This is a genomic window from Virgibacillus subterraneus (assembly GCF_900110695.1).
GTDB lineage: Bacteria > Bacillota > Bacilli > Bacillales > Amphibacillaceae > Lentibacillus > Lentibacillus subterraneus.
This window is the reverse complement of record NZ_FOEH01000001.1, coordinates 690,389-921,074: the sequence shown is the minus strand read 5'-3', so window position 1 is coordinate 921,074 and position 230,686 is coordinate 690,389. Positions and strand designations below refer to the sequence as shown.

Below are 230,686 nucleotides of genomic sequence, written 5' to 3'. Positions count from 1 at the left end.
AGTGTGTATAGTATTCCATGATCAGACACACTTGCAAGTGGATCTATTTTTGCTCCCCGATCTGGTCCCAGGAAAATATCACGGTGATCATCACCCCAATAATAGACATGGTTAATGAAAACAGATGCCGCAATATCATACCTGGCCATTCTTTCTAAATCCTGTTCTCTTGCAGTTTGTAAATGTTCAATCCGATGAAGGTGATTTTCTTTAGGTCGCAGGTCCAATGCTTTCGAATATCCTTCAATAATTGAAGCAATCGCCAGGTCTCCATTCCCATGTGTTGTAATCCGAAATCCTTCGTTATGAAATCGCTGGTATAATGCATTCAAGGTTTCCTGAGAATGTATAAGCTCACCATTGAAATATTCATCTCCATAATAGCCATCACGCAAAGCAGCAGTTCGCCCCTGGATTGATCCATCCTGAAAGAGCTTTACACTGTCCAATTTTCCACGACCATTCGTATCGTTATCAATTCGCTGCCCCATTTCTTCTGCATCAAATCCCATAAACTCACCATCATCAAATAAGTGGTGCATGATCATATAGCGCATATACAACGGGTTTTTCCTAGTACGAACCGCTTCCATATGTGCCTTGTATTCTTCAAACCCTAAATCGAGACCTACAGCTGCATCCGTACTAGTCGTTATTCCTACCTTCAAATAATCGCGTGCTGCCGCTTCCAACTGATCAACCAACTCATCCGTAGTTGCCTGAGGCATTCGATGCATGACACGTTCCAATACCGGCAACTCATATAGTACCCCGTCAAGTTTACCATCTGCATCACGTCCGAAGTGCCCTCCGGATGGATTCTCAATAGCTTCAGATACCTCACAGTACTCAAGTGCCTTTGAGTTTACTATAGCAAGATGTCCGGAAATATGCCGAATAAATACAGGATGATCTGGAGAAACTTCATCTAAGTCTTTACGGGTTATATGACGGTTCTCTGCAAGTTTTGTGTTATCATATCCAGCCCCTACAATCCATTGCCCATCCGGTTTCCCTTTGATTTCCATTTTCACAATAGACAAAATATCATTCACTGTTTTGTTTGGAGGAGTCGAACAATTCAATTGTTGCTTTTGCTGTGAAAACATAAATAAGTGATTATGGGTATCGATGAAACCCGGAATAAGAGTGCGCCCGTCTAAATCAATCCACTGATTGGCTTTTGTTTCAGTTTCCAGATTATCAAACCATATTTTTGCGATTTTTCCATCGGAGACCCCTACCGCATTAGCAGCTCGACTATCTTCTAATGTAAGAATGTTTCCATTATATATGACTTTATCATAACTCAATCAAGTTAACTCCTTTCATGAACATCTTCATCTGATTGTATAAAATCCTCAAAATAAACTGCATGAACTTTTTCTCTTTTTGAATGCTGTGTTAGAAGACTAACAACTATTAATGTTATTAAAGAAACAGTAAATCCTACTATCGTTACATCTATCGGCATATCTAAAAATGGCCAGAAAATTGTGATAGTTGCTGACAGAATCATGGATGATAAACCACCCATAGCTGTTACACGTTTCCAGAACATAACTGCAAGAAATGGAAAAACAAGTGTTACCGCGGATAGTCGCAGTGCCCACTGATAAATCGTAATAATATCTGTAATGTTATATGCGACAATTAAGCCCAACACTGAAATAATTACTACACTCCAGCGTGATACCCGCATCATTTGACGTTCATCAGCATCCGGTTTAATCAATCGGGCATATAAATCCTTCGTCAAATTCGAACTCCCCTGAAGAATAAATGAATCCGCTCCTGTCATTAAAGCTGAAAGTAGACCAACTAGGATAATTCCACCAAGAGCTGGCGGCAGCAATTCAATTGTTACATAGGAGAAGATCAAATCAGGATTAATATCTGAAGGTACAAACCCACGGGCAATAACTCCAATTCCGTATGGCAAAATAGAAATCAGGGCACCTATGATAACAGCTGTTATCCCAGCCTTGCGCGCTACCTCTTCAGATTTCGAAGCGAAAATTCGCTGCCAGGTGGATTGCCAAATTAAATAAAATGGGCCAACTGATAGCGCATAAATTAAGACAGCGGTAACCCCTTCTTTTCCAAATGGTGTTAAATAATCTGCAGGAGTTGTGGCAAGAATCTCTTTCAAGCCTCCTCCATACATGATACTTGCAATAAACAACATGATAATACCAACCACTAAAATAACTGACTGAATCGCATCCGTAATTATAGTCGCAGGTAAACCACCCAAAATAGTAAATCCTAAAATTAATGCAAATGACACAATAACACCTGCATTAAATGACATATCAAATGCCAACGTAAAGACCGTTGACATCCCAACTATTTGCAGTGCTAATGTCGGTACTGAATAGATAAATGCAGATAATATTGAAGGAAAGATTCCAGTCTTACTGCCGAATCGTTCACTAAATAAATCCGCTAATGTATATAGTCGCTGGCGACGAAGCGGCTTGGCAAACAATACAATTAATAATAGTGTAAATATGTATGCTGGCAAAGCAAATTTAAAAAAGCCTGACATACCAACTGTAAATCCCATTCCTACCCAGCCGATAAATACTGCTGCACCACAGAACGTACTAATTATAGTTCCTACGATTGACCAATAGCCCATATTCCAGCCTGCAATTAAGTAATCATCTGATCCTTTGACACGGAAAAAGTACCAAAAACCCATCCCAAAAAGAAATCCAAAATAAATGATAAAGTAAAATAAATACCAACTCATGTTTAACCTCCAAAATTGTACTAATATTCATTATATATTAGTACAAAAACCTTGTATAATAGCAGATTGTAAAGGGTGTACGAGTATTTGCTATTATTTTATGGAATGTAGGAGATATGTATTCTGTGTGTCGGAATACCGTAATAAGTGTTGAATTTTGCCGAAATCTTTTGGTTATCTTTAGAACTTTCTATTTTATAAAACTTTGTTGTTGACACAAGAGAAGTGAATTACGACTACTTCAATTATATGGTATGTACTTAAACTGGCAGGATTATACAATAAGGGGGATAAAGTGTTACCACTCGCCCGCCAACCAATCGAAGTGAATCCTCGTTCCGCTAATAGCTGAAAATCAGCCAATTTTGAGGCAAAAATGGCGAATACCGGAATGAGGATCCGAACCCAAGCCTAAAACGGGGGTTTTCAAGGAAATAACGGAATGAGGATCCGCCAAAATAGTAAACTGGATCCTCATTCCGTTAAAAATAGATTCTTCAACAATAGGGGCAAAATGTATACTAACTATTAAATGATTTCCAATGTTATTAGCATTTTTCTCTCCCAAAATTGAATTCGCCAGTAAAATAGTAAACTAGCAACCCTATTAAAATTATTTAACTTTAATAGTGTCAGCAGTTATTTTCAATTTTTCAATGAATGAATCGCCTACATCCCCTGTAGCAGCATTTCCACCTAAATCCGGGGTCAGCATCTCTGTTTCTTTAACCATATCCTGTATCGTAGTTAGTACTGCTTTACCCCAACGTTCTTCTCCAAAAAAATCTAACATCTGACTAACAGACCAAATAGCTGCAATCGGGTTAGCTATCCCTTTTCCAGCAATATCCGGAGCAGATCCATGTACAGGCTCAAACATAGAAGGGTATTGCTTTTCAGGATTTACATTGGCACCTGTTGCAAGCCCAAGTCCTCCGGTTATTCCAGCGCCGAGATCTGTTATGATATCACCAAAGAGATTGGATGTTACTACAACCTCAAACCGCTCGGGGTCTGATACTAAATACAGACTGGCAGCATCAACAAGATAAGAATACGTCTCGACATCAGGATATTCTTTTCCCACTTCTTCAAATACTTCATCCCAGAATACCATCGAATAGTTAAGTGCGTTGCCTTTACTTATGCTTGTGAGTGTTCTATTTGACTTGCGAGCTTCCTCATAAGCATAACGGATGATTCTCTCTGTACCTTTACGGGAAAACACGCCAGTTTGCAATACCACCTCTTCAGGCTGTCCTTTAAACAGCCAGTCCCCTGCCCCAGCATACTCACCCTCACTATTTTCGCGGATAACAAGGAAATCAATATCCTCTTCCGTTTTTGATTTCAATGGTGTCAGCGACTGATTTAATAGTATGACTGGTCGCAAGTTAACATACTGATCAAATTCTTTTCGGATTCGTAATAGAAGTTCCCATAATGAAATATGATCAGGTACTCCAGGGTACCCAACAGCACCTAAATAGATAGCATCAAAATGTCTTAATTTATCAATGCCATCGTCATCCATCATCTTTCCGGTTTTTAGATAGTGTTCACAGCCCCAAGGAAACTCTGTGAAGGAGAAGGAAAGGTTGGTATCCATTTTTTCAATTGCTTTTAGAACTTTCACACCCTCTGTCACAACTTCCGGTCCAATACCATCGCCTGGGATTAGTGCAATATCGAAATTTTTCATAGTAGCTCCTTTCTGTAACTAAAATTACGCTCCAATCCTCTTTTCATCTTCTATAAACTTCTTCTCATTCCGATTACCCAAATAACGAAGCAGGAAGAACTGAGCGATGATACCCACAATCAACAGTACAATACTGCTTCCAATTAAGGTGTACGACAAATATAAAACGCCCGCAATTCCCGCTGGTACCATAGCATATGGAATCTGCGTGTTAACATGGGCGATATGATCGGACTCAGCGAATATGGAGGCCATAACAGTCGTATCTGAAATTGGCGAAACATGATCTCCAAAAATTGCCCCGGCAAAAACAGCACCAATTACAATATGAACTAAATCCATGCCACCAAAGGTATATGCCATTGGAATTGCAATTGGAGTCAGTATTGACATTGTGCCCCATGATGTACCGGTTGCAAATGAGATAAACATACCTATCGCAAATACAAGAAATGGGACTAGGGCTGCGGTCATCCACCCTTCTGTTGCACTAACAACGAATTCCGCTGTGCCAAGGACCGATGTGACTGTTCCAATGGACCAGGCCAATATGATAATTACTAGTGCAGGAAGCATTGTTCGAATACCACCAAGCAATGTTTCTTCACACTTTTTCAGGCTCATACCCTGGATAAGTGCCAGAATAATGCCGACCGTCGTCATCGCAAATGCGCCCCATGTTAAAGCAACGGAAACATCAGTAGCTGCAAGTGCATCCATAATCGAAATCCCTGTAGCACCACCACCTGAATACCATAATCCCCAAATACTTACTGAAATAAGTGTTACAAGTGGAAGAATGAAATTCCAGACACTACCTTCTTTCTTATGTGGTTCACCTAGATCCTGATCAACAGAAGATAAGGGTGTTGATCCATCAGGTATTAATTTGCCAGTTGTCTGTGCTCGGTGTTCGGCTTTTGCCATTGGACCAAAATCCTTACCGGCAATGATCATCGGAACGGCTAACAGACATAGTATTGCATAAAAGTTCCACGGAATTGATTGTAAAAATGCGAAGTAAGGTTCTGCACCTACAATGCTAAGGCTTGCAAAGGCTGCGGCAATCAAAGATACCTGGAAGCCAATCCAGTCGGAAACTGGTCCTATTGTCGCTATCGGAGCAGCTGTCGAGTCTAGTATGTAAGATAACTTTTCCCTCGATACCTTATGTTTAGCGGTAATATCTTTTGAAGCATTTCCAACAATGACAGAGTTCACGTAATCGTTAAAAAAGATGAGCATTCCTAAAAGGTAAGGTAAAAATTGAACTCTTTTTCTAGTAGTTAATTTCTTTTCCAATAATCGTATCAGACCATCTGAACCGCCTGTCTTGAACATAAAGGCAGCACCTGTCCCAAGTAACGCCGTCATAACGAGAAATCGTGCGTTCCAAGGATCAGTCATAACATCCTTCATCCATGTAAAGGTTTCCCCTACTGCACCAAATGGGTTTCCTCCCGCAGCAATTAAACCACCTACCAAAATACAAATAAACAATGAAAACAAGACACGTTTCGTTAAAATTGCAAGTACCACCGCAACAATCGGTGGGACAACAGATAAAAAGTCCATAGTGTTTTCCCCTTTTCTTATTAGTAATATTGCAAATAAAGTCTATTAAACATATACTCGCCGAATTCTTTCCATTAAACTCGACAAAACTTCATCCACGATGCTGTCCATCCATCCTGCTATTTCACGTGCTAGAATTTCCTCCTTTCCCTGACCGCCCATCATAACAACTTCGTCCCCTTCGCAAACATCCGGTACGTTCGTGACGTCTATAACCGTTTGGTCTAGGGAAATCGTTCCAACAATCTTGGCTCGATGTCCCCTAACAAGCATTTCACCCTTATTAGATAAGGCTCGCTGATAACCATCACCATGCCCAACAGGTACGATAGCAATCTTTTCAGCAGTGGTAGTGACATAGCAGCCACCATAGCCAATTGGAGTGTTTGGCGGCAACTCCCGAACATGCAAAATTTTGGATTTCAATTGCATAACTGGTTTTAGCGAAATTAAATCACGTTGATGAAGTTCAGGCGGATATCCAAATAAAGCAATGCCGGACCTAACCATATCCAAATGCATATCCTTTCTTTCGATAGCAACAGTCGAAGCACCAACATGGCGAATCAGAAAATTAAATCCCAAGTCATGTAGCTTAGATACTGTGTCGATAAATAATTTATATTGCTGCTCAGTTGTTTCCCAATCCCCTTCATCGGCACTGGAAAAATGGGTGTATATACCTTCCCACTGCAATCCAGGAAGGTTGTAACACGACTTGCAGAAATTGCTAGCTTCACCTGGGGAAATCCCAAACCTGTGAAGTCCAGTATCTATTTTTAAATGTACTGGTATTGTTTTTCCTTCCCTTGTTGCCTCATCGCTAATTGCATGTGCCAGTTTTATTGAAGAAACAGATGCTGTTAATCCATAATAAACAGCATCCGCTGCTTGTTCAGGCATAATGGAACCTAACAGATGAATAGGTACAGATATGCCGCTTTCCCGGAGCAATGCTCCTTCCTCAACAGTTGTGACACCAAGCCGGTCTGCCCCTGCTTTAACAGCTTCACGTCCGATTGGAACAGAACCGTGTCCATATCCATTTGTTTTTATCACGGCCATAAGCATGCTGTTTCCAACTGCTTTTTTTAGTGTCCTTACATTTTCGTTGAAAGCTGCCAAATTCACTTCCGCTATTGTTGGACTTCCAGACGTCATTGTTATTGAATACGACACAGTTCAGTCCCTCCCCTAAAATCCTCTAGTAAAGCGAGCGAAACTCCTTCACTATTTGTTTTGTGATTTCCCCAGGTTCCCCATTACCTATTGTGTGATCATCAACTTTCAGGATCGGCACAACATCCAACTTGGTAGCTGAAATAAATACTTCATCTGCATTCAGTAATTCATCGACTGTGTACGTCTGTTCATTTACTTTTAAATTTAACGCCTCACACAATTGAATTATCTTTCTCCTGGTAATCCCATTTAAAATATAGTTGTCAGCTGGATGTGTGTACAATTCACCATCTTTCACCATAAATACATTCGAAGCACTCGCCTCCGTAACGATCTCACCACGATGAAGGATAGCTTCAATTGCACCATGCTCAACAGCCTCTTGTTTAGCCAACACATTCGGAAGTAGATTAAGTGTCTTGATATCACACCTTAACCAGCGAATGTCTTCCGTCAAAACTGCTGTTGCACCCTGATCTTCCACGTTATTCGCTCGATCCTCAGCCCTAGTATAAGCCACAGTTACGGTTGAAGTATCTGCGTTCGGAAATTCATGCCATCTTGCGGCAGCCCCTCTTGAAACCTGCATATAAATAATGCCTTCGTTCAAGCTATTCGCCGATACTAATTCTTCGAGCTTGGTTTTCAAATTTCCAATTGAACTAGACATGTTTAACTTAATTTCTTTTGCACTTCTTTCCAGCCGTTCCAAATGTTCATCAAGCATCAGCGGTTTACCATCATAGACACCGATAACTTCATAGATTCCATCTCCGAATTGATAGCCGCGATCCTCTATATCGACCAGGTTTTTCCTATCCATAATCCGGTCATTGAAAAGCATTTTATTCAACACAAAAACCTCCTTTACCTTTTCACTCTGGAATTGTCGAATTATATTTGTTTGCTATATCCAATATGACGGATGTTTCGACACTGCAGCCACTAATAACAACTACAACCTCGCTGCCAAGCTGTATTCTGTTATTCAAAATTGCGCCGATTCCGGAAGCAGCTGCACCTTCGATAATCATCCGGTGATTATCCAGCATAAATCCCATTCCCTCAGCAATTTCATCTTCATTCAGCAAAATAATTTCATCGACATACTGCTGAACCATATCAAACGTGTAACTATTGTTGAGACCAATTCCTCCTAGCAAACTATCAGCTAATGTGTTCTGTTCTTCCACGATGATAGGCTTTCCAGCTTGAATACTCTCATACATTGTCGCACCGTGCTCTGTTGATGCTCCTATCACCTGAATATCCGGATCAGTTGATTTCAATGCTACTCCTAATCCGGAGTGCAGACCACCACCAGATAGCCCGCCAATCACTGTATCAACCTCAGGCAAATCCTCTAATAATTCCAAACCAATCGTTCCTTGCCCAGAAATAATATAAGGGTCATCAAATGGATGAATGACAGTCAGACCTTGTTCTCGTTCCAGCTGGTAACTGCGTCTTTCCGCATCATCCTGTGACTCACCATATATTTCTATCTCAGCCCCTGAACGCTTTAGAGTATTAACCTTCCCATTTGGAACTCGTTTCGAAATACAAATCGTAGCATTAATTCCCAGTTTTTTTGCTACATAAGCTACACTCATCCCAAAATTCCCTGTCGAGAACGTTGTGATACCACGTTCCTGTTTCTCAGGCGTTAGACTCAAAATCTTATTTGTTGCTCCCCTGATTTTAAATGAATCGCTTACATTTAAGTTTTCCAATTTTAAATGAACCGACGTACCTGCAAATTCCGATAATACAGGGGAATAAATCAGCGGGGATTTCTTAACAACGGAAGAAATCCGCTTCTTCGCTTTCCAGACATCACGTAGCACAACAGATTTTCCAGCCATTCTATCCCCCCTTTTTGGACTAAAGTACACATAAGATAACTGACTTCGAGCGACTGCCTCCCGATTTCCACCAAGATTCACCTATTCCTTATTTTAGAAAACTTGGCTTATCGCCAAGCTCTAATATAGATAAGCCTTAGTTGCACTTATGCAGTAAGAAAGTAGTTATACTTTCTTAACTGCCAAAAAACGTTTCACTGTTTCCCCCAAAATAGATACGCCAACAGGAAGAACCTTTTCATTTATATCAAAATTCGGTGTATGCAGTTCTCGGGTTTTTCCATCACCAACTGCACAACCCAGAAAGAACATCGCACCGGGTACAACCTGCGTCATATGTGCAAAGTCTTCTCCCCCTAAGCCGAATGGTGTGTCGAGCACCTTAAACTCCGGATGAATATCCCTAATAACCTCTCGAAAGAGCTGATTAACTGCTGGATTATTCTTTAGTGAAGGGTCTTCAGGAGTTATCGTCAATTCATAATCACCGTCAAAAACCCTTACTAATGAAAGGGACTTTTCCAATTCAGCATGTAATAACTCTCGGACATTAGGATCATAACTCCGAATTGTTCCTTTGATTTGTACTTCAGATGGGATAACATTTCCGGCCACACCGCTTTGGATACTGCCAACACTGATTACTGCTGAATCAAGAGGAGAGATCCGACGCGACACAATTCCGTGCATAGCTTGCAGGACAGGACCAAGCATCCATACTGGATCAGTTCCCAAATGTGGGTATGCGCCGTGACCACCAGTGCCAAAAACAGTAGCATCAAACAAATCTACGTTAGCCATGCTATAGCCATCGTGTACCTTTACCTCCCCAAGCTGATTATCAGGACTCATATGAAGCGCTATAACACGATCAACACCCTCTAGTACCCCTGCTTTAATCATATATGGCGCACCGGTCGATCCGTGGACATCGGCCTTTTCTTCAGCAGGCTGAAATAAAAATTTCACAGTTCCTTTTAACCCGCCATTTTGAAAGCTCTCTCCTAATAAACTAGCAACCCCTAAGCCAATCGCCATATGTGCATCATGTCCGCAAGCATGCATCACACCTTCATTAAGGGACTTAAAATAATGATTCGTTTCTTCATGAATTGGCAATGCATCCATATCCGCTCGAACCGCTATTGTTGGACCAGATCCTGACGAGAGTGTACCAACGACTGCTGTTGGACACCCTATTTCAGCTTCTACCTGCATACCTGGGATTTTTTCTAAAACCGAAGCAACAAACTTTGATGTTTCCACTTCCTGAAAGCTTAATTCCGGAATAGTGTGAAGCTTGCGGCGCCACTTGGATAACTGATTAGCCATGTTTTGTGCTTTTTTTAACACCTTCACATCCCCCCTTTTAGAAAACGTGGCATTCGGTTAAAGGGATTCTCATGAAAGCGTGTTTTGCTTTCTCCCCCCCTTATAATGTGGCGTGCACGCCCTATGGCGGCTGTATTTATTCTTCATTAACTGCTAAAAAAGAAGGGAGTCAATTTTAAGCAACTCCCTCCATCAAGATCAATTAACGGATGCTATAGCAGTGATTTCAACTTTAACTCCTAACATTTGACTGCCAATCGTAATTCTCGCTGGCTTTATTTCTACATCTTCAAAATATGATGCATATACGTTGTTGAATTCTCGAACATTTTCCTCATTCAAATTAGCTAAATGACATGTCATATGGACAATGTTTGACAAACTAGCATTCTTCTCAGCTAGAATACCTTTAATATTTTCCAAACTTGCAGCGGCTTGAGCTGCGATTGTATTTCCTGCCGAATCCCCATTTGGATGAACACCATCTTGCCCTGAGATAAAAATAAAGTTACCAGATTGAACGCCTTGTGAATATGGTCCGCTCGGTTGTGGAGCATTGAGCGTCTGTATCATCTGTTTCAAAAAATCACATCCTCTTCAAGTAACTGTTCAACCACTATTCCATTCCAATTGAAACATACTGTGATTCTACAAAAGCGTCGATTCCTTCATGCCCGCCTTCTCTGCCGATACCGCTCTCTTTCATTCCACCAAACGGAACCTGTGCTGCTGAAGGCGCCCCGTCATTCCAGCCGACAATCCCGAAATTAAGCTGTTCAATCACACGGTGACCTTTTGCAACATTGTCCGTAAAGACATAAGCGGCTAACCCATATGGCGTATCATTCGCTAATTTTACGGCATCCTCTTCTGATGCAATTTTTTGAATAGGTGCTACAGGGCCAAATGTTTCCTCCTGCATAACTACCATGGATTGGTCCACATCTTTAACGACTGTTGGTGTGTAGAAAACTCCGCCGTCATCTGTGATAGACTTACCTCCCGTAACAACATGAGCACCTTTTTTAACTGCGTCATCCATGTGATGCTTAACCTTATCCAATCCTGCCTGATTGATTAATGGTCCAATATCAACTAAATCATCGGCACCATTTCCGACTTTTAATTTCTCAACTTGTTGCGCAAACTTCTCTACAAACTCGTCATAGACTCCCGCCTGCACGTAAATTCGATTTGCACAAATACACGTTTGACCAGCATTTCTGAATTTAGAAGCCATTACACCTTTAACCGCCAAATCAACATTAGCATCATCTAAAACGATTAATGGTGCATGACCGCCGAGTTCCAGCGATAATCGCTTCACTTGATCAGCACTTTGACGTATTAAAATTTTCCCAACCTCGGTTGAACCAGTAAAGGTAATTTTACGAACCTTGTCATTATCCATAATCGCCTTAGCAATTTTGGATGATGAACCTGTTACTAGATTAATAACACCTTTTGGAAATCCAGCCTGCTCACATAATTCCATTATTTTAACAGCTGTTAATGGACTTTCACTTGATGGTTTCATTACAACCGTACAGCCAGCAGCCAATGCCGGACCCATCTTACGAGTTAACATTGCAGCCGGAAAATTCCAAGGTGTTATCGCTGCAACAACACCAACTGGCTTTTTCCATACTTGCAGGCGTTTATTCGTCGCATGTGAAGGAATTGTTTCACCATAAATCCGCTTACCTTCCTCAGCAAACCATTCAATAAAAGAAGCTGCATATTTCACTTCTCCCCTTGACTCGTTAATTGGCTTACCCATTTCAAGTGTCATTACTTGTGCTACTTCTTCCAGATTATCCAGCATGAGCTGATTTAATTTTTTCAAATAACCGGCGCGTTCATAGGCAGTAAGCTCTGACCATGATTGAAAAGCTTCATGTGCAGCACTGATTGCTTGTGAGGCTTCTTTTTCACCACCATTAGGAACCGTTCCGATAATGTCACTGTTTGCTGGGTTCATAACGTTTAACGTGCTCAGGCTATCACCAACCCATTCACCGTTAATGTTCATTAAATAATTATTTGTCTTTACTTCATTCATTTTTGCTTCACTCCAATCAGGAAATCTAGAATTCTATTAACCATTTACCCCAACAAGCACTGCTTCAATCGATTCTTCCAGGATATTCAATGCTTCCTCAAGCTGTTCATCAGTAATTACTAAAGGCATAAGCAGGCGAACAACATTGTCATGTACACCGGCTTTTAATACGATAACTCCGCGCTTGTGAGCTTCTTTTAAGACCTGACCTGTCAGCTCTTTTGCAGGTTCTTTACTATCACGATCTTTAACAAGCTCAAGCGCGCACATAGCTCCAAGACCTCTATATTCACCAATAACATCAAAACGATCGTACATGTTTTTAAATCTTTCCATCACTTTTTTACCAATAATATCAGCACGATCGTTTATATTTTCTTTCTCCATTACTTCCAATACGGCAAGCCCTGCCCGGCAACCAAGCGGACTACCACAATACGTACCTCCTAATTCACCAGGTTTGGCACTATCCATTACCTCTTCACGGCCAATCACACCACTAATTGGCAACCCTGCAGCCATCGACTTAGAAATAGCTGTCAGGTCAGGTTCAACGTCATAATGTTCCATTCCAAAGTACTTTCCGGTACGCCCAAAACCTGTTTGGATTTCGTCTGCAATAAACAGTATGCCGTGCTGTTTACAAATTTCATATATTCCCTGAACGAATTTTTTACTAGGAATAATAAATCCGCTTTCGCCTTGAACAGGCTCCATAATAAACGCTGCAACTTGGCTTGGGTCAACTTCACTAATGAAAAAGCTCTCCACCTGTTCTAACAAATAATCAGTGTATTCCTCTTCATTCATTGATTCAGGGCGGCGATAGTTATAAGGGTATGGCGCATGATAAACTTCTGGTGCAAACGGGCCATATTCATATTTGAATGGTCTTACTTTTCCGGTTAGTGACATTGTCATTAATGTACGGCCATGAAATCCACCTGAAAACGATACAACTGCCTGACGCTTCGTATACTTCCGAGCAATTTTCACTGCGTTTTCTACAGCCTCTGCTCCACTATTTAAGAACATTACTTTCTTTTTTGAATAGCCTGGTGCAAGCGTTGCTAATTTTTCAGCAAAATCGATATACGGATCGTACATCATGACATTAAATCCAGTATGAATGTAGCGATCAACCTGGTCGTGTAAAGCGCTTACAACTGTGTCATGACTATGGCCAACATTAATACAGCCAATAGCTCCAGCTAAATCAATAAAATGGTTCCCGTCAACATCCTGCAGCAACGCACCTTTTGCTTTTTCAACAAATGTTGGAACTCCATAGCCAACCCCTTGAGGTACAACGTCATGTCTTCGATCCAGCAGCTTCTTTGCCTTTGGCCCTGGCAGTTCAGTTTGAACGTTTGCGAACTTTTTGTTCATAATGTTAAGCCTCCCCAACCTTTAAAATTTATTTTACTTCACACCAAGTAAATGTGCCTCTACGTATGCGATATGATTCTTAACGCTCTCATTCACTGTATGCACATCCCTTGATACTAATGCTTTAAGTAATTCTTTATGCTCATCATAGAAAGCTTGAAAACTGGAATAATATTGATCAAGATGCATAAGAAACGTTCTGATTTGCACTTGAAGCGAGTCGTAAATTTTTATAATTCGTGAGTTACCACATAAATTAACGACATAACTATGAAATTGCATATCAAGATCAAACAATTCATTCCAATCCTTTTCGTCAGCCTTTTCCTTCATTTGCTCGATAATCTGCTCCAAAAATTCAATATGTTTTTTTTCAAGACTTTTTATTGCCTGTGTAAAGGCTTGAGATTCAATCAATGTGCGTAACTCAATAATTTCATCCAAATCCTGTTCGGTAAAATCAGCAACATAAGTACCTTTCCTCGCTTGACTTATAACCAGTTCTTCAATTTCAAGTATCTTCAGTGCTTCGCGGATCGTACTCCGACTCACATCAAAGCTTTCCGCTAAATCCGTTTCAAGTAAACGTTCACCAAACTGAATCTCTTCATTCCATATTTTCCTCTTTAGTTGATCCGCAATTAGCTGACTTAATGGCTTTTGCACGATGTAATTATCATCTTCCATATGCAGAACATCCTTCCTATCCTTTTGTATAAAAATGTTTTATGTCGATTGTCGACAATTACTATTTTCATAGTAATGCATAATTTTTGAATTGTCAAATTTTTTATACGTTTAAAGGAGTAATAGTGTATTCTTGCCCCTGATTTGCAAACCTGCCTGGACTTTCGTTACAGATGTGGATAATTATGACAGCTAAGAACCAAAATACGTTTTATTTTTTTTGATAAAAAAAGGCATTGCAGAGATAATACACAATGTTTAAATAGAGGTAATGACTTGAATCATAAACTTTATTTATATTATTTTAAATTTTTTATTTTTTATTGACTTTACACCATATAATGGCTATTTTTATGTTAGATACATTGCCGACATAAATGGGAAATGAGGGATTAAAGTGAAAAGAAAAATTATCGCATATAACCGAGTGGAAAAGCCTGTTCTGAAAGATTTACAGAATAAGTTCGATGTCCGCTTTTTTAACAATGCTGATATCAAAAGTAACCCTGAATTCTTGGAGTTCCTTGGTCAGGCGGAAGGCATTATCGGATTGGAATTGCCTGTTGACCGTGAATTACTGGACCTTGCTCCCCACCTAAAAATAGTCAGCAATGTCTCGGTTGGGTACAGTAACCTAGACATCAGCGAAATGAGTAAGCGAAACATTATGGCAACCAATACACCAGACGTCCTAACTGATACAGTTGCTGATACAATATTTGGTATACTTGTTGCCACAGCCAGGCGAATTCCGGAATTAGATCAATTTGTTAAAAATGGCGAATGGATAACAGAGGCGATTGGCCCTGAATATTTCGGCGTTAATGTTCATCACAAAACGTTAGGGATTATTGGTATGGGTAGAATTGGTCAGGCAATTGCTAAAAGGGCTCACCATGGTTTTGATATGGATATTTTATATCATAGTCGCACAAAAAAACCGGATGTTGAGGAAAATTTTAATGCAACATATTGTGACCTAGATAGATTACTGGAGAGTTCTGACTTCGTTTGTCTCATTACGCCACTAACACCAGAAACAGAAGGTCTCATCGGGAAAAGGGAATTTCAGTTAATGAAAGAATCAGCTATCTTTATAAACGGGTCTCGGGGGAAAACAGTCGTGGAAAAGGATTTAATTAAGGCTCTGCAAAATGGGAATATTGCAGCAGCTGGTTTAGATGTTTTTGAAAGAGAGCCCATTAAGCTGAGTAACCCGTTACTGCAGATGAAAAACGTTGTAACAACTCCTCATATCGGGTCATCCACACATGAGACTGAGCTGAGGATGTCAGAAGTTGCTTCCAGCAATCTCGAAGCAGGGTTAACAGGTAAAAAGCCACTTAATTTGATTGATGCCAGCGTATGGAAGGAATCATAATAACTGTCAGAAAACCTGGCTTACCATTTAAGGGATTCTTAGAAAACGTTCTGTGTTTGCATAGAGTCCCTTTTCTTTGGAGTAAAAGTCATAGTTACACTTATGCAGTAAGATAGTATTTCTTAACTGCCAGAAAAATAGAGTGCAAGAATCATAATGATTTTGCACTCTAGACTATTGAACTTTTTGATGTTTTCGATTTAACATTAGATTAAGCAAGCCGTATATTCGGTTTAACCATCAATTCACGTGGAAAATTAGCCAAAATTTCGCATCCTGTTTCCGTCACCTGAAATGATTCACTAATTTCGACACCCATATTGTCCATCCAAATACCAGGGATTAAATGAAATGTCATATTCGGTTTTAATACCGTACGGTCCCCAGGTCTAAGACTTGCCGTATGCTCACCCCAATCTGGAGGGTAATTGAGCCCCATGGAATACCCCATCCGCGACTCTTTTTTAATTCCGCTTTTTTCGATAACTTTACGCCAAACCATCTCAAGCTCTTCACATGTAATACCTGGTTTGACAGCATTTAATGCCTCACCGATTCCTTCAAGTACAACATCTGATACATATTGCATTTCTTCTGATGGCATACCAATTACTGCAGTTCTTGCTAGCGGTGCGTGATATCGTTTATAGCAGCCAGCCAACTCAATAATAACTGGATCCCCATGCTTAAATCTATCGTCTGTCCAAGTCAAATGACATGCAGATGTCTTTTCTCCTGTTGGTAATAATGGAACAATTGAAGGATAATCACCACCAAAATCTTCGGTGCCGGTAATCTGCGCATGAGATATTTCTGCTACGACATCACATTCGCGGACCCCTTCATTAATCGTATCAAAAGCTACTTGCATTGCCTTTTCAGAAATTCTAGCAGCTTGCTTCATATAGGCAATCTCCCGATCCGATTTTATGATGCGCACCCAATTGACCATATTTGTACCATCTTTAAACGTCGCATTTGGCAACCCTTGTGTTAATCGCATATAACACTTAGCTGTAAAATAATACGCATCAAGTTCAACGGCGATCGTTTGCCTCGCTCGGTTTTTTTCTTTTAGTAAGTCACACACAAAGTCCATTGGATGCAAAATAGTCGATTGAACATAATGATCTGCATACGGTGTTATATGGTCTATATCTAGCCATGTAGTATGCAGTGCAGCACTAGCGTCTTGCCCACGCCCAATCCATATCGGCTGTTCCTCATCAATCATTACGACAAGTAGTTGGTGAACGTAAAAGGACCAAGCATCATATCCAGTCAGATAATTCATATTAGCAGGGTCCGTTACTAACAGGATATCAACTCCGGCATCAGCCATCCGCTGCTTTGTACTAACTAATCTCTCTTTAAACTCAGAAATAGGAAATGTTAACACAAATCATCCCTTCCCCTCGTGCTCAATTTTACTAACTATATACACAGAAGCGCATATTTATTACAGAAATAAGTTTGATAGTTGTGGGTCGGAGTATTGGAAGAAGTAAGTTATGTTGTGTAGTGTATGTGGCGTGATAACAGTCTTTATACATTAAATGCATAAAAGATTTAAAATGGAACAACATTTACATTTTGTCGATTGTCGACATTATCTAAATACTATTATAATTCAGTACAATTCCAAAAGTCAATAAATTTCTATCGCCCATTTGGTTCCTATCCATTTTCGTGCCTGTCACATCCCGGTTTTTAGCGAACCTTGTCGACCGGACCTGCCCAACTGTCCCATTAAAAAACGGAACAACCTAAATTTAATGGGTTGTTCCGTTTTTTAATTATAATTCACTACCTAAGCAACTCTATCAATCTCTTTTTTCATATGCTCATCTGAATACGCTTTTCCGTACTTTACAATTGAAAACTTATACAGTATAATGCCTAGAATTACCCATGCCCCTACAATCACCCATTCATATGGCCAAATAAGTGCAGAAGGCATTCCCGGCATATAAAGTATTGTTATACCTCCTGACATGAATACTGCAATCCATCCAATTGTCGTGCCCCCACGTAATCTAAATGGACGCTTCATGCCCGGTGCTTTTTTACGTAAGATAATAAACGATATAGCTACCATCAACCATGCAACAACCAAACCGAGTCCACCAGCATCAACTAACCATACAAGGGCTGGACGACCTAATAATGGTGCAATGGTTGAGAAAACACCAATCAGCAATATTGCTCGATGTGGCGTATTATATTTAGGATGCAGTTCGCCTAGCGATTTTGGAAGCATCCCTGCTCTTGCAAGCGCATAGATTGCACGACTTCCACCAACGTAGAAACCAATCCAACTGGTTAAAATCCCCCCAATACCCCCGAGGACTAGTAGATTGCCCATCATCTGACTATCACCAAATGCTTTTGCCATCGCATCAGCCGTTACAAGATTTGATTCACCTATTTCAGTTGGACTCAACACACGTGATACACCAAAAATCACAGCAACATACCATACAACAGCAAGAATAACCGAACCAATTAATAACTGTCCGATTTTCTTTTGTGGAAGATTAATTTCTTCAGCAGCTTGTGGGATAACATCAAATCCAACAAACATAAAAGGAGTCATGATAATAACAGTAAGCAACCCAGCAATTCCCTTTTCAAAGAATGGCTGCATATTCTGAGCGTTTCCTCCGGCAGTACTACCAGTTATCAGCATAAGTCCCGCTATCAGAATCAGCAACGTGAGGATAAACGTTATCGCGGTCGTAAGTTTAATTCCACGATAATTTATCCACGCAACGAGAACGGATCCTAGTATACCAACACCTGCCCATGTCGCTGTGACATCCCAACCTGCTATCGTGTATAAATAACCTTGACTGTATTCTGGAATTAAATATTCAAAAACAGTTGGAAGAGCAACTGCCTCAAAAGCCACCACTGAAACATATCCAAGAATTATGGCCCATGTTGCTATAAATGATGCTGTTCTTCCCATCGCCTTGTAGGTATATACATGTTCACCGCCAGCAAGAGGAAGTGCTGAAGATAATTCCGCATAAGTTAAACCAACAACCACAACTAGTAATCCACCAATTGTAAATGCAAGAATAGCTCCCAATGATCCAGCCTCGGTTATCCATAAACCTGTTGTTACTACCCAACCCCATCCAATCATCGCACCAAAAGCCAGTGCAATAACATCCTTATTACCTAGAATTCTTAATAATTTCCTTTCGTTCATTTTGCTCCCTCCGATCGATTTTGGTAACTAATTAGCAAGTCCATGTATAATTCATATGTTTTTACACTGAAATTTATTTCAGTGTTAAGATGTCACGCCAAGCTGTTTTTGAACTGACAATACAGAATCGTAGAGTTTTTCCACCAATGTATTTATCTGCTCGTTATCTATAACAATTGGTGGTGCAAAGCAGATAATATCTGTACCATTAAACGTGACAGGACGGCATATTACCCCTCTTTTATGTAAAGCTTCAATTACTCTTGAAGCAACATTCAGTTCTTGTGCGAATCGTTTATTTGTTACTGGATTCTGAACAAGCTCAACAGCACCAAGAAGTCCGATAGTTCGTACATCCCCAACAATATCAAGGTTTTCTTTCACCATTTTGAAACTCTTCAGCAATACCTCCCCCATTTTCCGGGAATTTTCAATTAGATTTTCGTGTTCAATAATCTCGATATTTTTCAATGCAACAGCTGCAGCAGTCGGGTGGCCACTATATGTAAATCCATGGAATAAGGTACCTTTTGACTTTTCCTTTAGCACGTTGTGAATATGATCTGAAACAACAACACCTCCCAGCGGAATATAACCACTGGTAACTCCTTTTGCGAACGTCATCAAATCAGGTGTAGCTCCCCAATTTTCCATTCCAAACATTTTTCCAGTCCGGCCAAACCCGGTTATTATTTCATCAGCAATAGACAAAATTTCATATTCATCGCACAATTTGCGAACCTCTTTAAAATAATCTGCTGGGGGAATCAGCACACCACCAGCACCTTGAACAGGTTCCACTAAAAATGCCGCTATATTCTCTGGCCCTTCGTCTTCAATCACTAGACGAAGAGAAGCTATTGCCTTTTCCGTATTGCCCCCGTATGGTGATTCCGCATGGGTAAAATCAGTCATCATATGTCCGGCCATTCCCCCAAAATTCCGGTATCCCTGTCACACTAGTAGATGCTGCAGCCACTCCATGATAGCCGCGCTTTAGGGCAATAATTTTCCTTCGACCCGGCTTCCCCTGTATTTTCCAGTAATGGCGAACTAGCTTAATAGCAGAATCATTTGACTCCGAACCCCCAGATGTGAAAAATACAGCATTCAAACCTGTGGGAGAAATAGATGCAATCTTCTCAGCTAGTTTTATCGCAGGCTCATGGCTAAAGGTTGAAAAAGCAGAACTAAACGCTAACTTTTTCAATTGTTGTGCAGCCACTTCGGCCAGTTCTTCTCTTCCATGTCCAATATTTACATTCCAAAGAGACGACATCGCATCAATGTATACGTTTCCATTTGTGTCCGTTAAGTAAATTCCCTCTCCCTTTTCCATAATCACTTTTGCTCCATCCTTTTGTTGTTGCTGGATTGACGAAGTTGGATGAATAAAATGTCGCTTGTCTAACTCAATTAAATTTTCCACATTGGTCCCTCCTTGTTTTAGTTGTATCCGACGCTTTTTACTGTCACATATAAATAAAAAAACCAGATATATGGACAGGAGAAAATAAGGTATATACTCCTATCTATATAACTGGTCGTGATCTAGGTACTTGCTCCACTTATCCAGCAGAGTCAATTAGATTTAGCAGTTAATATTATTTGATTATTATTAATTTATCAAATATTTAGTAAGCGGTCAACTCCTTTTTTGATAGTCCCTTATCGTAAATTTTATTGCGCTGTAACCATCGCAATTTATTATGAAATGCGACGTAGTGTGTAAAAATACTCAACCGGGTCTCATAACCCTGATGAGTGACCATTTCACGCAATTTGAACAGAGCTTGGGTTCTCATAACCTCGATGAAGACACATTTCACGCAATTTTATCAGTGTTCGTGCTCTCATAACCTTGACAGTGAGCCCATGGCTAGTAAGACTGCAAAAGTGCTAGCTTGAGCAGATGTTGCATTGGTACCGGAGTGGTGCAAAGGAAGATTTTCACTATGTCGCACTTTATATTTTTTGTGTCAAAAACAACAAACCTTTAGAAAACAGCCTTTTGTTATAAGGTCAAAACATATAATATGCCGGGGTCAGCTAAAATTTTTGCACTGAAGGTTTTATCATGACAATTTTAGATAGTATAATAACTGTGGAGGTGAGAACCAGATGAATAAAACGGTAAAAGATATACTCATGATTATTATTGGTTCATTTATTTTTGCAATCGGTGTTAATTATTTCGCCATTCCGAACCGTTTGTCAGAAGGTGGAGTAATTGGTATTACGATTGTCACGTTTTATTTATTCGACTGGTCCCCGGGGATTGTAAACTTTATCCTTAACACATCACTCGTGGCAGTCGGTTATAGATTTTTTGATAAACGTGTAATCGTTTATACAGTAATTGCAATTATTTTTTCTTCATTATTTTTACACTTCACAGTTGGTTGGGGTGACGAAATAAATGGTGATACATTGCTTGCCGCTTTATTCGCTGGTTTGTCGGTTGGACTCGGACTTGGACTTATTTTCCGATCCGGTGGTACGTCAGGTGGATCGGCTATCCTCGCCCGACTTGGAAACCAACTTTTAGGCTGGACGATTGGAAAGGGAATGCTTGTAATCGACATTGCCGTTATTGTTGTATCCTCCTTTATCATTGGTCAGGAAAAAGCCATGTACACACTGATTTCTGTTTATGTCGGCGCAAAAGTAATTGATGTTGTTGTGGAAGGTGCCAATGAACGGACAGCCGTAATGATTATATCCAGCCACCCGGATCAAGTACTTGATGCAGTGACTAACAAAATGGATCGCGGCATCACAATACTTGAAGGAAGAGGTGGCTATACAAAATCACATCGCGAAGTATTGTATCTTGTCATTAACAGGTATGAAATCGTCCCCTTCCGAAAAATAATAATGACTATCGATCCAGAAGCATATGTAACCGTGCACGGCGTCCAGGAAATATTCCGAAAAGGATATAAAGGCAGGTAACGGTCTGGCCTGAAGAGGTGCCTGTCACTCCCCGAATTTTAGCGAATTGTGTCGAACCTGAACAATAAGTATTTAAAAGGTCAGCACCTTATACCAGATGCTGACCTTTTTCTATTTCCTCATTTAAGTACATCCTATACTTTTCCCGTTTTTCTGTGATAGACCCGGAAAAGCTATCTAAAATAACATCGCTATTCAACAAACCACTCTTTTTCGTATACAAATAGTATCGATAACTGCTCCAACGGTAAGATTCAGCAGTTTTTACCATCCCCGCTTTAAGAGGGTTTAAATGAATGTACCTGCTAATCTCAAGCATGTCCTCGTTTGAATAAATAATCTTATCAAAATAACGTTTTTCAAATACATGGCCCGTTATACTATTCTTCGTATTATAATAATCGGCATAACGCTTGTTAAGAAGTGACATAACTTTGGAGACAGGCTGTACTTGAGAGCGTAACTGAAGATGAAAATGATTAGTCATCAGGCAATATGTAGCATGTGAAGAAAAACTTTAAAATCACCTATATCCTTAAAAAGAGCATCCCGCCGATTACCACGACAAACGATGTGATAAAAGGATTCGGGTACCCAAAGACGTGGTTTTCGTACCATAATTCACCTCACTTTTCATTCCTTATTTAAGATAATTGATATAGCTCGAAATTGCAAAAGCGTAAAATAGGCTGAGTTATCCCTAAAATTAAGATTTCGACCAGCAGAGTCATGAAATAATGCAATTCACTCGTAAATCCCGGCAAAATAGAGCTAACATCCACTATCAAAATAGAATATCAACCAAATTTGCACTTCGACATATATTGACAAAAACCGGGGAGTGACAGGCACCAACGAAACCCTCCCCCAACAACTTTAACTTATCAATAGGTATAAGTTTTTGATATCACTTTTTTAAGTTTAAATAATTTATTTTTATCACTAACAAGCATACTATAGTAAGTGAAGGAAGGGAAAACATCTCTTGCTTCACGATACCGCCTTTGTGGCCACAGGGCTATTCATTTCCATCAAAATATTTGGAGGTGACTCACATGTCAATGCAAGAAAGTACAATGGTTGAACAGCTTGCAGATTGGACAAATGACATTAAATGGGATGACCTTTCTGAAGAAGCAATTGCTGCTCTTAAAGGGCGCATGCTTGACTCGATTGGCTGTGCAATAGGGTCGCTTGAGGGAGAACCTGTTAAAGCGATTCGCAAAATGACAGAAGATCTGGGTGGAGAACCACTCGTCACATTAATCGGTGGCGGAAAAACGACCCCTGATTATGCAACTTTCCATAACGGGGCTACAATCCGCTATCTGGATTTCAACGACTCTTATTTAGCAAAGGATGAGACCGGTCATCCATCAGATAATATAGCACCAGTCCTGGCAGCTGCAGAATATGCTAATGCCGACGGACGTGACTTTCTAACAGCACTGGCCATTGCCTATCAGGTTCAATGCCGTCTGTCGGATGTCGCACCAGTAAGAAATCACGGATTTGATCATACCGTTCAGGGTGAGTATGGCGCAGCAGCTGGATCCGCGCGAGCTATGGGGCTTAGCAGTAAACAGATTGCAAACGCCATTGCGATTGCAGGTACAGGCTACAATTCACTGCGCGTAACCAGAACCGGCGAACTTTCGAACTGGAAAGGTCTCGCCTATCCAAACACTGCTATGGGAGCAGTTCACGCAACATTGCTTGCAAACTATGACATCACAGGTCCCCGCGAGGTTTTCGAAGGCAATAAAGGATTAATGGATTCAATCACTGGTCAATTTGAAATAGATTGGGCAAAAGAAGATCTTGAACGCGTGACCGATACAATCATAAAACGCTATAACGCAGAAATACATTCACAGTCATCAATTGAAGGAATTCTCGAACTGCGTGACCGTGAAAATATCAAAGCGCATGATATAAAAGAAATTCGACTTACCACCTTTGATGTTGCCTACAACATTATCGGTGGCGGAGAAGAAGGCAGTAAAAAAATAATCCGCTATAAAGAAGAAGCTGATCACTCCTTACCATATATGTTGTCTGCTGCATATCTGGATGGTAACGTCATGCCCGAACAATACGAACCGGACCGCATAAATCAAGACGATATCCAGCAACTCCTGCAAAAAGTGCATGTTGAACCAAGCGATGAATTTAGTGATCGTTTTCCAGACGAAATGGCATGCAGGATTGAAATCGAAACAAATGATGCCCGTATTTTTGACATTGAAAAGCGTGACTATCAAGGCTTCAAAACACAACCCGCCAGCTGGGAAGTACTAATGGGAAAATATAATGGATTGACTCAAAAGATTGACAGCAATTTGGCTGCCGAAATCGCCAATACAATAAGAAATCTTGAAAACGTAAAAATTAGTGAACTAACTGCATTACTTGGTCAAATTAAAATCAAGGAGGATGAATCATTATGAGTAATCAAAAAGCATTTCAAGGAATTCGCATGAACAGCCGTCAGCAAAAACCACGTACACGTGGAATAACCGAAATTCGCGGACCATACTATTCCGTTATGGGCAAAAATTATCTCCAGGATATTTTAGAAACAATGGGTGATTATGTTGATTCATTAAAGTTTGCTGGCGGGGCTTTCACATTATACCCCGAGGATAAACTTCGTGAATTAATCGACCTAGCACACGATTATGATGTAAAAGTATCGACTGGTGGGTTCATGGAAACAGTTGTAACACAAGGTCCTGAAGCAATTGATCACTATATAAGCGAGTGTAAACGTGTCGGCTTTGACATTATCGAAATTTCCACAGGCTTCATTACCATGCCAACCGATGATATTGTCCGTCTGGTTGAAAAGGTACAAAACGCCGGCTTACTCGCCAAACCAGAAATCGGCGTACAATTCGGTGCAGGTGGTACAAATACTGTTGAACAAAATGAAGCTGAAGGCATTACTGATCCAGCACAGGCTATCGAAGTCGGCAAGAGATGCTTAGACGCCGGAGCTTATATGCTAATGATTGAATCAGAAGGTATTACGGAAAGTGTTCACACATGGCGTACCGAGGTTGCAACTCAGTTCGCACGTGAACTTGGTACTGAGAAAGTTATGTTCGAGGCAGCCGATCCGGATGTATTTGAATGGTATATCAAAAACTACGGCCCGGAAATTAACGTCTTCGTTGACCACAGCCAGATTGTTCAGCTTGAAACATTACGCCGTGGCACCTGGGGAACAAAGGACTTATGGGGTCGCGTAGTTACGCTGGGTGAATAATAATTTAAAAAATATAGCCGGGCACACTAACCCGGCTATATTTATTACAAAACTTGACCTGCGACAATTAATAAAATCATAAACTGCCTTATAATTAACTTAAGTAATAAAAATATAGCGGGAAGTGGACAGTATGAAGATAACTGCATTTATCATCATAATTGTAATGACCCTATTAACTACTTTTGCCATGCAATTTGAAGGCAGCACGCTACACCTTTCGGAAACATTAAAGGTGAACCCCAAATCTATTACTAAAATTACGTTATCTCCGCCATCTGATAGCAGCTATAATAGTACAACTGAAGAAGACAAGATCCAGGAGTTATCCAGTTCATCGACCGGTTTAATTATAAAAAAATCAGAGGGAATGAACCAGCCTATTTACCTATGACAGCGAGTATGATTTATCTGTATGAAGATGGGAAAGTGGACTTTATTGTTTCATTTGAGGACAAAGTAATGATCAGCCAGGAGGTTTTTGAGGTAAAAAACGGAGAAATCAAACATAGCTTTGTAACCGACTATTATAAATCACTGGAATGAATTAATTGAAAGTAATTCTCATTAGGACGTATAATACAGTTAGAAACAGATAAAAAGGAGATGACCTCTAATGGCTAGGATTTTAGTTATATATGCAAGCTTGACTGGCAGCACAGAAATAATGGCAGAAAGTATCGTCGAACATATTAAAGATGATCATGATGTTGTCGTCAAAACGTTTGACTTCGATCCAATTGATGCAAAGGAATTGAAGAATTTTGATGGAATATTGATTGGCTCTTATTCATGGGATGACGATATCCCATTTGAAGTAGAAGGATTTCATGATGATATGGATGAAGTTGATTTAACGGGAAAACTCGTGGGTGTATTTGGCTCATGTGATTCCTATTACGATATATATGGTCCCGCACTTGATACAATGGCTATAAAAGCAGAGAAACAAAATGCAACGGTCTTTGAGGAAAAATTAAAAATTGAGCTTGAACCCGATCCTGATGATATCAAGCATTGCCAACGTTTTGCCGATGAATTTTTAAAAGAAATTAAGAAGTAATTACATAAGCCCTTAGTTATTATCTAAGGGCTTTAAGTATATCTTTCAAACTCAGTTAACCTCTAAGCCTGTTTGATCAATTTGTAATCCGGCAATCGTGTAACCAGTTATTCCTTCTTCTATCTGTTCCCGAATATAAGCTCCCTTTCCTTTAGGAACAAAGGAAATCATAGTTGGCCCCGCTCCGCTTATCACTGTTCCATAAGCACCCTTGGCTTTTGCTTTTCGCCTTATATTTTCGTAGTTCGGAATGAGTTCTGCCCGATAAGGCTCATGAAACAGATCATTCTCCATCATCTTACCGGCAACATGATAATCGCCAGACAGTAGAGCGGCAATCATTACGTTGGTAATTGCACTTGCACTAGTGGCATTTTTTCTGGAAAAGTTAGCTGGAAGTACACTTCGCGCGGTTTCAGTCTTCAGTTCACTATCAGGTATGCAGACAACAACATCTAAATCAAGTGAAGGCATCCGGACATATTCAACTTGATTATTCTGCGTTGTAGCAGTAACGACGACCCCTCCAAATAGGGAAGCTGCGATATTGTCCGGATGTCCTTCGATATCGGTCCCATATTGCAGCTTTTGTTCACCTGTTAAAGACAGATCACATAACTGATTGGCTAATTCAATCCCAGCCAGTACCGCAGATGCACTGCTGCCGAGCCCCCGTGCTAACGGAATTTCACTAGCTACAGTCACTTTACAACCTGGTAATGTTTTTTGATGGCGATCTGCTGTGTGCTTGGCAATTTTATAGATGAAGTGATCCGCATAGTCTGTGAAAGAAGGCAGAAAATGGGATTTGTGCTTAAACTCCCATTCCTCCTGTTCTGTTACGTCCAATGTCAAAAAACGGTTTAATGCAAGACCTGCTGAATCGAATCCTGGTCCTATATTTGCTGAACTTGCTGGAATAGAGACCTTAAACTGTTTCAAGTTCTGTCACCATATCTGTGATATAAGCCGTAACTTTTTCTTCATCATTTGGAAGTGACACAGGATCGACTGTTACCTGTTCAATCGCTGTTTGTGGATCCTTCAGACCGTTACCAGTTAGCACAGCTGCAATTTTGCTTCCTTGTTTAATAGCCCCTTCCTTACACTGCTGAATAACTCCCGCAATCGATGCACAGGATCCAGGCTCTGCAAAAATCCCTTCCTTTTTTGCCAGGAGTTGAAATGCTTTTTTTATTTCATCGTCTGTTACCATACCAATTTTTCCATTAGATTCATCTCTTGCAGCTATCGCCATGTCCCAGCTTGCTGGATTACCAATACGAATTGCTGTTGCAACTGTCTCTGGATTAGGGATGATTTTATTTTTCACAATAGCTGCGGCTCCCTCAGCTTCAAATCCAAACATTCTCGGAAGAGCTGTTTGCTTTTCTCTGTTATATTCTTTAAATCCTTTCCAATAGGCACTAATATTCCCGGCGTTGCCGACAGGAATTGCAAGGATATCAGGTGCCTCGCCAAGCTGTTCACAAACCTCAAATGCAGCTGTCTTTTGTCCTTCAAGACGATAGGGGTTCACCGAATTCACAAGTGTAACCGGTGCATTTTCACTTAGTTTACGCACCATTTTTAACGCATCATCAAAGTTGCCGTCGATTTCAACAATCTCAGCACCATACATTTTGGCCTGTGCAAGTTTTCCAAGTGCTACTTTTCCCTTAGGAATGACGATAATTGCGCGCAGACCTGCTCTTGCAGCATATGCTGCTGCTGAGGCTGATGTATTACCGGTTGAAGCACAAATAACGGATTTACTTCCTTCTTCAACTGCCTTTGCAACAGCCATCACCATTCCGCGGTCTTTAAATGAGCCAGTAGGATTTGCTCCTTCCACTTTGCCATACAGTTCCACACCCAATAACTCTGATAGGTGTGGAAAATGTATTAAGGGTGTATTGCCTTCATGAAGTGACAAGGCAGGTGTTTTTTTGGTTACAGGTAAATAGCTTTGGTAATGATCAATTATTCCTTGCCAGCTCATTGGTCATAGCCTCCTTCAATGCGGAAATAGCTTTTCACTTCCTCGACAACATCGACCTTCGCTAATTTTTCCAGCGCTTGATTGATTTTTTCCAAAGTTGTTTGATGTGTAACTACGATAACCTCAGCAAGTCCATTTTCCTTATCATTTTTGATTGGATCCTGCAAAATCCGTTCAAAACTTATATCTAATTCATTAAACAAGGATGAGATTTCCGTAAATGTTCCGCTCCGATCCTGCACATGTATTCTAAAATAATACTGTCCAAAGCGCTGTTCAGGTGATTTTAGCACCTTGTCATAACGAGGTGTAACAACCTGTTGTCCAGTTACACCCAGCAGCATATTTTTAATGACTGCAGTAACATCAGACATTACAGCTGTAGCAGTCGGTAAGCTTCCTGCCCCAGGCCCGTAAAACATTGTCTCGCCAACAGCTTTTCCGTTAACATAAACCGCATTGTACTCATTTTTCACTGCTGCCAGTGGATGGTTCTCAGGCAAAAATGTTGGCTGTACACTTACTTCAATCTGCTTATCCTGAAAATCTGCAAAGCCGATCAGCTTCATTTTAAGGCCAAGCTGCCTCCCAAACAGGAGGTCCTCTAAGGCCAGACCCTCTATCCCATCAACCTCTACATCCGCTAGATCTACGGATGTTGAAAAAGCAAGTCTGGCAAGGATCGCCATTTTTCTGGCGGCATCCAATCCACCTACATCCCCTGTAGGATCAGCCTCAGCAAAGCCTAGCTCCTGAGCTTCTTTTAATGCATCTTCATAGGCTACTCCTTCATCATCCATTTTCGTTAGAATATAATTTGTAGTCCCATTTACAATTCCCATCACTTTTTCGATTCGGTCTGATGCGAGTCCATCAACTATACCGCCTATAATAGGGATCCCCCCTGCTACACTGGCTTCATAGAACAAGTCACATCCGTTTTGTTTTGCCGCATATTGCAGCTCTGGACCGTGTAATGCCATTAAATCTTTATTTGCAGTTACTACGTGCTTTTTGGCTTTAAATGCTCTTAAAATATGTTCACGCGCTTCATCAATACCACCCATGACTTCAATAATGATGTCAATTTCAGGATCAGCCAACACTGCTTCTGGGTTTGTCGTGAGAGTTGCAGGATTTACTTGTACATTACGATCCTTCTCTACGTCACAAACCAAAATACTTTTGATAGTGACCCCGCACCCCAGCTGATGGACAAGTTCTTCCTGATGTCCTTCAACAATTTGCACCACACCAGACCCAACTGTTCCTAAACCTAAAAGTCCTACAGATATATTTTTTTCCATAATCTCACCTCATTTTTAATTTGTTACACCTGATTCTAACGGTTGACTTAATTGAAGCGTATCATGCAGCAAATTCACTGCCTTGACTAGATCCATCTCGTGTATTAATACACCTATAGTTGTATGACTGTCAGCTGATTGCAAAATTTGAATATCTTTTTCATTCAGTTCATCTGCAATTTTAGAAGCAATTGGACCGCTTAAAAGATCATTCCCAACTACAGACACCTTTGCACAATTTTCGATTACCTGTGGCGGTTTGCAATCCAGGTCCTTAATGAGACCTATTGCTGTTTGTGTATTAGCCTTTGGAATTGTGAAAAGTAATCCAGTTGAGGATATAGCTGAAAAGTCAACTTGAATCCCTGTATCTGATAACTTCTTAAAAATTTGATCGCGATGCTCTTTCTTTTCAATCTTAAAATGGGTTAACGCCGACTTATGAGCAATACCAGTAATTGATTGTTCAGGACCAAAATCTGTGATCAGCGTTCCATTTTTTGTCTCATAAGTAGAACGTACATGTAGTGGTACATTCGCCTCTCTGGCAATCTCAACAGCACTTGGATGAATCACTTTCGCGCCTTGATTTGCCAAGTTACAGCTATCCGAGTAGGTCGCACGTTTTAACTGCCTTGCCGACTTGACTATTCTCGGATCTGCAGTCATAATCCCGTTGACATCCGTAAAGATTTCAATTTTTTCCGCATTTAGGGCCACTCCTAATGCTGCTGCAGTCGTGTCACTTCCACCTCTGCCAATCGTCGTAATCTCTCCATCAGTTGTTTGCCCCTGAAAACCCGCAACAACTACTACATCGAAGTTATTTAGCTCTTTTTCCAGGCGGGTTGTATCCACATTCTTAATCTCCGCTTGTGTAAATTCTGCTGTTGTCATGATTCCAGCCTGACCGCCAGTGAGTGCAGTAGAATTAATATGATTTTTTTGCAGTTCATTTGATAAAACAATACTTGCAATTGTTTCTCCGCACGACATCAACAAATCCATTTCACGTTCATTGTGAAAAGGTACCGACCCGTCAACAAGATTTAGCAATGTATCTGTTGCATAAGTGTCAGGCTGGCGCCCCAATGCTGACACAACCACAACCAACTTATACTGCCTTTCAACTGCATATTTAATATGCGAAATAACTTTAGAAATGCTCTCTTCTGATTGTAATGAGGTACCTCCAAATTTCTGAACTAAAACTGTCATCTCGACCCTCCCTAAATTTTTTCCGGTTCTGTCCTCTCCATAATTTCAATGGAGCCTGCTAGGATATTAGAAAACTTGGCATTCGCCAAGCCTTAATATAGATAAGCCTTAGTTGCGCTTATGCAGTAAGAAAGAATTTATACTTTCTTAACTGCTAAATAAAAAAGACCCTTCTCTTCCCATAATCCTGCATAAGTTCAGAATTAATGGGGAGAAAAGAGTCTACTTTTCACGGTTCCACCCAGGTTTATAGCAATCTCGCGACTACTACCTTGTGAAGCTGTCGAACAGCCCGTTTTGATAACAGGTGCATTTGATTGCACCTGGCCAAGTCTAATAAGATAACCCGTTCAACTTAGCACTCGGAGATGGTTTCAGAACACTTTGTATTTCCAGGCTTCCAGCAACCCCAGATCTCTGTTAATACAAATCACATGTTCCTTCGTTCTCGTCAATGAGTTAATTTTATTCTTTTATAAGATGTGTATTTCATTTATTGAATATTTGATATTGCCGATAATCATATAACGTTTTACGCAGTTGGTCAACAGCTTTTTCTAATTTTTTAATATCTTTTCTAATAAATTGTAATTGTATGCGGTTGCAATGTCTGTGGCATAAGGAAAGCTACACAATATTACAATATTATTACACTGCTAATGTGCTGCAGCAAAGAAACCCAGGAAGTGACAGGCACCACATATTAATTCAGTCACATTGTTGCGGGTTTGGTATATTTTAATGTAAGGATAATGGTATACTAATTTAGAAAAATATCACACTAGGAGGTTCCCACATAATGAGCAACTTCCCAATTTTCGATGGGCATAACGATACACTTTTGAGTCTTCATTTACCTGAAGAAGCGAAAGAACGATCATTTTTCAAAGAGAGCGACATAGGACATATTGATTTTCCTCGAGCCAAAAAAGGCAATTTCGGTGGTGGTTTTTTTGCAGTATGGACACCTAATGACGGCTATGAAGTTAATCCTGAAGACCATGTAACATCAGATGGATACGATATACCACTTCCACCACCAATTAAACATAAAAAAGCATTGGCCAACACAAATACGTTTGCTGCTGGCTTGTTTCGACTCGAGAACGAATCAGATGGAAAATTTAAGGTAGTTCGCAATGCAACTGAACTGGCACATTGTCTTAAAAACGACGTCATGGCTGCTGTGCTTCATATAGAAGGCGCTGCAGCCATTGATACAAATTTTGATACACTGCACGTTTTATATAAAGCTGGACTGCGTTCACTTGGAATCGTATGGAGCAGACCAAACGTCTATGGTGAAGGTGTTCCCTTCCGTTACCCATCATCCCCTGATATTGGGTCTGGACTTACTGAGACCGGCAAGCTGCTTGTTCGTGAATGTAATAAACTAGGCATCATGGTCGACACGACACACTTGAATGAAAAGGGATTCTGGGATGTTGCGCAAATTACAGATGCACCTATCGTAGCAACACATTCTAATGTACATGCACTTTGTCCAATATCACGTAATCTGACAGACAAGCAGTTAGAAGCTGTTGCACAATCAAATGGTGTAGTTGGTATCAATTATGCGGTGAACATGCTTCGTGAAGACGGTGGAACTGATACTGATATTTCGCTGGATTTAATTGTTCGCCATGTCAGCTATATAGCTGACAAGTTCGGTATAGACCATGTCGCTCTCGGGTCTGATTTTGATGGTACAACCGTACCAGACGAACTCAAAGACGTTACTGGTTTACCCAAACTTGTTGCACGACTACAAGCACACGGATTTAACGATGATGAATTACGAAAAATCACCCACGGAAACTGGATCAGGGTACTGAGTGAAACGTGGAAATAGGTGTGTAGTGCCTGTCACTTCCCGATTTTTGTCAAACTTTGTCGAACAACATAAATATCTACCAATACAAAGCAGCCGTCATGTAATAACGGCTGCTTTCTATCTCACTTATTAAATATCCCTAATCTACCAATACGCTCTACCGCTTCCTCCAGTCGTGCTTCGGAATCAAGCAGACCAACACGAACATAGCCTTCCCCATTTGACCCAAAACCATTTCCAGGAGCAACAACTACATGTGCTTTTTCTAACAATAAATCAGCAAATTCTTCTGAAGTATAACCAGTCGGGACAGGTAGCCAGGCAAAGAACGTACCCTTTGGCGCGTCCGCTTCCCAGCCGATTCTATCCAATGCAGCAATGAATCGCTCCCGACGATTTGCATATGTATCAACCAAGTATTGCGCTGCGGTCTGATCACCAGTCAACGCTTCTGCAGCAGCTTCCTGTACTGCTCCAAACAAACTGACATACATGTGATCCTGCACAAGGTTAATGCTCTCAATAACAGAAGGATTTCCTACAGCAAAAGCAACTCGCCATCCAGCCATACTATAGGCTTTTGATAACGTATAGATCTCGACCCCGACATCTTTTGCACCCGCTGATTGCAGAAAACTAACTGGCTTTTCCTCTTCAAATCCAATTGTCGCATAGGCAAAATCATGCACAACACAAAAATCATGCTTATTCGCTAGTTCAATCGTTTCATCAAAAAATTCTTTACTTGCGGTTGCTGCAGTCGGATTGTTCGGGTAGTTTAAAAACATCAGCTTCGCCCGTTCAAGTTCTTCCTCACTTATCTCACTGTAATCAGGCAAAAACCCGTTCTTCCTAAGCAGTGGCATAAACGCTGTTTCAGCATCAGCCATTGCCGTGCCTGACATGTAATCCGGATATCCCGGGTCAGGCAGCAATGCCAAATCACCGGGGTTCAACAAACACTGACTCAATTCCACAAGCCCTGTTTTTGCCCCAAACAAAATAGCTACTTCTGTTTTCGAATCTATCGTTACACCGTACTCCCTTTGGTAAAAGTCTGCTACAGAGTCTTTTAAATACTGGAACCCTTGAAACGGTGTATACTTATGATTTCTCGGTATTTCTGCAGCCTCCTGCAGTGCCTTCACTATATGCTCAGGTGTCGGCAGGTCCGGGTTTCCCTGTCCAAGAACTATAACATCATGACCCTTTTCTTTCATAGATTGCGTCTTCTTAACCAGCTTCGCAAAAAACTGTTCAGGCAACCGCTTCAGCATATCTGATTGCTCAAATTTTCTCACACGAACCACTCCCCCAATCCCAGATTAAGTTTTATCGTAACGATGTTTCCCGGGATTGTAAAGGGAGCCCACAATAAATTTACGATGCAAATATCCTTTGTTCTCCCGCTAATTTTTGAATCATCGGAAGCATCCCAATATCCAAGTTACCGCCACTAACAATCACTCCACAATTTCTGGAGCGAATTCTGTCATGATATTTAAACAGTGCTGCAAGTGACGCAGCACCTGCCCCTTCCATTAACGTTTTATTACGTTCAAGCATATAAACAATTGCTGAGGCAATTTCCTCATCGCACACTGTTACAATATCATCGACATACTTTCGGATAACCGGTAATGTATTTTTCCCTGGCTGTTTCACTGCAATACCCTCTGCTATTGTTTTAACAGATGTAAGTTTTTCATTCACGTTATGATGAAAACTTTTATGCATGGCAGCAGCTCCATTTGCCTGGACACCGATCACTCTGATATTGCGATTGATATGTTTTGCAGCTGTCGCGATGCCGCTAATTAATCCGCCACCACCAATTGGTACCAAAATCGTGTCAATCCTGTCTTCCTGACGCAACATTTCCATCGCAATAGTCCCTTGCCCTGCCATAACGTCATAATCATCAAATGGATGTATATACGCTGCTCCAGTTTCTGCTTTTCTTTCTAATGAAGCCTCAAATGCCTCTTGGAATGATTCACCAATAAGAACAACCTCTGCTCCATATGCCTTAGTGGCATTGATTTTTGCAAGCGGCGTTCCTTCTGCCATAAATATCGTCGTCTTCACTCCCAATTTAGCTCCTGCATAAGCTACACCTTGTGCATGATTCCCTGCTGATGCAGTAACCACGCCATTTTGTAACTGTTCCTTTGGAAGCTGCATTAGTTTAAAGGTTGCTCCTCTAAATTTGAACGCACCTGTTTTCTGCTGATTTTCCATTTTAAAATACACGTTTTTCCCGACCATTTGATTGGTGGTAGACGAGGTTAGTAACGGTGTGCGATGGACAAAAGGCTCGAGCCGCTTCCATGCATTGTAAACCGTTTCGCCAGTTAAGAAATTCCCAAGGTTTACACTCCTTTTTATTATAAAACTGTTTTTTGCTGTTTAATGCCTAATAGAAATATACTAGACATCCCTACAAGCACCATGTCTTCGCTTTCGAAATATCTTCCCCACAAGAGTCTCACAGAGTTCCCCCTGCTAACGTGCATTTACGTTTCCAACAACCTGAAGTTTTGTTACTTTTTAATCTTGTTTATATTGATCACAATATGCGTTAATTAATTTTAAGGATAAAGTGTGCAAAAACCAGCGGAGGAAATACATGGAGACTCCTGCGGGAATAGCAACAGCTGAAGATCCCGCAGGAAGCGGTTTTTGCTTCCGAGGAAGCTGAAGCGTTGCCCGCGGAAAGCGGAATGTATTTCCGTAGCGGTGTCACAGCACTTAAATTATCTTTCTACATCACAGTTTATATAAAACCAGCCTAACTAAAATAGCAGTTATTCACTATCTGCCCTCAAACGCAGTGATTTTAGCCTCATGATGCAACGTAAGAGCGATATCGTCCCAGCCATTTAACAGCTTTTCTTTATGGTAGTTATCAATCGAAAATGGAACTGTTCGTTTATCATCAACAATCTGCTGATTTTCCAAATCCACTTGCAAATAAAGTGCTGATTCTTCCGCTTGTTTCATCCATTCACTTACTTGTTTTTCATCCATCTGCACTGGAATAATCCCATTCTTCAAGGCGTTATTATAAAAAATATCGGCAAAACTAGGGGCGATAATTACCCGAAACCCATAATCCAGCAACGCCCACGGTGCATGTTCACGTGATGATCCGCACCCAAAATTTTCACCGCCCAATAAGATAGAGGCATCCGCATATGCATTTTGATTCAAAATGAAGTCATACCGTTGCTTGCCATTATCATCAAACCGCCAGTGATAAAAGAGAAATTGTCCGAATCCGGTTCGTTCGACACGTTTCAAAAACTGTTTTGGGATAATTTGATCTGTATCAACATTTGTACGATTTAATGGAAATACTTTTCCAGTATGCTTTTGAATTGCTTCCATATCCACTCACCTCCTATTGCAGTGCCCCTGCATATTGACGTACATCCACAAAATGACCTTCAATCGCAGCAACAGTCGCCATTTCCGGGCTAACCAGATGAGTTCTGGCACCATTTCCTTGCCGCCCCTCAAAGTTGCGGTTCGACGTTGAGGCACACCTTCCACCAGGAGGAACAATGTCATCATTCATAGCTAGACACATACTGCAGCCAGCCTCTCGCCATTCAAACCCAGCTTCTTTGAAAATAAGATCAAGTCCCTCTTCTTCCGCTTGCCATTTCACTTTAAATGATCCTGGAACAACAATCGCTCTAACTTTTGGATTCACTTTTCTACCTTGAATAACTGATGCAGCTTTTTTCAAATCACCCAATCGTGAATTGGTACAGGAACCGATGAACACATGGTCAATTTCAATTGAGGTAATTGGCTGATTTTCTTTTAATCCCATATATTCCAGTGCTCGTTCCAAGTCCTCTTTATACTCTGCATCATTTACTGACGGAGTGGAACCATTTACAGGTACACACATACCAGGATTTGTTCCCCAGGTTACTTGCGGTTCAACTTCAGCTGCCTTAATTGTTACGGTCTCATCATAAACTGCACCTTCATCAGTAGCGAGCTTCAGCCATTCACCAGTAAGCTGATCAAATTCCTCACCTTCAGGCACATGTGCCCGGCCGCGCAAGAATTCAACAGTTTTTTCATCCGGACTGATCAAGCCAGCTCTTGCACCAGCTTCAATCGACATATTGCAAACAGTCATCCGGCCTTCCATAGACAAGTTCCGAATCGCATCTCCGGTATACTCGATTACGTATCCTGTGCCAAACCTAACGCCATATTTCCCGATAATAGCTAGTATTAAATCCTTCGCTGTCACACCTGGACCAAGATCTCCATCCACATGGACATTTAGCGTCTTTGGTTTCTCCTGCCACAATGTTTGCGTCGCCAAAACATGCTCAACTTCACTTGTTCCAATTCCAAAGGCCAATGAACCAAAAGCGCCATGTGTAGAAGTATGACTATCTCCGCAAACAATCGTTTTTCCCGGCTGTGTCAACCCAAGTTCCGGACCAATCACATGAACAATCCCCTGATCAGGATGATACATATCTGCAAGAGTAATACCAAAGTCCATGCAGTTCTTTTTCAACGTTTCCATCTGTTTTACCGAAATTTCATCCTTTATTACATCACGGTTTTTCGTTGGAACATTATGGTCCATAGTTGCATAAGTCAGGTCCGGCCGACGGACTTTGCGATCAGTCAGCCGTAATCCTTCAAATGCCTGTGGTGACGTAACTTCATGAACAAGGTGCAGATCAATATACATAAGACTTGGTTTACCTTCTTCATCATGGACAACATGCTTATTCCAAATTTTTTCTACAATCGTTTCGGGCTTCCCCATTAGGAATACCTCCTCTCTCTTTAAAAATATGAACTGCAAATACTGTCTGAAACGCTTTTAGTCGTGATATTTTCTATAACTGCCTCTGTCATCTCGGCGGTACCAACAAGTTTTCCGCCTTCTCTATTCAAATCAGCTGTATGATAGCCTTCATTTAACGTATCATTTACTGCTGATTCAATCTCAGCAGCCTCCTCTTCCATGTTAAAAGAATGGCGAAGCATCATAGCCGCTGACAGAATCATCCCAATTGGATTGGCCATTCCACGTCCTGCAATATCAGGCGCAGAACCATGAACTGGCTCGTAAAGACCGACACCGTCTGAACGTACACTTGCGGACGGCAGCATTCCAAGCGAACCAGTTAAAACGGATGCCTCATCACTTAAAATATCGCCAAATAAATTCTCCGTAACCATAACGTCAAACTGATCAGGACTTGTAACAAGCTTCATTGCAGCAGCGTCAACTAGCAGATGGTCCACCGTTACATCCGGATACTGCTGCCGCTTTTCCTCTACAACTTCCCGCCAAAGACGGCTTGATTCCAGCACATTTGCTTTATCCACTGAAGTTAAATGCTTTCGTCGTTTTCGTGCACTTTGGAATGCTTTATCAACAATACGTTCGATTTCATAGCGCTGATAATAAAGTGTATCAACAGCTGCCTGCCCATTTTCTCGCAGTTCACTAGGCTGCCCAAAATACAGACCACCTGTTAATTCACGAATGATTAAAATGTCACTTCCACTGATAACTTCTTGCTTCAGTGGAGAAACATGTTCTAATGCCGGAAAACTCTTGATTGGCCGCAAATTCGCAAACAGACCCAATTGTTTCCTAATTCCAAGTAATCCTTTTTCAGGCCGCTTGTTTGCCGGGAGATTATCCCACTTCTTTCCCCCAACAGACCCTAGTAATACAGCTTCAGCCTGATGGCAAGCCTTCAACGTATCATCCGGCAGCGGGTTGCCATAGCGGTCAATCGCATCTCCACCTATGGCATGTTCATGAAAAGCAAAACGGTGGCCGTATTCTGTAGCAACCGTATTCAGTACTAACTTCGCTGACTCCATCACTTCTTTACCAATACCATCTCCTGGCAGCAAAACAACCTGTTTATTCATTTAATATCCTCCTTTAACAGCCTCTTCTTTCGGCTTTGATATATGATATTGAATCATGTAGCGGTTCACAGCATTTAAAAAAGCATTTGCCGACGCCTCAACAACATCCTGTGCTGTTCCACGTCCATTCATTGATTCTCCATTTACCAAAAGCTGTACATGTGATTCAGCAAGTGCATCTTTTCCGCGTCCAACTGAGTTCAGTTGATAATCAACTAATTGCAATTCCTGTTCGATTAGGCTATCCAATGTGTTATATAGTGCTTCAACACTTCCCTGACCTGTACGAGCATTCTGAACCTTATTCCCTTCAGGTGTAGTCAATGATACTGTTGCTGTAGGGATATTCGCTGTACCGTATTGCACCTGGAACATTTCCATTCGATACTTAGCAGCACCAGATTGATCTGTTTGTATTTCCATCAAAATTGTAAAAATATCATCGTCAGTTACTTCTTTCTTACGATCAGTTAGTTGTTTAAATTGATAGAATGCCTTTTTCAAATTTTCCTCAGCTAGCTCAAATCCCAGTGACTTTACTTTATCCTGGAACGCATGACGCCCGGAATGTTTTCCAAGAAATAGTGTATTTGACTGAACTCCAACCATTTCTGGTGTAATAATTTCGTATGTTTCCTTGTTTTTTAGAACGCCATCCTGATGGATACCAGCTTCATGTGAAAATGCGTTACGGCCAACAACCGCCTTATTTGCCTGGACAAACATTCCAGATAACTTCGCAATAAGGTCACTCGTACGCTTTATCTCATTAAGCTTCAACCCGGTTGTATAAGGATATTGATCAGACCGAATTTCGAATGCTACAGCCAATTCTTCTAATGATGCATTACCAGCACGTTCTCCAATACCATTTATCGTTCCTTCTACCTGAGTAGCACCGTTTTCCACAGCAGCAATCGAATTGGCAACCGCCATACCCAAATCATTATGGCAGTGACAGGATAAATCTACCTGATCAATATTAGGTACTGTTTCTTTAATAAATTGAAATAGCTCCCCATATTCTTTTGGAGTCGTGTAACCGACAGTATCCGGTAAATTAATCACTGTGGCACCAGCATCAATCACTTGCTCAATTATCTGTGCAAGGAAATTCCAGTCTGACCGCGAAGCATCTTCAGCTGACCACTCCACTTGCGGAAACTTTTGCCTTGCATATGCGACGATATCCACCGCTGTTTCAATCACTTGCTCAGGTGTTTGTTTCAGCTTATATGTCATATGAATCGGTGAAGTTGCCAAAAAGATATGAAGGCACGGTTCCTCTGCATATTTCAGCGCATCCCATGCCTTGTCGACATCTGATTTCACTGCCCTTGCAAGTCCCGTAACCGATGTTCCTTTGATGGTTTCAGCAATTGCTTTTACTGCTTCAAAGTCACCCTGGGAAGAAGCAGGAAAACCTGCCTCCATCCGGTCAACACCCAATTTCTCAAGCTGTCTGGCGATTTCCAGCTTCTCAAGTTTATTTAAATTTACTCCCGGTGATTGTTCACCGTCTCTCAAAGTTGTATCAAAAATTTTAATTTGTGACATGCACATTCACATCCTTTTGCTTTTCTTTTGTTGCTTGTAATGGCTGTTTTACAAAAGGCATTAAATCACGGAGCTCCTTTCCAACTTTTTCAATCGGATGCTGGTTTTCCAAGGCATTGATTGCATAGAATTGAGGACGGTTTGCCTTGTTTTCCAAAATCCAGCCTTTCGCGAATTCACCTGATTGAACTTCAGAAAGCACTTCTTTCATGCGGGCTTTTGTTTCATCGTTGATGACTCGTGGTCCTGAAACAAAATCACCCCATTGCGCGGTATCAGAAACTGAATAACGCATATTTTCAAGTCCACCTTCATACAGCAGATCTACAATCAGTTTCACTTCATGCATACATTCAAAATAGGCTACTTCAGGCTGATACCCTGCTTCAGTCAATGTCTCAAACCCAGCTTTTATTAAATTTGTAAGTCCACCGCAAAGTACTGCTTGCTCACCAAACAAATCTGTCTCCGTCTCTTCCTGAAATGACGTTTCAAGAACACCCGCTCTTGCTGCGCCAATTCCTTGAGAATAGGCAAGTGACAGTTGCTTGGCATTGCCGGTAACATCCTGGAAAACACCATACAATGCTGGGACTCCAGCACCTCCCTCGTAAGTCCGGCGAACCAGATGTCCTGGACCTTTTGGAGCAACAAGGAAGACATCAACATCTGAAGGTGGAACAATTTGATTAAAATGAATGTTAAACCCGTGCGCGAACGCCATTGCATTACCCGTCTGCAAGTTTGGCTTAATGCTTGCTTCGTAAACCTCTGTCTGATGTTCATCCGGCAGCAGCACCATAACAACATCAGCAACCTTAACAGCATCAGCAACAGAATAGACCTTAAAGCCGTCTTCCTCTGCTTTTTGTTGCGATTTTCCTGGCCTTAGACCAACTACAACGTCATACCCGCTCTCTCTAAGGTTTAATGCATGTGCATGCCCTTGTGATCCGTAACCTACCACCGCGATTTTCTTTTCTTGCAATACCTGCTTATCGATTTCTTTTTCATAATATACTTTTGCCATCTGAAACATCCTCCTCAAAGTTTTTTTAATTTAACATTCTTTACACTGGAAACGAATTGATTTCGGTTACCTGCTGTGGCTGCTGCCCTCTTAGGAATGCAGTTACACCAGTTTTGGAAAGCTCTTTAATTCCGTATGGCCGTAATAATGAAATTAACGCTTCAACCTTATCAGGTTTACCGGTGACCTGAATCGTCAGGCTTTCCCGGGAAACGTCAATGATGGATGCCCGAAACGGAGTAATTACTCCTTGAATTTCTGCACGCAATTGGCCGCTCCCTTTCACCTTTATCAATGCTAGTTCCCTTGCAACAATCGCCTTTTCTGTAATATCCGATACTTTCAATACATCAATTTGTTTGTTGAGCTGTTTGGTCAGCTGCTCCAGTTTCTGATGATCACCTACCTCGACAACAAAGGTCATTTTCGATATGCCTTCTGTTTCGGATGCACCAACTGAAATACTTTCGATGTTAAATTGCCGCTTATGCATCATCCCGGTTACTCGATTTAGTACGCCTCCTCGATTCTGAACTGTTGCACTTATAATTCGTCTCATTTTGTCACCCCTACCATTTCGTGAATTCCTTTTCCTGGGGCAATCATCGGATACACATTTGATAATTGAACAACTCGGCAATCAACAACAACCGGTCCATCATATGCAAAAACTTCCTGCAATCTTTCTGTTACATCCGCTTCCTTGTCGATCTTCATCCCACGGATCCCGTAACTTTCAGCTAGTTTCACAAAATCAGGATTTGATGAAAAAACTGATTCAGAGTAACGTTCCTCATAAAAACTTTCCTGCCACTGCCTTACCATTCCGAGCGCCTCATTATTAACAATGATTACTTTAACAGGTAGGTTTCGTTCCTTTACTACAGAAAGTTCCTGAAAAGTCATCTGAAAGCCTCCGTCACCTACTAACGCAACAACAAGATCCTTAGGCGCTCCAAGTTGTGCACCAATTGCAGCGGGAAATCCGAATCCCATTGTTCCGAGACCTCCTGATGTCACCCAACGATTTGGTTTTTCCATTTTATAAAATTGCGCTGCCCACATTTGATGCTGTCCGACGTCAGTCGTAACAATTGCTTTTCCTGACGATTGTTTATAAACCTGTTCTATCAGCCATTGTGGCGATATTTCTTTATCCGACTGTTCATACCACAAAGGATAATCTGTTTTATTTACATGCAGCTTTTTCAGCCAAGGTTCATGATGCATAGCCGGAACAGCCTTTTCCAGTAACATCTTCAACGCTTCATCCGCATCAGCAACAACAGGAATTTCCGTCTTAATATTCTTGCCGATCTCAGCAGGGTCAATATCAATATGTGCTACCTTCGCATTTGGCGCAAAATGTTTTAAGTTTCCGGTCAAGCGATCATCAAACCTTGCACCAATATTAATTAATAAGTCACTTTCATAAATCGCCATATTCGCCGCGTACGTTCCATGCATTCCGCCCATTCCAAGTGATAACTTCTCTGATCCCGGATAAGTTCCTAGACCAAGTAATGTTGTTACTACCGGTAGCTGATGTTTCTCCGCAAACTGCTTTAAGTTCTCAGACGCATTTGCAAATTGAACACCCGCTCCAGCGAGAATAACCGGTTTTTCCGCACGGCTTAGAGCGTCAGCTAGTTTAACAATTTGTAACGGGTTAGGCTTTTTGGTTGGCTGATATCCAGGTAAATGAAAATCACTGGAAAATGTCTCTGTCGTTACAGCTGCTGATACATCTTTTGGTATATCAATCACAACAGGTCCTGGTCTTCCTGAAGCAGCAATATAAAAAGCTTCTTTCACGATCCTGGGTATTTCAGATACACGTTTTACTTGATAATTGTATTTGGTAATTGGAGTCGTAATCCCCAGCACATCCGACTCCTGAAAAGCATCCGTTCCAATTACACCACTTGCTACCTGCCCGGTAAATACGACTAGCGGTAACGAATCCATCATCGCGTCGGTAATACCTGTTATCAGGTTCGTTGCTCCCGGTCCAGATGTCGCCATCACAACGCCTGGTTTACCCGTAACCCTTGCATACCCTTCAGCCGCATGAACCGATCCCTGTTCATGCCGTGACAGCACATGCTGAAAAGATGCTTGACTTCGATACAACGCATCATAAATAGGGAGTACCGCCCCGCCTGGATAACCGAAAATTGTATCGGCACCAGCCTCTACAAGAGCATTCATCAACACATCAGCACCGGTCATCTTTTCTGTTACACTTACCATTTCAGGTTTCGCCTCCACTTTCACTATTGCATGCCTCCTTAAAATTAATTTTTTAGAAAACTTGGCTTATCGCCAATTTGGCGAGCCTTAGTTTCAATTATGCATAAGAAAGCTTTTTATACTTTCTAAAATTGCTTATAAAAAAAAAGACCCTTCTTTCCCCACACACCTGCCAATAAGCAGAATGAATGGGGAGAAAAGAGTCTCTTTTCACGGTACCACCCAAGTTTACAGCATCCTCACGAATCCTGCCTCACTAAGCTGACAAACAGCTTTTTTTGATAACAGGTATACCCGTGTATACCTGACAGAATCTAATGGGGAGCTTTATTTGCAACCCTTTCAATTCTGCACTCAGGGACGATGTCAGAACAACATGTAATTCCGGGCTTACAGCAACCCCGGATCTCTGTAAAAACATGGGCCATGTTCCTTTATTCCCATCATCGAGTTGATGATATTATTTGTATCTGAAAATTTTATATTGTCGATAATATTATACCGTTTCACAGCAAAGGTCAACCACTTTTTGAAAATTTTTTGATACTTTTGATTAGTCAAATAGTTTGAATGCGTTTACATTATGATTACGATAAGAATTTCGTGCATATATTACATTTACATTACAGTGTAAAAGGGGAGATTTGTCCGCTATAAGGTTGAAGTTTTTGATATCTGGTTGAAGTTCTCGATATTGGGATGAAGTTCAGATATCCGGTTGAAGTTCACATTTAGGTCGATATATTCATTTTCCAGTTGATAAACTAAATTTCAAGTCGATATCCTTCCATTACGGTTGGTAAACCATACATCTGGTTGATATATCCGGTTTCAGGTTGATAAGCCAAATTTCAAGTCGATACCCTTCCTTTTCGGTTGATATATCCAATTTCCGGTTGATAAACATATCCGATCGAAGTTCTATAGATTCTTAACCACCAAAAAATAACCCCGGTATTATCCGGGGCATCAAAAAACTATTTAAAATCAGTCACTGCTCCTTTTGAAGAACAAGAAACCGTATGAGCATATTTACCTAAGACACCTTTTTTATACATAGGTGGATCCGTCCATTCATCCCTGCGGCGCTGTAATTCATCTTCAGAAATCTCAAAAGAAATTTCCTTTTGCTCCGAATCAATCGTAACAAGATCATTTTCTTGTAAAAGCGCTACTGGACCGCCATCCTGTGCTTCTGGTGCAATATGACCTACTACAAGACCATGTGTACCACCGGAAAATCTGCCGTCAGTCAACAATGCCACTTTTTCACCAAGTCCCTTACCAACAAGCAAACTTGAGATTGACAGCATCTCAGGCATACCGGGGCCACCTTTTGGACCGACATAGCGGATGACTACCACATCACCCTCAGCAATCTTATTCTCACTAATTGCCGCCGAAGCCTCGTTCTCCGTATTAAACACACGTGCCGGACCAGTATGACGACTGACTTTCACACCGGAAACTTTCGCTACTGCGCCGCGTGGGGCTAAATTACCTTTCAGAACAATCAATGGACCATCCGCACGCTTAGGGTTATCAAATGGCATAATTACTTTCTGATCATCCTGCAATGGAGGTGCCTCAGCTAAATTCTCGGCAACTGTTTTTCCAGTTACCGTCAAACAATCCCCGTGCAAATACCCTTCTTCATAAAGAAGCTTCATGACTGCCTGCACACCACCTGCATTATGTAGATCCTGCATCACATATTTGCCACTTGGCTTCATATCAGCAAGGTGCGGTACTTTAAGTTGCATCCTGTTAAAGTCATCAATGGTCAGATCAACATCAATCGCATGGGCCATCGCCAGCAAATGAAGGACCGCATTTGTCGATCCGCCCAATGCCATCACTACCGTTATTGCATTCTCAAATGCTTTTTTAGTCATAATATCTTTTGGATAAATACCTTTTTCCAGTAAATGATACACAGCTTCACCTGCAGCAGCGCAATCAGCTGCTTTTTCCTTTGATTCAGCAGGATTCGACGAACTACCAGGCAAACTCATGCCCATTGCTTCCACAGCTGACGCCATCGTGTTCGCCGTATACATCCCACCACAGGCACCGGCACCAGGACATGCATTACATTCAATCGCTTTTAATTCCTGATCATCAATGTCACCGTTGCTGTGTTTACCAACTCCTTCAAACACCGACACAATATCAATATCTTTTCCACCGTGGGAACCAGGGGAAATTGTTCCGCCATATACGAAAACAGACGGTACCTCGCTATTAGCAATCCCAATCATACAACCGGGAATATTTTTATCACAGGCACCAATTGCCACAAGTCCATCTAAGCTTTCTGCACCAGTCACCGTTTCAATAGAATCTGCAATAAGATCCCGGCTTGGAAGTGAATAACGCATACCACTCGTACCCATGGAAATACCATCAGAAACAGTTATCGTGTTAAACATAAGTGGAACACCGCCAGCTTCTTTAGCACCTTTCTTGGAACTCATCGCCAAATCGTTCAGGTGGATGTTACAGGGCGTTACCTCACTCCACGTACTTGCAACACCAATCATTGGCTTTTTAAAATCATCATCCGTAACACCAACTGCACGAAGCATCGCACGGTTCGGTGCTCTCAAAAAACTATCACTGAAAACATTACTCTTTATCCGTAAGTCTTTTCCCATAACAAGCCCCACCTTTCTTTTGTAAAACTATTCTAATAATTTAATATAAAATTCTACCACTAACAGCTGAAAATGAAAAGGTATTTTTTAGAATAATGATGCAAAGATAGAGAGGAAGACTTAATATGAAAATGATAGAATAGTGCTAAATTGCTTAGAAAACTTGACATTCTTTAAAGAAATTTTTATAAAAGCGTATTTTGCTTTCTTAGGGCCCCTTATACTTGAAGTGTAAGGCCATTATGGCGAGTGAGTTAGTTCACCTAGGCAGTTGGAAAGTATTTCTTAACTGACTGCTATAAAGTAATACTGCTAGATATGCTATCCTACCTTTAATTTTGGTAACTTAAAATAATTTTGCATTAGCTGTTTTTTTCATAGATGACTTTAGCCGTAATCAAATCAAAAATACCTATACCAACAGACTTAAACAATAAAGTTTTGTCTGAAATATCGTTCGGCCTATGTCGTTCCTTAATCATTTTTTCTAATGACATTGTACTGCTTTCATTTGCTCCAAATTGTTTCGCTCGAATCATATCCCCCGACTCGTGGAATGCACTAGATGCATCAACATAAAACTCATCTACTGCTGATAGAAAAGAATCAGGAAGTTCCTGCATGGAAGTCTTAAAAGATCCAACTGCCACAACTAGTTTCCCCTTCCAAACCGATGGCTCCATATTAGGCAAGACCGGTGTTTTGGATGTTGTCGTAGTAATAACAATATCTGAATTTATGATTAGTTCGGCCAATCCAGCCTCCTGTACAGTTAAATCAGGGAACTCTTTTTCTGCTTTTGAAATGAAATCATTTAATTTTTTGCTACTGCGATTATAGACATATACTGTATCAATTGTTCGCACAGCGCATGCTGATTGCAAATGACTCCATCCTTGGGTACCCGTGCCAATAATTCCAATCGAGGAGGCATGCTGATCTGATAGATATTTCATCCCAAGTCCACCAAGTGCCCCAGTACGTAATGCAGTTATTGGCATTGCATCAAACGTCATAAGAGGTTCAAGTGTTTTACGATTATAAAGCACCATTAACCCATGTATCGTCGGCTTATCCAGCTTCGTATTGTTGGGTGCAACACCTACTAATTTTGTTGAATAGTAATCCCCATAAAATGCCGGCATTAATAACGCTGTGTTATCCTCATCATCAATATGCATACGATCAGGAGTTATCTCATTACTAGACTTATCCTGCAAGTAATAGTCTTCGATAGAACTTATTACTTCCCTCATCGATATCGCTTTGTTTATTTCTTTACTTGATAACATGCCATACGTCCTCCTTTATTTTCATAAAATTATGTATTTTACCTTAACATAATATGTAAACAACCATCCTATTTCAGCACAAAATACAGTAGTGTGCAATGTTCGAAACAGCTTGTGTCGAGGCCTGTAATATTATTAATTTTTTTCAGACGATAGATTAACGTGTTGCGATGGATAAATAAATCTTCAGCTGCTTTACTTATATTCATATTGTTATTGCAGTAAGTGATGAAATCATGTTTTAGCTGTGAAAATGCATCATCGTTTATAAGTGGTTTCAAGCGCTGAACAAGTATCTTTTGCATGTTTAAACCCAGCTGATGTGGAAGCATCTCAATTAATATATCCCAATCGAAATAAGAATAAATTTTTGGTGTGATCATGGATTCATGCGAGAATTTTATAAGCGAATCTGCTTCCCAATATGATTGAGCTACATGGTCCAGCGACGAGCAGATATTTCCCGAGGCAATAATTACATCACTGAGTTTATATACCTGAAACATTTCCAACAAATGAATGCTGCAATTCCTAAAGTCATTCATAAACTTCTGAAAATCTTCTTCACTATTAGTACACTTTAAAAATACAATTCTCTCAGTGTTTAAGAACGCACATATATCTTGTTGATTCCCGCTAAATGCGCGAACAATACAGTCCAGTATTGTTTTTTTCATGCGCTCTGGCGGGATATGTCCATGTTTATCTTGCATATTCTTCAATAAATAGTCACCGATATCTATTACAATACAAGTACGCTTCCAATTTGGTTCAATATGAAGCAACTCACAATAATGACTGATTTGTTCATGATTAATAGATTCATTTAATAGAATATACTGGACAAACGATTCCAATGTCATAGCTTCCAAATTCTCAATTTGAACATGGAGTGTTTCCTGCCACATCATCTCCACATATTTCTTCACCAGATACGCATAGGATTCAACTTCTTGCGGATTTCCAATAATACCAAGGACACCAACAGGCTTGTTTTCAAAATTAAGAGGAACAGCAACTCCTGGCAATACATTATCCATATGGATTGTTTTTTCTTCAGTAAATAAAATGACTTTATTAGCTTTGATAACCTCAATTGAGGGTGTATGTATCGTTCCAATTCGCAAAGGATTTGTATCTCCGATTATATAACCTTGTTCATCACTTACACTAATTGGAAATGGCAATATTTCTGAAACCGTTTTCACTGTATTTTGTGCAAATTGTACAAAGCCTTCCATCACAGTTTCCTCCCTCACATAACCTGTTCACTTTAATATTATCACAATATTTTAAATAATAATACACTTCACTTTCCACTACTAATTTTGTGTAAAGTGCCCATAGACTTTACTGTGAAAAATACGTTATAAATAAAATGTTAAGAATTATCTAACTATTAATCAGAGGTGATTTAATGCAAAAAACATCAGATATCATCATTATTGGTGGGAGTGTAATCGGTTCGAGTGTTGCTTATAACCTGCTAAATGATGGTTACACAGGCAAGATAACAGTTTTTGAAAAAGACCCTATATATGAATTTTCCTCAACGCCTAGAAGTGCTGGAGGCATCCGCCAGTTATTCACCACAGCAATCAACATTCAAATTAGTCGCTACAGTTTAGAACGATACAAAACATTTCCTGAAGACATGGCAATCAACGGTGAACAGGCTGAAATAGACTTTCAGCAACGAGGCTATTTATTCCTAGCTAAAAATGAAAACATGGATCAATTACAAAAGCAAGCGAACTTACAACGCGAATATGGTGTTCCATCTGAATTTTTGTCACCTGAGGAATTAGTAACCATTATTCCTGAATTAAACACAGATGATTTACAAGGAGGGTTGTATTGTGCAGAAGACGGATATCTTGATCCCTATTCGGTCATGCAAGGCTATGCCAAAAAGGCAAAACAGCTTGGGGCCTCTTATGTATATGAACCAGTTGAAACGATAATAAAAAACAATCAGGGTGTTACCGGTGTACAATTAGAAAATGGCGATACATATCACGCACCAATCGTTATAAATTGTGCCGGCCCTTGGGCACCAGCATTAAGTGAAACAATTAACTGTCCTGTGCCTGTTATTCCATTAAAAAGGCAGATTATCCAGTTTGACATTGCAGAACCTTTAACACATAAACTGCCTCTAACTGTTGACCCGACTGGGGTTTATTTTCGTCATGAAGGACAGAGTCTGATTGTAGGGTTCTCGGAAAAAGTCAAACCAGGAATCGACTTTAAATGGTCCCGCGAACTTTTCCTGGAGCAATTATGGCCTATTCTCGGACATCGGATTGATAATTTTCTATACGCAAAGGTCATCAGTGGCTGGGCAGGAATGTACAGCCATAATACAGAGGATCAAAATGCGATTATCGGTGAACATCCAGAAGTAAATGGTTATTATTTAGCCTGTGGGTTCAGTGGACATGGTATGCAGCAGGCGCCAGCTGTGGGTAAAGGTTTGTCCGAATTAATCCGTACAGGAAACTATCAAACACTTAATTTATCACCGCTCCGATTTGAACGTTTTGAAGAAAAAGATTTACTTATTGAAGGTGCAATAGTGTAATCTATATCGACTATAGAAGGAGGATGATTTAACGGTCTCAAGCTAAGATTTATGCACTAGTATTATGTAAGCGATTACAAAAAATGGAGGTTTTACGAATGAATATAATATTAATCGAATTTATTCTGTATTGCTTAGTAATATTGACTATTGGTTACTATTTCAGTAAAAAAAGTAAGACACATTCCGATTTTTTACTGGGTGGAAAAAAGTTACCTGGATGGGCACTTGCCTTTTCCGAACGTGCAACTGGTGAATCAGCATGGTTACTCTTAGGGTATACCGGTTTTGTATTTATGACAGGGTTATCAGGGGTTTGGGTAGCTGCCGGTATCGCAATTGGTATTTTATTTGCCTGGCTATTCCTAGCCAAGAAATTTATGAGGGAGACCAATAAATATAACGTCCTCACACTCCCAGATTACCTTGCAGCACGTTTTGGTGAAAAAGCCAATATTATTCGCTGGCTGACAAGTATCCTTATTGCGGGATTTCTAATGTTTTATGTAGGCGCACAAATGGCTGGTGCTGGCAAAATGCTCTTCACAACATTTGGTATGTCCCCCACAGCTGGCGTTATTCTAGCTACTATTATCATAATTATTATTGCATTTGCTGGCGGTTTTATATCAGTAGTTTGGACAGATATGATTCAAAGTATCATGATGTTAATCACCTTAGTTATTTTACCGATTGTCGCACTTATTTACATTAACACAAACGACTTATCAATCAGTCAATCACTTGCTGATGCAGGTAATTCGTACAATAATTGGTTTGGTGGTTTGACTGGATTTGCTCTTGGCGTATTATTCTTCAACAACTTCTCATGGTTCTTTGGATTTTTAGGGGGACAGCCACAGCTTAGCGCTCGTTTCATGGCCCTTAAAAATGATAAAGAAGCTAATCAAGGCAGTGTAGTTGCAATCATATGGACAGTTCTCGCTTACAGCGGGGCATTCCTAATCGGTATATGTGCAATTGCGATGTATAGTCAGGGATCTTTTGCCGATGTCGAAATCATTCTGCCTACTATGATTCTGGACTTAATGCCTCCTTGGATTGCCGGAATTCTACTTGCAGGAATCTTGGCTGCAATTATCACCACTGCTGATTCACAGCTAATGGTTGTTACAAGTTCTGTCAGTGAGGATATTATTCACAAAGCAATGGGTATCGATTTAACCGAGAAACAATTAATCTGGATCTCGCGTGCTTCTGTTGTATTTTTCGGATTAGTTGGAATGACAATTGCTCTCGTATCTGAATCGTTGCTTTATCTTGTTGTCAGCTGGGCCTGGGCAGGAGTCGGGTGTACACTGTCACCAGCTATTCTAATGACATTTTTCTGGAAACGTTACTCGGGTGCTGGTGTTATTGCTACTATCCTATCAGGCTTAATATCTACATTAATTTGGATTAGCACACCACTTGAAGAAATGATCACATCAAAGTTCTCTACCTTTTTCATAGCTCTATTTTTCGGTATCGTATTTAGCTTATTAATGCCAGATAAGGACGAGAAGATAGAGTTAGGTCCAACGGAAGAAGCATTGTAATGAATTTAGTAGGAGGAAGTGCCTTAGGTGCTTCCTCTTACTATAATAATCGAACCTCAAGTCAAGAAAGTGGCATAACAAGTAAAATTTTTTTTCCTGAAAGATGCCACTTTTTTTGTTTCACGTTCGATTGTAGTATAAATAGAACTACTTGATTAATTTAGTTATTCCGATCAGACAAAATTCGCTAAATACCGGCAAATCGCAGGCACCACGCATTTTAATCTGGAGCCATGTATTTGGTGTACTCCCAGGTGGTAATGTATGCATCGATACAACAAGTTCTTGCTGCAATTCTTCCAGTAAAATAACGGCCTGATTACCATCTTCAATTCGGTCCAATACTCCGGCTGCAATCAGTTCTGAATTGACGTCAGAATCCAGGTAAGTCAATGACAACAAATACAGTACCAACAGGTAATACTTCCAGACAATATTCATAAGTTGGCTCCTTGTTTAACTTTTTTCTATTATGACAAGATAGATCGCAATTAGCACATAACTATAATTGGAAAAGCGGAGCAGACATCTAAGGGAAAATTAAATTTTTTCCTTAGAAAAAATTTAATTTTCACGTACAAAACTCAGTTCAAAAATCAATTATGATCATTTTGTATATAGATTTCCCCTAATAGCTCTGATACGCTTAAAGATAAGCAATAGTTAGGCGATTGGGGAGACATTAAGATGACCAAAAAATATTTATTTATTCTAATTTTCGCTATTCTGGTAGCATGCGGCCAAAACACAGATCAAGGTTCAACTGATCAACAAAAGATCACAAACCATTCGGAATCAGTAAAAGAATCATTACAGGATAAGGAGAAACCGAAAGAGCAAGATTCAATCCAAAGCGAAACCGATGGAACTACCAAACCAATTTCAGATGATAAACCTGATAAAAAGAGCAATTCATTATCAGATCTGAAGGTTCACTACATCGATGTTGGACAAGCTGACGCTACCCTTTTTCAATATAAGAGTAATGGTGAGCAATCCACTATATTATTTGATACTGGAGATTGGCAAGGAAATGAGGTGGCTAACTACCTTTTAGCACAAGATGTTTCTTCTATCGATGTGCTCATTGTCAGTCATGCTGATGCTGATCACTCCGGGCAATTGGCAGATGTCATGAACACATTTGATGTTGGCGAAGTTTGGATGTCTGGAAATGAAAGTTCATCACAAACATTTCAACAAGGTATGAAAGCTGTTCTGGCAAGTGATGCTAACTACGATGAGCCAAGAACCGGAGACACGTTTGAAATTGGTACGATGGACATAACCGTTCTCCATCCTATCAGTATTTCTGGCAACACAAACGAAGAATCCATTTCCGCAAAATTCACATATGGCGACATGAGCTTCCTGTTCACTGGCGATGCTGATCGTGATAGCGAAATGGAAATGGTAAACAGCGGAAATAATGTTAATGCTGACATTGTGCAATTAGGACACCACGGATCCAACACATCCAGTAATCCAGCCTTTATTGATGCAGTAAGTCCTGAAATAGCCATTTACAGTGCAGGAGCAGATAACCAATATGGACACCCTCACGCCGAAGTGATTTCACTTATTCAAAACGCTGGGATCAAATTATATGGTACTGATGTTCATGGAACGATTGTTGTAACAACAGATGGAAAAGACTATACCATCCAAACAAAAGAAGATGGCACAATCAGCCCAAGTAACAGCGATTCCTTAGATAACTCATCCAATAATGATACAAATGATCAATCAACTAGCACGGAAAATAAGACAGCAACTAGGGACTGTATTAACATCAACAATGCATCATCTAATAAATTGCAGGAAATTATCCATATCGGTCCGGCACGTGCAGAGGATTTGATGAAATTACGTCCATATCAATCAGTAGATGATTTAACAGATGTTAGTGGAATTGGTCCATCGCGGATAGCCGATATCAAAAGCCAAGGCTTAGCATGTACAGGAGGATAAAACATGAGAGGAATACTAGATCGATTTGAAGACAATAACAAAGCCGTCATCCTCATTGAGGAAACCAAGGAAGAAGTAGTCATTCCGGTTGATGAATTACCTGATGGCAGCAGCGAAAATACGTACTTCAACATGGAAAAAATAGACGATAAGTACCAGATTGTTTCGATTGATGAAGCAACCACCCAAAAGGAAGCTGAAGAAACATCTGATTTAATGGCAAAATTACGTGCAAAAAGTAAAGGGAGTAAGTTTAAGAAGAAGTAATAATAAGAAAAGCCGAAATCCTATATGGACTCCGGCTTTAAGTTTAATTATCGATAAAAATTGACAAAAATCGGGAAGTGACAGGCACCACTACAATTCTTCTTTAATATCATAATTAGGCAATACCAGCACTTCTACTCGTCTGTTTTTTGCCCGATTTTGATCATTGGTGTTCGGTACTAGTGGTTTATGTTCACCAAACCCCTTTGCACTGAATGTTCTTGGGTCAAGTTTGTCATTCTCTAGTATTAAACGCATGAAGTTAACCGCTCGCATGACACTTAAATCCCAATTCGATGAGAATTTACTAGTACGAATTGGCCGTTCATCTGTATGTCCACTGACTACTATTTGATGTGGTGGATCCGTGTACAAAAAGGTTGATATAGCACTTGCAATTTTCCTGCCTTCTCCCCTCACCACCGCGCTTCCAGAATCAAATGTTACATCATTGATAATAGTAACTAATAATCCTTCTCCAGTTAACTTTGTTCCTAACTTTTCGGCAAGATTGTTTTCAGTTATATATTCATTTATTCTCTTCTGCAGCAATTCCAATCTATTTAACTCTTGTTCACTGTCACTTAACTTTTCTTCTTTTTCCTCTTCCTCAGGTTTTTCAGTCTCCTCTTCATCTTCTTCCACATCCTGAGGCATCTCTACTGTGCTATTACTTTCTTCTAGTATCCCATCGCCCCCGGAAAACTCACTATTAAACACGCGAGAGAGCTCCTCATATTTTTTTGCATCTAGCTCACTCATCGCAAATAAAACTATGAATAATGCCAGGAGCAGCGTTAATAAATCCGCATAAGGAAGCAACCAGGATTCACTCATATGAGTTTCATCATTCTTTTTCTTTCTGCGCATCTGATCCCTCCTGGTCTAACTTCGATAACTCTTTTGGAGATAAATATGAACTTAATTTATCCCGAATCAGCTGTGGGGATTCACCATTTGTTATGGATAAGACACCTTCAATTATGATTTGTTTCATCAGCACCTCTTTTTTTGATTTCTCTTTAAGTTTGTTTGCAAAAGGGTGCCACAATACATAACCAGAAAATATACCAAACAGAGTTGCGATAAAAGCTGAAGAGATAGCATGTCCTAAAGCCTCCATATCATTCATATCACCTAAAGCAGCAATTAAACCGACAACCGCCCCCAACACACCAAGCGTCGGAGCGTATGTACCAGCCTGTGAAAAGACGGAAACACCTTTCTGATGTCTCTCTTCCATAGCATCAATTTTTTCTAACATAAGCTCTCTAATAAACTCCGTTGATTGCCCATCAACAGCCAACTGGATGCCTGACGACAAAAAACTGTCATCCACCTGTTCTATTTTAGACTCAAGCGATAGTATTCCTTCTTTCCGAGTAAGCTCTGCCCATTCAGTAAATCTATCAACAGTTTGTTTTACATCGTTCTGCTTATCTTCCTTAAATAGTATTATAAATAGTCTCGGTACCTTTTTAATCGTTTCCATTGGAAAAGCAATACACACAGACGCAGCTGTTCCGAAAAATATAATAATAAAAGCAGCAGGATTAACTAACGCTGCGGGATTAACACCTTTAAGTGTCATACCTATCCCAATAGCTAAAAATCCGATAAAAATGCCAATAATTGATGTCTTATCCATCATTATGTACCTCCTTGAAGATAGGGAATAACTGAGAATTCCCGATTTTCCTATAATTAAAAATAGCCTACCAAAAATGATAGACTTTAATTAGCTTAACTACTAATCTTTTCATCCTTTTTCGGTAACCCGGCGATCATAGTCATAAAACCTTAGACCCGTGGCTCTGCGTCCTTACCTTTCAATAAGTTTGCCGTTATCGCAGGTTATTCAACTTTTTTCTCATCAATCAACCCTTATTTTTATTTAGAAGTTTCATACTAACTATATCGTTCAAAATTCCGGAAAGTTGAATATCAAAAGGGAAGAAAAAATATTTCGAAAAATTTAACATGTGTTGTGGCCAGTATGATTGCGCCTTCTGATACTCTAAAATCATCTGATACCTTGAAAAAAATAAAGAAAATGCTTATAATAAAGTCTGACTCAACGGGGCATTAGCTCAGCTGGGAGAGCATCGTGCTGGCAGCGCGAGGGTCAGCGGTTCGAGCCCGCTATGCTCCATCCAACTTAAGTCTTGTGGTATCAAGGGGTAAATAGAAATATCCACTTACATCATGTAAGTGGTTTTTTTGCGTTGTGTGCGAAAAAACCAAAGGTACAAACTATAAAATATATAAATGAAATTTTTATATTATTCTTTACTAATACTTTACTTTGAACCTTTTTTATTAATTTTGAACTGATATAATAAAGACTAACTATTATTATGGAGGGGTGTTTTTTGAGGTATAAACTATTAATAAATATTATATTTTTTATTGTATTAATGGGATTGGTGAGTCAACCTATCTTTACATCTGCTGAAGAGGTGGAAGCATCTAGAGCAGTGTCTATGGATGGAACTCTTCAAGTATATGTCGATAAAGATGTTGAATCAGAAGTATTAATAGAATATGAACTGGGTACTATTATCAATTACCAGAAAGATGAAAATGACGGTAATTGGTTAAATGTAGAAGTAATTATTGGCGAGGAAACAAAGAAAGGATATGTACATAAAGATGACGTTACATTGGTCGAACCCGAAACACAAGATCTTCAGGGTGTAGTAATTCCTGATGTCATGAACGTTTATCAAAAGCCAGTTGAGAATTCTATTGTAATGAAATCTATTGAAAAAGGTACATTAGTATCTTATCAAACATTCATTAATGGTTGGTACGAGATAACATTAAATGCTGATGGGAAAGAAACAACAGGTTACATAATCGCAGAAGAAGTAGAAGAGCCACTGAACAATCCAAGCTCTTTCTCTGGAATTGCTTTAAATGATAAAACGCATGTTTACTCCAAAGCTTCTAAGGACTCTGTGTCGCTGAAGAGTTATCCAAAAGGAAAACTTTTATATTATCAAGCTTTTATTAGTGGTTGGTATAAAGCTATTGTGTACGTGGATGGTCAACCGCATACAGGCTACATATCTCATGATGATGTGGAAGAACCTGTTCAGAACCAGCAAAGTTTGTCAGGAATAGCTTCAAACAGTCAGACTAATATCTATTCCTTTGCAAGCAAGAATAGTGAAATACTAAAAAGTTATCCAAAAGGTGACATATTATATTATAAGACATTTCTGAGTAATTGGTATGAGGCATTAGTATATGTAAATGGTGAGGCTAGAATAGGATACATTCATTTGAATGATGTACAAGAGCCTACCAATAATCCTGTCTCTTTATCAGGTGTTGCGCAAAAAAATAAAACATACATATATTCTAATGCAAATAAAAATTCAAAAATAATAAAAAACTATCCGCAAGGTAAAACATTATATTATAAAACGTTCATTGATGGATGGTACGAAGCTTTAGTATATATAAATGAAGAAGCAAAAACAGGTTATATATCCGCTTCTGATGTGGAGGAACCTGTTGGAGACCAAAAAAGTCTAAAAGGTGTCTCGATAAACTCTACTACTAATGTATATAAGCGACCTAGTAGACATAGTTCATCCTTGAAGTCGTATGAGGCTGGACAAATACTATATTATAAAACGTATTTAGAAGATTGGTATGAAGCACTGGTTTATGTGAATGGGGATAAACGCACGGGGTACATTCATGTCAATGATGTGGAGTCACCTGTTAAGAACCAAAAAAGCTCATCAGGATACGCTGTAAAGAAAACTCATGTGCATTCTAACCCTAGTAAAAATAGTAGCTCGTTGAAATCCTACGATGAAGGAAGTTTGCTTTACTATAAAACATTTTTAAGTAAATGGTATGAAGCAATTATATATAAAAACGGGGTAAAATATACCGGTTATATCCATAAAGGTGATATTGAAGAGCCTGTGAAAAATCAAGAGAATTTATCAGGTTATGCATTAAACAAAACGCTAATTTATTCAAGTCCAAGCAGGACTAGTAAGTCATTGAAATCTTATCAAGAAGGTAGCTTATTGTACTATAAAACATTCTTGAATAATTGGTATGAAGCATTAATTTATAAAAATGGAGAAAAGCATATCGGTTATATTCACCAAAAAGATGTTGAGACGCCTGTAGATAATCATGAGAGTATGAGAGGTTATGCATACCATTCCAAAATAAACGTTTATTCAGCTCCTAGTAAGAAGCGGGACGTATTAAAATCTTATAATGAAGGAAAACTATTATACTATAAAACTTTTATGGAAGATTGGTATAAAGCCTTGATATATGTGAATGGAGAAGCACAAGCTGGTTACATTCACAAAAACGACGTATTAGATGAAAATGCTAGTCGGAATACCTTAGATGGGATAGCAGTAAGAGATAAGACATTTGTTTACAATAAGACTTCAAGAAAATCAAAGAAACTGAAGGGATATAGCTTTGGTTCGAAATTGATTTTCAAATCCTTTACATCAAATTGGTATGAAGCAATCATTTTTATAGATGGAAAAACACATACTGGTTATATTCATAAGAATGATGTGGTAGATGAGATGGATGATATTGGACCGATTGTCAATCCTAAGACTGTCTATTCCTACAATCAAATGGTTAGTGACATTACCAAGCTAAAGAACGCCTATCCAGGAATCATTCGTACTAATGTCATCGGTAAATCAGTGGAAGGACGGGATATACCATTAGTGAAAGTAGGGAATGGGGATAAAAAGATTACAATCAATTCATCCCACCATGCTCGTGAATGGATTACAACAAATTTGGTTATGCATCAAATTGATGAGTATAGTAGAGCTTTTGTGAACGGGACAAAAATTGATGGCTATAATGTTCGCAAATTGCTGAATCAAGTGACAATCTACTATGTACCTATGGTAAATCCCGACGGAGTGACCTTGAATCAATTTGGGGCGGATGGTTTCAATAATAGATCTCAATTAATTAGATTGAATAATGGAAGTACAAACTTTACTGCGTGGAAGGCCAATTCAAGGGGAGTAGACTTGAATAGACAATATCCCGCTAAATGGGAAAATATCAGATACGTCGCTTCTAGCCCAGGACCATACAATTATAAGGGAACAGCACCACTTACCGAGCCGGAAGTACAAGCTCTTTACAATTTCACCAAAAAACATAATTTTGAATCACACGTAGCTTATCATTCTTCTGGTGAAATCTTATATTGGGCTTTCAACTCAACTGGAAAATTAAGAGAAGAACATCGGAAAATTGCGGAAAAAGTGAGTAATAAAACTGGTTATAGTCTTTACCATCCTACCAATCCAAGTGGTGGGGGGTATACTGATTGGGTAATTGAATCATTGAAAAAAACTGGTTTGACACCTGAACTCTCACCGCCTGTTGGGAACCAACCTGTACCTTTAAGTTATTATGATCGAATATGGAGACAAAATAACTCTATTGGTTTATTGCTAGCAAAAGAGGCTCTTAAATAGGTTGAACGCATATAATCCTACCAAGTGTACTTGGTAGGATTATTCTTTTTGCAGTTAATTACGTCATTCTATTGTTAACTCCAGTGACCAGCATTTCAGCCTTTTTCTCACAACCATAATTTATAATTCCACACCCTCAGGCCAATGTAAATCATGTTCCTCAACACTGGTAATCTCGTTATTTTCATCAACAAATACTACTTTAGGCTTTAAATGTTCTATTTCCTCATCGGTCATGAGGCCTTGGCTCAAAATAATAACCAGATCATCTGGAGAGAATAAGTTTGCAGGCGGCCCGTTGAGGCAAATGCGGTTCGAGCCCTCTGGAGCCGGAATGGCATAGGTCTTCCATCTTGCAGCATTTCGTATGTTTGCAATCTGTACCATTTCATAAGGCTTAATATTTGCTTCCTTCATTAACTTGCAATCGATCGTTATGCTGCCAACATAATCAAGCTCAGCCTCCGTGACTGTAGCTCTATGTATCTTTCCTTTACACATTAAGCGTTGCATAAAAATGCCTCCTCTATAATAAATGAACATCTCAAGTACAGTATGACTTAAAACCAACGATAATTACAAGTGGGCTTTTACAAGCATTGCAAACTCTACCTTTGATAAAGTGCCTGTCACTTCCCGTTTTTTATCATAATATGTCGAATGCGATATCTATTTCGTTCCTGTAACAACAACAACATTACAACCATTAATATAACCATTTTTCACCTTTCCAGGTCCTTATAAACAAAACACCGCTCTCCGTTTAGAGAACAGTGTCCGAAAACAACAATATTTATAAACCAAAAATTGTTACAAAGATCGGGAAGTTACAGGTACTAATTCATTTGCTACTGCTGTGGTTAGCTCTTTCGTGGTTTTTGGTACGAATGATTTTAGCACTGAGTTTATCATCGGTCCGGTAAATCCTTTTGCGGTTATATTTAGGGAGCCAGTCATTCTTGTCACATATTCGTTTTTCTCCTCAGCTTCAAAAAAACCATTTCCATCAAAATTCTCGTTCACTCCGGTTAAACGAAAAGAGACTGTGGTCGGCTCTTTCCATTCTGTGATGTCCACCTGAAGACAAACTGTTTTTTGTATAATACCGACGTCACCTTTAAATGTCCAGGTCGATTGTTTGGTGTTAAGAATTTCATGCGTCACATAGCCAGGAACTAATGGGGCCCACTTATTCATATCACTGACAAATTCCCAGATGTATTCAATCGGAATATCAAGATCCACCTGGTGCTTCCCATATGGCATTATACTACCTCCCTGTTTGTTAAACTTACGTTAAATTGCACATTTATTATTATATGCCTGCTTTATAAATCTAGAAGCATATTCTAAAATTATTATTATGAGACTAATCCAATCCACTACAACGATTATATCCGCCAGATTTCCGCTCCACTATCTTGCCTAACTGGAATATCGCATCCTCATTACCATTCGCACTTATAATCTGAATACCAATTGGCATATCATTTTCATCAGTGCCAGCCGGTATCGTCAATGATGGCAACCCCCAAACATTAGCGTATGCAATATATGGCATATAGTGCAGGAACGTTTTACGGATGGAGAATATTTCTTGAAATACCTTTCCATGCTCAGGTGCGCCTGTATGATAAACCGGTAAAATTAATAACCGATTGTTCAAAAAAGTGGCTACCTCCTCATCTCCCTGCTCAATAATACCTTCTATTTCCTTTATTCTGCCTGCCGATGGTTTGAATAGTTTAGCTCCAATTAATGCCCATGACAAATACGGATGAACCTTAGTTTTCCTGGTTAGTTTTTCTTTAGCATATGCGGCTAATACGTTTGAACGGTCCGTACTGAACGCTAGTTTTTCCATACTCTTTCCACCATCAAGTGACATAATTTCCTGCCATAGCTGGGCACTATTTTCAAAGTAAGGAGGTGTGGATCTATTTACCAAAAATAATCTACTTAAATATTGTTCAATTCCACTCAGCGTCTCCTTAGTTTTTTGCGATAACGGAATATTCATATCGAATGATAAAATATCAATCTCGAAATCACTGAGGGATTGCTCGGTAAAGGGGTTATTTGCAATAATATCGTATATTAATTCCATATCACGCACCGATTTTCCCATCGGCCCCATTCCTGACATTCTTTTTTGTAAAGGAATAGTGTCAGCTGGAAAATGGCCATTGGATGATACTTGAAATTTCCCCGGTTTAAATCCAACTACCCCATTAAAATGACTTGGAAAGCGAATAGAGCCACCAATATCGGAACCAATTCCAGCTGCAGCTCCACCTGCTCCGAGCAATGCACCTTCTCCACCACTTGAGCCGCCAGCTGTTCTGGCAACATCCCATGGGTTGTTCGTTCTGCCATACAATTTATTATCTGTTTCCTGACAAAAACATAGTGCAGGTATATTTGACTTACCTAGAATAATTGCACCAGCCTCTTTTAACTTTGCCACAACATCTGCATCTTCTCTTGCTATCAAGTGCTTTCTATTTAACAGTCCACCTGTTGTTTTCATGTTCACAACATTAAATGCTTCTTTCACACTAATTGGAACCCCAAATAGTGGCCCTTTATTGACGTGCTCTTTTTGATTATCTTTTTCTTGAGCCTCTCTTATGGCTTCTGCATATCGTTCCTCCACAACAGCATTAACAGCAGGATTCACTCTCTTAAGATGTTCTATATAAATGTTTACCACTTCATAACTGGATAATTCTCCACTTTTAATAGCATTAGCAATAGAAGTAGCATCCATGTCTAAGATGGATTGTGCAGATAACAATGAAACTTGATCCGTCCCCATTTCATCCCATCCTTTAATTTAATTATTATTTAAAAAATCAAATAATTATATAGATAACTTTACTATACCATATTCAAAGTAAATACTGCTTTAGAAAACTTGACATTCGTTTAAGCGATTCTTATGTAAGCGTATTTTGCTTCTTACAATCAATTACAATTTGTTGTTCAAGCATATATGGCGAATGTTATAGGTGTACTTATGTAAAGAAAGATTTTATACTTTCAAAAAAAGCTCCTTCCATTGAAAGAGCTCTGTAACAGTTACTTGTTATCTTTAGTTTGCCGGTTTTTCTGTTTAACCTCTTCAGCATTGGTATCACTATAAATGTTGGTACCATGGCCACCTGATGTCTTAGCAATCCATTCTTTTGCTTCATTATACGACAGCCCAGAACGCCGGCTCTGTTCTTTAACCGCATCAATATCTGTTCCTGCAGCCGTATATCTGTCATTATTTTGATTACTTTCCTTCATGAAAAAACCTCCATTCCGTTTCCTATTATTTTGCACAAATGACGGTTTTTAATTAGGGAATATATTTAGTGGTTGAATATCTCATATACGGAATAGTTTTTGGTGAATTTCAGGAGTTGTCCGGTTTATACATATTTTTTCCCAACACGAATCGCACCTTTCACAATTGGATAATAACTAGCAATACTTATTCCTTGTGACTGACATCTAAACTTCTGATAGTATTAATTGATAATGAGAGTAATTGATGGGAGGAATATACAGCATGTCAAAGGATGTAAAACTACGCACATTGGAAAAAGATGATTTGGAGTTTTTACACAAGCTGAACAATGATCCAGATGTGATGGATTATTGGTTTGAAGAACCTTATATGTCTATGGAAAAGCTAAAGGATGAATATGAAAAAAGCCAGGACAGCACACGAGAGAGACAGTTTATATTAACTTATAAAGGGGAAAAATTGGGATTTGTAGGCTTGTATGGTATTGATCAGAGACACCGATATGCGGAATTTGCGATTATGATTGATACCGCACATCAGGGTAATGGTTATGCAAGCACAGCAACTCAGTTGGCGATGAACTATGCTTTTTCCACGCTTAACCTGCACAAGCTTTATTTAGTTGTGGACAAATTGAACGAAAAGGCAATTCATATTTATGAAAAAGTAGGTTTTCAGGCTGAAGGCGAATTGTATGAACACTATTTTGTCAACGGTGAGTATCATGACGCCGTGTTGATGAGTATCTTTGAAAAAGACTATTGGAAACTGCTTAAATAGCAATAATCTGTAAATAATCATAATGGAGGAAGTGCCTTGCCACTTCCTCCATTTGTATACTTAACACTTAATCCATTCCAGGCACCGAAGCAATAATTTCCAAATCACCTTCAATTATATATTCCTCTACAGTACTTGGTAATATAAAATGATCTCCTATCTGAACTGGAAACGTCTGTCCATCAACCATAACATTACCTTTTCCACTAATCACACTTACTAAAAGGAAAGACTCCAATTTTCGTGAAACTTCACCATCGAGTTTCCAGTGATAGACACTGAAATACTTCTCATCAACTAACTGTGTACTAACCAAATCGTCAATTACTTTTTCAATCTGTCGTGAGTCAACTTCCTCATGTGGATAATTAGTTACCTCAATAGCAGCGTCAACGTGTAATTCACGTGTATTTCCTTCCGTATCAGTACGGTCATAATCATAGACCCTATATGTAATATCTGAACTTTGCTGTATCTCCAAAATGACTATTGCCTTTCCAATTGCATGAATTGTACCACTTGGGACGTATATAAAATCACCTTTTTGAACCTTTACACGTCTAAGTAACTTATCCCAGTCCCCGGAATTAACCATTCCCTTAAATTCTTCAGCTGATTGTGCATGGTGTCCGAGAACAATTTCCGCACCTTCTTCACAGTCCAGCACATACCAGCATTCAGTTTTTCCGTAACTTTCACCCTCAACTTCTCTTGCATATGTATCATCAGGATGAACCTGGACAGATAAATCATTGTTAGCATCCAAAATTTTAACTAATAACGGAAAACCTCCTTCAGTAGATGTCTTCCCAAATATTTCTGGATGTTCCTTCCACGCTTTAGCTAAATTCTTTCCCTGTAACGGACCATTTACTATTTCAGAAGGTCCATTTGAATGGGCTGATATAACCCATGCCTCACCTGTTTTGTTAGTCGGGATGTCGTATCCAAAAAGTGTTTGTAAATTATTGCCACCCCATATACGCTCCTGAAATACAGGTTTCAGAAAAATTGGTTCGTTATACATTTTTATTCCTCCATACCTATTATCGAGTAAAACATAAAGCTGCCGCTCCAATAACACCGGAACTTTGTTCTAACTTAGCCGGAACTATTTCTGTTTGTCTTCCGGTTTCGTTTAATGCGAATTCACTCACATATGCTTGAATCGATTGAAACAGCGGATCACCTACTTTTGATACTCCACCGCCGATCACGATTTTTTCGGTGTCAAAGGTATTAATAACTGAGACAGATGCAACACCAAGTACACGGAAAACCTTTTCGATTAAACGAATAATTTCCTTATTTCCATTAAAATAAAGATTAAATACATCTTTTGTTGATATGTCTTTTCCGATAATCGCTGAACCCTGTCTGGCAATTGCCGTTCCTGAGGCAATCCACTCTAAGCAGCCGTATTGTCCGCACGTACATTTTCCGAACGATGGTTCAACCACTGTATGTCCAATGTCACCTGCATTCCCCTTCAATCCCCGTAACAGCTTCCCTTCCGCCACAATGCCAGCACCAATGCCTGTACTCACTGTTATATAGGCAAAGTTATCATTCTCTTGTGCTGCACCTATCAGTCTCTCAGCCATTGCTGCAGCGTTTGCATCGTTTTCCAAGGAAACAGGAATAGAGAAATGCTGCTCAACTAAATGTGATATTGGCACATCAATCCATCCACTTAAATTAGGTGGCGACGTAATAATGCCATGTTTACTATCTAATGGTCCAGGTGCCCCAATACCGATACCTATTAGCTGTTCCATTGGGATTCCCGTTCTTTTGATAACCTGTTCTATTTCATTATTAATTTTCTCCACCATTTTAATTGCAGGAATCGATAGATCAGTAGGAATAACTGATTCTGTTAAAATATTACCAGCTTCATCAACTATCGCTATTGCGACTTTTGTTCCACCGATATCAACGCCTATAGCATGCTGCATTATGTACACACCCTTTTATTTATATCTTATCATAATCGCCATTCCAGATTTGAATAACTTCCTAATTAATAATAAACTTAAGTAAATACATTGCCCAATTTAAGGAGGCATTAAATGGATACGACCGAATTAACTAACTCATTTAAAAAAATATTTGAAACAACCAGCGCTCCAAGAATATTTTTCGCTCCAGGTCGAATCAACCTAATCGGTGAACATACAGATTATAATGGTGGAAATGTTTTCCCTGCAGCCATTTCATTTGGTACATACGCTCTAGCAGCCAAACGAAACGATCAGAAATTCCGTTTTTACTCATTAAATTTTCCTGAAACTGGTATTATGGGATGTGATTTATCTGATCTTTCCTATAAAGTGGATGATGATTGGGCGAACTTTCCTAAAGGAATGATAGATTATTTGAAAAATGCTGGTATCGATATCGAAACAGGCATCGATATTTTATTTTATGGAAACATACCGAATGGTGCTGGATTATCTTCATCAGCATCAATTGAGATGGCAACAGGTGTTTTAGTAGAAAATCTGTATCAGCATCCGATTAATCGAATTGAACTTATCAAAATCGGGCAAAAAGTGGAGAATGAATACATTGGTGTTAATAGCGGTATCATGGATCAATTCGTGATAGGAAAAGGCCGGAAAGATGCTGCCATTCTCTTAAACTGCCAAACTTTAAACTATGAATATGTTCCGGTAATACTGCAAGACTATTGTATTTTAATAATCAATTCAAATAAACGAAGAACACTTGCTGGTTCCAAATACAATGAGCGCAGAAGCGAATGTGAATCAGCTTTATCTGATCTACAAAAAGAACTCACTATTGAAAATTTAGGTGACTTAACCCCAGAAGGATTTGAATCTCATAAACAGCTGATCAACTCTCCTATACATAGAAAACGTGCGAAACACGCAGTTTACGAGAATGCACGTACGTTAGAGGCACGAAAAAATTTAAATCAGCATGACTTGATTGCTTTCGGTAAGCTTATGAACGATTCGCATTCATCGTTAAAAGATGATTATGAAGTAACTGGCCGTGAACTTGATACCATTGTTGAAGCAGCCTGGGAACATAAGGATGTCATCGGTGCCAGAATGACAGGGGCAGGATTCGGCGGTTGTGCAATAGCACTTGTTAAACGAGACCAAGTAGATAACGTTACACATCACGTGAACACTATCTATCGCACAAAGATTGGCTATGATGCTACCTTTTACACTGCCACGATAAGTGAAGGTGCTAGAGAAATTACGGAGGGAATATAATATGAGTGTATTAGTATTAGGTGGAGCAGGGTACATAGTCTCCCATGCAACATACCAATTAATTGATCAGAAGGAAGACGTTATCGTAGTTGATAACTTGGAAACGGGATATCGTGATGCGATACATCCTAATGCAAGGTTTTATCAAGGTGATTGTCGCAACATCGATTTTTTACGTGACGTATTTGCAAAAGAACCAATTGATTCCGTGATCCATTTCGCCGCAAACTCTTTAGTCGGCGAATCCATGGAAAATCCGCTCAAGTACTATGATAACAATGTCCATGGAACACAGGTTCTTTTACAAGTAATGGTCGAGAATGATGTTAAATTTATTGTATTTTCGTCAACAGCAGCAACATATGGGGAAGCGGATACCATTCCTATTACAGAAGAAGTCGCTCCTAATCCAACAAATACTTATGGTGACACAAAACTCACCATGGAGAAAATGATGAAGTGGTCTAGTCAAGCACATGACATTAATTACGTGTCGCTGCGATATTTTAACGTGGCCGGTGCGAGAGAATCTGGTGAAATTGGGGAAGCACATAACCCGGAAACCCATTTAATTCCGATAATTCTTCAGGTAGCACTAAAACAACGAGAGCACATATCCATTTTTGGTGATGACTATAACACCTCTGACGGTACATGTGTCAGGGATTATATTCATGTAGAAGACCTGATTAACGCACATATACTAGCACTTGACTACCTGAAAGATGGCGGAAGTAGTGATATTTTTAACTTAGGCAGCAGTCAAGGCTTCTCTGTAAAAGAAATGGTTGAAGCAGTTAAGGCAGTTACAGGTGAAGAAATCCCAGTCAAAATCGAAGAACGTCGCATTGGGGACCCAGGTACGTTAATAGCTTCTTCACAAAAAGCAAAGGATTTACTTAATTGGAATCCAACCCGGACTTCCATAAACAAAATAATTCAGGATGCTTGGAACTGGCACCAAAGTCATCCCAATGGATACGAGGATGTGAAATCCTTATGACCTCAATCTATCAACATATAAGCAACCTACTTGATGAATCTGTAAAAAATCGATTAATTGAGACGGCCGATAAAATTTATGCACAAAATATACTGTTGGACCTATTGCAGCTTGATTCCTATATCGAGCCAAAAGCATCCACCCCAAACTGTTCTGTACCTGATATTGTGGATGATATTGTTTCCTATGCAGTTAAGAATAATATCATTACCGATATTTTAGCTGAAAAGGAAAAATTTGCAGCAAAGATTATGGATGTTTTTGTAGCAAGACCGTCGATGATAAATGAACAATTCCAATCTAAGCTTGTTAATGATTCATCTAAATCAGCAACCAGTTTTTTTTACGAGTTAAGTAAGAACAGCAATTACATTCAAATGAAACGGATAAAAAAGAATGTTCATTTCAAAGCCAATACAGAATTTGGATCAATGGATATTACAATAAACCTATCCAAACCGGAAAAAGACCCTGAACAACTCGAACTTGAACGCAGTAAAAAGGAGAAATCCAACTATCCTCTTTGTCCGCTTTGCATTGAAAATGAAGGCTATGCGGGCAGAATAGATCATGCAGCTCGAGCTAACCATCGCGTTGTAAAAATTCCATTACAAAAAGAAAATTGGTATTTGCAGTATTCGCCATATGTTTATTACAACGAGCACTGCATATTACTCGCAGAAGAACATCGAGATATGAAAATCAGCAAAAACTCGTTTGAACGGTTACTCGAGTTTGTTGAAACGTACCCGCATTATTTCATGGGATCCAATGCGGACTTACCGATAGTTGGCGGCTCTATTTTAAGTCATGATCATTACCAGGGTGGCAATTACGAGTTTGCTATGACAAAAGCAAAAAGCCGGTTTGATTTTTCACTAGAAAACTATACGTCTGTCAGTGGATCAGTCTTATACTGGCCCATATCTGTTATCCGTCTGCAAAGCATTGATAAAAATGAATTAATTGATGCAGCAAATCACATTCTGAATACATGGAAAAACTATACAGATGAGGATGCTGGAATCCATCCATTCACTAATAATGTGTCACATAATACCATTACACCTATAGCACGAATCCGTGATGGAAAATATGAACTTGACCTTGCACTAAGGAATAATAGAACAACTGCTGAACATCCGATGGGTATTTTCCACCCGCATGCTGATGTACACCACATTAAAAAAGAGAATATCGGCTTAATCGAAGTCATGGGATTAGCAGTACTTCCCCCTAGATTAATTGATGAGTTAAATGAAATAAAAAAACATCTTCTAGGCGAACCATCCAATATAGCAGATTATCATCAAGCATGGGCAAAAGAAATAAAAGCTGCATACGGTGAGCAGACTGACAAGAATATGATAAATAGCATTATGGAGAACGAACTGGGAAAAAAGTTTGTTAACGTGCTTGAGGATGCAGGTGTTTTCAAACAAAATTCATCGGGAGAAAATGCCTTTAAACGTTTTATTCAATCTTTAAATAAAAGGAAATGAGTTACTTATGAAAATTACAACACAAAATATAAACCCTAACGAACATATAACATGGCAGCTCTACACGCTTTCCAATGATAATCAAATGGAAGTAAGCATTCTTAATTATGGAGGGACCATAACAGAAATACGAACTCCAGACCGGAATGGAAATATCGAAAATGTTGTGCTTGGCTTTAATAATTACCAGGACTACATAAAAAATCCCGCATTTTTTGGAGCAATTATCGGGCGAGTCGCCGGAAGAATAAAAGATGCCACTTTTCAGGCCGATAACCAATCGTATAAACTAACAGCTAACGACGGAGATAACCATTTACATGGTGGAGCAACAGCATTTCATCATGCTTTATGGGAATCGAGTCCCTTTGAGACAGAAACATCTGTTGGTGTAAAGCTTTCACATGAAAGCCCTGACGGGGATGATGGTTATCCCGGGAATGTACATGCCGAAGTTACCTATGAACTTAACAATGAAAACCAATTGATAATTACGTATAACGCAACTACAGATAGAACGACACCACTGGCACTCACAAATCATACATATTTTAATTTAAGTGGGGACTTGAAGGATACAATAGAAAATCACAATGTAACGATGAGAAGCAGCCAATTTGCAGAGTTAGATGAATATCTCATCCCAACAGGAAAAAAACTTAATGTTAAGAACACACCATTTGACTTTGCTTCAGGCCGAAAAATTAAACATGGAATATACTCTACTCATCTACAAAATAAAATAGTCGGAAACGGGTATGATCACTACTTTTTTTTAGAAAAGCCAAATCAATCAGATGTAACTGTAAAAGAGAAAAAAAGCGGACGGACACTAACAATCAACACTGATGAACCAGGAATGGTTATGTATACATCCAATAACCTGGACGCTGGTCTTGAGCTTAATGAAAGAGTTTCAGAAAGGTATTTAGGACTTTGCTTAGAAACACAAAAACACCCAGCATCACTCATCTATGACGATTTCCCATCAATCCTTCTGCATCCTGAAGAAAAGTATCATTCAAAGACTAGTTTTACTTTCGGATAGTAAAAGAGAGAAACGACATAAGATCGTTTCTCTCTTTTAATTTCTAATAACTTATTTATTTTTATTTAAAACATCAAATGCAACGGCTGCGAGTAGTACGAGGCCTTTAATTGCTTGCTGCCAATCAATTCCTATTCCCATAAGGGACATACCATTATTTAAAACCCCCATAACTAGCGCACCTATAACGGCACCAAATACTGTACCGACGCCACCAGTGAATGAAGCCCCCCCAATAACTGCTGCAGCAATTGCGTCAAGCTCAAATAGATTACCAGCTTGGGGTGTTGCGGCATTTAATCTACCTGCAAAAATAATACCGCAAAGAGCGGATAAAACACCCATATTAACAAAGACCCAAAACTTCATTTTCTTTGTTTTGACACCTGATAGCTGAGCTGCATTTGCATTGCCGCCAACAGCATAAATATGCCTACCGATAACTGTTTTGTTCATAACAAATGTATATCCTGTAATGAGGACCGCTAGGACGATCAACACATACGGAATACCCTCATATGAAGCTAATACATATGTAAATACATTAATTAAAGCGATAAATAAAATTAGCTTTATAATAAATAAAGGATAAGATAGTGTTTTAAACTCATATTTAGTATCTGTTCTTCTTAACTTTATTTCACTTAGTACATATACAATTGATAAGGCTATTCCTATAACTATTGTAAATAACTGAAGTTCCCCTCCGCTTCCGCCAAACAAATCTGGTACGAAAGAAGAACTTAAACTTCGAAATCCATCCGGAAAAGGGGCTATTGTTTTACCATCTAATACGACTAACGTCAATCCTCTAAAAATTAACATTCCTGCCAGCGTTACGATAAAGGCTGGAATATTAACAAACGCAATCCAGAATCCCTGCCATGCACCGATTATAGCTCCAAGTACTAAACATAGCAATATCCCTACTATCACCGGCAACTCCCAGGATACTAATAGCACACCTGCAACGGCTCCTACAAATGCTGCAACCGATCCAACCGACAAATCAATTTCTCCGGTTATTATTACTAGCATCATACCGATTGACAACACAATAATATAACTATTTTGCATAATAATATTTGTTACATTTAGCGGTTTTAATAGAATACCATTCGTTAACACCTGAAATAAAAGTACGATACCGACTAAAGCAATTATCATTCCAAATTTTCTTATATTGCTTGATAAAAGTTGTTTAATTCCCTCCACTGGTTACGACCTCCAACTATGTGTCATATATGTCATTAAGGTTTCTTGATTCGCCTCATTTTTATCAATATCTCCAGTGATCTTCCCTTCATTTAGGGTATATATGCGATCACACATACCTATTAATTCAGGTAATTCAGAAGAAATCATAATAATACTTTTCCCCTGCTCAGCAAGTTCGTTTATTAACTTATAAATTTCAAATTTTGCTCCTACATCAATACCACGCGTGGGCTCGTCCAGAATTAAAACATCAGGATCGGTAAATATCCATTTTCCTAAAACGACTTTTTGCTGATTCCCTCCACTTAGATTAAGTGTTTTTTGATGAATGGTAGGTGCTTTAATATTTATCTTTGATTTAATAGACTCCGCCTCTACTACTTCTTCACTTGAATCAATCACATTTTTATTTGCTAACCTGTCTAAATTTGCTAGTGTTAGGTTATTTTTAACACTATCAATTAGAATTAATCCATACTCTTTCCGGTCTTCCGAGACATATGCAACACCATTTTTAATGGCATCATCCACACTTTTAAAAAATACTTCTTTTCCATTTCTGAAAAGTTGACCTGTGATTCTTCTACCATAGGATTTCCCAAACACACTCATTGCCAGTTCAGTTCGTCCAGCACCCATCAATCCTGCAATGCCGATGATTTCTCCTTGCTTTACGTGTACATTTATATCATGAAGTATCTGTCTTTCTGAATTTATCGGATGGTAAGCTGACCAATTTTTTATTTCAAAAACAATATTGTCTTTTACATTATGGTTCCTTTCTGGGAATAGGTTAGATAAATCTCGACCAACCATATCCTTAATAATTTGACTTTCGGTAATTTCACCATCTTTAGCATGATATGTCTGAATCGTCTGACCATCACGTAAAACTGTAATACTATTAGATACTTTTAATAACTCTTTTAATTTGTGGGATATCATGATAGAAGTCATACCCTGTTCTTTAAATTCCAATAATAGCTCTAAAAGATTTTCACTATCCTCTTCATTTAGTGCTGCAGTCGGTTCATCTAAAATTAATAGTTTCACTTTTTTTGATAGTGCCTTAGCAATTTCGACTAACTGTTGTTGACCGACACCAATGTTTTTTATTTTTTCTTGGGGGTCTAATTTTAATCCTACTTTTTTAAGTAGTTGTCTTGTTTCTATAATCGTTTCATTCCAATTAATAACACCTTTTTTTGCTTGTTCATTCCCTAAAAATATATTCTCCGCAATAGATAATTCAGGGATTAATGCGAGTTCTTGGTGGATAATGACAATTCCCCGTTCTTCACTTTCATTTATATTTTTGAATTGACATGCCTTCTCTTCAAACGTAATATCGCCTTCATATGTTCCATAAGGATGTACACCGCTTAGGACTTTCATCAAAGTAGACTTACCGGCACCATTTTCACCTATAAGCGCATGTATTTCGCCTGGCCGCACTATTAAGTTTACATCACTTAAAGCTGTTACACCTGGAAATGTCTTGGTTATTTCCTTCATTTCCAATATAGTTTCATTCATTGCTATCACAACCTTTTGAATCGGAAATAAGTAGGATGATTTAGCAATAAGAAGAAAACATCATCGCTAAACCATCCCGTTAATGTTCAGATTTATTCTAATTCTTCCTCTGTGAAATACCCAGTATCTATTAAGGCTTCTTGATAATTATTAATATCTACTGAAATAGGTTCTAACAAATAGGAAGGAACGACTTTAACTCCATTATCATATGTTTCCGTATCGTTCACTTCTGGTTCTTCGTTATTAAGTACGGAATCTGCCATATTTACTGCTTTTTTAGCTAATTCTCTTGTATCTTTAAAAATTGTTTGCGTTTGTTCTCCAGCAATAATAGATTTAACAGAAGCAAGTTCAGCATCTTGCCCAGTAACAATAGGCATTGGATTATCATCCGAACCATACCCTACTGCTTTTAATGAAGAAATTACACCTCTGCTAATACCATCAAATGGAGAATAGACAACATCTATCTTTTCACTTGAGTAATGTGCACTTAACAAGTTATCCATACGTTCTTGAGCTTCTGAGCCACTCCAACGCAGAGTTGCTCCCTGTTCAAAATCAGTTTGACCACTTTGTACTACTAACTGTCCCTCATCGATATATGGCTGAAGAACTGACATAGCACCATCCCAGAAGAAGTACGCGTTATTATCATCAGGTGATCCTGCAAATAACTCGATATTATAAGGTCCTTCACCCTTAGCCAAACCTAATTGTTCTTCAATGTATTGTCCTTGTAGAACCCCGACTTTGAAATTATCAAACGTAGCATAATAACTTACATGCTCACTGTTCATAATCAAACGGTCATACGCGATAACTGGAATCTCTTGGCTTTTTGCTTGTTCTAATACATCTGTTAGTGCTGAACCATCAATTGAAGCAATTACAAGAATATCTACCCCTTTTGTAATCATGTTTTCAATTTGTGATAACTGGTTCTCCACAACATCCTCAGCATACTGAAGATCTACCTCATACCCTAAATCTTCAAATTCCTTCTTCATGTTTTCACCATCATAAACCCATCTTTCAGAAGACTTGGTGGGCATTGCAATCCCTACTGTTTTACTGTCGGTTTCTCCCCCTGCATCACTGCTGCAAGCTATCATAGCAATTGCAAGAAACATAATAGATAACAAAAAGCTGACTTTCTTCATAATCTTTTCCCCCTTTTTCCTTTACCTAAGATTTGGTTTTGCAGTGTTATATTCACAGACTCTCTCCTAGATAGCGCTTTCATAAAACAATAAACTGGTAAACTATGTATACTGTAAACATAACAATGAACCATAAAATTTGTTCGTACAAAATATAAATAATCGCCTGTCATCTTGTACGTACATTTATTATAAAATAAAAGAATCTATTTAGCAACATGAATTTTTGTAATATTTTATATTTTTATAAAGAAAAAATACCACCCTCTTTATATTAAGGTGGCATTTTACTGAGTTGTAATTTTCTGCTGATTCAAGTCCTTTGTGGAATTCCTTATAGCCATTTCTGGTGTATAAACAACTGAATCAACTTGATGTTGTTCATTTTTTTTATTAACACTCTTTAATTTAATTAAATCTATTATTGTATTCGCTGCGGCCTTACCCATTTCACTCTTTGGATGGATAATGGATGTGAGCTTTACTTCAGATACTTCAGCTAAAACAGAATCATCATAGCCAATAATTGATATATCTTCGGGAACTCTAATAGTTCTACGTCGCAGTACATCAAGTACTTTAATCACAAGTTCATCATTGTAACAAACCAAACCGGTAATTGAATTACTTTTAGAGTCCAAAATTTTCTCAATTTCCTCAATTGGTTTTGTACTTTTTTCCTCAGTGTTATACGTTATTATATTTTTTGGGTTTAACGGAATTCCATGCTTTCGATGTGCTTTTAAGAAGCCTTTCATTCGTTTCGTCCCTTGTGTATCATCCGTTTTAAAGCAACCAACGATATCTATATGGCCTAATTTAATTAAATGCTCTGTTTGCATAAATCCGCCTTTTACATCGTCCATCACAATGCTTAATGGCTCTAGTTCGTCATAATAAGCATTAATCATAATATAAGGAGTGGATAGCCGTTCAAGATTCAAATAATAGTTAATATTAGGATTTGAAAATGCGCTTTTTGTGGGCTCAATAATAATTCCATCAAATTGTTGTGTCAGTATCTTCTCTAATATTTGCCGCTCTTTTTCATGATCATTGTTCGTGCTGAAAATACTTACTTGATATCCTTCTTGACTCAGCCGGGATTCAGCTCCTCTAATAATGGAGGGGAATATATAATCAGAAATATATGTCGTAATAATAGCAATGTTTTTCTGGCTATTTTGACGTTGATTTTCATTCATTTTACTTCTGTCAGCACAAAATGTTCCAGATCCTTGTTCACGGTATAGCCAACCTGTTGTTACCAAGTCTCCAATCGCGAGACGAACAGTATGACGACTTACACCGAACTCTTTCATTAACTCGCTTTCCGAACTTATTTTTTGATAGGGGGTGTATGTCCCATCCATAATTTTTGATTTAAGTGCACTTTTTACCATACTGTATTTTGTTTCCATAAAAACCACCTCAACTTACCTGCATTTTTAATTATAAACTCATTCGTATAAGTATAAGTAAAGCATAACACAATTTTTATCGAAACTATATTAAAAAATCACAGGGATATATCCAACAACGTATAGTCCTGAATCAAATCATATCGCACTTCCAAATAGTGGGTAACAACCGCTGTCACTTCCCGTTTTTTAGAGAAATTCGATGAATAATATTAAGAAAAAGGGTCAGCATCCTTAAAGAATGCTGACCTTATATATATTTGGTTCTTAGGATTTACCACATTGAGTAAATGAATCAACATTTGAAAAAAAACTTCCAAATGACAAAAACTTGGCTACAGTCGCTAATCTTATTCTACAATAACCGTAGCATATACTTTTTGTCTTGTTGATCTAATTGTTTGACCAGGTTTGCCAAAGAAAGGGGTTCCATTCATATTCCAAAACAATTGTTGTATACGCGTATGACGATTGTGGTCGTATAGCGGATTTCCTTCGATTTTTTTATATGGACGGCTATGGTAAACAAATAGGTCGGTTATTCCATCTTCAGCAACCGTAAAGCTATTGTGCCCCGGTCCATATTCAAGTGTCTCCTCATTTGAAACAAACACGGGCTCTTTTGTTTTTGACCATGATTTTGGATTTAATAAATCACTGTCATCTTCAGCAGTTAATAATCCCATGGCATAGCGGTCATCGGTTGCACTAGCAGAATAGGAAACAAATATTCTCCCGTTTCGTTTGATAACAGCTGCACCTTCGTTAACATAAAATCCTTCTTGCTCCCATGAAAATTTTGGTGTCGCTAATAGTACTTGTTTTTTTATCGTCCATGGATTACTCATTTCAGCAATATAAAGGTTAGAAATTGTTTCATTTTCAACTTTTTGGGCCCATATCAAATAGCGCTTTCCATTATGTTCAAAGGTAGTCGCATCCAAAGAAAAGCTTTGAAATTCTGTGTTAATTTGTCCTTTTTCTACCCATTCACCCTCGAATGGATTTGCAGTACTGTTCTCCAAAACATATGGTCGAATTGCCCATATATCGTCTTTATCTCCAGCCGCATAATGAATATACCATTTACCATCAATAAAGTGAATCTCAGGTGCCCATATATGTAAAGACATAATCCCGCTATTATATTTTCTCCATAAAACCGATTCTTCAGCGTTCGGAAGGCCTTTTATCGTTTTTGCTCTTCTTAGAACAATACGATCATATTCAGGATGAGACCCCGTAAAATAATAATAGCCATCAGTATGTTTATATATATATGGATCTGCCCTTTGCTTAATTAATGGATTGGGATAAGTTCGCAGCTGAAGTTCACCTTCTACGGTGAACATACCTGGTTCTTTATAGTTTTCATGATTAACTTCATCCCATTGCACATCTAGTCTCGCGGTTATACCATTATCCAATTCAACGGATACTTTACTTGGTAGTGATGGGGTTTCTCCGGTTTTCGTAGATATTTCTAAATGGTTAACTTTCGTAATATTCATAAGAAAAATCTCTCCTAACTTTCATATGGATAGTTTTTCAATAGGATAGTTAATATCTTTTAGTTTGAATTGATTAACTAAAAATAAGCCTGTGCATCTTTCCCTTAAATGGAAGGCTTCATTTAAACTTCGGGTAATTAAAACATCACTAATACGAAGATCCTCAGGTATTCTAGGGCCACCTACTGCGTAAAGAGTGTCTTTAATCTGGGAAGATGTAGGTAATTCTTCCATTTGACTTTTTATTTCTACCCAATTTGTAATGAATTTTTTAGAATAGCTACAGTTTGGGGCAAGATTATTGATATCCACATCGACCATCAATTGTTTATATAAATCAATTATTACCGTTGTTGCGATTCCTACCTTTGCTCCATGTAAAAGTTGTTTACCATCATTTTTTAATAATTCCATTTCCCAGTAATGGGATAAATGATGTTCACTGCCTGAGGCTGGCCTGGAATAGTCTAATACTAGCATGACTAAACCTGACTCTATTAAAGATTGCATCAAAATACTCAGACCGTTTTCCTCATGGTCTGCTATTTCCAGAGAACTGTTAACACAAGCCTCCAACGATCTCCTAGTTAAATTTGCTGCCAGTTGATTATATGGCTCATTGTCAACCAAACTTGAAATCTTCCAATCTAACAATGATGTATATTTACCAACCATGTCACCAAATCCCGCTGCAGTCATTTCTTGTGGAGCAGCTTTAAGTATGTCAACATCCGCAAATACAGCAATAGGCGCTGTGGCTTGAATAGTTTTCTTTACTCCTTTGAAAATTAAAGGAGCTCCTTTAGAAGTAAAACCATCTACCGAGGCTGCAGTCGGCACAGAAATAAATGGTAGCTTCATTTTATAACTCACAAAACGCACCATATCATGAATTGTCCCTGACCCGACTGCTAAGATTACATCTGTATTGTTTGGTATTTCAACTAATAACTGAACTAGTGTTTGTTCATCTGCAATTACTTGTCCATGTCTATTAGGACGTAATTCCACAGTGGTCACCCTAAAACTTTCTGATACTAATTCATCGATTTGGTTTCCAGCCGCTTTTCTCGTATTGTCATCTACAATGAGAACTACATTTTCAAACTCTTTTAATTCTAGATAAGCTGGCAGTAAATTTATAGCTTCTTTTTCAATATTAATTTCTGGATAAGTAATGTTTTCTGCGCCTACTTCTTTTGCCAGTCTTGTAAAATCCCTTAATAACGCCATCTTACCCCTCCTTGTCTATTTTACTTTTCATCAATCTTACGAAAAACAAGGCCCGTCAGCCAAACCCAAGCCACCAACAAAACACTGATCGAAAAGAACAGAATTAAACTTGGAAATTGCAGAGATAAGTAAGTCACGTAAAAGAAAACCAAAGCTATGGCAACTGTATAATGAATTTTAGCTATTCCTATTATCATTGCATTCTTTAGTTGTTGAATAAAGCTATTTTGGTATTGTACTAACAAGGGAAAGAACCAAATAACAATAATAAAGTAAAAGAAAACGATAAGGTAGAAGGCGAAAATAGTTCCCATAAACACTTCACCCTTTGCATTAGCAATTAAATTATAGTTTAGATATAATAACCCGCCAATTAGTGCTAAAAACATACCAATTTTGTTAGAAGCTAAAAACTCATTTTTATAGTAATGTTTGAACGTTTTCCAACTAGAGATGTCGCGTTCTCCATTGGTCCATTTTTTGGCAACACTTAAGGCTGCCACAGTCGACGGAAATATCCCTAAAACAACAAAACCTACTATGGAAAATGTTAGCCATAATAAATTCAGAACAAAGAGTCGGGTAATCCATTGAAACATTAAATCTAGTGATGAAACGATACCATTTCCATTCATGATTGCTTCCACCTTGTATAAATAATTATCCCTTGACTCCTCCTACTGTAAGCCCTGATACAAAGTACCGTTGGAAGAATATAAATAGAAGTACAATGGGAATGATTGTCATAACAGACCCTGCTATTAACACATCGTAGTTATTGCCATAAGGGGTCAATAGCGTCGCCAAACCAACTGGCAGGGTGAACATCTCATTTGATCTTAACACGAGTAAAGGCCATAAGAAGTTGTTCCAACTCAACAACCCCTGCAAAATAGCCATTGCTGCAAAGGATGGCATCATTAAAGGCATCATAATTCTAAAAAATATTCCGTATTCTGTAGAACCATCTATTCTGGCGGCATCCATTAATTCTTTTGGCAAACCAACTGCATATTGTCTAAAGAAAAATACAGCAACAGGCGCTACAATTAGAGGAAGTATGACTGCAAGATAAGTATCAATAAGCTGCATCGAAATCATTAATTTATATAACGGTAACATTAGGATCTCAAAAGGAACCATTATGATAAATAACACAAGAAGGAATATTACATTTTTACCTTTAAAATCATACACTGCCAAAGCGTATCCAACCATTGCCGATAGGAGTAGTGATAATATAATAGTTAAACCTGAGATGATTAGGCTATTTCCATACCATTCCCAGTACGAAGCTGCTTGGGTGAATATATACGTATAATTATCTAGATTCATATTACTTATATCAAAAGTAAGACTCATTCCATTTCTAATTAATTCTGAAGAGGGACGAAATGAGGATACAATAAGTCCAAGAACTGGAAAAAGAGCTACGAAAGATATAAAAACAAAACCTAGATTAATGATCCATTTTAGCATGGTGTTATTCTTTTTTCTCATTCTAATCGCCCCTTTTAAATGCACCAGTTACTAATAGTTGAATAAAACTGACCACAAAAATGATTAGCATTAACACAACACCTATGGCTGCTCCAAATCCCATATCATTTTGTTGAATACCCTGTTGGTAAACATAACCAATAACGGTTAGGCCAATATTACCTGGTGAACTTGTTTCCCAAAACACAAAACTTTCTTCAAACATACGAAAACCATTTATTATCGAAATAGTTACAACAAAAATTATAATTGGTTTTAAGCGTGGCAGGGTTACATAGAAGAATTTCTGAAATACATTTGCTCCATCTATTTCTGCAGATTCATATAGCTCCCTTGGTATATTCTGTAATGCTGCAAGAAAGTATAAAATGTTAACACCCATCCATCTCCAAGAACATAATATGACCATTAAAAACATCGCTGACCATGAGTTATAACGCCATTCAATTGGATCTAGACCAATAAATGCAACAATCTGATTAGCTACTGCAACATCAGATTCACCAAACATCATTCGGAAGATTGTACCTGCAACAATCACAGATGTTAATGAAGGAACAAATAATGAAGCACGAAAGATAGTTTTAAACTTTACTACCTTTGAATCTAACAGCACTGCTAGAATTATTGGTATAATAGTTAAAACTAATACTGTTAGAACCACATAAACACTTGTGTTCTGCAAAGCTCGAAAGAACGTTGGATTAAGAAGTCTCTCATAATTACCCCATCCTATAAACGTAACTTGACCGGGTAACACACTCTGAAAACTCATTATGATTGCTTGAATAGCAGGATAAAGCGTTAAAACTAAAAAAGAAATAATAAAAGGTGAGACAAAAACCCAAGGCGCTACTTTCTTTGAGTTCAAAAATTTAATAAACTTGTTTGGCTTCTTATCCGATTTTCTATTTGGTTTCTTATCTGGTGTTACTTCTGGTGTCGCCATATTCTTAGCTGCTGATGCTTCTGACATGTATAAGCCCCCCTTACAAATATTGTCTTATAAGATAAGGACAGAAATTCTGCCCTTATCTCATGTTATTACTCTTTTGATTCCATCTTAGCGCTTATCGTATCAGCCGCTTGTTTAAGTGCTTCCTCCGGGGTTTGAGAATCTTGCCTTATAACACTATGCATAACATTTGTTTGCAATTCTGTTATAACATCGGTTGTGTTAGTTGTTAGTTCTACACCACTAACCTCACTCCGAATATCTACTAGCATATCCCAAATACGGTCACTAAAATAATCAAAATACTTGTTGTCTTCTTGTAACTCAGGTGATTCCCACACATCGGAACGAGGAGGGACAAAACCTAGTATTTTCCATAGTTGAATACTACCTTTCTTAGACAACTTCGTATATGCTAAGAACTCTTTAGCAAGTTCAACGTTTTCTGATTGGTTCGTTACTACAGTACCTGTACCACCCATACCTGCACTTCTAGCTTCTGTACCTTCCCATAAAGGCATTGGCTTCATTACCATTTTCCCTTTAAGATCTGGCATATAATCTAGGAATCTACCCATATACCACATTGGCATCATTAATGAAGCAGCACCACCCTCATTCATAAATCCATAATACTCTTCAGAATGGTGGAATCCACCAGGTGTTGGGACTGCAATCTTAGATTCATTGACCATATCATCTAAAAATTGTAATACTTTAACATTCTTTTCATTATCTAAAGTCAACTCACCTTTATCATTAAAGAAACCCGACCCACTTTGACTAACTAACGGCCAATAACTCCAATGCTCATCCGTTTCAACTGTGGTCATAGGTACACCGGTTTCTTCTAGAACTGTTTTACCCGCTTCCTTATAGTCATCCCAAGTTTTAATAGAGTCAATGTCTATTCCAGCTTCATTCATTATTTCCTTATTATAATACACAACAGTAGCCCCCAAATGCGTTGGGACTCCATAGTAGTTACCATCTTTGCTATACATATCGATACGTGCTTTGACCATTTTTTCTTTTATCGGTTCAATATAATCGTTCATTGGAGCTAGCTGGACTTCACCTTCTAAATAGTTAGAGAATCGACCAACTTCAATATCGGCAATATCTGGGGCCCCTTCACTTGACTGCAGTGACAAAAGTAAATTATTATGCAACTGATCATATGGGTATGTTTCTGCAACAAGCTTTATTGGACGATCTGAATTTTCCTTATTCCAACGCTCAGCTGCATTTTGAAATATTTGCATGTGTAACTCGTTAAAGGTCCAAAATGTTATTTCAGTTGCACCTTCAATATCATCACCAACAGATGCGGTTGCTTCTATTTCTCCACCTGCAGAATCTTCTTCCCCTTCACCACTACATGCAGTTAACATTATAATGAGAAAAGCAAATAGACCAAAAAAAAGTATTTTTTTCATTATATTTCCTCCTATTCTCTCGTGTTATTCCGAGTTAAATCATTTAATGTATATAGCTGCAATCTTGGTTATTGCTAAAAGCATCATTATTTCTTTAAACGAATAACATTCCAAGACGTTTTCGCTATGTTTGCTTCTAGGCAACCACTTTTAAGTTGTGAATCACCATTTTTATGTGGAACAACCGCTTGATTACTTGCTGTATTTACTGCTTTTAAATTATCATGCTCAAGCACAATATGTTCCACTAATCGATATTCTTCAAAACTTCTCACATCAGCATTTACAGTTATGTTATCTGTCAAATTTTTATTTATTATAAAGATAGTAACTTCTTCTGTTTCTTCATTATAAACAACAGAGCAATCAATATAAGGAACATCTGTAAAATCCTTACTATCATACTTTGGAGATGAAACAATTGGTTTTAGTGAAATCCCTCTACCATAAATGGATGCATGCATATAAGGATAGAAAATGGTTTGTTTCCAAGATCTTCCGTTATTCTCAGTCATTATTGGTGCAATTACATTTACCAATTGAGCCAAGCAAGCCATTTTCACCCTGTCTGCATGTTGCAAAAACGTGATTAGCATGCTTCCAACCAATAAGGCATCTTCAAAGTTGTATTGATCCTCTAATTGCGGTGGAGCTACTGTCCATGGTTCGATTTTCTTATCACTTTCATTTGAATGAAACCAAACATTCCACTCATCAAAACTGAGGTACATTGTTTTTTTGCTGCGATGTTTCGCTTTAATGTAGTCACAGGTTGATGTAACAGTATCAATGAAGTGATCCATGTCCATGTTTTTAGCTAAATAATTAGCTGGATCATTTTCCTTATTTCCATAATATTGATGAAGGGAAATATAATCTACTTGTTCATATGCGTGATCTAACGTTGTTGCTTCATACTCAGGAAATGTTGGCATACCCGTATTTGAACTGCCACAAGCTACTAATTCAATAGATGGATCAACTAGCTTCATAGCTTTAGCAGTTTCCTTCGCTATTCTCCCGTATTCATGTGCTGTTTTCTGACCCACTTGCCAGGGTCCATCCATCTCATTACCAAGGCACCAGGTTTTAACGTTGTGTGGATTTTCATATCCATGGGATTTTCTCAACTCACTCCAATACGTACCTCCTGGATGGTTTGTATATTCCAATAAATTTCTAGCAGCATCGATTCCTCTCGTTCCTAGATTAACAGCCATCATTATATCCGAATCGACCTTTTTAGCCCAATCCGCAAATTCATTCGTTCCAACTTCATTTGTTTCCATTGCTCTCCACGCTAATTCTAGTCGCCTTGGCCGTTCTTCTTTTGGTCCTACTCCGTCTTCCCAATTATAAGCAGATACCATATTTCCACCAGGATATCTAACGATAGGGACTTGTAATTCTTTTACAAGTTCAATTATATCCAAGCGAAAACCTTGCTCATCTGATTGCGGATGACCTGGTTCATAGATCCCTCCATATACAGCTCTACCTAAATGTTCAATAAATGAACCATAAATCCGTTCATCCACCTTAGCTATTTGATAGTCCTTATCCAAAACCATTCTTGCCATTAAGTTATTTTTCACATAACTACCCCCATATTATTTTGTTATCAAGTTATAATAATTAATTTATTGTTAACGCTTACAAATAGTTTTAAAATTTTTAAAAACTATCCCCTCCTTGTACGAATATTTTATGATATTTAACACTAATTCTCCTTCATGTACGTATAAGTTGTATTGGCTTTATTATAAATAACTTTACCGAACAATTCAAGTATATTTAAGTATTTACTGAAAATTTAATAAAATAATATTATTTTATCATTAAACACAATTGCAAGAGGTTTTAACCCTTACCTGAAGAGTGACCTCAATTTGTCTAACTCCACTATCTATTCAAGAACAATCAATTTTTGCTCAAAAACTTCTGCCACCAAACCTCCTATTGCAAGACTTGCAGTATAACTACTAACGTTTAAATGTTTCATTAACAACTTATTTTTCGATTAATTCTCTGATTTGGTAGAGGGTATCCATCTAATATTTTAGGCATAACCATGTTTCAAAATACTATATCTTGTCATAACCAACACACAACTATTTTAATAGTAAGTGGAACGTATAAGCGCCTTTATAGAGGTAATAATTTTACTTAAAACAGAGATTTGCTTTTTAGCAAATCTCTGGAAAAATTCCTTCTCTTTCAATTCTTTACTGCCATACAGCTTCACTCAACTTTAATTCATTACGCAGTTTACGTGGAACTGTATCTTTATCAATAACAACACATTCTATATTCGTCATATCAGCAAAATCATATAATTGTTCGGTTGTTACATCTAATGAAAATACGGTATGATGCGCTCCGCCTGCATAAATCCAAGATTCTGTTCCTTCACTCAGAGATGGTTCAGGCTTCCAAAGTACTTTTGCAACAGGTAATTTTGGTGTTTCTTGATTAGGTTGTTCTGCTTGCACTTCATTCACAACAAGTCGATATCTTCCACCCAATTCAATTAATGAGACGTTGATAGCATTACCTCCTTGTCCGTCAAACACGAGTCTTGCCGGGTCATCTTTTCCGCCAATACCCAGTGGGTTTACAACGATTTTTGGTCTGGTTGCAGAAACGGTTGGACAAACCTCAAGCATATGCGAGCCAAGCACCATTTCATTACCAGGTTCCAGGTGGTACGTATAATCCTCCATAAAGGATGTGCCTTTGTTTCCGGAAATAACCTTCATCATTCGAAGTAAAGCCGCTGTTCTCCAATCGCCCTCACCAGCAAATCCATACCCTTCTGTCATCAAGCGTTGCGCAGCAAGTCCGGGTAGTTGTTTCATTCCATGTAAGTCTTCAAAATTAGTTGTGAAAGCATTGTAATTTCGCTTCGATAAAAAAGTTTTTAAACCTAATTCAATACGAGCTTGCTCTAAAATGGAATCTCTTACTGGACCGCTCTTATGGGCTTCAGCAGGTAAATCATACAACTCACTATAATCATTGAATAAGCCTTCCAATTGCTTATCAGAGACCCCCCGCATTTCTTCAACCAGATCACCAATTCCATAGTAATCAACTGTCCAGCCAAACTTAATTTGCGCCTCTACTTTATCACCATCGGTTACCGCAACATTTCGCATGTTATCACCAAATCGTGCAACTCTAATGTTTGTTCCTTCTGTCACTGCTACGGCCGTTTGCATCCAACTACCAATTTTCGATATTACCTCGTCATTCCCCCAATGACCAACAACTACTTTTCTTGGGATATTCATACGAGTTCCAATAAAACCGAACTCGCGATCTCCATGTGCAGACTGATTCAGGTTCATAAAATCCATATCAATATCTTTCCAAGGTATATCACGATTAAACTGTGTATGTAAATGCAGCAAAGGTTTTTGAAGTGCATTAAGACCTGCAATCCACATCTTTGCTGGTGAAAAAGTGTGCATCCAGGTAATTAATCCAGCACAATTCTCATCACTATTGGCTTCCAGCATTAGTTTTCGGATATCATTTGAATTTGTCAGTACTGTTTTAAAAACAATTTTAAAAGGTAAACCAGCCTTTTCATTTAAATTATCTGTAATTGTTTTGGAGTGGTCACCCACTTCCTTTAGTGCATCTTCGCCGTACAGTTGCTGACTTCCAGTTACGAACCAAAATTCATAAGGTTTTAACGTTAGCATTTTGTTTTCCTCCCATATTGTTTTGACTGGTATATTATTTTATTGATGAATTATTTATAGTCAGTTCTAAGGGCTCTTAAACGCTTCATAACATCATTTTCACCACGACCGAAATATGTATGAAGTGTTGAATACTCTTGATACAATTTTTCATATATTGCTACATTTTCAGGGATAGGCTTGATTACTTCATCTTTAATTCTTGCCATATTCCTTGTTGCATCTAATATTGAACTATATCCTCCATTATCTTCACCTGCTGCAACTGCTCCAAACATAGCAGCTCCTAACGCTGGTGTTTGCATTGAATCTGCAATTTTAATAACACGATTCGTCACATCAGCATAAATCTGCATTATAAGCTTGTTCTTTTGCGGCAATCCTCCACAAGCATAAAGCTCGTTAACCTCTACTCCATTTTCATGAAACGCATCAACTATTTGTCGAGTTCCAAATGCTGTTGACTCCAATAATGAACGGTAAATTTCCTCTGGCTTCGTTTGCAGTGTCATTCCCACTAACAGCCCGCTAAGGTCAGTATCAACAAGAACGGAGCGATTACCATTCCACCAATCAAGTGCCAATAATCCCGTCTCACCAGGTTTAAAATTGGTAGCCTTTTCTTCTAGCCATTGATGAACATTAACACCTTCATCGTCAGCCGCTTTTTTTACATAATCAGGCACAGCTTCATCCACATACCATGCAAAAATGTCACCAACAGCTGATTGACCTGCCTCATATCCGTAAAAACCAGGTATAATACCGTCCTCAACAACACCACACATACCTTCCACTTGCTTTTCATCTTTTCCTAAAAGCATATGACATATAGAAGTACCCATAGCCATCACTAATTTACCTGGCTCAGCCACGCCCATAGCCGGCACTGCAGCATGGGCATCAACATTCCCAACAGCAACAGCAGTACCTTCGATTAATCCCGTAAGTTTCGCCATATCTGTAGTAAGTCCACCAGCATTGGTACCTAATGAAACAACATCACCACGAAGCTTTGACTCTACTAAATTTTCCAAGCGTGGATCCAATGATTTGAAAAAATCCTTACTAGGATAACTTTCTTGTTTATGCCAAATTGCCTTATAACCAGCCGTACAGCTATTACGCACCAAATTATTAGTAAGCTTCGAAATCACCCAGTCCGTTGCTTCCACAAATTGATCTGTTTTGTCATAGATTTCTGGAGCCTCATTGAGAATTTGCCATATTTTTGCAATCATCCATTCCGAAGATATTTTACCACCATACCTTGGCAAGAAATCCTCCCCGCGCTGTTCAGCAATTTCATTTAATTTTGTTGCTTCATTTTGTGCTGCATGATGCTTCCATAATTTTACCCAGCTGTGCGGGTTATCCTTGAAGGATGGATTATTGCTTAACGGCTCTCCTTGCTCATCAATAGGCAGCATTGTACATGCAGTAAAATCAATTCCAATCCCAATAACATCACTGGCATCTACACTTGATTCACGTAAAACAGCTGGAATAGAGTTCCCCAAAACTTCTATATAATCTTGTGGATGCTGTAGAGCCCAATCTAGGCCAAGTTCAACGCCTGATTCAGGTAATGTCTGATCAATAACCCCATGTCTATAGGGTGTTACATGATCAGCCACTTCCATGCCGTCATCTAATGAAACAAGAACAGCTCTGCCTGATTCCGTTCCATAATCTACACCAATCGTATATTTTTTTGCCATAATGCCTTCCCCCTTATTTCTTTTGTCCGTAATACGCCTTTGATCCATGCTTTCTTAAGTAATGTTTATCCAACAATGCTTGATCTATATCCGAAATGGCTGGATTTAACTGATACGTTTGCAATGCCATTTTAGCCACTTCCTCTAACACAACAGCATTATGAACCGCCTCGCTTGGATCTTTGCCCCATGTAAAAGGAGCATGACTATTAACAAGCACACCTGGCATTTGTAGTGGATTTATATCTTGTAGGGTTTCCACAATCACATTTCCGGTTTCATGTTCATACGAACCATTGATTTCAATGTCTTTCATTGATCTTGTACAAGGTATTCCTCCATAGAAATAGTCTGCATGTGTGGTTCCTAAAGCAGGAATATCCTTGCCAGCCTGTGCCCAGCTTGTTGACCATGGTGCATGTGTATGTACAACACCGCCAATTTCTTTAAAATTTTTATATAGAACAATATGGGTAGGAGTATCTGAAGATGGATTCAAATCACCCTCAACTACATCTCCTTCCAGATCAACGACCGCCATATCGTCACGTGAAAGTTCTTCATAAGAAACTCCACTTGGTTTTATCACTACTAAATTACGCTCTCGGTTGATACCGCTTACATTTCCCCAAGTAAAAGTAACAAGATTATGCTTTGGAAGTGCTAAATTAGCATCCAGTACTGATTGCTTTAAATTTTCCAACATATTTTTCACACCCTTCACTAAAAATTATTCTTGTACGTATGAGATACCGTTCATATCTTAATAATAATATAATTTGTACGTACAATCAACACAATAATTCTATTATCCTTAGAAACAACCTTTAAAAATACCTGTAATAAAAAGCATCAAAAAAGGACAAGCATATAGCCTGCCCTCTATTATAAAATTTTTCTTATTTAATAAACTCCCCGTATATGTCCATGTACCTCCTGACGATAAAATGATGCCAGCCACTCCAGTTCTTCGGGTGAATATCCTTTTACATCAAGTGCTTGTAAATTATCCTCTACTTGATTCATATTTTTGAATCCCGGAATAACACTGGAAATTTCTTTATGTTCTAAAATCCACTTCAGTGCCGCACGGGTCATAGTACCCCTGCCATCTTCAATCCAATCTAGCTTCTGGCTTAGTTCAACTCCTTTGTTAAACTCAAGTCCAGCAAACGTTTCACCAACATTAAATGCCTGACCATCACGATTAAAATTACGATGGTCATCCTCTTCAAACGTAGCATCTTCACTAAATTTTCCGGTAAGCAGTCCGCTTGCTAATGGTACACGAGCTAGGATACCTATCCCATTATCGTTTGCTTTTGGTAATAATTCCTCTAAAGGCTTCTGACGAAAAATATTAAAAATAACCTGTAATGAACTTGCATTTGTATGTTCCAAGCAATATAACCCTTCTTCAACTGTCTCAACACTTACGCCATAATAGCGAATTTTCCCTTGTTTCTTTAATTTTTCTAACGCTTCAAACACACTGCCGTCCTTAAGAATCTCCATTGGAGGACAATGAATTTGATACAAATCTATCTGATCACGATTCAATCTTCTTAAGCTGTCCTCACAGTACTCTGCTACACGCTCCATGGAATAGTTTTTTGGATCATGAATATCACCGGCGCGGCAAAATTTAGTGGCAATTTGAATGGAATCTTCTCTTCCCTTTGTTGCCTTTGCTAAAAGCTCCTCACTATGACCATCGCCGTAAACATCTGCGGTATCAAAGAAATTAACACCTTTATCCATCGCTCGGTCCAAAGCACGTAATGCATTATCATCGTTCAGTTTGCCCCATGCACCGCCAATAGCCCATGTGCCAAAACTTAACTCACTTATCTTTAAGTCTGTATTTCCTAGTTGGTTATACTTCATATAGTTTAAATCCTCCAATTAATTAAAGACTTTAAAATTAGTTTAAAACATGTACCAGCATGATGCTGGTACATGTTTTTTGCCTTAAGTAACTATTGCCACTGCCTTAATAAATAAGTACTGTTCTGTTTGAGAGTACCGAATGCAGACTCAGATATCAGCTCATTCTCCCTCTCATTTTCAAGCTTTTTAATAAATTTGTCCATATGATCAATAGCTTTCTCAGTCTCACCCTTATCTTCAAAGTTAATCACCGAATCCAAGTGCGCCTGTAATGATCTAGCAGTACCATAGTTTTCAAACTCTCCGTCTTGTCCAAAATCACCAATAAGTATTCTCATCTCGTTTAAATTATAATCCATCATTTCCCAATAGGATGGTTTTACATTGAAATTTGGATCAAAGACAAATGGTGCATCTTTCCCAACTCCATTATTATAATCTTCTGCACGATCATCAAGCCATGTATGATCATCGGCAATACCCCAGAATGTTACGTTGCTGATTTTATCATCTAATTCCTCATAGAGCTCAAATAACTGATTGTACCGCTCTGCTTGATCGAACAGACGTCCACTTGCTAGGATTTCATCATAGTTTGCAAAAGCAGGAGTTGGCGGCCATCCATAAAGACTAACATCTAACTCGGTAATTTGATTATCCAATCCTAAACCAGTGAACATATTGATAGATTCTCTTGTATCTTCAATAGAAGGCCAACCGATTTGAATGTGTGCCTGATGTCCTACTCCATCAATTGGAACCCCTTGGTCCAGTAAATCTTTTACCAAATCATACAGATAGTCTCTCTTTGGTTCTACTTCGGTATTATAATCATTAATAAATAATTTGGCATCTTCTGCGGCATATTTTCTCGTTGTCTCAAAAGCTTTTTTAATATAGTCTGTTCCAGTAATCTGGTACCATTTAGATTCACGTAAGCCTCTGTCATTAGATGCATAAGGGTCAATTGTTTCATTGACAACATCCCAGGCATCCACTTCATCCTTGTAGCGCGTTACGATAGTCTTAATGTGAGTTTCCAGACGTTCAAGTAAAATCTTCTTATTTCTTTCTCGCTGTTCAGGATCTGTTTCATCTACCATTGGATTTCCTTCCCCATCCAGGAAAAACCATTCCGGTACCTGACTATGCCAAACAAGCGTGTGGAAACGCAAATCCATGTCATTCTCTTTCGCAAACTGAACAATTTTGTCTGCTTCTTCAAAGTTAAAATTTCCTTCTTGTGGCTGAATATTGATAGGCTTCATCACATTCTCGGCAACAATGCTGTTATAATGGCGCTTCAATACCTCTCCATGAATTCCTTCCAGCTGATACGGTTCAACAGCAGCCCCAATAGGAAAGGAATCTTCATATCTTTTTCCAAGCGGCGTTACCTCTAAAGCACTTTTTGATTCATACCCCTCCTCTGCATCGGCTACGCTTGTCCCTGCAGGTAATAATAACGACAAAGCTAACCCTGTAACAACTGTTACTCCTAGAACTTTTAACATCAAACATTCCCCTTTCTATAATCATTTTGAAAAAAACTAAACCGATAGACACCTCCCCCAATAAAAGTTCTGATATATTAAAAAGACCACCTCAAATAGCGTTGAAAACGTCTGAGATAGCCTTTTTTTAGTGAGTATATTTATTTGCGGAATTCTAAAAGTGCTTCATTCATTTTTTTCGTCAGACCATATATTTCCTGATATACACCGAATAACTTTTTATAGATTTCAACATTATCCCTATCCGGAATAAACTCTTTCTCTACTTGTAAAAAATCATCCGCACAATCGCTTAATGAATCAAACCACCCGCAGCCGTATGCCGCTAACATTGCCGCTCCCATTCCAGGACCCTGCTCACTTGAAAGTTTAATGATTCTGGCATCGAAAATATCAGCCTGCATTTGTAACCAAACATCATTTTTCGCACCTCCACCAATTGAAACAATCGAATCAATCGTCTTTCCATTATTGCGGAATATGTTAATCGATTCATTTAAGGAAAAAGTGATTCCCTCGAGAACCGCTCGAACAAAATCTTTTCGCTGATGTGAACTATCCATGCCAATAAAACTTGCCCGAATCGCAGCATCTGCATGTGGAGTTCTTTCGCCTGCCAAATAAGGCGTGAACAACAATCCATTAGATCCAATTGGAACAGAATTCACTTCAGATACTAAATCCTCAAACGATTCATCCTTGGCAAAGACATCTTTAAACCAACTGAGGCTATGCCCGGCCGATAGGGTAACACCCATTGTATAAAAAGCATTAGGTGCCCCGTGGTTAAAATAATGAACCTTACCTTGAAAATCTTTGTTATCACTATCTTCGTAGGAAAGGACAACACCAGAGGTACCAATACTGCAAAGCGTTTTTCCATCCTCTAGAATTCCTGAACCAATCGCACCACAGGCATTGTCTGCGCCACCGGCAAATACGCTTGTTGATTTCGATAGGCCAGTAATGCCGGCAACTTCAGCACTTATCTTACCTGCTTCAGCATGTGACTCAACTAATGGAGGGCAAAGCTTTGGATCAATGTCCACTAAATTACAAATCTTTGTACTCCATTCTTTCTTACTTATGTCCAATAGTAATGTGCCTGCAGCATCGGAAAATTCCATGTGCAGTTGGCCTGTTAGTCTATAGCGCAGGTAATCCTTCGGTAAAACAAATTTCCTGGCTTTTTTAAACAATGCTGGTTCATGTTCTTTTACCCATAACAGCTTTGGTAATGTGAATCCTTCTAGTGCAGGGTTTTTCGCTATATCTAGCAATCTCTCTTCGCCTACAGCATTATAAATTTGCTGGCATTGTTCAGTCGTACGTGTATCATTCCAAAGAATAGCGTTACGTAGTACTTCATTATTTTCATCTAGCAAAACTAAGCCATGCATTTGTCCGGCAAAACTAATACCTTCAATTTCATCAGGGCTAATTGTGCTATTTGTCAGCAAATCTTTCAAACCTGCAAATGTCTGTTCCACCCATACTTTGGGATCCTGTTCACTGTAGCCGGTTCTTTCCTGAATTAAAGGATATTCCTTTGAGATTTCGTGTTCAACCTCACCATTTTTGTTAACCAGTAAAATTTTTACCGCACTGGTTCCTAAGTCGATACCGATTACATATTTCATAGCATTACTCCCCAGCATAAGCTTTTAATAAGTATTGATTCAATGTCGCTTTAATTTGTTCCAGACGTCCGGATTGATGGCTGATTTCAGATAATCCTAAAGCATGATCCTCCAGCTTTTGAAAATCAGTTTTTCCTTGAACAACATCCAAACCGATCCCTTCCTTGTAGCTGCTATATCTGTTTTCAACAATTTCCTCAAGAACGTTATCATCAATTAGTTTTTGCGCTACTTTTAGCCCGACTGCGAAGCTATCCATCCCGGCAATATGAGCATGGAATAAATCCCCCGGCTCAAATGAACCTCTTCTAACCTTCGCATCAAAGTTTAATCCGCCACGGCCGAGACCACCATTTTTAATAATTTCATACATTGCTAATGTTGTAGCATGCAGATCTGTAGGGAATTCATCTGTATCCCATCCTAACAATGGATGCCCTTGGTTAGCGTCAACTGAGCCTAACATATCATTAATACGTGCATAATTAAGTTCGTGTTCAAATGTATGCCCGGCCAGTGTTGCATGATTTGCTTCAATATTAAACTTAAAATGGTCCTGAAGATCGTAATTTTGTAAAAAGGCAAATCCACTGGCTACATCAAAATCATATTGATGTGTAGTCGGTTCTTTCGGCTTAGGCTCGATTAGAAATTGAGCATCAAAACCTATCTCTTTAGCATAATCAACAGCCATATGAAAAAATCTTCCCAAGTTATCCATTTCCAGTTTCATATCTGTGTTAAGAAGTGTTTCATAGCCTTCACGTCCACCCCAGAATACATAATTTTCTGCACCCAGTTCTTTACCAATTTCCAATCCTTTTTTAACTTTTGCAGCCGAATAAGCAAAAACATCTGCATTATTAGAGGAAGCTGCTCCATGAATAAAACGAGGGTGCGTAAAGTTATTCGCTGTATTCCAAAGTAATTTAGTTTTGCTGTCCTTCATATACCCCTTCATCAGGTCAACAATCGTATCCAGATTCTTATTCGTTTCCCTTAAATTGCTTCCCTCAGGAGCAATATCTACATCATGGAAACAAAAATATGGTACATTCAGTTTTTCAAAGAATTCAAAGGCAGCTTCTAATCTAGCTTTAGCCAAATCCATCCCTTTATATTTATCCCATGGCCGAACCATCGTACCGGCACCGAATGGATCGGAACCATCCATTGTAAATGTATGCCAATAGGCAACCCCAAAACGAAGGTATTCCTCTACCGTTTTATTGCCTACTTTTTCTTCCGGATTATAAAATTTAAACGCAAATGGATTAGTTGAATTCGCTCCTTCGTATTTTATCTGCCCAATATCGTTAAAAAATGTCATTATAATAACCTCCCAATAATTTATAATGTCTTAATTGAAGATTTTGAAATCGCATACATCAAACAGTCTAAATTTAAACTCCGTAAGGTATGTATGTTTTACGTTAATGTAACTGCTTACATAAAAGTATACCAACCAAAAGTTAGTTTGTCTATCACATGAACAAAGTTTATAATAAACATGTGATAACCTTCTTCCCTTGGATAAATGATTAATTTATAATGGATCACATGGAACATCCCGAAAGGAGGATTCCACCTTGAATAGTACAAGTGGCTTTATTTATAGTGTATTAGAATGGATTACAAGGTTTGCCTATGTAAATTTGCTCTGGATAGTGTTCACATTAGCAGGCGGCATCGTATTAGGCATCTTCCCTGCTACAGTATCCTTGTTCGCCGTGATACGAAAATGGCTCTATGGCGAAGCAGACATTCCAGTTTTTAAATCATTCTGGAATTTTTACAAAAAAGATTTTATAAAAAGTAATTTACTTGGCGTATTTATCAGTGGGTTAGTCATACTTATAGGAATCGACTTTTTATTTATAGAGGTAAATGTAAACGATTTACTTAGATTAACGTATTTACCATTGTATATATATATGTTCCTGTTTCTATTATTCTTTTTCTACATCTTCCCGGCATTTGTTCATTATGATTTAAAATTGCGGAAAGTGATCAAGAATGCTTTTCTTGTAATGTTAATTACTCCGCTTCATAGTTTACTAATTATTGTAAGTCTCATATCCATTTATTTTATTATGGAAGCAGTGCCAGCTTTGGTCTTTATATTTGGTGCAAGCTTTTATGCATTTATTACGATGTGGCTTTGTCTAAATGCATTTTCAAAAGTTGAAAAAAAAGGAAAACGTTCAAGAGGGTGAAAAAGAATCCAGCAACTCTTCTACAAGAGTTAAGCTGGAATTTTTCTCTGCCTGTATTTTATTTTTCTTTATAAGTAAAATAATCAAAATCAGCGTGCTTGCTTTGGCCAGATGTATCCTGGCAATGCATGCCAACAAATGCGCCTGTAAAAAATCCTCCCCCTTGAATATAATCATCTGACAGTTTATAGGAAGGAAATTGAATTGGGATAACTGTCCAGTTTTTACCGTCAAATGAATAGGAATACTCGTAAATGTTTGTCTGTACATCAACCCGAAGGTACACATATTCCACATCATCAGGGATAACAACTTCTTTACCTTTAAACGGATGATTAAAGGTAAAGTTATCACAGGTCATTATCTCTAGTATCCTGCCTTTCTCTTCATGCCAGGAGACCTGCAATGATGTCCAGTTTTGCGTATTATAATAATTTACTAGACCTGCAGATTGCTGAAAAGTATCTGGCTTGAAAGCTACTTTTGTCTCTGCAATAAATTCAAAGTGCTGCCACCGCCGTGCCACATATGCTTGAGTAAACTTTGATGACAACGATTCTTTTCCATATAATCGTAAATGCCCGGGGTTGTCGTTTAGCGAGACAATCTTCTCCCCTAATGGAACACGTAATGTCTGAAAATGAGGGTTTAATTCAATTGAATCAAAGTCATCTTTTTCAGGATAATCTTTTTCCCATTTCACTTCTTCTATTGATGGTCCCTCAATTTCTAATAAAGGCTGATTACCTCCAACGACATATGGCCAGTCATTTTTCCATTCCAATCGCTGAATTGCTGTTTCTCTGCCAAGAGGACAAAATCCACGAGGATCCAACAAGGGCTGGCCTTCTCTTGGCAATGGCCTTCCTGTTAAATGAACTAAAAACCATTCATCTGTATGTGTTTTAACCATCGAAGCATGCCCTGATTTCTGCAATGTATTTCTAGGGTATGGCCAAGAAGTAATCAATGGATTACTAGGATGAACTTCGTATGGCCCACCTATATTTTTTGAGCGGGCAATTGTAGCTTGGTGATCATATTTTGTACCACCTTCAGCAGTTAACAAGTAGTAATAACCATTTATTTTATATAAATGAGGCGCTTCTGTTAATTTTATGTCTGTTCCTTTAAATATAACTTCTGCTTTTCCAACAAGTTTTTGTTCATTCACATTATATTCCTGGAGCACAATACCATAGAAATCATGGTTTCCTGAACGATGATCCCACAGCATATTTGTTAAGTATTTTTTGCCATCGTCATCATGAAATAAAGATGGGTCAAATCCTGAACTGTTTAAGTGTACTGGCTCTGACCAGTCACCATCAATCGTCTCACATGTGACAAGATAATTATGACTATCTTTCCAATTCCCTTCTGTTACCTTGACATCAGTATAGATAAGCCAGAACTTCCCATCGCTATAGGAAAGCGCGGGCGCCCAGATGCCTCCTGAGTCAGGATTACCAATCATATTAAGCTGACTCAGCCGGTTAAGTGGACGCGAAATTAACCGCCAATTCTTCAAATCCTTCGAGTGATAAATTCCTACTCCCGGGAACCATTCAAATGTAGAAACAGCAATATAGTAATCCTCTCCAGCACGACAAATACTTGGATCCGGATTAAATCCTGTTAATATTGGATTTCGAATAATAGCCATTTAAATCCACCTCTACCTCTCTATATTTTCTTATCCTTTTACTGCACTCGCTGAAATCCCTTCGACAATTTTGTTACTGAAGAAGAAGAACGCAATTAAAATTGGAACAATACTAATTACGAGGGTAGCTCCGATTGCACCCCAGTCAGTCATATATTGTCCAACAAAGTTTTGAATTCCCACCGTTAATGTCTTATACTTATCTGAACTAATAAAGGTATTAACAAATACAAATTCATTCCAATTGTAAATCATGTTTATAATAACCGTTGTTGACATTACTGGTATTGTCATCGGTATGATAATACGAAAAAACAAGCGATTAATAGAGCAGCCATCTATGATTGCAGCCTCCTCAATTTCACGTGGCAGGGTATAATAAAAACCTAACAGTATCATCATCGTTATTGGAAGGTTGTAAGCAGTATACGTAATGATAATCGAAAATGGATTATCAATTAAATTAACGGTTAGGAACATTTTAAATAGTGGTATCAGTGCTGAATGGATTGGTATCATTAAACCGACCATAAATAAACCTAATACTAACGAACTGAGCTTCCAGCGCATCCGTGTGATAGCGAAAGTGGCCATACTTGCTAATAAGACAGTTAGTAAAATAGCCACAACCGTATACCAAACACTATTGAAAAAATATACTCCTATATCACCTTGCCAAACCTTAATATAGTTTTCCCATTTCAGTTCCTGTGGGAGTGCGAGTGGAGATCCCCCGAAAATTTCCCTAGTATCTTTTAAAGAAAATAGAACAAGCCATACTAACGGAAAAATCTGAAAGACTCCTACTACCCCTAAGCAAAAGTAAAGAATTAAATATCCTATACGATTCATGTATTTAACCTCCTTCTCCCTTCTAATACTGCACTTCATCATCGGTAGCAGTTAACTTGCGGATGAATACTGTGACAATAAGTGTAATGATTAATAATAGGAAGCCAATTGCACTTCCGTAGCCAAAGTCAGAGACTGAAAATGCTAATTTATACATATAAGAAGCCATTACTTCACTTGCTCCACTTGGACCTCCGCCAGTCATAACATAAATTAAGTCAAAGTATTTCAATGACCCAACAATAGCCAATACAATAGTTACCTTTATAACCCCCATAATAAGAGGTAATTTTACTTTATAGGCTATCTGCAAAGGAGAAGCTCCATCAATTTTGGCTGCCTCAATTAGTGAATCAGGGATATTTTTAAGAGCTGCATAATAAATCAATATATAAAAGCCTGCATACTGCCATAAAATAGGAATAAAGATAGCATACAATACGATATTTGGATCCCCTAACCAGACGGGGGTATTCTCTATGCCTAAGCCTCTTAAAAGACTATTTAAGATACCATTCGCCGGATTATAAATCTTAATCCAAAGTTGCGCAATCGCCACAGAAGACAGCAGCATTGGTATTAAATATATTTTCCTAAGCAGACCTGCACCTTTTATTTTCGAGGCCAAAATAAGGGATATTGCTAAGTAAATTACTAAACTTAATGTAGAAAAGGCCGCCAGTAAAAAGGAATGCATGGCACTATCCCAAAACTTCTCATCTTGGACAGCGTTAATATAATTCTCTAGACCAATAAATTGCATATCACCGATTCCATCCCACTCCATTAAGCCATAATAGCCTGTCAGAAATAATGGTATGTAGATTAATACAGCAATCAGCAGAAGAGCAGGAAGTATATACAATGCAATCATTAGCTTGTTAGACATAACTTTATTCAAAACCTTCACCCCCAAATGATTGTATATAAATCGCTAAGCTAGTAAACTAATTTTCTTATTGAAACCTTTGCGCTTCATATGTTTCACCAAACTTCATTGTAACCGTTTTCTTTTTTATAATTAAAAAACTTTAATAAGTACTATACCATTCTTATTAAAGTGCAGTTTTAGAATATCAAAATACGAGCTGTTTGTCTAGTGGATAAACAAAGTTTATATCAGTTTAGTTTATATCAGTAAACTTGTAGCTAGTAGTAATAGTATAGCAGATTACTATGGCCCTATTTTTTCACCAAAAAAATAAGGCTGTCGAGTTTCTTATCGACAGCCTGTGGACATACAATTAAAGCTTTTTCTTCTACTTATATTCTATTCACCTTCAGCAAGCGCTTCTTCTTGTAGTTCAGTAAACTTCTCTGGTGTTATTTCCCCGCCAAATAATGATTGAATTGCATCCAGGTGAACCTGTGCTACATCAGGATCCATTTGAACATCGGCAAATAGTGTAATATTCTCCGCCGCGCTTAATTCATCCAGTACATTAATATACATTTCTGGGAGATCAACAGAACTCGTATCAACTTTAGTTGCTGGGATAACCCCTGCATCTGTTACAGCTTGTTGTCCCCATTGTTCAACAAAGTAAGAAGCAAATTCTTTAGATTCAGTTTTAACCTCAGAGTTTTCTGCTACAAATAATCCAACTCCTGGTCCACCAACCCAGCTGTTCAAGCTTCCTTGACCATCAACAGTTGGGAAGTTAAAGAAACCAACCGAATCTCTGAATTCTTGTGGCACATCTTCGTTCGTTGTGTAGTTAGGCAAATCCCATGATCCGATTAAATACATAGCGGCTTGACCATTCATAAATAAGCTTTTAGCCTCCTGATCAGCAAGGGCATTATAACCTTCATTAAACGCATCCAGTTCTGTTAAACTTTGTATTTCTTCCGCTGCTTTTACTAGTGCTGGATCTTCAAACGAGCCAGATCGATCAATTGCATTAGTTAGTGTTTCCGCTCCACCAATACGGTCAGCCAGGTACATATACCATAATGAACCAGTCCACCGGTCTTTATTTCCTAAAGCAATTGGTGCAATATTATTTTCTCGTAATGTATCAACAACGTTTTTGAATTCTTCATATGTCTTTGGAACTTCCAAACCATTCTCTTCAAATATTGCCTTATTATAGAAAATAGGTGCGATATTTAATTCTAACGGAAGTCCATATGTGTTCCCATCCATTGCATACGCTTCAGTTGTTCCAGACACAAAGTTTTCCTGTAAACCACTGTCTAACACATCATTTAAAGGAGCGAACATCTCCCCTTCAACATAAGGCTTTAAAAATCCTGCTGCCCATGTCATTCCAACATCAGGTAGTTCTCCGGATGCCGAAAGTACCTTCAGTTTTTCCTTGTATTGCTCATTACCTAGAATCTCCAATTCAACTTTTACACCGGGATTATCCTCTTCGTACTTACTTACAATTTTATTAACAATTTCGTAGTGGTCTTTTGAACTACCCTCTGGCCACAAATGCATAAACTCAATTGTTTTTTTATCACCTTCAGCTTCATCTCCACTAGCATCTCCATCTTCAGAACAGGCAGCAAACACCATCAGTACCAAAACTAGTAAAGCAAATAATAATACTGATTTCTTCTTCAACATATTTATACCCCCTCGTTATTGTAAACGCTTTCTAATTCCATGTGTATAGAATAGCAAACAAATCATCGTTTGTCTACTGAATAAACAAAGTTTATAATAATACTTAGTTGTCGATAATAGTTAAATAGAGGTCTCGCTTTTTATAACTTCTTTAAATGGTGTTATACTTATACTAATTAATAACGTTCTGAATAAAGGTGGCCTACAATAATTAAATATCTAAGGAAAAGGAGAACACGGTAATTATGGGAATAAATCAAACATGGAATCAATTCGTCGTTAAAAAAGGAAACAAATCATTAGTGCTGCATACAATTAAAGTTAGCTCACCGAGTTCACGGGCAGATGTTGCTCATAAAACTGGGCTCAATAAAGGAACTGTATCTTCTTTGGTAAATGAACTGCTTCAGGAACAGCTGATTACCGAATCAGGCCCAGGACAATCAAGTGGTGGCAGAAGACCTGTCATGCTACATTTCAACCAAATTGCCGGGTTCTCTATTGGTATAGATTTAGGTGTTAATTATTTACTTGGGACATTAACCGATCTTCAAGGAAACATTTGCTACGAAAAAAAAATCAATTACAGTCAGCTTTCGTATGAAGAATTAGAAAAAAGGCTATTTGAAGTAATTGATTATTTAACAAACTCTGCGCCTTCGAGTCCATATGGGATTGTCGGAATTGGCATAGGCGTACCAGGGACGGTAAGTACAAACGGTGAAGTATTATTAGCACCTAATTTAGGCTGGAAAAATGTAGACTTAAAAACAGTTATAGAAGAAAAATATGATGTACCTGTTACGATTGAAAACGAAGCAAATGCTGGTGCTTACGGAGAAAAAAAATTCGGGGTAGGAAAAACCGTCGACAATATTATTTATATCAGTGCAGGTATTGGAATAGGGGTAGGCTTAATCCTTAATGGAGAACTTTTTAAAGGCAGTAAAGGGTTTTCCGGTGAATTAGGACACATGACAATCCAAGCCAATGGACTTAAGTGCCGCTGTGGTAATGAAGGTTGCTGGGAATTATACGCATCTGAACAAGCTTTATTAAACGAAGCTAAACAACTGGGCATATACCCAGAAGGTAATAATGAACTAACACTCGAAGATATTAATAAATTAGCTGAGGCCAACAATCCAGATGCTATTCAGCTATTTGAAAAAATCGGGGATTATTTAGGAATCGGCGTGAATAATATAATAAATATTTTTAACCCAGACCAAATCATTATTGGTAACCGGATTGCTACCTCTGAAAAATGGCTTAAGAAAACACTAGAAAACAGAATGAAAACACATACGTTATGGTATCAGCATAGTGATTTAAACATTTACTTTTCGGAATTAAACATCCACTCCACTGCTCTTGGAGTAGCCGCTATAACAGCAGAGAAATTTTTAAATGTAAATTTCGAGAAAAAGGCTCTAGAAGCATAAAGCATAAAAGTAATCGTCACTCCTTTTTTATCGAAGATACTACACTGAAACGATGACCACCTTAAGACTTCAACTCACAACTAAAATATTAGAATACTTGGCTTATCGCTAAGCTCTAACGGTGAAAGCCTAAGTTTTACCTATGCAATAAGAAGGGTTTACACCTTCTTAACTGCAATAGGAAGAGGCCGGGAAAAAAATGTTTTAGTCAAGGTAAAATCCAAACTATGATTTAAAATTCATTAGTTCGGATTTATTTTGCAGTTAAGAAAGTATAACTACTTTCTTACTGAATAAGTGCAACAAGACATTCACCAAAAGGCTTGATGAATGTCTTGTTTTCTAATGTTGCTGATTAGATATAAACTGCGACATAGATTCGATTAATATCATTTAGTGAGGCTCACTAACCGCGCAGTTGGAATATACTCGCTTTCACCACTCCGGGTACAAAGGCGACATCTGTTCAAGCTTATGCATTCACAGTGTCTTCCTTAGCCGTGGGCTCACCACGAGCCTCCTCGCTCGCAAAGAACGCTCCCTGTGGGGTCTCTTAGGCTCGCTGTCCCACACAGGAGTCTCGCATATTTCAACTGCTGGTTTAGATGGTCTAAAATCTTGTTTATATCATCACAATATGCATTTATTTTTTTGAATAAGTAAGCAAAACCGGAGGAAATACACGTAGACTCCTGTGGGAGCTGAGGCCTAGATGAGACTACGCAGCGAGGCTCATCAGCCGCCCTAGGTGCGCGAAGTGTATTTCCGGAGCGGCATAATAGCACTCAAATTTTATAAAAAGTAATTCGCAGTTTATATCAACTACGTATTAGATCCAGCCATTGAAAGTGAACGTTCTAAACATCCTGTCCTGTTGTTATTCGTATTTAAAGTGAATGTTTTAGTTATGTCCCGCCTCTTATCTGTTGAAGCATAATTCTTTATATTAGAAGTGATCGCTTGCTTGTTACCCTTTCACTGACCCTGCCAATAGTCCACGAACAAAATATTTCCCTAAAAAAATGTAGACTAATAATGTTGGCAGAGCTGCTAGTAATGCACCGGCCATTTGCACGTTCCATTGGACAATTTGACTTCCAGAAAGATTTTGCAAAGCAACCATAATCGGCTGGTTATCTGATGTCGTAATAGTTACTGCAAATAAGAATTCGTTCCAGATGTTAGTAAACTGCCAAATCGCCACAACGACAAATCCGGTAATTGATAACGGAATGATTATATGTCGGAATATACCCAGGAAGTTCGCACCATCTATTTTTGCGGCCTCAATCATCTGATCAGGAATATTCGCATAAAAGTTCCGGAACATTAAAGTTGTTATTGGCAATCCATAGACAACATGTACAAGTATTAGTCCTGGAATAGTATTATATAAATCGATTGTACGTAAAAATTGTATCATTGGTATTAAAATACTTTGGTATGGAATAAACATTCCAAACAAAATAAACGTAAAAATTGTATCTGCCCCTCTAAATTTCCATTTAGAAAGCACATATCCATTCATCGCTCCTAACAATGCTGATAACAATGTTGCTGGTACAACAAGGTAAATACTATTCAAAAGGTTTGGTGCTAGTTCTGTAAACGCCCTCACATATGAACTAAAATCTATTGATGTTGGTAAAGCCCACATGCTCTCTAGTGATACCTCGTCTAAAGGCTTCAAACTCGTGACAAGAATTACATAGATTGGCATTAAAAATATTACTGCCAGAAAAATTAATATAAAGTATTTTAATATTTTCCCAATATTAAGTGCTGCCATTAATTATCACCCTTTCTACTATTCCAAAGGTACGGAACAATAAATATTGCTACTAAAAGTAACATGATAATTGCTATAGCAGCCCCATTCGCATAATAGTTTCCTCTGAATGTTGTTTCGAACATATAAACACCAGGAACATCCGTAACGAAATTTGCTCCGGAACCGGTCATGGCATAAATTAAGTCAAATATTTTCAGAGAGATATGGGCCATGATAATAATAACACTCATCGTAATCGGCATTAACATTGGAAGAATAACTCTGCGAAATATTTGAAATTCGCTAGCACCATCTATTCTGGCAGCTTCCCGCAGTTCATCCGGAATACCACGTAATCCGGCTAAATACATTGCTAACGAGAATCCTGTCATCTGCCAAACTGCAGCAATAACAACTGCAATAATGGCCACTGGCAACCCGAACTCAATACTTCCCCATTCATAACCGGCCAAAATGTTTGTATCAGTGTACCATTTTGGTTTAATTCCAAACACACTCAAGAACTGATTAAATCCTGTTGATGGGTTTAAAAGCCATTGCCATACAACACCAGTAACTACAAAGGATAGCGCCATTGGGAACAAGAAAATATTACGAAAAAAGGATTCCCCTTTTAGCTTTTGATCTAGTAGAACTGCTATCCCCATCCCTAATATTATGACGAATCCAATAAATAAAATTGTAAAAAACAAGGTATTTCGCAAGTCAGATTGAAAACGGAAATCATTAAACAGAAAGATATAGTTTTTCAAGCCCGCGAATGAAAAATCCGGTACAAGTGTATTCCAATTACTTACCGATACATACCCAGTCCAACCAATAAATCCATATACAAAAATAAAAATTAAAATAACGGACGGAATTAAAAACGCAATAGCTGTCCACTGATCTTTTGAAAATTTCCTATTGCGTTTTTTCTTTACTTCCTCCAAATTAATACCCTCCTCACATCGAGGTTTCATGTTGTAAAGAAAAAAGGCTGCCAAATTATATGAGGCAGCCTCAAATCTGCTAAATTATTACATTTCCGGTGCTGCGCTTTCTAGTGCCTGAACAAAGGCGTCAACATCACGTTGTGTTACAAAGATGTTTACAGCTTGATTTACTTTTGTTAAAAACCCTTCTGATGCTGCAGAGCCATGCGCAAGACTTGGAACTAATCGTGCTTCCTGGAAGTCAGCCATCGTATCTTTACCATACTGATCATAGTTAGATTCGTCAGCATCAACACGTGCTGGAATTGAACCTTTTAATGGATTAAAGGCATCCTGTCCTTCCACAGATCCTAATACTGAAAGAAACTTCTTAACATCATCAGGATTATCTATCCCTTTTGGCAATCCGAATGTGTCGGTAATAACAACAAACTCACCGTCTGTAGCAGGGAATTCAAAGTAACCAAAGTCCTTATTTGTTTCCAATTCTAAGTCATTTGCGAAATATCCTTTTGCCCAATCACCCATATTAATCATTGCCGCGTCACCATTTGCAACTAACTGACCTGAATCTTGCCAGTTACGTGAAACATGATCTTCATTTACATAATCAAGCATTTTACCAAATTTCTCAGTTGCTTCTACGACTCGCTCATCGTCAAAGCCAATTTCACCTTCAAAAAGTTTCTTATAATCGTCAGGTCCTAAAACACCTAATAGAACATTTTCAAAAATCTGAGTCGCTGTCCACGATTCTTTGTCCCCTAATGCTAGTGGATCTATGCCCGCAGCTTTTAACTCATCTGCTACTTCAAAAAACTCATCAAATGTTGTTGGTACCTCAATTCCGTTATCCTCGAACACTTGCATGTTATAAAACATTACATTTCCTCGATGAATATTTACTGGTACTGAATAAATGTTGCCATCTTTACTGACCAAGTCAATTAATTCCTGTGGAAATTTATCCATCCAGCCATTTTCTTCATAAAAGTCGTTTAGTGGTTGCATTTTATCTGCTGCAACCCAGCCTTCGTTTAATTCATCTCCACCGTGAACCTGGAATGTTGATGGCGGATCGTCACCTTGCATTCTAGTTGCAAGTACTGCTTTCGCGTTCGTGCCTGCCCCACCAGCTACAGCAGCATTTTCAACTGCAATATCCGGATGTTCTTCTTCAAACAAATCAATTAAGGCTAACAGGCCATCTTCCTCACCAGCACCTGTCCACCAGCTAAAGATTTCTACTTCTTTAGCACTCTCTCCACTATCAGAATCACCGTCAGACCCAGATGATTCTGAACTGCATGCAGAAACAACAAGTGCCAACGCTAAAAGAAACATAATTCCATATAATTTCTTCACAAATAAATCCCCCTTTTGTTTGATAACGCTTTCATACCTAATTGTAAAAAAATCTAGGTGTTTACAGAATATTAATTACAGCACTTTTTTACTATTACCTTCACTTTTTAAAGATTTCGTATTGAAAGTGCTTAGGGGACATCTGATAATACTTTTTAAAAACCCTGCTAAAATAATTTGGGTCATTATATCCAACCATATAGCTTATCTCTTTCAATGAATAAACATTTTCCTGAATTAAACCTTTTGCTTTTTCCATACGAAGTTTCGTCACATAATCTATAAATGTCTGCCCAAACTCCTGTTTAAATACATTTGAAAAGTAATTGGGGCTTAAATCGACATATGCTGAAGTTTCCTCCAACGTCACTCCGTTGCAGTAATTTTCCTCAACAAATGTCTTAGCCTTTGCAATGTACTGTTTGGATTGATAGTATTCTTGTAAATTCATACAACAAATCGTAATAAATGTATGCCAGTCATAAGGTGAGTTCAATTCAGATATAGAACTGTCAGGAATTGAAATACCCCGTTCTTCCAGCAATTGTCTTATATTAAAATAAATTTCTTCCAGGTCACTGGTTGTAAAATCTTCCTCGTTAAAAATATCCACAGAATATCGGTCATTACCTTTTCCAATCTCTGCAAGCAGACGTGTTATAATCTCTTTTCTATCATTCTCTTTTTCTCTTAGAAACCCGTAGTTCCGCTTTTTCACTTTATTTAACTGGTAGCTAGCAGTAAGTGCTTCTTGATATGATCTCGGGAAATTTTCAAGGGATTCACACGGATATCCTGCTCCAATAAAGCAATTCTCCCCGATTTCCAATTGAATCCTTCGAGCCACAGTTAGTACCTCCGCTTTATCAATATTCATCGTCACCAAAACGCAAATAGAAAGTCGCTCTTCAGTCATGTTAAAGATAAAAGAATGCCTAATATGCTTTTTTAAAATAAGCTCAACTGTGTCTTCATCTACAAGTCTATTTAACTTTGCAACCAAAAAATACCCAGTTTGCATTTCGGGAAAATACATCTGCTGTATGTCATACGCCTCTTCTGAAACTGGTTGATGCATCAATTTTGTAAATAAACGCTCTTTAAATAACTTTCTCTTTTCGTCCTGTTGTTCACGTTCATGCAAGATTTCTTTTTTAACACGGAGTATTGCTCGCACAATTTCCTCTTTTTTTCCGGGCTTTAGAATATACTCCTTTATCCCATAGTTCATGGCCTGTTTTGCATAACCGAACGAATCATAAGCAGATACCAGGATAAACTTTATTGAAGGATCATGCTTGGTGATCTCTTTAATCGCCTCAAGACCATTTATCCCCGGCATTTTTATATCCATAAAAATAATATCGGGATGTGTTGATTCTGCTAGTTCGATTGCCTTTCTACCATTCTGTGCTTCCCCAACAATACGCATATCAGTAAAATTACTTTCTATAAACTTTTTCATCGCTTTTCGTTCCAGCAATTCATCCTCAGCAATTAATACGCGCATTATATCCCCCCTTACTCCATAGGCAGAAATAATCGAATCGTTGTTCCCACCCCTATATCCGACTCTATTTCCACGACATGCGAATTTTGATTGAAAAGCTGCAGACGGCGGATAACATTAGTCAATCCTATGCCAGTTGAGTGACCTACATGCTCCGGTTGTTTCATTAATGAAACGAGTTCATTCACTTTATCCTGCGCCATTCCCACTCCATCATCGCTAACTTCAACAATAATATTAGTTTCACGTTGATAGATATGCAGTTTAATAATGCCACCATCCTCTTCTCCTTCAATACCATGAATAAACGCATTCTCTACTAACGGTTGAAGGGTTAGACGAGGAACCTTCACATCTAGGCATTTTTCATCAACATCTAAATTAAAAATAATTCGTTCGGAAAAACGAGTTTTTTGAATATGAAAGTAATCTTTGACAACATCCACTTCATCCGCTAAAGTAACGCTGCTTTCAATTTCACCCAAACTATGACGAAGAAGCTTTGCAACAGAATCAATCAGCGACGATGTGGATTTGGCATCTTCTAGGTACGCCATTTTAGATATTGTGTTTAATGTATTAAATAAAAAATGTGGATTAACCTGATTTTGTAAATGCTTTAGCTCCATTTCCTTAAGCAGACGGTCCAATTCTGATTGGTCCTTTATTTCCTCAACTAATTCATGAATATTTGACCGCATGTGATTAAACGTATCACCAAGTAATTTCAATTCATCATTCGACTGAATTTTGATTGGTTCACCTAACAAATCCCCTTTGGAAACTTCCTTTGCAGCACGAGACAGGTCTCCCACTGGACGTGTTATCCCCTTCGAAAACCAAAGTGCGAAAAAGATTGCGATCATACTTGTTGTAACAAAAAGAAAAATAGTAAATAGCAAAAAGTTATTATTACGTAACTGTAAGTCTTCATAGAATGATTTATAAGCAGTCATTTCTAAATCCATCATTTCCAATGTTGATTCCTGAATGTACCCTGATGCATTACTGGTTTCCTCCAGATGAAAAAGGTACTGTTCAATGTCATCCTTTATAACAAATCCAACCGTAAGTTCACTTTCATGAATAAATGTTTCAATTAGATTAGTGTAATTTTTCATTTCTATTTTTTCTATATAGTAAAAAGTAGATTCCAGTTTCTCTTTTTCCTCTTGAAGCTGTTTTTTTGTATCATAATAATTTACCGCATTTTCTGCTTCCGATTCAGTTACAAATGTTTTGGTATATGTATATAAATCTTTGGTCTTTTCTGAAATAGAATTCAACAATAAAAATCTCTGAAAACTTTTGTTATAGGCGTTTGTTAAATCATTTGAGCTGATAAAAATAGAAATTGCTGTTACCTGAAATAGCAGTACAAATACAAAGAAGTAAACGATTAGCTTTCCACGAATTGTCTTCATTTGCTTCCACCATTTTGAAAACCTTTCAAGTCCTGTTTCTCGAGTATCCTCGTTTCAGTATAAACTTCACTATTCAGCATTCCTTCACCTTGAAGTTCCATCATTACTTCCACTGATTTATATCCCATTTCTTTCGGGTACTGTGCAATAGTTGCATCAATTTTATTATGACGAATCAAAGAAAGCGTATCCGGCAGAACGTCAAACGTAGTAATATAAATATCTTTCCTGGATGCTATTTCATTAATTCCTTGTACCATACCAATCCCATCAAGGGCACTTGTACCAACTAACGCTGTTATCGACGGATAGTTTTTAAGCAGCGAATAAGTTGCTTGAGTCGCACCTACTTCAGTTATATTGGACTCCTTGATATCAACAATATGAATACGTTCTTCAGCTTTAAATGCTTGTTTCAAGCCCTCTAGCCTTTCCTGCTGGTTTATCGCATCAAAACGGCCGGTAATAATTCCAACATACTGTTCGCCAGTAGTATTTTCGATAATAGTCTTCCCAGCCAGCTGACCGGCATAGAAGTTATCAGTTCCTACATATACATTTCGTTCACTGCTTTTCACATCAGTGTCGACCGTGATAATCGGTATTCCACGTTCAATTGCCTTATGTACTAAATCGACAAAGCGATCCCCTTCAACACCCTGTGTAAGGATTCCATCAACTTTTGCAGAGATCATTCGGTCCAGTAATTTCAACAATTCGTCATTGTCAGCTTTTTGCGGTGCCATATATTCCAAATAAATATTATTTTCCAAAGCAGCATTTTTGGCGCCTTCTTCAATTAAACGCCAGTAATCGTTTTCAATTTCTTCAGCAATTAAAGCAAAATGATAGGTATAATCATCAGATTCAACTTTTTCAGCTTCTATATAAAATGCCTTATATCCATAAATCAGCATACCAACAAAGCTAATGACAAATAAAACACCGCTCAACGTATAGAGTAAAAATCTGGAATTACTGTTCATACTGCCACCTACTTACCAATTATGTTTCTATCTTACCATGGAGCAGTTAAAATAATAATACCCTAACTTGCTAAAAATCTGACAAATTAGGGTTTAAATAAACTTAAGATAATTCGATTAGACGACCTTGCTTGATTGACTCATAACAAGCATCAATCACACGCATATTATTTATCGTATTATTAAAATCATGATACACCTGAGTTTTTTTATCTATAATTGCCTGTGATAAATGCTCCACCTGGCTTCGGTATTGATCGCAATTCACTGTTTCAGTTCGTTGCACATTGCCCTTTTCAACAACCACTAACCCGTCGCCACCATTATTATCCGGACGGTATGCTCTAGGAACTTTAATCCGTCCCTCTGTTCCGACCACCTCATATTCACTCCGATGTGCCATATTAAAACTAGAGTCAAATATTGCTCGTACTCCATTTGGAAATGTCATATACCCCACTGCATCGGTTTCTACTCCATACGCAGGGTCAACTGCACCATGCACTTGAACAGTATTTGGTTCAGTCCGAAGTATATTCCTAATCGAATGAATACCATAACAGCCGATATCATAAATACTGCCGCCACCCTTTTGATTACTCATACGGATATTATTTTCCTTTTTGGCAAGGTAAAACGAGAAAGCAGCGCGCATCAGTTTCACTTCACCAATCTCACCAGAGTCAATTATCTCTTTCACACGATTATGCTGCGAGTGAAAGTAATACATAAATGCTTCCATGAAAAGAACCCCGTGCTCATCACAAACTTTTTTCATTTCCAAAACATCATTGGAATTTATTGCTGCAGGTTTCTCACACAAAATGTGTTTACCCTTCTTAGCAGCCTCAATTACCCACTGTTTATGCAAATGGTTTGGCAATGGAATATAAACAGCATCAATATTCGAGTCATCCAACAGCTTATCATAGCCATCATAGGCAGTTGGGATACCGAATTTTTCCGCTATCCTCTCAGCCTTCGTAATGTCACTCCCACTTGCTATAGCTGTCACTTCGGCATTATCTGAACGTGAGAATGCAGGTAAAAGTGCTTTTTGTGCAATATTTGCAGTGCTTAATACACCCCAACGGATTTTTGACATGAAAACTCCTCCTGTATGAATAGTTGCAATCTTTTATTAATTATACATGAAATTGTTTCGACAGCAAAAATGTTCAAAAGTCGAAAAAACAGTCAATATGTCATTTCCCGGGAAATAAGAAGAATATTGTTGTTTTGTGAAAAAATCTAGCAATCAACTAATTATACTCATCAGAACCCATAATAAAAAGAAAGTAATTAGAATCGTCAAATTGGATACAGTTCCGATAAATCTCTGGTCATAGTTAAATTCAACAGAATAAGGCAAAACAGACACAGATACCGGCAGCATCAGACCAATAAGGACAGTATATCTAAACATATCATCATAAGGTAATATAAAAAAGAGTGATATACCGACAGTTAAGCCAAGTACATATCTAATGGTCAAGACCTTTATAATGAGTGTATAGTAGCTTTTATCAAACTTAAAATTTAAATAAATACCTAGTAATAAAAATGATAGAGGCATGTTTGCTACGGAAATTATCTCGGAAACATTTACTACCATTTCTGGAAGCTGAATACTTATAATATTCAATCCACAAACAATAATATAAGTCATTAATGGGATTGAACCCGTTAACTTCCTCATAATTACACCTGGACTAAGCTCTGCCTTATCGGATGAATAATAGCTGCCTATTAGATATAGTAAACCAAACACGATAAATGCATTTCCAACATCAAACATCCCGAAATATTTAATACCTTCTCTTCCCCAGATCCCTTCAACAAGCGGATATGCAAACAAACCAATATTAAAGCCGGGTACCAGCATGCCAAGCATACCTTTATTTTCTCTGCTTTCCTTTCTAAATATAATAATAGATACAAAAGCCGAAAGTAATCCATAACAAAAGGCTATACCTATAAGAAGAAATAAGGAAGATTCAATTTTAATGTCACTAAAAGATACAATTATTAATGCCGGAAGAGTCAGATTGAATATTATTCTCGCTAAACCTTCACCATCTTTTTCCTTTATTATATTAAATCGCTTTAGTGTATATCCCAATGCTATGATTATTACGGCATACAGAAATTGTTCATTAAAGCCAGACATTATGTAGTTCACCCTTAGTTATGTATATTTATATTGTTTCATCATTCATAAAAAAGCATTAGAATTCATTCACATGAGTTCTAATTCCATAATCACTTCCAATAATAACGCGATCCACCATGCCCACAAATAAACCAGTTTCCACAACACCAGTCATTAGTTTTAACTTTTCATGCAATCTGGTTGGTTGGGGAATTTTTTCAAAACTGCAATCTAAAATATAATTATCATTATCAGTAATAAATATTTCATTGTTATCTTTTTTTCGTAAATAGGGAACACAATTCAGCTGAGAAATATGATGTGCGGTTAGTTCCCATCCAAACTGGACCACTTCAACAGGTAATAAAAAATCCCCCAGTGCAGGAACCAATTTAGATTCGTCTGCTATAATGATAAGCTCCTTTGCCACCGAATCAACTATTTTTTCCCTAACGAGTGAGCCGCCTCCACCTTTTAGAAGGTTGAGCTGTTCATCTATTTCGTCAGCTCCATCAATAGCTAAGTCAATTTCAATTACGTTTGAGAAGTCAGTTAAGGGAATGCCGTATTCTCGTGCTAATTTTTCCGTTTTATATGAAGTTGGTATGCCTTTAATATCCAATCCTTCGTTAACGCTTTCTCCAAGCTTTTTAAGCATCCAGTCGATGGTTGACCCAGATCCCAAACCCACAGTCATTCCGTTTTTAATATATCTAACAGCCTCTTCTGCAACCTTTATTTTATTCCTGTCTATTTTATTTAGCATGTATATCACTCCTAGTCCAATGGATTAACGGCCCAGCCATCCGCCATCCACTGCTAATAAATGGCCATGAATATATGCTGACGCCTCTGAAGCAAGAAATACTACAGTACCCTTAAAATCTTCTGGATTGCCCCAACGATCTGCAGGTATTCGATCAAGTATTTGTTTACTTCTAACAGGATCGTTTATTAAAGCCGTATTCATGTCTGTCGCTATATAGCCTGGAACAATTGCATTTACATTTACGTTTTCTTTTGCCCACTCATTTGAAAGTGCCTTAGTTAGTTGGGCTACCGCGCCTTTGGCCGCAGCATATGCAGGAACGGTTATCCCACCTTGAAATGAGAGTAAGGAAGCGATATTAATAATCTTTCCACTACCTTGTCCAACCATGTACCGACCGGCCTGCTGGCATAAAGTCCATACAGTTTTAAGGTTAACATTTATCACATCGTCCCAATCTTGCTCAGTGAATTCGACGGATGGTGAGCGACGTTGTATCCCAGCGCTATTTACTAAAATATCAATTCTCCCATAAAGCGCAACGACTTCAGGAATAGCATTTTTAACTTGGTCTGGATTCTCCAAATCACAGGCTATAATTTTACACTGCCGGCCTGTATTTGCTTCAATTTCTTCCTTAACGTCTGTTTGTTCGGGGTTTCGCTGTAACAGCGCAATATCCGCACCTGCATCTGCTAAAGCAAAAGCCATTGACCGGCCAATTCCTCTTGTCGCCCCTGTAACTACTGCAATCTTTCCACTTAACTGAAATAAATTTGCCACGAGAATCCCCCTCATTTTATGGAACCTACATATCATAACATTTCCTAAATGCAAGCTATCTGTTTGTATAAATCTAATGATAATCGAGTTAGATGATAATTGAAAGAAAAAAATTTTCATCTTTTCTCTTTATTTTAAACTTATTTTCATATAAGATTATAATTAAACGCATACACACAAATTAAGGAAGTGGGTTATTAGTGAATACAATTACTCCAGCCACAAACGTCTTAAATAGAATCCGTTCAGCTTATAGTTCTTTTAGTGAAAAAGAAAAACTGGTTGCCGACTACATTCTTGATAAGCCAGAAAAAATTATTCATGCAACAATTAATCAGGTTGCCGATGATTTGATGATAGCAGATGCTACTGTTTTTCGCTTTTGTAAGCGATTAGGCTTCAAAGGTTACCAATCACTTAAAATTGTATTAGCTTCTGAAATAGTCAATCCCATCAAAGATATTCACGAGTCAATCAATGAAAATGATTCAGAGCTGGAAGTTACCAAAAAAGTATTCCAGTCAAATATAAAAGCAATCGAATATACAAGAGATTTACAATCGCAGGATTCTATCCAGCAGGCAGTTGACTTTCTAACACGATCCAATAATCTAAGTTTTTACGGAAATGGCGGTTCTGGGATTGTCGGCTTAGATGCACAGCATAAGTTTATAAAAACTGGCCTGATTAGCCAGGCCTATACAGACAGTCATTTACAGCTCATGTCTGCATCTCAATTAAATGAACAATCTGTTGCCATATTTATTTCACACTCTGGTTCAAATAAAGACTTGCTCGACGTAATTGAAGTTGCAAAAAAGAGAAATGCCAAGACAATAGGAATTACAAACTTTGCCAAATCACCACTAAGCAAAGTAGTTGATATTAGTCTGTTCACTGCAGCACAAGAAACTGAGTACCGATCAGAGGCACTTGCCTCACGAATTGCCGAGCTAAGTATTATCGACGCCTTATATGTCAATTACTGCCTGCAAAAAAAGGAGCAAACAAAAGAGTCCTTATCCAAAATGCGTGATGCAATTTCAAGCAAACGATTATAAGGATACAAAGGTAAAGGCGCCCTACTGGAAGGCACTAGGCAATGGGCGCTGGATGTAGGGACTTGACGCGGCTACAAACTAATCAACATAAATAACTGCCAACATTATATCAACTTTTACATACGAAAAGGAGAATCAAGCATGTCCTCTTATATTATAGGGCTTGATATAGGTACTACGAGCGTCAAAGCTTTAATGTTTGATTATAGTGGGAGAATCATAGCTGAGCACGAAGAGAAATATCCAATCCTTTACCCCGCTTTGAATTGGGCTGAACAAGATCCACTTGAAATTGAAATAGCAGCTATCCACGTTTTAAAAACAGTAATACTAGAATCCAATACTCCCAAAAATCTACTAAAGGGAATTGGAATCTCTTCAGCTATGCACTCACTGATATGTGCCACAGACGATGGAGAGCCCCTCTCAAATTCGATTATTTGGGCTGATTCACGAAGTCAGAATCAGGCAGATCACCTTAAACAAACAAATTCAGCTTTATTCTTTAAAACAGGTACTCCTCTTCATCCGATGACCCCTCTAGCAAAATTAGTCTGGATGAAAGAGCTGGCTTGGCAGCCTTACAAAGACGCAAACAAATATATTTCCATTAAAGAATTTCTTGTGAAGCGATGGTTTAATGAAGAAGTGGTTGATTATTCAGTAGCAGCTTCAACTGGTTTATTTGATGTGGAGAAAATGGATTGGAATGAAGAAGCACTTACCGAAGCTGGCATAACAAGAGACAATCTCTTCTCAACTGTTCCACCTACTTATCTTCTAAAAGGTTTGAAATCTAGTATTGCCAAAGAAATAGGCATCGACCAACAGGTTCCATTTACAATTGGAGCTTCTGACGGCCCTTTAGCCAATTTAGGTGTAGGAGCGTTAAAACCCGGTGATACCGCAATCACAATTGGCACAAGCTGTGCCATAAGACAGTTTACAGCCAAACCGCTGTTAGATAAAAAAGAAGAAATATTCACCTATCGATTTGATTCGAAATCATGGATAACTGGGGGTGCCTCGAATAACGGGGGGATTGTTTTAGCTTGGCTCCAGTCTTTATTTAGCTCGGAAGGTGACGAACTTTCTATGGAAGACATGAATCAACTGGCAGCATCCTCGCCGCCCGGAGCTAACAATTTATTATTCCTTCCATACATCACAGGGGAAAGAGCCCCCATCTGGGACTCACAAGCCAAAGGAACCTTTATCGGCTTGACCTCTACACACCAAAAAGGTGATTTAATTAGAGCAGCTATGGAAGGCGTCATTCTTAATGTGTACCAAATTGGACAAGCGCTGAACAGACTAGGCAATGAACATGTAAATCTTTTTGCTAATGGCGGCTTCAGTCATTCCGATATTTGGGTCAGTATTCTTGCCGACATTTTCGGAAAACCCGTACATTTACCTGAGAGTCATCAAAGTTCGGCTTGGGGCGCTGCTTGGTTAGCTTTATTCAGTCTTAATGAAGTTTCTTCCCTTGCTGATATTAAAAAAGTCGTCCCAATGAAGGATACGATAGAACCTAATTTAAACAATCATCTATTATATAAACGTTTATATGAAATATTCAAAGACGTTTATGGACAAATTAATACAACCTATACGAGGTTAGATAACCTGCAGAGGCCATAGTAGTTTCACAGATTAGTTAGTCAATTTCTTCCGCCTTCTCCGCCTCTGCTGGAAGAGCGGGAACAGTATCCTTGTTGGTATCAAAAGAGAGGTGATAAGTTAGCGTTTCGGGATAAGAGACAAGTGGACCTAATGAATCAGGGTGTACTGGATTAACTACCCATTCAAGAGAGAATGGTTCTCCTCTCTTAAAAATCATCTCTAAATAAGTATCGTCTTGCTTACTAAGTAGTGTACCCCGAAAGTCGATTGATGGAAACGCTTTGAAAATGGCTTTATATGTGATATGGTCCCCATTTTTATCTTTAGTGATTTGCTCTGCATGTTTTAATAAATCAACTGTCCATTTAAATGGATTATCAAGTGGTGCCAGTTCTTCTGTGAAACTGTGGGGGAAAGTTCCAACAAACCAATGGTCACTGCTCTTTAAGTAAAATTGCTCCTCAAATACATAAGCATCAAATGAAAATTCATCACCATCAGATATTGGTGTGGTAATCTGATAATAAGAGTTTTCTTCTGACCAGACTCCCTGGCTTTCAGAATATACTTTATTGTCCCACTTGTAGGCTGATTCAATCTGGTACATACGTGTTTCATTATCTTCAAGCAATGTAACCCATTGACTATATTGATAGTCCTCCTTGCTTATGAACAACGCGTAACCAATCGACAATCCGATAACAATAGACAGAAGTGGCAAAAGCCATTTTTTAACAGGTTTATAAATAGCCATCTAAGTCATAGTCCCCATTCGTTTGCCAGTAGCCTTGTTCTCGGCCTGCAGTCAATTGGATTCTGGTAATCCACTTCACTGATTTATATCCGTACATATTTGGATGGTAAAGTCGACAAGGGAATCCCTGTGATCTTTTCAATGGCAAGCCATCAAGCTCAAATATAAGCATGGCTTCTTCATCAAGCAGTTGGGAAATAGTGAAGGAGTCATAGTATAATTCATCTCCTGAATAAACCGTTACATAGGTATCATTAGGATGATTCGCATAATACGGTTCTAGCAGATTCTTCAAATAAATGCCACGCAATTCTACGCCCCTGACACTCCAGCCTGTAACACAATGAAAATCATCGACGATTGAATACCATGGTAATTTTCGCATATCTTTCATCGTTAATTCTTCCCTTACCTGATTAAGATCTTCGATGGCGACCTTCCAGTCTTCTTCCTCATACCGTGGATAATCGTTGGTTACATTATAGATTCGAAAATAGCCCCTTCTTTTCTCTTCGTTCTCTGGGATAGACAGTATAGGGGAAATCCAGCGAATCCAGCCTCCTAAAAATAGAAAAACGAGGAATAACAGAAGCGACTTCGTAATATCACGTCTCCCTAATTTGTTTTCGGATATCCAATCAGGGACTTGTTTACGCCCTCTCCACCAATTCGGCCACGGAATCCTTACATTAAATAGATGCCCATAACCGTGAATTAAGATCCAAGGAATGACAATCCAGGTCGACCAATCATGAATGATTACACTGTTGTTCCGCACCCATACTGGGACGAGATGCTGAAAATACATCAGAATACCAGAACTTAGCCATAGTGAAAAAAGAAGGACAAATAACCATATGTTGAACTTTTTAATTGGGGCACGTTTTTTACCATACAAAAATGCCTGATAAATAGAGATCAGCATAATTCCAATATAAAAAATGGCGATAACTATATGAATCGCCACGAGTGGTATTTTCCACTCATTAAACAGTGTCCTGAAAAAAGAAACATATAAGCTAATGCCAGTAAGTAAAAGCAGAATAAGAACTGTTGCGTGTATATGATGAATCCAACCTAATTGTTTCCGATTCATTTTCATATCCCCTAACTTTTATTCAAGTCACGAAAGGAATCGAACAACTTCATCAAGAGCTTCTTTGCAATCTTCCCCTACAACTCTAACTGTAAGATGATCACCATTTTGTAATTGCAGCGTGATTAATCCTAAAAAACTTTTCAGACTGATCTCTAGAACAGATCCTCCGACTATTTTCTTTAGGTAAATTTCCGAGTGATATTTTTGTGTCATTTGACTTAGGTCAATAATTGTCTCCTCTTCCGTAATATTAACCACCACTTCTTGCGTGATTTCGTTCATTACCTCCTCCTCCTTTCTCTATTTATCCCTAAGCAGAACTTTCCCTTTAATTTTTTTATTAACTAAATATGTTGGATAAAAACCTGTTAATACGTCTGCTACATTTTGAGCTACTTTACTTTTAAGCTCTAATTCAGCTTCCTTTGAATTCCACGCTATATGCGCGGTTAGAGTAACATTCTTCATCTCAAGCAACGGATTATTAAGGTCTATAGGTTCCGTTTCAAGTACATCCAAGGAAGCCCCGGAAATCACGTTTTCTCTTAGAGCATCAACTAACGCTTGCTCATCAACAACAGGTCCTCTTGAGGTATTAATAAGAAATGCTTGTTCTTTCATCTGTTTAAATTGTTCTTTTCCTATCATCCCTTTTGTCTGTTTGTTCAGCGGAGCATGAACGGAGACAAAATCAGATAGCTCGCACAGTGTTGACAGATCCACCAGCTCAACGTCTAATTGTTCCGCTGCATGAACAGGAATAAAAGGATCGTGAGCGACCACCTTCAATCCAAAGGCTTGTGCTTTTTTCGCTAACAGCTGTGGGATATTGCCAAAGCCTACTAACCCTAAAACCTGATTACTTAACCGATAAATTGGGGCAGTGACCTTGTAATCCCAAACTCCTCTTCTGACAGCCTTATCCTGCTCGACTATTTTCCGTACCGAAGCCATTAAAAGAGCAAATGCATGGTCCGATACTTCCTCAATGCAATAGTCCGTCACATTGCAAACCATAATGCACTTCTCAGTAGCAGCATTAACATCAATGACATCATAGCCTATTCCATACCTTGATACTACTTTACAATTTGTGAGTTGATCGATCACTTTTCTGGAAATTGGTGCATACTGACAAATGATTCCATCAGCATCTTTAGCTGCATGAATGACTTCTTCCTCTGTCGTACATTGGGCAGAAACAACTTCAGCTCCAATACGTTCCAATATTTCAATTTCTGGAGCTATCGTATCATAATTAAAATCTGTTACTACTACCTTAAACTTACTCATATCCTTGCCTCCTTACGTTTGCAAAAATATAGAAAATATATACCTCAAGCTTTTGCTTCTCTACCATTCAGCCACTGAATTATCTTTATGACGCCATACCGGATTTTTCCAGTTATGCCCTATCTTTGCTTGTTCACGTACATATTCCTCGTTAATGGTGATTCCGAGCCCCGGTCCTTTTAACATTGCTACATAGCCATCTTTATAGTCCAGCACGGATGGATCAGACAAGTAATCCAATAAATCATTACCTTTGTTGTAGTGAATGCCTAAACTTTGCTCTTGAATGAATGCATTATGCGATGTAGCATCTACCTGTAAACAAGAAGCTAAAGCAATCGGTCCAAGTGGACAGTGTGGAGCTACAGCTACATCATAAGCTTCAGCCATTGAAAAGATTTTTTTACACTCCGTAATGCCGCCTGCATGAGACAAGTCGGGCTGGATAATATCCACATAGCCACCCGTAAATAGATCTTTAAAATCCCAGCGCGAAAACATTCTTTCACCTGTTGCTATTGGTATATTGGTTAAACCAGCGATATCTCTAAGTATTTCATTATTTTCAGGCAATACTGGTTCTTCAATAAACATTGGGCGATATTGCTCGAGTTCTTTCACCAATACTTTCGCCATAGGCTTATGAACTCTCCCATGAAAGTCAATGCCGATTCCAATGTTGCCCCCTACTGCTTCACGAACAGCTGCTATTCGTTCAACTGCTGCATCAACTTTGTCGTATGAATCAACATATTGTAATTCCTCGGTTCCATTCATTTTAACAGCGGTAAACCCTTTATCGACAGCTTCTTTGGCCGACTTCCCAACCTCAGTTGGACGGTCACCGCCAATCCATGAATAAACTTTTATCGTGTCACGGCATGCCCCGCCCATTAGTTCTGAAACAGATGCATTATAATATTTCCCTTTAATATCCCATAGCGCCTGATCAATACCTGCAATCGCACTCATTAGAATAGGACCACCTCGGTAAAAACCAGACCGATACATTACTTGCCAATGATCTTCAATTAGAAGTGGGTCTTTTCCCAGCAAATAATCTCCTAATTCTTCAACGGCAGCTTTGACTGTTGCCGCTCTTCCTTCGACCACTGGTTCACCCCAACCAAAAATCCCTTGATCGGTCTCAATTTTAAGAAACAACCATCTTGGGGGGACTACAAAGGTTTCTAATTTTGTTATTTTCATTGTTAGACTCCTTTACAATCTTGCTCGTTTAATCCGCATCACGAACTGTTCTGCGATTTCCGTAAGTTTTTCAAAGTTTCCGTCTGCGATTGCCTCTGCATCCGTCAGAGAGCTTCCAACACCGACAGCTACCGAACCCGTACGAATAATGTGCTCAACATTATCAAGTGATACACCGCCAGTTGGCATCATTGAAATGTGGCCTAATGGACCTTGTAAATCTTTGATATAATTTTCGGAAAGAGCATTGGCTGGGAAAACCTTGATTAAGTCTGCACCAGCCTGATATGCCTTCACTATTTCAGTAGGGGTCATGGCACCAGGGATAGAGATTTTCCCGTATTTATTAGTCAGCTGAATAGTTTCTGCATCAAAAATAGGTGAGAAAATGAAATCAGCACCCGCCTGTATAGCCGTTTTTGCTGTTTCTGCATCTATGACTGTCCCAGCACCAATCAATACGTTATTTCCATGCTCAATTTTCAGTTGATTTATCATCTCAAATGATCCATCCGAATCAACTGTTATTTCTATTGCCCCTGTTCCGCCTTTGATTAAAGCATTACTAATCTCGTAAATTTTATCTTTATCAAGTTTACGGAGTACTGCAACAAGACCAGACTTTTTCAAAAATTGCAGCTGTTCCCATTTATCCATTGCACATCCCCCTGGAACTTTAGTTATCGATTTACATCACTATTATTTGAACCATTATCTAAAAATCGTTCTAGTTCATCTTCCCTCGGCAGTCCTTCAACGTCACCATGCATTCCAACAGTAATAGCTCCGATTGCATTTGCCCGAGCCAATGTATCAGGTAAAGAATCATTTCGCAGCATACCACTGATAATCCCTGCAGCAAATCCATCTCCAGCGCCAACCGGGTCAATCACTTGAGCGACAGGGTAGCCCCTGACAAATCCGCTCGCTTCACCTTTTTGATAGTAAGCACCTTCACTACCAAGCTTAACAACAATTGCTTTCTTTCCATCCTTGTTGAGGGCAGCAGCGATTGCTTCTGGTCCTGTTTCCCCTGTTAAAAACGTTCCTTCATCAAGTCCAGGAAGGATGACATCTGCTTGCTCAGCCATTTTCAGTAGAACCGCTCGCGCCTTTTCCGCCTTCCAAAGTTTTAGTCTAAGATTTGGATCAAAAACAATCGTCGTGTTATTTTTTTTGGCAATGTCCATTACTTGAAAGACCGTCTGCTCACACGTTTCACTTAAAGCTGGCGTAATACCTGTTACATGAAGAAATTTTGCATTCGCTATATATGACTTATCCAAATCCTGTGGCGTCATTAAGCTTGCTGCCGAATGTTTCCGGTAGTAAAACACATTTAAATTCTCATGTGACTTTTTTTCCTTAAAAAGAAGACCTGTTGGAGCCTCATCCGTTTGAAGACAAGCTGACGTATCAATTCCTTCTCCGCGAATAAATTGAAGAATGTAGCGTCCAAAGGGATCATTCCCAAGCTTGCTAAACCACCCGACTTTATGACCAAGCCGCGTAAGCCCAATACTTACATTTGATTCTGCTCCACCTATATGTTTATGAAATTGACCAACATATTCCAGTGGAAACATCTGAACTGGTTCAAACAGGACCATGGTTTCGCCAAATGTGACGACATCCAAAGATTTTTCCATATTAACCTCCAAGACTCGGCAAGAATAATGATAACTGTGGAAAAACAATTATTATGATAAGTGTAACCAGCATGGCAAAGAAAAATGGCATAATTGCCTTTGCAATTGTTTCAATAGGCAAACCGGAGATGCCCGAAGCAACGAATAGGTTAACACCTAGTGGTGGCGTGATAAATCCTATTGCAAGGTTAACGACCATAATGATTCCAAAGTGCATTGGATCATAACCAATTTGAACTGCAATTGGCAGTAATATAGGCGTCAAAATGATAATAGCTGCCAATGTATCCATAAAACAGCCGACAACTAATAACAATAGTGTAATTAACATCATAATAATAATTGGACTTTCAGAAACTGCCATCATTGCATTTGCTACCTTTAAAGGTATTTGTTCAATGGTGAGAAATCGCCCAAACGCAGTTGCTGTCCCCACAATAATTAAGATTGTTGCAGTCATTAGAGCTGCATCTGTTAATACCTTTGGAAGCATACGAAATGACAGTTCACGATAAATTGCCATACCAGCAATTAACCCATAAACGACCGCAATAACTGCAGCTTCTGTAGGAGTGAAGTATCCACCATAAATTCCTCCCAAAATAATAACCGGAATTAAAAGTGCCCATTTTGCTTCCCAAGTTGCTACCCAAATCTTTTTTAGTGAAGTTGGTTCGTCCATTCCTTTAAAGCCCATTTTCTTAGAGTAGAAGTATGCATAAACCATCAATCCCATGGCGACTAACAAACCAGGTATAATACCCCCAATGAATAAGTCACCAATCGATGTACTCCCAACAACACCATAAATAACCATCGGAATACTCGGTGGAATAATGACCCCTAAAGAACCAGCTGCTGCAACAACAGCCGTGGAAAACTTCTTATCATAGCCATTTCTTACCATTGCAGGTATCATAATACTTCCGATTGCAGCCACTGTGGCAGGACCAGACCCGGAAATTGCCGCGAAAAACATACACGTAATTATTGTAGCAATCGCAAATCCACCTGTTTTATTACCAACTAAGGCGTTTGCAACATTAAATAAACGCTCCGATATTCCACCTTTACCCATGATTTCCCCAGCTAAAATAAAAAATGGAACAGCCATTAATGGAAAGGAATCGATTGAAGTTACTAATTCCTTCATTAGAAATTCAATCGGTAGGGTACCAGAGTAGAAAATAGTGATTAATGTTGCTATACCTAATGAAATCCCAATGGGTACAGTTAAAATTAAAAGTACTGCAAAACTGCCAAATAAAACACCCGATACCATTTTGTGTAACCTCCTAACCTATTCAATAGGATCCTTCTGCGCTCTTTCATACTCAAGTGTAACTACATCTGAAACCTTTCTCGATCCAAATAAAGCAGTAAAATTTTGTACGAGATTCTGTATCAGACGAATTGCTGTTAAACCCATGCCAACCGGAGTTGCCATATATACTAAACCCATCGGTATATGTAATGCCGGTGATTGTTGTCCAAATGCTAAGAGCTTTTCTCCAATGGAGTAACCATAAATGATTGTGAATATCGCAAAAGCCAAAAATAGTAAATTAGCAAAAATAGTGAGAATAACTCTTCCTTTTTCTTTCAGCAAATGCAGCATAATATCAATCTTTATATGTCTTTGCTTTTTCACACCTAAACTTATCCCTATATAAACAAGCCATATAAAACTAAACCGTGCTAGTTCTTCCGACCAGGATAGCGAATTATCGAAGGTTCGCATGACAACTTGCAGAAAGATAACTACAACCATTACAACTGATAATATGACAAGTAAGACTTCTTCAATATATTCATCAATCCATTTTATAATTTTCATGTGGTAATCACCTCTTCATCATTCAAATCATGATAATCATGATTTTGAGTTGAAATCCTAAAGCCTTTATTCCGTGTATATTATAGTGAAAAAAGACTCTGAAGATTAACTCCCCAAAGTCTTTTTAAATGTAATGCACATCCACAATACCTGCCCCAAATAAACATAAGATATAAAAATACCACACCTTATATTGTTAAGGGAATTGTCGTAGGAGCAGGTCAATTAATTACAATAACTATTAGACTCCTTATTACTTACTTCGATGCCTCATCAATCGCATCATAGACTTCCTGTACCAGATCTTCACCAATCTTTTCTGTATACTCATCCAAGACAGGCTGAATAATATCTACCATTTCCTGGCGAGCTTCTGGAGTGATTTCAGTATAAGTCATTCCTTCATTTTGTAGGTCTTCTACATACTTTTCATTTGCTTCACGATTTAGTTTACGTTCATATTTTCCAGCTTCTAGAGCAGCGTCTCTTACAATAGTTTGTTGTTCATCTGTTAATCCATCATAAAATTTCTTGCTCATAAGGAACACAAATGGACTGTAAACATGGTGTGTGCTAGATACATAATCTTGAACTTCATAGAATTTTTCCAAGTAGATTGTTGCAACCGGATTCTCCTGACCATCAACTGTACCTTGCTGCATCGCAGTGAATAACTCTGTAAATGCCATTGGAGTTGGGTTAGCACCTAATGCGCGAAATGCATCTAAATGCAAGTCATTTTCCATGGTACGAATTTTTAATCCTTCAAAGTCTTCAGCAGTTGCTACTTCACGCTTACTGTTCGTTAAATCACGGAAACCATTTTCCCAATAAGCTAAACCTACTAAATTCTGATCTTCAAGCATATCCAAGAATTTTTGCCCAACTTCTCCATCCAATACTGCATCAGCTGTTTCTTCATCTGGGAATAGGAATGGAAAGTCAAAAATACTATATTCAGGTACAAAGTTAGCAAGAGGAGCCGTTGATGGAATTGTTACTTCTTGAGATCCTAACTGAAGTGCTTCCGTCATTGTACGGTCATCACCAAGTTGGCCACTTGCATAAGTTTCAACCACGATTGCTCCATCGGTTTTTTCTTCCACAATTTCCTTAAACTTTAATAGTCCTTTATACTGTGGATGATCCTCATTCAGTCCGATTCCTGCACGAATTGTCTTTGTTTCTCCTGAAGAGTCAGCTTCTTCTGTTTCTTCAGTACCATCTGTTGCTTCTGCGTTGTTGTCACTAGAATTGTCAGACGATGATTCATCACCATCACCGCTACATGCACCAAGAAAAATAACCATTAGAGCTACAACTGCAAACATTAAAATCTTCTTCATTTTTATAAATCCCCCTATTTTTTGATTAATTTTTAATAACGTCATGCCCACCAAATTCATTTCGTAAGGCAGCAACAACCTTACCTGTAAAGGTATCTTCCTCAAGCGATCGATATCGCATCATTAGCGATAAGGCAATTACTGGTGCTGCAACCTGCATATCAAGTGCTGACTCAACAGCCCATTTTCCTTCACCTGAAGAATTCATAACCCCTTTGATACCATCAAGATTAGCATCTTTTGCAAATGCACCTTCAGTCAATTCCATTAGCCACGAACTGATAATAGAACCATGATTCCAAACTTTAGATACGCTTTCATAATCATAATCAAATGGACTTTTACTGAGGATATCGAAGCCTTCCGCGATAGATTGCATCATTCCGTACTCAATGCCATTATGTACCATTTTTAGGAAATGACCACTCCCCAATGGACCAGTATATAAATATCCATTTTCAACACTAACACTTTCAAAAATTGGCTCTATTTCTTTAAATACCTCTTGTTCTCCGCCAATCATTGCACAAATACCATTTCTAGCTCCATTTATTCCACCACTAGTACCTACATCATAGAAATGAATTCCTTTCTCCTTTAATTGATTTCCTCGACGAATAGAATCTTTATAATTTGAATTCCCCCCATCAATAATAATGTCACCCGGGTCAAGTTTATCCTGTAAATCACTTACCAACGCTTCTGTAGCTTCGCCAGCAGGTACCATCGCCCATATTATCCGAGGGCTTTCTAACTGTTGTATTACTTCCTCAGTTGAATATGCCGGGAGGGCACCTTCAGATGAAATTTCTTTCACCTGTTCGTGATTGATGTCGTATGTGATAACTTCATGACCTTGGTCAATTAAGTTAAGTGCTAGGTTGTAACCCATCTTGCCTAGACCAAGTAGTGAAAGTTTCATCCATGTAACCCCTTTCAAAATAATGAAAAAATATTTCTTAAATTCATTATATATGAAAAGAAATTTTATTCAATACTTTTTAGATAAAATATGAAAAAAATTTTATTAAAGAAAGTATTTGCTTTATGCGTTGTTGATGTCGCGCGTTCTGGACTATTTGAACACGAAAACTACCAGAAAAGAAATAGATTACAAAGCTTGTTTAAATATTAGTCAGCGGACAGAGTGCTATTATTTTACATATATCAACATAAAATAGGGGGAATTCTATCAAATAATGAACTGATGCCCGCGAAAATAATTTTAGGTATTCCTCTATTTAATTAGACTAATATTTCACTGTCCCATTAAACCAAAAAAGCTAATACCAATAAAAATGACCATCAGTAAAAAATGATGGTCATTTCACATTATTATATTTGTGATAATCAGCGTCTCTATTATGATGACAGACGCTTTTTCTATTTGATACTTTTAGCGTTTAACCCTTTAACTTCTCCTGAACCTCCTTCATCACATCCGGATCAAAGCCATTTCCAAATGAATTGCCAACTCGCACTGATTTTCCGAAATGATACTGAGTGGCACCAACAGCCTCGTGGATTTCATTGATATTTGTAGGCGTAAGTCCTGACCCCGGTATGATGACAGGTCCATAACCCTTTTCTGCAAGCTCTTGAAGCTGTTGTTTCCCTGCTTCAGCATTTGCTTTGCCACCTGACGTTAATATCCGCTTCACATTCTGTCGGTATTTTGTCAAGGTTTCATATGCAAGTTGCTGTGATGGTACTTCGTCAAATGCACGGTGAAAAGTGATATCCAGTTTAGGATAAAGCCGGATAAGTTCCTCCAGCATAGTCGTATTAATTGTATAATCCTGATTTAATGCCCCAAATACAATGCGATTGCTGCCAAGTTTTTGAATGACATCGATATCGTCACGAATAATTTTGAAATCCTCATCTGTATAGCAGAAATGATAGCTATGCGGGCGGATCATAACCTGCACAGGGGTGGCTACACTTTCCAGCACTTGCTTGATTGTTCCATAACTTGGAGTCAAGCCACCCTCCTGCATAGCAGAAACGAGTTCGAGCCGATCCGCTCCCAGATTCTCAGCTTGAATTGCTTCCTGCCCATTTTGGACAATTACTTCTACTTTCATCAGATCACCTGCCTTCATATGTATTGTCTGGGAAGTGACATGCATCTCACTATTGAAATAGTTTTATTAATGCTTGTGTTCCGCTGTCGTTTTCTCCTTTTTCGGCTAGTTCTTTGTATAGTTCCAGTGAAAGTGAAAGCCCTGGTGTTGAGAGTCCCATTTCTTGTGCCGACTCAAGTGCAATGGTCATATCTTTGATAAAATGCTTCACATAAAATCCTGGTTCAAAATCACCTGCAAGCATCCGTGGGGCTAGCTTTGATAACGAAAAACTGCCTGCTGCACCGGTTGTAATACTATCCAGAACTCGGGAAGGATCGAGCCCTGACTTTTTGGCATAGGCTATTGCCTCACAAACTCCAATCATATTCGATGCAATTGCGATTTGATTTACTAATTTTGTATGCTGACCTGCACCAGCTTTCCCCTGTAAAATAATATTTTCTCCAAGTACATCAAAGATTGGGGAAATTTCATTAAATATATGCTGTTCACCGCCAGCCATTATGGCAAGTGTTCCGTTTTGGGCACCAACATCACCACCGGATACTGGCGCATCTAATACATGAATATTTTTTTCCTCTGCTTTTTGGTTGATGTAAATGGCAAGCGCTGGTTTGGATGTAGTCATATCAACAACATATGTACCAGACCTTGCATTTTCGATAATTCCTTCTTCCCCAAAATAAACACTTTCCACATCTGATGGATAACCGACCATCGTTATAATAACGTCAGATGTCTGCGCTAAATCAGCGACAGAATCTTTCCAAACTGCACCGTTATCCAATAACTCCTGAGCTTTTTCTTTTGTCCGGGTATAGATATTTATGGAATAACCTGCTTTTTGCAGATTTAACGTCATACTTTTGCCCATTACGCCTGTTCCAATAACCCCAATAACTGACTGCTTTGAAGGCATAACTTCTCACACCTCTCCCTTTATGTTAACTGTTTCCATTATATTAAAAAATTCGGCTTATCGCCACGCTCAATGGCGAAAGCTCTTGTTACACTTATTCCAGTAAGAAAGTATTTATGTTAATTGCGAACAAATTACAAAGAAACTTTTCAGCTAGCTGCTCAAATAAAAAGCTCTGACCAATAAGGACAGAACAGCTTTTTACTACTCGTTTAATATCCCGGAAATTCTTCAGTAATGATATTATCATCATTTATCCCTGCTTCAATTAGCATTTCCCGCATATCCCATACCATACCAGGTGGACCAGACAGATAATATATTGGCACATTTACATCTGAAATATACTTTTTAAGCATATCAGCATCAATATGACCACTTTCCCCATTCCAATTTGAGTCGGCTCGTGTCATTACAGGAACAAATGTAAATTTACCATTTTTCTCTGCAAATGCTTCAAAGTCATTCAGAAATGGTGCATCGTCAGGTGTTTTATTCGAATACAATAACGTCATGTCATGTGATGTTTTGTCAATGGTTGCTTGGGCAATCATGCTCCGTACTGGAGTGATGCCAATACCTCCTATTATAAATACGGCAGGTGTTGATTCCGTTTTATGAAGGGAAAAATCGCCATATGGTCCATTGAATTCAACCTCCTCACCATCTGGTAAATCCTTTAATACCTGCTTATAAGCAGAATCACGTATTCTTGTCGCAGTAGCTAATTTATTTTCAGCCGGCGCATATACAAAGGAAAAGTCTCTTGAGTTTCCTTTTTCATCTGACTCACTCGGTTCAATTAAATTAAACTCACCAAATTGTCCTGCCTTAAATTCAAGTCCATCAGGATTTTCCCAGTGAAACAGCATAGTGTCATTCGCAATAACTTCTTTTTTAATTAATTTAATCGTATTAGACACTTTATTCAGCTCCCTTCCATCTCAATCAAACAATCTATTTAGCTTTACCCAATATAACCAAATTTCAATCAAAAGCGTCGTCGTGCCTGTCACTCCCCGGTATTTGTCATTATATGTCGAACAGAAACTGAAAAGGATGCGCTCCATTACGGAAACGCATCCTTCGACTTATTCTATATCAGATACTTTTACAACTGCTTTCCCCAGATTTGCTCCTTGGAATAAATCCAGAAATGCATCAATTGTCTGGTCGAATCCTTCTGTAATTGTTTCTTCGTATTGTATTTTTCCTGCCTGCAGCCATCCAGCTAATGCTTCAGATCCTTCTTTAAAACGGGAAGCATAATCACCAACAGTGAAACCTTTCATTAACGCGCTTGATTTAATCAGGTAGCCTTGGACACGTAAACCAATATCGGCCTCCTGGTTATTATAGGAAGAAATCGCTCCACAAACAGGGATACGCGCAAATTTATTCAATAGTGGAAGAACGGCATCACCAATTTCCCCGCCAACATTTTCATAATAAACGTCAATTCCGTTAGGGCACGCATTTGCCAATGCCGTTTTAATGTCCACCGTTTTATAGTTAATCGCATCATCAAATCCTAGCTCATTTTTAAGGTATTCTATTTTTTCATTCGAACCGGCAATACCAACGACATATGCTCCTTTAATTTTGGCAATCTGGCCTACAACAGAACCGACAGCACCGGCTGCTCCTGATACAACGACTGTTTCACCTTCCTTTGGATCGGCTATATCAAGCAGTCCGAAATAAGCTGTTAGGCCAGTCATTCCTAACACACTTAAATAAGCAGATGCTGGGGCAAGATTCGTGTCAATTTTCCGTATCCCGGATTGGTCTACAACCGTATACTCCTGCCATCCTAACGCGCCCGTTACAACATCATTTTTTTCAAAATGTGCGGACTTCGATTCAATAACCTGTCCTATCACAGCGCTTGTAATTACGGAGTCCAATTCAAATGGCGGGACATAAGACTTCACATTATTCATTCTTCCTCTTAAATAAGGGTCCACCGATATATAGTTAGTACGAATAAGCACTTCACCTTCAGCCGGCTCTCCAATTGGTACTTCGGCAAATTCAAAGTCCTCTTTTGTAGGCGTTCCTGATGGTCTTTTTATAAGTTTAATTTGTTGTTGCAAACTAGTCATCCTTTCTTTTTTTAAAACCTTAGTTACTATCCAAATATAACACCAATGCAACTCTATATACCAATAAGTAAGCTGTCATCTTATTAAAAGGCTGACAGCTTAATCAAATTTATTCCTTATCCCTGATTGTTAGGGCGAACAACCACTTCATTAACATCTACATTTTCCGGCTGATTTACAGCATAGAATACAGCCTCAGCAATGTCCTCACTATTCAGTGGCGTCATTGACCCGGCACTTTTTTTAAAGTTAGAAAGAACTTCTTCATCTGTGATCGTATTTGTAAGCTCCGTCTGAACTGCACCTGGAGAAATGGATGTTGTACGGATGTTGCTTTGTGCCACTTCTTTTGCTAGTCCCTCCATCATAATACGAACTGCAAACTTCGTCCCTGAGTACACCGCACTGCTTGGAAATACCTCATGCCCAGCAACGGAAGATGTCGTTAAAATATGGCCAGCGTTTTTCTCTAGCATATGCGGAAGTACTGCTGCTACACCATAAAGCACTCCCTTGATGTTGACATCAACCATTCTGTCCCACTCATCTATCTTCAGATTTTTCATGAAGGATAAAGGCATTAACCCTGCATTATTGAAAAGAACATCTATTTGACCGTATTCCTTTATAGCAAATCAGCAAGTTCCTGCATTTGTTCTCTCGATGTAACATCTGTTTTCTTTATAGCAATGCTGCCATTTTCAGAGCTGATTTTATTTTTAATTTCTTCTAATCGTTCTTCTCTGCGTGCAGCAAGGACAACATTGGCTCCTTCATTAGCAAACTTTTCGGCTGTTGCTTCACCAATACCGCTGCTTGCACCAGTAATAACAATTGTTTTCCCTGTCATATTAACCACATATATCACTCCATTAATTAGTCTAATACAGTATTTTCCCCTGCATAACCATTTTTAAACGAAGCAATGTATAACTGCCAAAAAAAATATCGAGTACCACGATTACGTGATACTCGATATTCGATAATAGACTTTATTTCATCCACGTAGGCTTGCCAAATCCTTTAAACTGCTCATCAATAATCTTTTCAAACTCTGCTGATTCAATTACCTCTTTAATATCCTTAGCCCATTTTGTGTCAATATCTTTCGTATTAACAACCACCCGGTTTCGATAATCATCAGGCATTTCTTCAAGTACTAATGCGTCCAGCAGATCCAAATCTGCTGCTAAGGCATAATTCCCGGGTACTGCAGCTAAATCCTCACTTTCAACGGTTCTTGGTAGCTGTCCTGCCTCTATTTGTTGGAACTTCAGATTCTTTGGATTTTCAACAACATCCTCTATTGTTGCACGTAATGGGTCAATACCATCCTTTATCGTTATCAGGCCAGCATCTTGCAACATAAGCAACGTTCTAGCTAAATTAGTTGGGTCATTTGCGATTGTGATTGTGCTTCCATCTTTAATATCTTTCAGCGTATCAAACTTATTTGAATAAACACCCATAGGAGCTGTAGGTACTATTTTTACCTCAGACAACTCCATATTATGTTCCTTTTCAAATGCTTCATAGTATATTTTATGCTGGAATAGATTCGCATCCAAATCTCCATTGTCTAACGCTTTATTCGGTTGAATATAGTCACTGAATTCTGTATTTTTAACGGTATATCCTTTTTCTTCAAGTAATGGCTCCAATGCCTTTGTCACCATGTCACTGTAAGGTCCAGTCGTCGCCCCAAATTCGATTGTCTTATCATCTCCATCATCACCAGATGCCTCGCCCGACCCACAAGCTGCAAGTACCAATGCTGCCAATAACATTACTAGTAATCCTAATCCTTTTTTCATTTTAAATTTCCTCCTCATTATCGTTTATTAACTGTTTTTGCTATAAAATCACCTGTGTACTGAATCACTTGTACCATTACAATCAGGACTATAACAGTCGTATACATGACCAAATCATCGTAGCGGTAATAGCCATATCGAATTGCTAAATCACCGATACCTCCACCGCCAATCGTACCTGCCATCGCTGAAAATCCGATTAAACTAATCGTTGTTATCGTCAGTCCACTTATGATTCCTGGCTTTATCTCAGGTAAAATAATATCCTTAATAATCATCCATGGTGACGCACCGACAGAAATGGCCGCTTCTATAACCCCTTTATCAATTTCCCTGGCTGCTGATTCTACTATTCTTGCAAAAAAAGGAATAGCTGCAACTGACAAGGGTACTGCTGCTGCAGTAGGACCAATTGTCGTACCTAAAAGACTGTTCGTTAACGGTAATAGGAAAACAAGCAGAATGATAAACGGAATTGACCGAACAAGATTGGTAATCACCCCTGCAACGCTTTTCACAAGTTTATTTTCCAAAAAGAACCCTTTGTCCGTTACATATAAAATTATTCCAAGTGGAAGACCGATTACAATAGCAACCAATAATGCTACTCCAACCATATAAAGTGTTTGAAAGAAAGCAGTATTCAGTTCCGGTAAGATTTCAATCAAGCGACTAAATTCCATTTTGAATCACCTCCACCTGTTTCACCCTATCCTCTAAATAAGCGATAGCTTTTTCAATTTCATCCTTATCACCATTTAACTCCATAATAAAAATACCAAGTGGAGCATCCTGTATGTATTCAACTTTCCCATGTAAAATATTCGCACTAACTCGAAAGCCCTGCATCATATCGGATACGATTGCTTCCTCAGCAAGCTTTCCGCGAAATTGAAGCTTAACCAATGTACCTTTGCATGATTCAAGCAATTTTTCAGGCAAAGAAAATTGCAATACTGTTTCAATAAAGTTCTTCGTTAACTCCTCCTTTGGATCAGAGAAGATATCATAAACAGGTCCTTCTTCAATAATTCGCCCATCCTGCATCACAGCACACCGTTGACAAATTTCCTTGACAACCTCCATCTCATGGGTAATGACAACAATTGTGATACCAAGCTCTTTATTAATTTTTTTCAATAAAGCTAAAATAGATTTGGTGGTACTTGGATCGAGCGACGATGTTGCCTCGTCACAAAGCAATACTTTAGGATTATTCGCAAGCGCCCTGGCTATACTGACACGTTGCTTCTGACCACCGCTTAACTGTGATGGATAATGATTAATCTTGTCAGATAAACCAACCAGTTCCAATAATTCTACCACCCTATCTTTTCGGGCAACCTTATCAATTCCAGCAGCCTTTAACGCGAACGAAACATTTTCAAAAACCGTTTTAGAAGCAACTAAATGAAATCCTTGAAAAATCATCCCAATCGATTGTCTTGCTGTTCGCAAAGCTTTTGGAGGTAAGGTTAACAAATTCACACCATCAACGAGGACTGCTCCTGAAGTCGGCCGTTCCAAAATGTTCATGCATCGAAGCAACGTGCTTTTACCTGCGCCACTATAGCCGACAATTCCATATACCTCCCCTTTGCTCACATTTAGAGATACGTCGTCTACACCCACAACCTTTTGATGCTTCGATTGGTATACCTTTTCTATCTCTTGAAGTTCTATCATCACCTAACCTCCTTTAGATTAGAAAACTTGGCATTTGTTAAAAGAATTCTTTTGAAAGCTTATTTAGCTTTCTTAGAACCTCTGATAATTTTTGGGATGCAAGTCTTCCTTAATGGCGAATGCCTAAAAAACCCCCTCTTCCAAAATGAAAGAGGGGGTTGATTATGTATTCAATCCTTATCTCTCAGAATGGTAAACATCATTCTGCAGGAATTAGCACCACACCTTAAAGGTAGGTTGCTGTGACATCGTAGAGCCTGATCCCTCCGTCACTCTGGATAAGATATTTAATTTTTTTAATTAGTACGACTAATATTATATTTATTCCGTATTTTTGTCAACAGCAAATTTTTAACAATGCAACTTACTTCTCTACTGTAGTGAAATCATGGTAAACTAGAATCGTATATCTTGGCAGTTAAGAAAATTACTGCATAAGTACAACTAAGGCACTCGCCATTAAGGCTTGAAGAATGCCAAGTTTTCTAAAAATGGGGGAAATGAATGGGTAAACGAATATTACTTTTTATAATAACAAACATTCTCGTTTTAACGACAATCGTAATCGCCTGGTCACTAATTACAACTTATACAGGAATCAGCGGTTCATTTGAAAATAGCAGTGGTTATTTGGGAATTGATTATGCATCACTAATGGTATTCAGCTTGCTGGTAGGTTTCATAGGATCGTTCTTCTCACTGGCAATATCACGCTGGATTGCCAAGAAAATGATGAAGGTCAAAGTGCTGGACCCAAATGGACAATTATCAGCAGCTGAACGCGCTGTAGTTGAAAAGGTTCATCGACTTTCTCGTGCAGCTGGATTAGTCCATATGCCTGAGGTTGGAATTTACCAATCTGGTGAAGTCAATGCATTTGCGACAGGTCCTACCAAAAAGCGGTCGCTAGTTGCTGTTTCAGCTGGTCTATTGAACAACTTGGACGATAAAGCGGTTGAAGGTGTCATTGCCCATGAGGTAGCCCACGTATCTAACGGCGACATGGTAACCATGACATTATTACAGGGAATTGTTAACACGTTTGTAGTCTTCTTCTCAAGGATTGCAGCAATTATTGCGTCACGATTTGTGCGCGAAGAAATGCAATTTGTCGTCCGTTTCGCGGCGATTATTATTTTCCAAATCTTATTCTCAATTCTTGGAAGTATCGTCGTAAGTGCTTACTCAAGACACCGAGAATATCATGCTGACCGTGGAGGCGCAGATTTAGCTGGTCGGGATAAAATGGCCCATGCGCTGCGTTCATTGAAAAATAACGTTGGCCGAGCTAGTGTGAATGATCGTACCGATGATTCAGCAGTTCAGACAATGAAGATAAATGGAAAAAGCGGTCTAATCTCACTCTTCTCATCTCACCCGGATATCGATGAGAGAATTAAACGATTAGAACAGCGCTAACTTTTAACGGGTATTTAGGATAAACAATAAATCGCCTATGAATTAGGGGTACAAACCACACGTGGATTTGTACCCCTTTTTAATTGGCTTCAGTTATTTTAACATTGCGATTAAACTCAAGACGCATTATGTTTAAACTATTCGCAACGAACGCTAAATGCAGGTGGATCCTCATTCCGTTAAAAGCAAGAAAAGCTGTTAAAAAAAGGATGAAGTGGATCCTGGTTCCGTTAAAAGCACAAAATCAACGGAAAATGAGGTTTAAAAAGACAAATAACGGAATGAGGATCCTAAACTAAGCCCAAAACGGGGTATTTACAGTGAATAACGGAACGAGGATCCGGCAAATCAACAAGGTGGATCCCCGGCTCCTGTTTATACTGTTATTAGATCCAAAAATCAATGAATAACCCAGTAAATTATGGGAAAAGTAGAAAAAACAAGGAGGTATAACACTATGAAAAAGTTTCTGCTTTTCATTGGTATTGTTTCAATTACAAGTCTAATGTTAGTTGGATTTAACAACGCGGAACAGCATTCCGATGTACGTGGAATGCATGAGCTTAGTAATAAGGAAGACATTTTAAGAGGTACCAGTGAAGTGATTACCACTACAGAAGAATTAAAAGAGTTAACAGAATCTGATGAAAATAATAGTACTGAAATTAATCAACTCGGGGAAGAAATCGAAAAAAGGTGGGACCGGATCGAAAAGAAAGTCGAAATGGATTACCCAGAAGATTACACACATATCGAGGAGAGTCTGTACCCGTTAATTGCAATGGCTAATAGAGAAATACCCAACAAAAAACAACTTCATGATTTGTCCAAAGAAACACTAGAAAAGCTAGAGAACTTTAAGAAGAAGATTAATTAAGTTTAGCGGGACGGAGGGGACAGGTTCATCGTCCCGCTGACGGAGTATGCCCCCTCCATCCTTCTACTCAGCTAATTCGTACTCATGAGCCCAAACTTTCATTTCGGGTTCCCATTTCATTCCAGGATGTATGGATAAAATGGCGTTCTTATATCCGTCCGCATTTTGGTAGCCTTCCTGCATTGCATCTTTATCTGTTATTTCGCCAAGTTTTTGTTCATAGACATTCGTTACAATACACTTCTGACCTTTAAGTGTCATGACCTCACCAATATCTGCATAACGTCCATTTCGGCGGGTTGCAGTTTTTTTGCCGTTAATTACCTTATCTATATCTGCTTCAATTGTAACCAGTTTATCAATCGCACACGTTTTTGGTGGTAAAGCGTTATTCTGTTCTGCCATTACGTAACCTCTCCTTTGTTTATCTAATTCAATTATATACGTTGAGAGATTACAAGGCTAATATTAATTTCAGGACGGCGAGACAAAGGAATAGGTTCCTCATCCCAACACCACTGGGACGGTGTTCCTGTCCCCTCCGTCCCCCTCAAATAATAAATATTCAAATGTTGTTCATACTAAGCTGTAAAATGCTACACAATAAAAGCAGGTGCATCTATGAATTCCCAACTTATTTCAATTATCATTCCATCTTATAATGAAGCAAGTAACATTGAGCCTCTTTATCAGGCAATTGCTAATGAGTTTTCCGGCATCAATTATGAATATGAACTTCTTTTTATCAATGATGGAAGTACAGATGACACGCTAAATCGTATCAAACAGCTGGAATCAATCGACCCAAATGTGAAGTATATCGCTTTTACAAGAAACTTTGGCAAAGAAGTAGCACTCCTTGCAGGCTTTCAGCATGTTAAAGGGGAAGCTGTAATTGTCATGGACGCTGATTTACAGCACCCCTGTTCCTTAATTAAACCATTCATTCAAGGATATGAGGAAGGATTCCATCAAGTCATCGCCCAGCGCAATCGAAAGGGAGACAGTCGAACACGGTCATACCTTTCCTCTCTCTATTACTGTATTGCTAACAAAGTAGTAGATGTTGAACTTAAGGATGGTGCTGGAGACTTCAGGCTATTAAGCAGAAATGCAGTCGAAGCACTTCTGCTTCTAAATGAAGGTAACCGTTTTTCAAAAGGCTTGTTTTCCTGGATAGGCTTAAATCAAAAAACAATTTTTTATGAAAATATAGCCCGGCAAAACGGAAAGCCTAAATGGTCACTCTCCAAGTTATTGAATTATGGTATTGACGGGGTTATTTCTTTTAACAACAGGCCACTAAGAATTTGTTTTTATACTGGCGCTCTTATTTTACTCCTGTCTCTCATTTATATTTTTGTTAACCTGCTTTTTATTATGACTAATGGTATTACTGAACCCGGGTACTTCACCATTATATCTGCCGTTCTATTTCTGGGAGGTGTTCAATTACTCTGTCTTGGTGTGATTGGCGAGTACATTGGAAGGATTTATTATGAAACAAAAAAACGCCCCCATTATTTAATACAGGAAACAAATATTTTAAAAGGAGAACATCGTGAACGTAATCAGGCTAGAATTTATAAGATTTATAATAGTGGGGATCATTAATACCTTGATTTATTATGGGATTTATTTGATGTTTAATGTAATGCTAGAAATTAACTATATGGCTTCTCACATTATTGGGTTTGCGGTTAGTTTAATTGTTTCCTTTTTTCTTAGTTCCTACTTCACATTTCAAGTAAAGCCGTCTTTGAAAAAATTCCTGCAATTCCCGCTGACACAGCTTTTTAATATCAGCATTTCATCCGTACTAATTTATTTATTTGTTGAGTATTTATTTATTGATAGTACGATTGCTCCGATCGTTTCCCTATTTATCACCGTTCCTTTCACATTTTTGATTACGGGAAAAATTCTAAAGAAATAACGGAGAATACATATGCAAAAAAAACGCAGTCTAATTTTTCTTATAATCTGTAGCCTTGTCGTTGCTACGCTGGGACATCTATTTTTTATAACAGAGTGGTTTCAGGATAGATATATGGTAGGGCCGAATGATGGCTTACAGCAAATGGTTACATTTAAAAAGCTTTTGTATGAGCAATATTCCACTGGAAACTTCTTTTATTCCTATCAATTTGGTTTAGGTGGCGGTACTTACAGTCAATTGGCGTTTTACTTTTCAACGTCATTTATGTTTATGTTAACGGCAGCTTTTGTTTACTTATTACAATCTGTACAGTTAATTGGCCCCGCCGATACATTATTTTGGGCGAATGCAGCTGTATTTGTCAGCATCGTCCGGCTGGCGATTATTATTATTATAACAACATACGTATTTCGCTATATGAAATGCAACTGGATGCCTGCATTTACCGGGGCTGCTATCTATGGATTATCCGCCATCTATTTTCGCCATGTAACTTATTGGGAGTTTTTTGCGGATGCAATGCTGTGGGTCCCATTACTTGTATTTGCTGTGGAAAAAATCATTCGTGAAGCACAAGGTGGCTGGTTCATTATTGCTGTCGCAGTCACTCTCTTTAACAATTTTTACTTTGCGTATGTTAACTTAATCTTTATCCTGATTTACATCATGCTTCGTTGGAAAATTCAGTTGGTCGAGAATGAAACGAACCGACTGAGGCAATTAAAAATGTACTTTTTCAGCGGGATCCTCGGCCTGGGAATCAGTGCGATTTCTTTTGTTCCTGCTGTTTATGGCTATTTGAATAATCATCGACCACCATATAGCCAGCAAGTTCCTTTATTTAATTGGGATAACATTTTATTTAACAGCCGATTCGTGATTGTCCCTGCCCTTTTTTTGATTTTACTTTTCGTATTTTCCTTGTATAAAAATCGGACCTTTCGACTGTTTGCAGCGTTGAGCATTATATTTATACTTCTTCACTTCACTCCACTCGTAGCAAGTGCATTTAATGGATTTTCTGCACCTCAATATCGTTGGGAATACCTGCTTTCCTTTACAATAGGTGGTTGTGTAGCTTTCGGCTTAAAATATATAGATGAAATTAGCAAAAAACAATTGACAATTGCAAGCATTGTCGTAACTATTGCTTATCTTTTTACTGTTTTTTTAGATAAAAAAATAAGCATCACTTCTGACCTAAGTTTTGCAGTATTAACTATGGTCCTTATCACGATATTTTTACTTTTCATGTTTATATGGGGGAAAAATCGAGTACGTCTCATACTGTTGTACACCGGGTTTTTAATCATTCCTATTGTTTTTGCAAATGTTTTCCAATACGGGCTTTCCGTGCCGGGAAAAGTAGATGAAGTATCAAAAAATCATTTGCGAAGTGAGGATTATAATGGAGAAGAACAGCGGCAAATTATCCAGCAGATTAAAGACCGCGATAATAATCCTTTCTATCGGATTGATTGGAAAGTTGGATCCTTCAATAATACACCTATTGTACAGAATTTTAATGGAATGAGTGTTTATGGAAGTATATTGAATAAGCATTTACTCTACTTTTACCTGTATGATCTAAACATTGACATGGGGCGGGAAAGTGTTAGCCGATATGCAACCCTCGGAAACCGTGCTAACTTGTATAGCCTGCTTCAAGGAAAATACATGATCATAGAGAAGGACAATAACAGCCCTATTCCATATGGATTCAACAAAATAATTGAATCAGAAAACTACATTGTATTTCAAAACAATAATATATTGCCATTTGCACGCACTGCCAAAATGCTTTTCTCAGAACAAGAAATGAAACATACTTCAGTATTGGCAAGAGAATATGCCATGCTGGAAGGCGCAATTGTACCGAATAAAAACAACACTGCTGCAATTCCAAAAGAGCAGAATATAATTGATACAGCAACTCTTGAAACAGTGGACGCCTCATATAATGATAATAAGCTCTCAGTCACAGATGACAAGGGTGGAATTGATATTATAGTCGATGAAATTCACCCTGATACAAAAGATTTTTATATCCGTTTTCATCTTGAAAATTTGGCAGCCGACCAAGGATTCACTTTAAAAGTAAATGACTATAAAACAACACGTAAGTCCAATCAATCCGTTTATAAAACCTACGATGATAATCTGACCATTCGCGTATCAAAGGCAGACAAAGTCAAAATACGCTTGCCAAAAGGAGACTATATTTTAAAAGATATAGCACTGTATCAGGAAGACTATTCAAAGCTGGAACAAGCCAAAAGACAAGCGACAGAAACTAAGAAGATAAACTGGAGCGATAACCGCATTACAATTACCTACAACAACCAGAACAATGACAATCTCATGATCCTGCCAATTCCCTACGAAAAAGGCTGGGAAGTAAAAGTAAATGAGGAAACACAAGCAGTAAAAAAGGTTAACTACGCATTTGTTGGCTTTCCTATAGAAAAAGGAATCAACCACATAAAGTTAGATTACTACCCACCATACTTCAGAACCACACTAGTAATAACCCTCATAAGCCTCATATTATCTGTGGTGAGTTGGCGGAGAGCCAGGGGGACAGGTCCCTTGTCCCGCTAGAGCTGAAAGTGTGGGGACGGGGTTCCTGACCCTCCGTCCCGCTTCGCCTTAATTAAAGGATATTTCGTTAATTTTCCATTGTCCTTCTAATTTGGTGAAGAAAAATTCCATATCAAATATTCCGTGTAATTCGCTTTTGTGTTTTTGGACCAGTTTATATGTGGCTTCATTAGATTTTTCTATTGTATAAGGATTATCTTTGTTAAACATTGGATAGAGGTCTCTTGGAATCAAATATAGACTGCCATCTCCTTCTTTCACAAAGCCACTCCATATTGTTTGTGCCATATCTGTCGTCATAATATCGGTGAACTGGTTATATAGCTGTTCTTTCGTTTTTATTGTTTTAAATTTGTATCCAACATATTCTTCATTAAAATTGTCATAATCCACATCCGACTTTATTCTTTCAAACATATTATTATAGTTGGTTAGTATTTTTAAAAAAGTTTCTTCTTTATTAGATCCATTTTTATTTGTGTTTTCATTTTCAGAGGAGTTGTTTTTCGATGTTTCACTTATATTATCACCGGCACTATTCACATGTAAAAGTGCAGTAGATTTGACTGCCTTAGACGCATTTAGTGAATGCTGATGACTTTCTGGCGACTTTTCCGTACCGCTGCTGTTTTCTTCTGCTGTACCACAACCGGAAATCAGTAACGTAATAGTTAAACTGACCATTAAAATGTGTTTCACAATAACACCCTCTCCATTAAGTTCTATCTATTTAGACGGATTAGCATATGCAAATGTTTCATTTATATTACAATATTCTTATCCTTTGTAATATTATTACCAAATTTTATCTTAGTAAAACTTCTGCAGGGGGATGAAATCATGGGCTTGCCTCATCTCAAAACAAGGCAGATCAGCATCACAGCGTTGTCCTCATTTTTAATTCAACTACTTCTAGTACCTCTTATACTATTACAATCGAATCTCATGTAAAAAAAGTGTCATGCGAAAATAAATATTTTTTCTTTAAATAGTACACTTTTTCGCTTCCAGAAACGATAGTAATAGTAAGAGATATATTTCCTGCTTCAACTTACGGGGGCTTGAATTCAGGTGCCCTTAGTCCGTTCACTGAATTGACATGCTAGTAGTCATAGCTTATAATGAGGTGTTATATTTTGGAAAAAAATCCGGAGTGATATAAATGCTAAACCAGGAAGATAACTTTATAACTAGATCAAAACAATTGTGCGAAGAAAGTGGAATGGATCCGAATGTTATGTCCAGACCAAAAGTATTTTTAACCGAAAATGAACTAGCAGAAAAGAGAAAATCTTATAGTGAGATACTATCTGTTGTAAGCTTTTTCTCAAATAAGCTATTAAATTCATTAGAAGGTACTCCAATATTAGTAGTTATTTCTGATGCGAATGGATATCTTTTAGATATAGATGGCGACGAATCAATAAAGGCTACCACAGAACAGTTTGGAATTATATTAGGAAGCCAATTTACACAGGAAGACACGGGAACAAATGTTGTAAGTCTAACATTACAACAAAAACATCCAATAAGTTTAATAGGTGAAGACCATTACCATAAATCCCTCCAAAATATAGCCTGTTATGGTGATACATTTCAATATACAGATGAAAAAAATTTACTTGGCAGTGTTTCAATTATGATGCCTATTCAATTTCAAAATCCGTTGTTTTTAACCATGCTTTCACAAGCTGTTGATTCGATTGAAAGAGAGTTATTGCTAAGGAAGCAAAATAGGAAACTAGATATCATGAATCAAATCATGTTAAGCAGAACAAGTAATGGTATCGTTATCACAGATGAAAATGGGATTACAACTGAATTTAATGATTTTGCTCAACAAATCTCAAATAATAGTAAAGATTCCGTTATAGGAAAAAATATTTACGAATCACAATTAACAGGCGACTATTTTAAAAAAGTACTAGAACAAGAAAAAACCTTTAAAAATGAAGTTATTAAATTTACAAACCAGCAAGGTGAACGTACTGTTTGTTTATTTGATGCACAACCAATCTATGAAGAAGGAAAAATGGTTGGAGCATTCGGGCAATTCAGGGATATTTCTGTTCGATATTCCCTGCAGGAAAAATATAATTATTTAGCATACCATGATGATCTAACTAATCTAGCAAATAGGCGCTACATCAAAAAAGAAGTAGAAACACTTATAGACGAGATTAAATCCGGTTATCAAAGAAATTTGGCTATATTATTTTTGGATCTGGACCGATTTAAAATAATAAATGACAACTTTGGCCATTCAAATGGCGATATACTCTTAACGGAAGTGAGTAAGAGACTGTCCAAATGTTTAGGAGCAAATGACTTGCTCGCCAGAATGGGTGGTGACGAGTTTATTTTCCTGCTTAAGGACTTTGAAGATTTTAGTTACGTTACTGAAAAAGCGGGAGAGATATTAGCTCAATTTAATGAGCCTTTTCAAGTTGCAGCAAACGAACTGCATACTACTGCTAGCATTGGCATTGCAATTTATCCTGATTACCCAATTACACCTGAACAACTTATGGTATATGCGGATAATGCAATGTATCAAGCAAAGTCACAGGGTAAAAACCGTTATGCGGTTTATACATCTGAATTATTAGTGGACTCTGTGGAGGAATTACAGCTTGAAGCTGATTTACGAAAAGCGTTGGATCAAAATGAATTCGTATTACATTATCAGCCTCAAATTAATAACAAAACAGGAAAAATAGTTGGGCTAGAAGCATTAATTCGATGGCAGCACCCTAAGCTGGGTTTACTCTATCCGGGCAAGTTCATAAAGTTAGCAGAAGATAGCGGTCTAATCACGCAAATTGGTGAATGGGTGATAAAGGAAGCATGTACCCAAAATAAAAAATGGCAAGAGGATGGTTGGGAACCTATAAAAATTGCAGTCAATCTATCAACACAGCAATTTTTGACCCAGGACCTAGTCAAGTTTATGGAAAGTGTTCTTAATGAAGCAGGATTAGATCCAAAATATTTAGTCGTAGAAATTACAGAGTATATGGCAATGGAATATGATTACTCCCTTAAAGTATTACAACAACTTAAAGCCCTTGGAATTTGTATCAGTATCGATGATTTCGGTACTGGTTATAGTTCTTTAAAATATCTTAAGGACTTTCCGGTCGATTACATAAAAATCGATAAGTCATTTGTCGGAGAAATAATAGAAGATAATAATGATGCTGTCATTGTAAAAGCAATTATTACTTTAGCTCACAATCTTAGTATGGAGGTAATTGCAGAAGGGGTTGAAACAAAGGCACAGTTAGAATTTCTGCAACAATACCACTGCGATAAAACACAGGGATATTTCTTCAGCAAAGCTATCTCAGCTGAGGAATTCGAACAAGATTATCACACTTTACAAAAACAAATTAAGTCAAAAAACGAGAGGATAATAGATAAATGAATACTTCTGCATCAATATTAGCTGCAAATTTTAAAAAATGGGGAGTTGACCACCTATTTGGTATACCTGGTAAGGCTATCTCTCCAATTATATTTGAATTAAGGAAATATGATATAGAGTTTGTACTGAGTAAGCATGAGTCTGGCGGTGGGTTTGCGGCAACTGGCTACTCGATGATGAATCAGAAAATCGGGGTGGCTCTCGGGACTTCTGGACCAGGAGGTACTAACCTGCTAACAGCAGCAGGACAAGCGAAAGCAACTCATACACCTTTGCTGCTTATTACAGGTCACCCTTCTATGAAAGATACCGGTAAAGCAATGGGGCAAGATTCAAGTATATTTGGGACAGACCTTCTTGACATGTATAAATCGGTAACTAAATTCAGTGCTAGGGTAGAACGAGGCGATATGCTGCAATCTTATCTCCAGCATGCTCTGGAAAAAGCCCTATCTGGTATTAAAGGACCAGTACACTTATCAATTCCTTTCGATATTTTAATAGAAGAGATAGAACCTTTTGAAATAGATTTACCGAGCCCAAGCGAGATGATTTCTCCTGCGATTGACGATGTCGTTGAAAAATTGGATTCAGCACAACGCCCGCTTTTATTTTTAGGAAAAGGCGTACATTCAAGCAGAGCATATGAAGAAGTACAGATGCTTGCTGAACATTGGAAAATACCTGTTATGACAACACCGGGTGGCAAGGGGACATTCATCTCCAACCACAAACTCTCGCTGGGAGCATTTGGATTAGGCGGCACAGTGGAAGCGACCGACTATGTAAATCAGGGTGTAGACCTATTAATCGTAATCGGATCAAAATTAAGTGATATGTCCATACCTGGTCTTTCAAAAGATATGTATCCAGAACATCTTATTCACTTTGATTATGACCCAACATTTATCGGGAAATCTATCAATGTACCTACGACACCAGTTCTAGGAGATATTCGATCTAACTTAAAAGTTATTTTAAGAGATATACCTAAACCTGGCGGTGCTGAATTTTCAACTGACATCAAGACCGCGCAAGTCGAAAACAACCATCCAAATGAGCGAATGTCTGCAGTCACAGCATTAAAATCTATGAGAAACGCTTTGCCTGATGATGCGATTGTCTTTGGAGATGATGGCAGTCACTCGTTCTACGGAATTCAAAATTTTGATATTTATAAACCAGGAACTTTCTTTTTTGATGATATCTTCGGCGCCATGGGGAATGGAATTGGCTATTCAATCGGCGCAAAACTAGCAGCTCCTGACAAAACGATTGTTTGTCTAGTTGGAGATGGATGTATGTTTATGCACGGCACAGAAATTTCTACGGCATATAATTATGATTCCCCTGTGCTTTTCATCGTATTAAATAATGGAAGATTAGATATGGTGGAAAAGGGAATGAAAAAAATGACCGGTTCCTCCACTGGTGGCGTTTATGAAACACCTTTAGATGCAGCGTTATTTGCTCAATCAATGGGATTACAAGCATATACCTGCCAAAATTCACTCGATTTAACAGACCAAATTAAACAAGCACTACACACTACAAAAGAAACTAAAAAACCAGTTGTTGTGGAGGTTTTAGTCGATCAGAATGAAACACCACCAACCATGGGGAGGCAGTAAAATGGAAAACAGTAAACGATATGAGGCCGGCATGGATGTAATGAAAAAACTATTCTCAGATGAAGTCCGTGGGGGAATGGAAGGGATGAAGGAAATTTCACCTGACTTTTGGGAAATGATAGTTTCGTTTGGATTTGGTGACACCTATTCAAGAGAAGTACTGTCGCTTTCACAAAAGGAGATCATTACGCTAACTGCACTAATCACACAAGGGGCATTTGATCAGCTCAAAGTCCACCTGCAAGCAGCACTCAAAATTGGACTAACAAGAGACGAAATCACCGAAATTATCATCCATTGCTCAGCATACACCGGCTTCCCCAAAGCCGTCCAAGCAATGGGAATCGCCGGCGAAGTGTTTGACGGGTCATGAGGGGCCCAGTCAGTGGCGGGACATGAGGGACAGGTCCCTCGTCCCGCTCATCCCACTTCATTAATCATTTCGTGCACTTTGGCGATTTCTTCATCTGGAATTAGATAATAATATACGCCGTCAATCTCTGTTCCGCTTCCTTTCATCATATAACTTACTGTATTCTTTCTGACATTCTTGTAGTTAAACAGCAGATCCTTCATATCAGCAAAATCCATATTGGTTGCCATATTTTTACCAAGAACATCAATCATATTATCAATTTTATTAACCGATGCGATACTTGAGCCTTTATCAATAATGGCTTCAATAACCTGACGTTGACGTTTAGTTCTGCCGAAATCACCGTTTGGGTCCTTGTAACGCATGCGGACGTAACCCATTGCCTCTGGCCCATCTAGTGAAATTTCACCTTTGGCATAATGGTAACCTTTTTCGTAATATCCAGTATCATACCACTCCAGTTGGTTATCAACGGTAATCCCTCCAACAGCATCAACCATTTCAGTTAAGCCTTCCATATTCATTTGCACATAATAGTCTAAGTTAATATTCAACAAGCTCTCCACTGTCGCAATAGACATATCCGTTCCACCAAATGCATAGGCATGATTAATTTTATCTTCAAGACCTTTTCCAACAATAGTTGTTCTAGTATCACGAGGAATACTGATTAATTTCATCTTATTATTTTTTGGATCCAGCGACAGAACCATCAATGCATCTGAACGACCACTGTCCCCAGCACGTTTATCAACACCTAACAGCAAGATATTTAATGGTTCTTCTCCCTTGATTTTCTTTTTACCTAATTCATGATCAATGGATGGTACTTTTTGATGAATTTTCTCATTTACGGTATCCTTGGCATCATTATAAAGTAAAAGGGCATACGCTCCCACACCAATTGCCAAGATTAAAATCAACACTAAACTATATTTAATCCAGGGACGTTTTCGCTTATACTTGTTATTTGAACGTTTTTGTTCTGACATATACACATACCTCTATCTATGGAAAATAAATACATTTCTATTGAAAAACAGGTCTATTATACCATCTAATAGAGGAAAATTACTAGTTACATTTAGATTTCATATGTATATCGTACATGAGTCTAAGCTCTTCCCTATATTTATAATAGCTTATCGGCAAGTCCTAATAGCGACAGGCTTAGTAAGGATTGTAATTTCTTAACTGCCAAAAAACAAGACGGCATAAGTCGTTTAACCGATTTATACCGTCTTATTAGCAATGTTAATTTCATTCATATATTATTCGACATAAACCGGGAAGTGACAGGCACCACCACCTACTTCTCCGGTGCCAATTCTATTGCTTGTCTTAGGGCTTCCAGCATGCTTCTTTCGTCTGCTTTGCCTGTGCCTGCGATGTCAAATGCTGTTCCGTGGTCAACACTTGTTCTGATAATTGGCAGACCTACTGTGATATTTACTCCAGCTTCAAGTCCCAATACCTTAATTGGTCCATGTCCCTGGTCGTGATACATGGCTAGTACGATATCAAAATCACCCCGCTGCGCTCTGAAAAATAACGTATCAGCTGGAAGTGGTCCTTCAACATTCAGTCCTTCCTCTGTTGCACGGTCAATAGCTGGGATGATTTTTTCTTCCTCTTCCCCATAACCGAATAATCCGTTCTCTCCAGCGTGAGGGTTAATTCCGCATACACCTATTTTAGGTTGGTCTACTCCAGCATTTGTTAGTGTTTCATGAGCTAAACGAATAACTTTATAAACGCGCTCCGGATTAATCATATTGATAGCATCGCTCAGACCGACATGAGTCGTTACGTGAATTACCTTTAATTTAGGCGACGACAGCATCATAGAAAAGTCTTTCGTACCCGTTAACTCAGCCAGAATTTCTGTATGTCCAGGGTAAATATGTCCACCTTTATGCAATGCTTCTTTATTTAAAGGAGCAGTACAAATTGCATCAATTCGACCGTTGTTTGCAAGTTCGATTGCAGTCCTTAAATATTCAAATGCTGCATTTCCTGCCTCTGAAGAAACCTGTCCAAATGGCAGATCTCCTGGAAGTAAATCAAGATCATAACAAGCAATTTCACCAAAATTTGTTGTGAAATCAGAATCACCATCTACTTCCTTAATCGTTAATTCAGTATTAAGCAGTTCTGCAGCACGCTTCAGCATTTTTGCATCGCCAATTACAATTGGATGGGATTGTTCATATACATGCTTACTCTGTAAACTTTTCACAATAATCTCCGGTCCTACTCCTGAAGCGTCCCCCATTGTGATGCCTACTATTGGTTTATTGCTCATCTTTATAAACTCCCTTCAATTCCTGCATTGCATTATAAATCGAAGCTTCTTTTCCAAATGCTCCCGCTTTTGTAACCACTGTATATTCCAGATCTGTACCGATTAGTGTGCCCAATGGAATTCCTGCTTCAACTTGCTTGATTAAACGAAAGCCTATTCCACCTAAATGACGCGAGGTGTCTTTTGCTGTATCTCCGCCTGTTAGTACCAAACCAGTAAGATCTTTATTTTTTTCAGTAATTGCTGCTACGATTTTGCCGATCGCACCAGAAATACGTTCCCCAATTTCGTAGCCTGTTAAATTAAGTTTTTTTCCAGTCTGCATAACTTGATCTCTTACTTCTTGATTAGAAGGAACATACAAGACAATATCATTCCCGATTTCTAACCCTTCAAGCAATTCTTTAATAGTATTCTGCCTTAGGTTTTCCCAATCATCCCCAAAAGTTTGCAGCGGATCAAGTTCAACCGCAGTTACGTGGGGTTGATTAACCGCATAACGCACTTGATTTTGGGTTACCTGTGATAAACTTCCACAAACCGTCATGACATGATTGGATTTGGCAAAAGATCGCTTGTCAGTCTTTTCACTGATCCCCAGTACTTCCGGAAGTACCTCAGCCAAGCCAGCAGACCCTGACCAAATAACCCTTTCAGAAACAGCAGCCATTTTTTGTGCTGCTTTTTGTAAATCGTCCTGTGATTCTACATCACAAACAACATAGCTTATCTCATTTTCCTTGAAGCTATTAACCTTTTTACGAAAATCTGGTAAACCTGCCTCAATATCTGCTTTTTTCAACAAGCCAACCGGTTGTCCAATTTCGTGTTCCAACAGCTTAGGGATTGACGATTCCGTAACAGGGTGCTTCGGGTCTTTTGATATTTCTGTTTCAGCTATTCTATCACCGTTGACATAATGAACCCCATCTTTCGTCGTTCTGCCAAGCGGCGGGAAAGCAGGAGCAATGAATACAAACTCCGGCTTAAATACATCATAAAGGGCCTGCAACTCAGTTCCAATATGCCCTCTCAAGGTAGAATCCATTTTTTTATAAATAGATACATAACCTGCTTGTTTTAAAAACTGACCAGCCTGCTTCGTCACATAAGCCGCTTCATCCTTAGACAACGCACGTGAATTTGTATCAATAACAACTCCGCTATCAAGGTTATTCTGATTTTTCGGGATATCAAAAAGAACGGAAGTATTGATACCTTTTTCTGTAAGCTGAACGCCACTATCATTTGCTCCAGTTAAATCGTCTGCAATAATACCTATATTGTGTTTCATGTTGATTCCTCATTTATTAACAGATTTATATTATTCAACTACATAGTCGTCCGGTACTTTAACACCCTTTTTGTCTAACCGCTTCACAAGAAAACCGATATATACCGGAAGCAGAATCGCTGTTGTAACAGTTGATGCTGCAACCTGTACTGTAGCAAGGTCAACGTGTGAAGCAAAGCTTGCACTGGCAGCTGCAATTGCGGCTGGTGTTGCTACTGCATTACCTGCAGTTGAACCCTCTGAAGCACCAGCAATAGGATTCCATTTAAATGCTTTAAAAATGAAGTACCCTGCTGTACCAGTTAAGAATACAGTTGCTAGGCCAAGGATAATACCTGACAATCCTCCATCAATAATTGCGCCAAAGTCAATTCCCATACCTAATGCAAAAGCGAAGAACGGAATTAACATGGAACTTCCTTTATCGAAGAACTCTCTCATTTCTTCATCTAAATTACCTAATACCATACCAACAATTATTGGTAATAATACTGCGATAAATGAAACGAATGAAAACAGCCCGTCAACGAATCCCATAGCACCAAAAATAGATAACGCTACCATTGTAAAGAAAGGACCATCATTTAACGCAAGCAAAGAATATGCTGCACGGTCTGTTTTATCACCATACTGGCCAACCAGCGCTACATACAAGCCACCATTACTGTTAGTCATTGCAGCAATAATTGCAATTGGCGCTAAACCTAACCAAAGACCATTATCTCCAGCTAACATATATGCAATCAGACCGAAAGTTGCACCTACTATCCATTTGGTCGTCAGCAATGTTGCACCTTTACCAAGACTGACCCCAACATTTTTCAAATTAATTTGTGCTCCTGTACATAATAGGAATAGTGCGATAAGCGCGCCTGCCCCATCTACGAATAATGCCTGTGTGAAGTTACCGATCCTTAGTAAATCAGGTGCGATAGTATTAAGTGTTGCAGCAAGCAACAATGGTATTACCATCATACCTCCAGGAACTTTTTCTATCGATGCTTTAATTCTCATGTTTATCCCCCTCATAATATATTGTTTAATAATTAAACATAAAATATAATGTAAAGCGTTTTCATATATTATGATAAGATAGATTGATATAAAATGCAACACATTTTGTCTTTTTATTTTTTACCAAAAAACTCCTTTTAATTATCGTTGCATTTTTAAACAATTGTATTAAAAAAGAGAACCCTATCTAGGATTCCCCTTACTGCTTTAATTTTCGCCATAAAGTTGAACGATTAATATTCAACCTTTTTGCAGCTTTTGATTGATTGTTTCCTTCTTCTTCCAACACCTGCCTGATCACCTGTTGTTCTATTTCTTCCAATGTTCCAACAAGTTGCAGCTTTTTATCATTAACCATCGACATTTGTTTGTATTTATTCATCAATTCTTTTACATGGAAAAGTTCTATATAATTTGCCGTCGTCATCGTACTTAATTCCCTGATTATCTTTTTTAGTTGGGACAGATTTCCTAACCATTCAAATTGCAAAAGATATTCAATTGCATCTTGTTTCATTCCAATTGTTTCAAAGCCATTTTCAGCATGAAATTCAGCTAAGAAGTAATCAACAAACACTCCAATGTCCTCTTTTCTCTCCCTTAACGGTGAAAGATGAATGACATGATCAGAAATCTTTTGATAAAGCTCTTTATCAAGTGCTTTGTTGTCCACCAATTGATCAAGCGACTCGTTAGCTAGTACAATAACTTGCATGGTATTTGGTATATTTCGTAATAAGTTTTTAATGGTATCCTGCATTTCAGCAGACAGTGATTCAATGTCTTTTATAACAACTGTACCGTGCTTTATAGCCGTAAGCTTTGCTTGTATCTTATCTCCACTTGTTAAGTGGCTTCCCTCTAAAACAACCATAGGATACCCCTGGCCAAATTTTTCAAAATGTATTTCTTGCGCAACTGTGTATTTCCCTGTACCGGATTCGCCAATAATGCTCACCAACTCATCAGCACGTGCAAATTGCTGTATATTATTTCGTAAACGTTTGGCTTCGTCACTCTCTCCAATAATCGGAATATGTACAGGGGCACCTATAAGTCTAACCGCTCTATTATCAGATTTTAACACTGAGGCATGAATATTTATCCCTGCAATACCTTCCGACTTACTCACCATAAAGGCTTGTAATTCATATACAGTATTTTCACCTTCAACTTCAGTCCACTGATTTGTTTCGTTTTCCAGGACCCTCTTTATGACCTTCGAAATAACAGGTGATTCTAATATCTCATGGCACTGACTATCTTGTTCGTACATTAAATTTTTCTCAATTACATCTGCATTTTTATTCAATAAAATAACCGGGAAAGGCATCGAATTGAAGGTTTCCTGAAAATAATAGAATTGGCTGTTCACTCTGCGAAAGAAGTTATATACTCTTTTTCCTTCTTCAAAAGCATCTGTAACGGCTTCTTTTCCGGACGTAATCAGAACACCACGCAATCCTACCTGTTCAGCAACTTGAACTGTGATAACATCACCAATCACCACAGTGAAACCTTGTTGCTTCAGTTCCTCCAAGTGACCTCTCACTTCAGTTCTGGATTTAATTGTGATCATCTTTACATCAAATTCTAAAATATTGCATATAGTTGCTGCCCCTTGAGAAATATTCGCATAGCCAACGAGCGCAACCCCTTTTTTGATACCACGAATGAGAGTGAAAACACGCAGCATATCATACCCAGTTATATCAATATGCACAACAGGTATCGAAACTTCATCCTGAATCATTGTGGCTGTTCCACCACGACTGATGATTAGCTCATACCCTTGCTTTTCTGCTAATTTCGCCACCTTTACGCCTTCCTCAAGGTTAGCTATAGTCACATCCAAATCTATATCTTCTGGTGTATCCACTTTTTTAGCCGTTTCTGCCAGACCTTGATACGGAGCAATTAGGAGTGTTTTTATCATCTTCCATCCCTCACTTGTTGCATATTTCAACACTTCCATTATTACATATAGACTGTTAAATGTCATGTGAAATAGGGATGAATATAGGTAAGTTAACCACTTACCCCAATAATAACCCGCCATACACTAGTGCAGCCCCAATAACAAAGGCCGGATGTACTTTCATACGTTCTATTAATAAGTAACTGCAAATTGTAATTAAAGCTGTCTGCCAGAATCCTATTCCTACATAGGACTCTTTGAAAAAGTTCCAAGCCATAACACCTAATAATATTGCGATTACAGGGCGTACATATTGCGTAAGTCTTTTAACTTTGTTGGAGTCTTTATATTTATAAAGGATTCCTACCAGCAAAATCATAATTATTAAAGAAGGTGCCACTGCTGCAAAAACACCAATAAAAGCTCCTAGTATACCGCCTTCATCGTACCCGATATACCCAGCCATTTTCGTCGCTATTGGACCTGGTAAAGAGTTTGCGAGTGCCAGCATTTCACTAAATTCCTGTACACTCATCCACTCGTACCGTTCTACAACTTCATGTTCCACTAAAGGAATTGAAGCTGGTCCACCTCCATAGCCAAGGATACCTGGGATAAAAAAGGCCATAAATATATGCCAGTACTTCATAACCTTTAGCCCTCCTTCTCCCTAACATGCTGTTGCGTTTCATCTTTTTTACTGCTTTTATCTTTCTTAACTAAAGCCATTAGTAACAAAAATCCGATTACGATACCTGGATGCATATTTAAAAAATATAGTAAGGCAAAAATTATAATAGCCATAACTCCTGATTGCATCCAGCCCATACCTTTAACAGCTTTATCAAAAAACTGCCACGTCAGTACTGCTAGCATTACACCGACAACCGGTATTACCGCTGCAGTCATCCCCTGCACCCATGGAAGATCATCAATTGATGACAGGGAAGCTAACAAAATTATCATCAGAATAATTGTGGGCAGGATTGTTGCTAATACTGCATTTATCATTCCAATAAAACCAGAAACATTATGTCCAATATACCCTGCAAGTTTCGTTGCAATTGGACCTGGTAATGTATTCCCTAGCGCCAGCAGATCACCAAAGTCTTCATCACTCATCCATTTATATTTATCTACTACTTCTTTATGGATGAGCGGAATTGACCCAGGCCCTCCACCATATCCGAGCATGCCTATTCTAAAAAAGGCAATAAATAAGTCCCAATGTGTTTTCATAGATAGCTTTCCTTTTGTTTAGTTTTATCTTTACCTACCATGCTGTAACAGCACCATCTGTCCGTGACTCTGTTCCACCTACCAATACTCCGGTTTCAGGGTCTCGCCAAATTATTTGACCACGGCCAAAGCTATTTGGTTCGAGTGCTATTTGTACATCATGTCCTTTATCTGACAATGCTTGTGCAATATGGTGTGGTAGTCTGTTTTCTACTTCTACCACTTTATCTTTAAGCCATTGCCAACGTGGTGCATCAAGCGATGCCTGTGGATTGAGTCCAAAATCAATCGTGTTCATGATTACCTGAACATGCCCTTGTGGCTGCATAAAGCCGCCCATTACACCAAAAGGACCGACGGGCTGATTGTTTTTTGTTAAAAACCCTGGAATAATCGTATGGTAAGTTTTCTTGCCACCTTTTAAAGCATTGACGTGCTGTTCATCCAACGAAAAATTATGGCCACGATTTTGTAAAGCAATTCCTGTTCCAGGTACAACTAAGCCTGAGCCGAATCCCATGTAGTTACTTTGTATAAAAGAAACCATGTTCCCTTCATTATCTGCTGTTGCTAAATAAACCGTACCACTCAAGGAAGGTTCTCCTGCTTCAGGAAGAAGTGCATTGTCACCGATAAGCTTTCTTCGCGTTTCCCCATAATCATCAAGCAGTAATTCATCAGACGTGACTTCCATATAATCTTCTTGGGTTACGTGCTTTTGCCCATCTGCAAATGCTAGTTTAATAGCTTCAATTTGCTTATGGTATGTTTCTGCGGAATCTTTTTCTTGGAAATTAAACCCTTTTAAAATGTTCAATGCCTGTAGTGCAATAATACCCTGACCGTTTGGCGGGATTTCCCAGACATCATATCCCCGATAATTCACATTAATTGGGTTCACCCATTCTGCTTTATGTTCTGCAAGATCTGCAGCAGTTAGGTAGCCACCATTTTCTTTTGAAAAGCTAGCAATTTTCTCGGCTAGTTCACCACGGTAAAATGATTCAGCATTTGTTTCAGCAATGGAGCGTAATGTATCAGCATGATCTGATGAAGACCATACTTCACCGACTCTGGGTGCTCGACCTTTAGGAGCAAATGTGTCAAACCAATGTGTAAAGACATCTTCCTTCAAGTTCTTCTTAAACCCCTCGTAAGCCTTGTTCCAAAACTTACTTAACGTAGGGGATAACGGGTATCCCTTTGTAGCATAATTAATTGCCGGCTGTAATACTTCCCTTAATGGAAGTTTCCCAAATTGCTTAGAAAGCTCAGCCCACGCCCCAGGTGCTCCTGGTACGGTTACAGGAGTGAAGCCATATTTAGGAATTTCATTATGCCCAGATCCCTTAACAGCATCGATTGAAATGCTTTTCGGGGCACGTCCGCTTGAATTCAAGCCATGCAATTCACCTTTTACCCAAACTAATGCAAAGGCATCTCCACCAATGCCATTAGAAGTAGGTTCTACTACTGTAAGGCACGCTGCTGTTGCAATCGCCGCGTCTATTGCATTTCCACCCATTTTCAAAATATCCATCCCCGCCTGCGAAGCTAAAGGCTGGGAAGTTGCAACCATACCATTATTAGCATATGTTGCATTTCGTGTTGTTGTATATGGATGAGATTGGTCGGTAAAAGAATTCAATATGATCCTCCTCGTATAGTTATATTATTATTATTTAAAAAATATCAAACTTCGTGACATGCAATAAAATGACCCTCTTCTACCTCACGCCATTCTGGAACGACTGTTTTACAATGTTCCTGTGCTAATGGACAACGGGTATGAAATGGACAGCCCGTTGGATAGTTGGATGCACTCGGCAAATCTCCCTCAAGCTTTATCCGTTCCTTTTTCCGACCTGGTATTGGACGAGGAATAGCGGATAATAATGCTCTTGTATATGGATGCAATGGATTCTTATATATTTGGTCAGATGAACCAAGTTCCACCATGGTACCAAGATACATCACTAACACACGATCACACATGTGCTTCACAACTCCTAGGTCGTGAGAAATAAACATATAAGTCAGCTGGTACCTTTTTTGCAGATCAATCAGAAGTCGAATAATTTGAGCTTGTACGGACACATCCAGTGCAGAAACAGCTTCATCACACACAATTAATGATGGATTAAGTGCAATTGCACGAGCAATGCCAATTCGCTGTCGTTGCCCTCCACTAAATTCATGTGGGTATCTATTATAATGATCCTCCTGCAGACCAACCTCTACTAAAAGTTCCCGAACGCGCTTTTGCCTATCTGCCTTCGATAAACTACTGTGAATTACAAATACCTCTTCCAAAGCATCGCCAATTCGTTGCCGGGGATTCAAGGATGCAAAAGGATCCTGAAATATCATTTGCATATCCTTTTTGTATTCTTTTAATTTACGTTTTGACAAACCTTCAATATGGTCGCCACGAAATTCAATGGTACCATCGGTTATATCCTCTAAGCCTAAAACTGATCTTCCAAATGTCGATTTCCCACAGCCAGACTCACCCACAATACCAAGAGTTTCTCCTTCATGTACCTGTAAGCTAACATTCTCGACAGCTTTCACATTTGCTGTTGTCCTTTGAAGCACTCCGCTTTTTATCGGGAAGTACTTTTTCAAATCCTTTACTTCAAGAAGAGGTTGTTGATCCGTCATCAGTAGTCGCCTCCTGGAGCCAAAATTTACTTTCATCATCTACATTCGGCACTGCAGCTAGAAGTTTTTTTGTATAGGAATGCTGCGGGCTGTTAAATACACTGTACACATCACCCATCTCGACAACTTCACCACCATACATAACCATAACTCGGTCGGCTATCTCAGCAACAACCCCCATATCATGCGTTACAAACACAACGCCCATCCCCATTTGTTCCTTTAAATCATCAATTAACTCGATAATCTGGGCCTGGATAGTTACATCCAAAGCTGTCGTTGGTTCATCTGCTATTAATAAGGAGGGGTCACATGCTAATGCCATTGCAATCATTACCCTTTGCCTCATTCCGCCACTAAGTTCATGTGGATATTGTTTTAATTTTTCCTCAGGATTTGGTATCCCCACTTTGTCCAGTAAATCAATACTATTTTGTGTAGCTTCTTTTTTTGACAGTTTTCGGTGAATCATTAATGGCTCTCTAAGCTGAAAACCTATACTAAAAACCGGATTCAATGCTGTCATTGGTTCCTGGAATATCATTGACATTTCGTTGCCTCTGATCTTTTGCAGCTGTTCCTCAGATTTACCTACAATTTCATCACCCTTCAAGCGTATGGAGCCAGTTATTTCCCCATTAGCAGGTAAAAGACCCATTATGGATAGGGAAGTAGCACTTTTTCCACACCCAGATTCACCAACTATGCATAATGTCTCCCCTTTATTCACGGAGAAAGAAATACCCTGAACAGCAGGAAGTTTCCCGCCTGCTGTCCGGTATTGGGTGACAAGGTTTTCTACTAGTAATAAATGTCCCATCAATAACCCTACTCTCTGCTAACGTTATATAATAACCACTGACCAGTAGGATCTACAACTAAGCCTTTAACAGACTCATCGTATGCGGCTGTAACCGTTCCATGTTGCATAACCACCCATGGCGCATCTTTTATGGCCATTACATTCGCTTCATGTAGTTTTTCCTTACGAACTTCCTGATCGACCGTTTCACGTGATTCTTCTACTAATTTATCAAAGGCATCATTACTATATCTGCTAAAGTTTGATGAATCGATATTGTCTGAATGTAGATTTGGATAAAGTAATTCACTTCCATCGGCTGTACTATTGGACCAGCCCAGGAAGGTCATTTCGTAATTACCCTTTCTTCCCGTTTCCAGAAAAGTTGCCCATTCCATTGTTTCAATTTCTACATTTAGACCGATTTCTGTTAACTGAGCCTGCACAATTTCAGCCATCTTCATATAATTATCACGATTCGCTGTTAAAAGTGTTACTTTTTGACCACTATACCCATTTTCCTCTATTAATTGTGAAGCTTTTTCCTTATCATACGGGTAGCTCGCTTCTTTGGCTTTTTCATTATAACCAAACACCTTTGGTCCAATAACGCTCTCGTTATGCGTTCCTAATCCATTTAATTGCTTAACATATGCTTCCTGATTAACTCCGTAAGCAACAGCTTGTCTGAATTTCAATTCATTAAATGGTGCCTTATCCATATTGAACCCTAAATAAGATACACGTGTTCCTTCAGACTTCTGAACTTCAACACCTTTAAGTGACTCGATTCTAGGAAGCTGATCAGATGGTAAAGCATCGATAAATTGGACTTTACCTGTTTCTAGCATTGAAATTGCTGTGGAAGTTTCCGGAACCACCTTAAATGTAACCTTTTCCAATGAAGCGGGATCCTTCCAATAGTCTTCATTTCTCTTTAATGTGATATGGTCTCCTTCTACCCATTCTCCAAATACAAATGGACCAGTTCCTACAGGATCTTTGTTAATATCCCCTTCCTTATCAGCAGTTGGACTAACAATGGCTGCGTTCGTATGGCTTAATGCTGCCAACATTGGACCATAAGGTTTTTCCGTTTTGAGAACTACTGTATATTCATCTCTTACTTCAATGGAAGATATCGGTTCTAGTAGCGATGCTCTTGGTGCCGCTCTTTCAGGATCTTTAATTTGTTCAAACGTATACTTTACTGCTTTAGCATTGAACGGTGTTCCGTCGTGAAATTTAATATCTTCACGAAGATGAATTACCCATGTATTATCATCGGGTGTCTCATATGACTTCGCCAATAACGGCTTTGCTTCCAATGTTTCGGGATCTTGCGTGAATAAAGTTTCATAGATTTGATACGTAACATTAGATGAAACCGAATCATTCGTGTCAATTGGAGACAAACCAGCAGCATCTGTTGTAGTTGCGTATGTTACTTCGTTTGGCACTTCACTACTGCTATTTTCCCCACTACTACTTTCACTGCATCCAACTAATGTAATTATTGTTATTAATACAAGCATGAAAAGCTGAAACATTCTTTTACTCATATAAATTCCTCCTCATTTTTTATCCATCTAATTCCATATTAGGATCCAATGCATCCCTTAATCCGTCACCAACGACATTAAATGCAAAGATAGTTAGCATAATAGCTACTCCTGGAATAACTGACATATGTGGAGCGCTCCACATGAAGTCTTGACCAGCTGCTATCATTGCTCCCCATTCAGGTGTTGGCGGTTGTGCACCAAGTCCTAAGAAACTCAGTGCTGATGTAGATAAAATAGCTGTACCCATTCGCATTGTTGCAAACACAATAATTGGTGCTGTGCAGTTTGGCAATATATGTTTTAGTATTATCCTTGCATCACTTGCTCCCAATGACTTCATAGCTAAAATATATTCCTGCTTTTTAATGGATAAGGCACTCCCTCTTACTATCCTTGCGCACCCAGGGATTGACCAAATACTAATTGCAATAATCACATTTACCAGGCTCGTCCCTAACATCGCAATAATTAGCATTGCTAGTAAAATCCCAGGAAATGCAAATAACAAGTCAACAATTCTCATAATTATGCCATCAAGTTTCTTATAGTAACCACCCAGAAGACCTAAAATAAGTCCTCCAATTAACCCTAATATAACGGATGACAACCCCACTACAAGGGAAATCCTGGCACCGTATATTAATCGTGACCACATGTCCCTCCCATAGTTATCAGTTCCAAGTAGGTGACCTTGTTCACCAACCCCAAGCTCCGTCTCACTTAAATTTTGTTCAAAAGGACCCTGACTAACGAGCAGAGGTGCGAATACAGCGATAATTATTAGAATTGCAATAATGAAAAGTCCAAAGACTGCTAGCTTATTTTTCAGTAACCGTTTAAAGGTTTTTACGAGATTGCTTTCTTGTTTCCTTGAAGTTGCATTTTTTCCATTTAAAGCCAAATTAGATGGCACCACTTTTCCTCCTCACCGCTAGTTGTACGTTATTCTTGGGTCAATTAGTGCATAAATAATATCTACTATTAAGTTAACTATTACGAAAATTGCAGCTACTAACAGCACGGTACCTTGTACAACAGGGAAGTCCCTTGCTGCAATTGCGTCTATCATTAATCTACCTATACCATTAATTGCAAATACTTGCTCGGTAATGATAGTACCACCCAATAATGCTCCGAAATTTATACCAATAACGGTAACAACTGGTATCATTGCATTTCTCAAAGCATGAATCCAAATTAATGACCAGCGCTTCACACCTTTTGCTTTAGCAGTACGTATATAGTCAGATTTAATTACTTCTAACATCGCTGACCGACTCATACGGGCAATTAAAGCTGCTGAAGCAGTTCCTAATGTAATTGCCGGTAATATCAACTCAACTACACCCTGGAAAGTAAAAATCGAGGAGTTTAAACCTCCTACTGGAAGCCATTGCAGATTAACCGCGAATATAAGTATTAGCATCGTTCCCAGCCAAAAGTTGGGAATAGATACACCCGCCAATGAAAATGTCGTACTGGATATATCAATCCAGGAATTTTGCTTAATGGCTGCGATCATACCTGCAATAATCCCGATAATTATCGCCACGGCCATGCTTGCACTAGCAAGTTTTATCGTATTCGGAAATCTAGTTAAAATAGCCTCCGTCACTGATTGTCCTGTTTGGTATGAGTAACCAAAATCACCTTGCAGAATACCACCCAAGTAATCAAAATACTGAACTAAAACTGGTCTATCTAACCCTAAGTCTACTCTGATCGCTTCAAGATCTGAGTTACTTGCTGTAGGTCCACCAATGATGGTTGCAGGATCTCCGGGAGCAATAAACATACTCATAAACACTAAAAATGAGATACCCAACAACAATAAAACTAACTGGAACAGCCTTCTAACTACTAAACCGATCACTTTATCACTCCTCCATTCAATATATATTTAAAGTTGTCAAACTTTTTATTAAATTACTAAAATAGTACATAATTATGAATTGAAAGTCAATAGAATTTCAGACAAAAAGTATAATAAAATGGTGTAACCGATTCCATTAATGACAAATAAATGGTAAAATAGTTTCATTTTGTATAAAATCAAGCATATTAACTTAGCTAAAAAGTTTTGTTAAAATGTCTATTTTCTGATATTATAAAAAAAGAAATCAAAAAATAGTAATTTTTAGGGGAAGTTAACTATGAAATATGATGATATAGATCGGAAAATCATAGAAGAATTAATTGTCGATGGAAGGTTATCGTATGTAGAGTTAGCCGAGAAGGTAGGTTTCTCACGTGTAGCTGTTAAAGATAGAATTAAGAACCTGAAGGATACTGGAGTAATCGAGAATTTTACTGTTACCATTAACTCAGAAAAGTTCGGGAAAAATGTTTCCGCTTTTTTTGAAGTAGATGTGGAACCAAAGCAGTTACAGAAAGTAGCGCAAAACCTTGCAGATAACCCCAATGTCGCTAGTGTATATCAAATGACTGGTCCCAGCACACTACATATGCATGTACTTGTGGAGGACTTCAAAATGCTAGAAGTTTTTATTAACAACGAACTATATGCTGTTGAGGGCATAACAAGGGTAGAAAGTTCTATACTATTAAAAAGATTTAAAAGTCGGATAGGATATAAGCTGTAGATTATTAATAAAGCTTGCAAGGAAAACAATCCCCTGCAAGCTTTTAATTATATTGCTAGTAAATTCCTACCTGATCAAATCCACTAGCAACCTCTTCTGCTTCTATACTATCTTCACCATAAATATCTACCGCTGACTGTACGATAGCTGCTCGTGCAACACTAAAATCTGAATCCGGTGTTAAGTAAGTAGTTAATGCACGATAGTAAATATGCCCAAGTTTATCCTTGCCAATTTGCTGACCTATTAGGTATGCAGCATGGTTGGTAATGGACGAGTTAACATGAACACCACCATTATCTACCCAAATTGGCATGTCATAGAATTCATCCATATGCTCAGGATACATGCCGTCACCATACGGAGCTCTGGCATCAGATACTGCAAATTGGTCTGGATTACTTAAGCTACGTAATGCTACTCTTCCCTCTTCAATAGAGGCTGGCGCCATAATGTCTTCACCCAATTCCCAATCATCTTCATCGATAAGGGCTCCAAACACATCAGCGAATGACTCATTCAATGCACCTGATTGATTCCGGTACCGTAAATTTGCCGTGTGACTGATCACACCGTGCGTCATCTCATGAGCAGCGACATCAAGTCCTGCTGAAAGTGGTACCATGAACTCGCCATCCCCGTCACCATAGGTCATCTGACGGCCATTCCAAAACGCGTTATTATAATTGTTGCCAAAGTGAACGTAAGAAACGATAGCCATTCCATTACCGTCAAGGGAGTTACGATCATGTTCATTAAGGTAATAATCATATACTGTTTCTGAATTATAGTGTGCATCTACTGCCGGGTGTTGGTACTCATCCATCCAGGCTTCACTCTTGTTTTCGAAAATATTTCCAGTGTTATAATCATATGTGTAAATACCTTCTAGACTATTATGTGATTCATCATATAACTTAAATGTGGTGCTTTCATCAGGTTGTATTTCCATCGTTGTGTGAAGCTGTCGCTTGGCACCGTGCACCCCTTCACCTACACCTTTGTGTGCCTTCTTTTCGATTTCATCGGCATGCAATAACGCATTATACTTATCAATGACATCTCCCGATTTGGCATCAACAAATACAAACCAGTTGCCAGGTTTGTCACCAAGGAAATTAACATTAATTTTATAGGCTAGATTACTTTCTCCTTCGAATGAATAAACAACGAGGTCAGAGGTAGGTTTATACGCAAGTTTTTCTGGAGCATTCACTGATGACTTAGCTTGGTGTATAGCTTCGCTGATGTCAACGGAAGGATTGGTGTTAATAACATTATCTTCAACTACTTTATTATGGTTGCCATTTACTGCAACAACTTCATTTTTCTCATTAAAGTGAACAATTACCTCAGTACCTTCTACAGGCACTCCACTTTTCGTTTGATTAAAGCGAATGTGTGTCATTCCAAGGTCATCTTTTTGAACATCTTTAACCTTTAGATTTTCCTCTGGATTCTTAATCCCTATCCTTTTTTCATTTTGCTTCAGGAATTTAACCGCATTTGAGGCATTGCTGGCATCAAACTTCTTTGCGACTTTCTCCTTAACGAATATCGGGACATTCGCATTTGCATTCCACGTCTTCTCTTCTTGCACACTACTAAAACTAGAGTCTTGCGGTTTAGCTAACACGTCACTCACTGTGACCGAGCCAATTAATAGCACTGAAGACAGAACAACAGGAACAATATACTTTTTCTTCAATATTATACCTCCTATTTAATTTGATAGTTTTATTATAGATTAGTAGATCGATAATTTCATGATTAATTAGAATTGTTTTAATTTTATGATAAATGGTTATGTTTACCTAATATGGTTATTGATTAGGGTAATAGAGACTATCTATTAACTTCATAGAAGTAATAGCAATTTAATCAAAAAAAGCACCCTTTAGGCGCTTTTTTTGTCTTTCATTATGTAGTTCATTGCTGCTTCTTCATGGTAATTAATTTTCTGTTCAAGCTCATGTTTGAATCTCTCATCAAGACAATCGGAAACAACAGTTGTTAATTCCCTCAGTCTTAATTGATGCCAAAAAAACCTACCACGATAGTAAAATTTCTTCAAACATATTCCTCCTTGCAATACCATAAATCGACGGAGGTCGTATTCGATATCTGGCAAGCATTGTCATCCGACTTTAGCCCCTGTAGTTTTGCGTCATCGCTTTTCAACGATTTTGCCCTTTCGTACGATTTATGTTGTTAGTTGTATTATCGTGTATATAGTCACAGTTTTTAATGATTCTTTACACCTATTTATAAAAGCTAATTTCTTTGCGGAGCAAAATAATTCAGGTAAACTGTACGCTAAACTGATATAATTTCTTTACAAGACTCGCTTAAAAAGGAGATAAAAGCATTGATTAATGTTTACACAGATGGGGCATCAAATGGCAATCCGGGAATTAGTGGTGCTGGTGTTTATATAAAAGCAAACGGAAAAATATACGAATATTCATTTCCATTAGGAGAAATGTCAAACCATGAAGCAGAATTTCATGCTGTGTTAAAAGCATTGGAAATTTGCATGGAAAATTTTCCAGATGAAATACTGTCATTTCGGTCGGATTCAAAGTTAGTAGTAGATACAATTGAAAAAGATTTCACGAAAAATCAAACCTTTCTCCCCTTACTTGAGAAAATTAGAGATAATTCAAGCAGCTTTCCATACTTTTTTATCAAGTGGATACCTGATAAAAATAACTACGCAGATAAATTGGCGAGAAAAGCTATTCAACGGGACGGAGGGTCAGGTTCCTCGTCCCATTAATGCCAATCCCGAGGTCGCCCCTCGCCCCATTAGAAAACTTGGCTTATCGCCAAGCTTTAATATAGATAAGCCTTAGTTGCAATTATGCAGTAAGAAAGTATCTACACTTTCTTACTTGTCAAAAAAGCTGAAATTCCTCCTAAATGGAATTTCGGCTTTTTACATTCATACCCAGAACTCTGGTCCGTTACGCTGGATTCAGTATCCTTTTCAGAAACTGCTTCGTCCGCTCTTCTTTTGGTTCCTTAAGAACTTGACTTGGAGGACCTTGTTCGACGATATAACCTTCATCCATAAACAGGACTTCATCGGATACCTGATCGGCAAATTGTAATTCGTGGGTTACGACAACCATTGTCCAATTTTCTTTTACCAGGTCTTTGATGACGGATAATACTTCTCCGATTAACTCTGGGTCTAAAGCAGAAGTAGGTTCATCAAATAACATCAGTTCAGGTTTAATTGCCAATGCTCGCGCAATACCAACCCGTTGCTGCTGACCGCCGGATAACTGATTTGGGTAAAGATTTGCTTTATCCTTTAACCCTACTTTTGTAAGCAACTCTATTGCCCTGTTTTGCTCCTCTTCCTTCTTACCTTTTTGCACAATAATGGGACCCTCTGTCACATTCTCCAGTGCAGTTTTATGTGGAAAAAGATTATAGGATTGGAACACCATCCCGGACTTTCTTCTCAATTTCAATACATCCCGTTTATGGATTTTGTTGGAAAAATCCAGATTAAAAGAATCATGAAATGAAAAGGTTCCTTCATTTGGCTGTTCCAATGCATTCAGGCAGCGAAGTAGTGTTGTTTTCCCTGAACCTGAAGGACCTATAATTGATAATACTTTTCCTTTTTCGATTGTTAAATTTATGTCTTTCAATACTTCCAACTCTCCAAATGATTTGGTCAAGCCATTCACAGTTAAATACACAGATAATTCACCTTCCTAGGAAGAAATATGACGCTCCAGTCGGGTTTCGATTGCCTGCTGAACAAGTGACAACAGAAAGCAAACAACCCAATATAAAAATGCCGCTTCAATATATATAAGCATGAAATCGTATGTTACAGCCGCAATCTCTTGTGCCTTCCTGAACAACTCCGTGACAAGAATTAACGAAGCAAGCGACGTATCCTTCACCAGACTGATAAACGTATTGGATAACGGTGGCACGGATACCCTTGTCGCTTGAGGAAGAATTATTCGCCTAAGCGCTGTATTTTGGGTCATCCCAATCGTATATGCAGCCTCCCATTGACCCTTTGAAATAGATAAAATAGAAGCACGAATAATTTCTGATGCATATGCCGCTACGTTAATCGAAAATGCAATAACCGCACTTGGAAAAGGGTCAATCGTTACATCAAGACTTGGCAGCCCATAAAACACAATAAATAATTGAACAAGCAAGGGCGTCCCTCTGACTGCCGATACAATTGCAATAGACGGTGCGCGGAGAAATGCTGATTTGGAAAGCCGCATGATGGCAAGCAATAGTGCGAACAATAAGCCAACGGTAAATGCTATTAAAGTAAGCGGGATTGTATATTGAATCCCGCCTAAAATCATTGGAAGCAAAGAGTTTTTGAATAACTCCCAGCCTCCCATCGTTGCATCTATGGTAAATAACATATTACTTGGAAGAAACATCTTCACCAAACCATTCTTTTGCAATTTTAGCTAGTGTGCCATCTTCTTTCATTGCCTTCAATTGTTTATCAACCGCATTAACTAGTTCCTCATTCCCTTTATTAAAAGCAAATGCCGTTTTGGAAGCATCATCCTGTTTGGCAGCAATTTTAATTTGCTCTGATCCCTGCTGCTGGATATAGTCGAGGACGGCGAGTCTGTCATTCACTGTTACATCTGCTCTACCTTGCTTCAGCAATTCAATTGATTGAGCTAAACCTTTAATACTAACGATTTCCGCCCCATTTTCTTTAGCAATCTCTTCAAAGTTACTTGTAAGGGACTGTGCGGACTTTTTCCCTTTTAAATCGTCAAACGAATCAATACTTTCATTATCTTTAGGTGTAACAACCACTGCTGATGAATATGTGTAAGGCACGGAAAAATCATAGTTCGCCTTACGTTCTTCATTGATTCCTACCTGGTTAGCGATAAGATCAAATCGTTTTGAATTCAAGCCTGCAAACATCGAATCCCATTTTGTTTCCATGAATTCAACGTCAACACCCATTCTATTTGCAACTTCCCGGATGACTTCTACATCATAGCCAGTTAATTTGTCTTCTGCATTATGGAATGTAAACGGAGCATATGTGCCTTCCGTTCCTACAGTAAGAACACCTTTTTCCATAACTTGATCATATAAACTAGCCGTTTTTTCTCCTGATTCATTATCTGCACTGTTATTTTGCTGCTCTTCGCCAGATCCACATGCCGATAGAACAGCCACTAAACTTGCCAGTACCAACAAATAAAATAATTTTTTCATATTTATACCCCCAGTAATCTTATCGGAATAATGTCTAATTGATTATAAAGTATCAAACCCAATATGTAAATGAATTGATTTCGAACTTATTTATATACTTACCTAAAACTAGAATTTCATTAACCCGGAACGGAGGGTCAGGTGCTTGTCCCTAATCCTGAAAATGCTATAATGAGGAAAAAATTGGATAGGCACAAGAGGAGGATTATAATGGCAAACCGTAAAGGCATTAAACGTCATGAGTCACTACAACCTCTGTCACGTCACCATATGATTGGGCTGCACTTAGCACTGAAGCTAAAACGAGCTGGAACAGATGAAAGCCGTTTAACAATAGAAGAAATTAAGCAGGAAACCGATGAATTCTGGAATCCAAATGGGCAACAGCATTTCAGGGAAGAAGAGGAATTTCTTTTACCTGCATACGCCCAGTATGCAAAAGTAGATCAGCCGGAGATAATAGAGATGCTTTTGGAACACGTAAAGATACGCGCACAAATGGATAATCTTATCAATGGAGAAGATGTCAGTTTAGATGTCATGCACGAGTTGGGTATACTGTTAGAGGCACATATCCGAAAGGAAGAACGAGTGATTTTTCCCATGATAGAAAAAGCATTACCTGAGGACAAGCTTCATGAGCTATCCCCTTATTTGCATTGAGTCATCGGTAGTTGAAAATTCTATCCGAAAAAATAACCACCTCCCTAAAAATGAGGTGGTTACTCTCTTATTCGGATCAACTTAAAAAGCGTCATCTTCCCTAGTTGTCGGATCACTTATTCTATTAGTTGATACAGGAATATCATCGTAGATTTGTGGATCTACATCATTAATCGTTCCATCTGATAGCCCCTTAAACACTTCATAAAGTGGCTTTTTAACAGTTTCTTTAAGCATACCATTTTGTTTTTGGCCCAATGTTTGGGTTTGGCCTTTAATTTCAATTAACATAATAGCAGCATCATTTAGTGCAAATGCTCCTAATGCAGTACCAGGCAAATTTACATCTGGATACTTTTGAATTGCTCCAAAATGTGAGTTACCATTTTGTAATGTAAGATAAGAAAGTGCGTTTACTTGTTTTCCAAGCTTTAAGACATCCTCATCAACCTCATATTTTTTACCAGAAAAAGGATCTTCATACGATTGTGTCGCTACAACGGCAGCAAGCTGAACAGGAACGGAACGATTGTCCTCGTCTGATAAAGTGTTAAATCCACGGTGGTGAACATCTACAAACACATCAGGCTGAAATTCCTGAAATACAGATGTTACCGTTCTTGACTCAGCTGTTACATAAAAGCCACCGTATCTACTGTTATTGGTAGAGCGACTATTCAGAAAATCAGCAACTTCTGACTTGTCCTGGTCTTCAATATTAAGGTCAAGATTCGGGTTATAGTCCCTATTCTGATCATATCCCGGAATTCCATAAACGATGCGCCCATTGTTATTTTGAGCTCGTTCACTGCCATCCTCATTATAATACCAAGGTGCTAAAGTATCAGCCGGTAATCCTAATGCTTCCGGATCCCAAGTTTGATGCGTATACCTAGTTGGATACCAGCTATCCTCATATTTATTGTCTGCACCTTCCGGATTAATACGTGGCATAATCCATATCGATACATTTTCCAAAATTTCATTTACTTCTTTACCATTTGATGAAAGCTTTTTGATAATATCCAAGGCAGCTTCCGTACTAATTTGTTCATTGCCATGGATTTGTGTAGTAATAAGTACTCGTTTCTTATCTGGATCACTATCACCAAATTTCACAACATGGAGTGGTTCACCCTTGTCCTCCGCTGTACTATATCCATCTGGTGATAGATTTGAATAACCTGCTATATCAAGCTTCATTTTTCCATTAGAGTTTCTTTCCAGTTTCTGGAGTTTTTTGTATAATTCCTCATTACTCATATAGCTAGAAAGCGAAATGTTTTGTTCGTTTTCGACGTAAGGGCCATTAGGACGAGATTGCGGGTCTGCAGTAACACTTGATGAGAAGACTAATGTGAATACAAACGTGATAGGAATTGCTAACTTGATTAACTTCTTCATGTCTATTCCTCCTAAGTGATTTGATAGTTTAATTATAGAGTAATAGACTTATATTTTCATGATTAATTAGAATTGTTTTAATTTTATAACAAATAGTAGTGTTCACCTAGTTAACTGTTAAATACAGGTAAAATAGACTATAAAATCCATATTGTACGGAAATTCATATAAAAGTATTGTCTTCGAATTCATAAAGAATTTGGAAGGCAGGGGGCTTGGGGCAATGAGAGGCTGGTAGATGCGGGACGAGGAACCTGACCCTACGTCCCTCTCCTCTTCATCAACATATACTCTACAGCACCTGTTCCAATAAATACACCGCTCAAAATCAAGATAAATCCAACTATGTGATTCATCGTAATTACTTCATTTAAAAAGATAGATGCTCCGGTGATCGCAAAAAGTGTGTTCATATTGATAAATAGGGCTGCTTCTGCTGGTCCTACTTTTTTTATGGCATAATTATATGTCATATGGCCAAACGCTGATGCAAAAACTGCACTGAACAAAAACACCGCTCCCAGCTTCCAATCAAACAGATAGGTAATCTCCTGAATTTCTGAACCAAAAGCCTGGCTCAATATAAAAATAAAAACCGAGCCAAGTAAAAGCATGTAACCAGTTGCCAGACGTGGATCAAATGTCGGTTTCAGTTTGCTAATCAAAACAAAACTAAACCCCTGAACGATAACTCCCAGAAACACGATGAAGTCACCTAATGAAATAGCAGCCAATCCATCAGCACCTGTCAATGTTGTTACGACCACTCCAATAAATCCTAAAATGAAGCCAGAGACCCTGAGCCACGTAACACGCTCACGCAAAATGATTACAGTCATCATCACGGTAACCAGAGGCATCATCCCTAAAATCAACCCACCGTTTATACCCGATGTCAAATCTAGACCAATCGCAACAAACGAATGATGTAAAACGACATTAAAAATAGCTATGTAAAAAATGACCAGCCACTCATGCTTGCGAGGTAACCTGAATATCCCCATCACAGCACAAATTATCAGCACAACAACCCCGGCAGTCATAATTCTAAAAGACGTCAACAGCATCGGGTCAATTGCATCAACAAGCACCTTCAGCGCCGATAGATTTAACCCCCACATTAACATTACCAGTAATAATAAAATATATATTTTAACCATAAAACTCTTCACCTAATTCCACAGTTGATTCTTCTACTCTACAATACTACCAGGGAACTGTCACGGGACAGTGGGGTCAGGTCCCTTGTCCCCCCCATTTCTATCACTGGGACAAGGTTCCTGTCCCCAGCGTCCCAGTCCAAGCAAAAAGCCAGCTCCGTGGCTGGCTTTTTCCTTTATTATTCAATAAAACTAGTATCAACTAATCCTTCTAGGTCTGGTTTTTCTTTTAAGAATTCAAGATCATGGGAGGAGTTTGCGAATTCTTGTAATACTTCTGCATCAACTTCATACGTGAAATTAATTCGTTCCCATGCGTTATCAATAACAGATGCGGAAAGTTCCTGATCGGTAATTTCCTTTATCTTTTTGATAGCAATTTCTTTAGATTCTGCTGGGTTATCTTGAATGAACTCTGTTGCTTTTTTGTGACCATCCACGATACTTTGAACGAGGTCAGGTTTGTTTTCGACTAGATCTCGTGACGTTACAAATACAGCTGCTGGTAATGTTTCACCATATGCAACATCTTTAGTATCTACGAGTACTTTACCGCTTCCTTTTTCCTCGATAACAGATGCCCATGGTTCAGGAACTGTAGCTGCATCAACGTTTCCTGTGGTAAACATGCTGTGATATGTTGCTGGTTTACCTGTAACATGCTTCATCTCTCCACCAGTTCGGTCGGATGTGATGCCATATTCTTCCTTCATCATTGTTTCAAATTGAACATCATGCGTGCAGCCTACACGTGGTGAGATAAAAGTTTTTCCTTTCATGTCTTCTGGTGATTCGATATTGGCGTCTTTTCTAGCCATAATCACCGTACCACCTGTTGATCCTGCACCAACAACATTAATTTCTGCTCCACTTGTGAAGTGATTCATCGCTGGCCCTGGTCCAACGAGTCCACCTTGGATGTCACCTGTTTCAATAGCTGTCATAAAGGCTGAACCATCCGGGAAATACTGATATTTTACTGTTGTTCCGTCTGGTAGTGTTTCTGAGTACAAGTCTTTTTCTTCAGCTACCATCCCAGCAACATGGTTAATGTTTGGGAAGTATCCTATCGTAATTTCTTTTGAACCATCACCACTTTCATCTCCACCTGATGCTTCACCACTGCTCCCGCATGCAGCTAATACGAGACTAAGTGCTGCTAATGCTATAATTGATAAAAATCTCTTCATTTTCCACTTCCACCCTTCATTTTATTTAACTAATCCCCAACGTTTCATAACATTTTTCTCTAATTTAGAAAATACAAGTTGATCGACGATTGCTCCAATCAGTCCGATAATGATAATAATGGCAATAACCTGATCCATCCTGGCATAGTCTTGTGCGTATCTCAATGAATATCCCAATCCGGGACCATTACTCAATAATTCACCAGCCATTAATGCGCGCCAGCTGAATGCCCAGGAAAGCCTGACACCAGACATGAAATATGGAATACTTGCAGGTACTTCAACACGGTAAAATAATCCAAACCCGCTTGTTCCCATCGTTCTTGCTGCTCGAACGAAGTGAGGTGGTACATTATGAATTGCCGACCTGACATTTAAGGCCATCACAAATGTGCCGCCTAACACAACGACAAATACGACAGCAAATTCGGTGAATCCAAATAACATAATAGCAAGCGGAACCCAGACAATACTCGGTATACTTTGCAATGCAATTAAATACATGCCCGCTGTTTCATCCGCCTGTTTCGATTTGCCTAGTATCACACCGACAATCGTTCCCAGGAGAATCGCCATGAACAATCCTGCAAATAAATGTTTAAAACTCGCCCCTAGTGCCTTGACGAAATCCCCTTGCGTAAATCCTTCATACAATGCTGTCCAAACTTTACCAGGGGACGGAAAAACAACATCTGCAAACACATTTATCGAAAAAACTAACTGCCATAATCCAATGATTGCAGCCAAAAATAATACACGTTTAACGACTATATTGAATTTCATTTGATAACTCTTCCTCTAAGACTTTTTTTATTTCACCTTCAAGCAAATCCATGACTTTCTTTTCATGTTCAATTACGACTTGGTCCTCACGCTTTCTAGGTCTTGGTATATCGACTTTAAAATCAGAAATCACTCTGCCGGGACGCGTCCCCATCACAATGACACGATCTGACAGTTTAATAGCTTCCTGGATACTATGCGTTACAAAGAGGATCGTTTTTTGTGTTTCCTGCCAAATTTTTATTAACTCATCCTGCAGTATATGGCGTGTTTGTTCGTCCAACGCTCCAAATGGTTCATCCATTAATAAGACCTTCGGATCCATTGCGAGAGCTCGAGCAATGGCAACACGTTGCTGCATCCCGCCTGACAGTTCATAAATAAAGCTGTTTTTAAATCTGCTTAAGTGGACCATTTTAAGATAGTGATCGGCCCGTTCATTAGCTTCTTTTTTACTCATAATTCCTTTTAATGGAAAGGTAATGTTATCTCGAACATTGAGCCATGGGAATAAGGAAGGTTGCTGAAAAACCATACCGCGTTCTCGTCCGGCCTGTTTAATTTCCTTTTCCTGAAGCAGAATTGACCCTGACGTTGCGCTCTCAAGCCCTGCGATCATCGATAGTAAGGTTGATTTCCCACAGCCAGAGGGTCCTAGAATAGACACGAATTCGTTCTCAGATACATTTATGTCAATATCGGAAAATACTTCAAATGATGACTGCTTCTCCTCGTCTGTAAAAGTCTTTCCAACATGATTCAATTCAAGAAACAATGAACTCCCTCCTTTTCACGACAATTCCTATCAACTAACTTGGTTATTACAGTATACTCATCTTGCCTTGCATGTGTCAATGGTTTTTGTTCCTATTTATGCATATTGATGAATCCTTCTTTCATAAAAATTAGCCACACATTTAAAAAACCCCACATAATATTTGTGGGGTTTGCTGAGGATTAGTCAATGGGCGTCTATTTAAATATCTATCCATTAATCATCTCAACCAACTGCTCAACTTCTGTTTCCGTTGTTCTATAATGAAACCCGATTCGAATTCCTCCAATTCCGTTAATAGATCGTAAACTAACTTTCATATCGTTCTCGGAAAGTTTATTAAATAACTGCCTCTCTTTATCAATCCCATCTTTATTTGTTAATGTTATAATGGATGACCATGTATTTAGTGAATCACTCCCTAAAATCTCATAACCTTCCATTAAATACATTCTACTTCTAAATAATTTTTGTAACTTCATAATATGTTCTATAGCAACGTCTATGCCAAAGTTCTGCCAACAAGCAATACTTTTACTTAGCATCAGGGCTCCAAGGGCATTTATCATTCCACCTGACTCAAAAATACTGGCATCATTTCGACGTGACATATCAGTTAAATCAACTAACTTCCGTGTTCGTGATTCAAGATAATTAACCCAACCTACCTTAGGCTCCTTAAGATTAAAGTATCCATAATAAGCTGGACATATTTGTTTAAGCAAACGATCACTAATGTACATAAAGCCTAATCCAAATGGGCTATTTAATAATTTATGTCCACCCACAATGTATGCATCAATCTGATCATTTTTTAAGTCACGTCTAAATACACCTGCCTCCTGAATCCCATCAATTATCCAAAATTCATTAGACTTTTTGTCACGTAACTTCAAAAGATCCTGGAATGAGAAACGGTATCCACTTACTTCTTGAACAGCACTCATGCACAGAATATTGGCATCCCTGCTCAAACAGTTATTTATTGTATTCGCAGAAATTATCCCATCCCTGGTCTGGCAGTAGTGTATTCCATCAGAACGATCCCATACGAGTGCACTGGACATGAACTCAATATCTGGAACCCCTACTTCAACATCAATTTCAGAATCTCTTAAAGCAGATGCAATAGTACCGAGACCTTCTGTTGTATTGGAAATAAACGCTATGTTATCAGCAGAAACGTTATATAAATCAGCTATTTGTTCTCGTGTTTTCTCTACTAGTGTTACCATTTCCAATGTATAGTCTTTTTCGCTTATAATATTCATTGGTAGCTGAGTTAAAAATGCTTCTGCTTCCTTTAGAGCCTCTTTATCTGGTATACCTAGTGAGCCATAATCAAAATATACCATCTAACAATCCTCACTTCGCCGCCTTATTGAAATCGTTATCATTTTGTTCATGACCATAAATATCTATTGATTCTGCTTGATATTCATCTTCACTCATAAATTCAAGACCCCATCCACTAAATGCTGCATACACGATTACAATGACCATAGCTATACAGTAAAACACATAAGGTACAACACCTACTGGGTTAAAATTTGGATATACAGCTAAATCAACCGTTCCGCCAACAAATGCAAACGGAATTAACAACCCTACACTATAAGGTAAAAATCCAATAATTGATGTGGAGCCGGCGTCAAGTAAATTACCTCTTCTCCAGGGCTGAATCCTAAATTTGTGTCCAAGTCTTCTAACAAAATCACCTAACATAACCATTGAAGGGGTGCCGGCTGTCGTTAGTGCATTTAAAATTAGCGTAGCGAATACAATTACAACTTCAGCACGCTGTGGTGTAGTAGCTACAATCTCAGCCTTTTCAATTAGCCAATCCAAAAAACCACCACGTTGAAGTGTCCCAATTAAGGCCATCAGGAATATTGTAAAGACAGCAACTCCTACCATCCCAAAAATACCATCTAAAATAATCCCTCCAGCAGTGAACTCCTCACGGTTTATAGACAAAATATTTTTGAACCCTATTAAGCCTGTCACAAGCCCCAAAATAAGTCCAAAGGCATTAGAGTATAATAAACCCTCAACAAGGTCTCGCCCTTTTATCATTAAAAACAACAGTAGTGCAGGAACTAATAACATAACTAATCCTAGAGGTGAAATATCTTCAGGTGGCTGAACTGATCCTGAACTATTAGAAAAAAGTGCAAAAATGATATAAAGCCCTATAGTTATCGAACCTGCAGCAATTGCGTACCTAAGGCGACTCTTAACAACTCTATCAATATCTGTTCCTTGCGAATACGCAGAAACTATTGTCGTATCTGAAATAGGAGCCAAATTATCACCTACATAAGCACCACCAATAATTGCACCAATTATTAGCAACGGATCTCCTCCTAGCGCATAGCCAACAGGGAATAATATAGGACTCGCTGCAATTAACGAGCCAACTGCTGTTCCAGTTGCCATAGAAATAAGAGCTGTAATCAAAAATGCAATTAACGGAAACCATGCAACTGATAACCCTATTTCCAATAAAGACCACACCAATCCTTCAACAAGGCCAGTTGATTGCAATAACTTAGCCATAATTCCTGCTAAAAACCATGCTAATAACATAATTGCCAGCATACGCGAGGTAATCCCCTGTATTAGTGAGTCTATATATACCTTTTTATTCTTTGCTAACATTAGTCCTACTAGTAAAGCTAATAAAATCATCGGCCAAAAGGCTTCTGGTAAAGCTGCTCCAGTAAACCCAAGCCATAAGATTCCAATAAACATTACCCCAAAGGGAACCAGTAAAATCGGTACGCCCCCATAGAATTCCAGTTTTCTATTCGTTACATCCTGCTTATCTCGAGACATGTTGACTCCTCCTCCAAAAGATTAATTAACTAATTTAGCAAGTTCTTTTATTGCTAACCTAACGTCATCTTTGGTGTTATAAAAATGTGGAGCGATTCTAACAACGTCATTTCGAGCTGAAACAATAATACCTTCATTCTTTAATAAACCCTCAACTTCTGATGCATTTTCTACATAAATTGCAGTGTTAGAAGCTTTACTCTTTAGTGAATTAGGACTTTTAACCATTAACCCCCTTTCTGCTGCTTCTTCAATCGCAATCTGAGATAATAGTTTTAAATGTTCTTCAATATCACCTATTAAGTATTGATTTAATACTTTTAACGCAGCTTCTGCCGCAAAACCGTTAATCATCGGAAATGTTCCTGAATCAAAGCGCCTTGTCCCCCCTCCGTAGTCAACGTTTTTAATATCAAATGCAAATGGATTACTCTGCCCAAACCATCCTGTAATTTTAGGTGTCATCCGGTCCGCAATTTCTTTCTTAATATATAAAAATGCGATACCTGGAATACCTAATGCGTACTTTTGCAAACCGGCAGTCAGCATATCTATATCCATTTCCTTAACATCAATAGGACATTGACCTAACGATTGATAAGCATCTACAGATAAATACGCTCCCTTTTCATGGACAACTTTTGCAACTTCCTTTAAATCTTGTTTAAAACCATCATAAAAGGAAACATGCGAGGTATTTACAATTAATGTTTGATCATCAATGTGACTATCATAATCCTCAGCCTCAATAAATCCGTCTTTCTTATGACCAATAAAATCTATATCAAATTTATCTTGATGAGATAGCCAAACATGACCAACTGTAGGAAAGTCGAAATCAGCAACTAAAACTTTTTTTCTCTTCTGATCTGTTAAACTAGTTGCTATACTTGATACACCATGTGATACACTAGATACAATAGCTATTTCACTAGGATCAGCATTAATCATTTTTGCAAATTCAGAACGAGCGCTTTCACAAGCTTGCATCCATCCTCCCCAATCCATTCCGTTCTCTTCCCAGGAGGACATGTATTTATTAATAGACTCTTTCACATCAACGTGCATCGCACTTTGAGAGCAGCTTGAAAGTTGGATTTTATTTTTTAAAATTGGAAAAGACTCTCTTATTTTATTAATATCATTTATCACTATAATCATTCCTTTCAAAACTATAAATATAGTGGGAGGTTCATAATTAAAATGGAAATACTAACGCAAACAATATCCCCTTGGTTAGAAAACTTAGACTATGACTGGAGCCCACTTATTGACCAAGCGAAAACGAAAGAACTCACTTCAAACATTCATATCTACGACCAAGGCGATCAAGCAGACACTGTTTTTCTAGTTCTGTCCGGACGTGTAAGACTATTTATGCTATCAAGTGATGGGAGAGAAAAAGCGATATCAATAGCCGGAAAAAACTGTCTAATGGGCGAAAACCGGGTACGAAAAGATAACACCTACTTTGAAAATGCAGTAACTGCCTCTTCAGTTAGCATTGCGTATATACCCTACGCCAAATTTGAATCGATTATCTATGATAATAAAGATCTTATGGCACAATACATTGATTTGCTAAACACCAAATTACGATTAGCTACTGTCTATAACCTTCACCTTTCATATGGAAGTTCTATAAAACGTATTTGTGACGCTTTCTACCATCTTGCTATGAACTACGGTAATAAAAAGGACGACGGAATTACCATCCGAATTCAATTTACTCATCAAGAACTTGCAAACCTAATTGGGACAAGTAGAGTAACAGTCGCAAATACGGTAAATAATTTGTTGAAACAACAAATTTTAGTAAAAAAAGGTAAGTTTTATCACATCCCAAAATTATCAAGGTTAATCAATACCACTAACTAGTACAATTGTGCCCTAAGCAAAATAAAAAGTCTGTTAAATACTTTACATATTAACAGACTTTTTTATATTTTCAGATTTAGGAAAATTTGTTAACAGCGGAAGTAGGAACGCCCTGCTTACAAAAAAGAAATTGATTTAGTGGATTTTCGCAAGCAGCCGAGGATGCTGAATAAGACTATTGAAGGAACATTAACTGTTTGTTCTTTTTATCTGTTGGAGCTTCTCTGGACTCTATAGCTTTAGTCCTACCCTACTACAATTCAATTACAATTCAACCAAAACCCCTGTCTTATCATCTCTCTGTTTCATTCGAGGAAATTGGATACATTGCGGATCATCTTCTTCTCTTTTCTCAACTTCAGCCAATAATCCATCTAGACCATCGTTAAAAGCTATTTCAGCAGTCTTACTCCACGCATTGATTTCATCCAATTCTGTTGGCAAAAGCAGCCCGTCACTTAATAAAAGAATTCCGATAACTCGATTGAGCGGAATTCTTCCATACTCAATATAAACAAACGCCTTATCACTGCCATCAATAATGCTGTAACCATCAGCCGAATTAAGCTTATCCCGATTCCGTAGCAACGTAGGTTTAACCTTTTCTCGAAGCTCTTTTAAATCCAAATCGTTCCCTGCTTCCTCACGTAACTTAACCAATTCACTAATTGCCTCTTGATCCAGGTATTGGACCAAATCATAAGTGACAGTTCGTATTTCATCGCTTTCATATTTCAGAAATAGCATGCAATCTCCTGCATGAAAATAGTCAAAAGCTAACCCGTCTTGCTCAAATTGGACAGCAGCTACACCTGTTGAACTTCTCTGCTTTTTAGGTATCTCATTAATACTGGGAGTATCTAAATTTCTAAAACTAGTCTCATAGTATTCCACAGCTTTTTCACTTAATCTGTAATTTGCTGCCTGCATACTTTCATAGAGGGATTTAGCTTGTGTAACCTGCTGCAATTCTTTCTGTACAGCATGTGATGCTAGATAGCCCGGCATACCATCCAAACCTGTTGCACCATCAATAGCTGCAAAGATATGAGCATCTTCATTTATAACATAGGCATCCTCATTAATATCTTTATCGCCCTTTTTGTATATCTTGGTTACTTTCAAATCAATTAACCTCCCCCAACCTACCTTGGTGTCATAAATAATTGCGTCCAGTAGGTCTTATATGGCAGCCCAGCACCTTCAACATATCCAACACCAATATGCGTGAATCCATCCTTCATAATATTTTTCCGATGACCTTCACTGTTCATCCAACCCTCTACAACCTGTTCAGGACTGCGTTGCCCGGCTGCAATATTTTCACCTGCTAAGCTATAGTTAAAGTTGAATTGCTGCATCATATCAAAAGGTGAACCATATGTTGGCGATGTGTGGCTAAAATAATTGTTTTCAGCCATGTCCTGCGATTTCTTTCTGGCAAGACTGCTTAGACGGTCATGCATTTTTAGTGGATCTAAGTTCTCTTTTGCCCGTTCTTCATTAACGAGTTCAACTACTTTCTTCTCAAACTCGGAAGGATCTTTAGCCTCAAGGTCCGAGGACGCACTTTGCTCTGTAGAACTTCCTGGGTTCGTTTCTCCACCTCTTGGAACTCTCACCAATTGAGTTAAATTATCTTTAACTTCCGCTATACTTATATCATTGTCAGCGAGCCATTCTTTTATATTTATTGTCCATTTATCAAAAGTCGCTGCTTCTATTTTGTCAGCCTTCCACGTTTTCTGCACTGTATCTGGTGTTTGAATCGACACCATAAATAAAATAGCAACAAACACAAATAACCATCTCAACATTTGTGTTCACTCCTTCGTTTGTGAAATCTCTCTAAACATATCATTTCTGCAGTCAGACTGTCTATATCGTCTGTGATATCTGCATAAATACGCACAATGTAATATTTCCCTTTTTTTATCATTAAAAAACAAACTTGAAATATTATTAGGCATTATCACCAAATCTCAATTAATTTAATCGAAAAGAAAACTGCTAGATTATATGGTAAAATAAATCACATAATTAACGGGACGATGAGCCTGTCCCTCTTGTCCCCCATAAAGGAGTTGTATCAATTGATCACACTAAAAAACATTCATCAAGCTGCTGAAAAGATTTCTGATACGATCAATGAAACACCAATCCTTACTTCCACAGCGCTTTCTTCAATTTGCGGGAATAACATGTTTTTAAAAAGTGAACATTTGCAGAAAACAGGTTCCTTTAAAATAAGAGGTGCTACAAATAAAGTGAAACAAGCCGTTCAAGATGGGGCGACATACGTAACAGCAGCTTCCTCTGGAAATCACGGGCAAGCAGTTGCTTATATTTCCAACATCCTTGGAGTTCCAGCCACAATTGTTGTGCCTGAGGATGCAACGGCCAGTAAATTGAATGCCATCCGAAACTATAATGGTGAAATCGAGGAATGTGGGACGACTTCAGCAGAAAGATTGCCTCGCGCAAAGGAATTAGCAGCTAAAAAGAATGGCGTGTTTATTCCCCCATATGACGACCCATATATCATGGCAGGGCAAGGTACAGTAGGAGTGGAGATATTGAAGCAGTTAGATGATGTTGATGTGGTAGTTGTTCCCGTCGGTGGAGGTGGTCTTATTTCCGGAATATTAACAGCAATCAAGGAAACGAAACCACATGTGAAAGTTATTGGAGTCGAACCGGAAATAGCTAACGATACACACCTTTCGTTGGAAAATGGAATAATCACATCAATTCCTGGAACAAGTACAATTGCCGACGGGCTGCGAACGAGTCAGCCTGGTGATCTGACATTTCCGATTGTGCAAAAGTATTTAGACGACCTGGTATTAGTCAGTGAAACAGAAATCCAGCAGGCCCTATTTTTTATTCTCGAACGAATGAAACAGGTCATTGAACCATCCAGTGCTGTCGCAATAGCTGCGGCGATGTTTGGGAAGTTGGGTGTACAAGAAAAAAACATAGCATGTGTTGTTTCTGGCGGTAATCTGGATGTGCGTAAGCTTGGGACATAGGGTCAGGTCCCTTGTCCCGCTGCTGTGGTACCGGGACGATGGACCTGTCCCCTGTTGTCCCTCGAAGGGGATAGAGGCGCTTATTATTCATTATATAATCATCAGGGTAAACTAAAGATGAAGATAGGTGTTGAGTTTTTAAAGAAAAAAGGGGATATGAAGAAATTTATATCCTTTCTTACTGAAAAAAATCCTTCAATTAAACTTGATAAATCATGTGAAAGAAGGTTATAACGGGACGGAGGGTCAGGTTCACCGTCCCGCTACACACCATCCAATTAGATATGAAACAAGAAATAGTATCTATTTTAACTATAATCGATCCTCACGTAATAAAAGTGGCATCGGATAAATATTTTTATCCAGATGCCACTTTTTCAGCTTGAGAAACGATAGTACTTAAAAGAAAGGTATTTTCTGCTTTAGCAAAAAATGGACCGCTGACCCAAGAGAAAGTAGCCCAAAAAACACCATGCTATCATAACAATCCTTATCAAAAAATATACATTTAGATGAGGGGGAATTGTTGTGAGTGAAATAAAATGTCTTGTATGTGGCGGAGAGCATTTCCGTAAAGGATATTATACTATTGATGTTAATGTTGATATATATTCAACAGCTTATAATGATGTAAGAACTATTGCAAACAGTTTCGAGTACCCAGTTGATATCGATGTCGATGTAAATACTGAACTAGACCATCAAACAGATGCGAGGGCAGATATTAATCTAATGCTAGTACCAGAAGAAAAGAAATCCTTTATTGATCGCCATTCTGATGTTTATAAATATGCTTGTGAGGATTGCGGCTATATTATGACATTTACAAAAGTAAAAAATGTTAAAAGTAAAAAAGAAGAAAATGAACAAAAACAGAGGGAGAATAATTATGATTGGACTGATTTTGGTAATTAGGGGAGCTGATGACTGAAAACGTGATCGTATTTTTCATGCGGAGTTTTTGAAAGCTTGGGTCTGGGACAAATAAAACGCCCCTACCATCCCAACGTTCCCATGTGGACGACTAATTAAAGAATGCATCTCCCAAAAATGTTCACCTAGGAGATGCACCCTATTTTAATAGCATGTTTCTCTTCATTACTTCATACCAGTTAAAACAATACCTTTAATTATATGACGCTGCAGTAGAATAAAAACCAGAATTAATGGAATAACAGAAATAGTAGCTCCAGTCATTATCAAATGCCATTGGGATTCAGCCTCCCCAGATGAAAAGTACGATAACCCTACAGGCAAGGTTCGAAGACTTGAGGATTCTGTTACAATCAATGGCCACAGAAACGCGTTCCAGTTACTAAGAAAAGAAAAAATACCTAAAGCAGATATTGCTGGCCACACTTGCGGAACAGCTATCTTAAAGAAAATTGAAAACTCATTCATGCCGTCAATTCGTGCAGCGTTCAATAAATCTTCTGGAATCTGTTCCATGAATTGTTTCATCAAAAATACTCCGAAACCAGTCATTAGACCCGGAAACAGTATCCCCCAATAAGTATTGGTCCAGCCTAGTTCCGAACTCATCATGTACCATGGAATAATTAGCATTTCTACTGGTACCATCAAAGTACTAAGTATCACTATAAATAAAAATTTCCTTCCAAAAAAAGTAAATTTTGCTATGATATAGCCAACAAGTGTATCGAAGAATATTACACTCACTGTCGTAATAACTGCGATAATAACACTATTTAAAAACCACCTGATAAACATACTTTCTTGTAAAACCTCAATATAATTTGCTAAGGTTGCACTTTCTGGAATAATATTCAGATTAAATATATCCATTGGTGCTTTTAAAGAAGTAGATAACATCCAGATAAATGGAAAAAGCATAACAACTGCGCCTATTATTAGGGCTATATAAGGTAATAACTTTCCTGGTTTCATCCTCACACCTCCTATATTAATAATCAAATTTCTTGGTTAGTACTTTCATTTGGAAAATAGTCAAGCCCAAAATAAATAGGAACAATATTACAGTTGCTGCAGAAGCCATTCCCATATCATATTGTTGGAACGCCTGTTGATAGATATAAACAACAACTGAAATTGTAGAATCTAGCGGTCCACCGCTACCATCTGAACTCATATTAATTACCTGGGTGAAGGAAACCTGGATAAACGTAATCATTCCAATAATGGCTGAAAATACGATAGTTGGGTTAAGTAGCGGAACAGTAACATTCCAAAATTTTTGCCATGGGCTAGCTCCATCAATATCAGCTGCTTCATATAACATTTGTGGAATGTTTCCCAATCCAGCTAAAAATAAAACCATTTGGAATCCGATTGATTGCCAAATCATAGCTGCTGCTATAACATAAAGTGCTTGATCTGGAGAACCTAAAAAAGGTTGTGGGGGTAAACCTATATTTATCAATACATCATTAATAAAACCGTTACCCATAAAAAGCCATTGAAAAACCCAACTTATGGCAACAATACTGGTCACATATGGAATAAAGTAAATGACTCTAAATAAGCCCTTAAACCGATTGATCTTGTGCAGTAATAGCGCAACGGTTATACCGAATAGCAATTGACCTGCAACGCCTATTACAATATAAATAAAAGTATTTAAAAGGGATTTAAGGAAAACTTCATCCTGAAACAGCGCTACAAAATTATCAAGGCCTACAAAGGGGCGCTCCCCAGTTGCAAGGAGGTTCCACTCCCTAAAACCCATATTAAATGTAAATAAGGTTGGCATAACTCGTATGCCTAAATAGAAAATTAATGGGAGCAATAGACTGATAAATATAAAGAAATACTTTTGATATTTATGGGTCTTTCTGAGTTTATAAAAGAAAGGTGCTTTTTGTTTAACTTTTTCCTTTTTTTTATCATATTCTCTATCATAGTCTTGAGAAGATTTTAATTGTTCCATTATGTACCCCCTTATTGTGAAGAAAGGAGAAGGGAAATACCCTTCCCCCATCAAAACCTTCTATTTATCACTCCAATACTCATCATAAAGTTCCTGTGTAGAATCAACCATTTCATTGAATGCTTCCTCTGGATCTGCTTCTTCCAATAAAACTTTATTAGCGGCATCGATCACAATATCACGTTCCTTAGTTTCATCTATAAAGAAATGAGCATTTGCAAAAGGTAATGATTCAATAAATGGACCGTATATTTCGTGATTTACATATTTATCCTGCATTGCAACTGCTTCTTTAGCAGGAAGTTCTCCTGTAGCGTCCAACCACTTTTCCATTACACCCTCACTTGTTAAAAACTTTATAAATTTAGAGGCAGCTTCCAATTTTTCGCCCTCCACGTCTGAAGTAATACCATTAGTCCAGAAAGAAGCATTAGTGGATTTTTCATCCTTTGCAGGAAGTGGAGCAACTGCATAATTCAAATCGGGAGCATCACTCTGCAATGTTCCTATCCGAAACGACCCATCTATGTTCATAGCAGCTTTTTCTGACATAAAAGCCGTCACATCATCGGTATAAAAACCTTGCTCTGAGGTTCCAAGTTCTCCAGGGAAACTTAACCAATATTTAAATGCTTCAAGCCCTGCAGATCCTTCCCCCCAAACTACTTCTTTTCGATCGTCACCTAAAACTTTACCGCCAGCTTGATACGTCAAGCCATCTCTTAGCCAATGATGCCCCTGTTGTGAAGGTTCCCAAGCTAATCCAGACTGCTCAATTCGCCCGTTGTCTTCTGCTTTCGTTAATTTAACAGCATAATCCTGTAGTTCATCCCATGTTTCGGGTGGAGCATTGGGATCAAGACCAGCTTCTTCAAAAAGATCTTTATTATAGAATAATGCTAGTGTTCGAACTGCTGTTGGTATTGTCCAGTATTCACCATCCAGTTTTGTAGCTTCCACTAATGGGAAAAATTCATTTTCAATTTCCTCATGTGAAAAAGTATCTTGAGGCAGCGGCTGTAAATAACCAGAATCTACATAAGACGGAACCCATCCATAAAATAAATTAATTACATCTGGCCCATTTCCTGCTGGCACTTGGGCAGCTACCTGTTCATTATACTGATCATAAGGAAAAGTTGTTTGCTCAATAGTAATTCCCGGATTTTCTTCCTCAAACTCCTTAATTAACTCATTCATTAAGTTAACCTTTGAATCGAAAGCATACTGCCAGTATTCTAATGTAATATCACCATCAGACCCTTCTGCTGCGTTTTCCCCGTCTTCATCCGAGCATGCAGACAATATAAACAACACCATTATTCCCAGCAATATCAATTGCCATTTCTTAATCATTTAAAAACCCCCTACTCATAATTTATAAAACCAAGATTCATTAAGTAATCAATCTTTCAAAATAGACTCGTGTTCTTTTAACAACAAATAACCTGCCCCTAACAATGAAACATCCTTAACAGATGTTATTTCAAGCTCTGTTTGTATAGGTATATGCTTTTCAATTGTTGCAGATAAATATGGTAAAAATTGATTCATAGATTTTGAGATTCCGCCCCCCAATACAATCCGTTCAGGGTTTATAATGGAAATCACATTTACTAAGGCAAAGGCAAGATGCGACAGGGTTTCATTAATCACCTCCAAGGCAATTTCATCTTTGTCCATGGCCATTTGGAATACTTTTTTTGCTGACCAAACTTCATTTACACCATTTTTGCCCACTAAATTACTAAGCATTCTCCGTGAAATAGAAGGGCCCCCAACATGGTTATCTAAAAATCCATAACCTGTAAAAGTATGTTCATATTTTTTCTCTGCTGTATCTTTATCAGTAACCATATACCCTATCTCACCTGCCGAATAAGAGGATCCGCGATAAAGTTGACCATTGATAATCACGCCGCAACCAATACCGGTTCCTAATGTTATGACAAGAAAATTATTATTTTCCGTACCCATTCCTTTCCATAATTCACCTAGAGCAGCAACATTTACGTCATTGTCGAGATAAACTGGGAATGGCAGAAGATACTCCATTTGCGATTTCAAAGGGACGTTTTTCCAACCAACACTAGGAGCATCAACCACAACACCTTTATTCACATCAGTTATTCCAGGTACTCCAATGCCTGCACCGAATATTTGATCATTTTCAAGGTTACTATCTTTAATTAGTTTTTTAATCATATCAGCAATTACTGGGGTAAGTTGACTACCTACAAATGGTTGTGTTTCAAAAGATAGTTGATTTATAACTGTCCCTCCAAGGTTCATGACAGCCATTTTCACAGAGGTGCCCCCAATATCTACGCCAACAAGATAGTATGCCTCCTGGTTAAAGTAAATTTTGAATGGTTTTCTTCCACCAGAGGAGCTTCCTCTTATACTTTCTTCTTCACTGACCCACCCTTCTACCAACAATTTATCAACAACATTAGATACAGTTGGCTTACTAATAGATAGTGCCTTAGAAATGTCAGAACGTGAAATTCCTGGATTTCTTTGAATATAACGAATAATTATTCTTTTGTTTAAGTCTTTTATGTTATTAGAACTCACCATGATGCCTCGGGTATATATGGTTTTTCCCTCCCTTCAAAAACAATTCACTTTCCAATAAGTTAGTAAAGTTTACTTATTAATTAATCACACAATACTAAAATATTTCAGAAAAGTCAACGCTTTCATTTGATAATTTTACTAACTTGTCCATTTTTCTGAATAATCAATGCTTTACAATGAAAGCGCTTTTGTATAGACTAATAATAATATTTAAATAAGTAAGTAAGGTTTACTAACTATAATTTTTTTATATTTTGGAGGTCGAATTGGGATGAAAGAATTAAAGAATGAATTTGAAGCTACCGATGGTGTTGAATTTCCAGGGGAAGTGTATGTGGAGGAATTATTAAAACCCATATTCAATGACCAAAAACAGTACTTATTTGAAGCGATGTTTAAAATAAACAAAGCGCATACGACTATGCTGACAGAGCAAGGGATTCTTACCAAGGATGAATGTAATAAGGTTTTTGAAGGATTAAATCTAGTAGAAGGCTTGGATCGAAGTGATTTATTGTATACTGAAGAGTTTGAGGATTTATTTTTCCTTGTAGAATCTAAAATTGGGAATCACATTGGTGATGAATTGGCGGGTAAAATGCATATTGCAAAAAGTAGAAATGATATGGGTGAAGCAATGTACCGTATAGTGTTACGAAACTATCTAGAGCAGACTATAGATAATGCAGAGAAATTAAATCAAGTAATTCTCTATCAAGCAGAACAACACATAGAATCTATTATGCCTGCCCATACTCATACCCAACCGGCACAACCAACGACATTCGGACACTATCTAGTCGCAATATATGATAATTTATCAAGAGACATTGAAAGATTAAAACAGGCATATAAGACAGTAAACCAATCTCCTATGGGCGCAGCTGCCATTACTACAACGGGATTTCCTATAAATCGAGAGCGAATGGCCGACTTGCTTGAGTTTGATGGGTTAATTGAAAATTCCTATGATGCAATTGGTACAGGGGATTATTTAATAGAAGCAGCACAAGAATTAATAAGCCTTATGACAAATATGGGTAGATGGATTCAAGAGTTTTTACGAATGTCATCAAAAGAGGTTGGATTGTTACAAGTATCAAATGCATATGTTCAGGTTAGCAGCATTATGCCACAAAAAAGAAATCCTGTTTCTGTAGAACATTCTCGCGCCATTGCTAGCAGTGCTGCAGCAGAGGGGATGGCAGTACTTCATATGATTCATAATACACCATACGGAGATATAAATGACACAGAAGATGATTTGCAGCCTCATCTGTATGGTGGATATCAAAAGGCTAATAGAGTGATAAAATTAATGCGAGCTGTTATTCTTACATTAAATTTCAATAAAGAGCGTGCTCATCAGCAAGCAAAGGAAAATATGATTACGATCACAGAACTTGCCGATGTACTTGCCCGGGATTACGGTGTGCCCTTTAGAAAAGCACATAAAAAGGCAAGCACTATAGCAAAACGTGCTAATGAAGAAAAGAAGGAACTTTATCAAATACCATTATCTAAAGTGAATGAATGGTTAGGTAATGTTCAATTAGAAAATAATGATTGGGAATCCATCATTGACCCCAAACAATTTGTAGAACGAAGAAAGGTAACAGGGGGAACAAATCCTAAGGTAGTATTAGATATGATACAACGGAGGAAAAGGTAAAAATTTATTCTTGAGAAGTTTGTGTCCCCTTAAAACTATTATTAATACGGGGGGGGGATTACAACTGCAACTTTCTTAATTTAGACCAATCATAGTTTTCCTCCATTACTTTTCAGTAGAATTGATTCAAATAAGGTTTGTTGATTTCCATTAACTCCTCATAAATTTTCATTGCAGCATTTGCACTTGGAATATTTGGATCGGTAAGTAAGGCTTGCATAACCAAATTTCTGTCACCATTAACTCCTGCGTCTACTACAAGATGCTGAACATCAATTTGCGTTTTACATAAAGCAGCAATTCCCCTCGGAAGCTTACCGAGTGTAAGTCCATTTATCCCGTTACCATTGATTAAGGAAGGCACTTCAACAATTGCATCATTTGGAAGATTAGTTATATAGCCTTCATTTGGGATATTTACAGATTCAATCATTTCATTCGTATTATTTTTTATTCCGTTTATTATAGTAAATGCTTTTTCTCCAGAGGGCTTAATTAAATCACTGTCAATAGTTACCTCATCATTAATAATGTCGTTTAAAGTTTTAACTACATTTTGACGCCTTTTTTCATATTTATTAAAATCATAGCCTGCTTTACTAATCATTTCATGCGCATAAGGAAAGAATTCACCTAAATGACTGTCACCAGACGTTGGAAAAAGCCCATAATTGTGGAAAATAAACCTCGATAATTTTTCATATTCTGTAGTATAAATTGCCTCTTTTTCTATTAAGAGCGGATACAAATCTTCTCCATTGCGTTTATCTCTAATATCAACCATCCAAGTAAAATGGTTTATACCCCAAGCTTTCACATCAATATATTCTCTATCAATATTAGTTAATGTTGAAACAATACCAATTCCTGCGTTAATTTGATGACAGAGACCTACCACTTTAACATTCGTATACTTTTTAATTGCCATGCATAAGCGACTTTCAGGATTTGTAAAATTAATTAGTAGTGCATCAGGACAATACGTTTCTATATCCTTACAAATATCAAGAATAATTGGAAGGTTTCTCATGGTATGAAAGACTGCACCCGGTTCGACATTTTCACCCAATACATGGGGAATTCCATGCTTTTGTGGAATAGAAAAATCCCACTTCCACATTTTCACCCGATCAACAGCGATAGATACAATTACAAAATCCGCTCCTCGTAAGGCATCAAGTCTATCGGTGGTCGATGATATCTTGTATCCAGCATCAAGGTAATCATTAAACCGAATTGCGACTGATTCCATTCTTTCAACGGCAACTTTGTCAATATCTACTAATACCAGTTCACTTCCCCATAAATCTTTTGTAGAAAAAGCATCTTTCAACATACTTAGTCCGAAAATGGCGCTACCTGCACCAACAATAACTATTTTCGTTTTATTTACCATAAATGACCCCCCTTAATTAGGTTACTCTCTAAAAATTCCCCCGAATCACAATAAATAAAAGATATTGCGATTCAGGGGATTCTTTTTGTAATTTTCCTATTGCTGATACTAGGTACTTCTATTCTTCATATAATGGATAGCTGATTAGGTTGCTAAAAATGCGATACCCACCAGGTACATTATTCTGAATTTGTCGGTACCAAACTAGGTTTGTATACATGTATGTTCCCTCTCCATGATCAGCCATCAAGATACCACCGTTAAATGGCTCCTCATTCGGGTCAGCCATACTTACGAACGTTTCAAATCTATCATCCCATTGCATAGGGTAATATAAACCACGCTCCTGAACCCAATTGGACCAGTCATTTTCAGTTATACTGTTTGGATAGTTAAACAAAGGATGATTTGGTTTCAGAACGTCAACCTCGGCATCTTCATTTGTGACACGCCACTCGATTGAAGGCTGGCCTATAACAAGATTGTATGGACTTGTTTCATCGGGATTCCAATTATCCCATGGCTTATTGTATTGCACTACAAGATGTCCTCCATCTTCAACGTAATCTAGCAATCGTCCATTGTTATTTCTTAAATCTTCACGAGAAAGATATGCTCTAACACCAGTAACAATGGTGTCGTATTGGGACAGATCAGCGGATTGAAGGTCTTCTTGTGATAATTTCGTAACATCCATCCCAATACCTTGTAATCCTTCAGTAACTTTATCAAATCCACTATCAACATATCCTACCTTCAATGTTTCAGGTACGTTTAAATCGAATGCGACTCCTTCGACTTTTGCAGGGTAAAGATAGTAGGACTTATCGATATGATCGTAATCAATCTTTTGTACGTCTGTGCTTAATGATTTTCCATTTGCGTTTACGATAGGGTTAATAGAAAATTCACCTTTGTTAACACTAGATCCAGGCGAAACGGTAAACGTTATCGTTTTGGATTCACCCTCTTCTTCAAATGTAACAGGTGCTGCTTCAGGCTCAACTTCCCATCCTTTTGGTACATCTAAGCTGACAGACGCATCAAGCTCTCCATTCGTATTATTCTGTACTTCAGCATCCACGGTGATTTGTTCTGGGACATCCAAAGTATTTACTACTAAGTTATTTGGATCGACCTGCACGGAGACATCCGGCAATACAGCTACGGTAGCATTTGCATCATAACTATGCTTCACTTCTGTTGGTCCTACCGAATAGGATACTTCTGAATGGATAACAGGCTCTTCATAAGGCTTAAAGTAATTAGCATCAGAGGGAACATTGATAGTAAATTCAATAGTTTTCTCCTCACCGGCTTTTAAACTGGATAGAGTTGTTGCTTCATTCAAGGTCCAACCCTCTGGTAGATTTAGCGTTGTGCCAACCTCCTTTAGAGGATGCTTCCCTTTATTTGCTAGGGTAACGGTAACTTGTGTTTGTCCATTTTGAACTAGCGTAGTATCTTCAACCACTGTCTCTACTTTCAAGTTAGCAGCCACTTTACTTACATCAGAGAGTTGTTGCTGTTTAACATCAAGGCGAAACAGAATATCTTCTTTAATCTTATCTTCCAGATTACTATTTTTTAATTTCGACTCTAACTTTCTTGCTTCATTAAGAGCAATATGAGCCTTTTTCATTGCCTTATTACGATTTGGATATTGTTTTATAACCTTCTCGAGCGTCTTTTGAAAATGGCTTAGTTCTTCACTTAACGGTTCGTTATTTAATTGACTTGCAATTTCAGAGAAATTATATGCTAGTCCATCAAAAAGGTCCTCTTGTTCTGGAATATCCTTTAGTGACTTAGCAAGTCTTAAGTTAATTTTCTCTGGTTCAACTGGAATGTCATTTCCCATTCCTTGGCTTTTGTGAAGATAACGAGACTTTTCGCCAAGCTGTGGGTAAGTCATCCCATAAATCGGATCATACATACCGATTTCTGTTGAAGTAGTTGCGTTTTTAGAGTCTGCGGGAAGGTACAATTTTTTAGCTTGCCAAGTAGAAAGCCCTTCTTCCTCAAGCTGTTCGGGATACACGGTTGGATCCGCCGCATCTTCGAAAGCCTTTCTTGTAAGCTGATTAATTGCTCTGTGGTGTCCATGTTGAGTGTTTACATCTAAAAAAGATGTGAAGAGAATATCGGGTTTATATGTTCTTATTCTATGAATAAAACGTTCATAGGTTTGGTCACTTCCCCACTTTTCTAACGTTTCATTGGAACTCTTAGAGAAACCAAAGTCATAAATAGGGTCACTAGTTGTTTGACTTAAATGAAATACATCAATGCCAGTAACCTCGGAAGCCTCAATAAGCTCATTTGAACGGATTATCCCTAATCCATTACCGAGTTCCTTACCTATTTCATTTTGTCCTCCTTCCCCACGGTTAGCGATAAGACTCGCAGTTCTTAATCCAAGTCCTCTTGAAAGGTATGCAAGAAAATGACTGCGCTCATCATCCGGGTGAGCCCCAGTATTCATGAAACTTAATGTAGTATCTAAAGGCTGCAATGTATTCCAGAGCTCAACATCATGTTCAACTTTTTCTTCTCCCACTGTTTTCATAGGTGTCATTAGTGGGATTAGTAAAAATAGAATTAAAAACAAATAAATAATTTTCTTCATGGTATTTCTCCCTTCATGTTTCTGATACAGTGACAGGTTTACTTACCAAATACTTATTTATCTTCATGTTAGTATCTTAAATACGATCACCTCCTAAATTTAATTGATAAAAAGTAGTTTATACTATAAGTTAGTAAAGTTTACTTACCAACAATAGACGCACTTCAACTGAAAGCACTTTCATTTATGAATTCTAAATATGTTGAAGATAAATTTATTCTTACATTTATCTTCCCTTATGCATATATTCCCCATCGTTTACGGGCCCACCTAGAGTATAAGAAAAATCGATCCTTATTGTAAGGGAGGTTAATGGATAAATGTTAACAAATTATTTTAAATAGTTTGTCATTTATTGTTAAAAGTACCATATTTATGTCCCCTAGTATATAATTCATTATTACTATTTATAATTAATCTAAGAAAACTTCACATGAGTCATAAGTACTGAATTCAGGAGTGTAAAATTTCAATTATATACTGAAAAAAGACTGAAAAACAGCTGCTAAGAATGAACAAGAAATTAATATCCGCCACAAAATAAAATGCCGTGGAACTTTCCAGGTCACCAACAGCGCAAGATATACAAAAACAATATCTGCCTAAACTAAACGAATCTAATATAAATAAAGTGGCACCTGGATTGAAAAAATTAATTTTTTCAATCCAGATACCACTTTTTCAGCTTGAGAAACGATAGTACTTAAAAGAAAGGTATTTTCTGCTCTAGCAGAAAATCACATTGTTATGGTACCTTACGAAAAATTTCGTGCGATTGTATACCACACTCCACTACATCCCCTCTATTTGACTTGCATCTAAAATACCCATTGCAAAAACAAGAATTACAGCGAGCAGTATAGCCAAAGATAAATAGAGAGCAAGCGACTTAATTTTTGTTCCCACCGAGGTTTGATAGTACGCTTTAACACGCTTGACCTCTTTTTTAATCTCCATAAGTTGGTATTCATTTTTGTGGTAAATAGTTTCAACTAGTGAATCGAAATGAGTAGCCGCATCTACTTCCAGTGTATCCTCTCTGATATTCATTTCGTTTAAGATTCTTCTCAAGATTTGTTTCTCCGCCTTGCTCTTTTTAATTTCTGTCCGCTTCTTTTCCTGTAAAACCGGAAAGGTAAAGCCTTCATTATTCTGCAGATAACGATTAACGTTGTCTTTTCGTTCTTTGATTTTAACAAATAAGGAAGTAAATTGATTTTCAGTGATATCGGAATGGCCAAAATCGCTTGACTGATCAGCTAAAAATCTAAACTCCTTGTTTATTTCGGTCAAAACATTCTCTTCATGCTTCATAATTTCCATATCTGTATTCTTTTTGAATTGTTTCCACCATGTTACGAGACCGAAGATAAATATTAAAATTAGTATGGGATCTGGTGAGATAAAAAGAATCGGAATTAAAACTAACAGCCCAACTAACCATATATTCGGTGACAATACACTCACGATCCGTCCACCATCAAGTGGGGATACCGGAAATAGGTTGAATAAATTAATAAGTGCGCCAAGCTGAATTACAAGAGCCCAATAAGGATCCCCTGTCGTAGTATATAAAGCAAATGCTGGAATTATGGATATTAATCCAGCTAAAGGACCACCATATGCCACAAAAAATTCTGTTTTGGCATTGTCTATCTTTTTCGGGTCTATCCCTATCGCAGCCCCTAAAAATGGGATAAAAACTGCGGGACTTGTTGGAATGTTTTTCATCTTAGCTGCAACAAGGTGCCCCATCTCGTGAATAAATATTAAGTAAACTAGTGCTATTGCAAATTTCCATCCAAAAAATATCGCATACGCCCAAAGTGATACAAACATTGAGGCTAACGTAGCAAATTTCCCAACTTTCAATAAGACTAGCAGCCATTTTGCTTTGGTTAATAAGAAGACTCCAATTACGGCTAGCCATCCCCAGTAACTTTTATTTGTATTTTGTTTAGCAGTTGTTGCCATGATAAACGCCCCAATCTATTGTTGCTTCTTCTGTTGCAAGTTTAACATAAACTTATTTTTGGGTGTCGGTTATTTAAAACGGCTTTAAATTGTCATAGGTAACTTCAATAAATAATTTATCTTAGTGACCCCGGACTAACAGACTTTTTTAAGAGAAAAATTCATTCTTAATATTTTTTCCTCAACCAATTATTCCAGAGTAATATTCCTTGGTACTGGCATCTTTTTTCCTTCTCTAAATTGAGACTCATATGATTGGCGTACTATGCATCACTTACACCCTCCATTTAATATAGAAAATGAGCTTGCTCATCAACGTTAATTAGTAGATGATACAAGCCCGCTCAATCCTTAACTATAAATCCCCTTCAAAGCTGGATACATTTTTAAATAGCGATTATAAATTTCCTTGTATTTCACAAAATTATCCATATTGGGTCGATAAACTGAGGCATCAGCAGACATAATAAAATGTCTCGAGAAGTCACTATAATCCTTGGCCCAACCTAATTTAATAAATGCAGAGGAAGATGCCCCCAACGCTGGCATATATTCACTTTCAAAAGGAACCCTTATTGGTTTTCCAATACAATCGGCTAATATTTGGCACCAGGATTCACTTTTTGACCCACCACCAATTAGAGTTATATTACCTGATGTATTGTCATTAAGTAAATCGATTAATTGTTTTAACGCAAACGAAATTCCTTCAATTACTGCTCTAGCGAAATCACTATCTTCGGTATTTGGTCCAATACCCCAAAAAGCGCCCCTCGCATCAGAATCCCTGACTGGACATCTCTCTCCATGCAAATATGGTAGGAATAGTAACCCATTACTACCTGCCTTAGAAGTTTTTAGTAAGTTCTCAAATGCATCATATCGATCTGTGTTCTCGCTACCGGTAAAGGTACGAACTGCCCATCGATGAACATTCCCCACATTCAATAATGGGGCAATGGAAATCGTGGAATCGTTAGGTAAATGTGCTAAATGAAAAAGTCCATTGATTTCCGAATCCTCTTTAACACCTTCTCGAATGATTGCAGCCCAGCCTGTAGTTCCAATATAAAAGTAACTATCACCCTGATCTACTGCTGAAGCACCAACGCTTGAAGCGCCTGCATCACCACACCCACATAATACTGGTGTGTTTTCACAAAAACCAGTTTCACTTGCAGCATCCTTCGATAAATATCCTGCTATGTTTTCGGCATTCAAAAGTTTAGGAAGTTTTGTTTCTTCTATTCCTATGGATTCTATAATTCTCTTTTCCCACTGGCGTTTCTTCAAGTTCATCATGCCTGTTGTAGCCCCTGTTGTTGGATCAGTTACAACAGAATTTGTCATTTTGTAAATGATAAAATCTTTTGCGCTGAAAACAAAGTGCGGCGTATTTTGATATAAGCTAAGATTATGCTTCTCAAGCCATCGTAGTTTTGCGACTGGTGTTGAGGCACTTACGGTATTTCCCAGTATTTCATGTATCGTGGGAAACTTTTGATTTATCCATTCCGCTTCTTCACTAGCGCGTGTGTCAGAGTATAAAATCGCACGTGATACATCATCGGCAATTGGAATAACATCTTCCATTTGTCCTGCAAAAGTAATCATCGATATGTGGTGTGGGTCAATATCAAGTTCATTCCACCACTTCCAGGCCATTTCTTTGACTCCTTTCCACCAATCGAGAGGGTCTTGTTCTACATTGCCGTCGGGGCCAGTATACGTTTCCAATAAGACAGAGTAAGGTCCCTTTAAGTCAGCATGCTTATCAAGAAGTACACCTTTAATCGAAGTAGTGCCTATATCGAAAACCGCGATGTATTTCACCTTTTATTCCTCCTTTCTACTTTTTGCTGAGGCAAGCTCTTTAATTAATCTAAGTAATTCTTCCCTTGATCCCTCATTTACTAATCTAACAATCTCGCTTCCGACAACAACCCCATCATATCCAGTGTGATACACATTTTTGGCAAGTTGTCCGTCTTTGATACCAAAACCACCCATTAACTTAGCATCCGTTAAATTTCTCATTCGTTGATAAAATAGAGGCAGGCTATTCACATTTGCAATTGATTTACCCGTTTCCCCTTTATACAATTGACAATATAAAAGTTCCGTATCCTCTATATATTGGCATAGTTCATCATCTCGCATGCCATCGTTAACAACAGGGAATATCGCTGCACCTAATGGATGGATTTCTTTTCTCATTGCATGAAAATGCCCTTGCTGCAAATCAGGGATAACAAAACCATCAGCCAATTGAGCAGCAGCTAATTTCTTATATAAATCATCTTTCACCAAATCATTGTAATACCCCATAATCCACACCGGTACATTAATATTTTCCCTGAGCTGCTTTAAATACGAGAAGTAATCTTCCTGTTTGCGAAAATCTTCCACAACAGTGGCGTGTGCATGACTTATTACGTCACCATCCAAATAAGGATCTGTACTCGGTATACCAATTTCTACAGCATCAAGCCCAGCCGAAACACAAGCGGTTATTAAATCGATACTTTCCTCATGGCTTGGATGTTTTCCAACAAAGTAACCTGTCAGAAAAACTTCCGGTAGCTTGAGATTATTCTTTTTTGAATGAACATAAACCATTAAGAATCACGACCTAACTTTTGAACAATTAATGCAATAATGATAATAGCCCCTGTTATAATATCCTGCATATAAGATGGAACCTCAATTATCGTAAGGCCATTAGCGAGTACACCTAATATTGCAGCCCCATACAATGTACCAATGATATTCGGAATTCCGCTCCTAACTACTGTCATCCCTAAAAATACCGCTGCATATGCATTAAGGAAGAATCCATCCCCACCTGTTGGATGGGCCGATCCCAGACGTGATGCGAGCAATGCCCCTGTAAAAGCTGCAAGCATACCACATAAAGCAAATGATATCGTCTTGTAATATTTGATATTTATCCCTGAGACCTGTGATGCCCGCTCATTGCCGCCAATCGCATAAAATCTTCTCCCAAGCGACATTTGGGACATAATATACCAAAAAATAACAACTATAAATATCATGATAATTGACAATAGGGGTATCATTGCCAGATTTGTTTGGCCAACATATTTAAATGATTCAGGAATATTTTCAAATACAGTCGATCCCCCAGTTAACCAAAATGTGACTCCACCTAATATCGTTCCCATAGCCAAAGTGGTCACAAATGAAATAACATTAAACTTGGTAATAATAGCACCATTGATAACCCCGATAATAAAGCCTATCATTATCGGAACAATGAGGCAGATGATAACCGGAACCCCTGCTGCTGCCAATTTAGCAGAAACAACTCCTCCCAAACTGGCCATAGCTCCTATCGAAAGGTCGAATTCTTTTACAGACATTACTAATGTCGCACCTACAGCAATAATTACCAAGAAGGCAATTTGCCGTGTAATGCCTATCATATTATCAATTGTGGCAAAAGAATTAGGACTCATAATACTGAATGCAAAGATAATTCCTAAGCCAGCAACGATTGTTCCATATGAACTTAACATATTTTTATTCAACTGAAGCTTTTTCCCGTTTTGTGTGGCTATATTCATTTTGCCACCCCCTCCATTTTAGTTTTATAACAAATATCCAGAATTTCATTTGTTGTTAAGTTATGATTCTCCAATACTGACACCGTCTTTCCTTCGCTGAAAACTAACACACGATCACTTATTTCAAGGATTTCATTAATATCAGAGGATACAAAAATGACCCCATCACCCAACTCTGATTGTTTTTTTAAAAACATGTGAATCTCAGTGCGGGTCATAATATCAACTGCCTGTGTTGGTTCATCACACATATAAATATTTGGTTCAGTTAATAGCGCCTTTCCAAACACGACCTTTTGCTGATTACCACCACTGAGCTCTGCTACTCTTTGCTTCATACTTGTAGCTTTTATCTTAAATCGTTCCATTTCACCATCTACCAATGTATCTTCTTTCTTCTTATTAATTTTCCCCTTATCCGTTACACTGCTGATAATTGGTAAAGTCATATTATCCTTAATAGTATTACTCATAATAAGTGCTTCTTCATGGCGGTTTTCCGGAATCATTGCTATGCCATTTTGGAGCATTTTGCCTGGAGAGGGCTTTAGAATTGGTTTTCCCTTATATCGAATCTCTCCATGGTCAATTGACCTTAGCCCATAAATAGCTTCTAGGGTTTCAGTTCGTCCAGCACCTGCTAAACCATAAACACCCAGTATTTCACCGGAATGCAATGTAAAATCTGCCTTTTTGACCCTCTGATCTTTTGTTCGCAAATCGTTAACTTGCAAAAGAATATCTTTGTTATTCGGCTCTTTTTCATGTTTCTTTTCGACTGTTCTCAACGCTTCTCCGTCCGTCATATGGTGGATAATCAGCTCTTTGGAAAGCTCATCCTTATTAAGCGTCGTGGTCAGTTTTCCACCTGTTAAAACCGAAACCTTGTCCGAGATACGAATCACTTCTTCTAAACGGTGTGATATATAAATAATGGCTACACCCTGATTTTTCAGGCGCTCGATAAAGGAAAAGAGCAATTCCGATTCCTTATCAGATAAAGACGCAGTCGGTTCATCCAAAACTAAAATCTTTGAATCGGAATTCATTGCCCGTAATATCTCAAGCAAAGTCTGCTCAGAAGGTGTCATTTTAAAGGCAGGAATGTCCAGTGGGATATCAATCCCCCACTTACGCTTCAATAATTCTGCCTCTGCTTTCATTTTTCTCCAATTGATTCCAAAAAGTCCTCGCTTCAATGGATAAGGGTCGTTTAGATATAAGTTTTCCAGGCCATTGAAGTATGGAATAAGCTGCCTGTCTTGATGAATAGCATGGATGCCCAATTGTTGTGCATCTTTCGGCGCTTTTATATCTACTTTAGAGCCTTCACAAAAAAGTTCACCTGATGTAGATTGATAGACTCCTGTTAAAATTTTTATTAGTGTGGATTTTCCTGCACCATTCTCTCCAACTAGAGAATGTATTTTTCCTTGTTCAATTGATAAATTAATAGAATTCAGTGCCTTCATATCACCGAATACTTTACTGATTTGCTTCATCTGTAAAAGTACCATTTTAATCCACCTTTACTTTGCTGTAACTAACTCGGCTGGAGCATATAGCTCTGTATCATCTACTTCACCAGTTTCAAAATACTTATCCATTTGTTCAATAACTATTTCCGCCATACCGACAAAATTTTGTTTAACAGTAGCTTTTAGTGGTGAACCTTCATTAATTAACTCAATCGCCTGACTATTACCATCAATTCCTGTAACAATAATTCCTTCTCGTCCATCAGCTTGAATTGCTTGCGTCGCACCAATTGCCGGTTCATCCCAGCCAGCCCAAACTGCAGTGATCGCATCTTCTCCTTTATTTGACAACAACAGATTTTCCATTTGTTTTCTGGAGTTTTCAATTGGGCCAGGCACTTTTACTTCTTGCTCTGTAATAACATTAATATCAGGGTAATCTTTTAACATTTCATCCAGCTTTTCTGTCCGCTTTAATACTCCAGGATGTGGACGGTGAGTCAATACAATTAGGTTTCCTTTTTCATCCATTTGCTCAAAAAGGTGTTCAGTGATCATTTTCGACATTTCATCGTTATCGCTAGTTGCATTTAGTGTCATTCCTTCGATATAACTGGAATCACTTCCAAAAACAGGAATGTCATTTTCATTAGCTAATTGAAATTGCGACTGTAATTGATTCGGATCCGTACTTACCAATACAATTGCATCAGTATTGGCTGAGATAACATCTTCCATACGTGAAGCAAGTGCTCCAGCATCACCGGCAGTATCTACCACGTTCGTATCCCAGTTATTCTCTTTAGCCTTCTTTTCAATTTCATCAACCATTTGTTTTGTAGTGACAGATGACAGATATGGCGTCAAAATGGAAATACTTTTCGTCTCTTCCCCATTGTTATCACTAGCACTACTAGAGTCATTCGAACATGCAGCTATTACAAACATTAATACAACACTCATTAATACAAAGCTAATTTTCTTCATCTTTTGTTTCCTCCCATTTTTCTTTTTCTAAAATTTGTTCGGCGGTTACCATGTCTGTTATTAAAACATCAATCCATTCACCTTTCAGTGAAGCGTGTATCGCATCTACTTTAGCGATACCACGGGCTAATCCAACCACTAGTGGAATCGCTTTCAAATTACTCCCACTAATACCTATCATTCGTTTAGAGATGTGTAAATCTATCTCTTCCCCATAACTATTGATAAAGCTTGTCCCAATACTTGCCACAGCCCCCTCTTTTTTCAGCTTTTTTAATTCATATTTCTCCATTTGCATGGAATTAAAAAAGGTTGCACTCTCAGAAATCTCACCAATCCCGACCACAGCAGTTTCTACATTGTTAGCTAAACTAATCACTTTTTTAATTTGAGGCTCATCCATTAGATTTCGATATAGCTTATCCGAACTGACCATTGCAGGTGCATGCAGCACCCAACAATCCCCCTTTGTTTTTCTAGACAGCTGTGTCACACATGTATTTGCATGCCAGTTTGTATCATTGAGCCCCCATCCGCCAATTAAAGGTACAAAATGGGTATCACTTTGCTGCGTCTCATTTATTTCACTTACTACCGAAGCTATAGATTTTCCAGCCATAACCCCAACAGCTCCGCCTCTTTTAATAACGCCTTCAAGATAGATAGCGCCAGCAATTGCAAAGGGGGTATCTGATGGCCTGTTATCAACGTCGGTCGAATCAACTACAATAACATTATTAAGCTGAAATCGTTTCATCAACTCTTTTTCGATAGTCATCTCATTACTAAAAGGATTGCGAACATTCACTTCCACAATACCTTCCGTCTTTGCAGCACTAATCATCCTGCTGACTTGAGGTCTTGAGATCCCATGTTTTTTAGCTATCTCCTGTTGATTCAAGCCCTCATGATAATACTCTTCACATATGGTAACCATAAAACGCAGTCTTTCCTTCTCCATAAGTTTCCTCCCGCCTTTTGAACATTTGTTCATAGTCTGTATTATGTTCATTATTATTAATAAAGTACCGTCTAACAATTCATTTGTCAAGATAATTTTGAACTTTATGAACAAAATTCTGGTAGATATTGTGTGGCCCTGAGAGTGAGGTATTAGATATGCGAGAAAGCGACGTATGTTCATTTTCAATTTAAAAAAACCCTTAATCATCTCTAATGTAAATTGCTGAATTAGAGTTTACGGCTGCTATAACTGGCATTGCAGTAGGTAAGCAAACCTGCCATTACACTTCCAAAGCATAATCACCCAATTCAGGTTGAGCTCGAGACGGTCATATGATATGCGTTGATTTTATATAATTAATGTTTATTATCCTTTTTATCACACAAAAACCCCTCCCAATTCAGGAGGGGTTATATAAGCATTCGAGTTGTTTTCCTTCATCTTTCAACTTCTTCCTCACTTCTCTTCCCCAGCTTTTCACGGCATCAATGGATACACCTTCCTGCTGAGCGATTTCTTGCATTGACATCCCTTCGATGATGAAGAATTGCACCCATTTCCATTGATTTTCACTTAGCTTGGACTTCACGCTTTCCCAAAAGGTATTATCCTTGATGGTGATACCATTCGGGTCGAATATTGGAAGTTTCGTTGTCCCGCAGCTGTTGCCATTATCTACTTCGCATACTTCTTTTTGATTAACTTTCTGTTCATTATTGTCTTCTCTTGTTTTCGTTCGGAGCATGTCGATTAGGCGGTTGCGAATTGTGTAGTTGAAATAGGTTGCAAGTGGGCCTTTGTCTGGGTCGTATTTTTTGTAAGCCATCCACATCGCATACAGTCCTTCCACATAGAATTCCCGATGCGGGTCGTTTATTCCCAGCTTCAGCATATGATAATGGATCCTTTTTTCATTTTGCTCGAAGATTTCTTCAAACGTCATACTTACCTTTTCAGTCATTTTTTTCTCCCCCTAATAACTATACTTATAATAGAGCAATTCCACTAAATCTCATCCTATGTATTTCTCAATTTTCGCTGTAAAATCGGAAAATGTCCCTGTGATATTCAGATTATCCCTCTATTCATTTGTATAATCGATAGAACTCTGCAAAAGGTGGCATTTTATTAAAAAAAATTACGTATTAAATTTTTAGAAATAAACAAAACTGCCAGATCAACTAGTGAACAATCACCACAGACCTAACAGTTTCTATGTTTTTATACTGCTTCAACACAACCTACACCCACACATCAAAAGCTAAAGAATGGTAGAATCTGACTCCAATTTCCCAGCTTTTCACTCCTCTGTGATTACGCTTTCATTTTTGAAAATTCCTTTAGTTAGATTCCCCATAGAAACTCCCTCATTTCCATTGGTTTTCTTTTAGCTTTTTCTCATTGCTCTCCCAGAATATATCTGTGATTCCTGATTGATTTACCGGTTGGAAATTTCGTTTCGTTCATCTGTGCAGATTGCTTTATCCGTGCTACATATTTCTTCTATGTTGTTACCTTCCCTTGTTTGTTTTTCAAATCAATGAGAAGTTTATGAATTGTGTAGTTAAAGTATGTTGCCAGTGGTCCTTTGTTTGGCTCGTATTTTTTGTATGCCATCCACAACTCATATAATCCTTCCACATAAAACTCCCGATGCGGATTGTAGCTACCAAGCTTGTGCATATGGTAGTGAATTCTTTTTACATTTTGCTTAAAGAATTCCTCAAATGTTACATTTTCTTTATCGTTCATTGATTGACCCCCTTTTTTATTCTCTTATATAATAGAGTATGTTCACAAATTCGTCATCTATAATTTTCCATTTTTGACTAAAAATTTAATCTTTGTTGAAAAAGTGTCGAAAATTTGTAATATTTGATATAAAAACGCTTCTTTAATAACAGCTTCTCAAAATCATTTCATTCGACGTATTTGAATTGAGCACTTCTTCTCCATAACGCTCATCCGCCTATTTCATAATCCCAATCGCCATCGCCAAATCAAATATTTGAAAGTTTTTCTTATGTTCAGCAGGTGATAAATTAATCACGATTTTCTTATAAAGAACCTCTCAATCATTTGCATACAAAGCCCCCATCACACGGTCTTTAGACTCCTTGAACGAAGCATCCGGCAAATCAACAATACTAACCACTTCCACCCCAGGTAAAAGAACTTAGTGTACCAAACTTAGCTATTTTTTCTACAATATGACATTATAATTATTTATAAGATATGCTTCACGATGGCTTTCTATATTTATTTAGGTGTTGCATTTAATTTTACAATGAACCTTTTATAACGTGTTTGAAAATTTTAATTTTTCTGTTGACTAAATCAAGTCAGTGAAGTACAATTTTCTTTAACAATTGTACAACAATTTTGTTGTTAATATTTTGAAAGCGTTTACAGAAAAGGGAGGAAAAGAAGTATGGATACTGGTGCAACTTTAGGATTTGTGTCAATCTTACCCCCACTAATTGCAATTGTACTTGCATTTTGGACAAAGAATACTATTCTATCATTGGGTGCGGCTTGTTTCTTGGGAGTATTATTGGCAGGAAATGGACTTATGGGCTTTCCCGATTTAATGAAGAGATCTTTGGGTAATGAGAGTTTTTCATGGATATTTCTTTTAGAAATTTTTATTGGTATACTTATTGCGTTTTTTCAACGTACTGGAGCAATACAAAGTTTTGGAAGCATTATTGAACGTAAGAAACCTTCAAGAAATAATATTGGTATAACCACATGGTTTATGGGGATGTTTGTCTTTTTTAGCGACTATTTCACTCCTATATTTGTTGGATCAACTATGAGAAAAGTTACAGATAAGGTAAGAATCTCCCGTGACAAACTGGCTTATATATGTGACTCTACATCAGCACCAGTAAGTGTAATCATTCCAATTACCGGCTGGGCGGTGTTTATATCAGGACTTCTAATAGGAATGGGGCCAATTGCAGATGAAACTACTGCCTTAGCTATTTTCACAAAATCAATTCCGTTTAATATTTATGCTATTCTTTCTGTTTTGTTAGTGGGGCTAATTGTATCCGGGTTAGTAAAAGACTTTGGTCCTATGAAGGCAGCAGAGGACAGAGCACTTAATGAAGGAAAGGTATTGTCCGATAAGGCAGATCCTTTAATTTCCCAAGAACTTACAAATATGGAGCCCTATTATAAAGAACGTTTTTTAAGTTTTGGCTGGAACTTTGTGTTTCCCGTACTTATCATAATAGGGATAGCTGTTGGAACATATATTTTCATGGGGTCTGCAAAAACAATGGAGGCTTTCCTTGGCGCTGCTGTGGTTCTTGGTATTTTAATGCGAGTACAAGGCATACCGGTGAAAGATATAATGGACACTGCTATGAATGGTATAAAAGGTATAATGCCTGCAATTATGATACTAGTGTTTGCCTATACAATAAATACATTGAGTGAAGACATGGGAGCAGCTAATTATCTAATAAATTCAACTGAATCATGGTTATCTCCAAGTCTGCTTCCCGCAATAACATTTATATTGGCAGCACTGATTTCCTTTTCAACTGGAACGTCTTGGGGGACATTCGGTATTTTAATTCCAATACTAATTCCACTTTCTATTGGCTTTTCAGGCGGTGACATCAATTCGATCGTTCTTGCAACTATTGCTGCTGTTGCTGGTGGTGGAGTGTTCGGTGATCATTGTTCTCCATTATCGGATACAACCATTCTTGCGTCTACGGGAGCAGGTGCAGATCATATGGATCACGTTAGAACTCAACTTCCTTATGCTTTAACAGTTGGTAGTATTGCAGTTGTCGCCTATCTAATCATTGGAGTCTCAGTATAATTATAAGGAGGAATAGTTTATGAAGGTTGTTGTATTTGGTGGATCAGGATTACAAGGCAGAGCTGCTATGTATGACTTATGCACCTCACCTACTGTTACAAAAATTATTTGTGCCGATGTTAATTTCACTGGACTCGATTCGTTCAGTAATTACTTAAATATGAATAAAATAAGTAAAAAAACAATAGACGCAAATAATATTCAAAGTTTAGTTGATATCCTAGAGGGGGCAGACATAGCTATTGACTTATTACCAAAACAATTTAATTCCATTGTAGCTAAAGCTGCCATTGAAGCAAAGGTTCACTTAGTTAATTGTTCTTATGCACAAGGTCTCCATGATACTGTTCATGAACATGCAAAAGAACAAGAAATTACGATTATGCCAGAAGCTGGACTAGATCCTGGGATCGATTTAATTCTATGCGGTTATGCGGCTAGTCAATTAGATGAGGTACATGAACTATATTCATATTGTGGTGGTGTACCTAGTCCTGAAGCGGCAAATAACGCTCTAAACTATAAGATTAGTTGGAACTTGGACAGCACTTTAATGGCTTACAAAAGGCCTGCAACCCTATTAAAGAATGGAGAAATTATTGAAATTCCTGCTGAGGAACAGCATAATAAGGAATGGTTGAAAACAATATCGTTTCCAGGATTCGGAACTTTAGAAGCTATTCCAAATGGAAATGCAATTAAGTTTGCAAGATTACTAGGAATTGATAAGAGTGTTGTAAATACTGAACGTAGGACCCTAAGATGGATAGGACATGGAGAATTTTGGAGTAAGATGTCTGCACTAGGATTCTTAAGTAAAGAACCTGTTGAAGGGTTACCAATTGAACTAACACCACACCAGTTCCTGCGTGCACATCTGGAGCCTCAACTTCAATACGAAGCAGATGAAAAAGACTTGGTATTAATGAGGAATATTGTAAAAGGAATAAAAGATGAGCAGATAGTAGAATTAACCTACGATCTGGTTGATAAGAGAGACCTAGAGACCGGTCTTTTCGCTATGAACAGGACAGTAGGATTCACCGCAAGTATTGTTGCACAGATGATTGTAAAGGAACAGATTACAAAGCCAGGCCTTTTAAGCCCTATAAAGGATATTCCATTTGAGATATTCTTTAAAGAAATAAATCACCGTGGTATTATCATCCAAGAATCAAAACAGTTAGTTAAAACAAATCACTAGCTTGTTGATATGTATTAACTCTTGTTCTATATTCTTCAATTGTGCTACTAATATGCTTATCAAGTAAAAGTTTAAAGGCATCCGCATCCCGGCTTTCAATGAGATTAACAATCTCTTGATGCTCTTTAGGGCCACGGCTGTCTTTTTTATTAACAACATAGAATTGATCATATAAAATTAAATAGATGTGGGTCTGATGTATCATTTTTTTGGCTTGCTCTTTCAAAAACCGGTTATCACTTATGTTTACTAATATCTTGTGGAACTGTGTATTAATGTCTATATAACCTGCAAGATCTTTTTGATCATAAGTTTCAATCTCCTCGTGAATAAGTTCTTTTAATTTCTCTATATCTTTTTCCTCAATTCTTTCCATTATATGTTCAGTGGCTATCAGTTCCAAGTGCTTTCGAAAAGTAAATGCCTCTATGATCTCTTCAATCGCTGGGTTGATAACATGCGCTCCTTTATTTGGAAGTATGGTTACTATTCCTTCTTCCTGCAATTTTGAGAAAGCATTACGAATCGGAGTGCGACTCACGCCTAAGGTATCCGAAATGTCGTTTTCAATTAGTTTTTGACCAGGATTTAGTTTCTGACTAAGAATCCCTGCTTTTAATTTTTCATACACGTATTGAGCCATTGATTGTTTCGTCATGTCTACCCAACTTCCTAAACATTATTGTTGTACAATCACTATATGCTACTAGCCATGTTGAGTCAACATTTTAATTTTCAATAATGACTAGTTTTAATGGTAGGACTGCCCAGACAATCTAATGATTCAATTATTCCTGTTATTTCGTATTTCATTCCTGATTTCATACCAACTATCCATCGCCAAAATATCATATATATTGTAAACCTTTATCCTGATTAGGATAATTAGGCTTGAGAAAGGTGATTGGCTTTGGAGACGAACAACTTCAAATAGAGATTGGCCGGGAGCTGAGTAAGTACCGGTTGCAACAATCGTATACAATGGAAGCGTTAACGGAGAGATTGATACCACTGTGTTCTAATTCTTCAAAATGGTCAATATCTTATATATACCTTGTCAGTTTTTCGAGGACAAGGAAAGACAAGGTGGAATTATAGAATTCCGTTCTACCGGCTGTTAAGTAAGAAATTATAAAATAGAGTAACAGGCACCTAAAAATTATCTATAAAAATCCATATATACTTCTCAATAACCAAAAAAGGGCCCACTCCCTCGAAAGGAAATGAGCCTCACTCATCACTTGTTCTAATAATAGCCATAAGGGCACTGACCAAAGATTAAATTTAATATCTGCATAGATTTCAAGTAACTCACCTTCAACAATTAAGTCGCGTAATGCCGTTACCTTGGTGGATATGTCAAGATCTATAATTTCCACTTCATCATAATCAGCTTTAATAAAAGGACACTTCGATTTAATTCCTTCAGCTTCTTCATAAACTCTCCCATTTCATGGTATCTTGAATGGCCCTCGAGATAAGATGACGATTAAAATATGACATTTTCCGTTCACCTAATAATTGGTGTTTTATAGCATTTCCTATCCTGTTGTTTCATTAACATATGTTAATTTAAAATGGGCATTTAAGACTCTATCCGCATCAATGATCTTCTGTATCATTTCAAACTGCTTTCCTATGCTGGTTTCGAATTTTCTCGCTCTTACATTCTCTCCAATGCATGTTAGGCTATTACTTTTCTTTCGCGCAATTGTTCGGGTGTTTTATTGAATACGATAATACTTGTTACTTAAGTACATTATTCCTGCTTCTTCAAATTATCCAATTCCAATGCTTTCATTGTTGAAGTTTTAATTTCAGCAATAAGTTCGGGTTTATCAGATAACGTTTCACCATATGAGGGAATCATTTCTTTTAATTTTGGTTTCCACTCATTAAGCTTTTGCGGGAAGCATTTTTCAATTAATCCAAGCATGTCTGAAACAGACGTTGATGCACCCGGCGAACCACCAAGTAATGCAGCCAATGTTCTATCGTGGCTGTGAACAATTTCCGTATCACTAAATTGAATGGTCCCTTTACCAGCTGGCGTATCTTTAATCACTTGTACACGTTGTCCAGCCACTTTTAGTTCCCAGTCCTCGTCTTTTGCATTAGGAAAGAATTCTCGTAATTCATTCATTCTCTCTTTCTTTGATAGTCTCAATTGTTGAATCAAGTATTTCAGCAACGATATATTTTTGACGCCCGCTGCTAACATGGTAATCATATTGTTCGCCTTGACTGAAGCAAACAAGTCCAAATTTGAACCTGACTTAAGAAACTTAGGTAAAAAGCCTGCAAAAGGACCAAAAATTAGTGTTCTTTTACCATCGATAAAACGCGTATCCAAATGTGGAACAACCATTAGTGGTGCTCCAGGTGGATTTTTACCATATACCTTTGCGTAGTGCTGTTCGATCACCTTAGGATTATTACATTCCAGATATTGTCCACTGATAGGAAAACCGCCAATGTGTTTCCCTTCAGGAATTCCGGTTTTCTGTAATAAAAGCAAGCTGCCGCCGCCGGCTCCTATGAAAACAAACTTCGAAGTATGCGTTCCAATTGCACCGTTCTTGTCGCGAACCTTCAATTCCCACAACCCATCTGTGGTCTGCTTTATATCTAGCACATTATGATTGTAATTAACAGATACGTTTTCTCTTTCCAAATAATCGTACATTGTGCGGGTCAATTCCCCATAGTTAACATCTGTTCCATCATCAATTTTCGATCCGGCAACAGATTCATTTGCTGACCTATCATTCATAATAAGCGGGAACCATTCTTTTAATCGTTCTGGATCTTGGGAAAACTCTATTTCTTGAAATAAAGGATGCCCAGATAATGCTTCAAAGCGTTTTTTTAGAAATTCTACATTTTCCTCGCCTTTAACAAAACTCACATGAGGTAAACTGGTAATAAAATTGCGGGGGTTCTCAATTAAATTACGATTTGCTAAATAAGCCCAGAGTTGCCTTGATAAGTGAAAACGTTCATTTATTCTAACTGCTGCATGAATATCGATGGAACCATCAGATTGTTCATTTGTATAATTCAACTCGCATAATGCGGCATGTCCTGTTCCTGAATTATTTTTTTCGTTAGAGCTCTCTCCACCAGCAACTCCAATCTGCTCGAAAGCCGTAATTTTCCAATCGGGTTCTAATTCTTTAATCAATACTCCCAAGGTTGCACTCATAATCCCAGCACCTATTAGAACAACGTCTGATGTAGATGATTGATAACTCATTTTGGCTCACTCCCATTTATATAGTTCGAATTCTCGTTTAAACAGAGTTCAGTATTATAAGACCATAAGCTCCGTTTTCGAAAGCAAGTGGAACTAGCTTTCGAAAACGGAGCCAAACTGTTGGTTCCAGCACTTATGGAAATATGAAAGGTAATTATGAAACTCGTATAATAACATCCTCTATAAATCTTATACTTAGAATATATGTGCTCCGATTATCGTAATGAATAATACGACAAAACCAGCAATTGCTTCACTAGTGGTATATGTTTTCAAACCACCCTTAACAGTTAATCCAGCAATTTTGGTTGAAATCCAGAATCCACTGTCATTTACATGCCCAAGCATTAATCCACCTGAGAGAGAAGCCATGGCAACCCAAACCGGATGAATATCGACACCTGTTGCAACTCCAGCCATAATAGTCATTGTAGTAATACCGGCTACTGTACCTGAACCGGTGATTGTCCTAAACATAACACCCATAAAAAATGCTACCAAAATAATACTTATGGTGGACTGGGCATCGCTTACAAAAATATTTACAATAGCCTGATCAATGCCAGTGTTTTCGATAATCTTACCGAAAGCTCCACCAGCCCCGGTAATTAACAATACGATACCTGTTGCCTGCATTGCTTCCGAAGAGGAATTATCTCTTTCTTCTTTGCTAAGCGATTTGGCTGCGATGAAGTAGGCTGCTAATGTACCGATTAATAATGCAATAATCCGATGACTAAAGAAGGCGATTACAGCAGGATTTTCATCATAGAAAACGCTTCCAACTGAACCTAAAATAATCATAATACTTGGTAAAATGATTGGAATTAAGGCCAGCAATGCAGATGGCGGATTTGATGGAACATCTATTCTTCCAAAAGTATTGTCCAATGACTCATCCTCGTCCTGCTCTTTATTCCAAAATCCTTTATCCAAAATAATGAAATATAGTTTGATCGTTACCATTGTAGCCACAAATCCAACTAATGTACCTATCAAAATCATAATTCCTAAGTCAAAATCCAATATACTTGCAGCAGCTAATGGATTTGGTGTTGGTGGCACCAGTGTATGTGCTACAGCCGCACCAATTATGATTGCCCCTACAGAGTATGGTAAAGGTTTATTTGCTTGTTTCCCCAATTGAATTGCTAATGGTACCAAGATGATAAAGGCAACATCAAAGAATACTGGTATTGCCAGGATGAACGAAGCTGCACCCAAGGCATATAAAGCCCATTTTTCGGACGTCCTGTTCAAAACTGCCGTCGCAATTGAGTAAGCACCACCGGAATCGGAAATAAGTTTACCCAATATAACTCCAAGGCCAATTGGAATACCCAATGCAGTCATTAATCCTCCAAAGCCTTCTGAAATACTAGTTAACGTTTCCACGAGCCCAAGTCCTGAAGCAATCCCCATAAATAAACTGGCTATAACTAACGTTACAGCAACATTAAATTTAAACTTCATTGCTAACGTTAAAATGATTACAAGTGATAAAAATAAGTATCCTATCAAAAAAATATCTTCACTCATATTCCTGTCTCCCCCTTGTTATTTTAATATTAAGAAATATATTTATCTACTTCCGGACGATATAAGCTTACCTCGCCCTGGAAGTTGAAAATTTAAACTTTATAATTCTATTAATCTTTATTTACTTTTTGCAGATTTGCTTTTTTATTTAGACTTACACCAAAGCCTGGACGGTCGCTTAATTTGACCTTACCGTTTTCTGGAATAATTTCATCCTCAAGTAATGGGTAATACTGCGGAACAACCTTGTCTGCATTCGGACTCATGACCAAATATTCTGCAAACGGACTGTTAGTCTTGGTAGTTACATAATGATAGCTGTACACCCCACTGCCATGAGGAATTACATACTTTCCATAGCTTTCAGCCAAATTACCGATCTTTATTAGTTCGGTTAATCCACCACACCATCCAACATCCGGCTGGATAATATCTACGTCACTGAACTCCATTAACATTCTGAATCCATAGCGTGTCGCCTCATGCTCTCCGCCGGTAACCATCATGTTATTTGGTGCCCTTTTCTTCAAGTCACGGTATGCCCAGTAATCATCCGGGTTGAAGCATTCCTCAATCCATCTAAATCCAAGCTCTGATGATTTTTCCATTAATTTTTGTGCGTATGGCAAATCGAGTGACATCCAGCAATCCCACATAAGCCAGAAATCATCGCCAACTCGTTCACGCATATCTGCTGCCTGTTCAATGTTTTTCCTTAACCCTTCTTCGCCATCAGCAGGACCATATACCAGTGGAATTTTACCACCGATAAAGCCCATTTCTTTAGCCAAATCCGGGCGCGGTCCGGTTGCATAACATGAAATCTCATCTCGGACCTTTCCGCCAATCATGGCATATACGGGTTCTTGTCTGACTTTTCCAATTAAATCCCATAATGCAAGATCGACTGCTGAAATCGCATTCATAACTACACCTTTTCGACCATAATACATTGTCGATCGATACATTTGATCCCACATTTTTTCAACATTTTCCACTGGCTGTCCAACAATAAATCGATCTAGGTGATTCATGACTATCCATGCAGCCGGGTAGCCTCCGGTTGAAATTCCAACACCAACTTCTCCATTATCCGCTTCAACCTCGATTACTAATGTCTTTAAAGCATTAATCCCAAAACTGGTTCTTGTTTTTTTGTATTCAGGATAAATACTCATTGGTGTTGCAATTTGATTGACAATCCAATGTTCCTGTCCCTGATCGTGATAGTCCCCGCCGCCACCACCTGCAACATATGCACGGATGTCTTTGATTTTCTGACCGGTTAACCCCATTATTCTACCTCCCTAAAGCATTCCTATTATTTATTAAGATCAAGGAATATTTTGCTGTTTTTAACTTTGCCTTCGATTAAATCCATGAAAGATTGCTGTCCATCTTCCAGCTTACGAACTTCTGTCCATCCATCTGGTGTAACCTTGGCATTGACAAGTAATTGAACTGCATCTTGGAAATCCTGTCTGGAATAACAGAAAGATCCTAATACCGTAATCTCACTTCTTATAAAGTCATTGATTGGTAAAGTTGTCTCATTAACTCCCAGTCCAACATTCATAATAACGCCACCAGGATTGATAACTTTAGCTGCCTGTGATCTAGTTGGCAGAAATCCGACGGCATCAATCAACACATCTATACCTTTATCACCAGCGATTTTCTCCAGTTCCTGTTCAAACCCATCCTCACCGTTATTCAAGGTGTGCTCAATACCAATTTCATTCAATGTTTGCAACCGTTCTTCATTAATATCAGCAACAATTACATGGTTTGCACCAAGTTCTTTTGCAACAAAAGAACTTAATAAACCAATAGCTCCCGCACCATAAATCAATACATTTGGAACAGTATGTAAAGCCAGTACTCTTCTTATAGCTCTGAAACAGCAAGCTAATGGTTCAGCCAGTGCAGCAGCATAGGAGTCAATACTTTCTGGCACTTCAACAACAGCACTTGCAGGAACAGCAACATATTCCGCAAATGCACCTGAACGGTGAATTCCGATAATTTGTCTGTTTTCACATTGCGTTTCGTTACCTCGTACGCATTGTTTACAGCTTCCACAAGTTAATAGTGGATTTACGACAACCTTTGCGCCCTTCGTAACTCCATTAACTTCCTCGCTTAAACGCTCAACATGTCCACTAAACTCATGACCCATTATGAGCGGTGGAACACGCAAACTATTATGTCCTAAGAAGCCCTCAATTTCGGAGCCGCAAATACCGGCGACATCCACTTTTACCAACACTTCATCCTTTGCCAGTTCGGGTACGGACCTTTCCTCTACATCCATTTGCTTTGGTCCATTCCATGATAGTACTTTCATCTGTTTTCCCCCTTCGTTGTTATCGAACTGGATTTTCCAGTACTCCAATATTCTCTATCTCAATTTTGCATGTATCACCCGATTTTAAAAATAACTGCGGATTACGGAAAACGCCTACCCCATGAGGTGTTCCGGTTGCAATGATATCCCCAGGTTCAAATGTGAAACCTTTTGACAGATATGAAATGATGAATGGAATATTAAATATTAAGTGTTTCGTATTTGAATCCTGCAGTCTTTCCCCATTCAAATCAAGTTTGATATCCAAATGATGCGGATCTTCAATATCCTCTTTTGTAACAATCACAGGACCAAGTGGTGCAAACGTATCATAGGATTTTCCTCTTACCCACTGTACATCTGCAAATTGTACATCCCTGGCACTGACATCATTAATGATTGTGTAACCAAAGACATGATCCATTGCATCTTCTTCAGGGATATTCCTACCTTTCTTCCCAATGACAACTGCAAGCTCTGCTTCATAATCCACCTGTTCTGATTCCTCAGGTAATTTAATCGCTTCACCAGGAGCTGTTAGACATGAAGCCCATTTTGAAAAAATCATCGGTTGTTTTGGTGGTTCCACATTCTGTTCAATACAATGGTCCATATAATTATTTCCTACACAAACTACTTTTCCTGGACGAGATACCGGATTCAATACCTTGACGTCCTCATAACGATAAACCGCTCCCGTTACTGTATCTGCGTTTTCTTTTGCCCACTTCCAGACCTTGTTAATAACAGGCAATGTTTTATCATTATTAACCACCAATTCATCCAAATTATTTACTAATGAAACATTCTGATTGGTTGCTTCATTATATAAATCTACTAATTTCCCCAAGTCATATACATTTGTGTCTTCCTGAATACCAATTCTTTCTTGTTCCTTTAATTCGAATGTGAGTAATTTCATGTTTCCACTCCTTGTTAGTTAATATTAAATTTGATAACGTTTCCAAAAAGTTTTAATCAAGTGGTAGATTATCTAACTTTTAGTAGAATCTCCCCTTTTTTTCTAAGTTTATTATAATAAACTTAGTTTTATTAAATGAACTATTTAATATAGTAACATAAGACAATTTATTGTCAAATAATTTTTAACCTTCTTCAACTTTGAAAACTTGGCTTATCGTTAAGACTTAATTGGGAAACCTTAGCTACGCTTATGCGCTCAATTTTTAGTGTTTTCTAACCAATAAAAAAATGCCATATACCATTCAATCAGGAATATGACATCATTAATACCTTCATTATTTTATCCTAAATAGCCGCTTATCTTAGATAGTTTGTTTGCTAATTCAATAATTTCTGTGGTTGCTATTTCTTTCTTCTTTATCCAACTCGTTTTCGGCATAGTAAAACTTATGCCATAAACAATTCTATTGCTATGATCATAAACAGGCGCTCCTACACAATAAAACCCCTCAGCACCCTCCTGTTCTTCAACCACATATCCATCTAATTTTGCCTTTTGTAACTGGTCCCATAACTGTTCAATATTTTCCACTGTATAGTCCGTTTTCTTTTTAAATGATTCATCTTTATAAATTTCTTTTAGTTCGTCAAATTCATACTGCGCCAACTGAATCTTTCCGATTGCGGAAGCGTACGCCGCAAATCGGGTTCCTGGATCTGTAACAAGTCTGACCGGTGAGCTTCCTTCTTCCCTACCGATATAAAAAACATCGCCACCCATTAGTTTGCCTAACTGAATATGTTCATCAACGATTTGGATTGCCTTTTTAGCCTCACTAGAAAACGTTTCCATAATATTGAATTGATTTAAATAAGTGGAACCGATAAATCCTAAAACTGAGCCCAGATTATATTTCTCATTCTGTCCTTTTTCGATCCAGCCTAACGTCTCCATTGTATTTAATAAAGAATACATAGAACTTTTATTTATTTCTAATCGATTTGATAAATCAATCAACCTTAACCCATCCGGATTCTTAGCAACTTGTTCAATAATCAGGTTTGCCCTTTCCAGCGCCGGCACCCAATACTTTTGCTTTACCAATTTCAACCACCGTTCCTTTATCAGTAAAATTTCAGTTTATAATAGTAAACTTACTTTATTATAACACACATAAATTAGCGACAATATTAAGGCAGATTTCGTGTCTCGTCTTCCTAATGAAACAGTTGGCACTTGCTGAGTATGCATGTGAAATGTTCTTGTGCATCCTGTGCAAAATGAACGGAGTACCATGTAAAGCAATAGAAACGCCTCTTCTCCTCTCGCTTCCCTATGCTTTAAAACTAGATTTGGAGATACTCCTAATATTCTTGCGGCCTGGATTGGAATATCTTGTACCTCCGTTTATTCGTAGATGATACCCTATTTTAAATATGTTACATATTATCTATTTCGACGTTATAACATAAATTGTGTAAAATTCGATTGTTTTTTTAAATTGTGTCTATTACTATTTTCCTATTTCTAATGGAATCTATTAAAATATGTAGAATCATGCTATAATTAACGCACTTTATATTGAAGGGAGTATTGAAAATTTGAACAACAAGAAATTATTCATGTCGGTAACTGCAAGTGCGGTAATTGCCTCAGCATTTGTCGGTGCAGAAGATGCAGATGCAGCATCGTATAAGGTGAAAAGCGGTGATTCATTGTGGGCAATCGCACATAAATACGATGTTAGTGTCGGACAGCTTAGATCATGGAACAGTCTATCAGGAAATATTATTTTCCCAAATCAAGTAATTGAAACATCCAAATCTACTAATACATCAAACTCTAATTCTACTACTATTACAACGCAATCTACTACATATACCGTTAAGAGTGGTGACACACTGAGCGGCATCGCAAGCAAACATAATATTTCTCTAGCTAAGTTAATGAAATGGAATGAATTGGATACAACGCTGATTTATCCTGGGAACGAGTTTGTGGTTTCCAAGGGTGGGGACGGTGATAGCGGGCAGCCTGATGTGAGCCCTGCTCCAGATAAGGAAGTTGCATCATCGAAAGTGTACACCGTTAAGTCAGGTGACAGCTTGTCTGCGATTGGATCGCGTAATGGTGTCAGTGTTGCTCAGTTAAAGAAGTGGAACGGGCTGAGTTCAGATTTGATATTGATTGGCCAGAAGCTGAATATCGGCGGGAAGTCGACTACTGATGATGGAGGCGATACGAGCGCGCCTACTGCTGATGTTGACTATAACGTTAATAAATTGATAAGCGGTGCTAAGAGTGTAAACGGTGCAGGCTACGCATGGGGTGGCGAGTCACCAAGCGGCTTTGATTGCAGCGGATTTATTTATTATGCGTATAGTGAGGCTGGAAAAGACATAAGCCGACTATCGACTGAAGGCTACTACAACCGCTCATTCTATATTAATAAACCACAAGTAGGCGATCTCGTATTCTTCGAGAACACCTATAAGTCCGGGATATCACATATGGGAATCTATCTAGGTAACAACGAATTCATCCACGCCGGCTCAAGTGGCGTGAAGATTACTAGTTTGGATAACTCTTACTGGAGCAAGCACTTCGATGGGTTTAAGCGGTTTTACTAGGTTTTAAGTGTGAAGAAGAACATCCAGCTGATGCTGGATGTTTTTTTAATGGCGTGGCGATTGCACGAGGTTGGTTGCTATCCCACAGTTTTGTGCTATAGTCATTCGGTATAATGTTAATATTTTCTAATTATTGTCGATATAATAAATAAGAAGTGGTACAATTAGACTAGATAATACCCTATTACAAAGATTCTAATATAAATCTAAGACCTAAATTACTTCATGCTATTATATTCTAGCTCATGTTTCTAGCTTAGGATTGTGATTTGGCAAATTAAGGAGATGTTGTATAATAGATACCCATGCCGAGTATACAGATGAGCTGTTACGAAATATTGAAAATAAGAAAGACAAAATGATAAAGATAGCCGAAACTTTCGGCCTAACAGCAAGAGAAACATTAAAATATAGTCAAGAATTAGATGAGTTAATAACTAAGTACCAATATATGCAAGAATACTAGAGATAAGGGGAACATTCAGCAGGTGCTGGATGGTTTTTTATTTACTGGGAAGGTAATTTTCTGCTTTAGCAGAAAATATCCTATTGAATTGATTAGATAAAGTAGAAGATTTTCGGCAAATGCCGAAAATCACCCTTCAACTATACGGTAGCTGTCACTCTATCTATATTGAGATCTGCTTGGGGAAGGCTTACTCGGACGGGGCTGTTTTTTGCGCAAGTTTGCGGGCTTGCTCGCTCGAGTTTGGGGGCTACTCGCTCGAGTTTGGGGCTTGCTCGCTCGAGTTTTGGGGGTGCTCGCTCGAGTTTGGGTGTTGCTCGCTCGAGTTTGGGGGTTGCTCGCTCGAGTTTGAGTGTTGCTCGCTCGAGTTTGAGGGCTGCTCGCTCGAGTTTGAGGGCTGCTCGCTCGAGTTTGGGAGCTTCTCGCTCGGGTTTGAGGGCTACTCTCTCAAGTTTGAAGGCTGCTCGCTCGAGTTTGGGAGCTGCTCGCTCGAGTTTGAGTGCTGCTCGCTCGAGTTTGAGGGTTGCTCGCTCGAGTTTGCGCGACAGCAGCATCAATTTTCTGCTACAAATAAAAAAGCGCCCACATGGACGCGTGATTATCCTAGTTCTGGATAGAAGAGTACTTTGACATATGATCCTTTGCGGTTAATCAGGTTGTCAAAGGTTTCTGGCCCTTCCTGCAAGTTCAGGCGGTGGGAGATCATTGGTTTGACGTTAATTTGTCCTGTGCTCATGTAGTGGACGGATGAACTCCATTCTTTTCCTGGGAACGGTGAGGATAGCGCATTCCAGGATCCGAGCACGTTTAATTCATTGCGGACGATACGTTCAAAGTAAAAGCGCTCGATTTTAATGTCGGCATATGGGATACCCATGAAGACAACTTCTCCGCCTTTTTTTGGCAGGGCGAATACTTGGGCCGATGTGATTGGAGATCCTGCTGATTCGACAGCGAGGTCAACCCCTTTACCGTTTGTATGTGCTTCGATTTGTTCATGTGCTGGTTTTTCCAATGAATTGATTAGCACATCCGCACCGACTTCTTTGGCAACTTCAAGCTTCGTGTCATCGATATCAATTGCATAAACTTTCTTTGCACCGAATATTTTTGCCCATTGGACGGCGAGCAATCCGATACTGCCACATCCCATGATGGCCACTTCGGCTCCTGGCTGGATACTTGTGCGGTAAAAGCCATGCGCTACGACCGAGGATGGTTCTACCAGGGCTGCTGTATCGTAGTCCACATTATCTGGAATTGGTACAATGTTTTCCTCTGGCAGTTTTACAAATTCTGCATATGCACCTGGTACGCGCGCACCAATGACATGCAATTTCTCACAGCGTGATGGTTCTCCTTTTTGGCAGCTTTCACATTCACCGCAATAAAAAGCAGGACAGCCGGACACTCGGTCACCTGGTTTAACGTTTTTCACACCTGCGCCAACGGCTGTGACTTCGCCTGAAAACTCATGGCCGAATGTCATGCCTTCAACATATGGTCCCAATTTTTTGTAGCGTGAAATATCGGAACCGCATATCCCAACAGCCTTCACCTTAATAATCACGTCATCTGCTTGTTCAATGACTGGTTTTGCTGATTCTTCAAAACGGATATCCTGTTCATCATAAAGATTAAGGGATCTCATTTCTATCACCCTTTCTAGTTGTGATTAGTTAGCTGTTTCTTCTGTCTTTTTTTTACTAGACAAGATTTTATATAATGCAAATCCTACAATGATTGTATTGAAATAGATTTGATAGTCGAGGTAAAAATCACTTATTCCGCGTAAAGGTCCAAGCATAACTTCCAACATTGCGTCGACCATTTTTAACCCTCTTTTCTAATGGGATCAATCGGGCTTTAATACCCGATCGTCCACTGATTAATAGTTAGCGTTTGATGTTTCACCAGTAACAATTGCTATGGCACCACTTGCTCCAATGCGGTCTGCACCTGCTTCGACAATTGCGATTGCATCATCGTAGGTGCGAACACCACCAGCAGCTTTCACACCGAAATCAGGTCCGACAACAGAACGCAATAGTTTCACATCTTCAACAGTAGCACCGCCACCATTAAAGCCTGTTGCCGTTTTGACAAAGTCTGCACCTGCTTCGACAATCAGCTTGGCAGCTTTGACTTTTTCGTTTTCCGTTAACAGTGCTGTCTCAATGATTACTTTCGTTGTCAGGCCTTTAGATGCGTTAACTACTTCAGCAATATCTTCTCTTACAACATCATATTCCTGTGACTTCAGTGCACCTAAATTGATCAGCATATCAATCTCTTCAGCACCGTTTTCAATCGCTTCTTTTGTCTCGGCAACTTTTGTCTTCGTTGTAGCACCGCCTAATGAGAAGCCAATTGGCACACCGACTTTAATGTTGTGTGGTGACAATAGCTCATAAGCATATGGCACATAGTACGGATTGACGAATACTGTCTTAAATCCATATTCAATCGTTTCCTGACAAAAAGCCTTAATATCTGCCTTGCTCACAGTTGGGTTCAGCAGTGTATAGTCAATAATATCGGTCAGTTTTTGTTCATCCATTTTACCAGCTCACTTCCCATGTTTAATCAACAGGTGTCAGTAATACTTTGATTCCATCCCCGTCTTTGATGGCTTTATAAGCCTCATCCCATTGGGTAATATCAAATTCATGTGTGATCATATCCGTTGCATTAACGGAACCATTATTGATTAATTCCAGAGATGGCTCCCAGTCTGCCGGTTTCTGGCTTCTGCTGCCGACAACTCGGATTTCTTTTTGAATGACTTTTTCCATATCAAATTGGATTTCTGATGCTGGGAAAATACCAACTTGTGCGTATTGCCCTTTTTTGCGCAGCAGATCAAGTCCTTGTTTTGCAGCAGGAATGGCACCAGAGCATTCAAACACAACATCTGCGCCATAGCCATTTGTCAGGCTGTTAACAACTTCTTTGACATCCTGTTTTTGAATATTAACAACGTTGTCGATGCCAAGCTCTTCTGCTTTATCGAGGCGAACCTGGTCATTTGTTAAGCCGGTAATAATGACTTTTGCACCGCGGCTTTTGGCAACCTGTGCTGTGAATAGCCCGATCGGTCCTGGACCAATGACGACAACTATATCACCTTCTTTAATATCTGTTTTGTAAACTGCGTGATGCGTACATGCCAATGGTTCGGTCATAGCAGCATCCTCGTATGAAACATTTTCTGGCAAATGATGCAGGCTGTCTTTACGGGCAACCAAATACTTGGCAAAACCGCCATCCTGCTGTGTTCCAAGTCCTTTACGATGATTACAGAGATTGTAGTCGCCTGCTTGGCAATACTCGCATTCGCCGCAAATATAGAATGTTGTTTCTGATGTGACGCGGTCACCTGGTTTGAACTCTGTGACGCCTTCTCCAACGTCAACAACTTCACCGGAAAATTCATGTCCTAATGTAACAGGGACTGCAACCTTGTAATGACCTTCGTACGTGTGGATATCGGAACCGCAGATACCTGCATATTTTACTTTGATTTTGACTTGATCTTTGCCGGCTTGCGGTTCTGGTTTATCCTGGATCTCTAGGTTTCCAAATCCATGTTCTCTTTTGACTAAAGCTTTCATTGATGACTCCTCCTATCATGTTCGATTACAGTGGCTTTTTTATGTTTTGTTGTTTTATGCTTTGATTTAGATATGAACTGCGTCATAGACTTAGGGTGATTGATTAGTCTAGTGTAGTTCTCTGACCACGCAGCTGGAATATGCTCGCTTTCCGTGGGCTCACCAGCCGCCCGCGGAAAGCGCAGTGTATTTCCGGAGCGAAAGTCTATGACGCAGTTTAGTTATTCAACAACAAACATTCAAAAAACAGCCAACACATTTAATGGTAAATTTAGAGGAAAAATTTAGTTAAATAGTGCAAAGAATTTCCAAATAATCCAGTTCACCAGGTTACCACCTTGGTCGATACTTGAGATTTTGGCTGATCCTTCAGGCATTTCAAATTGTGCATTTTGTGCCATTTCCGTAAAGATTGGTGCAATATCTGTTGCCATATAAAGCGATAATGCAATCATAATCGTACCAACAATTACCGAGTGCACAATGTTACCTCTTGCTGCACCGACGATAAATGCGACAACAAATGGAATTGTAGCCAAGTCACCAAACGGTAATAATGCGTTACCAGGAAGGATAACTGCTAGCAATACTGTAATTGGAACAAGAATTAATGCTGTTGCAATAACAGAAGGATGTCCAAGTAATACTGCTGCGTCAAGTCCAATATGGATTTCTTTATCACCAAAGTGTTTATTCAACCACTCACGTGCAGATTCTGATACAGGCATTAGCCCTTCCATCAGGATCTTAACCATTTTCGGCATTAACACCATAACGGCTGCCATTGACATACCAATGTCAATAACGTCACCGACACTGTATCCTGCTAATGCACCAATTGCTGCACCTAGGAACAGTCCGATAAAGATTGATTCACCAAAAATACCAAATCGTTTTTGAATTGTGTCCGGGTCAGCATTCAAATTTTTCAGACCAGGAACTTTTTGAAGTAATTTTACTAACCAGATTCCTGGCGCGTAAGAAATTGTACTTCCTGTTGCAATCGACACACCTGGTAACTCATAGAAATCGCTTACCATAGGTGCTGTCCAGTCAGCAACTTTCAGTGTTACTATTTGGAAAATCACCGCAGCGATTAGTCCTTGAATGATACTGCCTGAAATTGTGTAAACAAGTGCTGCCATAAACGTGTAGTGCCAGAAGTTCCAAATATCAACGTTCATAGTTTTTGTTGTTTTGGTTAATAGCATGGCAACGTTTACAATCAGGCCAAGTGGTATGATAAATGCTGCTACTGTAGATGCCCAAGCGATGGATGATGTAGCAGGCCACCCAACATCAATGACGTTCAATTCAACTCCGAGCCGATCAACCATTCCTTGTGCAGCTGGTCCCAAGTTATTAACCAGCAAATCAACGACTAGGAAGATACCGACAAATGCTACCCCTATTGTTAGACCGGATCGGAATGCTTTACCTGGCTTCTGCCCGAATAATAGACCTAATAAGAATATAACAACAGGTAAAATAACGGTAGCTCCAAGATCCAAAAAGGCTTGAATAAAATCAACAAAACCTTGCATTGTTCTTCCTCCTCATACTGTGATGTGAATCTCGATTTCTTTTGATACAAGAAACCGAGATTGTCAGTTTATTATTTTTGCAGTTCTTCTAAGATTTGTTTCTTTGTATCTTCTGTCCCAATACCTGTCAGGAATGAGCGAGCATTAATGACTGGGAATGGATATTCCTTTTTAGTCATTGCTGTTGTTACGAGTAAGTCAGCTGTATCAATATAGCTGTTTACTTCTGCAATTTTGATTTGTCTGATGTCCAAGCTAAGACCATGTTCTTTTTCCATATCCTCGATTGCTCCATTAACAACTGTTGATGTTGCAATACCAGCGCCACATGCTACTAATACTTGTTTCTTTTTCATTTCGACTCACCTCCTTTAAGGGCTGCTAAATCTAACTTAGCCTCCAGTAATTGTTTGATTTCAGTTTTATCTGCTGAATTAACCAGCTGCTGCAATGTTTCCTGATTCTGGAAAACCTGCATCAATTTCTGCAGCAATGATAGCTGTGAATGGGCCTCATCCATTGCCAGCATAAAGACAACCTTGACTGGTGTTATTTCACTGTCATCGCCACCCATCACACAAAAATCAATCGGGTCTTTTAAAATACCGACACTGATTGTTTTTTGGTTAACATGTTCCACATCTGTATGTGGGATGGCGACTGACACTTCACCAGTTGGCAGGCCAGTGGCAAATTCACCTTCTCTGGCAATAATTGCATCCGTAAAACTTGCTTTTACCAGCTGTTTATCTGCCAGATTCTTACCCATTTTTGCTAAAATAGCTTCCTTTGAATCGCCTTCTACATTTAATAGAATGACAGATTCATCAAAATATAATTCGCCCAATTTCGACACTCCTTTTCTATGCTGTACGGACCACTCGCTCAATCTTTCGAATACGATTGTATAATGGCATGAATGGCTTCTATCGTTTGAGCATTAATCAGCTGATTGCGGTCCTGCTGTGATCCAGAAAGTTCCATTAGCTGCATAAGCGCATGCAGATGCTGTTGTTTATCAACCGCCGCAATAACAATAATTAAATGAATGTAGTAATCCGATGAAAACGTAACGCCTTCTTCTAACCTCAATAAGCTCATTCCAACTCTGTTGACCCCGTCCTCAGGTGATGCATGCGGAATAGCTATATTCGGTCCGATCACAATGTATGGATCTTCATTTGAATAGCGAAGCATGGCGTCAACATATTCCGGGGTGACCGCGCCTCTTTCAACCAGCGGCTGTGCACTCAGGCGGACCGCTTCTTCCCAGGATTCAGCGCTTTTTTTCAATGTAATGGTGCCTGGCTTAATTAGCTCATCCAAGTTCCTCGTTTTACGGACCGTATTCTGGCTAATCGATGAATCATCATCCCTTTTTACATAGCGTTGTAATTCCTCAGCTAATGCTTGTTCATTTTCAATCGATGAATGATTGCGAATAATCGCCATCAGCTCTTCGACATTCAGATCATGCGGTAAATAGCCATGCAGCTCAAGCATTACCTGCTTCCGAAGGCGTTTCTTTTCCTCACGTCCAAGAAATGCCTTTGCAATAAATAATTTTTTATCCGTTTCCAAAAATGTCGGTGCAAACACAATGTCATAATCCAATTTATAATTCAGGAACTCACGAACTGACAGTGAGTCGAGAAAGACAAACTCTGGAAAAAGTTCACTTAACTCGTTAAACATCAGTCTTGATACCGATATACCCTGCGGACAAACAACAATTGCTTTTGTCTTCTTCTCAATGCTTTCCCCTTGGCGTTTCATCCAGCCACCGATCAGCATCGTGATATACGCGATTTCACTATCAGGAATCGGGCTGCCAACCAAATCTGCCAATGGTCCTGTTGACCGTTTAACCAAATGGTGCAACTCCTTGAATTCTTTGCTTAATGAACCCTGAAGCGAAATCGTTTCCGACAGCTGATACTTAATACGGTAATAGGCTGGCTTGATATGCTGCAGCAATTTATCCAAAAGCAATCCACGATCCTGCAGATAAATACAAGCACTTTTTTCAAACAGGCGCAGCATATTATCAATCACCGGAACCAGATTTGGAATGACATCTTCATCTGTCGGGAAGTCTGTCCTGTAAACATTCGTTGTCAATAAATGCAATGTGATGAACAAGCGCTCCTCCATTGGAATCTTGTCAGCTTCCTGGAAAATCTCTTCAGTTGCCTGATATTCCTTCGTATTGGAGAGCTCTTCATATTCTATGGAAAAAATATTGACAGCATGCCCCTGTTCAATCCTTCTCAGAATCAAAATAAGCACATATGGCATAGTCCCAAGCTTCTCATCCGTGAACTTCAGATCAAGCTTATTCTCAACATTTTCAATCCGCTCGTAATATTCAGCTACTTCCTGTTCATCAATCGAAGCCAGCTTCTTCAACTGTCGCTCTCCATCAGGCATGGATAGCATCTGGTACGTTGCATAAATGAGTAAATTGCGAATCTTGAACTCCTTGCCCTCAATCAAATACCCGAATTTTCGCGAATAACGAAGATTCAAATCATAATTATCCAGGAAAACCTGTGCATCCTTTAAATCACTAAGAACTGTATTCTTACTCACATCCAATTCAATTGAAAAGTGATTTAGCGATAATTCCTCTTCCGTGCTCAACAGCATCATGATAATGATTTGAACCCGCTGTTCACCAGTCAAAATCGCTGTATCCACTGGAGCGCTTTCATTCTCGATACTATACATAGTAAAAACGGATTGATCGATAACAAAATATCCTTGTCTTGTTCTTTCAATACTCGGAAGGTCTTTACGCATTAGCCAATCATTAATTTTATTAATGCTGTAACCAAGCTGTCGACGCGTTAAATTATATTTCTTCTCAATCGCCAAACTCGTCACACCAGGATTACTAATTAGTTCATCCAGGACTTTATTATCCCGCTCACTAAGTGGCACAATGTCTCCCCTCCCTCCGTTAAATTAATTATATCACCGCACCAACGCATAAAGTATACGTTTTCAGCACAAGTGATTGAACAGTTAATGTACAACATTGTGATTTACATTTTCAAAACCAAGGTATTACATAGTTTGGGGTATGGTGGTGGGAATTATGTATTGGGGTTGATTCTGGGGTGGGGCGGTCGCTCGAGTTTGAGGGTTGCTCGCTCGAGTTTGGGGGATGCTCGCTCGAGTTTAGGGGCTGCTCGCTCGAGTTTGAGGTGCGCTCGCTCGAGTTTGGGGGCTACTCGCTCGAGTTTGAGGCTTGCTCGCTCGAGTTTGGGGGCTACTCGCTCGAGTTTGAGGCTTGCTCGCTCGAGTTTGAGGGGTGCTCGCTCGAGTTTGGGGCTCCTCGCTCGAGTTTAGGGGCTGCTCGCTCGAGTTTGGGTACTCAATTAAATAGGAAAACATCCAGCCTCGGCTGGATGTTTACATTATTATTTTTGAAGGAAGATTTTCGGCTCATGCCGAAAATCAACAATATTGGTGAGGTCGTTCTGATTTTTGATACTTTACCCAATACCTACCTTTCTCGACGTAAATAAGTCCGCTTTTTGATAGTATCCTTGTAGCTCCATTCCGTGAGTTCAATTTTAGAAAACGCATGCATTCTCTGTTTGTTATGTAGGGTTTTACTAATAACAAGTAATCAGATATTGCATTTAGGTGAGCGTTCTTCGAGAACATTTTACATCTCCTGCACTTCCACCCGCCATACACCCGCTCCATCCCCAGCAATCCACATTCTGGACAGATAACCCCAGGTGACAGATCTATTTTCTTGATTGAGAATTTCTTGTTAATATCCATATCAAACACATTGCAGGCATTCAGAATTATTTTTCCGACTTTTCTGTCCTGAATTTTGATAACAATTTGATCGGTAAGCTGTTGTTCTTTGTCCATAATCATGGAGGGAATTCGTGCGGCATGGGCGACTACTTTTCCTACTGCTTCTGTGTCACCATTCACTTTAATTATGGTAGATGGTTCACTAATAGCAACAAAATAATAGATAGGAATGCTAGGGAGATTTTGTTGGGAGAGCCAGTTTTGAAGATGAAATTGTTGGTTTTGGACTTGGGTGATAGGATATTCGAATCCTTTCTCTACCTTTCCGTCGCTCCGGGTCATTTGTTTGAGGGTTGTATCGAAGGTTATCGTATCATTATAGTTTTTCGAATCAACAATATAAATCGCCTGCTGTGAAAGAACCAGTGAATCAATTTGCACATTTTTGCCGTTCACCCGCAAATAAACATCTTGAAGAATGGTATAGTTTGTTGCCAAATAATCCAGGTAGTAATCAACCTTCAATTCCCCACTAAACCCTTTCTGTTGGATTGCTGCATCTTCCTTCATAGCTGGCAACTGTTGAAAATGTGGTGACAGTCGGGGGAACGCTGCATCAAGCTTTTGGAGTGGTCGTGGTTTAGTCCTTAATTTCATATTCATTTCCATTGCTCCTTAATTCGCTTTTAGCAATAATACAACGTTTTGCTTCATAAGGGAAATCAGCAACAATCACTGAAGTGGCAATAAAAATGAAATTTAATTCTACTTAAAATAAGGGAATGGAATTTTCCTTTACCCAAGCCAAAATTTCACCTATTTAAGTGACAGGAAAATATAATTTTATTAATTCCAGAAGAAATTTTCAGTATCCGTCGAAATTCAACACATCCAATATGAAAAAGCATCTAGAACCTAGCGACAATATCTAACAAATTATTTCCCCGGAAATAATTTTGTCAGTATTTGTTTGTTGAAGTGGGCTAATGGAACTAAAGGACCAGTGCACCCCCGCACTGGTCCTCAATATTATACTAATTCAACTTCCTGCACATTGCGTTCAACTACGCGTGCGCTTTTGATAGTTACTAGATTTCCGCCTGATGATGTGAATGCATCTTGTGCGATGACCTCGTCCATTGCAGCCTTGACTGCTACTGGATCAACTGGCTCAATTGGCTTCTCTAAAGAGTATGTCACTGTTTTTCCTTCAGCGTTTAAGAATTTAAGCTCTAACTTTTTCATTGAGTTCCCCTCCTTTCTATCTTATTCTGTAAACCTTTGAACGTTTATGCTCCTCTTAGTTCGGAACTGTCTTTTCGCTCGATACTTAAGAGTGGGCGTTGCTGTAAAACGACGACTGCGTTAGCAATTGAATATAACTGATCAGCTGTTGCGGCGATCTTTACATTGTTGAAGCTCTTCGTTTTGAAAAGCTGCTTACCTGATACTTCGTCAATACCGTCATCCAAAATCAAGCTCATACGTGTGTTCACCATTTGTGCTACTGCCATGTTACTCACCTCCTTTCACACATACTATCGAACCTCACAACTAAAAAGTGGCATCTAAAATAGAAAAAAGTTATTTTCACTGAAAAAGCCACTTTTCTGGTTTAAGAAACGATAGTACTTAAAAGAAAGAGATTTTCTGCTTTAGCAGAAAATGGCCTATTGAATAGTTCACTAAAAAGCAGAAGATTTTCGGCATCCGCCGAAAATTAACATTATTGGAGAGGGTAGTTGCGCGAGTTAAGTGCGTTATTGGCCGAGTTTGAGGACTACTCGCTCGAGTTTAGGGGCTGCTCGCTCGAGTTTGAGGGCTGTTCGTTCGAGTTTGGGTGCTACTCGCTCGAGTCTGAGTGCTACTCGCTCGAGTTTAAGGGCTGCTCGCTCGAGTTTAAGGGCTGCTCGCTCGAGTTTGGGTGCTACTCGCTCGAGTTTAAGTGCTACTCGCTCGAGTTTAATTTCTGCTCGCTCGAGTTTGAGTGCTACTCGCTCGAGTTTAGGGGCTGCTCGCTCGAGTTTGGGTGCTACTCGCTCGAGTCTGAGTGCTACTCGCTCGAGTTTGAGGGCTGCTCGCTCGAGTTTGGGTGCTACTCGCTCGAGTTTAAGTTCTGCTCGCTCGAGTTTAAGTTCTGCTCGCTCGAGTTTGAGGGCTGCTCGCTCGAGTTTACACGCTACTCGCTCGATACCGAATTCTAACATATTAAAAAAAGCAGACCTGCCTAAGCGAGTCTGCCTTGATCAAACGTTTGATTAACTTTTAATTAGCCCTACCATCCTAAGTCCATGCAGAATGCCATCATCTTGTACATCTTTTGTTACTATTTTGGCTGATTCCTTAACTACATCTGATGCATTGCCCATTGCGATGCTATTCCTGACTGATTGCAACATTTTAATATCATTCAGGCCATCGCCAAATGCGTATACATCATCAGCGGGAATTTGCAGATGATCGATTAATTTTTCTATACCAGCTGCCTTTGATCCGCCGTGGGGAAGGACATCAATGGAGTGCTCATGCCAACGAATAAATTCAAGCTGCTGCTTGAATGCTTCCCAATAATCCTGTTCACTCTCCTCTGGAGTGAACAAAAGGGCTTGGTATACTTCTCCACTATGATGGAATTTGGGATTATAGGTTAACTCCTGGTCAACTTTTAATGAGTCGATTGCCCTTTTCACCAGTGGATGATTTTCCGTATTGGAATACCAATCTTCATGATTCACATAGATAATAGGATGATTTTTGGTTGCTGCAAAGTTATTTAATTCTTGCAGAACATTTGATGATAAGGGATTTTTATATATTGCTTCATTTTCAAAAACAACGTATTGCCCGTTCATACTGACATGTGTATCGATATCCAATTCTTCCAATATTGGTTTGAATGTGAAGGGAGCACGTCCTGTCGCAGCAGCGACGATATGTCCTTTGCGCTTTAATTCAGCGATTGCTTTTTTTGCTGTAGCTTGTAATTGCTTATTGTGATCGAGAAGGGTTCCGTCAATATCAAAGAAGATTAATTTCTTATTCATTTTTTTCTCCATTTCATAGAAAATTGGCCATCATTTAAAATGATGACCACTATTAGATTAATTAAAATGTATTCCTTTTTCAAGCCATGCGCTTCCAGCTTCAAACAACGATTCAGATATCGTTGGATGCGGGAATACCATGCTTTCGATTTCATCTACGGTTCCTTCCAGATGCATGTATGATGTTGCTTGGCTGATCATTTCCGTGACATGGGCGCCAACCATGACAACACCTAGAATTTCGCCGTATTTTTCCTCGGCAATAATTTTCATGAAGCCGCTTGTTTCACCTGCTGCAATCGCTTTTCCGTTCGCAGCGATGTCGACTTTTTTCGCCTTCACGCAATATCCTGCTTCTTTTGCCTGATCTTCAGTTAGCCCGACACTGGCAATCTCAGGGAAGGTATATACACAACGCGGTATAATCGATTCCTTTTTAGCAGAATTACCTAAAATATGATTAACCGCTTTGATTCCTTCGTCAGTTGCCGCATGGGCAAGCTGGAATCCGCCAATTAGGTCGCCAACAGCATAAATGCCTTCAATTGAAGTTTTCATATCCCGGTTTGCTTTGACAAATTTACCGTCAAAATCAACGGACAAGTCCTCTGTCCCAGTGAGATTCGGGGTTCTTCCTACTGAAATGAGCACACTGTTTGTCTGGATACTTTTCGTCTCGCCATTCTTCTCCATTTTAACAGTTGTTTTACCATTATCAGATTCAAAACTGGTAATCTTGGATCCTGTATGAGTGGTAATCCCGTTATTAGCGAATTCTTTCGCCAAATAATCAGCGGCATCAGGGTCCTCGTTAGGCAAAATACGGTCAGCCATTTCGACGATTTCTACCTTCGTATCGAGGCTGTTAAAAATACAAGCAATTTCCAGACCGATAACGCCACCTCCAACAATTACCATATGGGATGGAACTTCACTTATATCGAAAATGGTATCACTCGTATAATAGTCAACAGTATCCAGGCCAGGTAGGGGTGGGACAAAAGGCTTCGAACCATTCGCTAATATAACATTATTAGCCTGCAGCTTTTCACTGCCATTACCAGTCTTAACAGTAACCGTTTTGCTGTCATCAACATACCCATATCCTTCAAATACTGTGATTTTATTTTGTTTCATTAATCCTTTGATTCCATTTTTTAGCTGGTTAACGACTTTATTTTTTCGGTTAACCATTTCTTCTATTGAATAGGAAAAATCATTCACCGTGATTCCATATGTCCTGGAATCTTTTATTTCTTCAATTACTTCAGCATGTTTTAATAATGTTTTGGAAGGAATGCAGCCTCGATTCAAGCATGTTCCACCAAGGTCACGTCCTTCAACCAGCGCTACGTTCAGGCCTTCTTTTGCAGCGCGGATTGCTGCTACATAGCCACCGGGGCCGCCGCCAATTATTGCTAGATCAAATGTCTTCATGGATTTCACCTCCTATACTAACAGACCATATGGATTTTCTAAGCGATCTTTTAATTCTGTTAGGAATGCAGCTGCTGGTGCGCCGTCGATTGCCCGATGATCAAATGACAGGCTGAGTACCATCATTGGTCGAACTTCAACCGATCCATCGACAACAACTGGCTTTTCAACGATTCGACCGACGCCAAGAATTGCTGTTTCAGGCGGATTAATAATTGGTGTAAACCCATCGACAGCATACATGCCTAAGTTACTGATGCTGAACGTGCTGCCGGACATTTCAGCTGGTGACAATTTGCCATCACGTGCCTTCAAGCCTAGTGTTTTACTTGCTTCAGTTAATTCAGCAAGACCTTTTTTGTCAGCGTCAGGAATAGATGGAACGATCAATCCGTTCTCGACCGCTACAGCCAATCCGATATTCACATCTTTATTCATTACGATTTCATCACCAACGAGCGAGGCATTCACTTTCGGATGATTTCCTAATACGTGTGCTGTTGCTTTGATAATAATTTCAGTATAAGAAAGT

General features: G+C 38.5%; 198 protein-coding genes, 1 tRNA gene, 4 pseudogenes and 3 riboswitches (2 of these 206 cut by a window edge). Of the genes and pseudogenes, 44 read left to right on the top strand and 159 right to left on the bottom strand.

Translation table 11 applies throughout. The features are described from left to right. The 12 genes from BMY13_RS04275 to BMY13_RS04220 all read right to left on the bottom strand — a co-directional run. On the bottom strand, positions 1-1,313 hold the 5' portion of the coding sequence (locus BMY13_RS04275; RefSeq protein WP_092502801.1) for an amidohydrolase. 325 nt of this gene lie to the left of the window's left edge; 1,313 of the gene's 1,638 nt are visible here — the first part of the coding sequence; it begins with the start codon at positions 1,311-1,313; its stop codon lies beyond the left edge, outside the window. Between the two features lie 5 nt (positions 1,314-1,318). Beyond that, positions 1,319-2,758: a sodium:solute symporter family protein gene (locus BMY13_RS04270; protein WP_092502799.1), complete on the bottom strand. Its 1,440-nt coding sequence runs from the start codon at positions 2,756-2,758 to the stop codon at positions 1,319-1,321. Between the two features lie 613 nt (positions 2,759-3,371). Beyond that, positions 3,372-4,460 (bottom strand): tartrate dehydrogenase, encoded by a 1,089-nt coding sequence (locus tag BMY13_RS04265; protein ID WP_092502797.1) that lies wholly within the window; start codon positions 4,458-4,460, stop codon positions 3,372-3,374. 24 nt (positions 4,461-4,484) lie between these two features. Continuing rightward, entirely contained in the window at positions 4,485-6,035 is a 1,551-nt protein-coding gene (locus BMY13_RS04260) for a Na+/H+ antiporter NhaC family protein (protein ID WP_092502795.1), read from the bottom strand. Positions 6,036-6,080: 45 nt separating this feature from the next. After that, positions 6,081-7,214: an alanine racemase gene (gene alr / locus BMY13_RS04255; RefSeq protein ID WP_092502793.1), complete on the bottom strand. Its 1,134-nt coding sequence runs from the start codon at positions 7,212-7,214 to the stop codon at positions 6,081-6,083. Positions 7,215-7,239: 25 nt separating this feature from the next. Further along, positions 7,240-8,070: a D-amino-acid transaminase gene (gene dat, locus BMY13_RS04250; protein WP_175476706.1), complete on the bottom strand. Its 831-nt coding sequence runs from the start codon at positions 8,068-8,070 to the stop codon at positions 7,240-7,242. Between the two features lie 22 nt (positions 8,071-8,092). Next, on the bottom strand, positions 8,093-9,082 hold the full coding sequence (locus BMY13_RS04245) for a pyridoxal-phosphate dependent enzyme (protein ID WP_092502789.1): 990 nt from the start codon (positions 9,080-9,082) through the stop codon (positions 8,093-8,095). A 165-nt stretch (positions 9,083-9,247) separates the two neighbouring features. Further along, positions 9,248-10,435 carry a M20 metallopeptidase family protein gene (locus tag BMY13_RS04240; protein WP_245736008.1) on the bottom strand — a complete coding sequence of 396 codons (1,188 nt, stop codon included), beginning with the start codon at positions 10,433-10,435 and terminating at the stop codon, positions 9,248-9,250. Positions 10,436-10,612: 177 nt separating this feature from the next. Beyond that, positions 10,613-10,987, bottom strand: coding sequence for a RidA family protein (locus tag BMY13_RS04235; protein WP_245736053.1), 375 nt, complete (start codon positions 10,985-10,987; stop codon positions 10,613-10,615). Positions 10,988-11,030: 43 nt separating this feature from the next. Continuing rightward, positions 11,031-12,476, bottom strand: coding sequence for an NAD-dependent succinate-semialdehyde dehydrogenase (locus BMY13_RS04230; RefSeq protein ID WP_281243647.1), 1,446 nt, complete (start codon positions 12,474-12,476; stop codon positions 11,031-11,033). A gap of 36 nt (positions 12,477-12,512) precedes the next feature. Further along, positions 12,513-13,865: a 4-aminobutyrate--2-oxoglutarate transaminase gene (gene gabT / locus BMY13_RS04225; protein WP_092502787.1), complete on the bottom strand. Its 1,353-nt coding sequence runs from the start codon at positions 13,863-13,865 to the stop codon at positions 12,513-12,515. 33 nt (positions 13,866-13,898) lie between these two features. Beyond that, entirely contained in the window at positions 13,899-14,552 is a 654-nt protein-coding gene (locus BMY13_RS04220; RefSeq protein ID WP_092502785.1) for a GntR family transcriptional regulator, read from the bottom strand. Positions 14,553-14,949: 397 nt separating this feature from the next. Here BMY13_RS04220 and BMY13_RS04215 point away from each other — a divergent pair, with 397 nt between their 5' ends. Then, the gene (locus tag BMY13_RS04215; protein WP_092502783.1) at positions 14,950-15,933 is read left to right on the top strand and encodes a 2-hydroxyacid dehydrogenase; all 984 of its coding nucleotides are present in this window, start codon (positions 14,950-14,952) and stop codon (positions 15,931-15,933) included. Positions 15,934-16,144: 211 nt separating this feature from the next. On the opposite strand, the gene BMY13_RS04210 is transcribed toward BMY13_RS04215, so the two are convergent. The 3 genes and pseudogenes from BMY13_RS04210 to BMY13_RS04200 all read right to left on the bottom strand — a co-directional run bounded on the left by BMY13_RS04210 (position 16,145) and on the right by BMY13_RS04200 (position 20,579). Next, positions 16,145-17,332: a M24 family metallopeptidase gene (locus BMY13_RS04210; protein ID WP_092491769.1), complete on the bottom strand. Its 1,188-nt coding sequence runs from the start codon at positions 17,330-17,332 to the stop codon at positions 16,145-16,147. A 411-nt stretch (positions 17,333-17,743) separates the two neighbouring features. Next, positions 17,744-19,150 carry an APC family permease gene (locus tag BMY13_RS04205; protein WP_092502781.1) on the bottom strand — a complete coding sequence of 469 codons (1,407 nt, stop codon included), beginning with the start codon at positions 19,148-19,150 and terminating at the stop codon, positions 17,744-17,746. An 84-nt stretch (positions 19,151-19,234) separates the two neighbouring features. Continuing rightward, a pseudogene (locus BMY13_RS04200) lies at positions 19,235-20,579 on the bottom strand (aminotransferase family protein). 692 nt (positions 20,580-21,271) lie between these two features. Between BMY13_RS04200 and BMY13_RS04195 the strand changes: the two are divergent. Beyond that, a complete protein-coding gene (locus BMY13_RS04195; RefSeq protein ID WP_092491766.1) occupies positions 21,272-22,105 on the top strand; it encodes a YitT family protein in 834 nt (277 codons plus the stop codon). An 88-nt stretch (positions 22,106-22,193) separates the two neighbouring features. Here BMY13_RS04195 and BMY13_RS04190 read toward each other — a convergent pair. Beyond that, positions 22,194-22,723, bottom strand: a pseudogene (locus BMY13_RS04190) (transposase). Positions 22,724-23,160: 437 nt separating this feature from the next. On the opposite strand from BMY13_RS04190, the gene BMY13_RS04185 reads away from it, so the two are divergent. The 4 genes from BMY13_RS04185 (at position 23,161) to BMY13_RS04170 (ending at position 26,439) form a co-directional block, all read left to right on the top strand. After that, the gene (locus tag BMY13_RS04185) at positions 23,161-24,555 is read left to right on the top strand and encodes an MmgE/PrpD family protein (RefSeq protein WP_245736006.1); all 1,395 of its coding nucleotides are present in this window, start codon (positions 23,161-23,163) and stop codon (positions 24,553-24,555) included. Continuing rightward, entirely contained in the window at positions 24,552-25,376 is an 825-nt protein-coding gene (locus tag BMY13_RS04180; protein ID WP_092502779.1) for a phosphosulfolactate synthase, read from the top strand. The genes BMY13_RS04185 and BMY13_RS04180 overlap by 4 nt, the downstream gene beginning before the upstream one ends. A gap of 133 nt (positions 25,377-25,509) precedes the next feature. Beyond that, entirely contained in the window at positions 25,510-25,770 is a 261-nt protein-coding gene (locus BMY13_RS04175) for a hypothetical protein (RefSeq protein WP_092502777.1), read from the top strand. Positions 25,771-25,992: 222 nt separating this feature from the next. Further along, positions 25,993-26,439: a flavodoxin domain-containing protein gene (locus BMY13_RS04170; RefSeq protein ID WP_092491762.1), complete on the top strand. Its 447-nt coding sequence runs from the start codon at positions 25,993-25,995 to the stop codon at positions 26,437-26,439. Positions 26,440-26,490: 51 nt separating this feature from the next. Here the strand turns inward: BMY13_RS04170 and thrB are convergent, their stop codons facing one another. From thrB to dapG, 4 genes are read right to left on the bottom strand one after another with little or no spacing between them, the layout of a single operon-like run. Next, the gene (thrB, locus tag BMY13_RS04165) at positions 26,491-27,381 is read right to left on the bottom strand and encodes a homoserine kinase (RefSeq protein WP_092502775.1); all 891 of its coding nucleotides are present in this window, start codon (positions 27,379-27,381) and stop codon (positions 26,491-26,493) included. Next, entirely contained in the window at positions 27,368-28,441 is a 1,074-nt protein-coding gene (gene thrC, locus BMY13_RS04160) for a threonine synthase (protein ID WP_092502773.1), read from the bottom strand. The genes thrB and thrC overlap by 14 nt, the downstream gene beginning before the upstream one ends. After that, entirely contained in the window at positions 28,438-29,748 is a 1,311-nt protein-coding gene (locus BMY13_RS04155; RefSeq protein WP_092502771.1) for a homoserine dehydrogenase, read from the bottom strand. Before BMY13_RS04155 ends, thrC begins: the two co-directional genes overlap by 4 nt. Positions 29,749-29,763: 15 nt before the next feature. Continuing rightward, a complete protein-coding gene (dapG, locus tag BMY13_RS04150; RefSeq protein WP_092502769.1) occupies positions 29,764-30,966 on the bottom strand; it encodes an aspartate kinase in 1,203 nt (400 codons plus the stop codon). 799 nt (positions 30,967-31,765) lie between these two features. On the opposite strand from dapG, the gene BMY13_RS04145 reads away from it, so the two are divergent. After that, positions 31,766-32,821: a dipeptidase gene (locus BMY13_RS04145; RefSeq protein ID WP_092491757.1), complete on the top strand. Its 1,056-nt coding sequence runs from the start codon at positions 31,766-31,768 to the stop codon at positions 32,819-32,821. A gap of 104 nt (positions 32,822-32,925) precedes the next feature. Here the strand turns inward: BMY13_RS04145 and BMY13_RS04140 are convergent, their stop codons facing one another. From BMY13_RS04140 to BMY13_RS04085, 12 genes are all read right to left on the bottom strand, one after another. Then, positions 32,926-34,104 (bottom strand): pyridoxal phosphate-dependent aminotransferase, encoded by a 1,179-nt coding sequence (locus tag BMY13_RS04140; RefSeq protein WP_092502767.1) that lies wholly within the window; start codon positions 34,102-34,104, stop codon positions 32,926-32,928. A 79-nt stretch (positions 34,105-34,183) separates the two neighbouring features. Continuing rightward, positions 34,184-35,191: a threonine ammonia-lyase gene (gene ilvA / locus BMY13_RS04135; protein WP_092502765.1), complete on the bottom strand. Its 1,008-nt coding sequence runs from the start codon at positions 35,189-35,191 to the stop codon at positions 34,184-34,186. 426 nt (positions 35,192-35,617) lie between these two features. Continuing rightward, positions 35,618-36,193: a 3-isopropylmalate dehydratase small subunit gene (gene leuD / locus BMY13_RS04130; RefSeq protein ID WP_092491754.1), complete on the bottom strand. Its 576-nt coding sequence runs from the start codon at positions 36,191-36,193 to the stop codon at positions 35,618-35,620. A 13-nt stretch (positions 36,194-36,206) separates the two neighbouring features. Further along, positions 36,207-37,613 (bottom strand): 3-isopropylmalate dehydratase large subunit, encoded by a 1,407-nt coding sequence (gene leuC, locus BMY13_RS04125; RefSeq protein WP_092502763.1) that lies wholly within the window; start codon positions 37,611-37,613, stop codon positions 36,207-36,209. Positions 37,614-37,633: 20 nt separating this feature from the next. Continuing rightward, positions 37,634-38,740: a 3-isopropylmalate dehydrogenase gene (leuB, locus tag BMY13_RS04120; protein WP_092502761.1), complete on the bottom strand. Its 1,107-nt coding sequence runs from the start codon at positions 38,738-38,740 to the stop codon at positions 37,634-37,636. Continuing rightward, entirely contained in the window at positions 38,741-40,297 is a 1,557-nt protein-coding gene (locus BMY13_RS04115; protein ID WP_092502759.1) for a 2-isopropylmalate synthase, read from the bottom strand. Then, positions 40,284-41,327 (bottom strand): ketol-acid reductoisomerase, encoded by a 1,044-nt coding sequence (ilvC, locus tag BMY13_RS04110; RefSeq protein ID WP_092502758.1) that lies wholly within the window; start codon positions 41,325-41,327, stop codon positions 40,284-40,286. Before ilvC ends, BMY13_RS04115 begins: the two co-directional genes overlap by 14 nt. Before the next feature lie 40 nt (positions 41,328-41,367). Beyond that, positions 41,368-41,886, bottom strand: coding sequence for an acetolactate synthase small subunit (gene ilvN, locus BMY13_RS04105; RefSeq protein ID WP_092491749.1), 519 nt, complete (start codon positions 41,884-41,886; stop codon positions 41,368-41,370). Continuing rightward, positions 41,883-43,604 (bottom strand): biosynthetic-type acetolactate synthase large subunit, encoded by a 1,722-nt coding sequence (gene ilvB / locus BMY13_RS04100; protein ID WP_092502757.1) that lies wholly within the window; start codon positions 43,602-43,604, stop codon positions 41,883-41,885. Before ilvB ends, ilvN begins: the two co-directional genes overlap by 4 nt. A 953-nt stretch (positions 43,605-44,557) precedes the next feature. Then, a complete protein-coding gene (ilvD, locus tag BMY13_RS04095; protein ID WP_092502755.1) occupies positions 44,558-46,237 on the bottom strand; it encodes a dihydroxy-acid dehydratase in 1,680 nt (559 codons plus the stop codon). A gap of 362 nt (positions 46,238-46,599) precedes the next feature. Beyond that, positions 46,600-47,529: an ornithine cyclodeaminase family protein gene (locus BMY13_RS04090; protein ID WP_092502753.1), complete on the bottom strand. Its 930-nt coding sequence runs from the start codon at positions 47,527-47,529 to the stop codon at positions 46,600-46,602. 68 nt (positions 47,530-47,597) lie between these two features. Next, a complete protein-coding gene (locus BMY13_RS04085; RefSeq protein WP_092502751.1) occupies positions 47,598-48,770 on the bottom strand; it encodes a CdaR family transcriptional regulator in 1,173 nt (390 codons plus the stop codon). 176 nt (positions 48,771-48,946) lie between these two features. On the opposite strand from BMY13_RS04085, the gene BMY13_RS04080 reads away from it, so the two are divergent. Continuing rightward, the gene (locus BMY13_RS04080; RefSeq protein ID WP_092502749.1) at positions 48,947-50,113 is read left to right on the top strand and encodes an NAD(P)/FAD-dependent oxidoreductase; all 1,167 of its coding nucleotides are present in this window, start codon (positions 48,947-48,949) and stop codon (positions 50,111-50,113) included. A gap of 98 nt (positions 50,114-50,211) precedes the next feature. Continuing rightward, positions 50,212-51,672 carry a sodium/proline symporter gene (locus tag BMY13_RS04075; RefSeq protein ID WP_092502747.1) on the top strand — a complete coding sequence of 487 codons (1,461 nt, stop codon included), beginning with the start codon at positions 50,212-50,214 and terminating at the stop codon, positions 51,670-51,672. Between the two features lie 147 nt (positions 51,673-51,819). On the opposite strand, the gene BMY13_RS04070 is transcribed toward BMY13_RS04075, so the two are convergent. Then, positions 51,820-52,113, bottom strand: a complete 294-nt coding sequence (locus BMY13_RS04070) for a DUF3006 family protein (protein ID WP_092502745.1) — start codon at positions 52,111-52,113, stop codon at positions 51,820-51,822. A gap of 246 nt (positions 52,114-52,359) precedes the next feature. Between BMY13_RS04070 and BMY13_RS04065 the strand changes: the two genes are divergently transcribed. Beyond that, positions 52,360-53,643: an MBL fold metallo-hydrolase gene (locus BMY13_RS04065; protein ID WP_092502742.1), complete on the top strand. Its 1,284-nt coding sequence runs from the start codon at positions 52,360-52,362 to the stop codon at positions 53,641-53,643. A gap of 3 nt (positions 53,644-53,646) precedes the next feature. Next, positions 53,647-53,910, top strand: coding sequence for a DUF3006 domain-containing protein (locus BMY13_RS04060; protein ID WP_092502740.1), 264 nt, complete (start codon positions 53,647-53,649; stop codon positions 53,908-53,910). A gap of 90 nt (positions 53,911-54,000) precedes the next feature. Here the strand turns inward: BMY13_RS04060 and motB are convergent, their stop codons facing one another. Both motB and motA read right to left on the bottom strand, forming a co-directional pair. Next, positions 54,001-54,780 carry a flagellar motor protein MotB gene (gene motB, locus BMY13_RS04055; RefSeq protein WP_092491739.1) on the bottom strand — a complete coding sequence of 260 codons (780 nt, stop codon included), beginning with the start codon at positions 54,778-54,780 and terminating at the stop codon, positions 54,001-54,003. Next, positions 54,758-55,558, bottom strand: coding sequence for a flagellar motor stator protein MotA (gene motA, locus BMY13_RS04050; protein WP_092492230.1), 801 nt, complete (start codon positions 55,556-55,558; stop codon positions 54,758-54,760). Before motA ends, motB begins: the two co-directional genes overlap by 23 nt. A 120-nt stretch (positions 55,559-55,678) precedes the next feature. After that, a riboswitch (cyclic di-GMP riboswitch) is annotated at positions 55,679-55,763 on the bottom strand. Between the two features lie 226 nt (positions 55,764-55,989). Between motA and BMY13_RS04045 the strand changes: the two genes are divergently transcribed. Further along, a tRNA-Ala gene (locus tag BMY13_RS04045) sits at positions 55,990-56,062 on the top strand. A 220-nt stretch (positions 56,063-56,282) separates the two neighbouring features. Continuing rightward, the gene (locus BMY13_RS04040; RefSeq protein ID WP_175476705.1) at positions 56,283-59,414 is read left to right on the top strand and encodes a M14 family metallocarboxypeptidase; all 3,132 of its coding nucleotides are present in this window, start codon (positions 56,283-56,285) and stop codon (positions 59,412-59,414) included. A gap of 120 nt (positions 59,415-59,534) precedes the next feature. Here the strand turns inward: BMY13_RS04040 and panD are convergent, their stop codons facing one another. The 4 genes from panD to BMY13_RS04020 all read right to left on the bottom strand — a co-directional run bounded on the left by panD (position 59,535) and on the right by BMY13_RS04020 (position 62,708). Beyond that, positions 59,535-59,927, bottom strand: coding sequence for an aspartate 1-decarboxylase (gene panD, locus BMY13_RS04035; protein WP_092491737.1), 393 nt, complete (start codon positions 59,925-59,927; stop codon positions 59,535-59,537). A gap of 297 nt (positions 59,928-60,224) precedes the next feature. Then, positions 60,225-60,680: an SRPBCC family protein gene (locus tag BMY13_RS04030; RefSeq protein WP_092491736.1), complete on the bottom strand. Its 456-nt coding sequence runs from the start codon at positions 60,678-60,680 to the stop codon at positions 60,225-60,227. A 103-nt stretch (positions 60,681-60,783) separates the two neighbouring features. Next, complete coding sequence (locus tag BMY13_RS04025; protein ID WP_245736003.1) at positions 60,784-62,232, bottom strand: amidase; 1,449 nt, start codon at positions 62,230-62,232, stop codon at positions 60,784-60,786. Between the two features lie 263 nt (positions 62,233-62,495). Beyond that, positions 62,496-62,708: a gamma-type small acid-soluble spore protein gene (locus BMY13_RS04020; RefSeq protein WP_092502736.1), complete on the bottom strand. Its 213-nt coding sequence runs from the start codon at positions 62,706-62,708 to the stop codon at positions 62,496-62,498. 265 nt (positions 62,709-62,973) lie between these two features. Between BMY13_RS04020 and BMY13_RS04015 the strand changes: the two genes are divergently transcribed. Beyond that, positions 62,974-63,492, top strand: a complete 519-nt coding sequence (locus tag BMY13_RS04015; RefSeq protein ID WP_092502734.1) for a GNAT family N-acetyltransferase — start codon at positions 62,974-62,976, stop codon at positions 63,490-63,492. A 67-nt stretch (positions 63,493-63,559) separates the two neighbouring features. Here the strand turns inward: BMY13_RS04015 and manA are convergent, their stop codons facing one another. Together manA and BMY13_RS04005 are read right to left on the bottom strand one after the other, a co-directional pair. Then, entirely contained in the window at positions 63,560-64,519 is a 960-nt protein-coding gene (gene manA / locus BMY13_RS04010; RefSeq protein ID WP_092502732.1) for a mannose-6-phosphate isomerase, class I, read from the bottom strand. A gap of 19 nt (positions 64,520-64,538) precedes the next feature. Continuing rightward, positions 64,539-65,450, bottom strand: coding sequence for an ROK family protein (locus tag BMY13_RS04005; protein ID WP_092502730.1), 912 nt, complete (start codon positions 65,448-65,450; stop codon positions 64,539-64,541). 114 nt (positions 65,451-65,564) lie between these two features. On the opposite strand from BMY13_RS04005, the gene BMY13_RS04000 reads away from it, so the two are divergent. Genes BMY13_RS04000 through BMY13_RS03985 form a run of 4 tightly spaced genes read left to right on the top strand, consistent with a single transcriptional unit; the run spans position 65,565 to position 70,296 of the window. Then, the gene (locus tag BMY13_RS04000; RefSeq protein ID WP_092502728.1) at positions 65,565-66,743 is read left to right on the top strand and encodes a galactokinase; all 1,179 of its coding nucleotides are present in this window, start codon (positions 65,565-65,567) and stop codon (positions 66,741-66,743) included. Position 66,744: 1 nt separating this feature from the next. Then, positions 66,745-67,746 (top strand): UDP-glucose 4-epimerase GalE, encoded by a 1,002-nt coding sequence (gene galE / locus BMY13_RS03995; RefSeq protein ID WP_092502726.1) that lies wholly within the window; start codon positions 66,745-66,747, stop codon positions 67,744-67,746. Further along, entirely contained in the window at positions 67,743-69,248 is a 1,506-nt protein-coding gene (locus tag BMY13_RS03990) for a UDP-glucose--hexose-1-phosphate uridylyltransferase (RefSeq protein ID WP_092502724.1), read from the top strand. Before galE ends, BMY13_RS03990 begins: the two co-directional genes overlap by 4 nt. A 7-nt stretch (positions 69,249-69,255) precedes the next feature. After that, positions 69,256-70,296: an aldose epimerase family protein gene (locus BMY13_RS03985; RefSeq protein WP_092502722.1), complete on the top strand. Its 1,041-nt coding sequence runs from the start codon at positions 69,256-69,258 to the stop codon at positions 70,294-70,296. A 51-nt stretch (positions 70,297-70,347) separates the two neighbouring features. On the opposite strand, the gene mmsB is transcribed toward BMY13_RS03985, so the two are convergent. The 18 genes from mmsB to xylA form a co-directional block, all read right to left on the bottom strand. Next, positions 70,348-71,511: a multiple monosaccharide ABC transporter permease gene (mmsB, locus tag BMY13_RS03980; protein WP_175476704.1), complete on the bottom strand. Its 1,164-nt coding sequence runs from the start codon at positions 71,509-71,511 to the stop codon at positions 70,348-70,350. A gap of 3 nt (positions 71,512-71,514) precedes the next feature. Then, on the bottom strand, positions 71,515-73,050 hold the full coding sequence (gene mmsA / locus BMY13_RS03975; RefSeq protein ID WP_092502720.1) for a multiple monosaccharide ABC transporter ATP-binding protein: 1,536 nt from the start codon (positions 73,048-73,050) through the stop codon (positions 71,515-71,517). A 92-nt stretch (positions 73,051-73,142) separates the two neighbouring features. After that, positions 73,143-74,216: a multiple monosaccharide ABC transporter substrate-binding protein gene (gene chvE, locus BMY13_RS03970; RefSeq protein ID WP_092502718.1), complete on the bottom strand. Its 1,074-nt coding sequence runs from the start codon at positions 74,214-74,216 to the stop codon at positions 73,143-73,145. A gap of 287 nt (positions 74,217-74,503) precedes the next feature. Next, on the bottom strand, positions 74,504-75,637 hold the full coding sequence (locus BMY13_RS03965; RefSeq protein ID WP_092502716.1) for a GntR family transcriptional regulator: 1,134 nt from the start codon (positions 75,635-75,637) through the stop codon (positions 74,504-74,506). Between the two features lie 350 nt (positions 75,638-75,987). Next, the gene (locus BMY13_RS03960) at positions 75,988-77,148 is read right to left on the bottom strand and encodes a family 43 glycosylhydrolase (RefSeq protein WP_092502714.1); all 1,161 of its coding nucleotides are present in this window, start codon (positions 77,146-77,148) and stop codon (positions 75,988-75,990) included. A gap of 21 nt (positions 77,149-77,169) precedes the next feature. Next, on the bottom strand, positions 77,170-78,381 hold the full coding sequence (locus BMY13_RS03955; protein ID WP_092502712.1) for a sn-glycerol-1-phosphate dehydrogenase: 1,212 nt from the start codon (positions 78,379-78,381) through the stop codon (positions 77,170-77,172). A gap of 20 nt (positions 78,382-78,401) precedes the next feature. Next, the gene (locus BMY13_RS03950; RefSeq protein WP_092502709.1) at positions 78,402-79,016 is read right to left on the bottom strand and encodes a YesL family protein; all 615 of its coding nucleotides are present in this window, start codon (positions 79,014-79,016) and stop codon (positions 78,402-78,404) included. A 25-nt stretch (positions 79,017-79,041) separates the two neighbouring features. After that, the gene (locus tag BMY13_RS03945; RefSeq protein ID WP_092502707.1) at positions 79,042-79,881 is read right to left on the bottom strand and encodes a carbohydrate ABC transporter permease; all 840 of its coding nucleotides are present in this window, start codon (positions 79,879-79,881) and stop codon (positions 79,042-79,044) included. Between the two features lies 1 nt (position 79,882). Beyond that, positions 79,883-80,830, bottom strand: coding sequence for a carbohydrate ABC transporter permease (locus tag BMY13_RS03940; protein ID WP_092503428.1), 948 nt, complete (start codon positions 80,828-80,830; stop codon positions 79,883-79,885). Positions 80,831-80,925: 95 nt separating this feature from the next. Beyond that, positions 80,926-82,275, bottom strand: coding sequence for an ABC transporter substrate-binding protein (locus tag BMY13_RS03935; RefSeq protein WP_092502705.1), 1,350 nt, complete (start codon positions 82,273-82,275; stop codon positions 80,926-80,928). An 86-nt stretch (positions 82,276-82,361) separates the two neighbouring features. Then, complete coding sequence (gene arfA, locus BMY13_RS03930; protein ID WP_092503426.1) at positions 82,362-83,855, bottom strand: arabinosylfuranosidase ArfA; 1,494 nt, start codon at positions 83,853-83,855, stop codon at positions 82,362-82,364. Positions 83,856-84,500: 645 nt separating this feature from the next. After that, positions 84,501-85,985 carry an L-arabinose isomerase gene (araA, locus tag BMY13_RS03925; protein ID WP_092502703.1) on the bottom strand — a complete coding sequence of 495 codons (1,485 nt, stop codon included), beginning with the start codon at positions 85,983-85,985 and terminating at the stop codon, positions 84,501-84,503. Positions 85,986-86,035: 50 nt separating this feature from the next. After that, positions 86,036-87,706: a ribulokinase gene (locus tag BMY13_RS03920; protein ID WP_092502701.1), complete on the bottom strand. Its 1,671-nt coding sequence runs from the start codon at positions 87,704-87,706 to the stop codon at positions 86,036-86,038. A gap of 13 nt (positions 87,707-87,719) precedes the next feature. Further along, positions 87,720-88,412, bottom strand: a complete 693-nt coding sequence (gene araD / locus BMY13_RS03915; protein ID WP_092502699.1) for an L-ribulose-5-phosphate 4-epimerase — start codon at positions 88,410-88,412, stop codon at positions 87,720-87,722. A 197-nt stretch (positions 88,413-88,609) separates the two neighbouring features. After that, entirely contained in the window at positions 88,610-89,593 is a 984-nt protein-coding gene (locus BMY13_RS03910; RefSeq protein WP_092502697.1) for an aldo/keto reductase, read from the bottom strand. 92 nt (positions 89,594-89,685) lie between these two features. Further along, complete coding sequence (locus tag BMY13_RS03905) at positions 89,686-91,110, bottom strand: endo-1,4-beta-xylanase (RefSeq protein ID WP_092502695.1); 1,425 nt, start codon at positions 91,108-91,110, stop codon at positions 89,686-89,688. Between the two features lie 140 nt (positions 91,111-91,250). After that, positions 91,251-92,750 carry a xylulokinase gene (gene xylB, locus BMY13_RS03900; RefSeq protein WP_092502693.1) on the bottom strand — a complete coding sequence of 500 codons (1,500 nt, stop codon included), beginning with the start codon at positions 92,748-92,750 and terminating at the stop codon, positions 91,251-91,253. 4 nt (positions 92,751-92,754) lie between these two features. Next, positions 92,755-94,080, bottom strand: coding sequence for a xylose isomerase (xylA, locus tag BMY13_RS03895; protein WP_092502691.1), 1,326 nt, complete (start codon positions 94,078-94,080; stop codon positions 92,755-92,757). Positions 94,081-94,339: 259 nt separating this feature from the next. On the opposite strand from xylA, the gene BMY13_RS03890 reads away from it, so the two are divergent. Beyond that, a complete protein-coding gene (locus BMY13_RS03890) occupies positions 94,340-94,966 on the top strand; it encodes a YesL family protein (RefSeq protein WP_092502689.1) in 627 nt (208 codons plus the stop codon). Positions 94,967-95,024: 58 nt separating this feature from the next. Here the strand turns inward: BMY13_RS03890 and BMY13_RS03885 are convergent, their stop codons facing one another. The 4 genes from BMY13_RS03885 to BMY13_RS03870 all read right to left on the bottom strand — a co-directional run bounded on the left by BMY13_RS03885 (position 95,025) and on the right by BMY13_RS03870 (position 100,062). Continuing rightward, positions 95,025-96,632: a glycoside hydrolase family 43 protein gene (locus BMY13_RS03885; RefSeq protein WP_092502687.1), complete on the bottom strand. Its 1,608-nt coding sequence runs from the start codon at positions 96,630-96,632 to the stop codon at positions 95,025-95,027. Between the two features lie 30 nt (positions 96,633-96,662). Beyond that, positions 96,663-97,484, bottom strand: a complete 822-nt coding sequence (locus BMY13_RS03880) for a carbohydrate ABC transporter permease (protein ID WP_092502685.1) — start codon at positions 97,482-97,484, stop codon at positions 96,663-96,665. 22 nt (positions 97,485-97,506) lie between these two features. Beyond that, positions 97,507-98,385, bottom strand: a complete 879-nt coding sequence (locus tag BMY13_RS03875) for a carbohydrate ABC transporter permease (RefSeq protein WP_092502683.1) — start codon at positions 98,383-98,385, stop codon at positions 97,507-97,509. A 369-nt stretch (positions 98,386-98,754) separates the two neighbouring features. After that, positions 98,755-100,062, bottom strand: a complete 1,308-nt coding sequence (locus tag BMY13_RS03870; protein WP_092502681.1) for an extracellular solute-binding protein — start codon at positions 100,060-100,062, stop codon at positions 98,755-98,757. A 245-nt stretch (positions 100,063-100,307) separates the two neighbouring features. On the opposite strand from BMY13_RS03870, the gene BMY13_RS03865 reads away from it, so the two are divergent. Continuing rightward, positions 100,308-101,507: an ROK family transcriptional regulator gene (locus BMY13_RS03865; protein WP_092502679.1), complete on the top strand. Its 1,200-nt coding sequence runs from the start codon at positions 100,308-100,310 to the stop codon at positions 101,505-101,507. Between the two features lie 967 nt (positions 101,508-102,474). Here BMY13_RS03865 and BMY13_RS03860 read toward each other — a convergent pair. The 10 genes from BMY13_RS03860 to BMY13_RS03815 form a co-directional block, all read right to left on the bottom strand. After that, positions 102,475-103,296 carry a carbohydrate ABC transporter permease gene (locus tag BMY13_RS03860; RefSeq protein ID WP_092502677.1) on the bottom strand — a complete coding sequence of 274 codons (822 nt, stop codon included), beginning with the start codon at positions 103,294-103,296 and terminating at the stop codon, positions 102,475-102,477. Beyond that, entirely contained in the window at positions 103,296-104,231 is a 936-nt protein-coding gene (locus BMY13_RS03855) for a carbohydrate ABC transporter permease (protein ID WP_425445136.1), read from the bottom strand. The genes BMY13_RS03860 and BMY13_RS03855 overlap by 1 nt, the downstream gene beginning before the upstream one ends. An 87-nt stretch (positions 104,232-104,318) precedes the next feature. Further along, positions 104,319-105,578: an ABC transporter substrate-binding protein gene (locus BMY13_RS03850; protein ID WP_092503422.1), complete on the bottom strand. Its 1,260-nt coding sequence runs from the start codon at positions 105,576-105,578 to the stop codon at positions 104,319-104,321. A gap of 121 nt (positions 105,579-105,699) precedes the next feature. Beyond that, positions 105,700-107,109 carry a response regulator transcription factor gene (locus tag BMY13_RS03845; RefSeq protein WP_092502675.1) on the bottom strand — a complete coding sequence of 470 codons (1,410 nt, stop codon included), beginning with the start codon at positions 107,107-107,109 and terminating at the stop codon, positions 105,700-105,702. Positions 107,110-107,120: 11 nt separating this feature from the next. After that, complete coding sequence (locus tag BMY13_RS03840) at positions 107,121-108,533, bottom strand: sensor histidine kinase (protein WP_092502673.1); 1,413 nt, start codon at positions 108,531-108,533, stop codon at positions 107,121-107,123. Then, positions 108,530-109,519 carry a sugar-binding protein gene (locus BMY13_RS03835; protein ID WP_092502671.1) on the bottom strand — a complete coding sequence of 330 codons (990 nt, stop codon included), beginning with the start codon at positions 109,517-109,519 and terminating at the stop codon, positions 108,530-108,532. The genes BMY13_RS03840 and BMY13_RS03835 overlap by 4 nt, the downstream gene beginning before the upstream one ends. A gap of 103 nt (positions 109,520-109,622) precedes the next feature. Continuing rightward, a complete protein-coding gene (locus tag BMY13_RS03830; protein ID WP_092502669.1) occupies positions 109,623-110,624 on the bottom strand; it encodes a Gfo/Idh/MocA family protein in 1,002 nt (333 codons plus the stop codon). 153 nt (positions 110,625-110,777) lie between these two features. After that, positions 110,778-111,689 carry an AEC family transporter gene (locus BMY13_RS03825; RefSeq protein ID WP_092502667.1) on the bottom strand — a complete coding sequence of 304 codons (912 nt, stop codon included), beginning with the start codon at positions 111,687-111,689 and terminating at the stop codon, positions 110,778-110,780. A 58-nt stretch (positions 111,690-111,747) separates the two neighbouring features. Continuing rightward, entirely contained in the window at positions 111,748-112,437 is a 690-nt protein-coding gene (rpiA, locus tag BMY13_RS03820) for a ribose-5-phosphate isomerase RpiA (RefSeq protein WP_092502665.1), read from the bottom strand. Positions 112,438-112,461: 24 nt separating this feature from the next. After that, positions 112,462-113,238: a glucose 1-dehydrogenase gene (locus BMY13_RS03815; RefSeq protein ID WP_092502663.1), complete on the bottom strand. Its 777-nt coding sequence runs from the start codon at positions 113,236-113,238 to the stop codon at positions 112,462-112,464. Positions 113,239-113,432: 194 nt separating this feature from the next. Here BMY13_RS03815 and BMY13_RS03810 point away from each other — a divergent pair, with 194 nt between their 5' ends. Together BMY13_RS03810 and BMY13_RS03805 are read left to right on the top strand one after the other, a co-directional pair. Continuing rightward, positions 113,433-114,284: a MurR/RpiR family transcriptional regulator gene (locus BMY13_RS03810; protein ID WP_092492228.1), complete on the top strand. Its 852-nt coding sequence runs from the start codon at positions 113,433-113,435 to the stop codon at positions 114,282-114,284. 141 nt (positions 114,285-114,425) lie between these two features. Then, the gene (locus BMY13_RS03805) at positions 114,426-115,928 is read left to right on the top strand and encodes a gluconokinase (protein ID WP_092502661.1); all 1,503 of its coding nucleotides are present in this window, start codon (positions 114,426-114,428) and stop codon (positions 115,926-115,928) included. Positions 115,929-115,944: 16 nt separating this feature from the next. On the opposite strand, the gene BMY13_RS03800 is transcribed toward BMY13_RS03805, so the two are convergent. The 19 genes and pseudogenes from BMY13_RS03800 to BMY13_RS03710 all read right to left on the bottom strand — a co-directional run bounded on the left by BMY13_RS03800 (position 115,945) and on the right by BMY13_RS03710 (position 133,711). Further along, positions 115,945-116,664, bottom strand: coding sequence for a hypothetical protein (locus tag BMY13_RS03800; protein WP_092502659.1), 720 nt, complete (start codon positions 116,662-116,664; stop codon positions 115,945-115,947). Beyond that, positions 116,651-117,760: a molybdopterin-dependent oxidoreductase gene (locus tag BMY13_RS03795; RefSeq protein WP_175476702.1), complete on the bottom strand. Its 1,110-nt coding sequence runs from the start codon at positions 117,758-117,760 to the stop codon at positions 116,651-116,653. Before BMY13_RS03795 ends, BMY13_RS03800 begins: the two co-directional genes overlap by 14 nt. A 27-nt stretch (positions 117,761-117,787) precedes the next feature. Continuing rightward, positions 117,788-118,045, bottom strand: a complete 258-nt coding sequence (locus BMY13_RS03790) for an HPr family phosphocarrier protein (protein ID WP_092502655.1) — start codon at positions 118,043-118,045, stop codon at positions 117,788-117,790. A gap of 18 nt (positions 118,046-118,063) precedes the next feature. Next, a complete protein-coding gene (locus tag BMY13_RS03785; protein WP_092502653.1) occupies positions 118,064-119,056 on the bottom strand; it encodes a C-terminal binding protein in 993 nt (330 codons plus the stop codon). Between the two features lie 60 nt (positions 119,057-119,116). Further along, entirely contained in the window at positions 119,117-120,265 is a 1,149-nt protein-coding gene (gene dgoD, locus BMY13_RS03780) for a galactonate dehydratase (protein ID WP_092491693.1), read from the bottom strand. A 12-nt stretch (positions 120,266-120,277) separates the two neighbouring features. After that, positions 120,278-120,922 (bottom strand): bifunctional 4-hydroxy-2-oxoglutarate aldolase/2-dehydro-3-deoxy-phosphogluconate aldolase, encoded by a 645-nt coding sequence (locus tag BMY13_RS03775; RefSeq protein ID WP_092502651.1) that lies wholly within the window; start codon positions 120,920-120,922, stop codon positions 120,278-120,280. Between the two features lie 23 nt (positions 120,923-120,945). Continuing rightward, positions 120,946-121,914, bottom strand: a complete 969-nt coding sequence (locus tag BMY13_RS03770) for a sugar kinase (RefSeq protein WP_092502649.1) — start codon at positions 121,912-121,914, stop codon at positions 120,946-120,948. 1 nt (position 121,915) lies between these two features. After that, positions 121,916-123,196: a TRAP transporter large permease gene (locus tag BMY13_RS03765; RefSeq protein ID WP_092491690.1), complete on the bottom strand. Its 1,281-nt coding sequence runs from the start codon at positions 123,194-123,196 to the stop codon at positions 121,916-121,918. 18 nt (positions 123,197-123,214) lie between these two features. Beyond that, entirely contained in the window at positions 123,215-123,751 is a 537-nt protein-coding gene (locus tag BMY13_RS03760; RefSeq protein ID WP_092491689.1) for a TRAP transporter small permease, read from the bottom strand. Positions 123,752-124,008: 257 nt separating this feature from the next. After that, the gene (locus BMY13_RS03755) at positions 124,009-125,097 is read right to left on the bottom strand and encodes a TRAP transporter substrate-binding protein (RefSeq protein ID WP_092502647.1); all 1,089 of its coding nucleotides are present in this window, start codon (positions 125,095-125,097) and stop codon (positions 124,009-124,011) included. Positions 125,098-125,122: 25 nt separating this feature from the next. Further along, positions 125,123-126,019 carry a phosphogluconate dehydrogenase (NAD(+)-dependent, decarboxylating) gene (gene gnd / locus BMY13_RS03750; RefSeq protein WP_092502645.1) on the bottom strand — a complete coding sequence of 299 codons (897 nt, stop codon included), beginning with the start codon at positions 126,017-126,019 and terminating at the stop codon, positions 125,123-125,125. A gap of 481 nt (positions 126,020-126,500) precedes the next feature. Further along, positions 126,501-127,184: a copper homeostasis protein CutC gene (locus BMY13_RS03745; RefSeq protein WP_092502643.1), complete on the bottom strand. Its 684-nt coding sequence runs from the start codon at positions 127,182-127,184 to the stop codon at positions 126,501-126,503. A 49-nt stretch (positions 127,185-127,233) separates the two neighbouring features. Next, positions 127,234-128,106, bottom strand: a complete 873-nt coding sequence (locus tag BMY13_RS03740; protein ID WP_092502641.1) for an NAD(P)-dependent oxidoreductase — start codon at positions 128,104-128,106, stop codon at positions 127,234-127,236. Between the two features lie 212 nt (positions 128,107-128,318). Then, positions 128,319-129,029: an FAD-dependent oxidoreductase gene (locus BMY13_RS03735; protein ID WP_245735999.1), complete on the bottom strand. Its 711-nt coding sequence runs from the start codon at positions 129,027-129,029 to the stop codon at positions 128,319-128,321. Between the two features lie 168 nt (positions 129,030-129,197). Beyond that, positions 129,198-130,211 (bottom strand): NADP-dependent oxidoreductase, encoded by a 1,014-nt coding sequence (locus BMY13_RS03730; RefSeq protein ID WP_092502639.1) that lies wholly within the window; start codon positions 130,209-130,211, stop codon positions 129,198-129,200. 116 nt (positions 130,212-130,327) lie between these two features. Further along, positions 130,328-131,061 (bottom strand): annotated as a pseudogene (locus tag BMY13_RS03725) (SDR family oxidoreductase). A gap of 142 nt (positions 131,062-131,203) precedes the next feature. Then, on the bottom strand, positions 131,204-132,025 hold the full coding sequence (locus BMY13_RS03720) for a MetQ/NlpA family ABC transporter substrate-binding protein (protein WP_092502637.1): 822 nt from the start codon (positions 132,023-132,025) through the stop codon (positions 131,204-131,206). 17 nt (positions 132,026-132,042) lie between these two features. Further along, positions 132,043-132,708, bottom strand: a complete 666-nt coding sequence (locus tag BMY13_RS03715; protein ID WP_092491682.1) for a methionine ABC transporter permease — start codon at positions 132,706-132,708, stop codon at positions 132,043-132,045. Next, positions 132,698-133,711: a methionine ABC transporter ATP-binding protein gene (locus BMY13_RS03710; protein WP_092491681.1), complete on the bottom strand. Its 1,014-nt coding sequence runs from the start codon at positions 133,709-133,711 to the stop codon at positions 132,698-132,700. The genes BMY13_RS03715 and BMY13_RS03710 overlap by 11 nt, the downstream gene beginning before the upstream one ends. Positions 133,712-133,885: 174 nt before the next feature. Further along, positions 133,886-133,996: riboswitch (SAM riboswitch) on the bottom strand. A gap of 219 nt (positions 133,997-134,215) precedes the next feature. Between BMY13_RS03710 and htpX the strand changes: the two genes are divergently transcribed. Next, on the top strand, positions 134,216-135,130 hold the full coding sequence (gene htpX / locus BMY13_RS03705) for a protease HtpX (protein WP_092502635.1): 915 nt from the start codon (positions 134,216-134,218) through the stop codon (positions 135,128-135,130). 457 nt (positions 135,131-135,587) lie between these two features. After that, entirely contained in the window at positions 135,588-136,007 is a 420-nt protein-coding gene (locus BMY13_RS03700) for a hypothetical protein (protein ID WP_092502633.1), read from the top strand. Between the two features lie 63 nt (positions 136,008-136,070). Here the strand turns inward: BMY13_RS03700 and BMY13_RS03695 are convergent, their stop codons facing one another. Continuing rightward, positions 136,071-136,412, bottom strand: a complete 342-nt coding sequence (locus tag BMY13_RS03695; RefSeq protein ID WP_092491678.1) for an ASCH domain-containing protein — start codon at positions 136,410-136,412, stop codon at positions 136,071-136,073. Positions 136,413-136,628: 216 nt separating this feature from the next. On the opposite strand from BMY13_RS03695, the gene BMY13_RS03690 reads away from it, so the two are divergent. From BMY13_RS03690 to BMY13_RS03680, 3 genes are read left to right on the top strand one after another with little or no spacing between them, the layout of a single operon-like run. After that, positions 136,629-137,621 carry a glycosyltransferase family 2 protein gene (locus tag BMY13_RS03690; RefSeq protein ID WP_092502631.1) on the top strand — a complete coding sequence of 331 codons (993 nt, stop codon included), beginning with the start codon at positions 136,629-136,631 and terminating at the stop codon, positions 137,619-137,621. Positions 137,622-137,649: 28 nt separating this feature from the next. Continuing rightward, positions 137,650-137,943: a GtrA family protein gene (locus BMY13_RS03685; RefSeq protein ID WP_342728317.1), complete on the top strand. Its 294-nt coding sequence runs from the start codon at positions 137,650-137,652 to the stop codon at positions 137,941-137,943. A gap of 12 nt (positions 137,944-137,955) precedes the next feature. Next, positions 137,956-140,547, top strand: coding sequence for a YfhO family protein (locus BMY13_RS03680; protein ID WP_092502627.1), 2,592 nt, complete (start codon positions 137,956-137,958; stop codon positions 140,545-140,547). Positions 140,548-140,595: 48 nt separating this feature from the next. Here the strand turns inward: BMY13_RS03680 and BMY13_RS03675 are convergent, their stop codons facing one another. Continuing rightward, entirely contained in the window at positions 140,596-141,246 is a 651-nt protein-coding gene (locus tag BMY13_RS03675; RefSeq protein WP_092502625.1) for a hypothetical protein, read from the bottom strand. A 463-nt stretch (positions 141,247-141,709) separates the two neighbouring features. Between BMY13_RS03675 and BMY13_RS03670 the strand changes: the two genes are divergently transcribed. From BMY13_RS03670 to BMY13_RS03660, 3 genes are read left to right on the top strand one after another with little or no spacing between them, the layout of a single operon-like run. Then, a complete protein-coding gene (locus BMY13_RS03670) occupies positions 141,710-143,974 on the top strand; it encodes an EAL domain-containing protein (protein WP_092502623.1) in 2,265 nt (754 codons plus the stop codon). After that, on the top strand, positions 143,971-145,605 hold the full coding sequence (locus BMY13_RS03665; RefSeq protein WP_092502621.1) for a thiamine pyrophosphate-binding protein: 1,635 nt from the start codon (positions 143,971-143,973) through the stop codon (positions 145,603-145,605). The genes BMY13_RS03670 and BMY13_RS03665 overlap by 4 nt, the downstream gene beginning before the upstream one ends. Before the next feature lies 1 nt (position 145,606). Next, positions 145,607-145,978 (top strand): carboxymuconolactone decarboxylase family protein, encoded by a 372-nt coding sequence (locus BMY13_RS03660; protein ID WP_092491671.1) that lies wholly within the window; start codon positions 145,607-145,609, stop codon positions 145,976-145,978. A gap of 47 nt (positions 145,979-146,025) precedes the next feature. Here BMY13_RS03660 and BMY13_RS03655 read toward each other — a convergent pair whose 3' ends face one another. The 13 genes from BMY13_RS03655 to BMY13_RS03595 all read right to left on the bottom strand — a co-directional run bounded on the left by BMY13_RS03655 (position 146,026) and on the right by BMY13_RS03595 (position 160,655). Next, entirely contained in the window at positions 146,026-146,973 is a 948-nt protein-coding gene (locus BMY13_RS03655; RefSeq protein WP_092502619.1) for an LCP family glycopolymer transferase, read from the bottom strand. Between the two features lie 317 nt (positions 146,974-147,290). Continuing rightward, positions 147,291-148,286: a 4-hydroxythreonine-4-phosphate dehydrogenase PdxA gene (gene pdxA / locus BMY13_RS03650; protein ID WP_092502617.1), complete on the bottom strand. Its 996-nt coding sequence runs from the start codon at positions 148,284-148,286 to the stop codon at positions 147,291-147,293. Beyond that, positions 148,276-149,580: a four-carbon acid sugar kinase family protein gene (locus BMY13_RS03645; RefSeq protein WP_092502615.1), complete on the bottom strand. Its 1,305-nt coding sequence runs from the start codon at positions 149,578-149,580 to the stop codon at positions 148,276-148,278. The genes pdxA and BMY13_RS03645 overlap by 11 nt, the downstream gene beginning before the upstream one ends. 30 nt (positions 149,581-149,610) lie before the next feature. Further along, entirely contained in the window at positions 149,611-150,594 is a 984-nt protein-coding gene (locus BMY13_RS03640) for a 2-keto-3-deoxygluconate permease (RefSeq protein WP_092491667.1), read from the bottom strand. 199 nt (positions 150,595-150,793) lie between these two features. Continuing rightward, positions 150,794-152,530 (bottom strand): sigma-54-dependent Fis family transcriptional regulator, encoded by a 1,737-nt coding sequence (locus tag BMY13_RS03635; protein WP_175476701.1) that lies wholly within the window; start codon positions 152,528-152,530, stop codon positions 150,794-150,796. A gap of 100 nt (positions 152,531-152,630) precedes the next feature. Next, positions 152,631-153,161, bottom strand: coding sequence for a chromate transporter (locus tag BMY13_RS03630; RefSeq protein WP_092491665.1), 531 nt, complete (start codon positions 153,159-153,161; stop codon positions 152,631-152,633). A gap of 5 nt (positions 153,162-153,166) precedes the next feature. Then, positions 153,167-153,751: a chromate transporter gene (locus BMY13_RS03625; RefSeq protein WP_092491664.1), complete on the bottom strand. Its 585-nt coding sequence runs from the start codon at positions 153,749-153,751 to the stop codon at positions 153,167-153,169. A gap of 34 nt (positions 153,752-153,785) precedes the next feature. Continuing rightward, a complete protein-coding gene (gene ggt, locus BMY13_RS03620) occupies positions 153,786-155,330 on the bottom strand; it encodes a gamma-glutamyltransferase (RefSeq protein WP_175476730.1) in 1,545 nt (514 codons plus the stop codon). A 113-nt stretch (positions 155,331-155,443) separates the two neighbouring features. After that, positions 155,444-156,415 carry an ABC transporter ATP-binding protein gene (locus BMY13_RS03615; protein WP_092491662.1) on the bottom strand — a complete coding sequence of 324 codons (972 nt, stop codon included), beginning with the start codon at positions 156,413-156,415 and terminating at the stop codon, positions 155,444-155,446. Further along, positions 156,390-157,235: an ABC transporter ATP-binding protein gene (locus tag BMY13_RS03610; protein WP_425445135.1), complete on the bottom strand. Its 846-nt coding sequence runs from the start codon at positions 157,233-157,235 to the stop codon at positions 156,390-156,392. The genes BMY13_RS03615 and BMY13_RS03610 overlap by 26 nt, the downstream gene beginning before the upstream one ends. A gap of 8 nt (positions 157,236-157,243) precedes the next feature. Further along, positions 157,244-158,779, bottom strand: coding sequence for a glutathione ABC transporter substrate-binding protein (locus tag BMY13_RS03605; RefSeq protein ID WP_092502608.1), 1,536 nt, complete (start codon positions 158,777-158,779; stop codon positions 157,244-157,246). A gap of 19 nt (positions 158,780-158,798) precedes the next feature. Next, on the bottom strand, positions 158,799-159,695 hold the full coding sequence (locus tag BMY13_RS03600) for an ABC transporter permease (RefSeq protein ID WP_092502606.1): 897 nt from the start codon (positions 159,693-159,695) through the stop codon (positions 158,799-158,801). A gap of 18 nt (positions 159,696-159,713) precedes the next feature. Next, positions 159,714-160,655 carry an ABC transporter permease gene (locus BMY13_RS03595; RefSeq protein ID WP_092502604.1) on the bottom strand — a complete coding sequence of 314 codons (942 nt, stop codon included), beginning with the start codon at positions 160,653-160,655 and terminating at the stop codon, positions 159,714-159,716. 280 nt (positions 160,656-160,935) lie between these two features. On the opposite strand from BMY13_RS03595, the gene BMY13_RS03590 reads away from it, so the two are divergent. Further along, entirely contained in the window at positions 160,936-161,385 is a 450-nt protein-coding gene (locus BMY13_RS03590; protein WP_092491657.1) for an Lrp/AsnC family transcriptional regulator, read from the top strand. Positions 161,386-161,440: 55 nt separating this feature from the next. Here BMY13_RS03590 and BMY13_RS03585 read toward each other — a convergent pair whose 3' ends face one another. Both BMY13_RS03585 and BMY13_RS19415 read right to left on the bottom strand, forming a co-directional pair. After that, entirely contained in the window at positions 161,441-163,093 is a 1,653-nt protein-coding gene (locus BMY13_RS03585; protein WP_092502602.1) for a M4 family metallopeptidase, read from the bottom strand. A gap of 189 nt (positions 163,094-163,282) precedes the next feature. Then, positions 163,283-163,459: a hypothetical protein gene (locus BMY13_RS19415; RefSeq protein WP_175476700.1), complete on the bottom strand. Its 177-nt coding sequence runs from the start codon at positions 163,457-163,459 to the stop codon at positions 163,283-163,285. 42 nt (positions 163,460-163,501) lie between these two features. Then, a riboswitch (cyclic di-GMP riboswitch) is annotated at positions 163,502-163,586 on the bottom strand. A gap of 167 nt (positions 163,587-163,753) precedes the next feature. Between BMY13_RS19415 and BMY13_RS03580 the strand changes: the two genes are divergently transcribed. Next, a complete protein-coding gene (locus tag BMY13_RS03580; RefSeq protein WP_092502600.1) occupies positions 163,754-164,164 on the top strand; it encodes a ribonuclease HI family protein in 411 nt (136 codons plus the stop codon). A gap of 187 nt (positions 164,165-164,351) precedes the next feature. Here BMY13_RS03580 and BMY13_RS03575 read toward each other — a convergent pair whose 3' ends face one another. From BMY13_RS03575 to BMY13_RS03565, 3 genes are read right to left on the bottom strand one after another with little or no spacing between them, the layout of a single operon-like run. Further along, a complete protein-coding gene (locus BMY13_RS03575; protein ID WP_092502598.1) occupies positions 164,352-165,101 on the bottom strand; it encodes an amino acid ABC transporter ATP-binding protein in 750 nt (249 codons plus the stop codon). Between the two features lie 15 nt (positions 165,102-165,116). After that, positions 165,117-165,821 (bottom strand): amino acid ABC transporter permease, encoded by a 705-nt coding sequence (locus tag BMY13_RS03570; RefSeq protein ID WP_092502596.1) that lies wholly within the window; start codon positions 165,819-165,821, stop codon positions 165,117-165,119. Then, on the bottom strand, positions 165,805-166,629 hold the full coding sequence (locus BMY13_RS03565) for an amino acid ABC transporter substrate-binding protein (protein ID WP_092502594.1): 825 nt from the start codon (positions 166,627-166,629) through the stop codon (positions 165,805-165,807). Before BMY13_RS03565 ends, BMY13_RS03570 begins: the two co-directional genes overlap by 17 nt. 210 nt (positions 166,630-166,839) lie before the next feature. On the opposite strand from BMY13_RS03565, the gene BMY13_RS03560 reads away from it, so the two are divergent. Next, positions 166,840-167,292 (top strand): hemerythrin domain-containing protein, encoded by a 453-nt coding sequence (locus BMY13_RS03560; RefSeq protein ID WP_245735996.1) that lies wholly within the window; start codon positions 166,840-166,842, stop codon positions 167,290-167,292. A gap of 81 nt (positions 167,293-167,373) precedes the next feature. On the opposite strand, the gene BMY13_RS03555 is transcribed toward BMY13_RS03560, so the two are convergent. The 8 genes from BMY13_RS03555 to BMY13_RS03520 form a co-directional block, all read right to left on the bottom strand. After that, entirely contained in the window at positions 167,374-168,696 is a 1,323-nt protein-coding gene (locus BMY13_RS03555) for a M14 family zinc carboxypeptidase (protein WP_092502592.1), read from the bottom strand. A gap of 260 nt (positions 168,697-168,956) precedes the next feature. Next, positions 168,957-169,856, bottom strand: a complete 900-nt coding sequence (locus BMY13_RS03550) for a DMT family transporter (RefSeq protein ID WP_092491650.1) — start codon at positions 169,854-169,856, stop codon at positions 168,957-168,959. A 179-nt stretch (positions 169,857-170,035) separates the two neighbouring features. Next, positions 170,036-171,046: an aliphatic sulfonate ABC transporter substrate-binding protein gene (locus tag BMY13_RS03545; protein ID WP_092502590.1), complete on the bottom strand. Its 1,011-nt coding sequence runs from the start codon at positions 171,044-171,046 to the stop codon at positions 170,036-170,038. A 21-nt stretch (positions 171,047-171,067) separates the two neighbouring features. Further along, positions 171,068-171,829 carry an ABC transporter permease gene (locus tag BMY13_RS03540; RefSeq protein WP_092491648.1) on the bottom strand — a complete coding sequence of 254 codons (762 nt, stop codon included), beginning with the start codon at positions 171,827-171,829 and terminating at the stop codon, positions 171,068-171,070. Further along, positions 171,807-172,604 (bottom strand): ABC transporter ATP-binding protein, encoded by a 798-nt coding sequence (locus BMY13_RS03535; protein WP_092491647.1) that lies wholly within the window; start codon positions 172,602-172,604, stop codon positions 171,807-171,809. Before BMY13_RS03535 ends, BMY13_RS03540 begins: the two co-directional genes overlap by 23 nt. Before the next feature lie 209 nt (positions 172,605-172,813). Next, positions 172,814-173,959: an aminotransferase class V-fold PLP-dependent enzyme gene (locus tag BMY13_RS03530; protein ID WP_092502588.1), complete on the bottom strand. Its 1,146-nt coding sequence runs from the start codon at positions 173,957-173,959 to the stop codon at positions 172,814-172,816. Positions 173,960-173,969: 10 nt separating this feature from the next. Next, positions 173,970-175,442 carry a Na+/H+ antiporter NhaC family protein gene (locus BMY13_RS03525; RefSeq protein WP_092491645.1) on the bottom strand — a complete coding sequence of 491 codons (1,473 nt, stop codon included), beginning with the start codon at positions 175,440-175,442 and terminating at the stop codon, positions 173,970-173,972. Positions 175,443-175,463: 21 nt separating this feature from the next. Further along, a complete protein-coding gene (locus BMY13_RS03520; RefSeq protein ID WP_175476699.1) occupies positions 175,464-176,594 on the bottom strand; it encodes an aminotransferase class V-fold PLP-dependent enzyme in 1,131 nt (376 codons plus the stop codon). Positions 176,595-176,645: 51 nt separating this feature from the next. Between BMY13_RS03520 and BMY13_RS03515 the strand changes: the two genes are divergently transcribed. Beyond that, positions 176,646-177,320, top strand: a complete 675-nt coding sequence (locus BMY13_RS03515) for a Crp/Fnr family transcriptional regulator (RefSeq protein WP_092491643.1) — start codon at positions 176,646-176,648, stop codon at positions 177,318-177,320. Positions 177,321-177,584: 264 nt separating this feature from the next. Here the strand turns inward: BMY13_RS03515 and BMY13_RS03510 are convergent, their stop codons facing one another. Further along, the gene (locus BMY13_RS03510) at positions 177,585-178,445 is read right to left on the bottom strand and encodes a hypothetical protein (RefSeq protein ID WP_092502584.1); all 861 of its coding nucleotides are present in this window, start codon (positions 178,443-178,445) and stop codon (positions 177,585-177,587) included. 20 nt (positions 178,446-178,465) lie between these two features. Next, positions 178,466-178,873 (bottom strand): annotated as a pseudogene (locus tag BMY13_RS19675) (CAP domain-containing protein); the annotation flags it as partial. A gap of 540 nt (positions 178,874-179,413) precedes the next feature. Here BMY13_RS19675 and BMY13_RS03500 point away from each other — a divergent pair. Together BMY13_RS03500 and BMY13_RS03495 are read left to right on the top strand one after the other, a co-directional pair. Continuing rightward, positions 179,414-180,352: a threonine ammonia-lyase gene (locus BMY13_RS03500; RefSeq protein ID WP_092502580.1), complete on the top strand. Its 939-nt coding sequence runs from the start codon at positions 179,414-179,416 to the stop codon at positions 180,350-180,352. Between the two features lie 528 nt (positions 180,353-180,880). Beyond that, positions 180,881-181,267 carry a hypothetical protein gene (locus tag BMY13_RS03495; RefSeq protein WP_092502578.1) on the top strand — a complete coding sequence of 129 codons (387 nt, stop codon included), beginning with the start codon at positions 180,881-180,883 and terminating at the stop codon, positions 181,265-181,267. A gap of 183 nt (positions 181,268-181,450) precedes the next feature. On the opposite strand, the gene BMY13_RS03490 is transcribed toward BMY13_RS03495, so the two are convergent. The 4 genes from BMY13_RS03490 to BMY13_RS03475 are packed head-to-tail and all read right to left on the bottom strand — an operon-like array spanning position 181,451 to position 185,837. Then, positions 181,451-182,260 carry a carbohydrate ABC transporter permease gene (locus BMY13_RS03490; RefSeq protein ID WP_092491636.1) on the bottom strand — a complete coding sequence of 270 codons (810 nt, stop codon included), beginning with the start codon at positions 182,258-182,260 and terminating at the stop codon, positions 181,451-181,453. A 16-nt stretch (positions 182,261-182,276) separates the two neighbouring features. Next, positions 182,277-183,260 (bottom strand): carbohydrate ABC transporter permease, encoded by a 984-nt coding sequence (locus BMY13_RS03485; RefSeq protein WP_092502576.1) that lies wholly within the window; start codon positions 183,258-183,260, stop codon positions 182,277-182,279. A gap of 60 nt (positions 183,261-183,320) precedes the next feature. Continuing rightward, on the bottom strand, positions 183,321-184,616 hold the full coding sequence (locus BMY13_RS03480) for an extracellular solute-binding protein (RefSeq protein ID WP_245735994.1): 1,296 nt from the start codon (positions 184,614-184,616) through the stop codon (positions 183,321-183,323). A gap of 48 nt (positions 184,617-184,664) precedes the next feature. Then, a complete protein-coding gene (locus tag BMY13_RS03475; RefSeq protein WP_175476698.1) occupies positions 184,665-185,837 on the bottom strand; it encodes an ROK family transcriptional regulator in 1,173 nt (390 codons plus the stop codon). 274 nt (positions 185,838-186,111) lie between these two features. On the opposite strand from BMY13_RS03475, the gene argH reads away from it, so the two are divergent. Continuing rightward, positions 186,112-187,512, top strand: coding sequence for an argininosuccinate lyase (gene argH / locus BMY13_RS03470; protein ID WP_092502574.1), 1,401 nt, complete (start codon positions 186,112-186,114; stop codon positions 187,510-187,512). A gap of 112 nt (positions 187,513-187,624) precedes the next feature. Here argH and BMY13_RS03465 read toward each other — a convergent pair whose 3' ends face one another. The 12 genes from BMY13_RS03465 to BMY13_RS19670 all read right to left on the bottom strand — a co-directional run bounded on the left by BMY13_RS03465 (position 187,625) and on the right by BMY13_RS19670 (position 202,577). Beyond that, the gene (locus tag BMY13_RS03465) at positions 187,625-188,908 is read right to left on the bottom strand and encodes a family 4 glycosyl hydrolase (RefSeq protein ID WP_092502572.1); all 1,284 of its coding nucleotides are present in this window, start codon (positions 188,906-188,908) and stop codon (positions 187,625-187,627) included. Between the two features lie 118 nt (positions 188,909-189,026). After that, entirely contained in the window at positions 189,027-191,537 is a 2,511-nt protein-coding gene (locus BMY13_RS03460; protein WP_092502570.1) for an NEW3 domain-containing protein, read from the bottom strand. Positions 191,538-192,329: 792 nt separating this feature from the next. Next, a complete protein-coding gene (locus BMY13_RS03455; RefSeq protein WP_092502568.1) occupies positions 192,330-193,511 on the bottom strand; it encodes a site-2 protease family protein in 1,182 nt (393 codons plus the stop codon). A gap of 351 nt (positions 193,512-193,862) precedes the next feature. Next, a complete protein-coding gene (locus BMY13_RS03450; protein ID WP_092502566.1) occupies positions 193,863-195,344 on the bottom strand; it encodes a xylulokinase in 1,482 nt (493 codons plus the stop codon). A gap of 3 nt (positions 195,345-195,347) precedes the next feature. Further along, on the bottom strand, positions 195,348-196,130 hold the full coding sequence (gene trpA, locus BMY13_RS03445) for a tryptophan synthase subunit alpha (RefSeq protein WP_092502564.1): 783 nt from the start codon (positions 196,128-196,130) through the stop codon (positions 195,348-195,350). Continuing rightward, positions 196,130-197,098, bottom strand: coding sequence for an ABC transporter permease (locus BMY13_RS03440; protein WP_092502562.1), 969 nt, complete (start codon positions 197,096-197,098; stop codon positions 196,130-196,132). Before BMY13_RS03440 ends, trpA begins: the two co-directional genes overlap by 1 nt. Then, positions 197,095-198,615, bottom strand: coding sequence for a sugar ABC transporter ATP-binding protein (locus BMY13_RS03435; protein WP_092502560.1), 1,521 nt, complete (start codon positions 198,613-198,615; stop codon positions 197,095-197,097). Before BMY13_RS03435 ends, BMY13_RS03440 begins: the two co-directional genes overlap by 4 nt. Before the next feature lie 12 nt (positions 198,616-198,627). Then, on the bottom strand, positions 198,628-199,563 hold the full coding sequence (locus BMY13_RS03430) for a sugar ABC transporter substrate-binding protein (RefSeq protein ID WP_092502558.1): 936 nt from the start codon (positions 199,561-199,563) through the stop codon (positions 198,628-198,630). After that, on the bottom strand, positions 199,550-200,524 hold the full coding sequence (locus BMY13_RS03425) for a sugar-binding transcriptional regulator (protein WP_175476697.1): 975 nt from the start codon (positions 200,522-200,524) through the stop codon (positions 199,550-199,552). Before BMY13_RS03425 ends, BMY13_RS03430 begins: the two co-directional genes overlap by 14 nt. A 403-nt stretch (positions 200,525-200,927) precedes the next feature. Continuing rightward, entirely contained in the window at positions 200,928-201,488 is a 561-nt protein-coding gene (locus tag BMY13_RS03420; RefSeq protein WP_092502554.1) for a sigma-70 family RNA polymerase sigma factor, read from the bottom strand. A 542-nt stretch (positions 201,489-202,030) separates the two neighbouring features. Beyond that, positions 202,031-202,279: a sigma factor gene (locus BMY13_RS03415; RefSeq protein ID WP_092502552.1), complete on the bottom strand. Its 249-nt coding sequence runs from the start codon at positions 202,277-202,279 to the stop codon at positions 202,031-202,033. Between the two features lie 217 nt (positions 202,280-202,496). Continuing rightward, the gene (locus BMY13_RS19670) at positions 202,497-202,577 is read right to left on the bottom strand and encodes a magnesium chelatase domain-containing protein (protein WP_245736047.1); all 81 of its coding nucleotides are present in this window, start codon (positions 202,575-202,577) and stop codon (positions 202,497-202,499) included. A gap of 381 nt (positions 202,578-202,958) precedes the next feature. Here BMY13_RS19670 and BMY13_RS03405 point away from each other — a divergent pair, with 381 nt between their 5' ends. Together BMY13_RS03405 and BMY13_RS03400 are read left to right on the top strand one after the other, a co-directional pair. After that, entirely contained in the window at positions 202,959-204,368 is a 1,410-nt protein-coding gene (locus BMY13_RS03405) for a Na+/H+ antiporter NhaC family protein (protein WP_092502549.1), read from the top strand. A 19-nt stretch (positions 204,369-204,387) separates the two neighbouring features. Further along, a complete protein-coding gene (locus tag BMY13_RS03400) occupies positions 204,388-205,572 on the top strand; it encodes a saccharopine dehydrogenase family protein (RefSeq protein ID WP_092502546.1) in 1,185 nt (394 codons plus the stop codon). On the opposite strand, the gene BMY13_RS03395 is transcribed toward BMY13_RS03400, so the two are convergent. From BMY13_RS03395 to BMY13_RS03365, 7 genes are all read right to left on the bottom strand, one after another. Further along, entirely contained in the window at positions 205,556-206,230 is a 675-nt protein-coding gene (locus tag BMY13_RS03395) for a GntR family transcriptional regulator (RefSeq protein ID WP_092502544.1), read from the bottom strand. The genes BMY13_RS03400 and BMY13_RS03395 overlap by 17 nt on opposite strands. A gap of 1,101 nt (positions 206,231-207,331) precedes the next feature. Next, positions 207,332-208,828, bottom strand: coding sequence for a malate dehydrogenase (quinone) (gene mqo, locus BMY13_RS03390; RefSeq protein ID WP_092502541.1), 1,497 nt, complete (start codon positions 208,826-208,828; stop codon positions 207,332-207,334). 195 nt (positions 208,829-209,023) lie between these two features. After that, entirely contained in the window at positions 209,024-210,367 is a 1,344-nt protein-coding gene (locus BMY13_RS03385; protein ID WP_092491621.1) for a GntP family permease, read from the bottom strand. Between the two features lie 110 nt (positions 210,368-210,477). Further along, complete coding sequence (rhmD, locus tag BMY13_RS03380; protein ID WP_092491620.1) at positions 210,478-211,662, bottom strand: L-rhamnonate dehydratase; 1,185 nt, start codon at positions 211,660-211,662, stop codon at positions 210,478-210,480. A gap of 26 nt (positions 211,663-211,688) precedes the next feature. Further along, positions 211,689-212,714 (bottom strand): zinc-binding dehydrogenase, encoded by a 1,026-nt coding sequence (locus BMY13_RS03375; protein ID WP_092502539.1) that lies wholly within the window; start codon positions 212,712-212,714, stop codon positions 211,689-211,691. A gap of 19 nt (positions 212,715-212,733) precedes the next feature. Then, a complete protein-coding gene (locus BMY13_RS03370; RefSeq protein WP_092502537.1) occupies positions 212,734-213,636 on the bottom strand; it encodes a fumarylacetoacetate hydrolase family protein in 903 nt (300 codons plus the stop codon). A gap of 342 nt (positions 213,637-213,978) precedes the next feature. Beyond that, entirely contained in the window at positions 213,979-214,743 is a 765-nt protein-coding gene (locus tag BMY13_RS03365) for an IclR family transcriptional regulator (RefSeq protein WP_092491617.1), read from the bottom strand. A gap of 497 nt (positions 214,744-215,240) precedes the next feature. Here BMY13_RS03365 and BMY13_RS03360 point away from each other — a divergent pair, with 497 nt between their 5' ends. The 3 genes from BMY13_RS03360 to BMY13_RS19190 all read left to right on the top strand — a co-directional run bounded on the left by BMY13_RS03360 (position 215,241) and on the right by BMY13_RS19190 (position 217,352). After that, positions 215,241-216,269, top strand: a complete 1,029-nt coding sequence (locus BMY13_RS03360; RefSeq protein ID WP_092502535.1) for a C40 family peptidase — start codon at positions 215,241-215,243, stop codon at positions 216,267-216,269. 292 nt (positions 216,270-216,561) lie between these two features. Further along, positions 216,562-216,735, top strand: a complete 174-nt coding sequence (locus BMY13_RS19880) for an aspartyl-phosphate phosphatase Spo0E family protein (RefSeq protein WP_342728541.1) — start codon at positions 216,562-216,564, stop codon at positions 216,733-216,735. Between the two features lie 119 nt (positions 216,736-216,854). Continuing rightward, positions 216,855-217,352, top strand: a complete 498-nt coding sequence (locus BMY13_RS19190) for a hypothetical protein (RefSeq protein ID WP_139184793.1) — start codon at positions 216,855-216,857, stop codon at positions 217,350-217,352. Here BMY13_RS19190 and BMY13_RS03345 read toward each other — a convergent pair. From BMY13_RS03345 to BMY13_RS03315, 8 genes are all read right to left on the bottom strand, one after another. Beyond that, entirely contained in the window at positions 217,334-218,386 is a 1,053-nt protein-coding gene (locus BMY13_RS03345) for a galactitol-1-phosphate 5-dehydrogenase (protein ID WP_092502529.1), read from the bottom strand. The genes BMY13_RS19190 and BMY13_RS03345 overlap by 19 nt on opposite strands. A 24-nt stretch (positions 218,387-218,410) precedes the next feature. Continuing rightward, positions 218,411-218,566, bottom strand: a complete 156-nt coding sequence (locus tag BMY13_RS19410) for a hypothetical protein (protein WP_175476696.1) — start codon at positions 218,564-218,566, stop codon at positions 218,411-218,413. A gap of 57 nt (positions 218,567-218,623) precedes the next feature. After that, positions 218,624-219,295, bottom strand: coding sequence for a deoxyribose-phosphate aldolase (deoC, locus tag BMY13_RS03340; protein ID WP_092502527.1), 672 nt, complete (start codon positions 219,293-219,295; stop codon positions 218,624-218,626). Between the two features lie 22 nt (positions 219,296-219,317). Continuing rightward, a complete protein-coding gene (locus tag BMY13_RS03335; RefSeq protein ID WP_092502525.1) occupies positions 219,318-220,349 on the bottom strand; it encodes a zinc-binding dehydrogenase in 1,032 nt (343 codons plus the stop codon). Between the two features lie 284 nt (positions 220,350-220,633). Beyond that, the gene (locus BMY13_RS03330) at positions 220,634-221,893 is read right to left on the bottom strand and encodes a galactitol-specific PTS transporter subunit IIC (protein ID WP_092491598.1); all 1,260 of its coding nucleotides are present in this window, start codon (positions 221,891-221,893) and stop codon (positions 220,634-220,636) included. 71 nt (positions 221,894-221,964) lie between these two features. Beyond that, on the bottom strand, positions 221,965-222,249 hold the full coding sequence (locus BMY13_RS03325; protein WP_092491597.1) for a PTS sugar transporter subunit IIB: 285 nt from the start codon (positions 222,247-222,249) through the stop codon (positions 221,965-221,967). Next, positions 222,246-222,740, bottom strand: a complete 495-nt coding sequence (locus BMY13_RS03320; protein WP_092502523.1) for a PTS sugar transporter subunit IIA — start codon at positions 222,738-222,740, stop codon at positions 222,246-222,248. Before BMY13_RS03320 ends, BMY13_RS03325 begins: the two co-directional genes overlap by 4 nt. 38 nt (positions 222,741-222,778) lie before the next feature. After that, entirely contained in the window at positions 222,779-224,836 is a 2,058-nt protein-coding gene (locus BMY13_RS03315; protein WP_092502521.1) for a BglG family transcription antiterminator, read from the bottom strand. Between the two features lie 179 nt (positions 224,837-225,015). On the opposite strand from BMY13_RS03315, the gene BMY13_RS19405 reads away from it, so the two are divergent. Further along, a complete protein-coding gene (locus BMY13_RS19405) occupies positions 225,016-225,426 on the top strand; it encodes a hypothetical protein (RefSeq protein WP_175476695.1) in 411 nt (136 codons plus the stop codon). On the opposite strand, the gene BMY13_RS03310 is transcribed toward BMY13_RS19405, so the two are convergent. The 3 genes from BMY13_RS03310 to BMY13_RS03300 form a co-directional block, all read right to left on the bottom strand. After that, on the bottom strand, positions 225,356-226,336 hold the full coding sequence (locus tag BMY13_RS03310) for a nuclease-related domain-containing protein (RefSeq protein WP_092502519.1): 981 nt from the start codon (positions 226,334-226,336) through the stop codon (positions 225,356-225,358). The genes BMY13_RS19405 and BMY13_RS03310 overlap by 71 nt on opposite strands. Before the next feature lie 366 nt (positions 226,337-226,702). Then, on the bottom strand, positions 226,703-226,918 hold the full coding sequence (locus tag BMY13_RS03305) for a DUF2922 domain-containing protein (protein ID WP_092491592.1): 216 nt from the start codon (positions 226,916-226,918) through the stop codon (positions 226,703-226,705). 44 nt (positions 226,919-226,962) lie between these two features. After that, positions 226,963-227,187: a DUF1659 domain-containing protein gene (locus BMY13_RS03300; RefSeq protein WP_092502517.1), complete on the bottom strand. Its 225-nt coding sequence runs from the start codon at positions 227,185-227,187 to the stop codon at positions 226,963-226,965. Positions 227,188-227,415: 228 nt separating this feature from the next. Between BMY13_RS03300 and BMY13_RS19180 the strand changes: the two genes are divergently transcribed. Continuing rightward, a complete protein-coding gene (locus BMY13_RS19180) occupies positions 227,416-227,877 on the top strand; it encodes a hypothetical protein (protein ID WP_139184792.1) in 462 nt (153 codons plus the stop codon). Positions 227,878-227,931: 54 nt separating this feature from the next. Here BMY13_RS19180 and BMY13_RS03290 read toward each other — a convergent pair whose 3' ends face one another. The 3 genes in view from BMY13_RS03290 to BMY13_RS03280 are tightly spaced (at most 57 nt apart) and all read right to left on the bottom strand, a layout consistent with a single transcriptional unit that may run on beyond the window. Next, complete coding sequence (locus tag BMY13_RS03290) at positions 227,932-228,717, bottom strand: Cof-type HAD-IIB family hydrolase (protein WP_092502513.1); 786 nt, start codon at positions 228,715-228,717, stop codon at positions 227,932-227,934. A gap of 57 nt (positions 228,718-228,774) precedes the next feature. Beyond that, on the bottom strand, positions 228,775-230,154 hold the full coding sequence (gene lpdA / locus BMY13_RS03285; RefSeq protein WP_092502511.1) for a dihydrolipoyl dehydrogenase: 1,380 nt from the start codon (positions 230,152-230,154) through the stop codon (positions 228,775-228,777). A 12-nt stretch (positions 230,155-230,166) separates the two neighbouring features. Further along, positions 230,167-230,686: the end of a dihydrolipoamide acetyltransferase family protein gene (locus BMY13_RS03280; RefSeq protein WP_092502509.1), read on the bottom strand. 797 nt of this gene lie beyond the right edge of the window; the window shows 520 of its 1,317 coding nt (coding positions 798-1,317); the start codon falls outside the window, past its right edge — the gene reads right to left on this strand; the stop codon is at positions 230,167-230,169.

What these genes read in the sequence shown, in the direction of transcription:
- BMY13_RS04235 (WP_245736053.1), bottom strand. Translation starts at nt 10,987, where the DNA reads ATGATACAGACGCTCAATGCTCCACAACCGAGCGGACCATATTCACAA.
- BMY13_RS04080 (WP_092502749.1), top strand. Translation starts at nt 48,947, where the DNA reads ATGCAAAAAACATCAGATATCATCATTATTGGTGGGAGTGTAATCGGT.
- BMY13_RS03460 (WP_092502570.1), bottom strand. Translation starts at nt 191,537, where the DNA reads ATGAAGAAAATTATTTATTTGTTTTTAATTCTATTTTTACTAATCCCA.
- BMY13_RS03785 (WP_092502653.1), bottom strand. Translation starts at nt 119,056, where the DNA reads ATGAGTAAGTTTAAGGTAGTAGTAACAGATTTTAATTATGATACGATA.
- BMY13_RS03950 (WP_092502709.1), bottom strand. Translation starts at nt 79,016, where the DNA reads ATGAATGGAAATGGTATCGTTTCATCACTAGATTTAATGTTTCAATGG.
- BMY13_RS03910 (WP_092502697.1), bottom strand. Translation starts at nt 89,593, where the DNA reads ATGAAGTATAACCAACTAGGAAATACAGACTTAAAGATAAGTGAGTTA.
- BMY13_RS03290 (WP_092502513.1), bottom strand. Translation starts at nt 228,717, where the DNA reads ATGAATAAGAAATTAATCTTCTTTGATATTGACGGAACCCTTCTCGAT.
- BMY13_RS04175 (WP_092502777.1), top strand. Translation starts at nt 25,510, where the DNA reads ATGAAGATAACTGCATTTATCATCATAATTGTAATGACCCTATTAACT.
- pdxA (WP_092502617.1), bottom strand. Translation starts at nt 148,286, where the DNA reads ATGAGCAATAAACCAATAGTAGGCATCACAATGGGGGACGCTTCAGGA.
- BMY13_RS04070 (WP_092502745.1), bottom strand. Translation starts at nt 52,113, where the DNA reads ATGAATATTGTCTGGAAGTATTACCTGTTGGTACTGTATTTGTTGTCA.
- BMY13_RS03955 (WP_092502712.1), bottom strand. Translation starts at nt 78,381, where the DNA reads ATGGCGTTATTAAGGGATTTTACAAGACTGGCAAAAGAAGTAGGCGCA.
- BMY13_RS04205 (WP_092502781.1), bottom strand. Translation starts at nt 19,150, where the DNA reads ATGAACGAAAGGAAATTATTAAGAATTCTAGGTAATAAGGATGTTATT.
- BMY13_RS03715 (WP_092491682.1), bottom strand. Translation starts at nt 132,708, where the DNA reads ATGGAATTTAGTCGCTTGATTGAAATCTTACCGGAACTGAATACTGCT.
- BMY13_RS03485 (WP_092502576.1), bottom strand. Translation starts at nt 183,260, where the DNA reads ATGGAACAATTAAAATCTTCTCAAGACTATGATAGAGAATATGATAAA.
- mqo (WP_092502541.1), bottom strand. Translation starts at nt 208,828, where the DNA reads ATGAGTTATCAATCATCTACATCAGACGTTGTTCTAATAGGTGCTGGG.
- BMY13_RS03395 (WP_092502544.1), bottom strand. Translation starts at nt 206,230, where the DNA reads ATGACGAAACAATCAATGGCTCAATACGTGTATGAAAAATTAAAAGCA.
- BMY13_RS03830 (WP_092502669.1), bottom strand. Translation starts at nt 110,624, where the DNA reads ATGTCAAAAATCCGTTGGGGTGTATTAAGCACTGCAAATATTGCACAA.
- manA (WP_092502732.1), bottom strand. Translation starts at nt 64,519, where the DNA reads ATGTATAACGAACCAATTTTTCTGAAACCTGTATTTCAGGAGCGTATA.
- galE (WP_092502726.1), top strand. Translation starts at nt 66,745, where the DNA reads ATGAGTGTATTAGTATTAGGTGGAGCAGGGTACATAGTCTCCCATGCA.
- BMY13_RS04145 (WP_092491757.1), top strand. Translation starts at nt 31,766, where the DNA reads ATGAGCAACTTCCCAATTTTCGATGGGCATAACGATACACTTTTGAGT.
- BMY13_RS03405 (WP_092502549.1), top strand. Translation starts at nt 202,959, where the DNA reads ATGGATACTGGTGCAACTTTAGGATTTGTGTCAATCTTACCCCCACTA.
- BMY13_RS03465 (WP_092502572.1), bottom strand. Translation starts at nt 188,908, where the DNA reads ATGGTAAATAAAACGAAAATAGTTATTGTTGGTGCAGGTAGCGCCATT.
- araA (WP_092502703.1), bottom strand. Translation starts at nt 85,985, where the DNA reads ATGCTAACGTTAAAACCTTATGAATTTTGGTTCGTAACTGGAAGTCAG.
- BMY13_RS03375 (WP_092502539.1), bottom strand. Translation starts at nt 212,714, where the DNA reads ATGAAAGTACTATCATGGAATGGACCAAAGCAAATGGATGTAGAGGAA.
- BMY13_RS03695 (WP_092491678.1), bottom strand. Translation starts at nt 136,412, where the DNA reads ATGGCAGAACAGAATAACGCTTTACCACCAAAAACGTGTGCGATTGAT.
- BMY13_RS04025 (WP_245736003.1), bottom strand. Translation starts at nt 62,232, where the DNA reads ATGGGGACGGATCAAGTTTCATTGTTATCTGCACAATCCATCTTAGAC.
- BMY13_RS03850 (WP_092503422.1), bottom strand. Translation starts at nt 105,578, where the DNA reads ATGTTTCTTTTAGCGTTGGCACTTGTTGTTTCTGCATGCAGTTCAGAA.
- leuD (WP_092491754.1), bottom strand. Translation starts at nt 36,193, where the DNA reads ATGGAAGCAATTCAAAAGCATACTGGAAAAGTATTTCCATTAAATCGT.
- BMY13_RS03760 (WP_092491689.1), bottom strand. Translation starts at nt 123,751, where the DNA reads ATGAAAATTATAAAATGGATTGATGAATATATTGAAGAAGTCTTACTT.
- lpdA (WP_092502511.1), bottom strand. Translation starts at nt 230,154, where the DNA reads ATGAAGACATTTGATCTAGCAATAATTGGCGGCGGCCCCGGTGGCTAT.
- BMY13_RS03710 (WP_092491681.1), bottom strand. Translation starts at nt 133,711, where the DNA reads ATGATAGAACTTCAAGAGATAGAAAAGGTATACCAATCGAAGCATCAA.
- argH (WP_092502574.1), top strand. Translation starts at nt 186,112, where the DNA reads ATGAAAGAATTAAAGAATGAATTTGAAGCTACCGATGGTGTTGAATTT.
- gabT (WP_092502787.1), bottom strand. Translation starts at nt 13,865, where the DNA reads ATGAACAAAAAGTTCGCAAACGTTCAAACTGAACTGCCAGGGCCAAAG.
- BMY13_RS03550 (WP_092491650.1), bottom strand. Translation starts at nt 169,856, where the DNA reads ATGGTTAAAATATATATTTTATTATTACTGGTAATGTTAATGTGGGGG.
- BMY13_RS03770 (WP_092502649.1), bottom strand. Translation starts at nt 121,914, where the DNA reads ATGGAAAAATCTTTGGATGTCGTCACATTTGGCGAAACCATGGTCCTG.
- BMY13_RS03385 (WP_092491621.1), bottom strand. Translation starts at nt 210,367, where the DNA reads ATGAGTGAAGATATTTTTTTGATAGGATACTTATTTTTATCACTTGTA.
- BMY13_RS04170 (WP_092491762.1), top strand. Translation starts at nt 25,993, where the DNA reads ATGGCTAGGATTTTAGTTATATATGCAAGCTTGACTGGCAGCACAGAA.
- BMY13_RS03885 (WP_092502687.1), bottom strand. Translation starts at nt 96,632, where the DNA reads ATGGCTATTATTCGAAATCCAATATTAACAGGATTTAATCCGGATCCA.
- BMY13_RS03935 (WP_092502705.1), bottom strand. Translation starts at nt 82,275, where the DNA reads ATGAAAAAAATACTTTTTTTTGGTCTATTTGCTTTTCTCATTATAATG.
- BMY13_RS03790 (WP_092502655.1), bottom strand. Translation starts at nt 118,045, where the DNA reads ATGAACGAAATCACGCAAGAAGTGGTGGTTAATATTACGGAAGAGGAG.
- rhmD (WP_092491620.1), bottom strand. Translation starts at nt 211,662, where the DNA reads ATGGGGTTAACCGGTCAGAAAATCAAAGACATCCGTGCATATGTTGCA.
- BMY13_RS03335 (WP_092502525.1), bottom strand. Translation starts at nt 220,349, where the DNA reads ATGAAAGCTTTAGTCAAAAGAGAACATGGATTTGGAAACCTAGAGATC.
- BMY13_RS19190 (WP_139184793.1), top strand. Translation starts at nt 216,855, where the DNA reads ATGCCGAAAATCACCCTTCAACTATACGGTAGCTGTCACTCTATCTAT.
- BMY13_RS03605 (WP_092502608.1), bottom strand. Translation starts at nt 158,779, where the DNA reads ATGAGTAAAAGAATGTTTCAGCTTTTCATGCTTGTATTAATAACAATA.
- BMY13_RS03905 (WP_092502695.1), bottom strand. Translation starts at nt 91,110, where the DNA reads ATGTTAAAAGTTCTAGGAGTAACAGTTGTTACAGGGTTAGCTTTGTCG.
- BMY13_RS04115 (WP_092502759.1), bottom strand. Translation starts at nt 40,297, where the DNA reads ATGTCACAAATTAAAATTTTTGATACAACTTTGAGAGACGGTGAACAA.
- ggt (WP_175476730.1), bottom strand. Translation starts at nt 155,330, where the DNA reads ATGGTTGCAACTTCCCAGCCTTTAGCTTCGCAGGCGGGGATGGATATT.
- BMY13_RS03795 (WP_175476702.1), bottom strand. Translation starts at nt 117,760, where the DNA reads ATGAATCGGAAACAATTAGGTTGGATTCATCATATACACGCAACAGTT.
- BMY13_RS04090 (WP_092502753.1), bottom strand. Translation starts at nt 47,529, where the DNA reads ATGTTATCAAGTAAAGAAATAAACAAAGCGATATCGATGAGGGAAGTA.
- BMY13_RS03415 (WP_092502552.1), bottom strand. Translation starts at nt 202,279, where the DNA reads ATGAACGATAAAGAAAATGTAACATTTGAGGAATTCTTTAAGCAAAAT.
- dgoD (WP_092491693.1), bottom strand. Translation starts at nt 120,265, where the DNA reads ATGAAAATAACAAAATTAGAAACCTTTGTAGTCCCCCCAAGATGGTTG.
- BMY13_RS03660 (WP_092491671.1), top strand. Translation starts at nt 145,607, where the DNA reads ATGGAAAACAGTAAACGATATGAGGCCGGCATGGATGTAATGAAAAAA.
- BMY13_RS03700 (WP_092502633.1), top strand. Translation starts at nt 135,588, where the DNA reads ATGAAAAAGTTTCTGCTTTTCATTGGTATTGTTTCAATTACAAGTCTA.
- BMY13_RS03920 (WP_092502701.1), bottom strand. Translation starts at nt 87,706, where the DNA reads ATGGCAAAAAAATATACGATTGGTGTAGATTATGGAACGGAATCAGGC.
- BMY13_RS03960 (WP_092502714.1), bottom strand. Translation starts at nt 77,148, where the DNA reads ATGAATATTACGAAAGTTAACCATTTAGAAATATCTACGAAAACCGGA.
- arfA (WP_092503426.1), bottom strand. Translation starts at nt 83,855, where the DNA reads ATGGCAAGAATGGTTTTGGATAAGGACTATCAAATAGCTAAGGTGGAT.
- gnd (WP_092502645.1), bottom strand. Translation starts at nt 126,019, where the DNA reads ATGAAACTTTCACTACTTGGTCTAGGCAAGATGGGTTACAACCTAGCA.
- BMY13_RS03880 (WP_092502685.1), bottom strand. Translation starts at nt 97,484, where the DNA reads ATGAATCGTATAGGATATTTAATTCTTTACTTTTGCTTAGGGGTAGTA.
- BMY13_RS03945 (WP_092502707.1), bottom strand. Translation starts at nt 79,881, where the DNA reads ATGAGAAAAAAGAATAACACCATGCTAAAATGGATCATTAATCTAGGT.
- motA (WP_092492230.1), bottom strand. Translation starts at nt 55,558, where the DNA reads ATGGATAAGACATCAATTATTGGCATTTTTATCGGATTTTTAGCTATT.
- BMY13_RS03555 (WP_092502592.1), bottom strand. Translation starts at nt 168,696, where the DNA reads ATGAAGAAGTTAATCAAGTTAGCAATTCCTATCACGTTTGTATTCACA.
- BMY13_RS03680 (WP_092502627.1), top strand. Translation starts at nt 137,956, where the DNA reads ATGCAAAAAAAACGCAGTCTAATTTTTCTTATAATCTGTAGCCTTGTC.
- BMY13_RS03670 (WP_092502623.1), top strand. Translation starts at nt 141,710, where the DNA reads ATGCTAAACCAGGAAGATAACTTTATAACTAGATCAAAACAATTGTGC.
- BMY13_RS03625 (WP_092491664.1), bottom strand. Translation starts at nt 153,751, where the DNA reads ATGAAAACACATTGGGACTTATTTATTGCCTTTTTTAGAATAGGCATG.
- BMY13_RS04270 (WP_092502799.1), bottom strand. Translation starts at nt 2,758, where the DNA reads ATGAGTTGGTATTTATTTTACTTTATCATTTATTTTGGATTTCTTTTT.
- BMY13_RS04265 (WP_092502797.1), bottom strand. Translation starts at nt 4,460, where the DNA reads ATGAAAAATTTCGATATTGCACTAATCCCAGGCGATGGTATTGGACCG.
- BMY13_RS03305 (WP_092491592.1), bottom strand. Translation starts at nt 226,918, where the DNA reads ATGAAAAAGTTAGAGCTTAAATTCTTAAACGCTGAAGGAAAAACAGTG.
- BMY13_RS03515 (WP_092491643.1), top strand. Translation starts at nt 176,646, where the DNA reads ATGGAAATACTAACGCAAACAATATCCCCTTGGTTAGAAAACTTAGAC.
- xylA (WP_092502691.1), bottom strand. Translation starts at nt 94,080, where the DNA reads ATGACATTTTTTAACGATATTGGGCAGATAAAATACGAAGGAGCGAAT.
- BMY13_RS04060 (WP_092502740.1), top strand. Translation starts at nt 53,647, where the DNA reads ATGAGAGGAATACTAGATCGATTTGAAGACAATAACAAAGCCGTCATC.
- BMY13_RS03570 (WP_092502596.1), bottom strand. Translation starts at nt 165,821, where the DNA reads ATGTTTCTTCCAAGTAATATGTTATTTACCATAGATGCAACGATGGGA.
- BMY13_RS03455 (WP_092502568.1), bottom strand. Translation starts at nt 193,511, where the DNA reads ATGGCAACAACTGCTAAACAAAATACAAATAAAAGTTACTGGGGATGG.
- BMY13_RS03345 (WP_092502529.1), bottom strand. Translation starts at nt 218,386, where the DNA reads ATGAGATCCCTTAATCTTTATGATGAACAGGATATCCGTTTTGAAGAA.
- rpiA (WP_092502665.1), bottom strand. Translation starts at nt 112,437, where the DNA reads ATGCTAAATAAAATAGACAGGAATAAAATAAAGGTTGCAGAAGAGGCT.
- BMY13_RS04005 (WP_092502730.1), bottom strand. Translation starts at nt 65,450, where the DNA reads ATGCAGCATGCTATAGGCGTTGATATCGGTGGAACAAAAGTCGCAATA.
- mmsA (WP_092502720.1), bottom strand. Translation starts at nt 73,050, where the DNA reads ATGAATGAAACTATATTGGAAATGAAGGAAATAACCAAGACATTTCCA.
- BMY13_RS03435 (WP_092502560.1), bottom strand. Translation starts at nt 198,615, where the DNA reads ATGGTACTTTTACAGATGAAGCAAATCAGTAAAGTATTCGGTGATATG.
- BMY13_RS03330 (WP_092491598.1), bottom strand. Translation starts at nt 221,893, where the DNA reads ATGCAAGGTTTTGTTGATTTTATTCAAGCCTTTTTGGATCTTGGAGCT.
- BMY13_RS03755 (WP_092502647.1), bottom strand. Translation starts at nt 125,097, where the DNA reads ATGAAGAAGATTTTAATGTTTGCAGTTGTAGCTCTAATGGTTATTTTT.
- BMY13_RS04065 (WP_092502742.1), top strand. Translation starts at nt 52,360, where the DNA reads ATGACCAAAAAATATTTATTTATTCTAATTTTCGCTATTCTGGTAGCA.
- BMY13_RS03300 (WP_092502517.1), bottom strand. Translation starts at nt 227,187, where the DNA reads ATGGCAGTAGCACAAATGGTGAACACACGTATGAGCTTGATTTTGGAT.
- BMY13_RS03420 (WP_092502554.1), bottom strand. Translation starts at nt 201,488, where the DNA reads ATGACTGAAAAGGTAAGTATGACGTTTGAAGAAATCTTCGAGCAAAAT.
- BMY13_RS03545 (WP_092502590.1), bottom strand. Translation starts at nt 171,046, where the DNA reads ATGAAGAGATTTTTATCAATTATAGCATTAGCAGCACTTAGTCTCGTA.
- BMY13_RS03310 (WP_092502519.1), bottom strand. Translation starts at nt 226,336, where the DNA reads ATGAATATGAAATTAAGGACTAAACCACGACCACTCCAAAAGCTTGAT.
- BMY13_RS03765 (WP_092491690.1), bottom strand. Translation starts at nt 123,196, where the DNA reads ATGGTATCGGGTGTTTTATTTGGCAGTTTTGCAGTACTTTTAATTTTA.
- BMY13_RS03800 (WP_092502659.1), bottom strand. Translation starts at nt 116,664, where the DNA reads ATGGCTATTTATAAACCTGTTAAAAAATGGCTTTTGCCACTTCTGTCT.
- BMY13_RS03430 (WP_092502558.1), bottom strand. Translation starts at nt 199,563, where the DNA reads ATGAAGAAAATTAGCTTTGTATTAATGAGTGTTGTATTAATGTTTGTA.
- BMY13_RS03940 (WP_092503428.1), bottom strand. Translation starts at nt 80,830, where the DNA reads ATGGCGACACCAGAAGTAACACCAGATAAGAAACCAAATAGAAAATCG.
- BMY13_RS03870 (WP_092502681.1), bottom strand. Translation starts at nt 100,062, where the DNA reads ATGTTGAAGAAGAAATCAGTATTATTATTTGCTTTACTAGTTTTGGTA.
- BMY13_RS03840 (WP_092502673.1), bottom strand. Translation starts at nt 108,533, where the DNA reads ATGAAGACAATTCGTGGAAAGCTAATCGTTTACTTCTTTGTATTTGTA.
- BMY13_RS03540 (WP_092491648.1), bottom strand. Translation starts at nt 171,829, where the DNA reads ATGAAATTCAATATAGTCGTTAAACGTGTATTATTTTTGGCTGCAATC.
- thrC (WP_092502773.1), bottom strand. Translation starts at nt 28,441, where the DNA reads ATGAGCTGGCAAGGAATAATTGATCATTACCAAAGCTATTTACCTGTA.
- xylB (WP_092502693.1), bottom strand. Translation starts at nt 92,750, where the DNA reads ATGAAATATGTAATCGGTATCGACTTAGGAACCAGTGCGGTAAAAATT.
- BMY13_RS03635 (WP_175476701.1), bottom strand. Translation starts at nt 152,530, where the DNA reads ATGATAAAAACACTCCTAATTGCTCCGTATCAAGGTCTGGCAGAAACG.
- chvE (WP_092502718.1), bottom strand. Translation starts at nt 74,216, where the DNA reads ATGAAGAAAGTCAGCTTTTTGTTATCTATTATGTTTCTTGCAATTGCT.
- leuC (WP_092502763.1), bottom strand. Translation starts at nt 37,613, where the DNA reads ATGGGGAAGCCCGAAACGATTGTAGAAAAAATTTGGAATAAGCATGTT.
- BMY13_RS03745 (WP_092502643.1), bottom strand. Translation starts at nt 127,184, where the DNA reads ATGAAAGTAGAAGTAATTGTCCAAAATGGGCAGGAAGCAATTCAAGCT.
- BMY13_RS03610 (WP_425445135.1), bottom strand. Translation starts at nt 157,235, where the DNA reads ATGGGACATTTATTACTAGTAGAAAACCTTGTCACCCAATACCGGACA.
- BMY13_RS03740 (WP_092502641.1), bottom strand. Translation starts at nt 128,106, where the DNA reads ATGCCTTCAAAGCAGTCAGTTATTGGGGTTATTGGAACAGGCGTAATG.
- BMY13_RS04085 (WP_092502751.1), bottom strand. Translation starts at nt 48,770, where the DNA reads ATGGAAGGCTTTGTACAATTTGCACAAAATACAGTGAAAACGGTTTCA.
- BMY13_RS03490 (WP_092491636.1), bottom strand. Translation starts at nt 182,260, where the DNA reads ATGAAACCAGGAAAGTTATTACCTTATATAGCCCTAATAATAGGCGCA.
- BMY13_RS03560 (WP_245735996.1), top strand. Translation starts at nt 166,840, where the DNA reads ATGGCAAACCGTAAAGGCATTAAACGTCATGAGTCACTACAACCTCTG.
- BMY13_RS03685 (WP_342728317.1), top strand. Translation starts at nt 137,650, where the DNA reads ATGTTTAATGTAATGCTAGAAATTAACTATATGGCTTCTCACATTATT.
- BMY13_RS03400 (WP_092502546.1), top strand. Translation starts at nt 204,388, where the DNA reads ATGAAGGTTGTTGTATTTGGTGGATCAGGATTACAAGGCAGAGCTGCT.
- BMY13_RS03640 (WP_092491667.1), bottom strand. Translation starts at nt 150,594, where the DNA reads ATGAGAATTAAAGCATCGATAGAAAAAGTTCCTGGAGGTATGATGGTA.
- BMY13_RS04075 (WP_092502747.1), top strand. Translation starts at nt 50,212, where the DNA reads ATGAATATAATATTAATCGAATTTATTCTGTATTGCTTAGTAATATTG.
- BMY13_RS03775 (WP_092502651.1), bottom strand. Translation starts at nt 120,922, where the DNA reads ATGGATAAATGGGAACAGCTGCAATTTTTGAAAAAGTCTGGTCTTGTT.
- BMY13_RS04015 (WP_092502734.1), top strand. Translation starts at nt 62,974, where the DNA reads ATGTCAAAGGATGTAAAACTACGCACATTGGAAAAAGATGATTTGGAG.
- BMY13_RS03655 (WP_092502619.1), bottom strand. Translation starts at nt 146,973, where the DNA reads ATGTCAGAACAAAAACGTTCAAATAACAAGTATAAGCGAAAACGTCCC.
- ilvN (WP_092491749.1), bottom strand. Translation starts at nt 41,886, where the DNA reads ATGAGACGAATTATAAGTGCAACAGTTCAGAATCGAGGAGGCGTACTA.
- BMY13_RS03865 (WP_092502679.1), top strand. Translation starts at nt 100,308, where the DNA reads ATGGGAATAAATCAAACATGGAATCAATTCGTCGTTAAAAAAGGAAAC.
- ilvD (WP_092502755.1), bottom strand. Translation starts at nt 46,237, where the DNA reads ATGGGAAAAGACTTACGGATAAAGAGTAATGTTTTCAGTGATAGTTTT.
- BMY13_RS03590 (WP_092491657.1), top strand. Translation starts at nt 160,936, where the DNA reads ATGAAATATGATGATATAGATCGGAAAATCATAGAAGAATTAATTGTC.
- BMY13_RS03730 (WP_092502639.1), bottom strand. Translation starts at nt 130,211, where the DNA reads ATGACTAGTTTGCAACAACAAATTAAACTTATAAAAAGACCATCAGGA.
- BMY13_RS03805 (WP_092502661.1), top strand. Translation starts at nt 114,426, where the DNA reads ATGTCCTCTTATATTATAGGGCTTGATATAGGTACTACGAGCGTCAAA.
- ilvC (WP_092502758.1), bottom strand. Translation starts at nt 41,327, where the DNA reads ATGGCAAAAGTATATTATGAAAAAGAAATCGATAAGCAGGTATTGCAA.
- BMY13_RS03965 (WP_092502716.1), bottom strand. Translation starts at nt 75,637, where the DNA reads ATGGAAACAAAATACAGTATGGTAAAAAGTGCACTTAAATCAAAAATT.
- htpX (WP_092502635.1), top strand. Translation starts at nt 134,216, where the DNA reads ATGGGTAAACGAATATTACTTTTTATAATAACAAACATTCTCGTTTTA.
- BMY13_RS04155 (WP_092502771.1), bottom strand. Translation starts at nt 29,748, where the DNA reads ATGGAAAAAAATATATCTGTAGGACTTTTAGGTTTAGGAACAGTTGGG.
- BMY13_RS03860 (WP_092502677.1), bottom strand. Translation starts at nt 103,296, where the DNA reads ATGGCAGCACTTAATATTGGGAAAATATTAAAATACTTTATATTAATT.
- BMY13_RS03835 (WP_092502671.1), bottom strand. Translation starts at nt 109,519, where the DNA reads ATGAACAGTAATTCCAGATTTTTACTCTATACGTTGAGCGGTGTTTTA.
- BMY13_RS03815 (WP_092502663.1), bottom strand. Translation starts at nt 113,238, where the DNA reads ATGAGGGGGATTCTCGTGGCAAATTTATTTCAGTTAAGTGGAAAGATT.
- BMY13_RS03630 (WP_092491665.1), bottom strand. Translation starts at nt 153,161, where the DNA reads ATGAAGTACTGGCATATATTTATGGCCTTTTTTATCCCAGGTATCCTT.
- BMY13_RS04020 (WP_092502736.1), bottom strand. Translation starts at nt 62,708, where the DNA reads ATGAAGGAAAGTAATCAAAATAATGACAGATATACGGCTGCAGGAACA.
- BMY13_RS04030 (WP_092491736.1), bottom strand. Translation starts at nt 60,680, where the DNA reads ATGCCATATGGGAAGCACCAGGTGGATCTTGATATTCCGATTGAATAC.
- trpA (WP_092502564.1), bottom strand. Translation starts at nt 196,130, where the DNA reads ATGGTTTATGTTCATTCAAAAAAGAATAATCTCAAGCTACCGGAAGTT.
- BMY13_RS04185 (WP_245736006.1), top strand. Translation starts at nt 23,161, where the DNA reads ATGTCAATGCAAGAAAGTACAATGGTTGAACAGCTTGCAGATTGGACA.
- BMY13_RS03325 (WP_092491597.1), bottom strand. Translation starts at nt 222,249, where the DNA reads ATGAAAAAGAAACAAGTATTAGTAGCATGTGGCGCTGGTATTGCAACA.
- BMY13_RS04245 (WP_092502789.1), bottom strand. Translation starts at nt 9,082, where the DNA reads ATGGCTGGAAAATCTGTTGTGCTACGTGATGTCTGGAAAGCGAAGAAG.
- BMY13_RS03990 (WP_092502724.1), top strand. Translation starts at nt 67,743, where the DNA reads ATGACCTCAATCTATCAACATATAAGCAACCTACTTGATGAATCTGTA.
- BMY13_RS03645 (WP_092502615.1), bottom strand. Translation starts at nt 149,580, where the DNA reads ATGAAACACAATATAGGTATTATTGCAGACGATTTAACTGGAGCAAAT.
- BMY13_RS03525 (WP_092491645.1), bottom strand. Translation starts at nt 175,442, where the DNA reads ATGTCTCGAGATAAGCAGGATGTAACGAATAGAAAACTGGAATTCTAT.
- BMY13_RS03665 (WP_092502621.1), top strand. Translation starts at nt 143,971, where the DNA reads ATGAATACTTCTGCATCAATATTAGCTGCAAATTTTAAAAAATGGGGA.
- leuB (WP_092502761.1), bottom strand. Translation starts at nt 38,740, where the DNA reads ATGAATAAACAGGTTGTTTTGCTGCCAGGAGATGGTATTGGTAAAGAA.
- panD (WP_092491737.1), bottom strand. Translation starts at nt 59,927, where the DNA reads ATGCAACGCTTAATGTGTAAAGGAAAGATACATAGAGCTACAGTCACG.
- BMY13_RS03530 (WP_092502588.1), bottom strand. Translation starts at nt 173,959, where the DNA reads ATGGTATATTTTGATTATGGCTCACTAGGTATACCAGATAAAGAGGCT.
- deoC (WP_092502527.1), bottom strand. Translation starts at nt 219,295, where the DNA reads ATGGATGAACAAAAACTGACCGATATTATTGACTATACACTGCTGAAC.
- BMY13_RS04220 (WP_092502785.1), bottom strand. Translation starts at nt 14,552, where the DNA reads ATGGAAGATGATAATTACATCGTGCAAAAGCCATTAAGTCAGCTAATT.
- BMY13_RS04230 (WP_281243647.1), bottom strand. Translation starts at nt 12,476, where the DNA reads ATGAATGAAGTAAAGACAAATAATTATTTAATGAACATTAACGGTGAA.
- BMY13_RS04180 (WP_092502779.1), top strand. Translation starts at nt 24,552, where the DNA reads ATGAGTAATCAAAAAGCATTTCAAGGAATTCGCATGAACAGCCGTCAG.
- BMY13_RS03845 (WP_092502675.1), bottom strand. Translation starts at nt 107,109, where the DNA reads ATGCGCGTATTAATTGCTGAGGATGAATTGCTGGAACGAAAAGCGATG.
- BMY13_RS03985 (WP_092502722.1), top strand. Translation starts at nt 69,256, where the DNA reads ATGAAAATTACAACACAAAATATAAACCCTAACGAACATATAACATGG.
- BMY13_RS03370 (WP_092502537.1), bottom strand. Translation starts at nt 213,636, where the DNA reads ATGAAATTACTCACATTCGAATTAAAGGAACAAGAAAGAATTGGTATT.
- motB (WP_092491739.1), bottom strand. Translation starts at nt 54,780, where the DNA reads ATGCGCAGAAAGAAAAAGAATGATGAAACTCATATGAGTGAATCCTGG.
- BMY13_RS03480 (WP_245735994.1), bottom strand. Translation starts at nt 184,616, where the DNA reads ATGATTAAGAAATGGCAATTGATATTGCTGGGAATAATGGTGTTGTTT.
- BMY13_RS03720 (WP_092502637.1), bottom strand. Translation starts at nt 132,025, where the DNA reads ATGAAAAAAGGATTAGGATTACTAGTAATGTTATTGGCAGCATTGGTA.
- BMY13_RS03565 (WP_092502594.1), bottom strand. Translation starts at nt 166,629, where the DNA reads ATGAAAAAATTATTTTATTTGTTGGTACTGGCAAGTTTAGTGGCTGTT.
- BMY13_RS04260 (WP_092502795.1), bottom strand. Translation starts at nt 6,035, where the DNA reads ATGGACTTTTTATCTGTTGTCCCACCGATTGTTGCGGTGGTACTTGCA.
- BMY13_RS03440 (WP_092502562.1), bottom strand. Translation starts at nt 197,098, where the DNA reads ATGAATATAGCCACACAAAACGGGAAAAAGCTTCAGTTGAATAAAAAT.
- BMY13_RS03615 (WP_092491662.1), bottom strand. Translation starts at nt 156,415, where the DNA reads ATGACGGATCAACAACCTCTTCTTGAAGTAAAGGATTTGAAAAAGTAC.
- BMY13_RS03425 (WP_175476697.1), bottom strand. Translation starts at nt 200,524, where the DNA reads ATGGAGAAGGAAAGACTGCGTTTTATGGTTACCATATGTGAAGAGTAT.
- BMY13_RS19410 (WP_175476696.1), bottom strand. Translation starts at nt 218,566, where the DNA reads ATGGTCGACGCAATGTTGGAAGTTATGCTTGGACCTTTACGCGGAATA.
- BMY13_RS03825 (WP_092502667.1), bottom strand. Translation starts at nt 111,689, where the DNA reads ATGTCTGGCTTTAATGAACAATTTCTGTATGCCGTAATAATCATAGCA.
- BMY13_RS03690 (WP_092502631.1), top strand. Translation starts at nt 136,629, where the DNA reads ATGAATTCCCAACTTATTTCAATTATCATTCCATCTTATAATGAAGCA.
- BMY13_RS04195 (WP_092491766.1), top strand. Translation starts at nt 21,272, where the DNA reads ATGAATAAAACGGTAAAAGATATACTCATGATTATTATTGGTTCATTT.
- BMY13_RS04000 (WP_092502728.1), top strand. Translation starts at nt 65,565, where the DNA reads ATGGATACGACCGAATTAACTAACTCATTTAAAAAAATATTTGAAACA.
- dapG (WP_092502769.1), bottom strand. Translation starts at nt 30,966, where the DNA reads ATGACAGTTTTAGTTCAGAAATTTGGAGGTACCTCATTACAATCAGAA.
- araD (WP_092502699.1), bottom strand. Translation starts at nt 88,412, where the DNA reads ATGTTGGAAAATTTAAAGCAATCAGTACTGGATGCTAATTTAGCACTT.